Raw genomic sequence first — 230,172 nt, forward strand, 5'->3', positions numbered from 1 at the left:
GTGCTGCGCAGCCTTTCCGAAGGCGATGCGATTGCCTTGCGTGGCAGTTTCACGCCCAAGGTCTGGATCGACAGGCAAGACGAGTCCCATGCTGTGCTCGACGTGGTGGCCCAGCAAGTGCTGGCAGCCCCTACGATGTCCGATCTTTGACAGCCTGCGCACGCAGACAAGCCCGCCACCGTGAAGGAGCGGGCTTTTTTGTGGGTGCTTGGGTTGCCGCATGCAAGACGTTACGGCTTGCATTGTCAATCTGTAGTTTGCATCTGAGCAATCTGTCTAAGAAACAGCGCTCCGCCACATGAAACTGACGCTACAGTCTTAGCCACTCTCAATCTTCCGCACAAGGAATCTGCATGTTGAACAAGCGCTCGCTTTTGCGCACCACATTGGCCGTGGCTGCAGCGGCCACCTTGGGTTTTGCCGCCCAGGCCCAGGACAAGACCATCAAAATCGGCGTGACCGCCGGCCCCCACGCGCAGATCATGGAAGTGGTCAAAAAAGTTGCTGCCAAGAATGGTTTGAACCTCAAGGTCATCGAGTTCGGCGACTATGTCCAGCCCAATGCGGCGCTGGCTGCAGGCGACCTGGATGCCAACAGCTACCAGCACCGCCCCTATCTGGATGCTCAGCTCAAGGATCGTGGCTACAAGATCAGCTGGGTGGCCGATACGGTGAATTTCCCCATCGGCATCTACTCCAAGAAGATCAAGGCTTTGTCCGAACTCCCCACCGGCGCCAAGTTCGGCCTCCCCAATGACCCCACCAATGGCGGCCGCGCGCTGCTGCTGCTGCAGGCCCAGGGTCTGATCAAGCTCAAGGAGGGTGCTGGCCTGAAGGCGACGCCCCTGGATGTGGTGTCCAACCCCAAGAAGCTCAAGTTCGTCGAGCTGGATGCGGCCCAATTGCCACGTTCGCTGGACGATCTGGATGCCTCCACCGTCAACACCAACTTCGCGATCTCGGCTGGTCTGAACCCCAAGAAGGATGCGATTGCACTGGAGTCGGCCAAGAACCCCTATGTGAACATCATGGTGGTGCGCGATGCCGACAAGAATCAGCCCTGGGTCGCCCAGCTGATCAAGTCCTATCACTCCGATGAGGTGCGCCAGTTCATCGACAAGGAATTCAAGGGCTCGGTCTTCCCGGCGTTCTAGAAGCTCCCCCTGAGGGGACGACAGCATTGCTGCGCGGCGGCGCTTGCTGGCTGTCTCTTTGATGGGGCATGCCTGACTGAGGGCATGGAACTAAGCGCTGCACCTGCAGCGCTTTTTTGCTCTCTTGTTGATAGCTGCATGCGCTGGCTGCACATTGATTTTCGCTTCTTTCTATGGAAAACCATTTAATCACTGGCGCTGGCAGCTATTGTTTTTTGCTTATTCCATGACCTGAAACCATTCAGCCAGCGCTGCACGAGTGGTCTGGGTCTGGTTGACGGGAGCGGTCTCGTCGGGCCATCCCAGGGCCAGGCCGCAGACGATGTGCTTGTTTTCGGCCAGACCCAGCACGCGGCGCACGGTGGCCGGGTACGAGGCCAGGGCACCGATGGCGCAGCTGCCCAGGCCCATGGCGGCGGCAGCCAGCTGCAGGCCGTAGAGCATCATGCCCAGATCCATATAGCCGCCGGGACCGTAATGGGCGTCGATGGTGACGACCAGCGCCACGGGCGCATCGAAGAAGCGGTAGTTGCGCGCAAACTGTGCTTCGCGCCCCGCGCGGTCGTCGCGCGCCACGCCCAGTGCGCCGTAAAGCGCCTGGGCCGAAGCCACCTGGCGCTTGCGCAGCTGCATGGGCATGGGACGTGGAAAGTAGGCGTAGTCCTCGCATTCGGGCACCTGGCTTTCAACGTCCTGCAGCAGGGCCGCAGTCAGCTGCTCGCGCAGCTTGCCGCGTACCGCAATCAGCTGGCCTGGTTGCAGATTGCCGCCGCTGGGCGCCTGGCGCGCCGTCAGCAGCAACTGCTGCAGCAGCGCATCAGGCACGGCATCGGGCAGGAAAGCACGTGTGGAGCGGCGCTGCTGCATCAGCGCCATGCCTGCGGGCAAGTCGGCGCTTTCAAGTGTTGTGGCGGCTGAACCGTTGCTGGACATGAGGTAGTAGCTATCAAAAATGAATTCAGGGAGCGGCTTGCAGCCATTGCACCAGGGTTGCTGCGCCGATGCCGCCGGCTCCGGCAATGGCCGCCAGACCGAGCGCGGTGCCGGTTGTCGATGAGCGGGCCTGAAGCTGGAGCTGAGCCAGGCAGCGCACCAGCGCAATCGCGCCTGAGGCACCGATCGGGTGGCCGCGCGCCAGGCCGCCGCCCGCGCTGTTGATTTGCTCGGGCTCAAGGCCCATGGCGGCGCAAAAGGCCAGGCCTTGCACGGCAAAGGCGTCATGCAGTTCGATGACTGACAGCTCTCGCGCCAGCAATGGTGGTTTGCGCGGCTTCGCCAGTGCATGGCTGCCTCGGGCCAGCGCCATCTGCGCTGCGGCAATGGCGGCCAGCAACGGTGTTTCCGGCGCGGCACCCACGCTGGCGCTGGCCAGCCATTGTGCGCGGGGCTGCAGATTCCAGCGGGCGCAGGCCTCGGGCGTGGCCAGCAAAAGCAGGGCCGCGCCATCGGCCTTGGCCGAAATGGTCAGCGCACTGAGCGCATGGGCGGCGATATCGCCGGGACTGGCGGTCTGGCTGCAGCCCCGGGCCGCCACCGGCATGCGCGCGGCACGTGCGGGCTGCAGCGCGCGCGGATAGGCGTCGGCCGCAAGCCCGGCCACAGGCACGATTTCAGGGGCGAGCAGCGCCTGGGCGGCCAGGGCCCGTCTGTGACTCAGCAGCGCATACTGCTCCTGCTGGCTGCGGCTGAAGCCATGCGTGAGCGCATAGTCGGCCGCCGATTGCAACATATCGGGGTCGCGCTCGGGATCGGGGGCAAATGGCGGGCGCTCGTAGCCCTGGGCTTGCTCGCCGGGGTGCAGCGGGCGGGTCTGGCGAATGGGGGCGCGGCTCCAGGCCTCGATGCCGCCGGCAATCACCACCTCGGCCTGACCCGATTGCAGCAGACCCACTGCCATGGCCACCGCATCCAGGCCCGAGCAGCACTGGGTATCGATGGTGTGTGCGGCGCAACTGTCGGGCAGGCCGGAGGCCAGTGCCAGCATGCGCGCCGGGTTGCCGCCGGCGCCCAGGGCGTTGCCGATGACGACCGCGTCCACGGCATGGGCCGGCAAGCCGCTTTGCTGCAGCAGTGACAGCAGCAGCGGCCGGCCCAGTTCATGGGGACTGAGCCGGGCCAGGGCCGAGCCTATCGGAGCCACCGGGCTGCGGGCCCAGGCAATGATGGGGGACTTGCTTGGCATGGGCCTCAACTCTGCCACGGCCGCAATGCGGGGAACTGGGCAGGGGATATGCCAGCATCGGCAGGCGCTGTCATCCGGGTGCGCAGGGCCTGGGCCAGCTGGTTGTGGTCGGTCTTGCCGCTGGCTGTCTGCGGCCAGTGCTCGCAGATCCACCACTGGCGGGGCACCTTGAAGGCTTCGGTGCGCTCACGCAGCCACTGGTTCAGCTCCAGGGCCGAAGGCGTCTCGGTCTGCGGCCTCCATTGCAGCACCGCGTGTACCTGCAGGCCGCGCAGCGCATCGGCCTGGCCGTGCAGCGAGACCTGGGCAATCGCCGGGTGGCTGGCCAGCAGGTTCTCCACTTCCTCGGGAAACAGGTTCTTGCCCTGGGTGACGATCATGCGGCTCTGGCGGCCTGCCAGGCACAGCATGCCGCGTTCGTCGATATGGCCCATGTCGCGCACGGACAGCCAGTCGCCATCGCGCAGCACGGCCGTGGCGTCATGGGCGTCGCCCACATAGTCCATGAACAGCATGGGGCTGCGGATATAGATCAGGCCGTCGCTGGCGTGGCTGGTGCCATGCTCGGCCAGCGCATTTTCTGGGGCATCGCTGCCGGTGGGGCGAATGGATAGCTCCACATTGCTGAACGGTCTGCCCACGGCCTGCGGGCCGCTGGCTTCGTCGGCATCCATCCAGGCCACAAAACTGGCCTCGGAGGCGCCATAGAACTCGATGATGCGGGCCTTGGGGAACAGGGCGCGCAGCGCCGGCGTGTGGGCACGCATCCAGCGCGCGCCGCTGATGGTGATCAGCTCGACCTCGGGAATCGGTGCGAGCTGTCGATGTTCTGCCCATTGCAGCATCAGCAGCAACTGGCTGGGCACGGCGACAAGACAGGGGGTATCGCCGCGAGCCAGGGTTGCAAGACAGCGCGAGGCCGAGAACTTCTCCTGCATGACGGCGCCGCAGCCATACCAGATGCCTTGCATGGCCCCGAACAGAAACAGCGAGTGCGAGATGCGCCCCGGTGCCAGCGTGCGCTGGGCGACGACGGGGCCGAAATCCTGCAGGCCGACGCGAAAGCTCTCCGTCCACGAGAGGTGATGGCGCTTGAAGCCCTTGGGCAGGCCGGTGCTGCCCGAGGTAAAGCCGGTATAGAAGGCGGCTGTCGGTGCTGCCGATTCCAGTTCGCAGGGCTGCTTGGGCAGCCAGCTTTCAATGCGCTGGCGCACGGCCGGTTGCCAGTCGGGGTCAGCGACAGCCGCGCAGCGGCCGCTGTGGATCACGGCCAGAAAGTCCACCAGTCGCTCCAACGTGGAGCGGCTGGCGTCCAGCAGCAACATTTGCGGTGCGCGTTGCGCGACCAGACGTGCCGAGCGCTGCTCGACCTCCGCATTCAGCCTGCCAAAGGTCCAGGAATCGGCCTCACTCTGCAATGCCACCGCATCGGGCCGGTGCTGCGCCCAATGGGCCAGCGGGCCATGCACCAGCTGCCACAAGCCCTGCAGCGGCGCTGCTGTGGACAGCGCGTTCACCGGCGACCGCCAAAGCGCCAGTCAGGCATTCCGCGCGCCACAGTGTGGACGATGATGGCGCAGAGAACACATTTGATGAAGTCGCCGGGCACAAAGGCCAGCGTCACGGCAAAGGCCTGACTCAGGCTCATCTTGGCGACCAGCATCAGGCCCAGCACGCCAAAGGCATGCAGGCACAGCAGGCCGCCAATCAAGGAGGCGATGAACGCACTCAGCGCCGTGCGACGCGGCGTGCTCTGCGGCAGGGCGGCCATGATGGCGCCAGTAATGCCTGCGGCCAGCATATAGCCGACCAGATAGCCGGCAGACGGTGCCATGAAGACGCCGATGCCGCCGCGGCCGCCAGACAGCAGGGGCAGGCCCACGGCCACGGCCGCGAGAAACAGCGCCATGGCCTGCAGGCCGCGCCAGGGCCCGAGCATGACGCCTGCCAGCATCACGCCCAGCGATTGGATGGTGATGGGCACGCCGAGCGGCAGGTCGATCTTGGGAATCAGGCCCATCACGGCCATCAGCGCCGCGAACAGAGATACCTGAGCCATGGAGCGTGCGCCGCCGCGCGATACGGTGTGAGAGGGAGTGGTAGTCATCAACGATCTCCTAGAAACCCAGTCTTGCCCAGAGGGCGTCGGCTACACGGCGCGTGGCCTGCAGCATATGAATCGTCAGCGGTGCAATCAGGCGCAGGCCGCCGCTTTTGCCGGTGCGCAGGCGGTATGCCTCGTCCAGCTTTGTCCATTGCACAAAGAAATGTTCGGTAAAGCGCAGCATGAGTGCAAGCTGCATGGCCACGCGCTCGGTGGGGATGCCCAGGCGGGCCAGCGGGGCCAGCAGCCATTCCAGTACCTCGACCAGATCGCTGGGGCGTGTGGTGATGGTCAGCGCAATACCCAGGGTCGAGGCGCAGACCAGCCGCAGACTGCCGAGGGCTGCCAGCACAGGGTTGCCCATGAAGACATGAAAACCCGCCACCAGCAGCGCCGCGACGATGACCGAGCGCATCAGCCGGCGCGCCACCTGCGTGGCCTGGCCCAGCGATATCCAGAGCATCAGGCAGGCCGCGCCGCAGCCCGCCAGCACCCAGGGGTTGGCTATCAGGAACAGCAGCGTGCCAAAGACCGCCAGCAGCAAGAGCTTGAAGCCGGCCGACCAGCGATGCAGCCAGGTCGCAACTTCGCTATAGAGGCTACCCATGCAGGTCTCCGTGCGCGCTTTTCTTCAGCAACAGCTCCCGCACTGAGGTCTCGTAGGCGCTGCAGATGTCGCGGCCCGGGCCGTCGCCACGCAGTCGGCCTTGCTCCAGCCAGATCACACGCTCAAAGTCGCGCACATGGTCGAGCACATGGGTGGAGACCAGCACCTGTTGAGGTGCGGTGGCAATATCCTGGGCCAGGCGGGCCTGACCGGGCAGGTCCAGGCTGGCGAAGGGCTCGTCCAGCAGCAGCAGTTGCGGCGCGGCAATCAGCAGCGAGAGCCAGCATACCTGCTGGCGCTGGCCCTGGCTCAGACTGGTGACAGCACGCTCGGCCCAGTGGGCCAGGCCGCGCGCGGCCAGCAACTCGCGCGCCCAGGCTCTGGCCTGTTGCTTGTTCAGGCCCTGGGGACGCAGTCCCAGCGCCAGTTCTTCCTCCACGGTGGGGAAGATGATCTGGTCGTCCGGGTTCTGGAACATCAGGCCGATCAGGCCGGGCTTGTGCTGGCGCGCCTGCAGCAAGGGCATGCCGTCCACCAATACCTGTCCGGCTTGAGGCAGCTCAAGTCCGCAAAGCAGGCGGAACAGGCTGGATTTGCCCGCGCCGTTGTTGCCTATCACGCCGATGCGCTTTTGCGTCAGGCTTAGGTTCAGGCCGTCAAACACCTGGGTCTGGCCACGCTGCAACCGGATATCGACCAACTGCACGCCCTGTTGGTTAGGGCTTTGCAAACCGTCGCTCATGCACCCGCTCCTGCTGCGGCAAGGGCAGGGCTGCAAGACGCCGGGCTGGAATGTGGATGGCAAGAAACGAAAAGGGCTGACATACGGGGACGAATCTGAAACCTGCCCCGGCTTCAAACATGCGAGGCAGCGTTGGTGGCGGATTCTAGCGCTGTGAATTTGCTTTCAAAAGACTGCCATCTGAGCTCTTTTCAGGTGAATTTCCTATAAGAAATGATTTCTTTGCCGGGGATCGGCACCGGTTGCCGTTTGCCCTGCATTTCGTGGCAGTTGCATGCCTGATGGCAGCGTGTTGCATAGTGAAGGAGTTCTGTGTGCTGTTCTTTCCTGTTTCAGCGGCTAACTTCGTTCAATTTTCATGGGAGCAGGCTTGAAGATTCATGCGGTTGGCCGTGGATAGCCCTGTTTTGACGTGGCTTGCATGGCTGACGAGCCCCAGCTTGTTGCAGGCGTCTGCCGCCAGGCCGGAAAATCGGCGCGGAATTGGCGGCTTTCGGGCTTAGGCAGGCAGTTTGCAGGCAGCAAATATTTTTCTGAAAAAAATCGTCTTTGATCTGTCCGGACATGAAAAAAGCGGGCACAGGGCCCGCTTGCTGCTGTCCGGCAAAGCCGGATGACATGCCTAGAACTGGTAGCTGAGGCTGGTTCCGGCCATCCATTGGCGCCCCGGGGCCGGCTCGTAATAACGTCCGTTGCCTTCGTTGACGATGACCGAGCCCACATAGTTCTTGTCCGCCAGATTGTCGACGCGGGCAAAAGCACTGAGCTTCCAGGCGCCCAGACGCCGGGTGTAGCCAACGCTCAGGCTGGCCACGTTGTAGCTGGGGGCATAGACCTGGTTTTTGTCGTTGGCGGCAATACGGCCCACATGACGCCAGTCCAGGCCCACACGCCAGTCGGTGGCGGGAAGCCATTCCAGCCCCAGATAGCCCAGATTTCTGGCCGCGCCGGCAATGCGGTTGCCGGCGGGAATGCAGTCCTGGCCCTTGCTGTCGCAGTAACCGCTGCGCAGGCTGGCGTCGAGTAGCGTCAGCGCGCCGTTCAGTCGCAGCTGGGGCGTCAGCCAGGTGCTGCCGCTCAGCTCCATGCCGCGGCGGCGTGTCTTGCCGGCGTTCTGATAAGAGGTGCGGCCGTTGTCGTTGCTGGCCACCACGATTTCATTGTCGGTGCTCGTCTGGAACAGCGCTGCAGACCAGTCGCCGCGCAGGCCGGCCACATTGAAGCGCTGCTTGATGCCCAGCTCGGCACTGGTCGATACCGCAGGCTTGAGGCCGAAGTTCAGGCCGCCGACCAGATCGGGGCGGTACGAGATCTCGTTGAAGGTCGGTGTTTCCATGCCGCGGCCCAGCGAGGCATAGATATTGGTGTCCTGATTGAGTTCGTGCTGCAGCGAAACCACCGGCAGAAGCCTATGGAATCCGGCATTGCCGCTATCGTCCTTGTCGGCCAGGAAATGGTCGCGCGATTGGAACTGCACATTGCTCCAGCGCAGGCCGGCATCGAGCTTCCAGTGCGGTGCAAAGGCCCAGGAGGCTTGCAGATAGGGATCGATGCTGGTGAGGGTATTGCGCTCGTCGCGCACCAGCTCGCCGACCACGCCCAGCTGGCTGCCGACAAAGTTCTTGTAGCCCTGGCGATCTTCCCTGACGGTATTGGCGGCCAGACCGGCAATCAGGCTCAGGCTGCCGCTGCCCAGCTCGTATTTGCCGCTCCAGCGCGCATCGATGCCGCCATAGTCGCGCCTGAGGCCGATCACCCCGCCTTTGTACTTGTCCTCAAGTTTGCTGCTGGGGGGGACAGACTGGAACTGCATCATTTCGCGCTGACCGGCATAGGCCATGAGGCGCAGCGCCTGGCCGCCGTCCAGCTGGCGCTCATAGGTCAGGCCGGCCTGGGTCTGCTTCACGCTTTTGCGCGAGTTCATTTTGATCGCATTGGCGTTGACGTCCTTTGGATTGAGGGCCCACTCGCTGGGTTTGATGCCGCCCGGGTCCTTGGCATCGATGTCCACATGGTTGGCCACCAGGGTCAATTGGCTGTATTCGTCAGGCTTGACGTCGATGCGGGCGTTGAACAGGTTTTTGTCCGCTGCGTTCTGGGCACGGTAGCCGTCGGTCAGAAAGCGGCTGGCGCTGATCACATAGCCAATCCCGTTGGCTTCGCCCTTGGCCTTGAGGCCCAGTCGCTTCTGGCCGTCGCTGCCCAGCGCAAAGCTGCTTTCCACCGAGGGCGCGCCCTCGCCGCGTTCGGTATAGGCATTGATCACGCCGCCCGAGGCATTGCCGTAGAGCGCGGAGTAGGGGCCGCGCAGAACTTCCACGCGCTCCAGCGAGGCGATATCGATATTGTTGGTCTGGCCCTGGCCATCGGGCATGGTGGAGGGGATGCCGCCCACATAGATCTGTATGCCGCGCACGCCGAAAGTGGAGCGCGCGCCAAAGCCGCGAATCGACAGCTGCAGGTCTTGCGCGTAGTTCTGGCGGTTCTGCAGCTGCAGGCCCGGAGCTGCGCTCAGGGATTCCGAGAGATTGACCTGCAGATTGCGCTCGCGCATGCGCTCGCCGTCGAGCACGGTGACGGATGCCGGGGTCTGCTCAAGCGCGGACTCCTGCAAGGTGCTGCGCACGGTGACTTCGGACAACTGGGGCAGGTCCGGCTGGGCGGCGGCTTGCTGGGCTGTTGCGGACTGTGCCGTTAGCAGCAGTCCGGCGGCGGCCACAGGCCAGCCTGCCAGATGACAAAGGCGCGAAAAATGCATGTGAATATCTCTGGGACTTGGGGCGGGCATTCAGTGCCCTGGATGGCTTGCAAGCTTTGCTGACGCCGTCCATCGCCACGACATGCCGCGCTTTCAGGCATGTCGTACCAGCACCATTGTCGGCGCCGCGGCAGGTTGCGTCTCAGACAGCTTGCGGAGCTGGGTCGATTGTATTTGGGCAGCAGTGTTTTGATGTTTTTGCCCTGGATGTCCTTCTTGTCCTTGCTGGAGCCTTACCCCAGGTTACAAGTGACGCGACTTTCATGCGGCAGCTCAGCCTCCTTGCAGCGATGCCGTTGGGGTAAGATGGCGCCGCGCTCCGGGGTGCACGCCAGTGCTGAGATCTACACCCGCGAACTTGACCCGGTTCATACCGGCGGAAGAAGAGCTTGCAAGCTGACCTCAGGGCAGTGCGTTCTCGCATGGTCAGCAAGCCTTCGGAGCATGATGTCCCCGCTCTCGAAGGAATTTCATGGACAAGGCCGCTTCGCTGGTCGCCGATCTGCTTGCTTTCATCGCAATGGATGACTGTACCGACGACCAGTTCAATCAACTCGCCCTGCGCCTTTTCGCCTACCAGTACGAATGCAATGCGCCGTTTCGCAGCTTTTGCCAGCGACGCGGCGCCACGCTGCGCAATGTCAGGAGCTGGCGCGATGTTCCGGCCGTGCCCATCGATGCCTTCAAGGCCATGGAACTGCGCAGCGAGCCGCCGTCGCCCGCCGAGCGCGTATTCATGACCAGCGGCACCACGGGCCGCGCCGCACGTGGACGTCATTTCCATCCGCAGCTCGAGGTCTACGACCTGTCCATGAAGCGCTATTTCTCCAGGCGTTTCATGCAGGGTCTGGAGCGCATGTCCATGGGCATTCTGTTTCCCGATGAGCAGGCCATGCCCAATTCCTCGCTGGCTCACTATCTGGCCTTGGCCCGGTCCGAATTCGGTTCGGCCGGCAGCCGCTACTACCTGAACTCGGAAGGGCTGGACATGCCGGCCCTGTGTGCCGCGCTGGCAGAGTCCGAGCGCAGCGGCCAGCCCTTTGCCCTGCTGGGCGCGAGCTTCAGCCTGGTCCATGTGATGGATGCCCTGCGTGCGCAGGGCCGCAGCTTTCGCCTGCCCGCAGGCAGCCGCGTGCTGGATACGGGTGGCTACAAGGGGCAGTCGCGCGAGCTGCCGCTCGAGCAGTTCTATGCCGAGCTTTCCCAGCTGCTGGGCGTGCCCCGCAGTCTGTGCATCAATATGTATGGCATGACGGAGCTGAGCACCCAGTTCTATGACGATGGCAATGCGGTGCTGCCTTCGGTCAAGTCCGGTCCGCACTGGATCCGTTCGCGTCTGGTCGAGCCGATCACCGGCAGGGACGTGGCAGCTGGTGAGCGCGGCATTCTGGTGCATTGCGATCTGGCCAACTACAACGCGGTGACCACCATCCTGACCGAGGATGTGGGCCTGTGGGCCGGCCAGCAGGAAAAAGACGGCTTTTTGCTGCTGGGGCGGGCCGAGGGTGCCGCAGCCAAGGGCTGCTCGCTGGCGGTTGAAGAGTTTGTGAAAGCTGCCGGCGCATGAGCGAGCAGCGCAAGCTACAGCGCATCAGGGCTGGCTATCTGCCTGGCCTCGGCGATGATGAAGTGCAGTGGCAGACGCTGGACTTCAAGTCTGGGAACGGCCGGGGGCTGGAAGTCTGCGTTCCCGTGCTGACGGCGCCGCAGATGCAGGCACTGGCCAGTCGTGTGCGTACAGCTGCGGCCATCCATCTGCGTCCCATGCCGGTGGCCGAGATCATCGATGCCGTCGATCGTGCGATGGCCCGTCTGCTGGATCGCAACGATATCTACCGCCAGCAGGCTGAAGCCTGGCTGCCCGTGGTCAGCGGCTATGACGCCGATATGGTGCGGTTGGGGCTGACAGGATTTTTCAAGACCTTTCGTGCGGCGCAGCTCAAGCGCTTTGTGGCCGAGGATTTTGCCAATCCGGCAGTACTCGATGGTTTTCAACCGACAGCCAAGGGCGGGGCCGTACGTGCTTTCGGCCCGGATCTGCTGGTGCATAGCTGGGCTGGCAACGTGCCTGCGCTGTCACTGTGGAGTCTGATCTGTGGCTTGCTGGTCAAGGCCCCTGCGATTGGCAAGCTGGCCAGTGCCGAGCCCTTGTTTGCGGGATGGTTTGCGCGCTTGCTGGCCGAGGTCCACCCGCCGCTGGCCGATTGCCTGGCCGTGGTGTGGTGGCGCGGTGCAGGTGGCGAAGAGGCCGACGCTCTCTATGCCCAGGCCGATACGGTGCTGGCCTATGGCGGCAACCAGACGCTGGATGCGCTGCGCCGTCGCCTGCCCGTGACGACGCGCTTTTTGCCCCATGGCCACAAGCTGGGCTTTGGCCTGATCGGCGCGCAGGCGCTGGATACGCTCAAGGCTCCGGCCATGGCAAGGCTGGCAGCCTGGGACGTGATGCGCTACGACCAGCAGGGCTGCTACTCGCCCCATGTGTTCTATGTACAGAGTGGAGCGCCGATCTCGCCGCGTGCTTTTGCCGACTATCTGGCGGCCGAGCTTGCCAATCTGCAGCGACGATTCGCACGCCGCGAGCTGGATCTGGAAGAAGGGGCGGCGCTGGCCCGCTGGCAGCAGAACATGGAGTGGGGCGGTGAAGCTCACCAACTGCTGGGGCCTGTGGATGCGCCTTGGAGCGTGGCCTACAGCGAGAGTCTTCAGCCTCTGGCACCGACAGCGCTGTACCGCACGATTGCCGTGGTGGCTGTGGATCGGCTCGATGCCGTGCTGCCCGTGGTGGCCGCTCAGCGTGACTATCTGCAGACCGCCGGCATTGCGGCCGGTCCCGAAGAGCTGTACCGCCTGGCCGGGCTGCTGGGTGCGGCCGGCGTCACGCGTATCAGCGCCATCGGCTCCATGAGCATGCCCGAGGCGGGTTGGCACCATGACGGGCGCTTCAACCTGCTGGATCTGGTGCGCATGACGGAGATCGAGCAGTCGGCAGAACTGGCGGCCCAGCCGCTGGCCTCTTATGCGGACTGAGGGAGTGGAAACCGCCGTGGCATTCATGGAGTTCAAGCAGGCTCGATTCAGCTACCCGGGACGAGCGCCCGTGGTGGATGGCGTGGACTGGCAGGTCGGGGCCGGAGAGTTTCATTGCCTGCTGGGGCGCAGCGGCTGCGGCAAGACCACGCTGCTCAAGCTGGCGGCTGGCCTGATCAGGCCCCAGTCGGGGCATGTCTTGCTGCGCGGCAGCGAACTGGCAGCGCCGGGGCCGCAACTGGGCTTCATGTTCCAGGCTCCGACATTGCTGGATTGGCATACGGTGATCGACAATGTGCTGCTGCCCGTGTCGCTGCAGCGCAAACCCACGCAGCAGGATCAACAGGCGGCCATGCAATTGCTGGAGCAACTGGGTCTTGTCGCCCATGCCCGGCTTTACCCGGGGCAGCTCTCGGGCGGTCAGCAAAGTCGCGTGGCTCTGGCGCGAGCCCTGATTCTGGAGCCGCCGCTGCTGCTGCTCGACGAGCCTTTTGCGGCACTGGATGCCATCACGCGTGCCGAGCTGCAGGACGACTTGCTGCGCACCTGCCATAGGCATGGCACGACGGTGCTGTTTGTCACCCATGACATCAACGAGGCCGTCTATTTGGGCGACCGCATTGCACTCATGCATGGCGGCCGCATCGTGGACGATTGGTCGATAGAGCTGCCAGAGCCGCGGCAGCAAAGCATGCGCCATGGTGCGGCGTTCAACGACTATTGCGCGCGCATTCGGGCATCCATGGACCGGGGTGGCGCATGAGTGGCTTGCTGAACAGAACACACTGGCTATCTGCCTCGCTTTTGATAGCTGTTATCGCAATGTGGGAGCTGGCTGCGAGGCAATTTGGCTTGTCGGCGCTGGTGTTGCCTGCACCCTCGGCAGTGGCGCTGTCGCTGTGGTCGGGTCTGGCATCCGGCTATTTCTGGCCGCATCTCTGGGCGACCTTGCAGGCCTTGCTGCTGGGACTGCTCGTCGGCAGTGCCGTGGGCCTGCTGGCCGGCATGGCTCTGGCCGAGTCCGAGTTGCTGGAGCGCGTGCTCAAGCCCTATGTGGTGGTCAGCCAGGTCGTACCCAAGCTGGCCCTGGCGCCATTGTTTGTGCTGTGGTTCGGCTTCGGCATGTTGCCGACGGTGCTGATCACGGCGCTGATCTGCTTTTTCCCATTGATGGAAAACACATTGACGGGCCTGCGACAGGTGGATGCTCAGCGCCTGCAGCTGTTTCGCATGCTGGGCGCTACACGTCTGCAGACCTTGCTGCGCCTGAAGCTGCCGACCGGGCTGCCCGCGATCCTGGCCGGGCTGCGCGTGGCCGTCGTGCTGGCGCTGGTCGGTGCCGTGGTGGCCGAGTTCATGGGTGCCAGCCAGGGCCTGGGCGCCGTGGTCATCGCTGCCCAGGGAATGATGGACACCACGCTGATGTTTGCGGCGCTGGTGCTGATTGCCGCCATGGGCCTTCTGCTGTATCAGGCCTGCCTTGTTCTGGAGCGCTATTTGCTGCGCTCCCATCACTTCTCAACCTCGCAGTCGGGCGACCGGGCCTGACTGCATCTTCAAACCATTTGTCATGCACACCAGCAACCAGACTTCGTTCATCTCTCGTCGCAGCCTGCTCGGCGCCTGTGCAGGCCTGAGCGGCCTTGCCATGACCGGCACTAGCATGGCGGTTCCCCTGCAGGGCAAGATTCGTCTGGCCGGCTGGAGCAAGCCCATCAGCGAGATCACCAATATTCTGGTCGAGCCCGAAAAAGGCTTCTTCAAGGCGAACGGCGTGGAACTGGCCTATCTGCCCGGAGCGGGCGGCGGCGATGCAATCCGCAACATCCTCAGCGGCCAGGCCGACGTGGCGTTTACCGACCCAGGCTCCTTCTTCATGGCTCTGGACAAGGGCGAGAAGCTGGTGGCGATCTACGACATCTATCCGCAGAACGTGTTCAACGTGGTCTCGCTCAAGTCCTCGGGCATTCGCAAGCCCGCAGACCTCAAGGGCAAGAAGATCGGTGTCTACAGCCTTGCCAGCGGCACGCGCCAGAACCTGCTGGTGATGCTGCATCAGGCCGGTCTCAAGGAGTCGGATGTGAGCATTGTCGTGACCGGCCTGCTGAACTTTGCGCCCCTGATGCAAGGGCAGGTTGATGCGACTGCCGCCACGGATACCGGCCTGGCCGTGGGGCTGCGCAAGGGCATAGGGGAAGTCAACGTGATGCAGGTCAGCGACCACCTCAATATGTCCAGCGACATGTTTGTGGTGCGCGAGGAGGTGTTCCAGCAGAAGAAGGACTTGCTCAAGGCATTCGTCAAGGGCTACCGCGAAAGCGCTGCCTGGATGATGGCGAATCCCGAGGAGGCCTCGGTGCTGGCCAGCAAATATGCCATCGACGGCACGCGTCGCGACATCAATCTGGATGTGATCCGCCTGCGTAACGTCTCTTCCATGCCTGCAGTCCAGGGTCAGCCTCTGGGCAGCTTCGATCTGGCTGCGCTGCAAAAGGGTGCCGATGTCTACCGATCGCTGGGCATGGTGCAGCGTCAGATCAAGGTGGCGGATGTGGTTGTGCCGCTGTAAATCTCCCACTGAGGCGTGTTACCAGGGCGGCCCCGCGTCTTCCCCTCTCGCTGGGAGCCGGTGCCGCCAAGGGCCTTGCTTGCTGTCTCTTACTTGGGGCCTGCCAGTGTTTGAATGGAAATCGTGAATATGAGTCAGTCTTCTTCAATGGGCTTGCACGGCAAGGTGGTGCTGGTGACGGGCGCCAGCCGCGGCATCGGTGCGGCGATTGCACTGGCGTTTGCGCGTGAGGGTGCGACCGTGGCCGTCAACTACCTGTCCAATGACGAGGCTGCAGCCAGCACCGTGGATGCCTGCCTGGCCGCGGGCCAGGGCTCGGGGGGGGATGCCTGGGCGGTCAAGGCCGATGTGGGATCGCCCGATGCGGTGCAGGGCATGGTGGACGGCATAGTGCGCGAAGCGGGGGGCATCGACATCGTGGTCAACAACGCCTTCAGGCCCTATGCATTCGACCCGGAACGCCGCAGCCGTTTTGAGGATCTGCAATGGGCGGACTATCAGGCACAGTTCGACGGGGCTGTAGGCGCAAGCTTCAATGTCTGCCGTGCGGTGCTGCCGCTGATGCGCCAGCGCGCGCGCGGCAGCATTGTCAATATCGTCAGCAATCTGGTGGAGCAGCCTGTTGTCGCCTACCACGACTACACCACATCCAAGGGTGCTTTGCTGGCCTTCAGCCGCAATCTGGCCAGCGAGCTCGGGCCAGTGGGCATCCGCGTCAACTGTGTGGCGCCCGGTCTGGTCTATCCCACGCAGGGCACACAGGGCAGCAAGGAGTCTTTTCGTGAATCGCTGATGGCGGCCACGCCGCTGCGGCGGCTGGCACGGCCCGAAGATGTGGCAGGGCCGGTGCTGTTCCTTGCGTCGGAACTCAGCGGTTTCATGACCGGGCAACTGCTGCTTGTCGACGGCGGTCTGGTGATGCGCTGAGCTGCCGGGCAGTCAAGGCAAAGCCTGTCTGCCTTCTTGACCTTACTGTTTGGCAGATGCCTGGGCGTGATCCATCGCATCGATGATGGCCACGCCGGTCTGCTGTACGCCGGGGGCGTTGAAGCCCGGGCCAGGCGTGACGGCCGGGTGGCTGAGCAGCTTCTCGGTCATGCTGGGTGGCGCGGCAGGCGCGCTGACCTGTGCGGGGGCTGGCGGCTTGGTGGCTGGCTCGGGAACTGCCTGCTCGGTGGAGTTCAGATAGTCGTTGTAGCGCTTGTAGGCCTGACGGTCGGTACGGGTCTGCTCTTGCTGCTGCGAATGCTTGAGATATTGATAGGCGACCGTACCCAGAATCAGTGCTGCCACCAGAAACGCGGCAATAGCGGTGACGACGAGGTTTTCGTCGGAGCGCTGAGGCGCTTGATGGGTGGCGGTGGACATGGGGCGAGAAGCTGGCATCTGGGAAAACACGTCCGAGTCAACCGGGACTCGGACCTGATAGGTATCGAACTGTTTTCAGAGTATCAAAAACAGCGGGTTCAGGCCTGCAGATCGGCAGTTTTTTCCAGAACTTCAGTCGGAAATGTCCGAAGCCTTGGTCGTGAGCAAGTTTGTTGCGCAAAAAAAGCCGGTACGCCATGGGCGGTACCGGCTTTTGCAGCTCTGCCAGCTATCAGGCAGCAACGGCTTGTGCTTGTTCTATCTGGGCCTTGGCAGCTTCCATGGCAGCAGCCTTGGCGTCGGGGCCCATGGCAACGCCTTCAGCGCGCACGATGGTCACGTCGGTCACGCCCATGAAGCCGAAGATCACCTTCAGATAGCTTTCCTGGTGTTCCATGGCCTGGCCCGCGTCGCTGGTGGAGTATGCGCCGCCGCGAGCGGAAGCGACGATGACCTTCTTGTCGCCGGCCAGACCCACGGGGCCGGTAGCGGTGTACTTGAACGTACGGCCAGCCTGGGCGATGCGGTCCAGCCAGGCCTTCAGCTGCGAGGGAATGGTGAAGTTGTAGAAGGGAGCGCCCACGACGATCACGTCAGCTGCGAGGAACTGGCTGACCAGGGCTTCGGAGACAGCGTTTTCCTGACGTTCGACTTCGGTGGCAGCGGCCTGGCCGGTGCGAAAGCCCAGAGACTGCGCGCTCAGGTGACTGGGGGCGCTCACGGCCAGATCCAGGTAGTCCACCTTGGCTTCGGGGTTGGCCTGCTTGAGGCTGGCAACGATATCTGCTGTCAGTGCGCGGGTCACGGAATTGGAGCCAGTGATGGAAGAGTCGATGTGCAGGATTCGCATATTGGTACCTATACCTCTAAAAATGAGTAAGAGAGCACTTCTTGCCCAGCCCGGATGCTGCGTTGCGGCAAAACAGTGATTCGTTTTGAATTGCAATGGGATAGATTGTAGATTTGTTTAGATTCGGCAATAAGTCTGCAAAAATGCGATAGATCGTTCCAAATATCAATTCAATCGAGTCCAAGGATATATGCATGGTGGATCTCAACGACATGCTGTACTTCGTCGAAGTGGTCGAGCGCGGCGGCTTTGCCGCTGCGGGGCGAGCACTGGGCATTCCCAAGTCGCGCCTCTCGCGCCGTGTTGCCGAGTTGGAGGCCCATCTTGGGGTGCGCTTGCTGCAACGGACCACCCGCAAGCTGTCTCTGACGCAAGTGGGGGAGACCTTTCTGCGTCATGGCCAGGCCATGCGCGATGCAGCCTTGGCCGCATCGGATGCCGTGGCCGAAGTCCAGACCGAGCCGCGCGGCACCATTCGTGTGACCTGTCCGGTGACACTCGCGCAGACGGTGCTGGGTGAGCTGATGCCCGAATTCCTCAAGCGCTGCCCGCTGGTGCAGGTGGAGATGCAAGTCACCAACCGCCCTGTCAATCTTGTCGAGGAGGGGGTGGATGTCGCATTGCGCGTGCGTGCCACTCTGGAGGACAGCGGCTCCATGGTCGTCAAGCGACTCGACAGCTCACGCCAGATTCTGGTGGCCAGCCCCGATCTGCTGCAGCGCCAGGGCACGCCCAGGTCGCTGGAGGACTTGCAGTTGCTGGACAGCATGGCGATGACGGCGGTCGACGGCCATTCCAGTCTGCTGCTCGTCGGGCCCGAAGGCAAGGAGCACCGGCTGCAACTGGAGCCGCGCTATGTGGTCGACGATCTGCTGACGCTGAAGTTTGCGGCCCTGGCCGGCAGCGGCATGTGCTGGCTGCCTGACTATATGTGTCAGGACGAATTGACCCAGGGTACTCTGGTGCAGTTGCTGCCGCAATGGGCGCCTCCGCGCGGCATTGTGCATGCGGTGTTTCCCTCGCGGCGCGGGCTGGCGCCGGCAGTCCGGCATTTTCTGGACTTCCTTGGCGAGCGCATGCCGGGCAGCAGCATCTCTGCCGCGCAGAAGGCTGCATCGGCCTCGGCGCCGCATTAGCTTCTGCCCATAAGGTAACAACAAAACATTCGTTGGGATTTGTGCAGGCCCTGCCCACAATGACTGCCTTGTTATCAGATCAGGAGCGCGCCGGGCTTTTTCCTCTCGCCCGGCTGGCGCTCCGAGATTACAGGAGGCAGCATGACATCCCCATTTCGCATCGTGATCGTGCCTGGATGGCGCAACTCCGGTCCAAGCCATTGGCAAAGCCTGTGGGCAGAGCAGCTGGAAGGGGCTGTGCGTGTACAGCAGCAGGACTGGCTGGTGCCGCACCGCGATGCATGGGTTGGGGCGCTGGAGAAAGTCTTGCTCTCCGATGAGCGTCCTGCCGTCATCGTGGCTCACAGCCTGGGTTGCATCACGACCGCGCATCTGGGCGAGGCCGCTGCGGCGCGCGTGCATGGCGCCTTGCTGGTGGCTCCGGCCGATCCCGAGCGCCGTGCCCAGCTGGCCGACTTCGCTCCCGTGCCCTATGCGCCGCTGCCCTATCGCAGCGTGCTGGTGGCCAGCAGCAATGATCCGTTCTGCCCCATACGCCGTGCGGGCGCTTATGCCAGGGCCTGGGGTAGCGAGCTGGTGCGCTTGCAGAACGCCGGACACATCAATATCGAATCGGGCTTTGGCGCCTGGCCGCTGGGCCTGGCGCTGCTGCAGTCGTTGACCGAGCAGGGCGGCTGGAATGCCCAGACCTCGGCCCGGCCCTTGCAGTCAGCTGCACTTGCGGCTTGAAGTCCTTGGTCAGTTTTCCGATCATGCTTTTCTTTTGATAGCTGCAGGCGCTTTCTGATAAAGCACTTCCAGCTATTTTCGCGTTGGCCTTGCGTGCTGTTTCATTCTTTATATTGAATTTCGGAAAAACAAAGAAAAATATATTCTTTTGAGTTTTAAGGAGTCGTTCGCACAATGTGTACATCTATACACATTGCTCAAGAAAAGGCCGCGAACCATGCATTCCGTGAAGCTCAAGACATTGTTGGCATCCATCGCACTGGCAGCAGCAGGCGCTGCCTCGGCGCAAACTCAGCTGCTCAATGTCTCCTATGATGTGGCGCGCGAGTTCTACAAGGATTACAACGCTGCCTTTATCGCCCATTACAAGAAGACCAAGGGCGTGGACATCAAGGTGGACCAGTCTCATGGCGGCTCCAGTGCTCAGGCCCGCGCTGTCAATGACGGTCTGGCTGCCGATGTGGTGACCTTCAACACGACCACCGATGTGGATTTCCTGGCCCAGAACGGCGTGGTCGCCAAGGACTGGAACAAGAAGTTCCCGCACGATGCATCGCCCACGACATCGACCATGCTGTTCCTGGTGCGCAACGGCAACCCCAAGAACATCAAGGACTGGTCCGATCTGGTGCGTCCCGACGTGAAGGTCGTGGTGGTCAACCCCAAGACTGGCGGCAATGGTCGCTACGCCTATCTGGCAGCCTGGGGCTCGGTGCGTGAAAAGGGCGGCACCGATGCGCAAGCCGCCGAATTCGTGCAAAAGCTCTACAAGAACGTGCCCGTGCTGGGCAAGGGCGGCCGCGATGCGACCAGCATCTTCTTGCAGCGCAATATCGGCGATGTGCTGATCACTTTCGAATCCGAAGTTGTATCCGTGGACCGTGAATTCGGCCAGGGCAAGGTCGACGCCGTCTACCCATCAGTGAGCATCGTGGCCGAGAACCCTGTGGCCGTGGTCGAGCGCACTGTGGCCAAGAAGGGAACCACCCAGCTGGCCACCGACTATCTGCAGTGGCTGTACTCTGACGAAGCCCAGGAAATCGCTGCCAAGCATGCGATCCGCCCTCGCTCCGAAGCGGTGCTCAAGAAGCACGCCGACCAGTTCAAGCCCATCAAGCAGTTCACCGTGGCCAAGTACTTCGGCTCTCTGACCGAAGCGCAGAAGGTGCACTTCAACGATGGCGGCCAGTTCGACAAGCTGTATACCCCCGGTAAGTAACCGGCTCCCCCCTGGGCCGCTTTGCGGCTTTCTCCTCTCCCGCTGAGCGGGAGGGACAACACCCTCGCTGCGGGACGGCCCTTGCTCGATGTTTTCGAGCTGGGCCGTGCTTGATTGACCTTCAGTGAAATCCACCCCCCGTTTCGTCCTTGAATATGTCCTCTGCTGCTCTAGCCCCACGCAAGGCGCGTAGTGCCAAGCGAGTGTTGCCCGGTTTCGGGTTGACGCTGGGCTACACCATTTTCTATCTGAGCATCATCGTGCTCATCCCGCTGGTAGCCCTGCTGTTCAAAAGCTTCTCATTGACCTGGGAGCAGTTCTGGACTGCGGTCTCGGCACCGGCCGTGGTCGCTTCGTATGAGCTGTCCTTCACCATGTCCTTTATCGCAGCCTGTGTGAACGTGGTGTTCGGCATGCTGATTGCCTGGGTGCTGGTGCGTTACCAGTTCCCCGGCAAGAAGGTGGTGGATGCGCTGGTCGATCTGCCGTTTGCGCTGCCCACGGCCGTGGCCGGTATTTCGCTGTCGGCGCTGTATGCGGGTAACGGCTGGATCGGGCAGTACTTCGAGTCGCTGGGCATTCAGATGGCCTACAACCCCAAGGGCATCGCCATTGCATTGATCTTCATCGGTCTGCCTTTTGTGGTGCGTACCGTGCAGCCGGTGTTGGAAGACTTCGAGAAGGAGCTGGAAGAGGCGGCAACCAGCCTTGGGGCATCGCGCTGGCAGATTTTCTACAAAGTCATACTGCCGCATATCGGCCCGGCGCTGCTGACCGGTTTCGCCATGGCTTTTGCGCGCGCCGTGGGTGAGTATGGCTCGGTGATCTTCATTGCCGGCAACATTCCCATGGTTTCGGAAATCACTCCGCTGATCATCATGGCCAAGCTGGATCAACACGATGTGGCGGGTGCCACGGCCGTGGCCGTGGTGATGCTGCTGATCTCTTTTGTATTGCTGCTGCTGATCAACGCACTGCAGGCATGGCAGCGCAAGGCGCAGGGAGGCCGCTGAGATGTCTTCGATTCACGCAGCCATTCAGGCGCTGTTCCCCAATCTGCTGCCCATCTGGGCGCATCTTTTCACCATCGTCGCCATTGCTCTGGTGGTCCTGGTCGCCCTGTACAAGATCACGGCTCCGCCCAAGACAGCAAAGCTCGAGAAAATGACCACGACCGAGCCACGCTGGGTGCGCTGGGTTCTGACCACAGTGGCCCTGCTGTTCATGCTGATCTTCCTGATCCTGCCATTGCTGTCCGTTTTTGGCGAAGCATTGCGCAAGGGCTGGGATGTCTATGTCACCTCGCTGGGCGAGCCCGATGCGATCTCGTCCATCAAGCTTACGCTGATCACGGCGCTGATTGCCGTGCCCTTGAATCTGGTCTTCGGTGTGGCGGCCGCGTGGTGTATTGCCAAGTACGAGTTCAAGGGCAAGGCATTCCTGACGACCTTGATCGATTTGCCGTTCTCCATCTCGCCCGTGGTCGCAGGTCTGATGTATGTGCTGGTGTTCGGTGCCAATGGCTGGCTGGGCCCCTGGCTGGCCGAGCACAACATTCAGATCATCTTTGCCGTACCCGGCATTGTGCTGGCCACCGTGTTCGTGACCTTTCCCTTCATCGCTCGGGAGCTGATCCCGTTGATGCAGGCCCAGGGCAGCGACGAAGAGCAGGCTGCTATCGTGCTTGGAGCCTCGGGCTGGCAGACCTTCTGGAATGTCACCTTGCCCAATATCAAATGGGGTCTGGTCTATGGGGTGATTCTGTGCAACGCCCGTGCCATGGGCGAATTCGGTGCCGTGTCCGTGGTCTCCGGTCATATCCGGGGCCAGACCAACACCATGCCCTTGCACGTGGAAGTGCTGTATGCCGACTACCAGGCGGCTGCCGCATTTGCCGTGGCATCGCTGCTGGCGCTGCTGGCGCTGGTGACGCTGGTGATCAAGTCACTCGCCGAGTGGCGTGCCGAGCAGCAGGCCAAGGCCGCAGCCGAAGCACCACCCGAGCGCCCAGGCCAGATCAGCCTCGCAACGAACAAAACCGCCAAGGCAGCCTGAGCTGCCCGGGTCAGAACAAGAGATTCATCATGAGTATCGAAATTCGTAATGTCAGCAAGCAGTTCGGCGATTTTCAGGCCCTGCGCGATGTGAGTCTGGATATCAAATCGGGCGAACTGATCGCCTTGCTCGGCCCATCGGGCTGCGGCAAGACCACGCTGCTGCGCATCATCGCGGGTCTGGAGACTGCCGACGTGGGTAGCATCCACTTCAGTGGAGAAGACACCACCGATGTGCATGTGCGCGATCGCAACGTGGGCTTTGTGTTTCAGCACTATGCGCTGTTCCGCCACATGACCGTGTTCGAGAACGTGGCTTTCGGCCTTCGTGTCAAGCCGCGCAAGGAACGCCCCAGCGAGGCCGTCATCAAGGAAAAGGTCATGAAGCTGCTCAAGCTGGTGCAGCTGGACTGGATTGCAGAGCGCTATCCGTCGCAACTCTCGGGCGGCCAGCGTCAACGTATTGCACTGGCCCGTGCCCTGGCCGTCGAGCCCAAGGTGTTGCTGCTTGACGAGCCCTTTGGTGCGCTGGATGCCAAGGTGCGCAAGGAACTGCGTCGCTGGCTGCGTCAGTTGCATGACGAATTGCATGTGACTTCCATCTTCGTGACCCACGACCAGGAAGAGGCGCTGGAAGTGGCGGACCGCGTCGTGGTCATCAACCAGGGCAAGATCGAACAGGAAGGCACGCCCCAGCAGGTCTGGGACAACCCCGCCACACCGTTTGTCTATGGTTTCCTGGGCGATGTGAACCTGTTCAAGGGGCGCGCCAGCGATGGCCGAGTCTATCTGGACGAAGGCATGCAGCTCGACAGCAGCGATGCGCGCGGTGCCCAGGACAGCCAGGCTTTTGCCTATGTGCGACCCCATGATCTGGAAGTGGAGCGCTATTCACCGGGCCAGAACCTCGACGCCCAGGGGCGTCCGACAGGCATCGTGGCCCAGCTTTCGCGCGCCATTGTGGTCGGCCCCATCGCCAGGCTGGAACTTATTCCCTCCGAGACCACACCAAATGCCAGCCATGCCGGTGAAGAGGGGCTGATCGAAGCCCAGATTCCCGCACAGCAGTTCAAGGACATGGGTCTGCGCGAAGGTGAAACCCTGGTGGTGACGCCGCGCCGGGCCAAGGTGTTCCTGGATGAGGCGGCTGGGATTTGACACCCTCTGAGGCGCTATGCGCCTTCCCCCTCTCGGGGATCACACAGGGTCGCCGCGAGGCGGCCCTGGCTTGCAGTCTTCTGCGAAGGAGTCATGCAGGCATCAGAGGGCGTTATCCTTGATGTTGGCATGATTCAGAAATTTCGCAGAAAGATAATGATGCTTCAATGGTTTGAAACCGCGCCGCGGCGCATCCTGGCGCTGATCAGCGTCGCCTGTGTGGCCATGCTGGCGTTTGGCCTTTACTTGCAGCATGTGGTGGGCCTGGAGCCTTGCCCCATGTGCATCGTGCAGCGTTATGCACTGATTTTGGTAGCTATCTTCACAGGCTTGGCAAGCCTTAGAGGTCAAAAAGGCTGGTGGATGAGCTTTGGCATTCTGGCCCTGTTGACCAGCGGTTTCGGGGCGTTTGTAGCAGCACGCCAAAGCTGGCTGCAGTGGTATCCCCCCGAGTTCGCGACCTGCGGCCGTGACTTCTACGGCATGATCGAGCACTACTCCTTCAGCCGCTCCATCCCTATGATCTTCCAGGGCTCGGGCGACTGCGCTGCCATTGACTGGACTTTGCTGGGCGGCTCCATTGCCAACTGGTCGTTTGTCTGCCTAGTGGCGTTTGTCGTGATTTTGGCGGTACTGCTGTTCAAGGGCGCGAAGCGCTGAATCTCGTTGATGGCAATGCATTAAAAAACCCCGGCAAGCCTAAGCTGCCGGGGTTTTTTAATGGTTCTGAAACGCTTGCCATAGCTGTCAATCACGCGTTCGCAGCTCTGGTTGCGCCATCAGAGGCTTTCCACACTCTCGCCAACAAATGTCGGCCCCTTGCTGCCCGGCACCCAGCCTGGATAGGTTTCCATGACTTCGGCAAACAGGGCCGAGTCAATCCAGCGTTGCAGCCAATGCTGCAGATGAGGCCATGGCTGCTCGTTCCACTGCGCTTCGTCGATGCGCGCGTACTGCCTTACGAAGGGGCGCAGTGCCATATCGGCCAGGCTGGGGTTCAGTCCGAACAGATAGCCGGTCTCCTCGAGCTGATCGTTCAGTGCCGACAGCCAGGTCAGCGCATCGGCCTGGGCCTGGTTCACTGCCTCGGCGTCGTGGCGCTCGGGGTATTTGCAGCGGTCAAGAGCCTGCTTGAAGAAGCCGTCATTGCGCTCGATCAGGCCCAGCATGTCCTCCAGGCTGCCATGCGTGGGTTGCAGCCAGCCATCGGGGTCGTTGTCGCGCAGCGCATGCAGCATCACCTCCAGGCTCTGGTCGATGACTTTCCCATCCTGCAGCACCAGCACGGGCACCGTGCCCTTGGGCGATGCGTCGAGCAGTGCCTGCGGCTTGTTGCGCAGATTGATTTCACGCAGTTCACAAGCCAGGCCCGCATGGGCCAGCGCCAGACGGGCGCGAATGGCATAGGGGCAGCGGCGGAAGGAGTACAGGACGGGCAGGGTGGCGGCGGCAGTCAAGGCAGGTGTCTGATGAGATGAATGAAACCAAAGCGCCATGGCGCTTGCTGGGCGTGTACTGTACCTGTTGCCCTGAAGCCATGCAGGCCTGTGCGGCTTAGATGTTTTGGAGTGCTCACGGATTGATGGCTTGAAACGATGGGCATGAAACGGTTTGATCCATTAAGGAGAGCTGGTTTCAGTCGGTTTGCAGCTGGGTCATCAGCCATTGTCTGAAGGTCTGCAGGGCGGCGCTGGCCTGGCGTGACTTGAGATAGGTTAGCCAGTAGGCGCCGGTATCGACCTCGTGGGCAAAAGGGCGCACCAGTCGACCCTGCTGCAGCATGTGCTCGAACATGCGCGCGGGCAGCAAGGCCACGCCTGCGCCTTGGGCGGCGGCCTCGGCCAGCGTCAGCGAAGAGTCGAACATGGCTCCACGCGCCATTGGGGCAGCCTGGTCAAGGCCGGCAAACCAGCCTTCCCATTCCTGGGTCCGATAGGAGCGCAGCAGGGTTTGCCGGGCCAGGTCGGCAGGCTCGCGCAGTTGCTGTGCCAGCATGGGGATGCACATGGGAGAGAGCGGAGCGCGCAGCAGCATCTGCGCGTGCGTGCCATGCCAGGCACCGTCGCCAAACCGCACGGCGGCGTCCAGTCCTTCGCCGGCTAGATCCACACGATTGTTATTGGTCAGCAGCCTGAGGTCTATATAGGGATGCAACTGCTGGAACTGGCTCAGCCTGGGGATCAGCCAGCCGATGGCAAAAGTGCCGACTACGCCCACGGTCAGAATTTCGCGTGGTCGTGGCTCTGCCACCTGCTGCAGCGATTGTTCTATGCGCTCGAAGCTCTGCGCTACCACGGGCCACAAAGCCTGGCCTTCGTCGGTCAGGGCCAAGCCACGCGGCAGGCGACGAAACAAAGGTTTGCCCAGGCGTTCCTCGAGATTGCGGATGTGCTGGCTGACGGCGGCCTGCGTCACATGCAGCTCCTGTGCTGCGCGGGTCAGGCTCAGGTGACGGGCGGCTGCATCAAACATGCGCAAGGCGTTCAGTGGTAGCTGCATACCTCAATCAAGATAAAAGTTTTTCTAATGGATCGTGTCAATTATTACTGCTGGTTCGTACGAATCTACCGATTTATGCTTCAAACCATGGCAGTTAACCAAAAGAGGATCTTATGCAACGACGCAGCATGCTGACAACAGGACTGGCCTTGGGCCTAGGGGTCTGGGGACTGAGCGGCTGTGCTTTTATCTCCAAGCAGCAGGCCGCAGCGGCGAGAGCATTGAGCGACGAGCTGGCGGCGCTGGAAATTCAGTCTCGGGGCCGGCTCGGCCTGTATGTGCTGGATACCGTCAGCGGTGCCGAGGCAGGCTGGCGTGGCGACGAGCGCTTTCCCATGTGCAGCACCTTCAAGACCTTGCTGGCAGCACGTGTGCTGTATCTGGCCCAGAGAGACGAGATTCGACTGTGGCGCAAGCTCTATTACTCTCCTTCCGAGGTCGTGGCCTGGTCGCCGATATCCGAAAAGCGTGCTGGAGCCAATGGCGGCATGACGGTGCAGGAGCTGTGCGAAGCGATGGTGCTTGTCAGCGACAACACGGCGGCCAATGTGCTGCTGGAGGCCAGCGGCGGGCCGGTGGCGCTGACGCAATGGCTGCGCGAACTGGGTGACGGCATCACCAGGCTGGACCGCAACGAACCTTCGCTGAACACCGCGCTGCCCGGCGATGAACGCGACACCACGACGCCGCAGGCCATGTTGCAGAGCCTGCAGAAGTTGCTGCTGGGCGATGTGCTGGAGGGCTATGCCCGCGCCCTGTTGCAGCAATGGCTGGTGGACAGCCGTACCGGCGACAAGCGTGTGCGTGCCGGCATGCCCGCCGATTGGAAGGTGGGTGGCAAGACGGGCAGCGGCGAGAGGGGCACGGCCTGCGACACCCTTATCGTCTGGCCTACCGAGCAATCTGCGCCGCTGCTGGTGACAGCCTATCTGACCGGCAGCCAGCTCGATGGTGCGGGGCGTGAGGCCGTGCTGGCCAGGGCCGGTGAAACCGTCAGGCGCTGGTATTACGCGATCTGATCAGCGATGGAGCCGCAGGTTCACCGCCTGTCGCGACGCCGGCTCTGCATCGATGCGAAGAGGCTTTGAGATTGTCTATTAATGAGATTGATTCTTATTATCTGGTAAAGTCTGCGCTTCCCGCCCCGTAGCTGCATGCTTTGCGGCCGATTCCAGAGCCTGGGCGGCATGCCTCGCAAGAGGTCGAGGTGTATCCGTGGTTGCGCACTATTACGCAGAACTCGTCAGTTTCTTTGCTCGCTCGCTCAATAGCCGAGATGCTGCTGCAGATGTGGTGCAGGAAAGCTATGCCCGGGTATTTGCCATGCAGTCGCGAGAGCTTGCGGTGCGGGACTTGCGGGCACTGCTGTTTCGTACCGGCAAGAACATCGTGATCGACGATGCACGCCGCCGCACTGCCGAAGCCCGCATGCTGCAGACCTTGGCCGTGGTGGCTGCGAACGAAGCTCCCTCGCCCGAGCGGCAGGCGCAAGAGAGACAGCAACTGGCCCTGCTGTCTCGCCGTTTGCAGGCCATGCCGCGCAAGCGCCGCGAGGTGTTTGTGCTGGTGCGAATCTATGGCTTCAGCCATGCCGAGGCTGCAGCCCATATGAATATCAGCGAAGCCGCCATTGAAAAGCATGTGGTGCGCGCCGTATGTGATTGCATGGGGCTGACCTCATGAGTGTCGACGTTTCCTTCGGCATGCCGGATCGCAAGCGCCTGGAGCAGGCCTTGTTGCTGATTGCGCGCCAGCATGGCGCAAGTCCTGAAGCGGCGCAGGCTGCGACCGAGGCGCTGGCGCGCTGGCGAGCCAGGGGACCGGCGAACGAACAGGCGGCGCAGGCCGCCATGGCAGCCTGGGAAGCGACGCAATGCAGCGCTTTGCAGGGCGAGATGCCTTTGCCCGCCACTCATTCGGCGCGTGTGCAGCAGACCCGCCGTCGTGCGCTGTCCGTGCTGGGGGTGGCCGGTGTGGCCGGCCTTGCCGGCATGCTCGGCCGCTGGCATTGGCTGCAGCCTCTGGATCAGATGGCGCTGCATACGGGCCATGGCCAGCAACTGAGTCGCCATCTTCCCGACGGCAGCCAGCTTGATCTGGCGCCAGGCACCGATGCATCGGTGCTGCTGTACCGCCAGCGTCGCGAGGTTCATCTGCAGCAGGGCGAAATCCGGCTCAACGTAGTCCATGACGCAGAGCGTCCCCTTGAGGTGCACACGGCCCTGGGCCGCGTACGTGTGCTGGGCACGGTTTTCTCTGTGGCGCTACGGCCCGCCGGCCTGCAGGTCAGTGTTGCTCAGGGGCGTGTGGCAGTGTGGAAGCAGGGCGGCATGGCCGATCGCCCCCCGGACGCGCTCCTGACCGCAGGCCAGGGCCTGCGCGTGGATGCAGGCGGCCAGCCTGCCCCTTACTCCCTGAGCGCGGTGGATGTGGGCGCCTGGCGCGAAGGCTGGCTGGTGTTTGACCACACGCCTCTGCCCGAGGTTGTAGCGCGCTGGAATGACTACCTGACCCAGCCGATGGTGCTGGACGATGCAGCTTCTTTGCAAGCGCTGCGTTTGACCGGCAGTTTCAAGCTGCGCGAGCCTGCCATTTTCATCGCCAGTCTGCCGCGCTCCCTGCCGGTGCGAGTGCAGTCGCTGCCCGATGGCAGAGTCGCCATCCACCGGCGCTGACGGCAGGCCTGGCCGGCTGAAAATTTTTTGTCCGGTACAAGCCGTTTCATGCGTCTTCACTGTGAAAGCACTTTGACAAGCAATTCACAGGATTCATCTGATGAAAAGAAATCACTCTCATTTTTCTTCTGAACAAGAGGAGGGTACGGCTGCGGGTTCACATTGCGGCAGTCTGCGCAGCGTGGCTCTGGCCAGCGCCATGGCTTGTCTGGCATGGTCAGCTCTGGCGGTGTTGCCGACGGCTCATGCCCAGAGCGCAAGCAGCCAGACGGCCATGTCCACCTCGCGCAGCCTGAGCCTGCCTGCCCAGCCCCTGGGACAGGCATTGAATTCGCTGGCACGCACCTGGGGGGTGTCGGTTTCGGTCGACGCAGCCTTGGTGGAGGGCCGCACGGCGCCGGCGCTGCAAGGCGTTCAGACCTTGAACGAGGCGCTGGCCAAGGCGCTGGCGGGGAGCGGACTGGAGGCTGTGCCTGTCGGGTCGGCCATCACCGTGCGCCGTCACAGCAGCCAGACCGGCATGCTGGGCGAAGTGACGGTGACGGCCCAGGCTCAGCGCGAAGCCACGGAGGGCAGCGGCTCGTATGCCGCCTCGCACGTGTCCCTGGGCAAAGGGCAGGACATCCGCGAGACACCGCAGTCGATCTCGGTGGTGACGCGCCAGCGCATTGAAGATCAGGCCCTGAGCAATGTGGGGGAGGTGATGCAACAGACCACCGGCGTGACGGTGGACTATGGCGGTGCGGGAGGGTTGGGCGGTGCGGCCACCAAGTTTCTGTCGCGCGGTTTCGAGATCAGCAATGTGCAGATCGACGGAGCCAGCGTGGACGCTTTCAGCCAGCAGCTGTTCGACCCCAATCTGGCCATGTATGACAGTGTGCAGGTGGTGCGAGGCGCCAACGGCCTGTTCAGCGGCAACGGGGAGCCTGGCGGTGCCATCAATCTGGTGCGCAAGCGTCCCACGGCGCAAAAGCAGATTCTGGGCTCGGTGGGCGCCGGCAGCTGGAACCGCAAGCAGGCCGAGCTGGATGTTGCGGCTCCATTGAATGAAGCAGGGAGCCTGCGTGGTCGTGCAGTGCTCGCGCATTCGGACAAGAACTTCTTCTATCGCGGAGCGGATTCGCAAAACAGCCTGCTCTACGGCACTCTGGAGGCCGATGTGAGCAACTCCACGCGTGTGAGCCTGGGAGCCAGCTACGACAAGCTCAAGGCCACACCCTGGCGCGAAGGCCTGCCGCGTGCCGCCAATGGCGACGATCTGAAGCTGTCCCGCAAAACCGCGCTGATGGCAGGCTGGAGCCACTACGACAAGAGTGCCAAGGAGGTTTTTGCGCAGCTCGACCAGCAACTGGCGGGGGACTGGAAGCTCAAGGCTCAAGTCAATTATCAGAAGGTGGACAGCGATGCGCGGCTGGCCAGCCTCAGCGGAGCCGTTGATCCTGCAACAGGTCTGGGCTCCAGCTGGACCGGCTTTTCCAACGACTTTCGTTCGGAGAAAAAAAGCCTGGATGTGCATGCCAGCGGCCCGTTCTCGCTGTTCGGCCGCAAGCACCGCTTGCTGCTCGGCGCGGACTGGAGCAAGGTCCGTGACGATCAGGACACCTATTACTCCGAGATGGATACATCGCTGTCTCTGACCAATGTCCATGAGTTCGATCCCGGCAGAATTCCCCCTGCGGTACGCGAGCGAATGACGCGCAGCTATCCCGGCTATGGTGCCACGCAAAAAGGCTTTTATGGTCGTGCCAACCTGAGCCTGACGGATCAGCTCACCGCCATTGTCGGAGGACGCTATGCCAGCTACTCCTACGACACGCCATACATCAACTACAACTCCGATGGCAGTGTTCGGGCCAGCGGTCGTGAGTACTACAGCGAAAGCGGCATCTTCACCCCCTATGCGGGCCTGGTGTATGACCTGGGCAAGCAGTGGACGGCCTATGGCAGTGTGACCGAGATCCACAAGTCTCAGGCCAATATGCTGGCCGGGCCGGCACCGGGGGCTGCGCTGGACCCGATCAAGGGTCGAAGCTTCGAGCTGGGCATGAAGGGAGAGCTCGCCGACGGCAAGCTCAATACTGCGCTGGCCTTGTACCGTATCGAGCGCAAGGGGCAGGCGGTGCGTGATCCGCGTTATCCGGAAACGGATGTGGGGAATCTGGGCCTGAGCTGCTGCTATGCCCCGCAGGGCAAGATCATCAGCCAGGGGCTGGACATGGAAGTGAACGGTCAGCTGGCGCAGGGCTGGCAGTTGTTTGCCGGCTATACCTATAACCACAATCGCAACAAGACCGACCCGTCGCAACTGGTCTATAGCTCCATCACACCCAAGCACCTGTTCAAGCTGTGGAGCACGTATCAGTTGCAGGGCCAGCTCTCGCCATGGACGTTGGGCGGTGGCGTGACGCTGCAAAGCGCCACCTATGTCAGCGGCACGGCCAACAGCTACAACCCGGCATCGGGCCAATACGATGGAGATGCCGTTCCTTTCCGCTTCGCTCAGGCCGGCTACGCCGTCTGGGGCGCCAGCGTGCAATACCGCATCAATCGCAACTGGTCGGCCGCACTCAATGTGCACAATCTGTTCGACAAGACTTACTACAAGACGGTTGGGACCTCGGGCAGTGGCAACTGGTATGGCGAGCCGCGCAGTGTCCTGCTGACCTTGCGTGGCGCATTCTGAGTGGGCTGACATGAGCGGCAAGCCAGCATCTCAGCCCGGACTTCGCCAGACCATGTCATGGCTGCACACCTGGTGCGGCCTGGTGTGCGGCTGGCTGCTCTGCGCCATTTTTCTGACGGGCTCGATCAGCGTGTTCCGTGAGCCCATCACGCTATGGATGCAGGGAGGGCCACTGGAGGGCAGCGGCCAGCAGCCGCTTTCTCTGGACGAGCGTCTGCTGGCCTTGCGGCTGGCCGAGCAGCACCTGAGCAAGACGGCGCCGGATGCGAGTATCTGGCGCATCGGTCTGCCGCTGCGCACAGGCGAAGGTGTCAAGGTATTCGCACATGCCCAGGACGGCGATCTGCAGGCCAGCCTGCATGCGCAGACGGGCGAAGCCTTGCCCGAACCCGCCACGCGCGAGACCGAAGGCGGCCGGCATTTCATGTCCTTTCATTATTCCCTGCAGGGCGGCATCGCGGGCTTCTGGGTGGTGGGACTGGTATCGATGTGCATGATGGTGGCGCTGGTCTCGGGCGTGATCGTTCACCGGCGCATCTTTCAGGACTTCTTCACTTTCCGGCCGGGCAAGGGGCAACGCTCCTGGCTCGATGCACACAATGCATCGGCCGTGCTCACGCTGCCGTTTCTGTTCATGATCGTCTACACGGGACTCGCGCATTTCTACACCAGCTATATGCCTTGGCCGTTGCATTCGCTGTATGGGCAGGACCGTTCGGCCTACAGCCGCTATGAGTCCGAGTTGAGCGCCAGACCCAAGGCGAATACGCCTTCAAATGTGCTTGCCATTGCAGCTGTGGACCTTGTCAGCCTTGCGCAGCAGGCCCAGCCCCTGCTGACGGAGCCTGTTGTGGGCGTCGTGGTGCAGCGACCTGAGGGGGCGCCGGCCACGATACGCTTCACGGAAGGCAAACCGGAGACAGCGGCGACGCGCCGCCTGGTCAACGCCTCGCGTACCGTGACGTTCGATGCCGTCAGCGGTCAGGTGCTGGAGCCACCTACAAATCCCCTGTCCCGCAATCTGGCGAGCGATACCTATCCAGTCATCAGCGCGCTGCATCTGGTCACCTTTGGTGGCTGGACGATGAAGTGGCTGTACTTCGTTCTGGGTCTGATTGGCACCGCAATGATTGCCACCGGATCGATATTGTTTGCAGTCAAGCGTCGTGCAAAAAGCGGTCATGAATGGGGTGGGGCAACGCATTCCATGTACCGCAGCATCGACGCGCTCAATGTGGCAGCGCTGGCAGGGGCTGCACTGGCGTCGATTGCCTACCTGTATGGCAATCGCCTGCTGCCCCTGGTACTGGAGGAGCGTTCCAGCTGGGAAATCCGCGTGTTCTTTGCCGTCTGGGCCCTGAGCCTGCTGCATGCTCTGCTGCGCACAACGTATAAGGCATGGCGCGAACAGCTATGGATGCTGGCCTTGCTGTGTCTGGGTTTGCCGCTGCTCAATGCCATCACTACAGGCCATCACCTGCTGCTATATCTGGCGCAGGGCGACGACCGGCGAGGTGGGCTGGAGCTGACCTGCATGGCGCTGGGTCTGCTGGTGGCCTGGGGCGCATGGCGGCATGAAAAGTCGCAGCGTAGCAAGAGCGTGAAGCAGCAGCGTGCGGGTCGTGGCGCGGTTACGGGAGGTCTCACATGAAAGCGGCGGCAATGACCAAGGCACAGACCACGCGCTATCGCTGGGCCGTGCTGCTGCGCGTGCTGATGGTCACGCTGGGTGGCTATGCGCTCACGGCGCTGGCATGCGCCGTGCTGGCCCATGCGCTTGCGGCCGTGGGTGCCATGCAGCGTGCACCTGCGGTGCTGTTATCAACCTTGGTCAGCTTTTTGCTCTACACCGCAGTGGCACTTTGGGCCTTCCATGTGCGCAACCTGCTGCGCGTGATGGCATGGATGGCGGGCTCGGCTGCCTTGCTGACGGCTGCGCTGTAGGCGCTGAAAGGCCTGGCATGAGTCTGTGGCCGGTGATGGTCTGCGCCGTGGCGCTATGTCTGGCAGGCATGCTGGTGCTGAGCCAGGCGATGGACAGGCATTGCGATCAGCTTGTACCGCGCGGCGAGCCCGGGCCGGCGGTGCGGGTCGTGCTGCGTCTGGCGGGGGCGGCGCTGATGCTGCTGGCACTGTGGCACTGCGCAGGCTTCTGGGGTGGCGCGGTGGGAGCATTGGTCTGGCTGGGCTGCCTGAGTGTGGCCGCGCTGGCCCTCACATGGCTGCTCGCCTATATGCCTCGGTGCGCTGCAGCGCTTGTGGGGACGGGCGGCCTGGCTGCCTTGGCCTGGACGGTTCTGGTCGCATCAACGAGATGACCGCTGCTGCAAGATCGCAGTGGTTATTTCAGGGGGAGTCAGAGGCGTGATCTTGGGCATAGTCCGGAGTTCACAGGCCGAGACCGCGGACTCCGGATCGTTTTGTCGCAAAGGGCTGTCCGGTTATCGATGCATCCAATCGGCAGTCTAAAGATGGACCGGAGCTGTCTGCTCGGCCATGAGCTATCTACCGGATGCTGGCCGGGATTTTTGACGGTTTTTTGCACCTCGGGCGGCCGTTCTGGAAACCTCTTTGTGGATTGTTGTGGCTATTGCCGATGTGTGAAGCCGTGTAGCAGGCGCAAAATACATGCATTCGCCGATTTTCCCCGCTCCGAAACGATTGCCCGCCCATGCAGCAAGAGCCAGATTTCTTTCACAACCTCAATGAAGAGATGCGCGACGGAAAGCGCTGGCTGGAGCGGACGGTGGTGCTGGCATATGCCGCGGCAGCGGGCCTGAGTGTGGTGGCTTTCACGCTGCTGGCCGAAGCGGCGTTCGGCTTTTTCGAGAGCATCTACCACGGTGTCAATGGCTGGCTGGTGCTGATCTGGATGCCCGCCATCACGGCGGCAGCAGTCTGGGCAACGCGCAAATGGGCTCCCGGTGCCAGCGGCTCGGGCATCCCGCAGGTGATTGCCACGCTGGAGCCATCGGTCGATGCTGGTTTGCGCAAGCGCTTTGTGTCGCTGTGGCTGTCGTTTGCAAAGATCGTGCTGTCCAGCGCGGGCTTTCTTGCGGGGCTGTCGATAGGACGGGAAGGGCCGTCTGTGCAGGTGGCTGCAGGTGTCATGCATTCGGCGCGACGCTGGTTGGGCCCCAAGTCCGTCATCAATACCCATGCCTTGCTGGTGGCTGGTGGAGCGGCGGGTATTGCTGCAGCCTTCAACGCGCCGCTGGCGGGCGTGGTGTTTGCAATCGAGGAACTCTCGCGCAAGCTGGAGTCGCGCTCCAGCGGGCTCATCATCGCGGCCATTGTGCTGGCCGGTCTGATGGGGGTCTCGGTCTTCGGCAACCTGAGCTACTTTGGTCGCATTCGTGTGGCAGAGCTCGGCTGGCGTGATCTGCTGCCTTGTCTTGCCGTGGCCCTGACCTGCGGCGTGCTGGGCGGCTTGTTCGCCAAGCTCATGACCCACTCGCTGACTTCGTCCACCGAGCGTCTCAACAAGCTCAGGTCACGCTTTCCCATCCGCTTTGCGGCAGCGCTGGCCCTGCTGATTGCCGTCATTGGCGTGGTCACCGGCGGTGCCACCTTTGGCGCGGGCTCCGAAGCCGTCAAGCATATGCTGCAGGGCGAGGCCGATGTGCCCGAGTTCTATGTCACGCTCAAATTCATCGCCACCTGGCTATCGGCCTGGGTGGGCGTACCCGGCGGTATCTTTGCGCCTTCGCTGTCGATTGGCGCAGGCGTGGGGAATAACGTTGCATCGATTGTTGGAACTACGGATATAGCTCCTGCATTGATAGCAATGGGCATGGCGGCCTTCCTGGCGGCAGTCACCCAGGCGCCGCTGACGGCCTTCATCATCGTGATGGAGATGGTGGACGGCCACTCACTGGTGCTGAGCCTGATGGCATCGGCCATGATCGCCAGCATGATCTCGCGCATGATTGCGCGGCCGCTGTATGAATCGCTGGCCTTGCACATGCTCCAGGTGGCAAGGGCCTCTTTGCCCAAGGAGCCGGAGCCTGAAGCCACTGCGGCTCCAGCGGAGTCCACGCAGCCAGTGACACTTGATGAGTCATCCGAGCCCGATGCGCTGCAAAAGTCGCGTCAAGACTAGGCTGTCGGTTGAATCGATGAGCAGCGTCTAAGCGGAATTGAACAAGCTCTGGGCCAACGGTCTTATGCACGGGTGACGTCAGGCGTGAAGGTAATCTGGACGTGAGGTGTAGTCGCTGAGTCGGGTCTACATGCTCTTTGAGCGTGTCGCTGTGCATGGCGCGCTTCGGGCATTACGCTTGTTTGCGCACCATCACATGCATGGCTCGTTCGCCCTGTCTCACTTCGGCGACCTCATAGCCCAGCGCACGCATGTCCAAGCCCTGCCAGAGGTTTTCGCCGGACCCCATCAACAGAGGACGTACAGCTAGGTGAATCTCATCGACCAGGCGCGCCTGAAGGAACTGTCGCACGGTGGCTACGCCGCCGCCAATGCGAATATCGCGATCACCTGCTGCTGCCTTGGCTTGCGCCAGCGCCGATGCAATCCCGCCAGTGACGAAGTGAAAATCAGTGCCTCCCTGCATGCGCAGCGAGGGCCGCGCATGGTGGGTCAGGACAAATGCGGGCACGTGATAGGGCGGCTCATCGCCCCACCAGCCCTTCCAGCTTTCGTCGGGCCAATGGCCGCGTATCGGTCCGAACATATTGCGCCCCAGAATCCACGCACCGATGTTCTCGAAGGAGCATTCGGCCATCTGATTGTCGACACCTGTTTCGCCGATCTGAGACCCCCCATGCATGCGCTGAAAGACTTGAGTGGGGAAGAACCACTCAAGGATCTCAGGCCCACCGACGCCGAGGGGGTGCTGCAAATCCTGGTTGGGGCCAGCGGAGTAACCGTCCAGCGAGATGCCGAAGCAGAGGACTTTGACTTTCATGACGGAACACCTTTCAGATGAGAGAGCGATGATCGATGGCCTCGATATCAACGTCTGTACCTAGCGTTTCCACATGCCTCGGCCCCCCTTCGCATTGTTGAGCGCAGGGTGTTGGGCCCGAAGACGCGTCGGACCGCTGCTTTGGGCATCCGCCTGAATGGACGCTGCTGCGGGCCCTGTCATCCAGCTCGCTGCTCCGCTTGGTCGCAATTCAAGCGATCCATTCTTCAACCGCATGACCCCACAAAGCCGCAGGCGGTACAGAACTGACAGCCATCCTTTTTGATCATGGCATGTGCTCCGCAGTCGGGACATTTTTGACCGGTGACTGAGGCATTGCTCTCAGCTGGAGATGCCGGCGTGGCCGCCGTGCTGGGCGCGGGCTGAGGCAGGCCACGGTTGGCGATGATGCTCTGGATGGCATAGGCCAGCAGGGCCACCTCGCTGTCGTGCCAGAGCGGGATGCTGCTGCCGTCCTCGCGCGTTCTGCTGCCATAGCGCACGGGGCCGCGATCCCAGGCCACCTTGCGCAGATCGGCCAAGGCCTTGTCGAGAAAGCCGCCACGCGCGGCCAGGCTCAGGCTGCGCATGGTGGCCGTGATCCATTGCTGGCTCTCCCCGGTCTGGCCCACGGGCATGAAGAACTCGATGGGACGCTCCACACCGTCGACCACCATGAAGCTGACGACCAGGTAGAGACGCCTTATGCCGTCATGCGTGAAATATTCGATCTTGTCCACCACGGCGTTGAGCGGCCCCTCGGGGCGGCGCTCGATCACGGCTGTCATGCCGTTGGAGCCTGAAAAATTGATAGCGGCTTGCGCTTTATCAGTGGGCGTTTGAGAGGGTTTTGAGGCCGATTCTGTGGAGAGCACTGCACCCAGCGTATCGTTGGGGCGGTAGGTGGCACAGCCCTTGAGGCCGGCCTCCCAGCATTCCATATAGAGGTGTTTGAAGTCCTCGAACGGATAGTCGGCCGGGATGTTGACGGTCTTGGAAATCGAGGTGTCGATAAAGGGCTGGACGCAGCGCATCATGGCCACATGCTCGCTGGCGCTCAGCTCCAGGGCGCTGACAAAGCAGTCGGGCAGCGGTGCCTCATCGCCGTGCAAGGCCTTGTACAGGCGGTAGGCGTGATCCTGCACGGTGTAGAACTGCTCGCCGCCGTCGGCCGTGCGCTTTTTGCGCGTATAGGTCCAGGAAAAAGCGGGCTCGATGCCGTTGGACGCATTGTCGGCAAAGGCCAGCGACACGGTGCCCGTGGGGGCGATGGACAGCAGATGGCTGTTGCGCAGCCCATGTTTTCTGATGTCCGCACGCAGTTCCTTGGGAAGGCGTTTGGCAAAGCCGCTTTTCAGATACTGCTTGGCGTTGAGCAGCGGGAAGGCACCTTTTTCCCGTGCCAGCTCTACCGAGGCTGCGTACGCTGCATCACGCATATTGCGGGCTATGGTTTCGGCCTGCTGCAGACCTTCATCGCTGGCGTAATGCAGGCCCAGCAGAATCAGGGCGTCTCCCAGCCCTGTGAAGCCCACGCCGATGCGGCGCTTTTGCTGTGCCTCGCGCTGCTGCTCGGGCAGGGGCCAGACGGTGGCATCCAGCACATTGTCCAGCATGCGTACCTGAACCGCGACGGCGGCGCGAAAGGCTTCCAGGTCGAAGAAAGCCTGGGGGGTGAACGCCTCGCGCACAAAGCGCGTGAGGATGACCGGGCCCAGATCGCAGCAGCCGTAAGGCGGCAGGGGTTGCTCGCCACAGGGATTGGTGGCGGCAATCTGCTCGGCATACCAGAGGTTGTTATCGGCATTGATATTGTCGAGGAACAGAATGCCGGGCTCGGCGAAGTCATAGGCCGAGCGCATGATGGCATCCCACAGCGTGCGTGCAGGCTGGCTTTGATAGACCCAGAGACCATCGTCGCGGCGATGGGCGCCGGCCTGTATCTGTGCCTCGCTGGGGCTGGCGACATGCACCAGCTCCCATTCGGCGTCGTCCCTGACTGCCTGCATGAAGGCGTTGCTGACACCGACCGAGACATTGAAATTGTTCCAGCGGCCCTTTTGTCGCTTGGCGGTAATGAACTCCAGCACATCGGGGTGGTCAATGCGCAGCACGCCCATCTGGGCGCCGCGTCGCGCACCCGCCGACTCCACCGTGGTGCAGGATGCATCGAAGACATCGATGAAGGAGCAGGGCCCCGACGCATTCGAATTGGTGCCGCGCACCAGCGCACCACGTGGGCGCAGATTGGAAAAGTCATAACCCACGCCGCCGCCGCGGCGCATGGTCTCGGCCGCCTGCGACAGCGCCGTGTAGATGCCGGGGTTGCCCTGGGTGTCGAAGCCATTGGTGGCATCGGCGACGGGCTGCACAAAGCAGTTGATCAAGGTGGCCTTGGTGTCCAGCCCCGCAGCCGCCATGATGCGGCCGGCACCGATGGCGCCGAGTTGCAGATTGAGCAGAAATTTTTGCTCCCAATGGGCTTGAATCTCGGGCTTCTCAACGGCTGCCAGGGCTCGTGCCACGCGGGCAAACAGGTCTTGTTCGGATTGCTCGCCGTCGGCCAGATATTTTTCGGCCAGCACATCCTGGCTGATGGCCTGTGGAGGGAGTGTGTTCATGGCATGCCTCATGCTAATCGGATGTCGCCTTTGTAGTGCAGACTGTTTGGTAGTGCTGTGACGCAGCGCAACATCGGCGATGCACCAAGTGGCCAGAGGCCTCCATCGGCAGAACGGGCCCGCCCCAAAATTGTGACAGACCCGCCGAAAATAGATGGAAAAGACCGGGTCGGCGTATGAGGGAGGGCACCGCGCAGGCCAGGCCTCAACAAACGGTATCGGCCGACGACAGGGCGAAGCAACGATCTATCGAAGGCTACGCTCGGGTCTGAATCATGTCCCCCTCAAAGCGCGCAGCGGCATTCATGACCGCCATCACCGATGCGGTGACGATGTTCGCGTGCATGCCTACGCCAAACCGTGAGCCGGGCACGCCAGGCCATGCGGCTTCGATGATGGCAACGGCGCAGGCGTCGGCGCCGTTGCCCAGGCTGCGCTCTTCGTAGCTGTCGATGCGCAACGGCAACTCCAGTGCAGCGACTGCGGCTGCAATAGGGCCGTTGCCGATGCCGGTGCGCAGCCTGGGCTGCCCGTCGGCATCGTTCCAGTGCAGTTCGATACCCTGGCCTTGCGGGCTGTCGAACAGGCGATGGCTTTCATAACGCAGTGACCGAGACCCGGCTCGGACATGCAGGTAGGTGGCTTCAAACAGCTCCCAGATTTGTGCGCTGCTGAGCTCGGTTTCGCTGCTGTCGGCCCAGGCCTGGACGATGGCGCTGAACTCGATCTGCATGCGCCGCGGCATGGTGATGCCTCTGTCCTTCTGCAGCAGGAAGGCAATGCCCCCCTTGCCGGACTGACTGTTGACACGCACTATGCTGTCATAGGTACGTCCCAGGTCCTGCGGGTCTATGGGCAGATAGGGTACGCGCCACGGAGCATCGGCTTTCTGCGCCGCAAAGCCTTTGGCAATCGCATCCTGGTGCGAGCCGGAAAATGCCGTGAACACCAGATCGCCCACATAGGGGTGGCGTGGGTGGATGGGCAGGGCCGTCGAGGCTTCGGCGATGCGTGCCACGGCCGCGATGTCGGAGAAATCCAGGCCCGGGGCAATGCCCTGGGTGTAGAGGTTCAGGGCCAGCGTCACCAGATCCACATTGCCGCTGCGCTCTCCGTTGCCGAACAAGCAGCCTTCCACGCGCTGGGCGCCGGCCAGCAGGGCCTGCTCGGCACAGGCTACGCCAGTGCCTCTGTCGTTATGGGGGTGTACTGACAACGTGATGTGTTCGCGCCGTGCCAGGCGCTGCTCCATCCATTCGATCTGGTCGGCAAATACATTGGCAGTGGACACCTCCACCGTGGTCGGCAGGTTGATGATCATGGGGCGCTTGGGGCCGGCATCCCAGGCGGCAATGGCGGCATTGCACACCGCGAGGGAAACCTCCAACTCGGCCATGCAAAAGGTTTCCGGGGAGTACTGCAGCACCCATTCGGTTTCGGGGTGCTGCTCGGTCAGCTCGAGCAGATAGCGCACATGGTGCTCGACCATGGCAATGATCTGCGGCACTTCCATGTCAAAGACGATTTCGCGGAAGGCCGGGGCTACGGCGTTGTACAGGTGCACGATTACGCGGCGTGCGCCGGCCACGCTGCGCACGGTGGTGGCAATCAGGTCCTCGCGCAGCTGGGTGATGACCATGGGCGTGACATCGTTGGGAATCAGCTGGGCGTCGATGAGGTGACGCACGATGTCGAAGTCGGTCTGCGAAGCGGAAGGGAAGCCGACTTCGATTTCCTTGAAGCCGATGGCGACCAGTTCCTCGAACAGTCGCAGCTTGCGCTCGCGGTTCATGGGTTCGAACAGCGCCTGGTTGCCGTCGCGCAAATCGGTCGAAAGCCACACGGGCGCTTGCGTCAATGTACGGGCAGGCCATTGGCGGGTGGGCAGGTCCACAACGGGAAATGCGCGGTATTTGGTAGAGGGATCAGCCAGCATAGAGACCTTGGAGTTGAAGAAACGATCACCTGGTCTCCCTGCCCGGATGGGGCTGGCTAAGGCCGGGGTCTGGGAAGACCAGGATGGGAGCATGCGCGAACGCGTGCATGCGGACCCCGACCAGATGTCAGAGCCAGTAGGCGTAGCGAAAGCGGCTGGCGATGTTTCACGGCAAAAGTGCGGGTTGATGCAGACAGTAGGGCTACTTTATGTCGTCAACGGTATAGACTTCTATCGATAGATATCCATTTGTTGTAGATATTTGGACAGATTGAATGGGTTTTGCATCCCCCGAACATGGCGCGCATGCGCTGGATCTGCAGCATGCTCAGCTTTCGTCACTGCCTGTCACCGGCGTGGAGCAGCGCTATCCGCCTGGTCATGTGGTGCCGCAGCACAGCCATGCCCGTGGTCACGTCATTTATGCCTCTGAAGGCGTGTTGCTGGTCGAGTCCCCCTGCGGGCAATGGCTGGTTCCGCCGACCACTGCGGTGTGGCTGCGCCCGGGCATGCTGCACCGGATCACGGCGACCACGGCGGTGCGAGCCTTCGGTCTGTTCATTGATCAGGCGTGCTCGGCAGGCTTGCCTGCACAGGACTGCGTGCTCCATGTCTCGCCGTTGGTCAAGGAGCTGATGGCGGCGCTTGTCGACTTGCCCCATCAGGGGCCGCATCGCTCGCGCGATGCGCTGCTGGGCGATCTGCTGCTGGAGGAGTTGAAGGCGCTGGCGCCGCTGCCGTATTACCTGCCATGGCCGGAAGACATGCTGATGCGACGCATCTGCGAGAGCATGCTGAGTGCACCGGCGCAGCGCACCACGGTGGAAGCCCTGGCCCGGCAGCACGCGCTGACGCCAAAGACGCTGCACCGTCGTTTTCTGAAAAGCACCGGGATGAACTGGGGTCGGTGGTATCAGCAGATGCGGCTGATGGCTTCCATCCCCCAGTTGCTGCAGGGCATGGCCATCACGACCGTGGCGCTGGAAAGCGGCTATGAAAGCCATAGCGCCTATTCGGCGGCTTTCCGCAAGCAGTTCGGCCGCCCGCCGTCAGAATTCGCAGCTACGGCGGACAGAGCAAAGTTGCGTTAGCCGGTCTTGCAGCGCCCTGAGCTGTTGCTTGCGTAGCCGGTGCCTGCCACGTCACATCTCTTTGCTTCCCCAAAATAGCCTCCAACGCTTTCTCATCAGGTGCTGGAAGCTATGTTCGATAGTGGAGCGGATTAGAGCTTCTTCACCAGCACCTGGCTCTTGCGGCCCCAGTTGTACTTGGCCTTGCGGGCTTCCGGCAGCCATTCGGGCTCCACGGGCTGGAAGCCGCGCTTGATGAACCAGTGCATGGTTCGCGTGGTCAGCACAAACATGGTTTCGCAGCCCAGGGCGCGAGCGCGCTGTTCGATGCGTTTGAGCAGTTTTTCGCCATCGCCCGTACCCTGGCTCTTGGGAGAGACGGTGACGGCGGCCATTTCGGCGGTCTTGGCCTCGAGGTAGGGGTGCAGGGCCGCGCAACCGAAGATCACGCCGTCATGCTCGATGACGGTGTAGCTGGCGATATCGCGCTCGATCTCGGTGCGGTCGCGCTTGACCAGCGTGCCGTCGCGCTCGAAAGGCTCGATCAGCTGAATGATGCCGCCCACGTCGTCGATCGTGGCCTCGCGCAGTTCTTCGAGCTTTTCGTCAATGACCATGGTGCCTATGCCGTCGTGCACATAGATCTCCAGCAGAAGCGCTCCGTCGGTCGAGAAGGGCAGGATATGGCTGCGCTCCACGCCATGCTCGCAGGCGCGCACGCAGTGCTGCAGATAAAACCCCACATCGGTAGGCTGCTGTGCAGGCGGGAGCTGGGCCAGCAGGCGGCGCGCGGCGTCCAGCGGCAGCTCGGTATCGATGGGGTTGTTCTCGTCGGCCGGGCCGCTGGGGTCCATGCGCACGCCGGGCACTTCGGTCAGGAACAGCAGCTTGTCGGCCTTGAGCTCGATGGCCACGCGGGTGGCCACTTCTTCCATGCTGAGATTGAACGCCTCACCCGTGGGCGAGAAGCCGAAGGGCGAGACCAGCACCATGGCTTCGGAGTCCAGTGCGCTGCGAATGCCTTCCACGTCGACCTTGCGCACCAGGCCGGAGTGCATGAAGTCCACGCCATCGACGATGCCCACGGGACGTGCCGTGAGGAAGTTGCCCGAAATCACGCGCACGCGCGCACCGGCCATGGGCGTATTGGGGAGACCCTGGCTGAAGGCTGCTTCGATCTCGTAACGCAGCTGGCCGGCCGCTTCCTGGGCACAGTCCAGCGCAATGGAGTCGGTGACTCGCATGCCGTTGTAATAACGCGGCTCCTGGCCCTTGAGGCGCAATTGCTCGTTGACCTGGGGGCGGAAGCCGTGCACCAGTACGATCTTGACGCCCATGGCCTGGATCATTGCCAGATCCTGGACGATGGAGCTGAGCTTGCCCGCATCAATGGCTTCACCAGTCAGGCCCACCACAAAGGTCTGGTGTCGGAACTTGTGGATATAGGGGGCCACAGACCTGAACCAGGGAACAAAGGTGAAATTGAAGACGGTGGACATGGCAGTGCGCGAAAACCTCGAAAAGCGGGAAAAAAGGCCTGCGTCGGGTATTACGCAGGCCTGAGGCGCAAAGTGTAGCGGTTACTCGCGTGCCTTCGCTGGGTGCAGCAGGGTTTTGTGCGCGCTGATCGCACAGTTTGTGGTTTTTGTGGCGCGGTGTTTTCAAAAAATGACGACTTGTACCCGGGAGTGGCTCCCGGGGCCATGTAAGGCAGATGCGGACATGGCTTGCCGGTCATGATGGGCCTGGACCCAGATTCCAACGGACCTTGCCTGGCCGCGCATTGGAGCGCTAGTTCCAGTTGTCGATCTTGGTATCTTGGGGAGACGGGCTGCCTTTGCCGCTCTCGGCCAGAGCTTTGAGACTGAGCAGGAAGACAGCCCATTTCATGCTGCAATGGGCTGTGAACTCGACCGTTTCGCGCCAGTTCCGGTGGCCGAACAACAGAATGGTGTACCCGTCCTGGCGGCTCAACTCGAAAGTTGCCTCGGTACCTATCCATTCTTGGGGCCCGTCCGTGAAGCGCCAGCGCACGCTGTGCTCTGTGTCCTGCCTGACGAGGTCGAAGCATATTTTCCCGAGCTCCTGACCGGTCTGGTCGGTGAAGCGCGCGCTCATCGCGACTTCGGGCCCTGCGCTTGCGCTCATCTCCCGGGTCCACCAGCCGGCTATACCTGCAACGGAAGAGATTGCCTGGAAAACATCGCCGATAGGCGCTCTGATGCCAATTCTATGAATGATGTCCACCATGTCCTCGATCTCCTCGCGGATTCAGATGGCTCAACGATACAGGTAAATTGGCGCCTGCCATGCAGCAGCTCCACCGGGAAGGCCAGGCAGCGCAGGCTCAGGGGCGTGAGAACACTTCCACCCGTGCCGGCGGCAGATTGCCCCACACGGTTTCGCGGTCTATGCGCTTGAGGCCTGCGCTTTGCCAGGCGGATGCGCCAAACAGCGAGTAGGTGAACTGGATCACGCGGCCATCGCTGGTGAGCGAGCGGGCCCAGGTATCGGTGATCTTGTGCACGGACTGATGGGGCAGTGAGCGAAGCGGCAAACCGGAGACTACGGCCTTGACCGCTGCACGACCGAGAAGCGAGGGCCAGTCACCGGCATCGGCATGAAAAACGCTGATCTGAGGGAATCGCTCGGACAGGTAGCTGGCGAACGAGGAGGACTTTTCTATGATCACCAGTCTGCCGGGCGCGATGCCGCTGCGCAGTAGTGACTCGGTGATGACTCCTGTTCCTGCTCCAAGCTCTACCACCAGGCCCTCGTCTCCGCCGCACACCAAAGAGGCCATGGTGTTGCCCAATCGCTCCGAACTCGGGCACAGGGCGCCGATCTCGCGGGGAGACCGTATCACTTCGTTCAACAGCATGAAGTTGCACGACATATTTTTCATTCAGAACTCTCCCAGGTCTGACCCATTGTGCGGATGAGTTTGAAATCATCGCTGCAGGAAATATTGAACGCGCCTCGTCAGATAGATGGAAAAAACGGTAACAATGCCGCTGCCCAGCATGTCCACCAGATAGTGCCCGCCGTTGATGGGCGTGGAGATCAGCATCAGGATGTTCAATGCAAGCACCCAGCGAAAAAGCCGGAGCTGTCTGTAGGCATGGATGAGCAGCAAGGCAATCGTCGTGTGATAGGAGGGGAACGTGACAATGCCCTTCAGATCCCCGAATGCGAACTCGCTCAGGCTTCTCTCCCTGAGCGCCATGAAGTGAGGCAGGTGCACGGCGTTTTCCAGACCTACGGAGTGGTAGAAAAGAGTGCCTGCGGCCGGCAGCAGGCCCGATAGCAGGGCCGTCAGCATCAAGGCAGTGAACGACGACCACCACAGCTCCTCGTTTCTGTCGTCTCTTCCGCAGTGCGAGAGGTAGATGATCGAGAAAAAGATCTGTGGCAGCAGGCTGAAATAGGCCAGCGTGAGGATGGCTCTGAGAAGTGGGTGTTGCTGGACAAAGTCATAGAAAGCCAGCCAGTTGAATCCCAGAGCCTGATCCAGTCTGGTGAATTGGGCATCGAGCAGCGGCAGGTTCAGGGTCGCGGATATATAGGTCAGTATCGTGCCGATCAGCGCTGTCACTATCCACAGGGCTGCGTAGAAAGACATCTCGGACAAGGCCAGGCTACGCCCCGAATATCCATAGATCAAGCTGATGCTCAGCAGGATCAGAGTCGTCCAGAGCACCGGCTCGGTACCGGAAAAGGCAAGTGGACGGGCATGTATCCACAGGGCTTCTCCGAGGGCAACGGCGGCCAGGAAAAGCATGGGCGCGAGCTTTCGGGGACTGATCAGTTGCCAGCCATTGACGGTTCCCTGCATCAAGTTCATCGCAAGCTCCCTTGTGGATCCATTCGATCGTCCGTGAAGGCCGGCTGCCGCAGGCGCTCCAGGCCAGGGCCGGACACGGGCCAGGGCCGTCCTCGCTTGGCGGCATGCCCGGATCGTCCGGGGCATGCAGCAGTGGTGCGGCAGTCCAAGCCCGCCCTAGGCGCTTCCCGCGATCATGGGCAGCACCATGCGCAGCAGTCTGATGATTGCCGGCCCCAGAACCACCATCACGATGGCAGGGAAGATGCAGGTCACCAGCGGCAGCAGCATCTTGGTGGGGATCTTGGCGGCCAGCTCCTCGGCACGCATCTGCCGCTTGTGACGCAGATCGTCCGAGAATACGCGGATGGAGTCGCCGATGCTGGTGCCGAAGCGGTCCGCTTGCGTCAGCATGGCCGTGAAGGCGTGAATCTCGTCCACTCCGGTGCGGGCGGCCAGGTTGCGCAAGGATTTCTCGCGGGTGCTGCCGGCGCGCATTTCCAGGTTGGTCCAGTGAAGCTCCTGGGCCAGGGCTTCGCTTTTGATCCGGATCTCGGCAGTCACCTTGCCCAGCGCTGCATCCAGTCCCATGCCTGCCTCCACGCAGACCAGCATGAGGTCGGCGGCATCGGGGAAATTCTCGAAGATCTCGCGTTTGCGGCGCGCGGCCATCCAGCGCAGCACCAGATTGGGCAGATAGCAGGCCACCAGCCCGGTGACCAGCGGATAAAGCAGGAGTTGCAGGCTGTCTGTCGTGCCCTGGGCCAGCATCAGCGAATAGACCAGGAACATCATCACCAGAGGCAGCAGCGTCTTCGCGCCAAAATACAGCAAGGGCGCGTTTTCGTTGCGAATGCCTGCATTCAGAAAGCGCAGACGCAACGGGGTTGCATCACTGCCTGCGGTGGGGGAGGACAGGTGAGCGAACGGCCCCACCAGCTTGACGGCGGTTTCTGTCCAGCCGCTGGACAGAGGGGCCGGGCTCAGCTCTTGCAGGCGCTGTTCGGTGACCGTGGGCGTGGCCCAGAAGAACAGGGCTCCTGCAGCCAGCATGAGGGCAGCGAAAGTGAGCAGGGCGACGATTAACATGGCGGACTCCTTGCGGTTTGGACGCACTCATACCCGTATGCGGACAATGCGGCGCAGCATCAACACGCCGATCACCATGAGTCCGGCCAGCCATTGCAAAATGACGATGCCTATGGGGTCGGTCCACAAGGTGGACATGAATTCCGGGTTCACGAAATTGAGCAGGGCTGTCAGGGCAAAAGGCATCAGCCCCAGGATCCAGGCCGACAGTCGACCTTCGGAGGACAGAACCCGGATCTTGGCGTGAAGCTTGAGCCGTTCGCGGATCAGGCGACTCAGATTGCTCAGCATCTCGGTGAGGTTGCCGCCCGATTCGCGCTGTATCAATACGGCGACGATGAAGTAGCGCAGATCGGTGATCGGTATTCTTTCTCCGAGATTGTTCAAGGCCTGCTGCAGCGCTGTGCCGTAGTTGATCTCGTCGTGCACAAGGCGGAACTCGCCGGCTATGGGCTCGGACAGCTCTTCTCCGGCCATTTGCAGGCCTGCCGAAAATGCGTGGCCGGCGCGCAATGCCCGTGCAATCAGATCCAGCGCTTCGGGAATCTGGCGCTCCAGCAGGCCCAGGCGCTGACTGCGCTTGCGCTGCAGGTAAAGCCACGGCAGGCTGCCCAGGACGGCACCGGCGAGCAGTGCCAGCTCCATGGGCACATGGAACATGCTTGCGGCCAGCGCACCCAGGAAGAACATTATCCCGATGCCGAGCAGCAAACCTGAGACCGTCCATTCCAGGCCTGACTGAACAATCACGCGGTCCAGCTGGTGGGCGCGTGGCATGCTTTGTAGCATGCGCTGCATCCTGGGCATATCGCTGAGCACGCGTTCCTTGACCAGCTTGGTCGGATTGCTGTGATCGTCCGCGGCGGACAAGGCCCTGAGCCGGCGTTCAAGCCGCTTTGCCTCGGGACTCTTGTACTGCTTCCAGACCATGTGAGCGCCTTCGAGCAGCAAAAGCACGGCGGCAAACACCAGTGCAATGATCACCAGGATCGAGTGGGAAGAAGAAAAAGACAGCATGGCAGCACCTTTGGGCCGAGTTCATTGATAGTGACGCTCTGGAGCGAAGATGCTGTCGGGCAGCGCAATGCCGAAGCCTTTGAGCCGGTCGGCGAACTTGGGCCTGACGCCCGTGGCGTGGAAATACCCCTGGACTTCGCCGCTTGCACCAACGCCGGTCTGGGTGAAGGCAAAAATCTCCTGCATGGTGACCACATCGCCCTCCATGCCGGTGATCTCCTGGATGCTGGTGATCTTGCGCTTGCCGTCGGTAAGCCGCAGCACCTGCACGATCACCGTGATGGCCGAGGCAATCTGCTGGCGCGCGGCCTGGTGCGGCAGATTGAGGCCAGCCATGCCGACCATGTTCTCCAGACGTGCCAGCGAGTCGCGCGGAGTGTTGGCGTGGATGGTCGTCAGCGAGCCTTCGTGGCCGGTATTCATGGCCTGCAGCATGTCTACCGCTTCGGCGCCCCGGACTTCGCCGATGATGATGCGGTCAGGGCGCATGCGCAGCGCGTTGCGCACAAGGGATCGCTGCGTGATTTCTCCACGGCCCTCTATATTGGGTGGGCGCGTTTCCATGCGCACCACATGAGGCTGCTGCAGCTGCAGCTCGGCGGCATCCTCGATGGTGACCACACGTTCCACGGCGGGAATGTAGCCCGAAAGAATATTGAGCAGCGTTGTCTTGCCGGCGCCCGTACCCCCGGAGATGATCATGTTCACCTTGGCCTTGGCCAAGGCTTCCAGAGTCAGGGCCATCCCTGGTGTCAGACTCTTGAGGTCCTGGATCAGGTTCTCCATGCGCAGCGGGATGCGCGCAAAGCGCCGGATCGACATCATGGGGCCATCGAGCGCCACGGGAGGGATGACGGCGTTGACGCGCGATCCGTCAGGTAGGCGGGCATCGACCATGGGACTGGACTCGTCGATGCGCCGGCCGATGCGCGAGACGATCTTGTCGATGATGCGAAGCAGATGCTTGTCGTCCGTGAAGACCACGGGCGTGAGTTCCAGGCGACCAAGGCGCTCCACATAGATCTGATCGTGGCGGTTGACCAGGATGTCGGAGATCGCAGGGTCGGTCATGAGCAGCTCGAGAGGGCCGAAGCCCAGCATCTCGTGCTGGATGTCGCGGATCAGCAGCCTTCTCTCCAGATCGTTGACGACCGCAGAGTCCTCCTCCAGCAGGCGCTCGGTCATGCTGGCAATTTCCTGCTGCAGCGTCTGCGTGGGCAGCGACTCCAGCGCTGCCAGGTCGAAGCGCTCCAGCAGCTTGGCATGAATGCGCGCCCTGAGCGCCAGATAGGCGGCGGAGTGCCCGTAATGCGGGGCGGCGGGCGCAGAGGGCGGCGTTTGCGGCTCGGCGACCTCGGGCGTGTCCGCCGCTTCGGGCACAACCTGCAGCGCCGGCTTGGAGGCGCGCGTCGCTGATGTGGCCAAGAAATCTCTGAGTGACATGACGGTCTCCTTGTGCGCTAGGGGGATGGCTCATGCCCGGCGGAAGAGCCGGTTCAAAAAGCCGTTGCTGTCTTCCCGGACCTGAGGCGACAGTGCATCGGCCCAGGCGCCCAGTTCGCGGACCACGGCGCTGTTGCGGCAGGATTCGGCCAGCGGCACTCCCGCATTGATGGTCGCCTGCACTTCCGGTGCGGCGTCGGGAATGCTGCGCCATTGCTGCTCCAGGCCCAGTGCCTTGCGCACTTCGGGCAGGCCGATTTCGCTGCGCCGGTCGACCCGGTTAAGTACCGGGTACAGACGGCTTTCTGGATAGCCCAGATCGCGGAACATGTGCAGCAGCTTCTGCGCATTGCGCACGGCTGGCACATTGGGCAGCAACACGGGAACGATCAGCTGGGCCCTGTCGAGCACCCGCAGCGCCAGCGGATCAAGCACACGCCCCATGTCGATCAGGACAAAGTCATAGTGCATGCTGGCGAGCTGCAGGATTGCATCCACATGCGCAGGCTCCACCTCCATGGCATGCATGGCGCTTTCGGGGGCCGCCAGCACATGCAGGTGAGGAGTGACCTTGACGGTGCTGGCCGTGAGAAAGGACGCATCGAGGCGATGAATGTCGCGGGCCACATCTGCCAGGGTCGAGGCGGGTTTGGATTCATGCAGGTAGGCCAGGGTGTCGCCGAACTGCAGATTGAGGTCGATCAGCAACACCGAGTGCTTGCGCGCCAGCATCCAGCCGAGGTTGGTGGTCAGGAAGGTGGCTCCGCTGCCGCCCTTGCAGGGCAGCAAGGCCATGATCTGGCCCTGATGGCGGTCCGCTGTGTGATGTTGCAGCTTGGCCGCGATGCGGTGCACTGCGTCCAGCAGGGCCTGACGCGGAGCCGGTGAAGTCAGCACTTCGCGAACGCCGGCACGCATGGACTGCAGCAGGAACTCGGGTGTCTGCTGGGCACACATCAAGATGACGGCAATGTGCGGTTGATGCGTGGTCACATACTCCACCGGCGCGAGGTCGGCCGGCTCGCAGCACATGCCGTCCACAATCATCAGATCAGGCCGGTGCTGCTCGGCAATCGAAGGCATGCGTGTCTTGCCGCCTTCGAAGGTCTGGACCTGGTGCGATTGCTCCTGCAGCACGCGGGCCATCTCCTGAAGATGGGTGGTGTTGGGAGAGATGATGGCGATTTTCATGATGTGGCACCCCTGGTTAGCTTGAGCAGGCCGTGCTGCTGTTGATGTCCTGGCGCATGACTTCCCGGGGCAGCGTGCTGGCGAAACTGGGCATGGGAATGGCCGCTTGCAGCCCCTGGCCCACGATGGGCGATATCCATTGGAATTTCAGCCCCGTGATCGAGACGGTCACGCTTTGGCAGCTTGCCGTGGTGCAGCCGGAGGGGGCCCAGCTGACATTGATGGTGCTCACCTGGGGCAGCAGGGCCTGCATGCGGGCAAGCACCTTGGACTGCTGGGCGGTGTCGTCGCAGACTGCGGCATACCGTGCCCCGGCCCGCGCAGCCTCGTTGGCCGCCACCCAGGTGAACAGCATGCGGCTGAAATCCAGGATGCCGAACAGAAACATCAGGAAGACCAGCAGAGCCAGGGCAAACTCGATGATGGTTGCTCCGCGCTCGGAGCGGGAGTGACGTGGCGTTTTCATGTCTGTGTCCTCATCGTGGCGGCGATATTGCTCAGCGTCAGGCCGCCGTTGGCATCGCCTAGTTGCAAGCCGAAGACGCTGGCGGTCATGGAGCGAAAGCGGTAGCCGGTGACGGTTACGGTGACGGTGTTGATCAGCGGATAGGTTCCGCTGGTCTGCCAGGAGCAGCTCACGGAGCCGGTGTTCAGGCCGGGGGCCAGAGGTGTGGTTCCCGCCGTGGTCTGGCCGTATACCACCAGGTTCTGTGCCTGGCTGCAGCCGGTGTTGGGCAGCTGCACCGAGAGATAGCGCACCGCATCGCGCACCGATTTGGTGACTGTGTTGTATTCGTAGAGCGCGCGGCCGAATTCGACGACCAACATGCTCAGCAGGAGTAAAAAGGGCAGGATCAGAGCCAGTTCCACCAGCTCCACCCCCTGTTGCCTATGGTGCTTGGACATGTGTTCACCTCACGAGGACGGGAACCAGCGGGCCGGCCGAACCGCCTGCGAGTCCGCTGGTGGTGCAGGGGCTGCCAGTGGCGCTGGCATTGCCCAGGTACTCGAGCTTGACGTCATCGACCGGGATCGCCATGGGCTCGAGCATCAGCATGCAGGCGAAATCGACCACCTTGCGGCCGGTATCGACGATGGGCACCGTCACGATGCGGCGGTCCGCGCCATAGGCCCTGTGCTGGGCCGATGTGGCAACCGAAGAAAAGCCGCCACCCTGCTGCCCGCACTGGGCGGGGTTGTTACCACAGGGCGTGAACGCCAGGCGCTGGGCGAGAAAGTTGGGCGTGCTGCCCGAGCTGCCGTTGTAGGCGCTGCGGCCGGCACTCCAGGTGCTGGTGTTGTAGATATAGCCGGTGTAGTCGGGCCGGCCCACGCTGGGTCCGCTGGAGTTCTTGTAGATGCCGAACCGGTAGTTCCAGATTTCGACGATGGAAGCCTGAACGCCGGGTGTGCCCAGGGTGTCGCCCAGCTTGCTGCCGCAATGGCCGTTGAGCTCGTCGGCGGTCTCGGAGGCACTGTTGGAGCCGTCCAGATTGGCCCAGCCGAAGGTGCTGCCGCCGCTGGACTTGGCCAGTAGGGTGAGCCAGTCCCCGGCTGTGTAGCCGTAGTCGGGCTTGGTTGCCCCGGGCGTTTTTGCCTGAAGTGCTACGGGAATCGGGCAGGCGCTTTGCGCACTGGCCCGTGTGGCCACCGCATAAGCGCCCACACTGCCGGTGGCCGGAAAGCTGGTGCTGTCGCCGGAGAAGGCTCCCAGTGCCTTCAGCAGCCATATGCCGATATTGGATTGGGTGTGCGTGCACTGCGAATAGACGGCAGCCGTCGCGCTGGTGGTGCTCAGATAGCTGGCGTCGCGAAAGCTGACATCGGCGGCGGTGATCTGACCCTGGCCGCTCCAGTTGGCCGACTGCAGGTTCACTCCGTTGAGATTGCCGGCAGCAACACCTGCGCTTACGGCGCGGCTGATTGCATCGGGCTGCTTGTTGAGTTCGCGCGCTGCGGCCAGCGCGCAGCTGTCAAGTGCCGTCTGCAGCTCTGTCCTGACGATGAACAGGCGCCCGAAATCCAGCGCGATGCCCATGAATCCCAGCAGCAGCAAAAGAGCCAGTGCTGCCGTGACGATGATGGCGCCATGCTGCTGGCGCCGTGAACTGCGCCGGCTGCGGCTTCCGGCAGGCCGCACCAGGGTCGGGGCAAGAATGCGGGTGCTCATGATGGCCTCTCATAGGGCGGCAGAACCGGTGAATGATTGCGGGTCAGAGGCGGTCGGCGCCCCAGCAGGACTGCTGCGCCGACCCCTTTGACGTCGCTGCTAGGAGCAGGTGCCCGTCAGGCAGTTCAAGACTCGTGTGATGAAGTCCGCAAACTTGCCGCCAGCCAGACCCTGAATTGCCAGTACCAGTGCGATGGACACCACGGCAATGATCAGCGCGTACTCGACGACCTGAGCACCTTCATCGTCCCTGAGGAAGTGCTGCAAGTGATTGCCCCATTGGGTGACGGAGTGCATGGCTTTCTCCCGTAAAGGTGTATGTCCAGGACGACCGGCGGGACCGGGTCAAGCGCAGGTCGTGCTTGTCAGGCAACTCGAGACGCGGGAGATGAAGCCGCTAAAGCTTGTACCGGTGGTGAGGGCCCGGAGCGCGACGACCAGCGCGATGGAGACCACGGCAATGATCAGTGCGTATTCGACGACTTGCGCACCTTCATCGTCACGAGCAAAAGACAGCAGGGAATGGCCAAATTGTTGAGCGATATGGGACATGATGAACCTCACAATGTTGATGGATTGAATACCGTTTCGAAAGGTCGGCGACTGTGCCGAGGGCTGGCGTGCAAGGCCGATGTGCGATCAGGGCTCCTTTCGGAATCAATTGGCTGGATGGTGAAAATCTGGCGGCTGCTCAGGGCGTGCCGCCGCTGTTGCCACCGCTGTTGCCGGAGTTGTTGCTGGTCAGCGAGCCGCCAATATTGATGACGTTGATGGCCTGAGGCGGGCTCTTGTAGCTTTGCTCGTATCTCTCCATGCTGTGGCGCGTGGCGCGACCATCCATGCCGGTGGCGCCATCCACGCCGACTCCGGCCGCCTTGCCCGCTTGCGGGTCTATGGTCATCTGCAGGCGGGCGGTGCGCACGGCTTCGCCAAAGCGGGCGTCGTAGTTGGGGGTTGTGCTGCCGCAGCCCGCCAGCAGGGCGGCGAGGGCCACGGAAAATAGGATGCTGCGTTCGGTCATGGCTTGACTCCGGTTCAGGTGGGCGGATTCAGGGGGGCGGGACGGTCGACCGAGGGCTCGACCGGTGCCGGTGGTTGCAGCTCCTGGGGTGCTGCGGTTGGTGCTGGCATCGGTGTGGCTGCGTCGGCAGGCATGGCAGGTGCAGGTACAGGAGCTGTCTTATCTGCAGGCGCGGGCTTGGAGCTCTCCAGTGCACCGTTGAGGTAGCGCTCGGCGCGTGAGGGTGGTACATGGTTGTCGGTGGGCACTCTGGGGGCTTCGGCCAGAGCCTGTACCAGGCGCGGAGTGATGATGAACATCAGCTCGGTCTGATCGGTCTGGAACTCGGTGCTGCGGGCCAGCGCGCCGAGAACCGGTATTTCCCCCAGCCCCGGAAAGCGTTTGACGGCCTCGGTGATATTGTTTTTGATGAGGCCGGCAATGACCAGGCTTTGCCCGTCATTGAGCTGCACCGTGGTGTCCGCGCGCCTTACCGTGAGCGAGGGGATCACGGAGGTGACGCCATTGATGGAGGTGAAGGGCGAGCCGGTCTGCGACAGATCCGAGACCTCGGACACCAGCTTGAGGTTGACGCGCGAGTTGCCGAGCACGGTCGGTGTGAACTTGACCCCGATGCCGAATTCCTTTTCCTCCAGCGACATCACCGGTACACCGTTGGTATTGGTCTGCGCCACAGGAATGAAGATCTTGCCGCCAGAAAGAAAGCTGGCCTGCTGGCCACTGATGGCCATGATGTTGGGCTCGGCCAGGATGCGCACCAGGCCGTCATCCTTCTGCCCATCGATGCTGATCGAGCCTTTGCCGATGCGCAAGGCGCTCAACACGCCACTGCCGCCGCTCAGGAAGTTGGAGAGGATGCTGTAGCTGTTCTGGCCATTGCTGGCAATGCGCTGGCCACTGAGGCTGGAGCCCAGCTTGTCGAGCAAGGTCTTGCTGACCTCGGCAATCTTGACTTCCAGCATCACCTGGTGAGGCGAGGTGGTGCGCAGCAGATTGACGATCTTCTTGCTGTCGCTGTAGGCGCCGGCGAGCGTCACCACATCGTCCAGGCGCAGCGGATTGCTGATCTCTCCGCTGAGGACCAGGGCATTGTCGGCCCCCTGGACGCGAATGCTGCGCTCCTCCGGCATGAGCTCGCTGAGCTTGGCCTGCAGCGGGCCCGGGTCCATGGTGACGATCACGTCCTTGATGAAGCAGGCTCCCTGGGCGTTCTGCAGGATGACGTTCATGGAGCCGGACTTGCGGCCGCGAAAGAACAGATCCCTGGGGCTGAGCAGCTGCACTTCGATATCGCCCATGCCGTTCTGTACCTGCATCTGCGGCTGTCCGTTGGCGGCCATGGGGGCTGACTGGCCGGCTCCCGGTGTCTGGCCGCTGACCAGGATGCGCGCCATGGGCGAGTTCAGCGGAATGACCACGGATTTACCCAGCGTGACCGTGGTCGGGTCCTCTGTGTGAATGGCCGTGCAATTCCTGGCTGGCAGGGTGGTGCGGGGAGCTGCGGGAGCGGCCGCAGCCACAGGGCCGGGCTGGGCAGGCGTGCCCGCAGACTGGGCCAGCACAGGTGCTGAGCTGGCGAGCAGCATGCTAGCTGCCAGATATAGGTGATGGTGTTGCACGGCCGACCTCTCTGAGTGGTTACGGTAGAAGATCAGAAGCAGTTGAGAGTTCGAGCGCCGCCCTGGATCACTTCGACACAGGTGGCTGTCGAAGCCTGGGGAGCGGGCCTGGCTCGCTGCATCACGGGTTTGGCGGGTGCTGCGACCTTGACGGGGGCAGGCACAGGCTCAGGTGTTCCAAACAGCTGGTGCTTGGTGATGCCGACGGTGCTGGTCGGGTCCTTGTCGATCTGGTTGCGCAGCACCAGTGAAAGATTGCCTACGCTGCGTGCAAGATCGAGCTTCTCGGCATCTTCGGGGCTCAGCTCGAGAGTGACGGCGCTCACCACCTTGGGCTTGGTCTCGTCGCGGTCGGCTTCCTGGGCCACGGCCAGGACCAGCACGTTTTCAAGTACGGTCTTGCTGATCTGGCGCGAATCCTCCATCTTGCCGGCCTGCTCCTGCTGGGCATTGACCACCACATCCACGTAGTTGCCCGGCAGGGCGAAGCCCGCCACACCGACCACATCGTTGACGCGTACCGTCATGGCCCGCTTGCCCGGAGCGATGACGGCTGCCAGTCCGCCCTTGGTGCCGACCGGCGCCAGCTTGCCTTCGAGCACGGCCTCGCCGCGCAGCACGCCGACCTTGACCACTCGGTCCTGCAGCTGCTGCATGTCATGGAAGGCGCCATCGGGTATGGAGCCCCGCGGCCAGTCCACGGTGTTCAGCATGTTCGGCAAAATCTTGCCGCCCAGTGGAATGTCGGTGGCAGCAACGACCACCTTGTCGGCGTCCAGGCTGCCGCGCTGGGCGACCCAGTTGGCGGCATAGACTGCAGCCGCCAGACTGGCCAGTACGGCGAGGACAAACAGACCCAAAGCTTTGAGGTTTTTCATGGGAGGCTCCCGCTATGCCGTGATGTAAGTGACTAGACCCAGGTGAACTGTCGAGCGACCAGGAACGCCAGGGTTCCCAGGGCGATGCTGACGCCGTAAGGCAGCTTGCCTACCGAATGCGCCGAGCTGGAGCGGGCATCGGGAGCGATCCCTGCCGCGACATTGATGTAGAGCAGCTGGACGGCCTCGGCAGAGTTGCGCAGCAGCCTGCCGGCCATGCGGTGCCAGAGTGCGTAGCTGATGGCGGCTACACCGCCGGTGATGAAGACAAAGATCACGGCCTGCCAGGTGGCCTCGGGTCCGATAAAGCTGCCGACCATGGCCATCAGCTTGACGTCGCCGCCGCCCATGGCATGCAGCAGATACAGCGGCAGCATCATGACCAGACCCAGCGCCATGCCGCCCAGCGCCCAGAAAAAGCCGCCGCTATGGGGGTGGTGGGCCAGCAGACCATAGAGCAGGGCCAGGGTGATGCCACCAAAAGTCAGGCGATTGGGGATGCGCCGTGTGCGCAGATCGCTGATGCTGGCAGCCAGCAGGAGCAGCAGCAACATCAGCGAGCGCGGCTCGGTGAGCAGGCCGGCCATCAGCTCGGATGCTGCGCTGAGTTCGGAAGATGTCATGGTCAAACTCCAGTCCTGTGTTCAGCGAATCCTGTCCGGGCCTCAGAGTTGACGCTGGCTGTCTGCTGCGTTCAGCTCATCTGACTGGTTTCTGCAGGATCCGGGCGATATGTGACTAAATACAATTTCTCTATCAACTTCATTCTTTTGTTTAATTTTGTGGAAATACTATTCCTATAGAAATCACTTATCAATATTGGATTTCGTAAGGATTTTTCTAATCTGCATGAGATGCAAATGTGACGCCGTTGTAGGTTGCGTAAGCAGTGGTCTCATGCGCTTGCTGACGCAGATCGGTCTGCAGTGGGTGCCGGCTACAGAGGGTGCTCGCAAGGCCTTGCCCGGAGCTCGCTCAGAGGAGCCGGGGAGGCGCAAGAGACGCTGCATGGCTTGAAGAGAGGCCGGGTCCGATGGAGCCTGGCGGTGCCTGTGGCCAGGCCGGAAGGCGCTGAAATGCGTTACGGGCGTTACGGGCGTTACCCATGTTCCGGGGCCTGAAGTGCCCGCTGCTGTATTGCGTGGCAGGCCCGGGGCGTCGGCATCACGGCCCGGGGCAAGGCCGTCGTGGGACTGAGTAGCCGCTTTTAGGGATGAGGCCGGGGTAGTCCTCGGCAAGCTGCAGCCCGGCAGCTTGCCGGCATTTCCTCCTGGCCTGCCGGTGGCGGTCTTGAAGACGGTTTGCTGCGAGCGCTGATCCGGTCTTCAGGCAACACCCGCTCGGTTCATTCACAGGGGATGTTTTGCTATATAAAATATAGCTTGTAGCGCTTTTCCTGAATGGATTTCATCGTTGAAATAACTCTATTTCATTGATCTCAATGCGATACAAGCTTCTATTTTGATAGCTGTCTGAGGCGGAAAAATCGGCACAGCTTCAGGCGTTTGCCCTGCGCTGGCTGTGCAGGCCCAGCAGCACCAGCACGACGGCTACCAGGGGCAGCATGCCGATATTGATGCCGTTCCAGCCGGCGCTGTGCAGCAACTGCCCTGATCCGAACGAGGCCATGGCCACTGTGCCGAAGACCAGGAAATCGTTGAGTGCCTGCACCTTGGCGCGTTCCGAGGGACGGTAGCACTCGGTCAGCAGCGCCGTGGCACCGATGAAGCCGAAGTTCCAGCCCACGCCCAGCAAAATCAGCGAACCCCAGAAGTGGAAGATATCCAGGCCCATCAAGGCCAGCACGCCGGCCGCGCCTATCATCAGCAGGCCCAGAGCTGTCACGGGTCGCTTGCCATAGCGCGCAATCAGCTTGCCGGTAAAGAAGCTGGGTACGAACATGGCCAGCACATGCCATTGGATGCCCATGGCGGCTTCGCCCACGCTGTGGCCGCAGCCCACCATGGCCATGGGCGCAGCGGTCATCAGGAACGCCATCAGTCCGTAGCTGACCACACCCGCCGCGCAGGCCACGACGAACCGGGGCGTGCGGGCAATTTCGCCCAGCGGCCTGGCGTCGTCAGCCACGGCCTGTTTGCTCTGAGGAGGCGGCAGACGCAGGCCCATGAGCAGGGGCAGGGCCAGCAGGGCCAGCACCGCCTGGCTGTAGAAGCTGCCGGCAAACGGGGTGGCAGGCAGGGCGTCGCGCGTCCAGATCACCACCTGCGGGCCGATGATGGCGGCAATCAGGCCGCCGATCATCACGCGCGAAATGGCCTTGGCCTGTTGCGCGGGCTCGCTCACCATATCGGTGGCGGCGAAGCGGTAGCTCTGCACGCAGGCCGCATAAAAGCCGGCCAGCGCCGTGCCGATGCAGAAGGTGACGAAGTCGCTGTGAGCAATGCCCTGAGCGGCGACCACGCCGGAGATCACGCCCAGAATGGCTCCCAGCACATAGGCCGCGCGGCGGCCCATGCGGTTCATGATCCAGGCGGCCGGCAGGGTGGATAGCGCCAGCCCGAGCTGGTAGATGCTGACCGGCAAGGTGGACGCTGTGGGGTTGGACGACAGCTGCTGCCCGACCAGACCGCCCAGCGAGATGATGATGGGCGGAGAGGCACCTCCCAGGGATTGGGCTGCGACCAGCAGGCCCATATTGCGGCTTTGTTGTGTGTTGTTGTCTGATTGCATAAATCGCTTTGGCTGTCCATGCTTGTACGCAGATTTGTCACATCTTGCAGCATTCATATTGGCCGCACATTAAAAGGTTTGCTGCGGGCATGATGCAGTCACGAATCTGGTGATCGAAGTGAATGGGAGTGATATGACGCTGAAATGCCTGACTGGCCGGGCTGCGGGCCTGAACATCGCTATGGCGCTCATGGGCTGGGCGTCGATGGTGTATGCCGAGACGGCAGAAACCCCGCATGAAGCGGTGGTCTGGTCGGCCAGCTATCGCGGCGAGATTGCCGGCAAGGCAGTCAAGCTGGAGCTGTGGCGGCTCGATGGCGCCGTCGGGGGAAGCTATTGCTATGAACCCTGCAATCGGCCCGGTGCAACACTTGACCTGGAAGGCTCGGCAAGCGGACAGCTGACCGAGACCCCGATGGCTGGAGCAAGCGATCCCAAGCCGTCTGGCCGCTGGTCGCTGGCGGCTTTGCCGGGCATGGCGCCGCCGCGCCTGCAGGGGCAGTGGCAGTCCATGGATGGCAAAAAGCGCTGGCCGGTCCACCTGCTGCGCCAGCCCCCGGCTTTCCCCCATGCGTTGAATTACGAGCTGCGCCTGCTGATGAATCAGAGGCTGCGCTCCCTGGCCGACTGCGGAGAACATACGGATCTGCAGGTTTCCGCCATTCAGGTCTATGAGCAGGGAAGCCTGAAGCAAAGCCTGCCGACCGCCGCCGTGGGCAGTTGCTGGCTGGTGCAGCCGCGCTGGGTGGATGCGAATTTTGACGGCTGGCCGGATCTGACCCAGGCGCTGGACCTGCCTGCCGGGCCGAATATTGCGCACCGCACCTGGCTTTACGACCCGAGTACGCAGAAGCTGGTGCTGGGGCCGCAGTCCCTGCAGGACATCAGCTCACCCGCCTTCGATGGCAAGGCCAAACGCATCTATAGCGAATGGCGTGCCAGCTGCTGCAGCCATGGCGTGGACATCTATGCTTGGAAGCCCGCGGGGCTGGAGCTGGTCGAGCAGGCCGAAAGCCATATGCTGCCGGTGCGCAAGGGTGGCAAGCTCATGGCCTGCTATCAGATGCCGGACTATGCGCAAGGCCATGTGTACTGGCCTAGCGGCCTGTACCAGCGCGGCGGCGAACTGAGTCTGGGGCAGGAGCCTACTGCCGACTGGTGCGATGCCGATCCCGCTGCCACCATGGGCCAGAACCAGGTACAGGTACTGGCCGAGCCCAGAGCCGGACAGCCACCCCGGGTCCTCAAGACCTATGGCGCAAGCTACCGCAAGGTCGATACGCCTCAAGGTGCCCGTTACTGCCCCGATATCGCGGTCTTCGATGCCGATGCCCGCAAGGTGGTGCGTGTGCTGATGAGCGAGAACGCCGAGCAGGACTGCGAGACGGAAGAGCCCGCTAGGACTCAGCCATGAAAACGGATTATCGCTATGTAGAGAAATAGATTGTTGCTATTGTTTTGAGAGGTTTTGCTTGTTATACAATCCATCTAATTGAGATTCATTCTCGATAAGCCTTAGCCACGCACTTCGTTTTAGCCATAGGAGATTGATCGAAAACGAGGTCTACATGGCAACCCCAGTTCGTGGCGGCGCAGGCAAGGCGCCGTCGGCTTCAGCGCTCGCATCCACGCAGTTTGCTCCATTCGTGCATTGGCTGTCTTCTGCGGCGTGCCGCAGCCCCCGCTCAGCCGTGGGGCTGGCAGTGTTGGTGGTTTTGAGTGCGGGCGCCCAGGCGCAGTCCCAGACGGCCGACCCGAAGGAAAAGCGCCTGAGCGAAGTCACGGTTTCCGGCAAACAGGACGGCAGCGCTCTGCCTGCGCTGGCCCCTGGTGCTCAGGTCGCCAAGGGTGCAGGCCTGGGGCTGCTGGGCAATGTGGATGTGATGGATGCTGCTTTCAACATCACCGCCTACTCCGAAGAGCTGATCCGCGACCAGAATGCGGCCACGGTGGCTGCCGTGCTGGAAAACGACTCTTCGGTGCGCTTCTCCACCAGTACCGGCCATGTCAACGAAAACTATGTGATTCGGGGCTTCGACGTCAATGCCAGTGAAGTGGCGTTCAACGGCCTGTATGGCCTGGCACCCGACAGCCATGTGCCGACCGAGATGATCGAGCGCGTGGAACTGCTCAAGGGCCCCGGTGCGCTGCTCGGCGGCATGGCTCCCAGTGGAGCGGTGGGAGGCGTGGTGAATGTGGTCAGCAAGAAGCCGCTGGCCGATGATCTGACGCGGCTGACCACGACTTTCACCTCGGGTTCTCAGTTGCAGGAGCATGTGGATGTATCGAGGCGCTTCGGCCCCGAGCGCCGCCTGGGCATACGCTTTAACGGCGCGCTGTCCAGCGGCGAGACCGAGGTCGACGACCAGAAGCGCCGTCGCCGTCTAGGTGCCGTGGCGCTTGACTATCAGGGCGATCGCTTCACGCTGGGACTGGATGCCTATCACTACAAGGTGAACCTGGACAACGGCAGCCCGGTGATGGTGAGCTTTGGCAAGATGAAGAATCTGATCGGCGCGCCGGATGCCAGCAACCATCTGTTCCGCGGCGTCAACACCGAAGTGGAGAATAAATCGGTGGCACTGCGCGGCAGTTTCGAGCTGAGTGACAGCTGGCAGCTCTACGGCAGCCTGGGCAAGGCCTGGCATGACTATGCTGGTCAGCCCACAGGCACGCGGGTGGTGCTCAATGCCGTGGGCGACGGCTCTGCCGTGGGTCAGACCTATAACCTTCAGGGCTATACCAACAGCACGGCGCTGGATGCGGGTTTGCGTGGCCGCTTCAAAACCGGCGATGTGGGCCATCAGCTGGTGTTCTCGTTCAACGAGCTGCAGCAGCAAAGCGGGCGCGCGCTGCCCATCGTGGTCAGCAGCAGCTACACCACCAATATCTACGATCCGGTGCTGCCGATTCTGGCCGGACCGCGCAATGCCGTGCGCCAGGAAAACGACAATGTGATCCGCAGTTTCGCCGTGGCCGATACTCTGAGCCTGCTGCAGGACAGGCTGCAGCTGACGCTGGGCGCACGCCACCAGCGCGTGAATCAGAAGATGAAGGGCTACGACGAGAGCGCTGTGACTCCCATGCTGGGTCTGGTGGCCAAGCCCTGGGGTGAGGATTTGTCCTTCTACGCCAACTACATCGAGGGGCTGAGTCCCGGTCTCGAGGTCGGCTCCACCTATGCCAATGCAGGCGAGACATTCGCTCCCTACAAATCCAAGCAGATGGAGGCGGGCGTGAAGTGGCGCCGCGCAGGCTGGACGAATACGCTGTCTCTGTTCCAGATCGAGAAGCCTTCGACCACCATCGATACGGCGGCCAATACCCTCAAGCTCAATGGAGAGCAGCGCAATCGCGGCGTGGAGTGGAATACCTTCGGTGCCGTGAGCTCCAGTTTGCGCGTATTGGGCGGCATCACGTACCTGCAGCCCAAGCTGACCAGCACCCAGGGCGCCAACAACGATGGCCATGATGCTTTCGGCGCAGCGCGCTGGGCGGCCAATCTGGCGGCAGACTGGGATGTGCCGGGTGTGGCCGGTCTGGCGCTGAACGCACGCATGGTGCATACAGGCAAGCAGTGGGTCAACTCGGCCAACACCTTGCGTGCACCGAGCTGGACGCGCTTTGATGTCGGCGCCCGCTACACCACGCGCGTTGCCGACAGGAAAGTGGTCTTGCGCGGTACGGTGGATAACGTCTTTGGTCGCAACTACTGGGCTGGAGCCTTTGCCGACAACTTCCTGACCGTGGGCGCCCCGCGCACCGTGCGCATCAGCGCTGCGGTGGACTTCTGAGGCGGAGGACGCATCAATGCATGGAAATCATCAAGGGTTGCCGGTGACGGTGACGGGCCACAGGCCATCGGGCAAAGGGCTGCGCTCCCTGCTTGTTCCAGGTCTGCTGGCTGCGGTCAGCGTCGGCATCGGCGGCCAGGCCGGTGCGGCCCGGCCCTTGCCGGCCGATACCGTTCAGAGCGCGACCAAGGCGGCCTCGTTGCTTTTGGTGCGGGAGCCGCTCTCCGGCAGGCTGGTGCCGGGACAGAAGCTGAGCCTGCAGCTGGAGGCACCGGCCGGTGCCGTGGTGCGCGGCAATCTGCAGGCGTTGGGCGTGGCGCTGGATGTGGAAACGCCTGACGGACGCCATCTGCGGCGGCTGAGTCAGGGCGCAGGCGTCGATCACGCATTCACCTGGCAAAGCCGGGGCAAGGCGAAGGAGCGTCTGGTGCTGCGCGCAGAAAATACCCAGCCTTATGCATCGTCAGCAAGCGGCATGTCGGCGGCGCAGGGCGGGCACAGCGGTGCTCCGACTTATGCTGCGCCCAGTCCTGGCGCCTACGAGCTGACGATCACCCAGGTGCTGGCGCCGCTGGCGGTCGACCATGCGCCTGCGGCAGAGCTCGAACCAGAGCCGCTGCGCAGTCCCAGGCTCAAGGCCTTGGAGGCGCGGCTGGTGCAGGGCGGCGACAGCCGCAGCTTCTGGCAGGAAATGGAACGCGAGGGCACGCCGCTGATCGAGCCCTGGGATGCGGAGCACCAGCTGGTGAGCTTTGTCTGGCGCGGCGCACGGCAGTCGGTGCGACTGTTCGGCAGTCCCTCGGGCAATCATGAGCCGCTGCAGCGCCTCGGAAGCAGCGATGTCTGGTGGGCCAGTTTCGTCATGCCCAGGGATGCACGGCTCAGCTATGGTTTTGCGCCCGATGTGCCTGTGGTCTCGGCCGATACCATGATTCAGCGCCGATCCATTCTGTCCACCTTGCAGCGCGACCCTCTCAATCGCCAGAGCTGGGGGCGGTCTGCGGATCTGCAGGCGGTGCAGGATCGCTTCGACGGGCGCTCCGTGCTGACACTGGCCAAGGCGCCGCCACAACCCTGGAGCCAGACCCGCGCCAGCGTGCCAACCGGCCAGTTGCAGCGTCACTGGCTGGGCAGCCAGGCGCTGGGCAATGGGCGCGACATCTGGATCTACAAGCCGCAGGGCTGGCAGCAGGCCGATGCGGCTGGGCATTCCCTGCTGGTGCTGTTCGACGCCCAGGCCTATCTGCGCCAGGTTCCCACGCCCGCCATCATCGACAATCTGATGGCCGACGGCCTGCTGCCTGCAACAGCCGTCGTGCTGGTGGCCAATGGCGCAGGCGACGCGCGCAGCCGCGAGTTGCCGCCCAACCCGGTGTTTGCCGACTTCATGGGCAAGCAGCTCATGCCCTGGCTCAAGGCACAGGGCATAGCGGCAGGGGCCGAGCGCACGGTGATTGCAGGATCGAGCTATGGCGGCCTGGCTTCAAGCTATGTGGCGCTGCGTTATCCGCAGTGGTTTGGCAATGTGCTCAGTCTTTCGGGCTCCTACTGGTGGGCACCCAAGGGCGAGTCGCCCAACTGGCTGGCGCGTCAGTATCAGCAATCGCCGCAGCTGCCGATCCGCTTTTACCTGGATGCCGGGATCTACGAAGGGGCTCGTGGCGGGCAGGCAGGCATACGCGAAACCAGCCAGGAGCTGGGCGATGTGCTGCGTGCCAAGGGCAACAAGGTCGTGCAGCGTGTGCACAGCACCGGTCATGACTATGTGCACTGGCAGGGGTCGCTGGCCTGCGGGTTGCTGGCGCTGACGGGGCGCGAACCTTCGAGCGAGAGGCTTAAGGAGCAGGTCGCACAGTCCTGCGGGCTCTGAGTCCGGGAGGTACCAAAAAAGGGGCCTGAGGCCCCTTTTTACTGGGCCTGCAGCACTTGCTGGTGAAGCGCTGCAGGCTTTCACACAGCTTCTACCTGAGCTTGTTGCCGCATTCGCCGCAGAACAGGTCATTGGCTGCCACGGGGGCGCTGCAGGCGGGGCAGCTAGGCGCAGCCTGTGCCTGGCGGGCTTTTTCAGCAGCTTGTGCTTCGGCGCGGACCCGGGCCGCTTCACGCTCGGCTGCCTGCTGCTCGGCCTGTGCCTTCAGACGCTGGGCCTCGGCCTGCTGACGTGCATCTTCGGCAGCCTGGGCTGCGGCTCGTTCCTCAGCGGCCCTTTGCTGTGCCGCGCGCTCTGCGGCCTGCGCTTCAGCCCGCTGGCGTGCGGCCAGTTCCTGGGCTTCGGCAGCCTCGGCTTCAGCCTTCAGACGGGCTGCTTCGGCCTCGGCACGCTGGCGTGCTGCCTCGGCTTCGCTGCGCTGACGGGCAACAGCCTCTTCAGCGCTCTGACGTGCCTTGTCCGCCGCATCGGCGGCGGCACGCTCGCGCGCCTGCTGTTCGGCAAACGCCTGTTCGGTGGATGCCGCTGTGGCGGCAGTCAGACCTTCGGCCGCCGTTGCTGCGGCGCCTGCGCTGGCATTGCTGTCGGTGCCGGGCGGGGTGTCGGTGGCGGAGGGCTTGGCCGTGGCTTCCTGCAGGCGCTCGCTGGCAGCCTGCTTGGCGCGCTCGGCGGCAGCCATGGTGCGTTCTGCGGCAGCCATGGTCTGGGCCTTGGCTTCCTCGGCTTTTTTGCGAACATCGCCAATCAGGCTGTCCAGTGCACCCTCGGCCTCGGCTGGGTCCACGCTTTCACGAGCCTGCAGATAGATCAGATTCATGCCCATGATGGCCACCTGGGCCAGCAGTGCGCCCACCACGCAATAGAGAACGCCCAGGCCGGCGATGAGGCCGGTGCTGCCGCCACCCATCATGCCCATGGGATTGAAGCCGCCACCGTAGCCACGGCCGTAGCCGCCACCCATGAACATGCCGGCCATGGAGCCGCCATCTCCGGTAATGCTCATGGCCATCCCGGTCAGTGAAACGGTGGCTGGCACCAGTCCGGCAAACAGCATGAAGCAGACCAGGCCCAGAATGACATAGAGCACGACTTCCATCAGCACTACTTCGACCAGGCGCTTGCGCGCGATGCTCAGCACATTGGCCAGTGCAGCCTTGACGGACAGGCCGCTCCACAGCGCAGGACCCATCAAGGGACCGATGACCCAGATCATGGCGATCAGCAAGACTGCGGCGACCAGCACCAGAATCGGGTGGGCCACAAAGGCCAGAATGCCGCCGAGCACGGGAATCTTGCAGATGAAGTAAATGACGGCAGCCAGCAGGTAGTAGGCCAGCGTGGCAACAAATATCGCCAGGCCGACCAGCAGGAATTTTGGAAGGCACAGCAGGCCGGCCGATGCCGCCGCCGAGAAGGAGCGTACGGGCTCGTTTCTGGCCTTGTCCATGAGCATGATGCCCACGCCCGAAGAGCCGGCCAGCAGCGCGATGACGGACGCCAGCATGAAGATCAGGTACATGAAGAAGCCGGCCTTGACCAGCATCCAGGCCGCGCCTGCTATCAGTGCGCCGGTCAGCAGCAGTGTCAGAAAGCACAGCAGCAGCGGTCGCCACTGAGTCAGTCCTTCGGCGGCTCTGGCAAGAGTGCCAAAACGTATTTCTCCCAGGGGTTGCTCTCTCATTTTTCGTCCTGTCTTGTGGTTGAGGCTGGCTGCTCCGGCACGATGAGCCGCTGGCTCGCCGGGTGTCAAAGCTTGCCGCGGATCTCGCCGGCTTCGATGGTGTAGCGCTCCACGCCCGCGGGCAGACCAGTGTCAATCTTCTTGATGACAGTCACGGGTTTGCCACCCTTGGACTGGGTGGTTCCTGTGGCGGTATTCACACGCCCGGCCCTGACATCCTCGTCGGACTGATCGACCACGATGCTGGATGAGCTCCGGTTGTCGGCCAGTTCATTGGCCAGTTCCTTGAGCACATTCATGGCCTGGGTATATTCCTTGCGGCCCTTGGCGGCCAGGGGCATCTCCACGGTCAGTGCGGAGAAGCTGCGCATCTGGTGTGCCTGTCCCGACTGCCCGTCGGCAATGCTGACCGTCCTGGTCTGCACCGGACCGGCCACGGCACGTTGTTTGGCCGGCAGCTTCTGCATGGCCTGCACGGCCTGGGCCTGCATGCTCTGTGCCTGCTGGGTTTCCTGATCCAGAGCGGCCTGGAGACGCGCAAAGCGCTCGTTCTGCCCGCCAGAAACAGCGGTTGCGGGCGCGCCGCTGCCAGGGCCGCAACTGGGGTCTGCAGAATTGGTGACGCGCGAGAGCATGCAGCTCAGCGATGTGGATGCATCTTGCAAGGTGGCGCAGCCGCCAAGCAGGGTTGCGGCGCAGGCGAGCACAGTGAGTTTGAGTTTTTTCATGGCTTTCAATCCAGCAGGTCATCCAGTGATGGCGCGGTGTTCTTCTTGACTGGAGGTGTTCTTGCAGGGGCCGGCATGGGCGGTTTGCCCGATGCCGGAGCTGAGGGGAGCTCCGGGCTGGCCGCTGGCGCGGGGGTGACGCTGACAGTGTCTGGGGTCGTCACCACGGGGGCGACTGCGGTGGCGGGCGCGTTGTCTACGGCGCCGGCAATCGTGGCATTTTCGGCCGGCGTCGTTGGTGTTGCGGTACTGCCGCCCAGCGGGCCGACCAGGGCGTCGGCCTTGGCCTTGTCTTCGGGCGAAATCCCATCCTTGCCGGCTTGGGACGCACCGGATGCGCTATTGCCCGCGCCAGTCAGGCCCTTCATGTTGCTTGCCATCATCACACCGCCCGCAATGGCTGCAACCAGCAGTGCCAGCACCACCCATTTGATCCAGGCATTGCTGCCGCGCACCGGCTCCTGGGGAAAGGCCGGTGTGCGGTCGTTGCGCGGCGCAAATGCGGCAGGCTCCGGCTGTGGCGGCCTGGGTGCGGGTGTATCCATGGGCTCGATCAAGGGCGGGGCCAGGCTTGCGCCGGCAACCGTCTGCGAGGCGCCTGAAGTCATGGGCGGCGCAGTTGCCACCGCAGCAAGGTTAGCGTCGGGGCGCTCGAACACCATGCCGCATCGTGTACAGAAGCGGGCCTCGGGTTTGCAGACAGCCTGGCATTGGCTGCAGATTTTTTCAGCAGCAGTGATTGTCACTTCCGGTTCTTGTCTGGCGCCGCAGCTCGTGCAGAACTTGGCATTGGGAGAGAGCGGATTGCCGCATTGGGAACAATTCATGGTCTGCAATCGAGAAAAGAGTCCGCTGGAATGGCCGCTCGGAAGCATTGCTTGGAATATGGGCCGGTTTCTGCGCATTGGCATGGACCGGTACGGACCCATGAAAAATGATTTGTATCTTAGCGGCGCATTTGCCGCGACCTGTTGGATCGCTTTACGGGAATGTAAGCACGCGCGGCTTTGACAGCTTTTTGTCAGGCGCGGCAATCTATGAAGGGGTCTTGGTTAATGAGACTGCGCGCAGAGTATCAAGGGTTCTTTGGCGTAAGTGACTGATTTGAAAAGAAGGCAGTTAATCAGATGCCTTATGGAAGCCTGGACTGCCAAGAAAAGCTCAAATCTCGAAATCTGTTTGATTTTTGCAATTGCTTCAAATGGTTGCGAGTGTTTTGCACTGCAAAGATTTCAACGAGATACAGGCCTCGCTGAACCTCGGATGCAGCCAGGCCGGTAATCACTGCCGCGCAACCAGCGTCAGCAGCTCGATTCGCGGTGCCACGCCAAGGCGTATGGCAAAACCGGCCCACAGACCCGCGCCGCTGCTGACCAGTAGTTTCATATTGCCGATCTCATATTCGCCGCGCACAAAGCCGTTGTTGACGGGAGCCACCAACCAGCGATCCATACCCAGGATCAGTCCGCCGTGGGTATGGCCCGATATCTGCAGATTAACGCCCTTGGCCGCGTTGTCGTGCGCGAATTTGGGCTGGTGTGCGAGCAGGATATGAAACGCTGCCCCTGCCTTGCGGGCCTGTGCTGCAACCGCATCCACATCGGGTGGGATACCTTCGGCGACCTCGGGGTCGGCGTTGTTGGGCGAGGTGCGGCCGAACACCGGGTCGCCGATGCCGGACAGGGCCAGCTTGCTGCCCTTGATGTTCAGCAGCTGCATGCGGTTTTCAAGCAGACTCAGGCCCAGGCGGCGGAACTCGGCCATCCAGGCGTTGTAGCCGCTGTAGTACTCGTGGTTGCCCGGTGCCGCCCAGACGCCGTAGCGTGCGCTCAAGGCGGCCAGCGGCGCCACATGGGCACGGCTGGTGGCGACATCGCCGTCCACCATATCGCCGGGCAGCACGATCAGGTCGGGTGTGGTGGCCAGGGTGCGCTGCACGATGGTCTGCACATAGCTTGCATCGTTGACCGGGCTGGCGTGGATATCGGCCAGCACGGCAATGCGCAGGCCCTGCAGGGCGGCTGGCAGGTTTCTGACCGCGATCTGCTGCTCATGCACCCTGGGCGGCTGCAGGGCGTTGAAGACGCCGATGGCGCTCAGGCCGCCGGTCGCGATCACAGCGGCCGTGGTGAGAGCGGGAAGGTGCAGCAGCTGCGCCAGGCCGGTACGGCCCATGAGCCGGGCGAGGAGCCACAGCAGGTCGCGCAGCAGCACGAACAGCGCCAACATCAGCAGCATGGCCAGAATCCAGCCGCCGGGAACCTGCAGGCGCGCCACCACGGCGTAGGGCAGGGCATTGGTCTGCACGGCCTTGAGCAGCAAGGCGGGAGCGATGCCCAGCATGCTCGTGATCAAAACTGCCAGCAGGCGTGCCAGACGGGACGTGCCGTTGAGGCTGGAGACAGGCCACCAGAGCCAGAGAGCCAGAAGAGGGATGACGAAAGCAGCAGTCGAAACCATGGACAGCGGAGAAACCAAAATTGCCGCGAGCATAGCAAGCGTTGCCGCAGCCACCGCAGGGCCTTGCATATCGCGCGGCACGGCTGCTTTTGCCATCACTGCGCAAGACTGGTCAAGGACGGGGATAATCCCAGCCCTTATGTCTTTGAAGATCAACTTCCCCGAGTCGCTCCCCGTATCCAGCCGTCGCCAGGAAATCATGGAGGCCATGGATCGCCATCAGGTCATCATCGTCTGTGGCGAGACCGGCTCGGGCAAGACCACGCAGCTGCCCAAGATCGCACTGGCGCTGGGCCGGGGCAGGCTCAATGCCGCGCCCGATGCCAATGGGCAGGTGCGTGGCCATCTGATCGGCCATACCCAGCCGCGCCGCATTGCCGCCAGCTCGGTGGCCAAGCGCATTGCCGAGGAGCTGAACACGCCGCTGGGCGAAGTGGTGGGCTACAAGGTGCGCTTTCAGGACACGCTGCAGAAGAACGCCTCCGTCAAGCTGATGACCGACGGCATCTTGCTGGCCGAGACACAGACCGATCCGCTGCTCAAGGCCTACGACACGCTGATCATCGACGAGGCGCACGAGCGCAGCCTGAACATCGACTTTCTGCTCGGCTATCTCAAGCAGATCCTGCCTAAGCGCCCAGACTTGAAAGTGGTGGTGACCTCGGCAACCATCGATGCCGACCGCTTTGCCAAGCACTTCGAATCGAAGAGCGGTCCTGCGCCTGTGATCATGGTCTCGGGCCGTACCTATCCGGTGGAGATGCGCTATCGCCCGTTCGAAGGCGAGAAGGACAAGGACCTGAACGACGCCATTGCCGATGGCGTCGATGAGCTCTGGGCCGGCGGCAAGGGCGGCGATATCCTGATCTTCCTGCCCGGCGAGCGCGAGATTCGCGAAGCCGCCGACCATCTGCGCAAGCATTTGCAGCACTCGCCCATGCTGCGCAGCGCCGAGGTGCTGCCGCTGTTCTCGCGCCTGTCGCAGGCCGAGCAGGACCGTATCTTTGACGGCCATACGGGCAGGCGCATCGTGCTGGCCACCAATGTGGCCGAAACCTCGCTCACGGTGCCGGGCATTCGCTATGTGATCGACGCCGGTACGGCGCGCGTGAAGCGCTACTCCTTCCGCAGCAAGGTGGAGCAGTTGCTGGTCGAGCCGATCTCGCAGGCCGCAGCCAACCAGCGCGCGGGCCGTTGCGGCCGTGTGGCCAACGGCATCTGCATTCGCCTGTATGACGAAGAGAGCTTCGCCAGCCGCGACCGCTTCACCGACCCCGAAATCCTGCGTTCCTCGCTGGCCGGCGTGATCCTGCGCATGAAGTCGCTGGGTCTGGGCGATGTGGTGCATTTCCCCTTCCTCGAAGCGCCCTCGGGCCGCGCCATTGCCGACGGCTATCAGCTGCTGGCCGAGCTGGGCGCGGTGGACGATCACGGCCATCTGCTGCCCATGGGCAAGGAGCTGTCGCGCCTGCCGCTGGACCCGCGCGTGGGCCGCATGATTCTGGAAGCGCGCGAGCGCCGCGCCCTGGCCGAGGTGCTGATCATTGCCTCGGCCTTGAGCGTGCAGGACGTGCGCGACCGGCCCATGGAAGCGCAACAGCAGGCCGACCAGGCACATGCCAAGTTCGACGACGAGAAAAGCGAATTCAGCGGCTATCTGCGTCTGTGGAAATGGCTGTCGGATGCGCGCGGCGGCAAGGTCGTGGCCAAGAGCCGCAAGGAGATGGCGGCCCAGCATGCGCCTGCGGCCAAGCCCAATGCGCGCAACCAGGCCTTCCTGCCCGTCAGTCAGCGTGCCAGCGGTGCGCAGGTCGAGGGTACGGTGGAGGAGCGGCTGGCGCTGTTCAACCCCGCCGAGCAGGCCGACGAGGCCACGCACAAGATCAGCAACCGCCAGTGGGAGCAGCTGCTGCGCCAGAACTTCATCAATATCCGCCGAGTGCGCGAGTGGCGCGATATCCATTCGCAGTTGCTGACCGTGGTCAAGGAGCAGAAATGGCTGCTCAACAACGAGGCGGCGGGCTATGAGGCCGTGCACCTGTCCATGCTGTCGGGGCTGCTCGGCAATATCGGCTACAAGGCCGAGGAAAGCGAGAGCTATCTGGGGGCGCACGGCATCAAGTTCCACCCGCATCCCGGCGCTCACCTGAGCAAGAAGCCCGGCCGCTGGATCGTGGCGGCCGAGCAGGTCGAGACCTCGCGCCTGTACGGTCGCGGCATTGCGGCCATAGAGCCGCAGTGGCTGGAAGAGGTGGGCGGCCATCTGCTCAAGAAGCAGCTGCTGGATCCGCACTGGAGCAAGAAGCAGGCCGATGTGGTGGCGCTGGAGCGCGCCACGCTCTACGGCCTGGTGGTCTATAACGGCCGCCGCGTCAGCTATGGCCGCGTCGATCCGCACGAGGCGCGCAATCTCTTCATCCGTCAGGCGCTGGTGGAGGGCGAGTGGGAAACCCAATGGCATTTCCTGCCCGCCAACCTCAAGCTCATGCGCAAGGTCGAGGAGCTGGAGCACAAGAGCCGACGCCAGGACGTGCTGGTCGACGACGAGCTGATCTTTGCCTTCTACGACCAGCATCTGCCCAGGGATGTGTACAGCGGTGCGACCTTCGACAAATGGTTCCGCGCCGAGAGCAGGAACCAGCCCGAGCTGCTGCGCCTGTCCAGGGACGAGCTGATGCGGCACGAGGCCGCCGGCATCACCACGGACAAATTCCCCAAGACCGTGAAGCTGGGCGGTGCCGATTGCAGCGCCAGCTATCTGCACAGCCCTGGTGATGCGCGCGACGGCATCACGGTCACCGTGCCGCTGTTCGTGCTCAACCAGGTGTCGGAGGAGCGCGCCGAGTGGCTGGTGCCGGGCATGCTCAAGGACAAGATTCAGGCGCTGCTCAAGAGCCTGCCCCAGCGCCCGCGCAGCCGTTTCGTGCCGCTGCCCGAGAGCGCGGCACGGCTAGCCGAGCTGTTCACGCAGAACGAGCGCTGGGCCCAGGGTGGGCTGATCGACGCCTTGCTCAAGCAGGTGCAGGGCGAGACTTCGCTGGATGTGAAGCGCGCCGACTTCAAGCTGGATATGCTGAGCCCGCACCTGTTCATGAACTTCCGCATCACGGACGAGCATGGCCGTCAGCTGGGTCAGGGCCGCAATCTGGGGGCGCTCAAGGCCGAGTGGGGCGCCAAGGCACGCGGTGCGTTCCAGGCACTTGCTTCATTAAAGATAGCTTCTGGCGCAAGTGATAAAAGCTTTTCAGAGTCAAAGATATCTGAAAGTGATAAAAAGAAAGCGCAAGCAGCTCCTGAAAATGATAAGGCTGTGGCGGGCAAGCCGGCCCAGTCTCATGACGCGCGCTACAAGGACTGGAGTTTCGGCGAGCTGCCCGAGCTCATGGAAATCAAGAAGGGCGGCACCACGCTGATCGGCTTTCCAGCCTTGATCGACCATGGCGACGCCGTCGGCATCGAGGTCTTTGACGAACCCGAAGCCGCTGCCGCAAGGCACCGCGTGGGTCTGCGCCGCCTGTTCGCGTTGCAGATTCGCGATGCGCTCAAGTATCTGGAAAAGAACATTCCCGATCTGCAGAAGATGGCCGTGGCCTATATGCCGCTGGGCACGCAGGAAGAGCTGCGCGGCCAGATCATCGACGTGGCCATTGACCGTGCCTTCCTGCAGGAGCCGTTGCCGAGCAACGAGGCCGACTTCAAGCAGCGCGTGCAGGACGGCCGTGGCCGCCTGACGCTGATTGCCAACGAGGTGGCTCGCATGTCGGCCACCATCCTTGCCGAGTACGCGGCCGCCGCGCGCAAGATCAAGGACACCAAGAACGCGCCGGAGGCCACCAAGGACGCGGGTGAGCAGCTGCAAAAGCTCATGCCCAAGAACTTCATCGCCGTGGCTCCCTGGGCGCAGCTCGGCCATTACGCGCGCTACCTCAAGGCGATTACCTCGCGCCTGGACAAGTACCGGGCCGATCCGGCGCGCGATGCCGCCAAGCTCAAGGAGCTGCTGCCGCTGGAGCAGCGCTACTGGCGGCTGGTGGCCGAGCGCAAGGGGCAGATCGATGCCCGCATGCAGGAGTACCGCTGGATGCTGGAGGAACTGCGCGTGAGCTTTTTTGCCCAGGAGCTGCGCACGCCCTATCCGGTCAGTGCCAAGCGGCTGGACAAGGTCTGGGCGCAGCTGCAGCAGTGATGCCGGCCTGACGGCCTGGCAAGTGCGGCCCTGCCTGCCTAGGCGGGCCGGCTTTCGCCCTGCAGCAGCGGATTGCGCGAAAACAGCTCCACCACCCAGTCCACAAAGGCGCGTACCTTGGCGCTGAGGTGGGAGTTGGGCGGATAGACCACGTAGATCGGCAGCAGGGGGTGCTTCCAGTCCTCCAGCACGCGTTGCAGCTGTCCGTTTTCCAGGTACTTGTGAATCTGGAAGCGGCTGAGCTGTCCTATGCCCTGACCGGCAAGGATGGCGCTGATATAGGCATTGCCTTCGTTGATACCCAGGTGGGCGGGACTGGCGATCTCTATCACTTCGCCGCCCTTGTGGAACTCCAGCGGATAGCGCCGCGCCGAGACCGGGGAGAAATAGATCACGTTGCGATGGCCGGACTCCAGATCGCGCGGATGCCGGGGCACGCCGTGGCGCTGCAGATAGTCGGGGGCGGCAACGGTGATGAATTCCAGATTGCCGATGCGGCGTGCCACCAGGGACTGGTCGGCCAGCTCGCCGCCACGGATCACGCAGTCCACGTTGTCGCTGATCAGGTCCACGGTGCGGTCGCTCACGCCCAGATCGATCTGTATCTCGGGGTAGCGGGACTGGAACTCGCTCAGATGGGGAATGATGAGCAGACGCGCCACCGTCGTTCCCACATCCACGCGCAGGCGCCCGCGCGGCGTGGTGCGCGCCTGGCTGACGCTGGCCTCGAGGTCGTCGAAGTCGGCTAGCAGGCGCACCGCGCGGTCGTAGTAGGCTGCACCGTCGGCGGTCACGGTGACGCGACGCGTGGTACGGTTGAGCAGCTTCACGCGCAGGCGCTCTTCCAGCGCTTGAACGTTCTTGGTCACACTGGCTTTTGGCATATGCAGCGAATCGGCTGCACGCGTGAAAGTGCCGGCTTCCACGACCCGCGCGAAAATACGCATGGCCTGTATCTGATCCATGGGATCTCCTTGTCCTCGCGAAAACCCGGACTCGCCGAGGATGCGGGATTCTCACACACAGCTCACCCCGTCATTGTTCGAGAATTGGAAACAGTGTGGCCGCGTTTGCGGGCTTTATGTCGTCAATTGCTGTTGCTACATTTCTGTTCCATCACCCGGTCCTGTCCGGAAAATCCATGTCAAACACCAAAGCCACCGCATTGCAGCCGATTTCTCATACCGACACCACGATTTCCGTGGCCGACGGTGTGCAGGCCCATGTGCGCCTGTATGGCGGCAAGCGACGCGGCGAAGTGGTCCCGCTGGTGCTGCATTTCCATGGCGGCGCCTTTGTGGCGGGGGATCTGGATAACGGCTGCACCGTCGGCAGCTCGCTGGCGGCGGCCGGGGCCTGTGTGGTGTCGCTGGCCTATCCGCTGGCACCCGAGCATCCGTTTCCGCGTCCGCTGGAGCTGGGCTACGAGGTGCTGCTGTGGGCCTACAAGCAACGCACCAAGCTGGCCGGCAAGGGCGCTCCGCTCTATCTGGCCGGTGAAGAGGCGGGCGCCAATCTGGCGGCTGGCGTCTGCATGATGGCGCGTGATCAGCAGCAGCCGCCACTGGCCGGGCAGATTCTGATCTCTCCCATGCTGGACCCTTGCTCGGCAACGCCTTCGCAGCGTGCCGCCCAGGGCGAATCCGTCGAATGCAAATGGGCTTCGGGCTGGTGCCAGTACCTGGGCGAGCCGCATGATGCGGAGCACCCCTATGCGGTGCCGGCGCGGGCCCGCCGCCTCGCGGGACTGCCGCCGACGCTGATTCTGGTCGGCGAGGCCGACCCCATGCGCGATGAGGCACTGAACTATGGCGCGCGGCTGGAAGCTGCCGGCCTGAGCGTGTTTCGCCATGTGTTTGCAGAAGCGGGGCAATGGCCGCAGGCGCTGCTGGAGCAGCCGCCCGAGTCCTGCCCTTGCGCCGCGCAGTTGCAGGAGCAGCTGCGCCAGTTTTTCGAAACCATCCGATGTCGGTTCTGAGCTGATCTTGCCCTGCCCAGATCGCTGACCTGATCCGTCCCTGTGGGTCGGACGCAGCACGGCTGCGCTTTTTTTCTTCTCTTCCTCATTCGATTCCTGGCCTGAGCGCTGGAAGGGATGAGTCATGCCTGCCGCCGAAAGAGCCGCTACCGCTTTCAACCCTTGAACCAAAGACATTGCCATGAACGAGCACTCCAAACTCTCCAATCGCCGCCGGTGGGCCGCCGCCGGCGTCGCCGCTGCCGTGATCGCCACGACCGCCGCCATGCTGGGCCTGCAGGCATCGCACGCGGAAGCGCCGGCTGCGCAGGCCGCCGCGCCGGCGGTGCCGGTCTCGGCAGCCCAGGTTCTGCAGCAGGACGTGACGCTGTGGAATGAATTCTCCGGCCGCCTCGAAGCAGTGCAGCGCGTGGATGTGCAGCCGCGCGTCTCGGGCGCAGTGCAGGCCGTGCATTTCAAGGAAGGTGCGCTGGTCAAGGCCGGTGATCTGCTGTTCACCGTGGACCCGGCTCCCTATGTGGCAGAAGTCGATCGCGCCGAAGCCCAGGTCGTTGCCGCCAAGGCGCGCATGGCTTATACCCAGAGCGAGTCCGAGCGCGCCACGCGTCTGTGGGACGAGCGGGCGATCGCGCAGAAGGAATACGACGAGCGCGTGAATGCCCGGCGCGAGGCTGATGCGAATCTGCGCGCCGCCCAGGCGGCGCTGCAGACCGCCAAGCTGAATCTGGGCTACACCCAGGTCAAGGCTCCGGTGAGCGGGCGCGTGGGCCGCATCGAGGTCACGGTGGGCAATCTTGTGAGCTCGGGAGCCGGAGCGCCGGTGCTGACCACCCTGGTGTCGGTGGACCCGATGTATGCCAGCTTCGATGCCGACGAGCAGATCGTGGCCCAGGCGCTGCAGGGTCTGCAAAGCGCAAGCCAGGGACGCAGCACGCGTGCGCTGATTGAAACCATTCCCGTGCAGATGGGTGTGGGCACCAGCGGCGGCACACCCTATGCCGGTCATCTGCAGCTCATAGACAACCAGGTCGATGCCAAGAGTGGCACGGTGCGTGTGCGCGCCGTGTTCGGCAATGTGGACGGCACGCTCATGGCTGGCCAGTTCGCGCGGATCCGCATGGGTCAGCCACAGACCACCCAGGCCGTGCTCATCAACGAGCGCGCCGTGGGCACGGACCAGAGCAAGAAATTCGTGCTGGTGATTGGCGAAGGCAACAAGGCCGAGTACCGGGAGGTGCAACTGGGCGCGCCGGTGGACGGCCTGCGCGTGGTCACTTCCGGCCTCAAGGCCGGCGAGCGCATCGTTGTCAACGGACTGCAGCGTGTGCGCCCCGGCGTGGTGGTCGCGCCGCAGGACGTGCCCATGGACGCCAAGGCCGAGCTGGCCGACGGCCGCGGCGCCGCCAAGCAGCCCACGGTCTGAGAACCCTTAATCCTCCGACACCATGAACCTTTCCCGATTTTTCATCGACCGCCCGATTTTTGCGGGTGTGCTGTCGGTGCTCATCTTTCTCGCTGGCCTGATCGCCATGCGAACGCTGCCGATCTCGGAGTATCCCGAGGTCGCTCCACCCTCGGTGGTGGTGCGAGCCCAGTACCCGGGCGCCAATCCCAAGGTGATTGCCGAAACCGTGGCCACGCCGCTGGAGGAATCCATCAACGGCGTGGAAGGCATGCTCTACATGGGCAGCCAGGCCACGACCGACGGCGTGATGACGCTGACCGTGACCTTCGCCCTGGGCACCGATCCCGACAAGGCCCAGCAGCTGGTGCAGAACCGCGTCTCCCAGGCCGAGCCGCGCCTGCCCGAGGAAGTGCGCCGCCTGGGCATCACCACGGTCAAGAGCGCGCCCGACCTGACCATGGTCGTGCACATGGTCTCGCCCAACGGGCGCTATGACATCGACTATCTGCGCAACTATGCCGTGCTCAATGTGAAGGACCGTCTGGCGCGCATCCAGGGCGTGGGCCAGGTGCAGATCTTTGGTGGCGGCGACTATTCCATGCGTGCCTGGCTGGACCCGCAGAAGGTGGCGCAGCGCGGTCTCTCGGCCGCCGACGTGGTGGCCGCCATCCGCGGACAGAACGTGCAGGCCGCGGCCGGTGTGGTCGGCGCCTCGCCCGGCCTGCCCGGCGTGGACATGCAGCTGTCCATCAATGCCCAGGGCCGTCTGCAGACCGAGGAGGAGTTCGGCGACATCATCGTCAAGACCGGTGCCGACGGCGCCGTGACGCGCCTGCGCGACGTGGCGAGGCTGGAGCTGGGCGCGGCCGACTATTCCCTGCGCTCCCTGCTCAACAACGACCCCGCCGTGGGCATGGGCGTGTTCCAGGCCCCGGGCTCGAACGCCCTGGAGATCTCGGCCAATGTGCGCTCCACCATGGCCGAGCTGCAAAAGCACATGCCCGAGGGCGTCGAGTTCCGCATCGCCTACGACCCCACGCAGTTCGTGCGTGCCTCCATCAAGTCCGTGGTCCAGACCCTGCTGGAAGCCGTGGCCCTGGTGGTGGTGGTGGTGATTCTGTTCCTGCAGACCTGGCGCGCTTCCATCATTCCGCTGCTGGCCGTACCGGTCTCGGTGGTGGGGACGTTTGCCGTGCTGCACCTGCTGGGTTTCTCGATCAATGCGCTCTCGCTGTTCGGCCTCGTGCTGGCCATTGGTATCGTGGTGGACGACGCCATCGTGGTGGTGGAGAACGTGGAACGCAACATCGAGGCCGGTCTGTCGCCGCGCCAGGCTACCTACCGTGCCATGCAGGAGGTGAGCGGGCCCATCATCGCCATCGCCCTGGTGCTGGTGGCCGTGTTTGTGCCGCTGGCCTTCATCAGCGGCCTCACGGGCCAGTTCTATCGACAGTTCGCGGTGACCATCGCCATCTCGACGGTGATCTCGGCCATCAACTCGCTGACCCTGTCGCCTGCGCTTTCCGCGCTGCTGCTGCGCGGCCACGATGCTCCCAAGGACGCACTGACACGCGGCATGGAGCGGGTGCTGGGCGGCTTTTTCCGCCGCTTCAATGCCTTGTTCCGCCGCGGCTCCGATGCCTATAGCGGCGGCGTGCAGCGCGTCATCGGTCGCAAGGCGCTGATGCTGGTGATCTATGCCGTGCTGGTGGGCGCGACCTGGGGTCTGTTCAAGCTGGTGCCCGGCGGTTTCGTGCCGGCCCAGGACAAGCAGTATCTGGTCGGCTTTGCCCAGCTGCCCGATGGCGCCACGCTGGACCGCACGGAAGACGTGATCCGCCGCATGGGCGAGATCGTCAAGAACAATCCCAATGTGGAAGACGCCATCGCCTTCCCCGGGCTGTCCATCAACGGCTTCACCAACAGCTCCAACTCGGGCATCGTCTTTGTCACGCTCAAGCCCTTTGCCGAGCGCACGCATGCCGACCAGAGCGGCGCTGCCGTGGCGGGCCAGCTCAACCAGGCCTTTGGCAGCATCCAGGAAGCCTTCATCGCCATGTTCCCGCCACCGCCCGTGGCTGGCCTAGGCACGACCGGCGGCTTCAAGCTGCAGATCGAGGACCGTGCCTCGCTGGGTTACGACGCCATGGACGCGGCCGTCAAGGCTTTCATGGCCAAGGCCTACCAGACGCCGGAGCTGGCAGGCCTGTTCACCAGCTGGCAGGTCAATGTGCCCCAGCTCTATGCCGCCATTGACCGCACCAAGGCGCGCCAGCTCGGCGTGCCCGTGACGGATATCTTCGAGACACTGCAGATCTACCTGGGCAGCCTGTACGCCAACGACTTCAACCAGTTTGGTCGCACCTACAGCGTGCGCGTCCAGGCCGATGCCGCCTACCGGGCGCGCGCCGAGGACGTGGGCCTGCTCAAGGTGCGCTCCACCACGGGCGAGATGGTGCCGCTGTCGGCGCTGATGAAGCTCGAACCCAGCTTCGGGCCGGAACGCGCCATGCGCTACAACGGCTTTCTGGCCGCCGATGTGAATGGCGGGCCCGCGCCCGGCTTTTCCTCGGGTCAGGCCCAGGCAGCCGTCGAACGCATTGCCGCCGAAACCCTGCCGCCCGGCATAGGTTTCGAGTGGACCGAACTGACCTACCAGGAAATCCTGGCCGGCAATTCCGCCGTGCTGGTGTTCCCCATCGCCATCCTGCTGGTCTTCCTGGTGCTGGCGGCGCAGTACGAAAGCCTGACCCTGCCGATTGCCATCATCCTCATCGTGCCCATGGGCCTGCTGGCCGCCATGACCGGCGTGTGGCTGAGCGGCGGCGACAACAATGTGTTCACGCAGATCGGACTCATCGTGCTGGTGGGGTTGTCGGCCAAGAACGCCATCCTGATCGTGGAGTTCGCCCGCGAGCTGGAATTTGCCGGCCGCTCGCCCGTGCAGGCCGCCATCGAGGCCAGCCGCCTGCGTCTGCGCCCCATCCTCATGACCTCGCTGGCCTTTGTCATGGGAGTGCTGCCCTTGGTGCTGTCCACGGGCGCGGGAGCCGAGATGCGCAGCGCCATGGGCGTGGCGGTGTTCGCCGGCATGATCGGTGTGACGGCCTTTGGCCTGTTCCTCACGCCCGTGTTCTACGTGGTGCTGCGCCGCCTGGCCGGCAACCGTCCGCTGCAGCAGCATGGCAGCCATGTGGCGCCGATCAGCGAGCCGGGTCACGGCGCCTCGGTCCTGCCCATGCCTGCTGCGCCGCGCGGCCATGACGAATAAGCCCAATCAACCATGGATTCCGATATGAAAACGATGCAAGGCATTCGATCCCTGATGCCGTCCCTGAGCGCGCTGGCGGCAGCCCTGGTGCTGGCGGGTTGCGCCAGTGCGCCGCCCACGGTGGCCGAGCATGCCGGCATTGCCGTGCCCGCTAGCTTCAGCGCCCAGGCCGCAGCCGCAGGCTGGACGCAGGCTGCCCCGGCCGAGGCCCAGCCGCGCGGTGCCTGGTGGCTGGTATTTGCCGACACCGAACTAAGCGCTCTGGTGGAGCGTGCGGGTGAAGCCAACACCGATGTGCAGACCGCTGCGGCACGTCTGGCCGAAGCGCGGGCACTGCTGCGCTCGGCCGATGCGCAGCGCCAGCCGCAGATCGCGACCGGGGGCGGTGCCGCCCGTCAGGCCGGAGTGAACACCGCGAACGGCATGCAGCCCGCAACCCTGGTCACGGCCGGCTTGAACTTCTCCTACGAAGCGGATCTGTTCGGCAGGCTGTCGCGGGCCAGCGAAGCGGCACGCGAGGACGCCAATGCACGCGAGGCCTTGCTGCAGAGCACGCGCCTGATGGTGCAGGCCGATGTGGCCCAGACCTATCTGCAGCTGCGTTCGCTGCAGACCGAACGCCAACTGGTCGAGCAGAGCCTGGCGGCCTATCGCGAGACTCTGACGCTGATCGAGAAGCGCTACCGCGCCGGCGATGCTGCCGAGCTGGATGTGGCGCGCATGCAGACCGAGGTTTCGGCCACCGAGGCCGAGACGCTGGCGCTGGAGCGCCAGCAGGCGGCCCTCACGCATGCGCTGGCCGTGCTGGTCGGCGATGTGGCCAGCGGTTTTGCGCTGGCTTCGCAGCCGCAGGCGGCAACGCTGCCCGTGATTCCGGCAGGCGTGCCCGCCACGGTGCTGGCACGCCGCCCCGATGTGTCGGCGGCCCAGGCATCGGTGCTGGCGGCCCAGGCGCGCGTGGGCGTGGCACAGGCCGCGTGGTTTCCCGCCATCACGCTCACGGGCAATGGCGGCTATGCCTCGCCGGAGCTCGGCGATCTGTTCAAGTGGTCTGCGCGCTCCTGGGGCATAGGCGCCTTGCTGTCCCTGCCCATCTTCGACGGCGGCCAGCGCGCTGCGCAGGAAGAGGGCGCCCGTGCGCGCCTGGAGGCCGCCGTGGCAGCCCAGCGCGGCCAGGTGCTCGCGGCCTTCCGGGAGGTCGAGGATCAGCTCAGTGCCTTGCGCCTGCTCTCGGGCCAGGCCCGTGTGTTGGGGCAGGCCGTGCAGTCTTCCGAGCGGGCCACGCACCTCTCGGACGTGCGCTATCGCAACGGTCTGGTGAGCCAGCTGGAGCTGCTGGATGCGCGCCGCAACGAGCTGCGTAACCGGCGCCAGGCCTTGCAGGTGCGTACTGCGCAGTACACGGCCACGGTGGCCCTGATTCGTGCACTGGGCGGAGGCTGGGGCAGCGGCGAGCCGCAGGCGGCTCGCGGATGAGGCGATAGCTGCGCTGTCCGCCATGGCGGCCGGTTTGCCGGCTTGTGACGCCTGCTGCTCAGCCAGCCGGTATTTGCAGCGCCCGGACAGGCTCAGCGGTTTGATGGGCATCAAGGCAAGACTTGAGGCACTGGCGGTGCAGGCGCCAGTGGTGCTAGATTCATTGGCGGTCCATGTGGATCGTCAATGGATGCTTCATGAACATCACTTTTCACGGTGCGGCGCAGTCGGTCACGGGGTCCTGCTTTCTGGTCGAGGCGCATGGCTGTCGCTTTCTGATCGACTGCGGCATGGCCCAGGGCGGCCGCGAGGCTGACGAGCACAACCAGCAAGCCTTTGCCTTTGATGCCGCAGGCCTGGACTTCGTCGTTCTGACCCATGCGCACATCGATCACAGCGGCCTGCTGCCCAAGCTCGTGGCCCAGGGCTTCAAGGGCCCTATCTATGCCACGCTGTCCACCAAGGACTTGCTCGAGGTCTTGCTCAAGGACAGTGCCCATATCCAGATGATGGATGCCGAGCGTGCGGCGCGGCGTCGGCGTGAAGGTCGGGGGCGTGAGCGCGAGCTGACGGTTCCTCTGTATTCGCTGGCCCATGTGGCGAGCACGCTGGAGCAGGTCCAGGCCAGGGCCTATGGACAGAGCTTCGAACCCCATCCTGCGGTGACGTTACGTTTTCAGGATGCCGGGCATATTCTGGGCTCGGCCATTGTGGAGCTGTGGCTGGCAGATGGCCATGGCGGCACGCGCAAGCTGGTGGCCAGCGGCGATTTGGGCCAGCCGGGGCGGGTGATTCTGCGCGATCCCACGCCGATCATGGACGCCGATGTGCTGCTCATCGAGTCTACCTATGGCGATCGGCAGCACAAGAGCACGGGCGATACCCTGGAGGAGCTGGTCGATGTGGTCACGCGCACGGTTCCCCATGGCAATGTGGTCATCCCGGCATTTGCCGTGGGGCGCACGCAGGAGCTGCTCTATCACTTTCTGCAGCTGATCCAGCAGCGACGCCTGCCGCCGGTAGAGATATTTGTGGATTCGCCCATGGCGGTTGCGGCCACCGATATCACGCTGCGGCACTTCGGCGTGTTCGACGAGGAGGCCAGGCAGTTGCTGGGCAGCGTCAGGAGACTCAAGGAGTCGCCGCACATTCATTTCATCAGCGATGTGGAGGACTCCATCAAGCTCAACCGCATCAAGAGCGGCGCGGTCATCATCTCGGCCAGCGGCATGTGCGATGCGGGGCGGGTGCTGCATCATCTGAAGAACAATCTGTCGAGGCCCGAGTGCGCGGTGGTGATCTGCGGTTTTCAGGCTGAAGGTTCGCTGGGTCGCAGGCTGGTCGACGGTGCCACGCTGGTGCGCCTGTTTGGAGATGAGGTCGAGGTCCGTGCCGGCATCCATACCCTGGGTGGCTTTTCGGCCCATGCCGACCAGCAGGCCCTGTTGGACTGGGCGGCCGCGTTCACCCGCCCACCGCAGCAGACCTTTGTGGTGCATGGGGAGCCGCATGCCTCCCTGGCCTTGGCCACGCTGCTGCACGAGCGCCTGCATTTCTCGGTGCGGGTTCCGCAGCCGGGCCAGGTCTTCGAGTTCTAGAACCTGCCAGGAGTCTCCGAGATGCGGAATCCTCCTTGCGCGCGGCCTGTTGCATGATGTTCTGGAGGCGAAGCCTGATGCCGGTCGAGGCCGGTTTCGCGCAGCGGCTTTTCGGCACTACGCTGGATGAACTGCTGCCCGGCATGCGTCTGCATGTGCGGCGTCTGGGCGATACCAGGCGCGCGCTCTCCCTGGGCGGCGGGCGCATCTATCTGCCGCGCAGCTTTTTTGAGCACCGGGACCCGCATGAGCCGCTGCGGCTTGCCCACCCTGTGGTGGCAGGCGTCTTCGCCCATGAGTTGCTGCATCAATGGCAGCGCCTGCAAGGCAGGGCGGTGACCTGGGAGGCGTTGGGCCTGCATCTGCGTGCGGCATGCCTGCGGCACAATCCCTATCACTATCAGGCCTGTGCAGATCCGCATCAGATGCTGAAGTGCTTTCTGGACGCAAGCGTGGAGCAGCAGGGGCAGATCTGGCAGGACCATGTTCAGGCCCTGGTGCAGGGCCAGCCGCTGGCCTGCATGTGCCTGATTGCCGAGCATGTGCTCAAGGCTCAAACTGGCCAATCCAGGTCGGGCCGAGCCAGAAAAGGCTAGGCAGCCGGGTTGAGTGCGGTTATGAGATCGTGTTCGTCCACATCGCGCGCCGCGCCGAAGCCCGCGACATGCCTGCCGCCTTGCGGCGTGATGCAGACAAAACGAAAGTCGCCCAGCGCCGTCATGGGCTCGGCTTCGGGAAAGCGCGTCAGATAGCTGGCACGGGCGCCTTGCCACAGGCCGCTGTCGCGCGGGGGCGTGGATGCCACGCCCCGAATGCTGATGCGCTCCAGCGCATGCACAGCTTCGCCAGCGGACTCTGGCCTGCTCACCAGCAGGCTGACGGCAGGATGCTGCTCCATGGCCTGTGTATGACTGGCCAGCGCACTGACATGCAGTATCAGGCAGCTGAATTCGCCACTCCAGGCCCAGGGCACCAGCGACAGGCCCGGGGCGGGGAGATATCCGGGGGCTGATGAGCCGGCCTGCGGCTGAACGGCCAGTGCGGCGGTACGCTGACTGGCGAGTAGCTGGCGCAGCGACTGCTGCAGGCGCGATTCATGAGGCATTTGCGCATGGTAAGCCAGTGCGCGGGGTCGGACCAGCTTGAGCCGCGTCAGGCCGCGCCGACCGTCACCTGCGTGACCGACTGTTGGGGCCATCCCGGATGCCGGGGCGAGGTTGCAGGCCTAGTCTTGCGGACTGATTAGTCCACCCGGACTATGTATACGCTTTTCTGATTGCCTGACTCATGCCCGCTCACCACAAGTTTTGGCCCAATCGGCTGCCACATTCCATCACCGTTCCCGTGACCAGTGTCTGGGAAAACCTTGCTATCAATGCCCGGCGTTATCCGGACAAGGCCGCGCTGGTGTTTCTGGGGCGCACCACGACCTACAGGCAACTGTGCGAGGGTACGGAGCGCATGGCCGCCTATCTGCATGGCCTGGGCGTGCAGAAAGGCGACCGCGTCATCGTGCTGATGCAAAACAGCTCGCAACTGGTACTGGCGCATTACGCCATTTTTCGAGCCAATGCGGTAGTTGTACCGGTCAACCCCATGAATACGGCGGAGGAGCTCAAGCACTACATCACGGATTCGGGCGCCAAGGTGGCCATCACCACGGCTGATCTGGCGCCGGAGCTGGCCAAGGCCAGCAATGCCTTGCCGCAGTCCGAAGCATTGCAGCACTTGCTGGTCACCCGATTCACCGACGGTTTTGATGCCGATGTGCAAGGGCCGGATGCACCGCCCGAAGCCTGGCGCAACTGGCTGCTGGGCGAGCGCGAGCCTGCCAGCCTGAGCCATGGCCAGGTCCATGCCTGGACGCAGGCCCTGGCCTGTAGCGAGCTGCCGCCGCCGCACACCGCGGGTCGTGACGATCTGGCCTTGCTGCCCTATACCAGCGGTACCACGGGCCAGCCCAAGGGCTGCATGCACCTGCACCGCAGCATCAACCACAACGCCGTCTCCGGTGCGCTGTGGGGCACGGGCACCAGCGAGAACGTGGTGCTCGCCGTCGTGCCCATGTTTCACATCACGGGCATGGTGTCCGTGCTGCACAGCGCCATCTACGTGGGGGCGACGCTGATCATCATGCCGCGCTGGGAGCGTGAGCTGGCCGGGCGCCTGATCTCGCACTATCAGGTCACCAGCTGGACCAATATCCCGACCATGGTGATCGATCTGCTGGCCAGCCCCAACTTCGCGTCCTTCGATCTGTCCAGCCTCAAATACATCGGCGGCGGCGGCGCCGCCATGCCCCAGGCCGTGGCCCAGCGGCTGCTGGAACAGTACGGCCTGCGCTTTTGCGAGGGCTATGGTCTGACCGAAACCGCCGCACCTTCACACAGCAATCCGCCCGACCATCCCAAGCAGCAATGTCTGGGCATACCCTTCATGAGCACCGATGCGCGCGTGATCAGCCCCGACACGCTGGAAGAGGTCGCCCAGGGGGAGCAGGGCGAGATCGTGGTCAACGGCCCCGAGGTGTTTGAAGGCTACTGGCAACGTCCCGAGGCGACCGAGCAAAGCTTTATGGAGCTGGATGGCAAGCGCTTTTTCCGCACCGGGGACCTGGGGCGCGTGGATGAGGATGGCTACTTCTTCATCACCGACCGGCTCAAGCGCATGATCAATGCCAGCGGCTTCAAGGTATGGCCGGCCGAGGTGGAATCGCTGATGTTCCGCCATCCCGCGATTCAGGAGGCCTGCGTGATCTCCGCCAAGGATGCCTATCGCGGCGAGACCGTCAAGGCCGTGGTCGTGTTGCGTGCCGGCCATGAGACTACGACGGCAGAGCAGATCATCCAGTGGTGCCATGACAATATGGCGGTCTACAAGGCTCCGCGCCTGGTGCAGTTCGTGACGGCTTTGCCCAAGAGCGGCAGCGGCAAGGTGATGTGGCGAATGCTGCAGGAGCAGGAAGCCGCAGTCTGAAGTGCAAAGAGGGGGAATGGCGGAAAGCAGCTGGAGTCGAACCAACCCGGGAGCGGCTGACGCCCCCCACCGGGTTTGAAGCCCGGCCGCGCCACCGGGCACGATTGCCTTCCTTGGAGTCAAGAGTGGCAGCTGTCACTCTTGTAGAAGATAGGACAGTGATTGTAGCCACCAATCCGGCACTTGATGACAAGCTGCACGACAATGCCTCATGTCACGGTCTACTCTGATTTGATAGCTTGTAGCGTACGCTGGATAAGGAATCTGAATTGATTTCTACCTGTTTTCCTTTCAGGCTCAGCGTGGCGTGCTATTCCAATGCACATCAGGGCGCAGCAGATGGGCGTCGCGCACGCGGCGTGTGTAGCCGGTGCGGTCGAAGAATTCGAGAATCTGGATGGCGCGCTTGCGGCCCAGACCAGTGGCATCGCGGAATGCGCTGGCCTCCACTTCTCCCCTGGCGTGCCGGCTGGCGATGTCGGCAACCAGGGCGGCGAGTTCATCCATGCGCGCCGGTGCATAGAACAAATCCTTGACGACCTGGAACAGCTGGCCCTGGCGCGAAAGCTTTTTGAGCAGCTGGCGCACCAGTTCTTCGCCTGCGGCATGGTCGCGCGCCAGATCGCGCACCCAGGGCGGGTCATAGCGGCCTGCCGCGATGGCGGGCAGCAGTTTTTCGGCCAGCGTCTGCTCGGCACTGCTCAGTTGCACGCTGTGCTGCGGCAAATGCAGCCAGGCGCCGGTGCTGGCTAGCAGCTTGCTGCTGAGCAGGGCATCGAGCAGGCCTTGATAGAGTGCGTCGTAGCTGCCTTGCTGCAGGCCGGGCAAGGCCATGCGCCTTAGCCGGGCCGCGTTGACGCCGGGCTCGTCGGGCGATTTTTCGTGAAAGCGCGCCAGACTGTCGATGAGCTGGTTCTGCAACTGCTGCCAGCGCTGCAGGCCCAGCACCAGGGTATCGCCGCCTGCGATGGGCAACTGGATGGTGTCGGCAAGGCTGCCCTCGGAGAAGGCATGGCCGCTCAGACGCACCAGCTGCGAACGCGCAATGCCGTGCGGAGCCTGGGCGACCAGAGCCCTGAAGTCGCTGCGGGCTATGAGCTGCTCCATGGCGTCGAGGTAGGCCATGCGTTCTGCGCTGCGGCGCTTGCGGCTCGGGGCATAGGGGTCGAGCACCATGCCGCCGGCGATGGTGCGACTGGCCTGGGCGTTGCGCAGAATCAGGCGGTCGCCGGGCAGGGCGAAGACCGGTGCATCCAGCACCAGTTGCACGCGGGCCTCGGTACCGGGCTCTATGGCCTCGTCCTGCAGCAGGGCGACATGGCCTGTGGTGCGCTTGGTGCCAAGGTGCACATGGACAGGCGTCCACTGGGCCAGCGAGGGTGCTTCGCTGAGCAGATGCAGATGAATGTCGAGGCGATCCGTGGCCTGCAGCAGGCGCGGGTCCATGATCCAGTCGCCGCGTTCGATCTCGTCCTTGCCTATGCCTGCCAGGTTCAGTGCGCAGCGCTGGCCGGCGACGCCGCTGTCGCTGCTCTGGTTCTGTGCATGAATGCTGCGCACGCGCACGGTCTGACCGCTGGCAGAGTGTGCCAGCGTATCGCCCACCCGCACCTGGCCGTTGAAGACCGTGCCTGTGACCACCGTGCCCTGTCCCGGCAGCGTGAAGACGCGGTCCACGGCGAGCCGGAACAGGCCGTCCCGGGGGCGAGCCTGCATCATCTGGGCCTGCACCTGCAGATGTTCGCGCAGGACCTTTACGCCGGCGTTGCCGGGTTCTGCAGCATTGGTCTCGAAGATGGGGCTGCCCGCCAGCGCAGTGACGCCGAGAATGGCGTTGATTTCACGGTGTACGTCGGCAATGCGCTGCGGCAGAACGCGATCGACCTTGGTCAGCGCCACGCTGCCACGCCTGACACCCAGCAGCTGCAGAATTTCCAGGTGCTCTATGGTCTGGGGCATCACGCCGTCGTCGGCAGCCACGACCAGCAGGGCGTGATCAATGCCCACGGCACCGGCGGCCATGGTGTGGACGAATTTCTCGTGGCCCGGTACGTCGATGATGCCCAGCACATCGCCGTTGGGAAGCGGGCTGTAGGCATAGCCGAGTTCTATGGAGATGCCGCGGGCTTTCTCTTCCTTGAGGCGGTCGGTTTCCACCCCCGTGAGCGCACGCACCAGCGTGGTTTTGCCGTGGTCGATATGGCCTGCGGTTCCGATGATCATGGTGTGCTTGTAGTTTTGATAGCTGCTGGCGCTTGTGTCTCAAGCGATGCAAGGTGTTTCTGTATAAATTCCGTGGGCGGGGCCATGGGGCTGGCTCAGGCCAGCAGCGGCAGTTGCGCGGCAAACAGTGCCTGGGCCGGGTTTTCCAGGCAGCGCAGATCCAGCCACAGCGCATCGTCATGCAGCCGCCCGATCACCGGCCGTGGCAGGCCACGAAAGCGCGCTTCAAGCCGGGTCAGCTGCCGACCCGCCTGCTTGCCGCTGGCCGGATAAATCCTGAGGCCGAAGCTGGGCAGGTTTTCCACGGGAAGGGCGCCGCTGCCGATCTGGCTGTTCATGGCAGCGGTCTCCACCACATAGTCCTGGCCCAGTGCCTGCTGCAGCAGAGGCTGCAACTGCTCGGCCTGGGTCTGCATGTCGCTGGCCTTGCGCGTGAACAGGCGCAGCGTGGTCAGCTCCTGGGCGAGCTTTTCGGGGTTCAGGTACAGGCGCAGCGTGGGCTCCAGTGCCGCCAGCGTGATCTTGCCCACGCGAAGAGCGCGCTTGAGCGGATTTTTCTTGATTCTGGCGATCAGCTCCTTGCGGCCCACGATGATTCCGGCCTGCGGACCGCCAAGGAGCTTGTCACCGCTGAAAGTGACGATGTCGGCGCCGGACTCGACCGTCTCGCGCACCGTGACTTCATAGGGCAGGCCCCAGTCGCGCATGTCGATCAGCGTGCCGCTGCCCAGGTCGACAATCATCGGCAGATTGCTGTCGTGCGCAATGCGGGCGACATCGGCGTCGGTCACTGCCTTGGTAAAGCCGGTGATGGCGTAGTTGCTGCAATGCACCTTCATGAGCGCGGCCGTGTTCTCGCCTATGGCCTCTGCATAGTCTTTCTCATGCGTGCGGTTGGTGGTGCCGACCTCGACGAGCCGGGCGCCGGCGCGGGTCATGACATCGGGGATGCGGAAGGCTCCGCCGATTTCCACCAGCTCGCCGCGCGAGACCACGACTTCCCGGCCCGTGGCCATGGTGGACAGCACCAGCAGTACGGCAGCAGCGTTGTTGTTGACAACGGTGGCTGCTTCGGCACCGGTCAGCTCGCAGATCAGCGACTCGACCAGGTCGTCGCGATCGCCGCGGCCGCCGTCTTCAAGGTCATATTCCAGATTGGCCGGGGCGCTCATGGCCTGCAGCACGGCATCGATCGCGGCCTGCGGCAGCAATGCGCGGCCCAGGTTGGTGTGCAGCACCGTGCCGGTGAGATTGAAGACAGGCTGCAGGCGTGGCGCAAACCGGGCCTGAAGATGGCGCTGTGCAGCTTGCACAATGCTGCCGATGTCGGCCTGCACGCTCTGGCCGGGCTGATCGGCAAAACCCAGGAGCTGCTGGCGCAGTCCCGTCAGCACATCGCGGACTGCCTTGGTGCAGGCGTCCAGGCCGTAGGACTCGCGCAGTACCTGCATCTCGACCGCGAGCAAGACCTTGTCCACGGCGGGAAGCTGGGAGGGGTGCGAAATTTCAGGGGCGGTCGCTGCAGTATTGCTCATGGCCAAGGTGTGTCGGGTCGTCGAAAAAATGAAAAAGGCGGCAGGAGTTCCTGCCGCCTTCATTATGGTGGCGGTTGGAGCCGGCAGGTTTACGCCGCAGGGTCCACCAGTTCGTGGTCGGCCTCGCCTTGCTGCTCTTCGGCCACGGCCACAAACAACAGAGGATTGGCGCTGGCGCGCTGGAACTGGGTCTCGCTCATCAGCAGATCCAGCATCAGGCTGGCCAGATCGTCGACCAGGGGTTCGACCATGGGGTTCTTTTCCTGATTCACGATCTTGCGGTAGCTGCCGCATTCGTCGCAGGTCTCGGCCAGAACTTCTTCGCCCGCACCGTCAATGCCTTGGTAGTGGATGCCCTTGGTCGATTCGCAGTGTGTGCACTTGACACGAACCATATGCCATTCGCAGGCACAGGTGCCGCAATGAGCGTAGCGGTGACCGGCCATTTTGCCGCCAATGCGGATGACGCTGGCCACAGGCTCGCTGGCGCAGACGGGGCAGATGCTGGCGGGGTCTGTGTATGGAACGTCTCTGGGGCTGAGTTTGGACGAACGCTTGGCGAAAGCCACCTGCAATGCTGCCATGATGAAAGGGGCCAGGCCCACATGGCGTGCGGCTACTTCTTTTTGCAGCAGCTTTTTGGCAATGTCTTCTCGGGTTTCGGGCTCGAGCGCGCGTAGTTCCTTGAGCAGGGGCTGCAGGGGCTCGGGCAGACCCTCGCTGCTTTGCAGCGTGTCGAGCATATTGTCCAGCACTGTCTGCCAGACGGGATCGATGTTGTCCACAGCAGGCAGCAGGGGCATGGAATGCTCCTGGGCGCGTGCCATCAGGGTGGCATCGGCGGGTTCGACTTCCACGGCGCTCACGGCCTTGTGCTGTGCGTCCATGATCTGGGCCACAAACAGCAGATAGTCTGCAATGGGGTTGCCGTTGGCCAGCTGGCGCAGGCGTGCAGCGCGTTCGGCGAACAGACTGCTTACCTGGGGCAGCAAGATGCGGGGAAAGCTGGTGTGATCCAGTGCTTCGATTTCACCGGGTTGAAGAATGCGTTGCATTGACAGGGTTTCCAAATGAATCAGCCGCCGAGCGCCGATAAACGCTTGGCGGCTGGGTTGTTAGGGGAGAGGACTAAAAACCTTAGTCGTTGTCACCCGTCATCTTGCGGTACCAGCCGCGGTGGTGTTGCTTGGCCCAGGCTCGCGCTACTGTGCCATAAAGCATGGCGCGAATGGTGCCCCGGGTCCAGATGGCGGCATACACGTGCATGATGATCAGACCGATCATCCACACGGCAGCGATGGCGTGAACCACCGAAGCCGCTCGCACCACGTTGACCGGCAATGTCCACCAGGCGCGCCACATCAGAAAGCCGGTGATCACGATCAGCAGCATGCCGATTACCAGGCCCCAGAACAACAGCTTCTGACCACCGTTGTATTTGCCTTGTTCGGGCATGTCGTGGTCGTCGCCATCGATCATCTTGTTGACGTTCTTGAGCCATTCGATGTCGCGCGGCTCAACGATGTTGAGCTTGGCGAAACGGCAGGCCATGATGACGAAGAATGCGCCCATGACAACCCCGATGTAGGGGTGCAGGATGCGCGTCCAGGGGCCGCCACCGAACAGATTGGTCAACCAGAAGAAGGCCGGGTGAAAGAACGCCAGACCGGACAGGGCCAGCAAGATGAAGCAAATGCCTACCACCCAGTGGTTGGCGCGCTCCGATGCGTTGTAGCGCACGAGGTCGCGAGGATTGCGTTTCATTTGCCGTTCTCCTTGTTCAGCGCTTCGGCGTCCTTGCGCTCCATTTCATCCTCAAGCTCCTTGGACACGTCGTTGGGTCCCTTGGTGATGTAGTGGAACAGGCTGCCGATTGCGGCTGCACCCAGTGCGGCCATGGCCAGAGGCTTGGCGACACCCTTCCACAGCGACACCATGGGGCTGATGGACGGATCGTCCGGCAGGCCCTTGTACAGCGAAGGTTTGTCCGCGTGATGCAGAACGTACATCACGTGCGTGCCACCCACGCCCTGCGGGTCGTAGAGGCCTGCCTTTTCGTAGCCGCGTTCCTTGAGGTCCACGACACGGCGGGATGCTTGCTCCTGCATGGCTTCCTTGGTGCCAAACTGGATAGCTCCGGTGGGGCAGGTCTTGACGCAGGCGGGCTCCTGGCCAACAGCCACGCGATCCGAACACAAGGTGCACTTGTATGCCTTGTTGTCCTTCTTGGAGATGCGCGGAATGTTGAACGGGCAGCCCGTGACGCAGTAGCCGCAGCCCACGCACTGGTCTTGCTGGAAGTCCACGATGCCGTTGGCATATTGGACGATGGCACCGGGCGAGGGGCAGGCCTTCAGGCAGCCTGGGTCTTCGCAGTGCATGCAGCCGTCCTTGCGGATCAGCCATTCCAGGTTGCCTGTGGCTTCGTTTTCGTATTCGGCAAAGCGCATCACGGTCCAAGACTCCGACGTCAGATCCGTCGGGTTGTCGTAGACGCCTGCGGCAACCGTGCCGATTTCGTCGCGAAGGTCGTTCCACTCCATGCAGGCTGTCTGGCAAGCCTTACAGCCAATGCATTTGGAGACGTCGATCAGCTTGGCGACTTCACCCGCGTGCGCACCGCGTGCGCTGGGTGCGGGGGTTGTCGTGGCAGAACGGCGTTTGATATCGAGAGACATGGTTGAGGACATCAGCGTGGCTCCTTAGATCTTTTCCACCTTCACGAGGAAGGTCTTGGATTCAGGGGTCAAGCTGTTACCGTCACCCACGGAGGCTGTCAGGTTGTTCGCCAGATAGCCCTTGCGTCCCGTCGTGGAGAAGCCCCAGTGAATCGGCACACCCACGTGATGGATGGTCTTGCCATCGATCTTCATGGGCTTGATGCGCTTGGTCACCACAGCCACGGCCTTCACGAAACCGCGCTTGGACGAAACCTTGACCTTCTGGCCGGTCTCTATGCCCAGTTCCTTGCCCAGTGCCTCGCCGATTTCCACGAACTGCTCGGGCTGAACGATGTTGTTCAGCTGAACATGCTTGGTCCAGTAGTGGAAGTGCTCGGTCAGGCGGTAGGTCGTGCCTACATGCGGGTAGTCCTTGGGGTCGCCCTGCGTGTCCTTGGCAGTTGCCAGGATGCGCATCACGGGGCTGATGACGGCCTGCTTGTTGTTGGGGTACATGGGGTTGTAGCCCAGCGGGTTGTCAAACGCCTCATAGTGCGTGGGGAACGGACCTTCTGCCATGCCCTTGCGAGCAAACAGACGGGCCACCCCTTCGGGGTTCATGATGAAGGGATTGATCACCTCGGGATCCAGGCCTACGGCCACATCCGGCACGTCCGCTCCACCCCACTGCTTGCCATTCCATTTGATCAGCACGCGTTCGGGGTTGAAGGGCTTGCCCTGGCGGTCGCAAGACGCGCGGTTGTACAGCACACGGCGATTCGCAGGCCAGGCCCAGGCCCAGTTCAGCGTGTTGCCTATGCCTGTTGGATCGCTGTTGTCACGGCGAGCCATCTGGTTGCCGGAAGAAGTCCAGCTGCCAGCCCAGATCCAGCAGCCACCCAGGGTGGTGCCGTCATCGCGCATTTCGCCGAAGCCCGCCAGCTGCTCGCCGGCCTTGCGGATGAGCTTGCTGGGGTCCTTGGGGTCGAACAGATCCACCAGCGCACGGCCGTTGTATTCCTTGGCCACTTCCTCGGAGGAGGGGTGATCGGCTTCGGCGTAAGGCCAGTACAGGTTGGTGATGGGCTCGGAGAACTTGCCGCCTTCCTTCTGATAGAGAGCCTTCAGGCGCAGGTGCAGACCGGACATGATGGCGATGTCGGTCTTGGCCTCTCCCGGAGGTTCGGCAGCCTTCCAGTGCCACTGCAGCACGCGCGAGGAGCTGACCACGGCACCGTCTTCTTCAGCGAAGCAGGTGGTAGGCAGGCGGAACACCTCGGTTTGAATCGAAGCCGAGTCCACGTCGTTGAATTCGCCGTGGTTCTTCCAGAACTCCGAAGTTTCCGTCACCAGCGGATCCATGATGACCAGGAACTTCAGCTTCTTGAGGCCTTCGCGCACGCTGTTGCTGTTAGCCAGAGCCGCCAAGGGGTTGAAGCCTTGAGCGATATAGCCGTTGACCTTGCCCTGCGTCATCATCTCGAAGATCTGGAGCATGTCGTACTGCTTGTCCAACTTGGGCAGATAGTCGAACGCCCAGTTGTTTTCAGCAGTTGCGGCCGGGCCCCACCACGCCTTCATCAGGCTGACATGGAACTTGGGCGTGTTCGACCAGTAATTCATCTGGCCAGGGCGCAGCAGCTTGGGCGTGCGAGTGGCGATGTACTGGTTGTAGTCCTGTTCGGCTTCGTTTGGCAGCGTCAGGTACCCGGGAAGCGAAGCAGACAGGATGCCCAGGTCCGTCAGGCCCTGGATGTTGGAGTGGCCGCGCAGCGCGTTCATGCCGCCGCCAGCGATACCGATATTGCCCAGCAGCAGCTGGATCATGGCACCGGTACGCAGGATCTGCGCACCCGTGGTGTGCTGAGTCCAGCCCAGTGCGTACAGGATGGTGGCAACACGGCCGGCTTCGGCAGTCGAAGCAAGCTTCTCGCACACGTGCAGGAATTTTTCCCTGGGTGTGCCGCAGATGGATTCCACCTTCTCGGGGGTATAGCCGGCGTAGTGCTTCTTGAGCCACTGATAGACGCAGCGAGGGTGTTCCAGAGTGGGGTCCACCTTCACGAAGCCATCTTCACCCAGTTCGTAGTCCCACGACGCCTTGTCATAGGTACGCTTTTCAGGGTTGTAGCCCGAGAAAATACCTTCGTCGAACGCAAAGTCCTCGCGCACGATGAATGAGAAGTCCGTGTAGTTCTTCACATACTCGTGGTGGATCCTGTCGTTTGTCAGCAGGTAATTGATCACGCCACCGAGGAAGACGATGTCCGAGCCGGAACGGATCGGCGCATAGAAGTCAGCCACGGATGCCGAGCGGTTGAAGCGCGGATCGACCACCATGAAGTGAGCCTTGTTGTGCTCCTTCGCTTCGGTCACCCACTTGAAGCCGCAGGGGTGTGCTTCGGCGGCATTGCCGCCCATGATCAAAATAACGTCCGCGTTCTTGATGTCGACCCAATGGTTCGTCATCGCTCCACGGCCAAACGTCGGGGCAAGACCTGCCACCGTCGGGCCGTGTCAGACACGTGCTTGGTTATCGAGTGCAAGAAGGCCCCAGGAGCGGGCCACTTTGTGCGTGATGTAGCCAGCTTCGTTGCTGGAAGCCGAAGCGGCCAGCATGCCGGTGGTCAGCCAGCGGTTGACCTTCTGGCCTTTTTCGTTGGTTTCAACGAAATTGGCGTCGCGGTCTTCCTTGAGCAGCTTGGCGATGCGGTTCAGTGCCTCGTCCCAGGACATGCGCTTCCACTCGGACGAGCCGGGGGCGCGGTATTCGGGGTACTTGAGGCGGCTGGGGCTGTGGACAAAGTCCAGCAGCGATGCACCCTTGGGACACAGCGTGCCGCGATTGACCGGATGATCCGGGTCGCCTTCCACGTGCATCACGGACAGACGGGAGTTTTTCCCGCCGTCGCCCAGGGAGTACATGAGGATGCCGCATCCTACGGAGCAGTAGGTGCAGGTTTGACGGGTTACGGTGGTGGCTGACAGTTTGTACTGTCGCACCTCAGCAAGGGCGGCTGTGGGTGAGAAGCCCATCAGCGCCAAGCTTGAACCCGCCAGAGTCGAACCAGTCACTTTCATGAACTGGCGTCTGGAGAATTGGTCCATTGTGGGGTACCTTTTCGTATGAACGCTTATGTGAAAGCAAATTTTACGACCCCCCCCATTTTTGATAGCAGTTACAAACCCTTAATTCTTGAGTAACGTTGAGCGACTTTGAGTTTTATTTTTCGTTTTTGTTTTTCTTAATGACAGCGATAGTTTTCAACCTGCGCCTCCCAAGCTATCAACTTTCAGCTCGAAAAGCCATCGGTCAGCAGGCCGGGTTGAACAGGAAATCCCTAATCTTTGTCGCTTTTCCGTGTTTCGGCAGGAGGGGGGGCGACAATGGGGGCGAGGCCTTCTACAGGCTGCTGCGGATCGCCTGCTGTGCGTTTTTGCGCGATTTCCCGGTTCAGCAGCTTCTCCTCCTGCCCCTGCATGGTGGCAAACAACTCCCAGGCAGCCATGAACAGGGCGGCGATGGCCGGGCCGAGCACAAAGCCCGAAAGACCGAACAAGGCCATGCCCCCCAGGGTGGAGATCAGCACCACGTAGTCAGGCATCTTGGTGTCCTTGCCGACCAGCAGGGGACGCAGCACGTTATCCACCAGGCCGATGACCAGCACGCCATAGGCCGCCAGGATCAAGCCCTTGGTGATGGCGCCCGTGGCCAGGAAATAAATGGCCACCGGTCCCCAGACCAGGCCCGCCCCCACCGCGGGCAGCAAGGACAGAAAAGCCATCACCACGGCCCAGAGTACGGCGCCCTGAATGCCCAGAATCCAGAAAATCAGTCCTCCCAGCGCGCCCTGGGCGGCTGCAACGGCCAGATTGCCCTTGACTGTGGCACGGATGACGGTAATGAACTTGGTGGCCAGCTCGCGCTTGTGCTCGGGGGCGAGCGGCGTGGCAGCCCAGATGCGTGCGACCAGCTCCTTGCCGTCGCGCAGCAGAAAGAAGATGAGATAGAGCATGACGCCGAAGCCCACGACAAAGCCCAGGGTGTTCTGTCCCAGTCCCACGGCCTTGGTGGCCGCCAGCTTGCTGGCCTGCAGCGCGATGTTGGAGAGCTTGGCCTGGATTTCCTCCAGAGTGCCCAGGTGCAGCTTTTCCATCCACGGCGTCAGCCAGGAGGGCAGTGCATTGAAGACTTGCTCCACATAGCTGCCGGCGGAGAGGTTGCCGCTGCTGACCTGGTCATAGATGGCCGAGGTCTCCTTGATGAGCGACAGCCCTATCAGAGACAGCGGCAAAATGACCATTACCAGACTAATTAGCAAGGTTGCCAACGCGGCCAGCGTGGGCTTGTTGGGCATGCGCATCAGCAGCTTGCGGTGCAGGGGCGCGAAGACGATGGCAAATACCACGCCCCAGAAGATAGCAACGGCATATTCCTCGAGAACCAAGCCGAATCCGGCAGTTACTGCTATCAAAAGAAGAATGAATGCACGTTTGTGAAGCGGCAAAAGCGGCATGCGAATCCTTGTTTATGGAGTTCCCGCAATGTAAGCGACTCCCAGGGGTGTAAACATCTTGTCTTTTATAAGACCAAGACTTTGAACAGTGGCACAATGGCTGCCGCAACTCAAGGCCCTTCCCCAGCCACAGTCGCATCCGCCAATCGGTACAGCCGTGTCGCGGGAGGTTCTACAAACCAGCTAATGCTTTCCGAAGGAAAGCGGAGGTCAGCGAGATATGAGCGATCAGTCAACGATCTATCAAGCCTATCAAGGCAACACCTATCTGTTCGGCGGCAATGCGCCCTATGTCGAAGAGATGTATGAGAACTACCTGGCCAACCCCGGTAGCGTCCCCGATTCCTGGCGTGAATACTTCGATGCCCTGCAGCATGTGCCTGCAGTGGACGGCACCGACAACAAGGACGTTCCTCACCTGCCCGTGATCAATGCTTTTGCCGAGCGTGCAAAGCAGGGCGGCACCAAGGTGGTGGTGGCTTCGGGCGCTGACTCCGAGCTGGGTCGCAAGCGCACGGCCGTGCAGCAACTGATTGCAGCCTACCGCAACGTGGGTCAGCGCTGGGCCGACCTGGATCCCCTGAAGCGCACCGAGCGCCCCGAAATTCCCGAGCTGGAGCCTTCCTTCTACGGCTTCACCGACGCCGACCAGGAAGTGGTGTTCAACACCAGCAACACCTTCTTCGGCAAGGAAACCATGACTTTGCGCGAGCTGATGAATGCTCTGCGCGAAACCTACTGCGGCACCCTGGGCGCCGAGTACATGTATGCCACCAACCAGAATCAAAAGCGCTGGTGGCAACAACGCCTGGAATCGATTCGTTCCAAGCCTGTCTTCAATGCCGACGAGAAGAAGCGCATCCTGGAGCGCCTGACCGCTGCCGAAGGCCTGGAGCGTTATCTGCACACCAAGTATGTGGGCCAGAAGCGCTTCTCGCTGGAAGGTGGCGAGTCCTTCATCGCCGCCATGGACGAGCTGATCAACTCCGCCAGCGCCAAGGGCGTGCAGGAAGTCGTGATCGGCATGGCTCACCGTGGCCGTCTGAACGTGCTGGTCAACACCCTGGGCAAGGCTCCCAAGGATCTGTTTGCCGAGTTCGATCACACCGCTCCCGAAGATCTGCCTGCCGGTGACGTGAAGTACCACCAGGGCTTCAGCTCCGACGTGTCTGCCAAGGGCGGCCCCGTTCACTTGTCGCTGGCCTTCAACCCCTCGCACCTGGAAATCGTCAACCCCGTGGTGGAAGGTTCGGTGCGCTCGCGCATGGACCGTCGCGACGACCCCATGGGCAAGCAAGTGCTGCCCGTGCTGGTGCACGGTGACGCAGCCTTCGCCGGCCAGGGCGTGAACCAGGAAACCCTGGCGCTGTCCGAAACCCGTGGCTACACCACCGGCGGCACGGTCCACATCATCATCAACAACCAGATCGGTTTCACGACCTCTGACCCCCGCGACCTGCGCTCCACGCTGTATTGCACCGACATCGTCAAGATGATCGAGTCGCCCGTGCTGCACGTGAATGGTGACGATCCCGAAGCCGTGTGCCTGGCCATGCAGCTGGCCCTGGAGTTCCGCATGGAGTTCTCCAAGGACGTGGTGGTCGACATCATCTGCTTCCGCAAGCTGGGTCACAACGAGCAGGACACTCCTGCTCTGACGCAGCCTCTGATGTACAAGAAGATTGCGGCCCACCCCGGCACGCGCAAGCTGTACGCGGACAAGCTGGCGACCCAGGGCCTGGGCGACACACTGGGCGACGATATGGTCAAGGCCTATCGTGCCGCCATGGACGAAGGCCGTCACACCCAGGACGTGGTGCTGACCAACTTCAAGAGCAAGTATGCAGTGGACTGGAGCCCCTTCGTGGGCAAGACCTGGACCGACGCCGGCGACACTGCCATCCCCCTGACCGAGTGGAAGCGTCTGGCCGAGAAGGTCACCACCCTGCCTGCGAGCGTGAACCCTCATGCTCTGGTCAAGAAGGTGTACGACGACCGTGCCGCCATGGGTCGCGGCGATGTCAACGTGGACTGGGGCATGGGCGAGACCATGGCTTTCGCATCGCTGGTCGCGTCTGGCTATCCCGTGCGCCTGTCGGGTGAAGACTCCGGTCGCGGCACCTTCACGCACCGTCATGCCGTGGTCCATGACCAGAAGCGCGAGAAGTGGGACGAAGGTACTTATATTCCCCTGCAGAACGCTGCCGAGAACCAGGCACCGTTCGTCGTCATCGACTCCATCCTGTCCGAAGAGGCAGTGCTGGGCTTCGAATACGGCTATGCATCGAACGATCCCAACACCCTGGTGGTGTGGGAAGCCCAGTTCGGCGATTTCGCCAACGGTGCCCAGGTGGTGATCGACCAGTTCATCGCATCCGGTGAAGTGAAGTGGGGTCGTGTCAACGGCCTGACACTGATGTTGCCTCACGGCTATGAAGGCCAGGGCCCCGAGCACAGCTCGGCGCGTCTGGAGCGCTTCATGCAGCTGGCTGCAGACACCAATATGCAGATCGTGCAGCCCACAACGGCCAGCCAGATCTTCCATGTGCTGCGTCGCCAGATGGTTCGTGGCCTGCGCAAGCCGCTGGTCATCATGACACCCAAGTCGCTGCTGCGTAACAAGGACGCCACCTCGCCCCTGTCCGAATTCACCTCTGGTGGTTTCCAGACCGTGATTCCCGAGCAGGACGAAACCATCGTCAAGAACGCTGCCAAGGTCAAGCGCATCATCGCCTGCTCGGGCAAGGTGTACTACGATCTGGTCAAGAAGCGTGCCGAGAAGGAATCCAAGGACGTCGCCATCATCCGCGTCGAGCAACTGTATCCCTTCCCCCACAAGGCGTTCGCCGCCGAAGTGAAGAAGTACGCCAACGCTACTGACATCGTGTGGTGCCAGGATGAGCCTCAGAACCAGGGCGCCTGGTTCTTCATCCAGCACAACATCCACGAGAACATGCGTGAAGGCCAGAAGCTGGGCTACTCCGGTCGCGCTGCGTCCGCCTCGCCCGCCGTTGGCTACGCACATCTGCACCAAGAGCAACAAAAGGCACTGGTGGAAGGCGCATTCGCCAAGCTCAAGGGCTTTGTCCTGACCAAGTAATACAGGCGACACCCCCTGTCCGAGGACAGGGGGCACAAGAAACATCTTTGGAAAGAATTCAAAATGGCAATCGTTGAAGTTAAAGTCCCCCAGCTGTCCGAATCCATCACTGAAGCCACCATGCTGACCTGGAAGAAAAAGGTCGGCGAGGCAGTGGCCATCGATGAAATCCTCATCGAAATCGAAACCGACAAGGTCGTGCTGGAAGTGCCCGCTCCCTCGGCTGGCGTGATCACCGAAATCCTGCAAGGCGACGGCGCAACCGTGGCTGCCGAGCAGGTGATCGCCAAGATCGACTCCGAAGCCGTCGCCGGCGCTGCTGCTGCTCCTGCTGCCGCCCCCGCTGCTGCTGCGACTCCTGCTGCTTCCCCCGTGGCTGCCGCTCCTGCCGGCGCCGACAAGAGCGGCGTGGCCATGCCTGCTGCTGCCAAGATCCTGGCCGACAACAACCTGTCCGCAGCCAACGTGGCTGGCACAGGCAAGGACGGCCGTGTGACAAAGGGTGACGCTCTGGGTGCCATCAAGGCCGGCGCAGCCATCCCCACCGGCGCTCCCAAGGCGGCTCTGCCTCAGGTGGCAGCTCCCGTGACCAAGGAAAACCTGGGCGATCGTCCCGAGCAGCGCGTGCCCATGACACGTCTGCGTGCCCGTATTGCCGAGCGTCTGCTGCAATCCCAGGCGACCAACGCCATCCTGACCACGTTCAACGAAGTGAACATGGCTCCCGTGATGGAACTGCGCAAGAAGTTCCAGGACCAGTTCACCAAGGAACATGGCGTCAAGCTGGGCTTCATGTCCTTCTTCGTCAAGGCTGCAGTGCATGCCCTGAAGAAGTTCCCCGCAGTCAACGCCTCCATCGACGGCAACGACATCGTCTACCACGGCTACTTCGACATCGGTATCGCTGTGAGCTCGCCCCGCGGTCTGGTGGTGCCCATCCTGCGCAATGCAGACCAGATGAGCTTCGCCGACATCGAAAAGAAGATTGTCGAATTCGGTCAGAAGGCCAAGGAAGGCAAGCTGGGCATTGAAGAAATGACCGGCGGTACCTTCTCCATCTCCAATGGCGGTACCTTCGGCTCGATGATGTCCACCCCCATCATCAACCCCCCTCAGTCCGCCATCCTGGGCGTGCACGCCACCAAGGACCGCGCCGTGGTCGAGAACGGTCAGATCGTGATCCGTCCCATGAACTATCTGGCCATGTCCTATGACCACCGCATCATCGACGGCCGCGAAGCCGTGCTGAGCCTGGTGGCCATGAAGGACGCGCTGGAAGATCCTTCTCGCCTCCTGTTTGATCTGTAATTCAGCAGATCGAGCTTCTACAAAGCCCACCACCAAAAGCGGTGGGCTTTTTTCGAGTTAAACAGAGAAAAGATTCAAATCATGAGCAAGCAATTTGACGTCGTCGTGATCGGCGCAGGCCCCGGCGGCTACATCGCTGCCATCCGCGCAGCACAACTGGGTTTCAACGTCGCCTGTATCGACGAGTGGAAGAACGCTGCCGGCGGCGCTGCTCCCGGCGGTACCTGCACCAACGTGGGCTGCATTCCCTCCAAGGCGCTGCTGCAGTCCTCCGAGCATTTCGAGCATGCCAAGCTGCACTTTGCCGACCATGGCATCTCCACCGGCAAGGTCGAGATGGATGTGGCGCAGATGATCGCCCGCAAGGACGCCATCGTGAAGCAGAACAACGACGGCATCCTGTACCTGTTCAAGAAGAACAAGGTCACTTTCTTCCACGGCCGCGGCTCCTTCGTCAAGGCGGTTGAGGGCGGCTATGAAATCAAGGTTGCCGGCAAGGAAGAAGAAGTCATCACCGGCAAGCAGATCGTGGTGGCCACCGGCTCCAACGCCCGTGTTCTGCCTGGCGTGGCCTTCGACGAAGAGAACATCCTGTCCAACGACGGCGCTCTGCGTCTGGGCAAGACTCCCAAGAAGCTGGGTCTGATCGGCGCCGGCGTGATCGGTCTGGAAATGGGCTCGGTCTGGCGCCGTCTGGGCACGGAAGTGACCGTGCTCGAAGGCATGGACAAGTTCCTGCCCGTGGTTGACGAGCAGATCGCCAAGGAAGCCAAGAAGGCTTTCGACAAGCAAGGTCTGAAGATCGAGCTGGGCGTGAAGATCGGTGAAGTCAAGTCCGGCAAGAAGGGCGTGACCGTGGCCTACACCAATGCCAAGGGCGAAGCCCAGACGCTGGAAGTGGACAAGCTGATCGTGTCCATCGGCCGTACCGCCAACACCAATGGCCTGAACGCCGAAGCCGTGGGCCTGGCCCTGGACGAGCGCGGCGCCATCGTGGTGGACGATCTGTGCAAGACCAATCTGCCTGGCGTGTGGGCCGTGGGCGACGTGGTGCGCGGCCCCATGCTGGCGCACAAGGCCGAGGAAGAAGCCGTGGCCGTGGCCGAGCGCATTGCCGGACAGCACGGTCATGTGAATTTCGCCACCATCCCCTGGGTGATCTACACCAGCCCTGAAATCGCATGGGTGGGCCGTACCGAGCAGCAGCTCAAGGCCGACGGCGTCAAGTACAAGGCAGGCTCCTTCCCCTTCCTGGCCAACGGCCGCGCGCGCGCCCTGGGCGACACGACCGGCATGGTCAAGTTCCTGGCCGATGCCGAGACTGACGAAATCCTGGGCGTGCACATGGTCGGCCCCATGGTGTCCGAGCTGATTTCCGAAGCCGTGGTGGCCATGGAGTTCAAGGCATCGAGCGAAGACATCGCCCGTATCTGCCACGCTCACCCCTCGCTGTCCGAATCCACCAAGGAAGCGGCACTGGCTGTGGATAAGCGCACCCTGAACTTCTAAGTTTTTTTCAGTCTTGCGCGCAGGTTTTGACATGGCTGTGAAGTGCCCGTGCGCAGGCTGAGTTTCTTTTAGAATTCAGAACAAAATGGCTGCTAACGCTTAGTGCATAAGCGGTAGCAGCTATTGTTTTTTGAGCATCTGGAGACAAGACGGTGAATGTAAGACAAGCCTACGAGGCGGAGTTGGCCGCCAAGGGTTTCAAAAGCGATCCTGCTCAGTTACGTGCAGTCGATGCGTTGCAGCGCTGTGCCGACGAGTGGGCCGTGTACAAGGGCAAGCGCTCCAATGCTCTCAAGAAGCTGATCAATCACCCCGATCTGCCCAAGGGCGTCTATATGTACGGCGGGGTGGGGCGCGGCAAGAGCTTTCTGATGGAATGCTTCTTCAATGCCGTGCCCCTCAAGCGCAAGGTACGTCTGCACTTTCACGAATTCATGCGCGAAGTGCACCGCGAGATGCACCTGATGCAGGGCACGCAGAACCCGCTCGATGCCCTCGGCGCCAAGATCGCCAAGAAGTACAAGCTGATCTGTTTTGACGAGTTTCATGTCGCCGACATCACCGATGCCATGATTCTCTACAAGCTGCTCGAGTCGCTGTTTGCCAACGGCGTGGGCTTTGTGACGACCTCCAACTTCGAGCCCGATGGTCTCTATCCTGGTGGTTTGCACCGCGACCGGATCCTGCCTGCGATTGCCCTGCTCAAGGAGCGCATGGAAGTGGTGAATGTGGATAACGGCACCGACTATCGCCGCCGCACTCTCGAAGATGCCAAGCTCTATCATTGCCCGTTGGGCCCGGAAGCCGATGCTGCGATGCAGGAGACCTTCGATCGCCTGACCGAAGCCCATGACGAAGAGCCGGTGATGCAGATCGAAACCCGCAAGATTGCGGCCAAGCGCCGTGCTGGCGGTGTCGTGTGGTTTGACTTCCGCGAACTCTGCGGCGGCCCGCGCTCGCAAAATGACTATCTGGAAATTGCCACGCAGTTTCACACCATCTTGCTGTCCGATGTGCCCGAGTTGCATGTGAACATGGCTTCGGCCGCGCGGCGCTTCACGCTGCTGGTGGACGTGCTCTACGATCGTCATGTCAAGCTCATCCTGTCGGCTGCAGTGCCGCCCGAGAAGATCTATACCGAAGGTCCTCTGTCCCACGAGTTCCCGCGCACCGTCTCGCGCCTCAACGAGATGCGCTCCAAGGAATATCTGGCGCTTGAGCGCCGCGTGGTGGACACCAGCTTGACCTGATCGCCTGCAGGCAGCTGCCCGCGGCTTTAAGATGCCAGCCTGTACTTCGAGTTCTGAGTTGATGACGATGTCCACTATCCTTGCCCAGCTGATCCGCCGCCGCATTGCAGGCTTTGCACTGGCGCCCCTGGCCGCCGTCTGGCTGGCTTGTGTGCCGGCCATGGCCCAGGTAAAGGCAGATTCGGCGCAGCAGACCGACAAGCAGGCGCAGAAGGATGTTGCCGAAAAGGCGCGCCAGCAACTGCACCATCAGCGCGAAGCCGAGCGCGACGAGATTCTCGGCAAGCGCGCCGTTATCGAGCAGCAGCGGGTGGCTGATGAAAAGCTCTGCTACCAGAAGTTTGCCGTGGAGGGCTGTCTGGCCGATGCCCGTAGGGCGGCACGTGAAAAAGATGCGCCCCTGCGTGCGCGCGAGCTGGAAATCAACGACGCGGAGCGCAAGGAGAAGGCTGCGGCCAAGCTGCAGGCCATTGAAGAGAAAAAAGCCGAAAACGCTGCTGTTCCCATGAAGTCTCAGCAACGCGAGAAGAACGGCAAGAGCCAGCCCCAGCCCACTGGCTCGGGCGCCAAACCAGCAGTTGACGAGCAGGCGGCGCAGGCCCAGCGCCAGATCGAGGCTCAGCAGCGTGCCAGCAAGCAGGCCGACTATGTGCGCCGCCACGAGCAAAACCGTGCCCAGGCCGATCAGGGGCGAGCCGAACGTGAAGCCAAGGCCCGGGCAGATCATGAGGCCAAGCTAAAGGCTGCAGCCGAACACAAGGCCAGGGCTTTGCAGCAGGCCAAGGAGCGCGGGCAGACGGCGGCGCCACTGCCAGCACCTGCCCCCTGATACATTGCGGATCGACAGTGCTCTGCAGCAGGGCGCTATCGAAAGCATTGCTGCAAGCGCCTGTTCCCAAGGCGCTCAAGCGGTCTTGTCTGGGCTGAGTAGCTCTTCAAGCGTTTGCTGCGGCGGCCGAGGTATCCAGCTTGAGTATTGCCAGCGAGAGGTTGTCACCACCCCCGGCCGCGCGCCGCCTGGCTTTTTCAATCAGAAATTGCGAGGCTTCGCGTGGCGAGAGTCCGTCCAGTACAGTGCCCAGCTCCTGTGCGGTGAAGTAATGCCACAAGCCGTCCGAGCAGGCCATCAAGCTGTCGCCCGGCAGCAGTTTCTCAATCATGTGGTGGCTCATGGGCGGCGGCGGCTCGGCACCCAGGCAGCCCAGCAAGATATTGGACTGCGGGTGGTACTGGGCCTCGGTTTCGGTGAGCTCGCCGCGGTCGACCAGTGCCTGTACATAGGAGTGATCAAGCGAACGGTGCATGAGGGAAGAGCCGCGAAAATGGTAGAGCCGTGAATCGCCGGAGTGCATGAAGTGGCAGCGACTGTCGGGCAGGACCACAAAGACCGCGATGGTGCTGTGGGGCTCCTGTTCCGCTGCTATGGCGGTAAGGCGAATGACGGTGTGGGCATCCTGCACAATGGTGCTCAGCATGCGTGTGCAGTCTTCCTTGGCGGGCTCAAAGCGCTCGAAAAGCTGTCGGGCCGTCAGCATGACCTGATCGGAAGCCTTTCTCCCGCCGCTGCGCCCGCCCATGCCATCGGCTACCACGCCGAGAATGCAGCCCTTGGCATAGGGATGCGCCATGAGCAGAACCTGGTCCTGCTGGTATTCTCGGTCACCGCGATGAATGCCGGTGGCCGCCTGAATGCGGTAGCTGGTTGACATGAGTGTGTGCAAGTGCGCTCGCAGAGCGAGATTTAACGTTGCGTTACATTTTATCGGGCAGAGGCTGGGCCTCGGCGAATATTTGCGATCTTATGTGAGCTTGCGCTGACTTGGCTTGTTGGAAGGTGAAACGGTTTTGACTCATTTGCAGGAGGCGGTCGCGCAGGTGTTTGCACAGCAAGGTGCGCTCTCTCTGGCTGAACCCGCATTCACGCCACGCCCAGGCCAGACCCGTATGGCGCTGGCGGTGGCTCAGAGCATAGAGGAGGGCGGGGTGCTGGTGGTGGAGGCCGGCACGGGTGTTGGCAAGACCTACGCTTATCTGGTGCCTGCCTTGCTCAGCGGTCAGCGCGTGCTGGTGTCCACGGCCACCAAGGCGCTGCAGGACCAGTTGTTTGCCCGTGATCTTCCGCGCCTGGTTCATGGTCTGGGCCTGCCTCTGCGCATGGCCAGGCTCAAGGGGCGTTCTTCCTATCTATGTACGGAGCGGCTGGAGCGTGTGCGTCAGGGCCGTACGGCTCCCCAGGATCCGCAGGTGCTGCGCGCCGTGGCGGATGTGGAGCGCTGGGCCAGGGTCACGCGTACCGGCGATCTTGCGGAGCTGACGGCGCTGGATGAGCGCTCCCCTGTGATACCCTTGGTGAGCTCCACCAAGGACAATTGCATGGGGTCTGACTGCCCGCACTGGCAGGGCTGCCATGTCAATCAGGCGCGTCAGCAGGCGTTGGAGGCCGACGTGGTGGTGGTCAATCATCACCTGCTGTTTGCCGACCTCGATGTGCGCGACAGCGGCATGGCTCATCTTTTGCCCAATACCGGCGTGGTGGTGATCGATGAAGCCCATAGGCTCAACGACATCGGCGTGCAGTTTGCTGGAGAGGCTCTGTCCAGTCAGCAGTTGGTGGGGTATGCACGTGATGCCCTCAGGCTGACGCAGGAACATGCACGCGGCATGGCCGACTGGCTGGTGCTCTGTGCCACGCTGGAGCAGGCCATGCGCGAGCTGCGCCTGCAGGCCGGCAAGCCTTCGGTCGGAGGGCGGCTTGCGTGGCAAGCGGTGACCCCGCAGGGACTGGATGCGGTGAAATGGCGTGCGGCACTGGTGCGGCTGGGGCAGAGCCTGCGTGCCCTGCTGATTCCACTCTCAAGCCTGGAGGGTGCAGGGGCCGAGTTGCAGCGTCTGTATGAGCGCGGCGCAGAGTTGCTCGCGCGACTGGCACGCTTTGCTGCTCCAGCAGATGATGAATGCGTGCGCTGGCTGGAGGTCGGAGCTCAGTATCTGCGCATGCTGGAGTCTCCGCTGTCGATTGCCCGCATCATGCAGCAGCGACTGCTTCAGCGCTCGCTGGAGGTTGCAGGCGCGGATCAGGACAAGGAGCCCGATCCTTCAAGGAAGAAGGCCTGGATCTTCACCTCGGCCACATTGGGCAATGACGCCCAACTGAGCTGGTTTGTCGAGTCCTGCGGCCTGCGCGGAGCGCAGGTGCTGCAGGTGGAAAGCCCGTTTGACTACCATCGGCAAGCCGGTGTCTATGTGCCACAGCCCTTTGCTGCGGCCGGCAGCGCACAGCACAGCCAGCAGGTCGCCCAGTTGGTGCTGGATGCAGCGCAGCGCATAGGCGGCCGCACCCTGGTGCTGACTACCACCCTCAAGGCCCTGCATGCGATCAGCGCATCGCTGCGCACCAGCCTGGGCCTGTTTGCTGATCTCGATGTGCTGGTACAGGGCGAGGGGCCCAAGCTGGCCTTGATTCAGCGCTTTATGGCCGCCGGGGCAGTCGCCGGGCGAGGAGCTGTTCTCGTGGCTTCCGCCACTTTCTGGGAGGGGGTGGACCTGCCCGGCGACATGCTGCAGTTGGTGGTGATCGACAAGCTCCCGTTTCCGCCGCCTGACGACCCGCTGGTCGAAGCCCGTTCGCGACTGCTGGAGAGCGTGGGGCGAGGGGCGTTTCATGATTACATGCTGCCCGAGGCGGCACTGGCCCTCAAGCAAGGGGCCGGACGTCTGATCCGCAGTGAAGCCGATCGTGGCGTGCTGGTCATCTGCGACAGCCGCTTGATGACCATGGGATATGGAGCGGAGTTGATGTCGGCGTTGCCTCCCATGCGCGTGCTGGGCAGTCAGCCGGAGTTCGAGGCGGCGCTGGAGCAGTTGTCCGCGCAACACGCCAGGCGTGACGGCGATCAGGCGTCGGCGCAGGATTCAGAGGCGTGGAAATGAAAAAAGGATGCGTATGACGCATCCTTTTGTCCCCTGGGCGGAAAACGCTGCTTACCAGAGCTTCCACCAGGATTCTTTTTTCTTCTCCACGCTTTGCTCGGTGTTGGCGCCATAGCTGCTCTCCAGCACGCGCTGGGCGTCGTCACGCAGCTGAGTCATGCCCAGGGCGTCGTAGGATTTGACGAGGATCACCATGGCTTCGCGCACCGCTGGCACGTTCTGGTAGTCCTTGATGGCAGCCTGCGCACGGGCAATGGCCGCCACATAGGCGCCGCGACTGTAGTAGTACTTGGCGACATGGACTTCGTACTGGGCCAGCGAGTTCACGATGTACTGCATGCGCTGGCGGGCATCATCGGAGTACTTGGAATCTGGAAAGCGGGTCACCAGTTCGCGGAAGGACTCGAACGAATCCTTGGCGGCTTTCTGGTCGCGTTCGGACAGATCCTGGCGGGTCAGCCAGCCGAACATGCCCAGGTTGTCATTGAAGTTGACCAGGCCCTTGAGATAGAGGGCATAGTCCATGGCGGGGCTGGCAGGATGCAGCTTGGTGAAACGGTCCAGCGTGGCCAGAGCCTGCACTTTTTCGCCGGCCTTGTACTGGGCATAGGCTTTTTCCAGCTGGGCTTGCTGGGCCAGTGGCGTGCCGGCGGCACGGCCTTCGAGCTTTTCAAACAGCGGAACGGCCTTGTCATAGGCACCGGAGGAAGATTCATCGCGCGCTTCGGTATAGATGCGCTCGGGTGTCCACTTGGCCGTCGGGTCGTCCTTGGTGCTGGAGCATCCCGCCAGCGTGGCGGCGATTAACACGGCAGGGACTAGAGTCAGTGAAATACGCGGCATGGTGGACAGTTTTCTGACAATCATTAGCGGTAATAGGAGGCAGGCCCGTCGCATCTGGCGGCAAGGCGCAAAACCTACACCATACACCACCAGGCCCGGACCTTCCTGAAAAAGGATCGACGCATTGTAATGGGCAGCCGGATCGCGCTCGCGAGTTGCTGGCGTCTTTACGCTACGGCCACAGCGAATCTAGAGGCATTGAGTCCGCAGGGACGAAGCGCTCTTCCTACAATAGCGGCCATGTTTGTCCATCTGCGCCTGCACACCGAATTCTCCGTCGTCGACGGAACCACCCGCGTCAATGCCATGATCAAGGCCGCTGCCGAAGACGGGCAGGTGGCGATGGCCATTACCGACTTCAACAATCTGTTTGGCGGTATCAAGTTCTACCGCGAAGGCCGTGGCAAGGGTGTCAAGCCTCTGCTGGGGGCCGAGATCATGCTCGAAGGGCTGGGCGATGCGCCGCCTTCGCGGATCATCGTTCTTGTGCAGAGCAAGCAGGGCTACCACAATATTGCCGAGCTGCTGGCACGTGGCTGGACGCGCAATGTGGTGCGTGATCAGGCGCAGCACAAGTGGGAATGGCTGCAGGAGTTGGGCGAGGGACTGATCGTGCTGTCCGGTGCGCAAGCCGGCCCCGTGGGCATAGCCCTGACCCGTGGTGATGAAAAAGGGGCGGCCGAGATTGCCCAGCGCCTGGCCACCATGTTCCCGCATCGCTTCTATATCGAGTTGCAGCGCGCGGGCCGTGCCGATGACGAGTCGCATGTGCTGGCGGCCGTGAAGCTGGCCAGCCGCCTGAATCTGCCGGTGGTGGCGACCCACCCGATTCAGTATGCCAAGCCCGACGATTACGAGGCCCACGAGGCCCGCGTCTGCATCGCCGAAGGCGAGATCCTGGGCAATGCCAAGCGGGTGCGCAAGTTCACCCGCGACCAGTATTTCAAAACCGCTGCCGAAATGGAGCAGCTGTTTGCCGACATTCCGAGCGCGATCGAGAACACGGTGGAAATTGCCCGCCGCTGCAGCCTGACGCTGGAGCTGGGCAACCCGCAACTGCCCAACTTCCCCGTGCCCGATGGCATGAGCATGGACGAGTTCTTCCGTCACGAGTCCTATCTGGGGCTGGAAGAACGTCTGGCCCACCTCTATCCCGATGTGGCCAAACGCGACGCCCAGCGTTCGCGCTATGTGGAGCGGCTGGAGTTCGAGCTGGGAACCATCATGAAGATGGGCTTTCCGGGCTACTTCCTCATCGTGTCGGACTTTATCAAGTGGGCCAAGGCCAATGGCTGCCCGGTGGGGCCGGGCCGCGGCTCGGGGGCCGGTTCGCTGGTGGCCTATGTGCTCAAGGTGACCGACCTGGATCCGCTGGAATACAACCTGCTGTTCGAGCGTTTCCTGAACCCCGAGCGCGTGTCCATGCCCGACTTCGACGTGGACTTCTGCCAGCAGAACCGCGACCGCGTGATCGACTATGTGAAGGATCGCTATGGCCGCGATGCCGTGAGCCAGATCGCCACCTTCGGCACCATGGCCGCACGTGCGGCCATCCGCGACGTGGGCCGCGTGCTGGACATGAGCTACACCTTCTGCGACGGCATCTCCAAGCTGATCCCGAACAAGCCCGGCCTGCATGTCACGCTCAAGTACCCGCCCAACCCGCCCAAGGAAGGCGACAAATACACCTACGCCATCAAGGAGGAGCCTATCCTGGCCGAGCGCATCGAGCGCGAGGAAGACGTCAAGACCCTGATCGAGATGGCGCAGAGCCTGGAGGGCATGACCCGCAACATCGGCATGCATGCCGGCGGCGTGGTGATTGCGCCGGGCCGGCTGGCCGATTTCTGCCCGCTGTACCAGCAGCCCGGCAGCACCTCGGCCGTGGCCATGTACGACAAGGACGACGTGGAAGCCGTGGGCCTGGTGAAGTTCGACTTCTTGGGCCTGGCCACGCTGACGATCCTGGAGATTGCGCGCGAATTCATCATGAAGCGCCACAAGGGCCAGGAGAACTTCCAGTTCGAGAACATTCCGCTGGACGACTACCCGACCTACAAGCTGTTCTCCGACGGCAAGACCGAAGCCGTCTTCCAGTTTGAATCGCGCGGCATGCAGCAGATGCTCAAGGAGGCCAAGCCCTCGCGCCTGGAAGACCTGATTGCGCTGAACGCCCTCTACCGTCCAGGCCCCATGGACCTGATTCCCACCTTCATTGCCCGCAAGCATGGGCAGGAAGTCGTGGAGTACCCGCATCCGCTGGTCGAGTCGGTGCTGGCCGAAACCTACGGCATCATGGTCTACCAGGAGCAGGTGATGCAGACCGCCCAGGTGCTTGGCGGCTACTCGCTGGGCGGCGCCGACTTGCTGCGCCGGGCCATGGGCAAGAAGAAGGTCGAGGAGATGGTCAAGCACCGGGCCATCTTCCGCGAAGGCGCAGCCAAGAACGGACTAAGCGAGGAAAAGGCCGACGAGGTCTTCGACTTGATGGAGAAGTTCGCGGGCTACGGCTTCAACAAGTCGCACGCGGCAGCGTACTCCCTGCTGGCCTATCACACGGGCTGGCTCAAGGTGCATTACACGGCCGAGTTCTACTGCGGCAATATGACCGTGGAAATGGACAACACCGACAAGCTCAAGGTGTTGTACGAGGACGCGCTCAAGATGGGCATCACTTTCGAGATGCCCGATGTGAACCGCGGCGTGTACCGCTTTGAGCCGGTGACCGACAAGGTCATACGCTACGGCCTAGGCGCCATCAAGGGAACGGGGCAGGCAGCCATCGAAGCCATTGTGGCTGCGCGCAACGGCGAGGGCACAGGCCCCAACGGCCACGAGACGGGGCCGTTCAAGAGCCTGTTCGACTTCTGCCTGCGCGTGGACCGCAGCCGCATCAACAAGCGGACGGTGGAAGCGCTGATCAAGGGCGGCGCCTTCGACTCGATAGACATGAACCGCGCATCGTTGATGGCGACGCTGGACACGGCCTTCGGCTTTGCCGCCACATCGATTGCCAACGCCGACCAAGGTGGTCTGTTCGACATGATGGGCGATGACGCGCTGGGGTCGAGCACGGCGGAGCCACCCATGGCCGATGTGCTGCCCTGGGGCGTCAAGGAAAAGCTGACGCTGGAAAAAACGGCCATCGGCTTCTATCTGACTGGTCATCTGTTCGACGAAGTCGAGGCCGAAGTGCGCCGTTTCGTGCGCACCCCGATCGGCGAGATGCGCGACAGCCGCGAGCCGCAGACCATGGCCGGCATCATCGGCGGACTGCGCACCATCAACGGCCAGCGCGGCAAGCTGAGCATCTTCACGCTGGACGATAAGTCGGCAGTGATCGAAGCCTCGGTCGACGAAAAGACCATGGCTGCTTGTGCCGATGTGCTCAAGGAGGACGAGTTTGTCGTGGTTTCGGGCCGTCTTCAGCCCGACCGCTTCAGCGGCGGCCTGCGCATGAAGGTGCAACAGATGTGGAGTCTGGCCGATGCACGCTGCCGTTTTGCGCGCTATCTGCAGGTCAGCGTGGGAGAGAAAATGCCCGATGTGCCGGCGCTGCTGCGCCAGTTCCCGGCCAAGGTCGAGGAGACCGAGAGCGGCAATATCAACCATGGCGTGAAAGTACGTCTGGACCTGATCTGCCGGGATGAGCGTGGCTCGGCCAGTTGCGAGCTGGCGCTGGGCGAGAGCAGTCGCTTCTATCCCTCGGATGCCGCACTGGCCGCCTGGTATGGCTCGGCCGCTGCAGGCCAGGTCAAAGTGGTCTATGAATAAAAAGCATGGACTGCCTTTTCGAGCTGCTTGCACTCGAATGTCGGATAGGAGCCTGATTTTTTGATAGCGAAGAGCGCTTGCTGGGCAAGGGATTCCCATGGATTTCCCTTGGTTCTGCCAATTTTGCTTTCAGCCGCCTTGAAATCCCTAACAATGCTATGCATATGCCAGCGCAAAAACATTGCAACGGCTCGCTAGAATGGATTTCATGGCTACCCAACTCCCATCAATTCCCCCGGTCTCGCCAGCGATCAGAACGCCTGACGATGGAGATTCCTTGGTGCTTGAACGGCGCCGCCAGCGGCTGCAGCCGCCACGCATGTATCAGGTGGTGATGCTCAATGACGACTTCACGCCCATGGAGTTCGTGATTGCCGTGCTGCAGGAGCTGTTCGGAAAGGACCGCGAATCGGCCACGCAGATCATGCTCAAGATTCATTTGGACGGCCGTGGTGTCTGCGGCGTCTACAGCCAGGATGTGGCGGCGACAAAAGTCGAGCAGGTGCTGCAGGCGGCCCAGAAAGCGGGCCATCCGTTGCAAGCCACATTCGAGCCTGTTGAATAAGCGCAGTCCGCCCTCAGATTAGTTAGCAGAGAGTCAACCAAGCAAGCCGAAAGGAGTCGCACATGATCGCTCAAGAACTGGAAGTCAGCTTGCACATGGCGTTTGTCGAGGCCCGTCAGCAGCGCCACGAGTTCATCACCGTGGAGCATCTGCTGCTCGCCCTGCTGGACAACCCAAGTGCAGCTGAAGTGCTGCGCGCATGCGCGGCCAATATCGACGACCTGCGTTCATCGCTGTCCAACTTCATCAAGGACAACACACCGCAGGTGGACGGCACCGAAGAGGTGGATACGCAGCCCACGCTGGGATTCCAGCGTGTGATTCAGCGCGCCATCATGCATGTGCAGTCCACAGGCAATGGCAAGAAGGAGGTGACGGGCGCCAATGTGCTCGTGGCCATCTTCGGCGAAAAGGACTCCCATGCCGTGTACTACCTGCACCAGCAGGGCGTGACGCGCCTGGACGTGGTCAACTACATTGCTCATGGCATCAAGAAGGGCGAGCCGCCCGAGCCTGCCAAGGCCGAGTCTCCCTCCGAGAGCGAAGAGGGCGCGACCGGAGAGCGCAATGAAAAGGCCTCGCCGCTGGAGCAGTTCACGCTGAACCTGAACCAGGCCGCCAAGGAAGGCAAGATCGATCCGCTGATCGGGCGCGAGTACGAGGTCGAGCGCACCATCCAGATCCTCTGCCGCCGCCGCAAGAACAACCCGCTGCTGGTGGGCGAGGCCGGTGTGGGCAAGACGGCCATTGCCGAGGGCCTGGCCTGGCGTATCACCGAAGGCACGGTGCCCGAGGTGCTCAAGGAAGGCGTGGTCTACTCGCTGGACATGGGCGCGCTGCTGGCCGGCACCAAGTACCGCGGCGATTTCGAGCAGCGCCTCAAGGGCGTGCTCAAGTCGCTCAAGGACAAGCCGCATGCCATCCTGTTCATCGACGAGATCCACACGCTGATCGGCGCCGGTGCGGCCTCGGGCGGCACGCTGGACGCGTCCAATCTGCTCAAGCCTGCGCTGTCCAGCGGCCAGTTGCGCTGCATCGGTGCGACCACCTTCACCGAATACCGTGGCATCTTCGAAAAAGACGCGGCCCTGTCGCGCCGTTTCCAGAAGGTGGATGTGGTCGAGCCTACGGTGGCCGAGACGGTGGACATCCTCAAGGGCCTGAAGTCGCGCTTCGAGGAACACCACAGCATCACCTATGCGCAGGAAGCCCTGCAGGCGGCGGCCGAGCTGTCGGCCAAGTACATCAATGACCGCCACCTGCCCGACAAGGCCATCGACGTGATCGACGAGGCGGGCGCTGCCCAGCGCATCGCGCCCGAAGCCCAGCGCAAGCAGACCATCGGCAAGGCCGAGATCGAGGCCATCGTGGCCAAGATCGCCCGCATTCCGCCGGCCAATGTCAGCAACGACGACCGCAGCAAGCTGCAGACGCTGGAGCGTGACCTGAAGAGCGTGGTCTTCGGCCAGGACAAGGCACTGGAAGTGCTGTCGTCGGCGGTGAAGATGGCGCGCTCGGGTCTGGGCAAGCCAGACAAGCCGATCGGCTCCTTCCTGTTCTCCGGCCCCACGGGCGTCGGCAAGACGGAAGCTGCCAAACAACTGGCCTACATCCTGGGTGTGGACCTGATCCGCTTCGACATGTCCGAGTACATGGAGCGCCATGCCGTCAGCCGACTGATTGGTGCGCCTCCCGGCTATGTAGGTTTTGATCAGGGCGGTCTGCTGACCGAGGCCGTGACGAAGAAGCCGCATTCGGTGCTGCTGCTCGACGAAATCGAGAAGGCGCATCCGGATATCTTCAACGTGCTGCTGCAAGTCATGGATCACGGCACGCTGACCGACAACAACGGACGCAAGGCCGACTTCCGCAACGTGATCATCATCATGACCACGAATGCGGGTGCCGAGACCATGAACAAGGCCACCATCGGTTTCACGAACCCGCGTGAGGCCGGTGATGAAATGGGCGATATCAAGCGCCTGTTCACGCCCGAGTTCCGCAACCGTCTGGATGCCATCGTCAGCTTCAAGCCGCTGGACGAGCAGATCATTCTGCGCGTGGTCGACAAGTTCCTGCTGCAACTGGAGCAGCAGCTGGCCGAGAAGAAGGTGGAGGTCACCTTCAGCGACGACCTGCGCAAGCACCTGGCCAAGAAGGGCTTCGATCCGCTCATGGGTGCACGCCCCATGCAGCGTCTGATTCAGGACACCATCCGCCGCTCGCTGGCCGACGAACTGCTGTTCGGTCGTCTGACCAATGGCGGACGCCTGGAGGTGGACTGGGACGAAGCGGGCAACGAAGGCAAGGGTGATGTCAAGCTCACCATTACCGAGCTGCCCAAGGACGCCCCCAAGGCCGAGCCCGAGCAGGCAGTGGCCGACTAAGGCCTTCGCCAGCGCCGCCTGAAGGGCGCTGATGCCAGAGACCGGCAGTGGAAACACTGCCGGTTTTTTCTTGGGCGCCTGGCCGGGGTTTGCTCTTCTTTTCGTCCTGTGGCCCACGATAGAGCCCTGCATGAATGCCAGGGCAGAGCTGCCTGATCAATCGCGCAGGTACAGCAGCAGCATGAAGACCGGTGTGCCGATCAGAACGCCGATGATGCAGAACAAGGGGCCGTAAACCAGCAGGCTTATCTCGAGGGCGCGCATGCACCCCGAGATGCCCTCATTGAAGCAGCTGACACCGTCGGGCGGCAGGAAGATGCTGTGAAACGGCAGAAAAAGCGCCGCCACGGCGATGCTGGCAAGCAGTGCCAGAAAGGCGGAGAAAACAAGTCGGCCCAGGGTTTTCATGATGTGCATCTCCGCAGCAACTATAGATGGTGGAGCCATGAATGCCGGGTTGCGGCGAGAAAACGGTACGGGAGCCTGCCTATGGCTTGCCTGCAGTGCCGCGTGCGGCCTGGCTGATGAAGTTGAGCGCAGCGATGATGATGCCCTTGGTCAGAGGCAGCAAGGCAAAGAACAAAAAGAAGAGGTGGTTGGCCTGCCACAGCGGCATGGTGCGCAGATGTGCGAGCCAGCTTTGAACATGGCCGCCGGCCACGGCGGTCGCGATGGCGGCGGCAAGCAGGGCCAGCAGCGTGACGGCCAGGGCCTTGGCACGCCTGGATGCGAGCTCGAAGGCAAGCGTGACAGGGCGGATGAGGCAGCAGCCAAAGACCAGGGCGCAGAGAAAAGGCACCAGGTCCACGGCTTCGCCCCGTAGCAGCCAGGGCAGGGCGGTCGCATACGACAGAAGCAGCAGGCCTAGGCCGGTGGCTCCTATGAGGCGCGGTGGCCGCTGTTGCTGCTGCTTTATGGGCGCCTGCCGGTGCATTGGGGCGAGGCCGCGAAACCAATGAAAAAAGGAGCTGTTATCGCTTGCTGCATAACGATTTCAGATACTTTTGTATTTGAAAGGCAATGCTGAAAAGCGGAGCCAGCTATCAACATTGCTGTTCGGGCTTGATGCCGCTCACTTGACCTGGCGCTTTTCCAGCTTGCGCGCCAGCGTGCGCCGGTGCATGCCCAGGCGGCGTGCGGCCTCGGAGATGTTGAAGCCGGACTCGGCCAGGGTCTCGTGAATATGCTCCCATTCCAGCGTCTTGATGGAGGTGGTCTGGCTGCTGACCTCCACGTCGGTGCGGCCCTCGACCCGCCCGAAGGCGGCTTCGATGTCGTCGGTATTCGAGGGTTTGGCGAGGTAGTGGCAGGCGCCGAGCTTGACGGCTTCCACGGCCGTGGCAATGCTGGCGTAGCCTGTGAGCACCACGATCAGCGCATGGGGGTTGTGCAGATGCAGCATCTGCACGCAGTTCAGGCCCGATGCATTGCCGGCCAGCTTCAGATCCATGACCGCATATTGCGGCCGGTGCTGGGTCAGCAGCAGCTGCACTTCCTCGCCGCTGGTTGCATGCAGCACACGGTAGCCCCGGCGCTCGAAGGAGCGCTTGAGGGTGCGTGCAAATGCCGCGTCATCTTCAACCAGCAGCAGTAAACGGTCTTCTTCCATGCAAACCACTATGTCTTAAATCGCGAGGGCGGACTGGGGCAGGCTGACCTCCACCAGAGCGCCGCCGCCTTGCTGAGCCGGCAGATTGCCGGCATGAACGCGGCCGCCCAGGGCGCGGGCCACGTTGGTGACAAGGAACAGGCCCAGGCCGCGACCGGGGCGCTCCTGCTTGGTGGAGACATGGCACTGGCCCAGCTGCTGCAGCACGGCGGCATCGAAGCCCGGGCCGTGGTCGCGCACCTGGATGCGTATCTGGTCGTGATCGCTGCTCAGGGTCAGCTCCACCCAGTCGGGCGAGGCTTCGAGGGCATTGTCCAGCAAATTGCAAATCATTTGCTGCAATGCAGTATCCGAGAGCATGGCGAAGTCCTTCACGCCCTGCTGGTGCAGCGCAAAGTGCTGCAGGCTGTTATGCGCCTGCCAGTGGCTGACCACGCCCTGCACAAAGCTCGCAAACGTGGTGCTTTCCGTGCCTTCGGCCCGGGTCTCGCCGGCAGACAGCAGCACGCCCGAGACGATGGACTTGCAGCGCAGCAGCTGGCGCTGCATTTCCTGCAGGTCTTCGCGCAGATCCTCGTCCTGCATGAGGGCCGGCATATGCTGCCAGTCGCCCAGGATCACGGACATGGTGGCCATGGGCGTGCCCAGCTCGTGGGCCGCGCCGGTGGCCAGCAGGCCCAGGCGCACGATGTGTTCCTCCTCGCTGGCGCGCTGGCGCATATTGGAGATGCGCTTGTCGCGGCGGCGCGTGTTCTCGACGATGCGGGTCAGAAAGACGATGGTCAGGATGCTGGTCAGCGCAAAACTGATGAGCACGCCCACGACGTAGAGGCTGGGCAAGCCTTCCTGACTGGCGAACTGCACATGCAGGGGCTGATGAAACAGGGTCAGGCCCATGACGCCGACAAAGGAGGCCGCGACCACGCACCAGGTGTAGTGGGCGGGCAGCAGCACGGCACTCAGAATGCCCTGCAGCAGATACAGATAGATAAAGGGGTTGCTGGCACCGCCGCTCAGGTACAGCTGGATCGTCAGGGCCAGCACATCGGCCAGCAGCGCATAGAAGACGCTGCGCGAGGTCACGGGGCGGTGCAGGCCCTGGCTCCAGTAGATATAGGCCAGGTTGGTGGCGACCAGGGCCACCAGCACCAGCGCCATGGGCAGCAGGGGCAGTGCAATCTGAAAGCCGTAGTGCACCAGCGAGATGGTGACGACCTGGCCGACCACGGCAATCCAGCGCAGCTGAATCAGCAGCTGCATGTTCTGCCGCTCGGTCAGGCGCTGTACGCGAAACAGGGAATCGGAAATTTGGCTCACCGTGCAATTGTCACCGAGCAGGCCTGCCACGGACGCTTCTGGGGCTATGCCTTTCTGATGTAGGAGCAGTCTGCAGGGGGCGAAAAAAAGCGCTCCGGGGAGCGCTTTTCAATGGTCGGCATCAGCTTCTGGCTGCGGCCTTGTCATGCCGGCGTACCAGCCAGGCCGCTCCCAGCACCATGATGGCCAGCCCATACCAGGTCAGGGCATAGACCAGATGGCTGTTCGGGAAGCGGATGACCGTCATGCCGGGGCGCAGGACTTCGCTGTCGGCGCCGGCCTGCGCCTGGGTATGGGCCGGGTTGCTGGCAGGCACGCCCTGGTCTATGAAGTAGGGTGCGGCCCGGCTCAGACCCTGGGCCTGGGCAATGGCGGCGACATCGCGCGAGTACCACTGGTTGTTGGCAGGGTCGTTCTTGCGCAGAAAACCGCCACCGGGCTCGCTCATGCGCATCAGGCCGATGACGGTGACAGTCTCGGCGGACGGGTCGGCCTCGGCGATCTGCTTGAGCCACTGGCCGCGCAGCTTCTCGGGCGTGAAGCCGCGGTTGACCAGAACCTGCGTGCCATCGGCCAGCTGCAGCGGCGTCATGAGCCAGAAGCCCGCGCCGGCCTCGGTCAAGGCCTTGGCCAGCACGCTTTGCTTGTCCAGCCAGCGGCCTTGCGCCTTGACGGGCAGGTACTCGTGGCTGGCGGCATTGATCTGCGGCCACTGGCCGGGCTCGGGCAAAGCCACGGGGGCGCTGTGCACGCGCTGCTCCACGCGCTCTATGAGATCAAGCTTCCAGGCGCGGCGCTGCACCTGCCAGGTGCCCAGAGCCATGAACCCTAAAAACAAGGCGATGCCCACAAACGCGAGCATCGCCTTGGCGAAGGGAGAGCGCTGCCGCGCAGCGCTCTGGTTCTTCATGAGGCCGGTCAAGGTGTGACAGCTGCGGGAGCCGTGTGACCTGCGTGATCTGCGGCCTGGTGCATTTCATGACCGGGCATCATGTTGGTGTTCATGTGGAACATGACCCAAAGCGTGCCGGAGATCGCAATCGCCAGGAAGATCACCGTGAAGATGGTGGACAGCATCGTCCAGCCGCCCTGGATCTTGCCGTTCATGTGCAGGAAGTACACCATGTGCACGAGCACCTGAACCACCGCGAACAGGCCCAGCACGGCCACGGCCGTGGTGCGGTCGGTGATGACGTTGTTCATGACCAGGTAGAAGGGGATGGCAGTCAGGATGACAGCCAGGATGAAGCCCTTCACATAGTCGCCCATGGTGACGTGCAGGTCATCGTGATCGTGGTGATCGTCATGACCGGCGTGGATATCGTGTGCGCTCATTTACAGCACCCCCATCAGATACACAAAGGTGAACACACCGATCCAGACCACGTCCAAGAAGTGCCAGAACATGGACAGGCAGTTGATACGGCGCACGTTCTCGTTGATCAGGCCGTGCTTCTTGATCTGGATCATCAGAGTGATCAGCCAGACCAGACCGAAGGTCACGTGGATACCGTGGGTGCCCACCAGTGTGAAGAAGGACGACAGGAAGGCGCTGCTCTGAGGCGTTGCACCTTGATGGATCAGGTGGTGGAACTCATAGAGTTCCACGGCCAGGAAGGCTGCGCCCAGCAGGCCGGTGACGGCCAGCCACAGCAGCGTGCCGTTCACGTTCTTCTTCTGCTTTTGCAGCATGGCAAAGCCGAAGGTGATGGACGACATCAGCAGGAAGGCCGTGTTGACCGCGACCAGTGACAGGTCGAACAGATCCTTGCCCGAGGGGCCGCCTGCATAGCTGCGGCCCAGCACGCCATAGGTGGCGAACAGTGCGGCAAAGATCAGGCAGTCGCTCATCAGGTAGAGCCAGAAGCCCAGCGAGGTGCCGTTTTCCGGATGGGGCTCGTGCGCGAGGTGGTACTCGCGAGTAGCCAGGGCGGCCGAGCCGCCAGCGTTGATATGTGTATTAGACATGGGCTGCTGCAAGCTGCTTGGTACGTGCTTCTTCCGATGTGGCCACTTCGGCCGCAGGGATGTAGTAGTCACGCTTGTAGTTGAAGGTATGAATGATCGAGGCCAGGATGGTCGCGGCGAACGAAGCGATCACCAGAGGCCACATGTGCCAGATCAGAGCAAAGCCCAGAACGGTGGACAGGCCGGCAATCACCACGCCGGCGCCGGTATTGGCGGGCATGTGGATGGGCTCGAAGCCGCTCAGCGGACGCTGATAGCCGTGCTTCTTCATGTCGGTCCAGGCGTCGATGTCGTGCACCACGGGGGTGAAGGCGAAGTTGTACTGGGGAGGGGGCGAGGAGGTGGCCCATTCCAGGGTACGGCCTTCCCATGGGTCGCCGGTCACGTCACGCAGCTCGTCGCGCTTCCAGATGGACACGGCCAGCTGGATGAAGAAGCAGCCGATACCGGCAGCGATCAGGGCGGCACCGCAGGCAGCGATGATGAACCAGATCTGCAGCGAGGGATCGTCGAAGTGGTTGGCACGGCGAGTCACGCCCATCAGACCCAGGATGTACAGGGGAGTGAAGGCGACCCAGAAGCCGACCAGCCAGAACCAGAACGAAGCCTTGCCCCAGAACTCGTTGAGTCGGAAGCCGAAAGCCTTGGGGAACCAGTAGTTGATGCCGGCAAACACGGCAAACACCACGCCGCCGATGATCACGTTGTGGAAGTGGGCGATCAGGAACAGCGAGTTGTGCAGCACGAAGTCCGCGGGAGGAACGGCCAGCAGCACGCCGGTCATGCCGCCAATGGCGAAGGTGACCATGAAGCCCACCGTCCACAGCATGGGCACCGAGAAGCGGATGCGGCCGCGGTACATGGTGAACAGCCAGTTGAAGATCTTCGCGCCCGTGGGGATGGAGATGATCATCGTGGTGATACCGAAGAAGGTATTCACGCTGGCACCCGAGCCCATGGTGAAGAAGTGGTGCAGCCACACCAGGTAGGACAGGATGGTGATACACACGGTGGCGTAGACCATCGAGGTGTAGCCGAACAGACGCTTGCGGCTGAACGTTGCCACGATTTCGGAGAACACGCCGAAGCAGGGCAGGATCAGGATGTAGACCTCTGGGTGGCCCCAGATCCAGATCAGGTTCACGTACAGCATGGGGTTGCCGCCCAGCTCGTTCGTGAAGAAGTTGGTGCCGACGTAGCGGTCCAGCGACATCAGCACCAGGGCTGCGGTCAGCACGGGGAAGGAGGCCACGATCAGGGCGTTGGTGCACAGGGCCGTCCATGTGAAGACGGGCATCTTCATCAGGTTCATGCCGGGAGCGCGCATCTTGATGATGGTCACGATCAGGTTGATACCTGACAAGGTCGTGCCCACACCGGCGACCTGCAGGCCCCAGATGTAGTAATCAAGACCCGTGCTGCCGCTCTGGTGACCCAGATTGGACAGAGCCAGCCAGCCGGAGGTGGAGAACTCGCCCAGGAACAGGGAGATCATGACCAGCACGGCGCCGCCGGTGGTCATCCAGAAGCTGAAGTTGTTCAGGAACGGGAAGGAGACGTCACGTGCGCCGATCTGCAGAGGAACCAGATAGTTCATCAGGCCGGTCACGAAGGGCATCGCCACGAAGAAGATCATGATCACGCCGTGGGCCGTGAAGATCTGGTCGTAGTGGTGAGGAGGCAGGTAGCCCATGTTGTCGCCGAAGGCCATGGACTGCTGCAGGCGCATCATCACGGCATCGGCAAAGCCGCGCAGGAACATGACCAGACCGAGGATCATGTACATGATGCCGATCTTCTTGTGGTCGATGGAGGTGATCCAGTCGTTCCACAGCGGAGCCCAGAGGCGGAATTTGGTGATGCCGCCGACCACGACGAGGCCGCCAAGCACCACGGCAATAAAGGTCAAGAGCACGATGGGCTCGTGCGTCATGGGAATCTGGTCCCATGTGATACGGCCCAACAGCCAGTGGGAGGCCGGGGTTGTTGTTTCAGACATGTTGAGTCTCTTCTGTCGTATTGGAGCGGCTGAGCGGTGAGCGCATCCGCGCCGTGAACTACTTATTGCTGTGCGACAGCTCCGGAGGCGGCGACTTCGTCGAGCAGGGCGACAACGCGGTCAGCGTCTTTGGAAGTGCAGACATCCAGGGGCAGGGGAACGCTGGAGGTCTTGCTGTGGTGTGCAGGTGGCTTGCCGCCGGCGGCGTCGATGGCCATCATTTCGTTCATGCACATCTTGCCGTCTTCCACGCAGCGGTTGAGGACCTTGTGGTACAGGCCTTCGTCCACGCTGGCGAAGCGTTCAACGGGATTGCGCTCGCTGGGCTTGGCCAGATCGATATAGGCATCGCGCGTCAGGGCCTTGCCTTCGGTCTTGGCCTTGGCAATCCACTGATCAAACTGCTCGTTTTCCAGGCCGTGGAACTTGAAGGTCATGCCCGCAAAACCAGCGCCACTGTAGTGAGAGGACTTGCCGCCATAGATACCGGGCTTGTTGATCACGGCGTTCAGTTCGGTCTGCATGCCGGGCATGGTGTAGATCATGCCGGCCAGATCAGGAACGTAGAACGCGTTCATGGTGTGGGTGGAGGTCAGCTTGAAGTGAATGGGGCGATCCACCGGGGCAGCCACTTCATTGACGGTGGCAATGCCTTGCTCGGGGTAGAAGAACAGCCATTTCCAGTCCAGCGACACGACCTGGATCTCCAGAGGCTTGACGCTGGGGTCCAGAGCCTTGGTGGCGGAGATGCGGTCCAGGGGGCGATAGGGGTCGAGCTTGTGGGTGCTGATCCAGGTAATGGCGCCCAAAGCGATGATGATGAGCAGGGGGACCGTCCAGATCACCAGTTCCAGCGCGGTGGAGTGGTGCCATTCGGGGTCGTACTTGGCTTCGGTGTTGGACTGGCGGTATTTCCAGGCAAACAGCAGCGTCAAAAAGATGACGGGGACGATGATGAGCAACATCAGCAAAGTGGCCGTAATGACCAGGTCGCCTTGCTGCTTGGCAACGTCGCCAGCTGGGTTGAGGACGACGGCCTTGCTGCAACCGGCGAGGGTTGCGGTCAAAGCGGCCGCTGAGAGCCACGCGGGCCCACGGATTTCCTTGATTTTTAACATGCTTTGGGCGTGACAAAGTCGCGCTTAGGTGTAAACGCGGATTACTGGATCTCGGCAAATGTAATACCAAACCGGGGGTTGTCCATTGGACATTTTGTCCAAGGTCAAGGGTTGGTGGTTGAAAATGCGCTATTTGACAAGGGTTTAGCCATGTTTGAAAGTGCGCAAACTTTGCGCCAACAGGGCTTGAAATTGTCAAATCAGCCCTCAGAAACCGGGCCCGCACGGGGCTGGGCTGACAGTGCTCAGGGCAAAAACTCTATTGCAGCTGCACATGCTTGGGCGTAGAACGGAAAGCGTCCCCGGGACTGAAAAGTAAGACAAGGAGTTGTACCTTTATGACAAGCATGAACCCGTCCGTTGGTCTTACTCAGCAAGACTATGAGAACTCGGAAACCCTGGCCTATGCGGATACCGACGAGGATGTGACCCCCGGCGAGATTGCCGTGGGAGTGATCATCGGGCGCTCTTCCGAATACTTTGACTTCTTCGTGTTCGGCATCGCCTGCGTGCTGGTGTTTCCCTCGCTGCTGTTTCCCTACATGTCCAAGCTTGATGGCACGCTGGCTGCGTTTGCCATATTTTCGCTGGCCTTTGTGGCCCGCCCCGTGGGCACGGCGCTGTCCATGGCCGTGCAGCGCCGCTGGGGCCGTGCCACCAAGCTGACTCTGGCGCTGCTATTGCTGGGCGTCTGCACGGTGGGCATGACCTTTTTGCCCAGCTTTGAAGCCGCAGGCATGAAGGCCGTCTGGGCGCTTGTGATTCTGCGCATCGGTCAGGGTCTGGCACTGGGTGGTTCCTGGGACGGGCTGCCCTCGCTGCTGGCCATGTCCGCGCCGCAGAACAAGCGCGGCTGGTACTCGATGATCGGACAGCTCGGCGCGCCCCTGGGCTTCATCATCGCAGCAGCGCTGTTTGCCTATCTGTACTCCAGCCTGACGGCCGACGAGTTCATGAGCTATGGCTGGCGCTATCCCTTCTGCGTGGCTTTTGCCATCAACGTGGTGGCGCTGTTTGCCCGCCTGCGTCTGGTGGTGGGGCAGTCCTATACCCAGCTTCTGCAGGAGCGTGAGCTGGAGCCCATCAGCGTGACCAGCCTCATGGCCAACGAAGGCCGCAACGTGATGATCGGCGCCTTCGCCGCACTGGCCAGCTTTGCGCTGTTCCACCTGGTGACCGTGTTCCCGCTGTCCTGGATTTCCATGTACTCCGATCAGTCCATGACCGAAGTGCTGGTGGTGCAGATCATCGGCGCGCTGCTGGCAGGCGCGGCCATCATGCTGTCGGGCTGGCTGGCGGACCGAGTGGGGCGCCGCAACACCCTGGGCACCATGGCCTGCCTGATCGGCATCTTCAGCTTTCTCGCGCCCTGGCTGCTGGGCAGCGGCAGCACCGGCAACAATGTGTTCATCCTGGTGGGCTTTGTGCTGCTGGGTCTGTCCTACGGCCAGGCATCGGGCACGGTGACCTCCAACTTCTCGTCGCGCTACCGTTATACCGGTGCGGCCCTGTCCACGGACATGGCCTGGCTTATCGGTGCGGCATTTGCCCCGCTGGTAGCCCTGGGCGTCTCGGCCAAGTTCGGTCTGGTGGCCCTGGGCATCTATCTGCTGTCTGGCGCCTTGTGCACGCTGGCGGCCCTGGGCATCAACCGTGCCATCGAGGCGCGCGACCAGTAAGAGGCTGCAAGCTCCACGCAAAACGCCCGGTGCTTGCATCGGGCGTTTTTCTTGATGCCAGAGGACGTGAAAAAGCCGCCTTCAAGAGGCGGCTTCCTTATGGATGGGCGGCTCTATCAGTCCAGAGCCAGACCGGCCTTCTTGATCACCTCGCCAAAGCGCTTGCTCTCCGAAGCCATGAAGGCCTTGAATTCGGCAGGTGTGGGGTTGAAGGACTCGTAGCCGAAGGCGGCGAACTTGTCCTTGACGTCCTGGCCTGTCAGGGCCTGGCGCACATCGGTGCGGATCTTCTCGATCACGGCGGGAGGTGTGCCGGGACGCACGGCCAGGGCATTCCAGCCGATGGCAGTGAAGTCCTTGGGGCCGCCCGATTCGGACACCGTGGGCACGTTCTCGAAGCCGGCAATGCGGCTGGGAGCTGCCACGGCCAGGAAGCGCAGCTTGCCGCCACGCACCAGAGGGCCTGCCGTGCCCAGGGAGCCAAGGGCAAAAGTCAGCTCGCCATTGGCAACGCCCTGGTACAGCTGGCTGGTTTCCTTGTAGATCACATGCTCCATCTTGGTGCCGGTCTGGTTTTCCAGCAGGGCCGAGCCCAGGTGAACAGGGTTGCCCACGGACCAGGAGCCGTAGTTCAGCTTGCCGGGGTGCGCCTTGGCATCGGCAATCAGGTCGCCGATGGTCTTGTAGGGGCTGTTGACGGGCACGCACACAAAGAAGAAGTTGCGGAACAAGGGCATCAGGATTTCGAAGTCCTTGTTCAAGTCATAGGGCAGCTTCTTGAACAGGTGGGGGTAGGCAGCGATGTGGACGTTGTCCAGCTGAATCATGTCCGTGCCGTCGGTGGCACCGCGCTTGAATTCATTGATGGCGATGAAGCCGTTGCCGCCGGGACGATTTTCCACCACCACGGGCTGACCCCAGGCGCGGCCCAGCTTGTCGGCCACCAGGCGCGACAGGCCATCGGGGCCACCGCCTACGGGGAAGGGGTTGATGATGCGCGAGGACTTGGTGGGCCACTTGTCGCTCTGGGCGAAAGAGGGGGCGGCCACGGCAGCGGCAATGGCGCCGAGTGCGAATGCAGCTTGGCGACGGCTCATATTGAGCTTATGGGTCATTTTGTCTCCCTGGAAGGATGTCGATGATGAATTGCGTGTGGACCACGCATTGTTGATATCGTCGGCTGTTATTTTTAGATATTCAGGCCCAGTTAATTACATTGTGTCACTTGGGATATAAACACCTAGGTCTAGCTGAGGCTAGCAGCTATAGCAAAATAGCATAGCTTGTTTTGAAAGGTGTGAGCATGAATCTGCAGCAGATAGAGACCTTTGTTCGGGTGGCCGAAGTGGGGAGCTTCAGCAAGGCTGCAGTACTGCTGGACACCGCCCAGCCGGCGCTCAGCCGTCAGGTGCGGGCCCTGGAAACAGAGTTGCGCGAGACCCTGTTGATACGCACCGGGCGCGGCGTGACGCTGACCGATGCGGGGCGGCGCCTGCTCGAGCATGGTCACGCCATCATGCAGCGCGTGGCCATGGCCAAGGAGGATCTGGGCAGTCAGCGCGACGAGCCCGTGGGGCGTATCACCGTCGGCCTGCCGCCGAGCCTGGCTCGGCGCCTGACCTTGCCCCTGATCGACGGTTTCAGCCGCGAGATGCCCAAGGCCAGGCTGGCAGTGGTCGAGGGTTTCTCCATGAATATCTCGGAGTGGCTGACCTCGGGGCGCATGGATCTGGGCCTGGTATACACGCCGGAGCCGCATCCGCAGATCGAGGTCTCGCCTGTGCTTGAAGAGCGCCTGTGCCTGATCGGCCCGGCCAGCACGCTGGCAGGCCGCACCAGCATCCCGTTCGAGCATCTGGCCGAGTTCCCGCTGATCATGCCTCAGCACGGGCAGATTTTCCGCAAGCTGATGGAGGCGCAGGCCACGCTGTCCCAGGTCAAGCTCAATGTGGTCTGGGAGGTTTCCAGCGTTCCCGCCATTCTGGATCTGGTGCGCGGCGGCTATGGCTATGCGGCGCTGACCGACAGCGCCATGCACAGCCATGCCACCGATGCATCGCTGGTGGAAGTGCCCATCAAGTCGCCGCATATCGTCAGCACCTTGTGCCTGGTGCAGCCCGCCAAGAAGAAGTCCACGCCCCTGATGCGCCGCACGGCCGAGTTGCTGCGCCGCCTCAGCATGCAGGTCTGCTCGGTGGAAAGCGGTCATATCTGAACGACCGGTCTGCACAGGGGGCATTGCCGCTGCGGATTCATGCTCCTGTTAGGGGAGCTGGTTGCGCTTGTTGAGTAAGGATTTCAGATTTATTTGTATCTGAAGTCAATAAAAGAAAAGCGCAATAAGCTTCTGAATTGATAGCTTCAAAGTTGGGGGCGCAAGGTTCTCGCGGCCTCCTGCAGCAGTGGCAGTATTTCCTGCTGCATGGTTTGAGGGCTCATGCGCTTGGCCGATGTCACCACATTCAGTGCTGCCACCGTGCGCCCCTGCATATTGCGCAGCGGCACGGCCACGGCCTGAATGGCCAGTTCATGCTCTTCTAGCGCCATGCAGTAGTCGAGACGGCGCACCTCGTCGAGCAAGCCCTTTAGCGCTGCACCATCGGACACCGTGTGTGCGGTGAGCTTGGGCAGGTCATAGGTGGCAAGCCAGTCGTCGAGCTCCGAGCTTGAGAGCGAGGCCAGCAGCACCCGGCCAGTGGACGTGGCGTGCGCCGGCAGACGCGTGCCCAGGTGCAGTCCATGGGCCATCAGCCGCTCGCCTTTTTCATGAACGGCGCTGCGCGCGACGATGACGACTTCGCGGCCCTCGCGCACCACGCAGGAGTAGGACAGCCCGGTCTGTGCTGCCAGTCTGTGCAGCACGGGTTGCACGATGCGCGGCAGCCGGGCCGAGGCCAGATAGCTGCCCGACAGGCGCAGTACTTTGGGAGCCAGCCAGAAATAGCTGCCATCGGTTTCCAGATAGCCGAGATAGGCCAGCGTGAGCAGGTGGCGCCTGGCTGCGGCGCGCGTGATGCCTGCGCGCTTGGCCGCCATGGTGGCATTCAGACGCTGGCGCTCGGTGTCGAAGCTCTCGAGTACGGCCAGGCCCTTGGCCAGGCCGGCAATGAAGTCTGCCGGGGCGATGGAGGGGGAGGCAGGGTCATTCATGGAGGGGGCCGTCGTTCTTGTTTTGCGCGATCATCGTTCTCATTGTGCGATTATCGCGCAAACAACGCTGCTCGCCTTTGTTTTGATGCAGCACAAAACTTAGTCTTGCTCCGTAGCGCAACCGGCGTCGTCACGCTCGCCGATTGACAGGTTTTTGAGCCATAACAAGGAGTCACAATCATGCGTACACAAGTCGCCATCATTGGTGCCGGTCCCTCGGGTCTGCTGCTGGGGCAGTTGCTCTACAAGGCGGGCATCGACAACATCATCATCGAGCAGCGCAGCGCCGACTATGTGCTGGGCCGCATCCGCGCCGGCGTGCTGGAGCAGGTGGCTGTGGATCTGCTCAAGCAGGCGGGTGCCGACAAGCGCATGAATGAGGAAGGTCTGCCTCATGACGGCATCGAGCTGCTGTTCAAGGGCAAGCGCCATCGCATCAATCTGCATGACCTGACCGGCGGCAAGCGCGTGATGGTCTACGGCCAGACCGAAGTCACCCGCGATCTGATGGAAGTGCGCGCCCAGGAAGGCCTGACCACGGTCTACGAAGCCAGCAATGTGCAGCCCGTGGACTTCGAGAGCGACAAGCCCAAGGTGCGTTACGAAAAAGACGGCCAGCTGCACGAGATAGAGTGCGACTTCATCGCCGGTTGCGACGGCTTTCACGGCATCTGCCGTGCCAGCGCTCCTCAGGACAAGATCAAGACCTTCGAGAAGGTCTATCCCTTCGGCTGGCTGGGCCTGCTCTCCGATACGCCGCCCGTGTCGCATGAGCTGATCTACGCCAACACCGAGCGCGGCTTTGCCCTTTGCAGTCAGCGCAGCGCCACGCGCAGCCGCTACTATCTGCAGGTGCCGCTGACCGACAAGGTGGAGGACTGGAGCGACGAGGCGTTCTGGGAAGAGCTCAAGAAGCGCCTGGACCCCGAAGCCCGCGCCAATCTGGTGACTGGTCCTTCGCTGGAAAAAAGCATTGCGCCTCTGCGCAGCTTTGTGACCGAGCCCATGCGCTTCGGCCGCATGTTCCTGGCCGGAGACGCCGCCCACATCGTGCCTCCCACAGGCGCCAAGGGCCTGAACCTGGCGGCTTCCGACGTGGGCTATCTGTCGCAAGCCTTTGTCGAGTACTACAAGGAGCAGTCCGAGGCCGGTATCGACCGCTACTCCGAGCAGTGCCTGCGCCGCGTCTGGAAGGCCGAGCGCTTCTCCTGGTGGATGACCTCCATGCTGCACAACTTCCCTGGCGAGGGCGAGTTCAACACCAAGGTGCAGGAAGCGGAGCTGGACTATATCGTCAACTCCGATGCCGGCTCGACCTCGCTGGCGGAGAACTATGTGGGCCTGCCCCTGGTGTAAGCCGGAGAACTGATTGCTCTCGTCACTGCCGTGATGAATGCCTGGCATCTGATCTTGGCGCTAGGCTGTCTGCCTGCATCGCTATATGCGATGCAGGCATTTTTTTCATCCATGCAATTTGGTTGATGCTGCCTTGCGTAAATTTTGATGCCGAGCCACAAGCCGGCAGGGCCTGCGAGGAGTAAGCTTGCCGACCTTATGGCGCACATCATGTTTTCCCCTCCCTATATTGCCGCTGCCGAGGCAGCCCAGTCCTTGCGCACGCGTGGCTATGCCGTGCTGCAGCCCGAGGACTTTGCCCAGTGGATGGGCCTGAGCGTGAGCGATCTGCATGCCATGGATGCGGACTGGCAGGGTTTGCCGCCCGATGCTTTCCTCAAGGATGGCGGCCGCTATCGCCGCCGCCGCCATTCCTGTTTTGTCAGCGAAGGCGATCAGGTGCAGCAGGTGCCCCACCGCGCCCACTGGCAGCCCGTGGAGTACAACGCTCTGCATGGGGGCATGCAGCGCATGTTCGAGCCCATGCTCGACAGCACCACCACCAGCATGGCCTGGCTGGCGATGATCAACGCTCTGGGACAACTGGCCGATCAGGTGTTCTGCACCGACGAGCTGCATGAGCGCTGGTTTGTCGAGGCGCACCAGTTCCGCATCGACACCACGGACGGCATTGGCCGGCCCACGCCCGAAGGCGCGCACCGCGATGGCGTCGATCTGGTCGCCGTGCTGCTGGTGGGGCGCAAGGGCGTCAAGGGAGGCGAGACTCGCGTGTTCGAGGCGACCGGTCCCAACGGCCAGCGTTTCACGTTGACCGAGCCATGGTCCGTGATGCTGCTCGACGATGCACGGATGATTCATGAAACCACGCCGATTCAACCCGTCGAGCACGGCGGCGTGCGCGATACGCTGGTGCTGACCTATCGTCGTGGCAGCTTCCAGGGTGCCGAGCTCCAGGAGCAGCAGGGCCAGGCCGCTTGATTGAGACGGACGGCTTTGTTCGGAAAATTTGAGCAAAACTGTAACATTCTCAATACGTCAAAGTGACGGCCTCAAAACTGCATGATGCAGGCTCGTCGCGACGAAGCTTTCGCCTCTTCAAGTCTTCCCTGCATCCAGCAAGCCAGATCAGCTGGCCGACACCACGCCCTGCGGGGCGTGGTTTTCTATATGAATCGCTTTTACGCCCTTGGCATTTCAGTACTGACAGCTCTTGTCACAGTAGCGGCCTGCAAGCCTTCGCAAGACCGTCCTGCGCAGGCGGCCTACACCAAGGAGCCCACGATCTACTTTCGCAATGGTCTCGAGATTACCCTTGGCGATGCCTCGGTGCCGATTCACGGCGTGGAGGAATGTCCTTATGGCCTTGCCGCGCCGGCCGGGACTGTGGTCGAGTTCAATGATGCCAAGTGCATTCGACTGTCGGACGATACAGAGCAGATCGTCGTGATGCTGGACATGCCGGACGGCATCGTCCAGGAGGAATGGACCGTGCGCCGCGATGCGCCAAGCAAACCCCACGAGCCAGCCTTCAAGAATGTCTCCCTGTTGCGCCCGGACGGCTCTCGCATCACGATTACCGACAAGTCCGACAGACTGCTGGACAAATGCTACGAATACCAGGCGGCCCATGTCTGCATCTGAGCCAGACCTTGGTCGGTGTGAACTTCAGGGTTGATTCATGTCAACACGCTGAGGCATGATGAAGGCAGACTCTCGCTATCTCAAGAGCGGCATCTGCCCCGGGCCTCTGGCTTGAGGTCCTTGTCGCCTGCAACCTGAAAGGGGAAACATATGTCCATGTTCAATCACATTCTGGTTCCGGTCGACGGCTCCAAGCCATCCATGCTGGCGGCACGCAAGGCCGCCGAGCTCTCCAAGGTCTTCGGCTGCGCCGTGACGGCGGTGTATGTGGTCGATCCCTATCCTTTTACCGGCGTGGGCGCCGACTTTGCCTATGGCCAGTCACAGTATCTGAGCGCGGCCACCGCCGAGGCCAACACCGCCCTGGATGCGGTCAAGGCCATCATGGATGAGGCAGGCGTGCCCGTGAAGACCCTGGTGGGTGAGGGTCATGCAGTGCATGAAGGCATTGTGCGCACCATGGAAAGCGTGGGCGCAGACCTTGTCGTCATGGGCTCGCAGGGGCGTCGCGGCCTTGAGAAGCTGATGCTGGGCAGCGTCACGCAACGCGTGCTGGGCGCAGTCAAAATCCCGGTTCTTGTTGTGCGCGAGTAAGCGCAAGGCGGCTGCCCACGAAGCAACGGCTCCCCAAGGAGCCGTTTTGCTGGTGAATCAGAGTGCTCAGCGATTGAGCAGCCGGGCCAGCCAGCCCTTTTTCTTGCGCTGCAATTCCAGCTCCTGCAGCACTTCCGTTTTGAGCCGTTCTTTTTCTGCCGCGTGTCCGCTTTCTTTGGACATCATGCGTATATAGACCTTGGCCGAATCCACATAGCCATGGTCTTCGTTGCGGATGTGGTTGAACAGCCAGCGCGAGAGCATGCCGTGCAATTCGGCAGCCACATCCTCGCCCGCATCAAAGCGGGTCTGCATCTCGATCACGCGGCGCGTGAACAGCTCGTGCACTTTTTTGTGCGGCCCGGCGAACATGTAGCCAGCGCTTTCGATCAGGCTTTCCTCGAAGACGAAATGCGAGACGGTGTAGTCGATCATCTCGCCGATGACATCCCCCAGGCCCTCTCGGTCGGGCGAACTTCGCAGCTCGTAGAGCCGGTTGATGTAGTCGACGATGCGGCGGTGCTGCCGGTCGATCTCCGCAATCCCGGTGTCCAGCTCGGGGACCCAGACCAGCAATGCCATTGTGTTCTCCAGAAATTTGAGGATTTCCGAAGAAGTATTCACGAGCTTGTCATATGCCGCTTTGATGCAGATCAGTCCGATCCGCAGCCGGGCGTTGTAGGAGCGCGTGCTGGAATCCGCGCTCCGGCGCCCTTTGGCGTCACTCGATCTTGGCGCCCGAGGACTCGACGACCTGCTTGGACTGCCTGAAGTCGGCCTGGAACATCTTGTCGAAGCTGGCTGCGCTCATGGCTTGGGGCTCGGCGCCCTGGGTCAGAATGGCCTCGCGCACCTCGGGCATGGCCAGCAGCTTGTTGACTTCGACATTGACCTTGGTCACGATGGCTGTGGGTGTGCCCTTGGGCATGAACAGGCCGTACCAGGTGCTCACATCAAAGCCCTTGAGACCGGACTCGGCCAGTGTTGGGGTGTCTGGCAGCGAGGACGAGCGCTTTGCGGAGGTTACGGCGATGGCGCGCAGCTTGCCGGCCTTGATCTGGGCTATGGCCGAGGGTACGGAGGACACCAGCAGATCCACATTGCCGGCCAGTGCATCCATCATCGCGGGGTTGGAGCCTTTGTAGGGCACGTGGGTCAGATGAATGTCCGAAGCCTTTTCCAGCATCACGCCGGCCAGGTGGATGCTGGTGCCGTTGCCGGGCGAGCCGTAGGTGATCTTGGACGGGTTCTTCTTGGCTGCAGCCACCACGTCGGCCAGCGTCTTGTACGGCGAGTTGGCGGCCGTGGCAATCACGATGGGTGTGTAGGCCACATGAGCCACAGGGGTCAGATCCTTGCTGGGGTTCCAGGGCAGGTTCTTGTAGAGATAGGGGCCAAGGACCACATTGTCCTTCTGGCCCATGACCATGTCATAGCCCGTGGGGGCCGCCTTGACCGCTTCGGTGATGCCGATGGTGCCGCCTGCGCCAGCGCGGTTGTCGGGGACCACGGTCCACTTGCTGACTTCGGTGAGCTTGTTGGCAATCACGCGCGAGAGGATGTCGGTGCCGCCGCCAGGCGGGAAAGGCACGATCATGCGCACGGGCTTGTTGGGGTAGTCGGCAGCGGGGTCTTGTGCAGCGGCTGAAAAGCTCAGGCCCGTGCTTGCGATCACGGCTGTGCTGATGAGAATTTGGCGAATCATGAAAAAGAAGCTCCAGAGACGAACGGGGGAGCGCTGGCCCGCAAACAAGGGCGGCGCAGTCGCGGCTGGTACCTGAGCCTTGAGCTCGGAAGCCAGAGTCACGGAAGGTGGGCTTTTCGATGATCGGGGACGGTGGTTCCGCCATCAATGGGTATTTGTCTTTACCGGGGAGCGCGAGCCATGCCGTACGGACATGATCGCCATCCGCACGCGCTGCACGACAGGGTTGCTGCCGTTGCTAGCACGGGGGCAGCGTACCGATCGGGTGTCGCTGCCGATGTGGCCCACGGGTGCGGATTGTGGTTCTGCGCACAGCCTCAGAGGCTGCTGCAGACCAGTGGAAACATTCTGCCACGCATGAAAGACTTGCCAGGGCTTGGTTCGAGAATAGGCAGGGCCTGTTCCCAGATTTTTTGCCCGGTCCAGTCGTTCACGGCAGCAAGAGCTGCAGGCGCCTCTGGTTTGCATAAGGCGATTGCAGCCATGTTGTGGAGTCCAACTGCCCTAAATGTGATCTCAGGCCTGGCGTACGTCTGCAATCACCTGGTCGCCGAAGTCCGGTCGCTCCAGCCAGGCCAGCACGCGGGCTGCGGCGTCATCGGCCGAGCTCAGCTGCCCGTTGCTGTGCAGGCCTGCAAAACGGCCCACGTCGGGGAAGTCGCTTGAAGCTGCGCTGCGCAGTTGTACCTGCATATCGGTGTCGATGACGCCGGGTGCCAGAGACACAATGCGTGCGCCGTTGGGCTTGGCCGCCTCTTCCAGTGCCACACAGTTGCTGAACTGGTCCATGCCGGCCTTGGCCGTGCAGTAGCTGGCTTGCGAGGCCATGGCGCGGCGGCCCAGTCCCGAGGAGATATTGAGCACCTTGCGGGGGATCACCCAGCTTTCGGTCGTGCCGAGAAAGGCGCCGGTCAGGGCCATGGGCGCTTCAAGACCCACGCGCAGGGCATTGATCATGTCAGCGGCAGGCACCTGGGACAGCGGCGCAATCTGCGGCATGACGCCCGCATTGTTGATCAGGGTGATGCTGGTCCATTCACGGGGATCTAGCGTGCCCAGCCAGGTCGCCAGACGCTGCGCCGCCGCAGCGCTTTGTGCCAGGTCCTGCTCCCATTGCAATAGCTGTGCAGGCTTGCTGGCGCTGGAGGCGAGAGCGGTACTGGTCTTGCGGGCAATGCTCAGCAACTGACGGCCTTGTCGCAGCAGCTGCTGTCCCATGGACAGACCCATGCCGCGAGAGCCACCGGTCAGAATCGTTAAATGCTTTGTCATGCCGGGCATCTTACGGGTGATTGAAGACAGAAAAAGAGCAGACCCCGCAAGACTGGCGTCCGGCGGGGCCTGGCGATGACCTCAGATGAGGTCAGCGGGCTGTCAATGACCCAGATAGGCCTTGCGCACCTCGTCATTGCTCAGCAGATTGACACCGCTGTCCTCCAGCACCACCTTGCCGGTTTCCAGCACATAGCCTCGGTCGGCAATCTGCAGGGCGCGGTTGGCATTCTGCTCGACCAGGAACACCGTCACACCTGCTGCGCGGATGGTCTGAATGATCTCGAAGATCTGCGCAATGATGAGTGGCGCCAGGCCCAGTGTGGGCTCGTCCAGCAGCAGCAGGCGCGGCTTGCTCATCAGTGCGCGGCCTATGGCCAGCATCTGCTGCTCGCCGCCGGACATGGTACCCGCGCGTTGCGCCGCGCGTTCCTTCAAGCGAGGAAAGAGCTTGAACACATGTTCAACGCCGTCGGCGATCTCGGCCTTGTTCAGGAAAAAGCCGCCCATCTGCAGGTTCTCGGTCACCGTCAGGTCCTTGAAGACACGACGGCCTTCAGGTGAGACGGCAATGCCGCGGCGCATGATGTGATGAGTGGACATCTGGGTGATGTCCTCGCCCTCGAACAGAATGCGCCCGCTGCTGGCACGAGGGTTGCCGCACACCGTCATCAGAAGCGATGTCTTGCCCGCACCATTGCTGCCGATGAGTGTCACGATCTCGCCCTGATCGACATGCAGGCTGACATGATTGACCGCGCAGATCGCGCCGTAGTGGGTGGAGACCTGCTCCAGTTGCAACATATGCTGGCTCATCAGGCCTCTCCCAGATAGGCCTTGATGACCCGTTCATCATTGCGAATCGCCTCGGGCAGGCCCATGGCGATGGGCTTGCCGTATTCCATGACCAGAATGCGCTCGGACACTCCCATGACCAGGCCCATATCGTGCTCGATCAGCAGCACGGCCACGCCGTACTGTTTGCGCAGATCGTCGATCAGATGCTGCAGGTCTTTCTTCTCCTGCGGGTTCAGGCCGGCAGCGGGTTCGTCCAGCATCAGCACACGAGGCTTGGTGATCATGCAGCGCGCAATCTCCAGCCGGCGCTGGTGACCGTAGGCCAGATTGCCCGCCTCGCGGTTGGCAAACTGGCGCAGGCCCATGACGTCCAGCCATTGGAGCGCGTTGTCGATCTTTTCCTGTTCGGCACGGCGATAGCCTGGCGTGTTGAACAGGCCACCGAGCAGCGTCGCGCGCGACTGGCGGTGCTGTGCGACCAGCAGGTTTTCCAGCGCCGTCATGCTCTTGAACAGGCGCACGTTCTGGAATGTGCGCACCACGCCGTGGTTGGCGACCTGGTGGCTGCTGTGGCCTGCAATGCTCTGGCCGTCCAGAACGACCGAGCCGCCCGAAGGCTGGTAGAAACCGCTGATGCAGTTGAATACCGTGGTCTTGCCCGCGCCGTTGGGGCCGATGATGGCAAACACTTCCTGAGGGCGTACGTTAAAGCCCACGTTGTCCACGGCCAGCAGGCCGCCGAAGCGCATGCACAGGTCTTTGACTTCTAGCAAATACTCGCTCATGCGCTTGCCCTGCCTGTGGTTGTAGTTATTGAAATAATAGCGTTCAGGTGCTGCTTCATGACTTCACCTCCACTTGGTGTCGCTTCATGGGCAGCAGGCCCTGGGGGCGCCAGACCATCATCAAAATCATGACCAGGCCGAAGATCAGCATGCGGTATTCGGAGAACTCGCGTGCCAGTTCGGGCAGCACGGTCAGGATGATGGCAGCCACGATCACGCCCAGCTGAGAACCCATGCCGCCCAGCACCACGATGGCCAGAATCAGGGCCGACTCGATGAAGGTGAAGGACTCGGGATTGACGATGCCCTGGCGAGCGGCGAAGAAGGCGCCGCCGAAACCCGCGAACATTGCGCCCAGCGTGAAAGCCGAGAGCTTGATCTTCATGGGGTTGAGGCCCAGCGAACGGCAGGCGATTTCATCCTCGCGCAGTGCTTCCCAGGCGCGGCCTATGGGCATGCGGATCAGGCGGTTGCTGATGAACAGCGTCACCATGGCCAGCAGCAGGGCCATCAGATAGACGAAGATCACCATGTGCATGGAGTCGAACTCCAGACCGAAGAACTGATGAAAGGTCGTGCCATCCTCGGTCAGGGGCGAGCGGGTCATGGGCAGGCCCAGCACCGTAGGCTTGGGAATGCTGGAGATGCCGTCGGGACCGCCCGTGAAGCTGGTCAGATTGGTCAGCAGCAGGCGGATGATCTCACCGAAACCCAGCGTCACGATGGCCAGATAGTCACCGCGCAGGCGCAGCACGGGAAAGCCCAGCACAAAGCCGAACAGGGCCGAGGCAGCGCCGGCCAGCGGCAGCGCTTCCCAGAACGTCCAGCCAGCCCAGTGGAACAGCAGCGCATAGGTGTAGGCGCCCACGGCATAGAAGCCCACAAAGCCCAGGTCCAGCAGGCCGGCAAAGCCGACCACCACGTTCAGACCCAGGCCCAGCATGACGTAAATCATGGCCAGAGTCGCGATGTCGACGGCATTGCGGCCCGCGAAGAATGGCCAGGAGGCGGCCATCATCAGCACCACAAAGATGACGACGTTGCGTGTGCCGGACTTCATCTGCGGGACTGCCGGCAGATTGACCTTGGGCAGCTTGCCTGCGAGCAGGGGCTTGAGCATCTGCACGACGAAGATGGCAAGGCAAGCCCAGCCGGTCATGCTCCAGTCGGGAGTGATGATGGTGCGCACGCCGGCGCGTTCCAGGTGCAGGCTGAAGATGGGAGTGACGACGATGGCCGTCATCACGGTGGCGATCAGCGCATCGCGCAAAGCGGCAGAAAAGCTGTACTTCATCAGACTTTCTCCACTTCAGGTTTGCCCAGCAGGCCCGAGGGGCGGAACATCAGGATGGTCACCAGCAGGCCGAAAGCCACGATGTCCTTGTATTCCGACGAGATGTAGGCAGCAGCAAGGGTCTCGGCTACGCCCAGAATCACACCGCCCAGCATGGCGCCGGGGATGGAGCCTATGCCGCCCAGCACGGCGGCCGTAAAGGCCTTGATGCCGGCGAGGAAGCCGATGAAGGGATTGAGCTTGCCCACAGCCAGCGCAATCAGTACGCCGCCCACGGCGGCCAGCACGGCTCCCAGCACAAAGGTGAAGGAGATGACCTTGTTGGTATCTATGCCCAGCAGATTGGCCATGTGCATATCCTGAGCGCAGGCGCGCGAGGCACGGCCCATGCGCGAATGCTTGATGTACATGGTCAGCGCAATCATCAGCACCACGGTCACAGCGATGATGAGCACGCGGGTATAGGGGATGAAGACTTCGAAATTGCCCATGTGGAAATTGATGGCGCCCGGCAGCAGCGAGGGCACGGCCATATCGCGCGCGCCCTGGCCCAGAGCCACCCAGTTCTGCAGGAATATGGACATGCCGATGGCCGAGATCAGCGCTACCAGACGCGGGCTCTGGCGCACGGGCTTGTAGGCCACCTGTTCGACCACCAGGCCATAGACTCCGGTGACGAATACGGCCACCACCAGCATCAGGCCGATGATGGCCCATACGGGAAGGCCGCTTTGCGTGCCAATCGCCGAAAGCGTCACGAGGCCTATATAGGCCCCGATCATGTAGATGTCACCGTGTGCGAAATTGATCATGCCGATGATGCCGTAGACCATGGTGTAGCCAATGGCGATCAGGGCGTAAATGGCTCCGAGTGAGAGCCCGTTGAATAGCTGTTGTATCAGCTGGGGGAAAAAGTCTGACATGTAACGCCACCCTTGAAACAGGAAAAGGCCCGAGGGCCAGATAACAAACATCCGGAGACATGGCCCCTGCCATTGCCTCCGGAGAGAGTGGTGGAATTACTTGGCGAGCGATTTGCTGCCGTCCTTGTGCCACTGGAAGACCTGGAAATCGAAGGAGTTCAGGTCACCCTGCTTGTTCCAGGACACGGGGCCCAGCACGGTGTCCACGCCGGTGGTCTTGTGCATCCAGTCCGCCACCTTGGCGGGGTTGTCGCCAGCGGCCTTGATGGCGGCCAGCAGCGATTGAGTTGCGGCAAACGAGGTCAGCTGGAAGGCACCCGAAGCATTGCGCTTCTTGTCCTGGAAGGCCTTGACCACGGCAGCGTTCTTGGGGTTGGCGGCAAAGTCGGCGGGCAGGGTCACCAGCATGCCTTCGACGGCAGGGCCGGCAATGGCGTTGACTTCGGGGTTGCCCACGCCTTCAGGGCCCATCATCTTGACCTTCAGACCTTGCTCGGCAGCCTGACGCAGCAGCAGACCCATTTCGGGGTGGTAGCCGCCGTAATAGACAAAGTCCACGCCTGCGCCCTTGAGCTTGGTGATGACGGCGGAGTAGTCGCTGTCGCCTGCGTTGATGCCCTCAAACAGTGCCACGTCGATCTTGGCCTTCTTCAGGTCATCGCGCACGGAAGAGGCAATGCCCTGGCCGTAAGACTGCTTGTCGTGCAGCACGGCAACCTTTTTGGGCTTGAGCTTCTCGGCAATGAACTTGGCGGCTGCCGGGCCCTGCTGGTCGTCACGGCCAATGGTGCGGAAGATGAAGTGGTAGTTCTTGCCGTCGGTCAGAGCGGGCGAGGTGGCAGAAGGAGTGACGACCACCACGCCTTCGTTGTTGTAGATGGGCGCTGCGGCAATCGAGGCACCCGAGCAGACGGGGCCGACCACATAGCCGATCTTGCTGTTGACCACGCGGTTGGCAGCGACGGGGCCTTGCTTGGGTTCGCAGGCATCGTCCACGGGTACCAGCTCGATCTTCTTGCCATTGACACCGCCAGCGGCATTGGCCATTTCAACGGCGGTGGTGGCGCCTTCCTTGACCATGTCGCCGTACTGGGTCAGCGCACCGGTGGTCGGAATGACCAGGGCGATCTTGATTTGGGCATGCGCGGTAGACACCAAGGCGGCACCGGCCAGGCCCAGGGCGGCAACAACGGTTTGCATGCGGAACGGAATGCTCATGAGGACTTCCTTAATCTCGAGAGATGTTCGAAAAGCGCGATTGCTGCCATAGCAGTTCGCGCAAAGAAGCTCAGGTTAATCGAGTGGTCAACGAAGGCAACAGGGTATGCAGGGGCTGGTGCAGGCTTTCGGTTTTTGCTATGTCGTGCATAGCAGCTAGTACGCCAGGGCTATGGCGTGGCCTGCATTTGTGGTGTATATGCGCAGTCCATGCCTGAACTGTGCGACAAGTGTCTGCATCAGCGGTCTTTTTGTTCAGATTCCTGTCCTGCCTCAACGCAGTTCTGAAGGGTTTTCTGTTGCGGCGTGGCAACTTTGAGAGCTTGACGGATGCTGTCTATTTGAGGGGGATTAAAAAAGTGGATCGCTTCTTAGCTGCAGCAGTCCGCCGGTGACCGGGTGCACCAGCTCCAGTGCTGCCGCATGCAGCAACAGGCGTGGGCTGGCGCAGGCCACTGCTTCGCTGGCATATAGCGCATCGCCCAGCATGGGGTGGCCTATGGCCGCCATATGCAGGCGCAGTTGATGGGTGCGGCCCGTCAGCGGGCTCAGCAGAATCCGGGTGCGGGATATTCCTGGTTGAACGGTGTGCTCGATCACTCGCCACAGCGTCTGGCTGCTTTTACCGGTTTCGTGGCTGATGACACGCAGCGGCCGACGTTCCCAGTCGGCCGCAATCGGCAGGTCTATCAGTTGCCAGCCCCCGGCATCCGCTGCTTCGCTGTGCGCCTGCAACTCACCGGCCACTACGGCGATATAGCGCTTGTCGACCTTGCGTTCGGCAAAGGCCTGGCTGAGCTGGCGTTGGACGGCCGGATTGCGAGCCATGACGACCAGACCCGACGTGGCCTGATCGAGCCGGTGCACGACCAGCGCATCGCCGAAATGCTGATGGGCACGCAAGCTCAGGCAGTCTTGCTTGTCGGGGCCGCGACCGGGCACGCACAGCAGGCCCGAGGGCTTGTCAAGCACCAGCAGGTGCTCGTCTTCATACACACAGTTCAACGCACTCATTCAAACAGCTATCGATTGTTTCAGGGGTTGAGCAGTTCATGCACAGTGGCGCAGAACTCCTGCACATCGTTGGGCTTGTGGATCAAGGCCCTGGCTCCGGCTGCAATCGCCGCCTGCTCGATTTCGGCTGTCACATAGCCGGAGGCCAGTGCAACCGGCAGTTGAGGGTTGATCTGCAGAGTCTGCCTGAGAAGGTCCAGGCCGCTGAAGCCGGGCATGTTGTAGTCGGTGACTATGAGGTCAAAACGCTGTGGCTCCTCATGCAGGGCGGCCATGGCCTCATGAGGATCGGTAAAGCCCGAGACTTCATAGCCGCGACGGCGCAGCAGGCGCTGAAACAGAAAGACCAGAGCCTGATCGTCGTCCACATACATGACATGGCTGGCGCGCGTGGCCAGGACCGGTTCGGGCAGCGGGGCTTCGGGCTTGTCCATGCGCATGGGCGGCAGCGCACAGTGGCCGGAATTCGGGTCGCTGAGAGGAAAGTACAGCGTGAAGCAACTGCCCTGGCCCAGTTCGCTGTGCACATCGACAGCGCCGCCATGGGTGCGCATCACGCCATGTACGACCGAGAGGCCCAGGCCTGTGCCCTGGCCGACCGGTTTTGTGGTGAAAAAAGGCTCGAAGATGCGTCGCTGAGTCACGACGTCCATGCCGGGGCCGGAGTCCTGCACCATAAAGACCAGGTATTCGGCCACGGCCAGACCCAGGCGTTCGCATTGGTAGCTGTCGGGAGCAATGCGCATGGCCCGCATCTGGATGATGCCGCGATGACTGCCAATGGCCTGCATGGCGTTGTTGCAGAGATTGAACAGAGCCTGTTCCACCTGAGTGGGGTCTGCCAGCAGCGGCGGCAGATCGTTGGACTCCTGCACCTGCAGCTCTATGGAGGGAGGCAGAGTCACGCGCAGCAGGCGAGCCGTGTCGGACATGACTTCCTGCACCTGAACCGGACGGCGTTCGGGCAGGTCATTGCGGCTGAAGGTCAGAATCTGGCGCACCAGGTCGCGGGCCCGGCGACCGGCTTTTTCGATCTCGCGCAGGCTTTCCATGGCAGCCGGGTTGCCGCAGCTATCGGCCTTGGCCAGCTCCACATTACCCAGGATTGCACCCACGATGTTGTTGAAGTCGTGGGCAATCCCGCCGGCCATGGTGCCTACGGCCTGCATCTTGTGGGACTCGCGCAGCTGGGTTTCCAGCGCATTGCGCTGGGCTTCGGCGCGATTGCGGCTGGTCAGGTCGCGCGCAAAGATAGTGGTGGTGTCGCCGCTGCTGTGGTGCTCGAAGGAGACGCTGATTTCCATGGGAATCTCACGCCCCGACAGGGTCAGTCCCGTCATCTCGCCCAGCACGGCCTGTGTGGTCAGCGAGGAAAAAGCCAGTGCCCGGGCGGCATCGGGTAAAAAGCGCTCCAGCGGGCTGCCCAGGGCATCCTGAGGCGAGCACAGAAACAGGGCTGCCGCCGTGGGGTTGAAGACTGTGATGCGCTGATGCTGGTCGACGCAGATGATGGCGTCCAGCGCGGAGTTGATGACCGACTCCAGCCGTCTCTCGCTGGCATAAAGCTGCTGGTTGCGCTCTTGTAGCGCCTTGCGCTCGGCAAGCAGCGGGCCCTGATTGACAACGGCACACAAATACTGCCAGGTGGCCGGACCGTTTTGCTGGGGTACAACCACGCCGGCCACATGCAGGTCGCCGCAGAGCTCGAATTCTTCGGTGATCTGGAACAGAACCTCGTGTACCTCGGCGCGTCCCAGCGCTTTGGCCTGCTCGAAGGCCGTAGTCACGCGCTCTGCGTCGTTGGCATGCACAAAGGGCTTGAAGTTGATCAGCAACCGGTCTTTTTCGGTGGGCTGAAATGCGCGGTGAGCCATGGCATTGGCCTGGACCACCATATCGTATTCATCAACCACCAGCAGCGGCAGCGGAATGCTTGCAAACAGCGTTTCAAACCGCTCCGATGCGCTCTCGGCGACGGCCTGGCTGTAATTGAGCACCTCGTTTTGCAGCTCCAGCTCGTGCTGGTAGTTGCGCAATTCCGCCACCAGGGCCTGCAGCGGGTCTTCATCCTCCGGCACCAATGGCTGGATGTTGGCGCTCGGGCCCAGCGGGGCCGCTCCGGGGGCCAGCAGGGCATGCAGGGGCAGGCCGCCATCAATGACAGGCAGCAAGGGTGGGGGAGTGGGTTCAGAGGAGCTCATGAGACAGGCAGAAGACCTCTGCAGTGTAAGCCGGTCCCCGCACTTGACCTTGAAAAAGGCGGGCAGTCAACCGGTATTCAGGCAACTCGATGCTCGGTTTGGCGGCAGCAACGCAGAGTGCATTGATGTCGTGAATGCATTCACTGCCGGCGAACAGCGATGGGTTGGCAGGTGTTCGATATTGACTGAGCATGAAAAAGCCAGTGCGGCAGAGCGCACTGGCCTGGGGTGGAGAGCTTGGCTATCAGTCTTCGTAGGCGTCCATGGGCACGCAGCTGCAAAACAGATTGCGGTCACCATAGACGTTATCCACGCGGCCCACGGGGCTCCAATACTTGGCGCGGCGCAGGGCAGGCACGGGATAGGCGGCGGTTTCTCGGCTGTAGCCATGTTGCCAGTCGGCGGCAAGCAAGGACTCTGCCGTATGGGGTGCGTTCTTGAGCGGGTTGTCATCCCGGGGCAGTCTGCCGGCCTCCACTTCGGCAATCTCGGCGCGGATGGCGATCATGGCTTCGATGAAGCGGTCCAGCTCATGCAGGCTTTCACTCTCGGTCGGCTCCACCATCAGCGTGTTGGGCACGGGGAAGGACAGTGTGGGTGCATGGAAGCCGTAGTCGATCAGGCGCTTGGCCACGTCCTCGGCCATCACGCCGCAGCTTTCCTTGAAGTGGCGCAGGTCCACAATGCATTCATGGGCCACATGACCATACTCGCCCGCGTAGAGCGTGGGGAAGTGGTCCTTGAGGCGCGCGCTGATGTAGTTGGCGTTGAGGATGGCGGTCTCCGTCGCCAGTTTCAGGCCCGGTTCGCCCATCATGCGGATATACATCCAGCTGATTGGCAGAACGGCAGCATTGCCTAGAGGCGCTGCACTGACAGCGCCCACCTGGCGGACGTCGCCTGCGGTGGCATGCCCCGGCAGAAAGGGCACCAGATCTTCGACCACGCACACGGGACCGACGCCGGGGCCGCCGCCGCCGTGAGGAATGCAGAAGGTCTTGTGCAAGTTCAGATGGCTGACATCGCCGCCGAACTCGCCGGGCGCGGCAAGACCTACCAGGGCGTTCATATTGGCGCCGTCCACATAGACGCGGCCGCCATGGCTGTGCACCAGCTGGCACAGCTCCTTCACCTGGGTCTCGAACACGCCGTGCGTGCTGGGGTAGGTGATCATGATGCAGGCCAGATTGGCGCTGTGCTTCTCGCAGGCCAGCTTCAGGTCAGCCATGTCCACGTTGCCGTTGTCGTCGCACTTGGTGACCACGACCTGCAGGCCCACCATTTGCGCGCTGGCCGGGTTGGTGCCGTGGGCACTGCTGGGAATCAGGCAGATATTGCGGTGCGCCTCGCCGCGCGATTGATGGAAGGCCTTGATGGCCAGCAGACCCGCGTATTCACCCTGGCTGCCTGCATTGGGCTGCAGGCTGATGCCCGCGTAGCCCGTGGCCTGGCACAGCCAGTCGCGCAGTTGCTGGTCCAGCTCGGCATAGCCTTGCAGCTGGCTGGCGGGCGCAAACGGGTGGATGTCGGCGAACTCTGGCCAGGTGATGGGAATCATCTCGCTGGTGGCATTGAGCTTCATGGTGCAACTGCCCAGCGGGATCATGCTGCGGTCCAGGGCCAGGTCCTTGTCGCTGAGGCTGCGTATATAGCGCAGCATGGCGGTTTCGGAGTGATGGGTGTTGAAGACCGGGTGGGTCAGGTAGGCCGTGCTGCGCAGCAGGGATTCGGGGATCAGCGAGGTCGGGCCTTCGTCCATGGCCTCGATGGTGGGCAGCGCCTGACCCTCCTGGGCAAAGATGCTCCAGAGCAGCTCGACATCGGCCCGGGTCGTGGTTTCGTCCAGGCTGATGCAGAGATATTCATCCCAGGCCTTGCGCAGATTGACACCTCGGGATACGGCACGAGCCGCCAGGGCATCGGTCGCCTCCCGGGTATGCAGGCTCAGTGTGTCGAAGGCTGTGTCGTGGTGATGGGCGCTGAAGCCCAGCCGGGCCAGACCACGGCTCAGAATCGCCGTCAAGCGTGCCACCCGCTGGGCAATGCGCTTCAGCCCCTGGGGGCCGTGGTAGACGGCATACATGCTGGCGATCACGGCCGGCAGGACCTGGGCCGTACAGATATTGGACGTCGCCTTTTCGCGGCGGATATGCTGCTCACGTGTCTGCAGCGCGAGGCGGTAGGCGGGCTTGCCATGCACATCGACGCTGACACCCACCAGGCGGCCGGGCAGGCTGCGCTTGTATTCGTCGCGGCAGGCCATGAAGGCAGCGTGCGGGCCGCCTGCACCCATGGGCATGCCGAAGCGCTGGCTGTTGCCCACGACAATATCGGCATCCCACTCGCCGGGAGGTGTCAGCAGGGTCAGGGCCAGCAGGTCGGTGGCCACGATGGCGGCCGCCTGCTTGGCGTGAATGGCTTGCACGTCGGACTTCCAGTCCACGATCCAGCCGCTGGAGGCCGGGTACTGGATGACGGCGGCGAACAGGTCGCCAGCCAGAGCGGCCTCCCATTCCTGCTGGCTGTTGGCAATCACCACTTCGATGCCTATGGGTTGGGCGCGGGTCTCGATGACTTCAATCGTCTGCGGATGCAGATCGCCGGCCAGCACGATGCGATTGCTCCTGGATTTGACAGAGCGCCTGGCCAGCGTCATGGCCTCGGCGGCAGCCGTGGCTTCGTCCAGCATGGAAGCATTGGCGATAGGCATGCCGGTCAGGTCGGTCACCATGGTCTGGAAGTTGACCAGTGCCTCCATGCGGCCTTGTGAGATCTCGGCCTGATAGGGTGTGTAAGCCGTGTACCAGGCGGGGTTTTCGAGGATGTTGCGCAGGATGACGCCCGGCGTGTGCGTACCGTAGTAGCCCTGGCCGATAAAGCTCTTCAGCACCTGGTTCTTGCCGGCGATGGCCTTGAGTTCGGCCAGCGCCGCTGCTTCGGGAATCGGAGCCGGAAGATCCATGGGCCTGGCGCGAGCAATGGAGTCGGGCATCACATCGCGAATCAATGCGTCCAGCGTGGGCTTGCCGATGGCGGCCAGCATTTTTTGCTGCTCCTCGGCGTCCGGGCCTATATGCCGGGGGATGAATTCGTGGCTGTTTTCCAGCGCTTCCAGCGAAGCGACAGGGGCAGGAGGCGACATCAGCATGGGAGGGACCTATTCTCAAATACTGTGACTGACGGTTTGCATGCCAGGCATGCGTGAAAGCCGTATGCCTGAAGGCATACAGCCGGTGCTTCAAGCAGCGCTGGCTTGTTCCAGCGCGGTGTTCATCAGGGCCAGGCGTTCGCTTTCCTGGTCGGCATATTCCCAATCGGGATATTTGCTGCGTGCAACGGTGTTCAGCCATTGCTGGCAGGCCAGGGCAAGCAGGGCCTGCTTGTGCAGATCGGCATCGATGCTGCCCGTGATCTTGAGCTGACCAAAGGCTGTGGCCACGTGGGCGCGGCAGACCGAGAGGAGATAGCTCTGGTTCATGTCGTCGCTGGCCAGCCATTCGGCCTTGGCCGCATCGTCATGAGCCAGTATGTCCCTGGGCACGGGAAGATCCCAGTCGCATAGTTGCTGTTGCAGAAAGCGCAGGGTCTTGGCGGACTGGCCACCCGTCTGCTCCTGGTACCACTCTTCGAGTGAGGCCAGTGTGTCGCTGCCGTCATCGTTGCCGAAGGGGCTGAAGTCGTCACCGCAGTCGTAGAAGAAGTCCTGGGTCGCAATGCGCGCAAACGCAGGGTGGCTGGTCTCGCGGGCGAGACCGACTTCCGGATCGTCGAAATACAGAATGGTGCTCATGGCTGCATGCAAAAACGGCCTTCGCAATGCGAGGGCCGTTGATATGCTTAGTTGTCCTTGGCGAAATCGTTGTAGGCGGTCTCTTCCATCAGAGCTTCGAGCTCGCCCACATTGCTCATCTTGACCTTGAAGAACCAGCCAGCGGCCAGCGGGTCGCTGTTGGCCAGCGACGGGTCATCGCGCAGGGCTTCGTTGACTTCGACGATCTCGCCGGTCACGGGCATGTAGACATCGGCAGCGGCCTTGACGGACTCGACCACGCCAGCCACGTCGCCGGCCTGGAAGATGGAGCCCACGCCGGGAAGATCCACAAACACCACATCGCCCAGCGCATCCTGTGCGTGTACGGTGATGCCGACGATGGCGGCATTGGTGTCGGCGGCGTTGATCCACTCGTGTTCTTTGGAATACTTGATGCTCATGGAAAGCTCCAGATGGGGGGGGATTCAGGGGAATCGGGTGTTGTTTGAGAAAGGTCCAGTGCGCACTTTAGCGGTGTTCTGGCTGCTGTTTGGCAAACTGGCCCGTCTCATGCGCGGAGGCAGACTAGCCGCGGTGATAGCGGGTGGGAACGAATGGTGTGGCGACCACCTTCATGGGCACCGGCTTGCCGCGCACCACGGCGAAGATTTCCGTATCGATGGCGGCGTAGTCGGGCTCGACATAGGCCAGCGCCACGGGCTGGTTGAGCGTGGGACTGAGCAGGCCGCTGGTGATGTGGCCGATATGCTGTCCGTCCATGTTTTCCAGCACGGCGGGCTCGCGCACGGGAATGCGCTCCAGCGCGATCAAGCCCACGCGCTTGCGGCGCAGCGACTGAGGGTTCTGCAATTGCTCCAGCACGATGGCCGCACCGGGAAAGCCGCCCTCGCGCTCGCCGCCGCTGCGGCGCACCTTCTGCATGGCCCAGTTCAGCGAGGCTTCCACCGGGGTGGTGCTGGTGTCTATGTCGTTGCCGTACAGGCAAAGCCCGGCTTCAAGGCGCAGCGAGTTGCGCGCGCCCAGGCCGATAGGGGCCACCTCGGGCTGGGCCAGCACAGCTTCGGCAAAGGCTGTTGCCGCTTCGCCGGGAAGTGAGATTTCGAAACCGTCCTCGCCCGTATAGCCGCTGCGCGTGATGTAGAGCGCATGGCCCTGCCAGTCGAAGTGGTTGCCGGTCATGAAGACCAGTTGCGTCACTCCAGGAATCAGGCGCGAGAGGGCTGTGGCAGCTTGCGGGCCTTGCAGGGCCAGCAGGGCGCGATCGGGCAATGGGACGACCTCGCAGCAGCTACCGATGCGGTTCTGGATATGAGCGATATCCGCCTCTTTGCAGGCACCGTTGACGATGAGGAACAGATCATCGCCGCGGTTGACGAACATCAGGTCGTCGAGAATTCCGCCTTGTTCATCGAGCAGCAGGCCGTAGCGCTGCTTGTGCAGGCCCAGGTCCATGACATCGACGGGCATCAGTGATTCGAGCGCGGCGGCGGCATCGGGGCCGCGCAATAGCAACTGGCCCATGTGCGAGACATCGAACAGGCCGGCAGCCTTGCGCGTGTGCAGATGCTCGGCCATAAGGCCTTGAGGGTATTGCACGGGCATTGAGTAGCCGGCAAACGGCACCATGCGGGCACCCAGTTTCTGGTGCAGGGCAAACAGCGGTGTGGAACGCAGATCGGAAGAAGTGTCAGCAGCAGTCACAGGCAAGCGCTCCGGTGGTCAAAACCAAATGAGTGGCCATGCATGACGGGGCCATGCTTGGCGGGCTTGCCCTGCTGTCCGCTTTACCTGAGAGATTCACTGCCTTTGTTTTCGCGGGCAGCTTGCTCCTTCGGTGGATGCTGGCACACATACGAAATGACGGCCTGCATCTCTCTCCAGCAAGGGACGCTGCAGGTTTGCACACCTGCAGCGCTTGTCAGTCCTTTTGCCTGAGCGTTTTGACTCCGGGTGGGGGTCTGCGCCTTCGGCGGTGCGGTGCAGCTTCAGCTGCAGGCACTCTCTCCTGACGCTGGCGATTTTAGCGGTGGGCAAGGGGCTTGCACCACCGAATCGTGCGGATTTTGGGGTTTTCGAGCACAGTTCGTCCGGATTGGGTCTGTGTACTCACCGTGTCTCGGTATTCAAGGACGGAGATTCTGGGGATTCGATCTCCTGGCGCGGAAACACCAGTTGGTAGGGCTGCTCGAAGCAGGCAGTCACGGCCTGGCCCTGGCGCATGCCGGGCTTGAATTTCCAGCGCTCGAGCGAGCGCATGATGGACTTCACGATGCGGGGATCGGTATCGGCGGGCTGATAGGCCACACGGCCGAGTTCGCCCTGAGCAGTGACCTCCAGGCGGAAGATCACCATGGTTTCCAGTCCTTGAGGAAACCAGCTGGCACTGATGATCGGCGTGGTGTGGCGGCGTGGCTGTGGTTGCCGATCGAGCTGGGCGACGGGTGTGCAATCTGCCTTGATCCATGCAGGCCATTCCATGCTCTGTGACCGCCTGTGCTGCGTGTCCAATGGCGGAGCCGGCGCAGGCTCCGGCCGCTCGGAAACCGTGCTCGCGGTGCCGGCGCCCGGAGGCAGCTTGGTCCGACTGCCATCGGAGAGGTGGGAGCAGGCACTGAGCAGCAAGGCGGTCAGTGACGCGGCGCAGGCTGCGCCAAGGTGTGAAATGCGCGAAATGTCCATGAGGGCATTGTCGGCCATGTCGGCAGCATTTCAGGGTTGCGCAGGGCGCAGGTCCAGTTCCTTGATATCGGCCTCGGCGCAGGCGCGCCACCAGGCCGAGCCCGCATGCGGAGCGCCCAGGTCCAGGCGCTCGCCCATCATGGGCGTGGCGATCTCTATGCCGTGCTGCCTGCCCAGACTCATAATCTGCTCGAAGGGGTCCCACCAGGCATGCATGGCCAGGTTGAAAGTGCCGTTGTGTATGGGCAGCAGCCATTGGCCGCCGAGATCCCGGTGTGCCTGCACGGTCTGGGCCGGATGCATATGGACATAGGGCCAGTGGGCATCGTAGGCGCCGGTCTCCATCAATGTGACATCGAAGGGGCCGAAGTGCCTGCCGATTTCGGCAAAACCGTCGAAGTAGCCGCCATCGCCGCTGAAGAAGACGCGCAGCGGCCTGTCGGCCTGGTGATCTTCTATGGTCCAGGATGCCCATAGCGTGCGGTTGCCGTCGCGCAGGCTGCGTCCCGAGAAATGCTGGGCCGGCGTGGCCGTGAAACGCAGGCCGTCGAACTCGCTGCCTTGCCACCAGTCGTGCTGCACGATCTTGTCGGCCGGCACGCCCCAGGCTGCCAGTCTGTCTCCCACTCCCAAAGGGCACAGAAAAACGCCTACCTTGGGCGCGAGCACGCGGATGGTGGCGCGGTCCAGATGGTCGTAGTGGTCATGCGAGAGCAGCACGCCGCGCAAGGCAGGCAACTCGTCCAGGGCAATCGGCGGGGCATGGAAGCGCTTGGGGCCGGCAAACGGCAGTGGGGAGGCTCGCTCGGAAAACACGGGGTCCGTCAGCCACCAGCCGCCGCGCAGCTTCATCAGCAAGGTCGAATGGCCCAGGCGATAGAGGCTGCGCTCGGGCGCGAGGTTCAGCTCGGCCGTGCTCAGTGGCAAAACGGGCAGTGCCTTGCCTGGCTGGGAATCGGCCGGCTTGTTGAATAAGAACTTCCATAGCGTCCCGGCATCGGGCTTGGGACTGTTGGCAGGACGTGGATACGTGTTGCGAAAGCGCCCGCCGGAATACTGGGGCGAGTCCTCGTAGTCGGAGATGGAGGTGGAGAGACTTGGTTTGCGAAACAAGATCAGGCGCCTTATTGAGCATTGGCCGCAGTTTGGGACGGTTTGCGGCGCTGCAAGAGCAGGATTGCAAGAGGCCGTATCGCCGGGACGGCCATTCCAATGATCCGACGGGGTGAATGCGACACTCGCTGTCTGAGGAGCAAATGCACATGAATCCCATGGTTCACAATCTGGAGAGCATGCTGGCGGCCGGCAAGGACGGTGCGCTGCTGCGCTATACCCTGGGCAAGGCCTATGCCGACGACGAGCAGATGGCCGTGGCGCGCGAGCATCTGCGCAAGGCCACGGCACTGGATGCCGAATACTCCGTCGCCTGGAAGCAGCTGGGCAAGGTGGAGCTGGCGCTGGGCGATGCGCAGGCGGCGCGAGCCGCCTGGCAGCAAGGGTTGAGCTGTGCCCTGGCCAGGGGCGATACCCAGGTCGTCAAGGAGTTGCAGGTTTTCCTGCGTCGCTTGACACCGGCATCAAAATCTGCGTTTGCAAGGGCAATACTTTGACCGGGAAACTGGATTACATTATAACCTGTTCAGGTATTATGACCCTGATATAGGACGGTTTACGCAGCAGGATCCGATTGGGTTGGCGGGGGGGGGGATTTGTATGCGTATGCACCGAATCCCCTTACTTGGATTGATCCGTTGGGGCTGAAATGCTGGAGTACAGCGAAGAAAGATTTCTGGAAAAATGAAGCGAAAACAAATCCCCATAAATATTCGCAGAAGAATCTAGAATTGATGAGTCAGGGTAACGCATCCTAAGATGCGGGTGCAGGTTTATAATAAAACAAAGGGATTATTGAGACAAAAGATATCCGAATGGAGATTCACCACAAATATTTACCACAGCGTAGTGGTTCTCCTAAAGCGCATGAAGTTTGGAACCTTGAACCGACAACGCCGTGGGGCCATGCTTCGATGGATCCATATAGGCATACGGGTTATGACTTAATTAAGATTATAAAAGGGACCAACTCATGGTAACGACTATTGATTTAAGAGAGTTCGTGAAAACAGATAGTTATATTAACTTGCTCAACAAGGTTACTGTTGACCTTTCGTTGAACGTAAATCCTGAGATACCACCAAGCCAAGTATTTAATATTGAAGCTGGAATGGTCAATAAATCCGGGCTATCACTTGAAGATCTAGGTCTCCTATGCACAAGCGATAAAGACAAGCTTGTCAAGTTCGTGGGAATGACGTTAGCAGAAGTGAGTGATGATGAGGATGATCAGGATAAAGACGAGGATGAACGAGACGAAGTTATAGAGGTTTTACCCTTTTATAATAGCTTTTTAGTTGGTTATTTAATCCGATATTACTTGTTAAAATATAAACCAGATCAACTTGATAATTACTTGAAGGCGCTGAGAATACCCAATCAAAAAAAATTCTCGGCTGAGCTAAGAGATATTTACCGTCGGTTGTAGTAAGGCGAACATAAAAAACCGGAGGATCCTCGATCACTCCGGTTTTTTTATGCTTAATCCGCTGTTGCTCTATCGTGGCGCAAAGCCTGCCCAGGCCAATGTTTTTTGCAGTTGGTAGATAGCATCCCGGATCAAATAGGCTTCTTCGTCATTCACTGCATAAGCCCGCATACCGATCCAGTCCACCTGCTTGACGAACTGGGCCAGCGCCCAGGCTTGATCGGGGGTGAGTTCCGGCTCGTTAATGATGATTGTCTGCATGCCTTCTTCCCCCTCCGATAATTAGCCCGCTGTGCTGTACAGGATGTACGAATGCCGCGAGCACAGGGATGCGCAGGAGCGGCCTCCTGTACCATCAATCCATTGATAATCAGCGCACAGTTTCTGCTATGCCGCTTCCAACAGGTGCGCTATTGCTGGAAGCAAAACGGATGCGCTGGGCCAGCAACGGCGTTACAGCCGTGTTCAGTTTGGACAAGTCATCGAGTATACGGATGCCAAGGGCGGCACCAGCCAGTTTACCTATAACATGCGTGGGCAATTGGTCAAGAGTACTGAGTGTTCTGCACAACCTACCCATTATCGTGATGATAAACGGCATTTCTTGGTGGAAGTGACCGACGCACAGGATGAAAGCCTGCAGTATGACTACGATAAGGCAGGCCGCCCTATCGAAGCCCGGGGTGCCGAGGGGGGCGCACCCGGCTGGTGGCCTTGCGCAATGAAAATGGCGAATCAAACACTATCAGGGTATCCGTTATCAGTACAGGGCACCGCGCGACTACCCGGAGAACGAAGTTACCGTCCCCATTGTCACCTCAGAGACCCGGTTTATCTGGGAGGGGCTGCGATTGCTGGCGGAAGAGCGCGACGGGTGCCGCTGGTCTACGTCTATGAAGACCAGAAGAGCTATGCGCCACTGGCCCGGATAGATGGCAGGGAAACAGCCCAAGTCTATTATTATCACTGCCAGCCCAATGGCCTGCCAGAAGCTCAGGGCAACGAATACTGGCGGGGTACGTGCAACTCCTGGGGTAAAGCCAGCCTTGAAACGGGGGATGCCAACCTCCATCACCGGCATCAAAATCTGCGCTTGCAAGGGCAATACCTTGACCGGGAAACTGGATTACATTATAACCTGTTTAGGTATTATGACCCTGATATAGGACGGTTTACGCAGCAGGATCCGATTGGGTTGGAAGGCGGGAGCAATCTTTATAGATTTACAAAGAACCCAATGGTTTGGGCTGATCCGTTTGGATTAGATGAGTTGTATGCATTAACTGCTCTTAAAGATGGTTGGTATGATGTTATAGAGTGGGGGGGAATCACCTGTTGGTCAGGTGTTCTTAAAAAAAGGGGAGCTTTGGAAAATAGGTGAGACAAAAAACCCGACAAAACGATACTCTGCATCTTGGCTTAAGAGAATGGGACTTAAATATGAGACAATATTTAGTGGTAAAAATAAAAGCACTAATCGTTTTTGGGAACGATTGAAAATTAAGGGTTATGAATCTTGGAAAGGACACAAGCCCCCAGGAAAAAAATGTAGCCATTAAGTATGGAGTAATATGAAAATACAACAATCATCAGACACTTCTGGGTTGACATTGGTTTCTCTTATTTCTGAGGAACTAGAGTCTGTGTTTGAAAAAATAGAAAAAAAATATTCAAAATGTAATATTGAGATGTTCTTTGTTTTTCGATGCCTCCCTGATGAGTATAAAAGGGCCTCAAGCTTGAGATTCGTCAAAAAAGATAATACTCTTTACTGTGACATTACTGTCAGTGAGGATAAATATCAAACTCTTTCTAAAGATTGGCAACGATTTTATTTGAGCCATTATTTTTATGATTTCTTTTGTACTAAATTTAAGAAATATAAATTTGAAAATTTAGATGTGAAAGATTTTTTGGCTAATATGAATTTATGGTTAAAAGAAATAGGTTGGTTAAAGGAAGAAGTCGAAGTTTATGTTGATGAGTATGAGGTACCGAGATGAATTTGAGTTGCATATATACCCAAAATACTTCGAGTTGCTTGTAGGCGGCAAGCGATGGAGTCCCAGGTGCATAAATAGCTATATGGCTGGGATGATAGAGTGCAGCCAACACCCAAGTAACTCACCGGCATCAAAACCTGCGTTTTCAGGGGCAATACCTTGACCGGGAAACTGGATTACATTATAACCTGTTTAGGTATTATGACCCTGATATAGGACGGTTTACGCAGCAGGATCCTATAGGACTGGCGGGGAGTGAACCTGTATACATATGTGCCTAATTCTCTTACTTGGATTGATCCGTTGGGGCTGAAATGTACTCTATCAGGAAATAAAATCAAAAGAGTAGACGGCTCAGAACTTATTACCATTCCTGGTAATGCAAAAGTACGTAAATTGACCCCTCCAAAGGGCCATACCGGTGATTACGGATATGAGTATAAATGGAAAAATGCAGACGGTGGCACTACAACAGTCCGTATCCATAGGATAGATCCTTCAGCACCACCAGGCTACAATGCCAGTAAAGGATGGGTCGTCAGAATACTTGATGGTAAGAAGAGTATGGATGCGAGTGGGACTTATAACCCTCCTGGTGTATTTAATCCCAGCAGCCCACATTACAATTCAAAAACAAGTAATGACGTTCACATTCCGATAGAACAATCAACTAGGTTTCCCGGAGTTAACTGATGCCTGAAAATTATAATGATTTTTTAACAAAAAAATAAATGAAATACAGGATGGTATAGGTAAGAAAGAGACTGATGTGTTTGACTTAATTGGTTCTGTAAGGGACCTATTCTCGTCTCCTTATAATAATCATCCAATAGCCAGTGAAGGGATTATTGTAAAGCTATGGTGTTCATTGTTTGATGTTTTTATCGATGATACTGATTATGACAATCAATTTGATGCTCTGTCCACTATGAGCGATATTTTGATGTATGCAAAAAGGCAACACATTGAACTTAACTTGAACCACATTAAAAATGTGGAGGGAAAAGCATGACATTAATAGTACAACATCAGAGATATTAGAGTGTGCATGATGACATGCTACTTTGATAATATTCGGCTGCTAAACAAAGAGGCCAGCATTGCTGGCCTCTTTGAATATCTTACTCAGCGATTAGCGTGGCGCAAATCCCGCCACGGCCAGCGCCGTCTGCAACTGATAGATCGCATCCCAGATCAGATAGGTTTCTTCCTCATTCATGGCACAAGCCCGCATGCCATCCCAGGTTAGCCGTTTGGTGAACTGTGCCAGTGCCCAGGCTTGATCGGGGGGGAGTTCCGGCTCGTTAATGATTATTGTCTTCATGTCTTTTCCCCCTCCGATAATTAGCCCGCTGTGCTGTACAGGATGTACGAATACCGCGAGCGCAGGGATGCGCAGGAGCGGCCTCCTGCACCATCAATCCATTAATAATCAGTGCCAGTTGTTGCTATGCCGCTTCCAACAGGTGCGCTATTGCTGGAAGAACACAGGTTAGAAGGGACCGTCACCCGTTATCAGTATGATCCCTGTGATCGTCCGGTCTCACGTTTCAGCACCCTGTGCCGGTGGCAGCGAGATTTGAATGTTTAGATTCCATACTCCCCCAGCAAAGCAGGCTTGCACCTGCCACACAGCCTGCCTACGAAGCGGTCGTCAGGCACGGCGCCATTCCCATCATTCCTCCGCGCAAGAATGCTCGAATCCGCAAGGGGGCTGTGTTTGGGTATCGCAATGCTGCGATTGACTCGTGCAGGCGGCTGGGTTGAAGCATCTGGAAGCGCTGGATTGGCTACCACCGGTGAAGCTTGGTGGAGACCAAGATGAACTGCATTAAACGATTGGGTGAACGAGTGATGTCTCGCACCTTTGAGCGCCAAGTCAACGAGCTGCAATCAGGGCAGCCATATTGAACCGATTCACTGAGCTGGGCAGTCCTCAGACGGCAGCCGTGGCCTAGCTACGGCCGGGTTTGGGGAGGCTCGCCTCAAACTTGATTTATGCAACAGCGCCCATTTTCACCGGAAACAAGCAGGCTGCCGGTAATTGAAAACTATCAAAAAAATAGCTGAAAGCGCTTGTTGTTCAAGCGTTTCCAGCCAATTTTTTCTAAAGTCCTTCAGTGTGCGCCGGCGGCCGCGTCGGCGCCTCCTGCGGCAGAGGCCGGGCGCTTGGTGAACCAGATCAGCACGATCAGGCTCAGGAACAGAAAGGACGATGCCAGAAAGATGTCGTCGGCGGCCCGCGTGAAGGCCTGCTGATCGATCAGCCGGTTGATCTGAGCATAGGCCTGCTCGGCACTCATGCCTGCTGCCTGCAGGTTTCTGACCGTGCTGGCAAACGTTCCCTGGCCCTGCACCAGCAGCTCGGTCAGATGCGCATGGTGCATGGAAGCCCGGCTTTCCCAGAGCGTGGTGGCAATCGAGGTGCCCATGGCGCCGGCCGTGATCCGCACGAAGTTGGACAGACCTGCGGCGGCAGGAATGCGGTCCGGCGTCAGTCCGCTCAGCGTGATGGTGGTCAGCGGAATGAAGAAGAAGGCCATGGCGCCGCCCTGGATCAGCGTGGGAATCAGGATATGGGCGAAGTCGGTCTCCACGGTGAACTTCGAGCGCATCCACAGCACCATGGCAAACACGATGAAGGCAATCGTGGCCATCTTGCGCGGGTCCCAGACACCGACCTTGCGGCCCACCATGGGCGTGAGCAGGATGGCCAGCAGGCCAACGGGCGCCAGGGCCAGGCCGGCCGAGGTGGAGGTGTAGCCCATCCATTGCTGCAGCCACAGCGGCAGCAGCACCACATTGCCGAAGAACAGACCATAGGCGATCGACAGCGCGATCGAGCCGGCCGCGAAGTTGCGCCTCTTGAACAGGCGCAGATCGACGACGGGATGGGCGTCGGTCAGCTCCCAGACCACGAACACGGCAAAAGCCACGACAGCGATCACCGCAAAGGCGATGATTTCATTGGAGGCAAACCAGTCCAGTTCCTTGCCCTTGTCCAGCATCAGCTGCAGCGCCGCCACCCAGAGCACGAGCAGGGACAGGCCCACGGTGTCGATAGGCAGCTTGCGGGTGGGCGTTTCGCGGTTGCGGTAGATGCTCCAGGTCATGAGGGCCGAGAGCAGGCCCACGGGCACGTTGATGTAGAAGATCCAGGGCCAGGAAATATTGTCCGTGATCCAGCCGCCCAGCAGCGGCCCCACCACGGGCGCGACCAGCGTGGTCACACCCCAGAGCGATAGCGCCACACCGGCCTTGGCGGGCGGATAGCTGGACAGCAGCAGAGTCTGCGACAGCGGAATCATGGGGCCGGCCACGGCGCCTTGCAGCACGCGGAACAGCACCAGCATCTCCAGCGACGAGGCAAAGCCGCAGAGCCAGGAGGTCAGCACGAACAGCAGCACGCTCATGGTGAACAGGCGCACGGCGCCGAAGCGCTGGGTGAGCCAGCCCGTCAGCGGCACGGAGATGGCATTGGCCACACCAAAGCTGGTGATGACCCAGGTGCCCTGGCTGGGGCTGACGCCCACATCGCCGGAGATGGCCGGAATGGCCACGTTGGCGATGGAGGAGTCCAGCACGTTCATGAAGGTGGCCAGCGATAGTGCCAGCGTGCCCAGGGCGAGCTGCGCGCCCTTGAGCGGGGCGATGGCTGGTGGCATGGGGCGGGCCGCCGGAGCCGGTGGCGAGGCGCCCGCACCGGGGTTGGCAGAGGTCGTGGAAGTCATGGCTGATTCCGCGTCTTATTGCGCAGGCTGGGCAGTGGGCTGGGCGGCAGCGGCCGGTGCCGGGGCGGGCAGATCGGCCAGCTGGGTCAGCGCAGGCAGCTTGTCGCCGGCGATGATGTGCTGGATGCGCTGCTCGGCCTGGGCCAGGCTGCCGTCATAGACGGTGGTCTGGGCCACGGGCTCGGTGCGCGGCGTGCTGGCCAGGGCCTGGCCGTCCTTGTCGCGGATATCGACCTTCACGTCCATGGACAGGCCCACACGCAGCGGGTGCTGCTTGAGCGCTTCGGGCTCGAGGCTGATGCGCACGGGAACGCGCTGCACCACCTTGATCCAGTTGCCGGTGGCGTTCTGCGCGGGCAGCAGCGCAAACGCCGCACCCGTGCCCGCGCCCAGGCCCACGACCTTGCCTTCGTACGTGGTCTTGTCGCCGTAGACATCGGCGGTCAGCTCCACCTTCTGGCCCATGCGCAGATCGGCCAGCTGGCTTTCCTTGAAGTTGGCATCCACCCAGAGCTTGTGCAGATCGACCACGGTCAGCAGCGGCGAGCCGGCGGCCACGCGCTGGCCCAGTTGCACGCCGCGCTTGGCCACAAAACCGTCCACAGGGGCGATCAGCCGCGTGCGCTGCAGGGCCAGATAGGCCTCGCGCACCTTGGCTGCGGCCGCCATGACGGCAGGGAAGTCCTCGGCCGTCGTGCCCTTGGTCTGGGCTTCGGCGGCCGTTAGCTGGGCCTTGGCAGCGCGCACGGCGGCTTCGGCGGCCGCCACGGCGTTGCTGGCGGCCGTGGCCAGCGCCTTGGCATGGTCAAACTCTTCCTTGCCCACGGCGCCGGTGGCCGTGAGCGGGCGGCGGCGTGCCACATCGTCGTTGGCCTTGGCTGCATCGGCCTTGAGGCGCAGCAGATCGGCCTCGCGCTGGGCGACCTGGGCGGCCAGCGGGGCGTTGTTGGCATACAGGGTGCGGGTCTGGCGCGCGGTCTGGGCCAGCTGCGACTCGGCCTGGGCCAGTTGCACCAGATAGTCGGCAGGGTCCAGCTGCACCAGCAACTGGCCGGCCCGGACATAGTCGGTATCGTCGGCGCCGATGCTGATCACGGTGCCGCCGACCTGGGGCGTGATCTGCACCACATTGCCGGCCACATAGGCGTTGTCCGTGGTCTGGTAGTTGCGGGCCACCATCCAGTGCCAGCCGCCCCAGGCGATGGCGGCCACGGCGACCGCGGCCGCCACGATGGTCAGGCCCTTGCGGCGGCCCGCAGGGTTGGCGCTGGGCGTAGCTGCCGCAGGAGCTTGGGGAGCGTTCTGAGTAGGCTTGGTGTCGGTCATGATGTTGGCGCTTTGTTATCTGTGAAGCGGTTTTGCGCTATTGAAAAAGAGGAGCTTCTGACGCTTGTCAATCAATGAATTGAGAGTGTTTCTGCCTTGAATTCAATGGCAGTAAAGCGGTAGCAGCTATTGATTTTTTGAGCCCGATGTCTATTGCACGGCAACAGCCGGGGTGTCGTCGCTCCAGCCGCCGCCCAGGGCTGCGGCCAGGGCCACGCGGGTGTCCAGCTCGCGCGCCTGCAGGTCCACGGCCAGGCGACGCTGGTTGATGAGCTGGGTTTCGGTGTTGAGCACGGTGATCTGGCTGCCCAGGCCGGCCTGATAGCGCTGCACGGCAAAGTCATAGGCCCGCTCGGCCTTGGACAGCGACTCGGTTTGCAGCTGCTGCTGGCGCTGCAGTGATTGCACGGAGGCAATGGCGTCGCCCGCCTGTTTGACGGCATCGAGCACGGCGCCGTTGTACTGGGCGATGGCGGTGTCGAGATCGGCCTGTTTGCCGCGCAGCTGGGCGCGCAGGCGCTTGCCGTCGAAGATCGGCAGGCGCAGCGCAGGCGTGATGCCCATCTGGCGCGAGCTGCCCTGCAGCAGATTGTCCAGGCCCAGCGCGTTCAGACCCACAAAGGCCGTCAGATTCACATCGGGGTAGAAGTCGGCCCTGGCGGATTCAATGCCTTGCGTGGCCGCTTCCACGCGCCAGCGCGCGGCAACCACATCGGGGCGGCGGCCCAGCAGATCCGCGCCCAGAGCCTGGGGCACGGGCTGGATGCGCAGCACCGACAGTCGGGGCGAGAGCGTATTTTGCGCATCGGGCGCCTGGGCGCAGAGCACGGCAATCGTGCGGCGCGCCAGCGTGATCTGCTCGCCGAGCATCTCGATCTGGGTCTGGGCATCGGGCATGCCGGCCTGGGCCTGGGTCAGCTCCACCTGGCTGTCCAGGCCCGCCCTGGTGCGCTGCTCGCTCAGGTTCAGCAATGACTGGCGCTGGCCCAGCGTGCGCTCTGCCACATCCTTCTGGGCAATCAGCCGGGCCAGCGCGATATAGCTGCGCGCCACCTGTGCGGCCAGCTGGTTGGCGGCGGCGGCGCTGTCGGCCTTGGCCGCGCGTGCCTGGCCCAGTGCGGCCTGCAAGTCAGCGGCATGCTTGCCGAAGAAATCGGGCGACCAGGACAGGCCGGCCTGCAGATTGCCGCTGTTGTAGATATTGCCCGCAATGGGGGCGGGAATCATGCCGTTGGCCGTGTAGCGCTGGCGTGTGGCGTCGGCGCTCAGCGTTCCGTGCACATCGCCGGCCGTGCTGCTGGCCGTGGCCAGGGCTGCGGCTTTTTCAAAGCGGGCGTTGCTGGCGGCCAGGCTGGGGCTGCCGGCCAGGGCCTGATCGATGAGCTGGTTGAGCTGGGCATCGCCCAGACCTGTCCACCATTGGGAGGAGGCGAGGGCCGTGGCGTCCGCAGCGCTGAGGCTGGCGGAGTCGCTCAGGCCGACATCGGCCGAGCCCAGCCGTGCCAGCGGCTGGTGCGCCGGCCCTTGCGAGGCACAGCCTGCCAGCGCGAGCACGGCGGCCAGTGCTGCGATTGCCAGCAGCGAACGGCCGGGGGTGTACCCGGTGGCGGGTTTGCGTGAAGGTCTAGAAGTCATGGAAAAGTGCCAGTGGTTTTTATTGAAATAGGGCGGTGAAAGAAGCAGGCAGCAGGCCAGACTAGTCCCTGGGGACGCGGCCTGCCTCGTTCGTTTGGATGGGGGGCTTGTCCGGCTCCTGGGTCAGGGCCTCGCGCAGCGCATCGCCGTTGACCAGCATGCGCTGCAGCATGGACAGCATCAGCGTGCATTCGCTGTGGCTGAAGCCGCGCAAATGGCCGTTGAGCACCTTGGTCAGCACCTTGGGCACCTGGGTGGCGACGCTGCGCCCCTCCTCGGTGAGCACCAGATGCACCACGCGCCGGTCGGTGGTGGAGCGCTCGCGACGCAGCAGCCCCTTGGCCTCGATGCGGTCCAGCGCGCGCGTCACCGAAGCCGGGTCCATGCCCAGGTCCTTGGCCAGCGTGCTGCTATTGGTGTCGGAGCAGATCAGCAGCTTGTACAGCGGCAGCCACTGCACATAGGTCAGTCCTTGCTCGGCCAGCTGGGCGTCGGCCAGCTGCAGGATGGAGCTGAGTACGCGCCGCATGAGAAAGCCTATGCTTTTGTCCGGCGCGTAGACCCCTGCCTGGTAGAAGAAGCTGGACTCGTCCTGCGGGTCGATGATGGGGTCGGTCTGGTTTTGCAATGGCGCCACCAATATTTGTTTGGTCAATGATTGAGTTGGCAATTATTGTGCAGCTGCAAAAAAATGTCAGCAAGGTTTTGAATGGAGCCTGGCCTGCCTGTGCAGTACCTGTTTTTGTTGCTATGAAAATAAAAGCAGTTTGCGCATTGTTGGTATACGCCAGAGCTTTTCCGGGCTCATAAAAAAGCCCGGCCATGAAGACCGGGCTCGCAAAGACTGCTTCAGGATCAGAGCGGCACGCGCAGCACGACCACGATCACCAGGCCCAGGGCCAGATTGAGCGAAACCCATTTGCGGATGCTCTCCAGCGCCTTGCCGCCCGCGGGCCAGTCCTTGAGTTGCACGGCCGCATCCAGGCGCTTGAACAGTGCGAAGCGGATATGACCGAACACGGCCATCATCACCAGGCCCAGAATGCTCATCACGATCCAGTTGACCGGCATGTTGAACCGGCCGCCGGCCTGGGCGGCCATGGCGTGAATGCTGCCAATCATGCCGATGCCGGTGGCCAGCACGACGACCACCAGCACCATGACCCAGGCAAAAAAGCGCTGCAGCACGCCATGCATCAGCGTCACGCGCTCGGGCGACTGCAGACCCTGGACGGCAGGACGCAGAAAGAAGTGCGCGAAGAACATGCCGCCCACCCAGATGATGATGGCCAGAAGGTGCAGAAGTTTGAACAGAATGAAAAGCATGGTTTGTGGTGCCTGATTGCGGAGATGTCGCTAGCCTAACGGAGATCGTCCTACGGGCGGAACACACAGGCCGCCATAGCAGGACTTTCGCCGAGCCCTGGCCTGATTAGACTTGGCTGCAACCAGCAACAGCCAACAATAGCGAAGGAGTCCTTATGTCAGAACAAGCCACCGTCGTCGCCTTCAAGCAGTCTTCCGGGCGGGTCGCCTGCGTACCGGCAGCGGCCGTTATGTGCTGGCCGAGCAGACCGATTCCAGCGCGCTGCGCGAAGGACTGAGTCTGAACGGCAATATGAGCGAGTTCGGCCCCGAGGTCTGGAGCGATGACAGCGGACAGAACCAGTACCGTGTCTTTGTGCTGGGCTGGGATCTGTCGCAGGAAGCGGTCGAGCTGGAGATGTGATGTGTTGCTCCTGAAAAAAGAGCTGCCAGCGCTTGATTGACAGGCGCTGGCAGCTCTTTCTTTTGGGATTTTCTGGAGCCGGGGCTTTCACCCCGGCGCGCCCCATTACTTCCTCAGGTCGAAGCGGTCCAGTTCCATGACCTTGACCCAGGCAGCGACGAAGTCCTGGTAGAACTTCTGCTCGTTGCCCTTCTCGGCATAGACCTCGGCCACGGCGCGCAGAATGGCGTTCGAGCCGAAGACCAGATCCACGCGGGTGCCGGTCCACTTCCTGGCGCCGCTCTTGCGGTCCACGCCTTCGTAGTTGCCATCCTCCAGGGGCTGCCACTGTGTGCCCATGTCCAGCAGGTTGACGAAGAAGTCGTTCGTCAGCTTGCCCGGAGTCTGGGTCAGCACGCCGTGGTTGCCGGCGGTGTTGATGTTGATGGCACGCAGGCCGCCGATCAGCACGGTCATCTCGGGTGCCGTGAGCGTCAGCAACTGGGCCTTGTCGATCAGCAAGGCTTCGGCGGGTGCCGGGAAGCGTCCTTGCAGGTGGTTGCGGAAGCCGTCGGCCTTGGGCTCCAGCGGCGCGAAGGATTCGGCATCGGTCTGCTCGTCGCTGGCGTCGCCGCGACCGGGAGTGAAGGGCACGTTGATCTTCACTCCGGCGTCTGCGGCCGCTTTTTCAACGCCTGCGCTGCCGGCCAGCACGATCAGGTCAGCCAGCGAGATGCGCTTGTCGCCCTCGGCCGCCTTGTTGAACTCGCGCTGGATTTCCTCGAGCTTGCCCAGTACCTTGGCCAGTTGCGCGGGGTTGTTGGCTGCCCAGTCCTTTTGCGGAGCCAGGCGGATGCGGGCACCGTTGGCGCCGCCGCGCTTGTCCGAACCACGGAAGGTGGAGGCCGATGCCCAGGCCGTGGCCACCAGCTCCTGCACCGACAGGCCCGATGCCAGCAGCCTGGCCTTGAGGGCGGCCACATCGGCGTCGTTGACCAGTTCATGCTTGACCGCCGGGATGGGGTCTTGCCAGATCAGCTCTTCCCGGGGTACTTCGGGGCCCAGATAGCGTGCACGCGGGCCCATGTCGCGGTGGGTCAGCTTGAACCAGGCGCGGGCAAAGGCTTCGGCGAAAGCCTGCGGGTTTTCGAGGAAGCGGCGCGAGATCTTCTCGTAGGCCGGGTCCATGCGCAGCGACAGGTCGGTGGTCAGCATGGTGGGCTTTTTGTTGGGGCCGCCATGCGCGTCGGGGATGACATCGCCAGCGTCCTTGGCAACCCACTGAATGGCACCGGCAGGGCTTTTTTCCTGCACCCATTCGTACTTGAACAGGTTCTCGAAGAAGAAATTGCTCCACTGTGCAGGAGTCTGGGTCCAGGTCACTTCCAGGCCCGAGGTGATGGCGTCTCCGGCCTTGCCTGACTTGTAGCTGCTGGCCCAGCCCAGGCCCTGGGCTTCCAGGCCGGCGGCTTCGGGTTCGGCGCCCACATGGCTGGCGGGGCCCGCACCATGGGTCTTGCCGAAGGTGTGGCCACCGGCGATCAGCGCCACGGTTTCCTCGTCATCCATGGCCATGCGGGCAAAGGTGTCGCGGATGTCATGCGCGGCCGAAAGGGGGTCACCATTGCCGTCCGGGCCTTCGGGGTTGACATAGATCAGACCCATCTGCACGGCGGCCAGCGGGTTCTCGAGGTCGCGCTCGCCACTGTAGCGGCTGTGTGGGTTCTGGGTGGGGGCCAGCCATTCCTTCTCTGCGCCCCAGTACACGTCCTGATCGGGTTCCCAGGTGTCGACGCGGCCGCCGCCGAAGCCGAAGGTGCGGAATCCCATGGTTTCCAGTGCGACGTTGCCGCACAGCATCATCAGGTCGCCCCAGGAAATCTGGCTGCCGTACTTTTGCTTGATCGGCCACAGCAGGCGGCGCGACTTGTCGATGTTGACGTTGTCAGGCCAGCTGTTGAGCGGGGCAAAGCGCTGCTGGGCGCGGCCCGCGCCGCCTCGACCGTCCTGAATGCGATAGGTGCCGGCTGCGTGCCAGGCCATGCGGATGAACTGAGGGCCGTAGTGGCCGAAGTCTGCAGGCCACCAGTCCTGCGAGTCGGTCATCAGGGCACGCAGGTCGCGTTTGACGGCTTCATAGTCCAGCTTCTGGAAAGCCTGGGCGTAGTTGAAGTCTTCACCCAAGGGGTTGCTTTTGGCGGAGTGCTGGCTCAGCAAATCCACGCGCAGCTGATTGGGCCACCAGTCCTTGTTGCTGGTGGCGTTGCCTGCGGCGGCGGTTTCGCTGTTCTGTCCTTGGTGGAAGGGGCACTTGGATTCAGTAGTCATGGGGCTCTCCATTTCAACGATCCGACAGGTCGGTAGGTCCAGGAAACAGACATCAATCAATGATTGATATCAATCAATTCAACTTAATAGCTATTAGCGATTGGTTGAGATGAATTATCGGTGCGCGGCTGGCCTGAAGGGCGTGTTGTGCTATTGAAATTACTAAGCAGCGCCATAGAAAGAAATATGGGTCGAGTCTTGAGCCGACGCAAAGTCGGGTTCAGGTACTTCGCAAAGTGACTGAGACTGTGACTTTTTGAGCGTATGCGAGCCTGCCTGTTTGCACAAGCATGAGCCATCAAATCAGGTCGTTGACCTACCTGGCCTCGACTGTGGCAGCGGCTCAGCCGGCTACCAGCTTGTGCACCAGATCGGCTGCGGTGGAGGCACCATATTTGCGCATCAGCCGGGCGCGGTAGATTTCCACGGTGCGATGGCTGATGGCCAGTGCCTTGCCGATTTCCTTGCTGGTCATGCCTTCGAGAAGACGTGCAGCCACTTCGCGTTCGCGGCCCGTGAGCTCGGCCTTGACGGGGCGATGGGCCGAGAGGTCCTCGAAGCTCCAGATGCCCGAGGCATGGGGGTCGTTGCGGTCCAGCGTGCGGCCGCTGACATGGCACCAGAACACCTCGCCATTGGCGCGCTTCATGATGCGGTTGTCGGAATAGATGCCCGTGGTGTTCAGGATGGGAGCGATGCGCGCGCCCAGGCGCTCGTATTCGTCAACGCTGGGGTATAGCACCTGGAAGGTCTGTCCTATGAGTACCTCGCGCGAGGCATGGAACATTTCACACAATTGCCGATTACAGTCAATCATGATGCGGTTGCGCGAGATGACGAGACCTACAGGGGCGGCATCGAACGCCAGCCGGTAATCCACAACCATGGTACTGCTCTTTACGAAAAACTACTTACTCAAGTACGTAGTATCGTAGCGCATCCAATTTCAAGGAGACATGTGTGAAAAAGCTCTACCCATCCGCAGAAGCGGCGCTGCAGGGCGTGGTGGCCGACGGGCAATTGCTGGCTGTTGGCGGCTTCGGCCTGTGCGGCATTCCCGAGGCCCTGATCGATGCGGTTTGCGCCAGCGGCGTCAAGAACCTCACGGTGGCATCCAACAACGCCGGCGTGGACGGCTTTGGTCTGGGCAAGCTGCTGGACACCCGCCAGGTCAAGAAGATGATCTCCAGCTATGTGGGCGAGAACAAGGAGTTCGAGCGCCAGTACCTGGCCGGTGAGCTGGAGCTGGAGTTCACGCCTCAGGGCACGCTGGCCGAGAAGATGCGCGCCGGTGGCGCCGGCATTCCCGCCTTCTTCACCAAGACCGGTGTGGGCACGCTGGTGGCAGAGGGCAAGGAATTGCGCGAATTCGACGGCGAGACCTATGTGATGGAGCGCGCCATCGTGGCCGATGTGTCCCTGGTCAAGGCCTGGCGTGCGGACAAGAGCGGCAATCTGCAGTTCCGCCTGACGGCGCGCAACTTCAACCCTGCGGCAGCCACCTGCGGCAAGGTCTGCGTGGTGGAGGTCGAGGAACTGGTGGAAGTCGGCGAGATCGCCCCCGACGACATCCATCTGCCCGGCATCTATGTACACCGCATCGTGCACAACGCCAACCCCGAAAAGCGCATCGAAAAGCGCACCATCACCGAGAAGAAATAAGGAGCTGTCATGCCTTGGACCCAAGACCAGATGGCCGCGCGCGCGGCCCAAGAACTCGAAGACGGCTTCTACGTCAACCTCGGTATCGGCATTCCCACACTGGTGGCCAACCACACGGGTGACAAGGAAGTGTGGCTGCAGTCCGAGAACGGCATGCTGGGCATCGGCCCCTTCCCGACCGAAGACCAGGTCGACGCCGACCTGATCAACGCCGGCAAGCAGACTGTGACCACGCTTCCCGGCTCGGCCATCTTCGGCTCTGACCAGTCGTTTGCCATGATTCGCGGCGGCAAGATCAATCTGTCCATTCTGGGCGCCATGCAGGTGTCCGAAAAAGGCGATCTGGCCAACTGGATGATTCCCGGCAAGATGGTCAAGGGCATGGGCGGGGCCATGGACCTGGTGGCGGGCGTCAAGCGCGTCATCGTGCTCATGGAACATGTGGCCAAGAAAAAGGACGGCACGACCGACCTGAAGATCCTGCCCAGCTGCACCCTGCCGCTGACGGGTCTGGGCGTGGTGGATCGCATCATCACCGATCTGGGCGTGATGGACGTGACTCCCGAAGGTCTGAAGCTGGTGGAGCTGGCCGATGGCGTGAGCTTTGACGAGATCCAGTCCAAGACGGGTGTGACGCTGCTGAAATAAGCGGTGCCGCTCTCACGGGCAAGAACCGCTGCGGCGGTTCTTTTTTGCGCCTTTTTCTGCCGCATTGGCAGAATTAATAGCTGTCGGGGTCGATAGGGCAAGCGATGCAAGCTGTTTTTGCTTTAATTGCGGCCCACAAATTATTGCAATCTGCAACAATTGGGTTTGATTGAGCAGACAGAAACAGAGCGCTTTGATGAGTGAGAACGCTGGTGCGCAAGGGCACGAGACCGATGTACATTTTTTGCGCACAGTCACCGATATGGCCGAGCATACGGAGGTGATGACGGGCGATGCAATCTATACCGACAAGGGCATGAAACTGGTAGACAAAGGCACACGTGTTGACAGTCGTCTCTATGACCGTCTGGTCATGCACAAGCTGCGTGACCCGATCGATGCCAACCTGATCACGGGCGATCTGGTCGACGTGGCGTCCCTGGTCGCGCTGGCGCGCCAGTTGTGCGAGCAGGTCGATCTGTTGCAGCGCATGGTGGCGTCCCTCGGCGATATCGAGCGTCTGCTGGCGCCGCTCAAGGGCCTGCTGCTGCCTCGGGCCATTGCCTTCAAGCTCACCGTCATGCGCGAGCAGCGCTCCGACCTCTACCAGCACAGCCTGCAGATGACGCTGGTGGCGATCTTTCTGGCGCTCAAGAACGGCTGGACCGAGCGCGAATGCGTGCCGCTGGCCACGGCCGCGCTGCTGCACGATGTGGGCATGCTCTACATGGACCCCGTCTGGACCGACCCGGACTATCGCTTGAGCGGCGAGGAGCGCAAGCATCTGGTCGCGCATTCCGTCACGGCCATGCTGGTGGTGCGCAGCACCGAACTGTATTCGCGTGCAGTGGAGATTGCCGTGCTCGAGCACCATGAGCGCATGGATGGTTCCGGCTATCCGCGTGGCATCAAGGGCCATGCCATTTCGTCCATGGGTCAGGTGCTGTTGCTGGCCGAGGTGGTCTCGGCCTTCTTCGAGAAATTCACGGAGATGCCGGGCCAGCGTCTGTCGCTGATGCTGCGCATGAACCATAAAAGCTATCCGGCCGATCTGGTGCACCAGATTCTGCCGCTGCTCTACGACGAAATCAGTCCCGGCAAGCCCTTGGCGCCGCTGCAGGCCGAGTTCTCGCACAGCATTGCGGCCCTGGAGGCTGCGCTGCGCAAATGGAGCGAACTCAGGCTCGATTTTCCCGAGCAATGGCAGCAAATGCCCGATGCACAGCCGGCGGTGGCCGTGGAGAGCAATCTTGCGCAGCTGCAAAAGCAACTGGCCGAAGCAGGCTCTCATCCCAGTCAGCAACTGGATGTCCTGAGATTCTTCAAGGATGACGCTCTGGGCATGAGCGAGCTGGCCCTGGTCAACCGTGAGGCCTTGTGGCAGTTGCAGGCCATCATGAACGACTGCCTGCGCCGCTGGCCCACGCTGGGGCAGGGAGGCTCCATGCTGGAGGTCGCCGTGGCCGAATGGTGCGAGGCCTGCGCCCAGTTGATGCCAGATGCCGGTCGCAATTCGGTCCTGAATGTTGACAGGGCGTCGCTGAATTGAAGGCATTGGCCACGAGTTCCGCCCGGGACGGCTGGCCTCAAGTTTGATAGCTGCAGGCGCTTGATTGACGGGCGCTAAGCCGGTATTTCTTCAAAATTCTGTGCATCACGCCGCAGTGCGGCGTGCGTTGCCGCGTCTGCGTGCGTCATCCTGAAAAAGTATTTTTGATAGCGAACGACGTCCGGTCTACAAGAGCCGGCCGTATCTGCTGCCGATATTAAGGTCTTGTTTTGCGCTAAAACTTGAATAACTGTATATTTGTACAGTATTTAAGAATTTTCGCATGCACACCCAGTCCCTGACATCCTTTGCCCATCCTGGCTCACCGCCCGGAATGATGGAGTCTGTCCGGCAGCAAACAGGGGCAGAGCAGGGCGTGCGGCCAGGTCTGCCCGCTGCGGGCAGCCCGCATTTGTCCGCCATACGGATTCCCGGTGTCTGGCGCGGAACGGACTGGCAGTCCGGCGCCGGCCCTCAGGTCTGGCCCAGCGGTCATGCTGCGCTGGATGCCGAGTTGCCGGGCGGCGGCTGGCCCGGCAATGCCTTGATTCAGCTGCAGCAACCCGCGCACTGTCATGCGGAGTGGGCCTTGCTGTTGCCCGCGCTGGCCGCCCGTGTCCGGCAGCATGCGGCTTCACGCGGGGATGCGCGGATGGGGCAGCTGGTGCTGGTGGCTCCACCCTATCTGCCTTTTGCTCCGGCCTTGCAGGCCGCCGGTATTGACGCAAAGCGGCTGTGCGCGGTCAAGCCGGGGCGCGGTGCCCAGGAGCTGGCCTGGGCCTGCGAGCAGGCTCTGCATTGCCGGGATGTGCTGGCGGTGCTGGCCTGGTTGCCCGAGCTTCCCGCGTCCACGCTGCGCCGCTTGCAGTTGGCCGCCGCTTCGCAGGGCCGGCCTCTGTGGCTATGGCAGGAGCTGTCGGCCGAGCCGCTGAGCTCCCCCGCCGCATTGCGGTTGAGACTGGAGAGAGTTACGGCAGACACCGTTGCCCAGCAGGCACCGGGTTTGCGGATACAGCTTCTGAAGCGCCGTGGGCCTTTGCTGGAGCGCCCCATACAGCTCGCGCTTTCGCAGTGGGCCTGGCAGCCCGTGCTGCAGGCACAGGCCCAAAGACATGCGCGCCAAAGCGAGGAGGCCGCCATGCTCATGCAAGGGCGCATGACATCCGCCGCTCCTGCAACGGCCTCGCCTTGGATGACGGAGGCATGAGATGGGCAGTGCAGAGCACTGGATGGCCTGGCCTCTGGCCTGCCTGAGCGAGTCAAGCACGGTGGCTGAGAGTGCCTGCTGGTGGGCGCTGGAGTTTTCGCCGCGTGTGGCATTGCTCGAAGACGCCTTGCTCATGGAGACCAGCATGGTGCAGCGTCTTTGGGGCGGGAGAGAGGTCTTGCTGGCACGGCTGGACAGTGCTTTTGCGCAAGCCTGTCAGGCCGCTGTGCCCGGCCTGCCGGAGTCCGGGGGCGGCGATGCGGCATTGCAGCCGCTGCGCGGACAGGGCGACACGGCCTGGCAGGCTTTGGCTCGGCTGCGGCTGCAGCAGTGCCGGCCTTGCGGCTGCGTCCCTGTCTCCTTGCCCATGCCTGAGCCATCGCAGCATGCCGATGCCCTGCCGCTATGGACACTGAGCGCCCTGGAGCAGAACAGCGCCGTGCTGCTGCGCCTGGGCTGTCGGTGCTGGGGCGATGTGCGCGCACTGCCGCGCGCGGGGCTGTCGCGCCGTATTGGAGCCAAGGCTCTGCGTGCGCTCGACGAGGCCTATGGTCTGCTGCCCCAGCCGCTTGACTGGCTGCAGCTGCCTCAGCAGTTCGAGCTGCGCCACGACCTGGGTTATCCGGCTCACCATGCCGATGCCGTGCTTCATGCCGCGCAGCCGCTGTTGCGCGCGCTGCAGTCCTGGCTGCAGGCCCGTCACCATGCGGTGCTGGCGCTGCAATTGCGCTGGCACCATGACCTGCGCCGTATTGACGGCCAGGAGCTGCCAGCCTGGGAAGCCCTTGTCATCCGCACAGCCCAGCCCACGCAGGGCATGGCGCATTTGCAGCGCCTGCTGCGCGAGCACCTGGGCCAGCAGCGCTGGCTAGCACCCGTGGACATGCTGGAGTTGCAGGCGCTGGAGACGGTGCCCTGGGCAGCCGAGCCGCTGAGCTGCCTGCCTGCCGCCCAGGGTCAGAGCCCGTCGGACAGCCTTGCCTGGCATGAATGGGTGGAACGCCTGAGCGCCCGCTGGGGCGAGGAGGCCGTGCAGATGGTGCAGCCGCTGGCCGACCACCGCCCCGAGCGCATGCAGCGCTGGCAAGCTGCTGCACCTTTGCTGCAGAGCAAGAATCCGGCTGCTGCAAGAGACACTACCCAGGCTGGAGCAGGAGCGCAGCTCAGGCAGCAAGCCATGCATCGCGGCCGTCAGCCCGATTGTTCCGACCCCTGGCAAGCCCTGTGGCCGCCCTGGCTGCTGCACCAGCCCCAGGCCTTGCCCGTGCAGGGCAATCGTCCTCAATGGCATGGGCCGCTGCAGCTCAGGGCAGGGCCCTACAGGCTGGAGTCCGGCTGGTGGGATGCGGTTGGCGATGCCCAGGCCGGCGCGCCGGCCGGTCTCGTCGAGCGTGACTATTTCGTGGCCTATAACGCCGTGGTCGGACATGTCTGGATTTACCGCGAGCGCGCCCGTAGCGAACACCTGATGAGCATGACAGCCAGCCCTGCCAGCTGGTTTGCGCAAGGCATGTATGGCTGAGCAGATCATGGCCGAGCCACCGGCTCCCGCTCTGCGGCTGGCGGGGCCGCCGCCTGCCGCCATACCGGCCAGTCCCGTGGCTCAGGGTATGGGCAGGGGGCCGCTGGCCTATGCCGAGCTGCACTGTCTCTCGCATTTCAGTTTCCTGCGCGGTGCTTCATCGCCTGCCGAGCTGGTGCACCGGGCCAAAAGCCTGGGCTATGCGGCGCTGGCGCTGACCGACGAATGCTCGGTAGCCGGTGCCGTGCGCGCCTTTGAAGCGGCGCGGGACTGCGGCCTGCACCTGATTCAGGGTAGCGAATTCGCCTGGGGACTGCTCAGGATCGTGGTGCTGGTGCGTGATCTGCAGGGATGGGGCAATCTCTGTGAATTCATCACTGTTGCACGCAGCCGGACTGCCAAAGGGGAGTATCTGGTCGATGAATCCAGCCCCTGGCAGTTGCTGAATCAAGGCTGCGAGTGCCTGCTGCTGCCGCAGCGCGGGATGCTGGATGCATCGGATTTGATGGCTGTAATCGCTTGCTTGGAAAACGCTTCAGGCTATCTTGATGCCGGAAACCTCTGGCTGGGTGCGGAGCTGCACCTGGCGCCCGACGACAGCCTGTGGCTGCAGACCCTGCAGCAGGCGGGCGCGGCGCTGGGGCTGCGCTTGCTGGCCTGCGGGGATGTCCATATGCATGCGCGCTCGCGCAAGCCGCTGCAGGATGTGGTCACGGCGATCCGCATGGGGTGTACCGTGGCCGAATGTGGCTTTGCACTGCAGCCCAATGCCGAGCGGCATCTGCGCTCGCGTCTGCGGCTGGCTTCGCTCTATCCCAGGGCCATGCTGGAGGCGACGCTGGAGCTGGCCGGGCGTTGCAGCTTCAGTCTGGACGAGATCTGCTACCACTATCCGCAGGAGAGCGTGCTGCCCGGCATGACGGCCACGCAGACCCTGGCCTGGCTGACCTGGGAGGGCGCGGCGGGACGCTATCCCCAGGGCATTCCCAAGGACGTGCACGATCAACTGCACAAAGAGCTGGCGCTGATCGAGGATCAGAAGTACGAGATGTACTTTCTCACCGTGCATGACATCGTGCGCTATGCGCGCAGCGTCGGCATTCTCTGCCAGGGGCGCGGCTCGGCGGCCAATTCTGCGGTCTGCTACTGCCTGGGCATCACTGCGGTAAACCCGCATGGAGGCAATCTGCTGTTCGAGCGCTTCATCAGCAAGGAGCGCAGCGAGCCACCCGATATCGATGTGGACTTCGAGCATGCGCGGCGCGAAGAGGTCATCCAGTACATCTACGGCAAGTACGGGCGCGATCGCGCCGCGCTCACGGCCGTGGTCAGCTGCTGGCGCAGCCGCAGCGCGCTGCGCGATGTGGGCAAGGCGCTGGGCCTGCCTGCCGATCTGATCGATGCCCTGGCCAAGGGGCAGTACTGGTTCAGCGAGCATGCCCAGGCGCAAGCACAGACGCATGCCGAGGCAGCGGATTCGGCACAGGAGGATCAGTCGCCCGAAGCACTGCCCGAAGACTGGGTGCAGCGCAAGCTCCAGGAGGCCGAGGTGCTGGCGCGCGAAATGCATTGCGCTGTGGGCACGCATCGGCTGCGCCTCTGGACAGAGCTGGCCTGGCAGCTCAAGGACAGCCCGCGCCACCTCAGCCAGCATGTGGGCGGTTTTGTGCTGACCGAGGGCAAGCTCACGCGGCTGGTGCCCGTGGAGCCTGCCACGATGGCCAGGCGCTCCGTCATTCAGTGGGACAAGGACGATCTCGATGTCGTGGGCCTGCTCAAGGTCGATGTGCTGGCCCTGGGCATGCTCACCATGTTGCGCAATGCCCTGAACGAGCGCGCCCGCTGGCGTGGCGAGCCATGGGAGCTGCACCAGATTCCGCAGGAGGATGCCGCGACCTACGAGATGATCTGCCAGGCCGATACCGTGGGTACTTTCCAGATCGAAAGCCGCGCCCAGATGAGCATGCTGCCGCGCCTGCAGCCGCGCACTTTTTATGATTTGGTGGTAGAGGTCGCCATCGTGCGCCCCGGCCCGATTCAGGGCGGCATGGTCCATCCTTATCTGCTTGCGCGCGAGCGTGCACGTCGGAAGCTGCCGCTCAAGCTGGAAAAGCCGGAGCTCGAAAATGCGCTCAAGCGCACTTTGGGTGTGCCTATTTTCCAGGAGCAGGTGATGCAGATCGCCATGGATGCTGCCAAGTTCTCGGCCGGCAAGGCTGATGAGCTGCGCCGCTCCATGGCGGCCTGGAAGCGCAAGGGCGGCGTACACAAGTTCGAGCGCCCGTTGATCGACGGTATGGTGGCGCGTGGCTACAAGCTGGAATTCGCTCAGGCCATCTTTGCGCAGATGCTGGGCTTTGGCGAATATGGCTTCCCCGAAAGTCATGCCTACAGCTTTGCGCTGCTGGCCTATGCGAGCGCCTGGCTCAAGCGCCATGAGCCGGCCATCTTTCTGCAGGCGCTGCTCAATGCCCAGCCCATGGGCTTTTATTCGCCGTCCCAGCTGGTGCAGGATGCGCGCCGACACGGAGTGCGCGTGCTGCCGGTCGATGTCTGTCATAGCCACTGGCATTGCACGCTGGAAGCTCCTTTGCAAGCCATGCGCGGCGTGGCTCAGCCCCAGCCTGCCGTGCGCCTGGGGCTGAACCGGGTGGCCAGATTGGGCAAGGCTGCGGCACTACGCATTGAGGAGCAGGCGGGGAAATCCCCATTGGTGGATGTGGCCGATCTGGCCATCAGAGCCCGGCTGGACAAGGCGGATATGGAAGCCCTGGCCGCGGCCGATGCGCTGCGCAGCCTGGCCGGCCACCGCCGCCAGCAGATGTGGGATGCTGCTGCGCAGGCCAGTCTGCCGCCCATTTTTGCGCAGGCTGCCATTCATGAGCCGAGGCTTGAGCTGCCCCAGGCCGCCGAAGGCGAGGAAATCATGTTCGACTATGCCGCCACCGGCCTGAGCCTGCGACGCCACCCGCTGGCCTTGCTGCGTCCCCGGCTGGCGCGCCACGGGCTGAAAACTGCAGCCGAGCTGCGTCAGATGCTGCCAGGCCAGAAGGTGCGCGCCTGCGGCATCGTCACCGTGCGCCAGCGACCGCCTACCGCCAACGGCACACTGTTCATCACACTCGAAGACGAAACCGGCGTCATCAACCTGGTGGTCTGGAGCCAGACCTTTGCCCGCTGGCGCTCTGCATTGCTGGCCTCGCGTCTGCTGGCCGTGGAGGGCATCTGGCAGCGCAGCACGGCCCCGCAACTGGATGCGTCGGAATCAGCAGGGGATATGCCTGTGGTCCGGACAGGGGATGAACCTGCGGTTCGTCATCTGGTCGTGATGAAGGCCAGGAATGTGACCCGCTGGCTGGGGCGGTTTGCCGAGGTCGGACTGAACAGCCGGGATTTTCATTGAGCCCGCCGAGGCCGCTGCGGCTTCAGGACGCTGCCGGCAGCTTGGCATTTTGCAGCGCATGTTCAATGAGCTTTTCCACGGCCCGGCTGCCCGGCGCGGTCGAATGCACCAGTGCAATGCCCACATGAAATCCGGGCGGGTTGTCCAGCAGGGACAGGCATTTCACGCCGCGTGGCTGAACGAGGTGCGATACGCCTGCGACCAGTCCCACGCCCAGGCCGGAAGCCACCAGGCTCATGATGGTCTGCACCTGCATGGCCTCCTGGGCGATGCGAGGGGTGAAGCCCGATTGCTGGCAGCGTAGCTTGGCCAGCGCGGCGAGGCTGGGTACCGTGTCCTGCGGATACATCACAAAAGGTTCGTGTGCTGCCTCGGATAGAGCGATGGCATCGCGCTGCGCCAGGGGGCTGCTGTCCGAGACGGCCAGCACGAACTCGTCCTGATCCAGCGGCGTGAGTTCAATGCCTTCGTCAAGCTCCAGCACAGGGTAGCGAAGCAGGCCGGCATCAAAGCGCCGGGTCGTCAGCCCTTCCAGGATTTCGGCACTGGTCGCCTCATAGAACTCCAGGCCCACCTTGGGGTAGCGGTCGCGAAACGAGGGGATCAGGCGCGGCAGCAGTTCGTAGGTGGCCGAGCCGACAAAGCCCAGCCGTATCAGACCGCCTACGCCTTCCCTGGTATCGCGCACAGCCTGGCGACATTGCTCGGCATGAAACAGGGTGGCGCGTGCGCTCTCCAGCATGGCCTTGCCGGCAGGCGTCAGCACGACGCCGGTGCTGGTGCGATCGAACAGGGCGCTGCCCAGCTCCTCTTCCAGCTTGCGAATCGAGATGGACAGCGGCGGCTGAGCCATATGCAACTGCTCTGCGGCTCGGTGGAAGTTGCCGGTTTCGGCCAGAGCGATGAACTGGTTCAGTTGCTTCAGGTTCATTGATATTCAATGGATATCAGAAATGAAATTTTTAATATTAGACATTAATTTTGCGTCTGCCTAAAGTGAGCTCACAAGAAAAGCACGGCAGCAATTCCGTATCAGGAGACAAACTTGAAGCAAGCACGCAGATACCTGCTGGCGGCCTTGCTGGGCTACGGCCTGCTCGGCGCCGGCATGCCCTCCATGGCTCAGGCCCAGGCCTTCCCTTCCAAGCCGATCAAGCTCATCGTGCCCTTTGGTCCGGGTAGCGGCACCGACACCTCGGCACGCTATTTCGGGCGCAAGCTTCAGGAACTCACCGGCCAGCCCGTGGTCGTCGAAAACAAGGCAGGAGCCAACGGCTTCATCGCCGTCAAGCAGGTGCTGTCTGCGCCCGCGGATGGCTATACCGTGTTCATCGGCAGCAATTCGACGCTGGCGGTCAATGCGGCGCTGTTCAGGCATCTGCCCTACGATCCGTTAACGGACTTTGCGCCGCTGACCATGATGATGCGCTCGCCGGCCATGCTGGCCGTCATGCCCCAAGCGGCCTACTCCGACCTGAAGGGCCTGATCAGCCATGCCAGGGCCAACCCGGGGAAGGTGAATTTCGGGGCCGGCTCGGCAGGCTATCAGCTTATGGGCGAGCTGCTCAACGACGCTGCCAGGATCGAAACCGTGCATGTCCCGTTCAAGGGCGCAGGGGAAACCACCACGGCTGTCGCTTCAGGGACGGTGGACTACACCTTCGCGGAGGTCACGGCAGTGCAGGAGCTGGCCCGGGGAGGGCGTGTCAAGATCCTGGCGGTGGCCTCCGACAAGCGGGTGAGCACCTCCCCTGAGATACCCACGGCCACGGAGGCCGGTCTGCCCGGATTCGAGGCCTACACCTGGGTAGGAGCCATGGTGAGTGCCAAGACACCAGCCGCCGAGACTGCCAGGCTCGCCGAGCTTTTCACCGCCATCTCGAAGATGGATGAAACCCGTGCCTTCTACGAGCGTCTGGGGGCCATTCCCATGACCGGCGGCCCGGCACAGATGCATGAATTCCAGAAGAACGAAATCGCGCTGTGGAAGCGCATCGTCGTCAAGGCCAAGGTTCCCCTGCAATGAAAGCCAATGACAGCCAGCCGGCACAGGCGCTGCAGCACATCAAGGTGCTCGATCTTTCGCGGGTATTGGCGGGCCCGTGGGCGGCACAGACCCTGGGCGACCTGGGCGCCGAGGTGATCAAGGTGGAAAGACCCGGCAGCGGTGACGACACCCGTGCCTGGGGCCCGCCCTATGTGGCCGACCCCGAAGGCCTGCCGACGGGGGAGTCTGCCTACTATATGTGCACCAACCGCAACAAGCAGTCGATTGCGGTGGACTTCACCCGCTGCGAAGGTCAGGAGATCGTGCGCCAGCTGGCCGCTCAATGCGATGTGCTGATCGAAAACTTCAAGACTGGCGGTCTGGCGCAGTACGGGCTTGACTATGCGAGCCTCAGTGCCCTGAATCCCCGCCTTGTCTACTGCTCGGTCACGGGCTTCGGCCAGGACGGTCCCTATGCACATCGTGCGGGCTACGACTTTCTGATCCAGGGCATGGGGGGGCTGATGAGCATTTCGGGCCATGCCGATGGCCAGCCCGGAGGCGGCCCCATGAAGGTCGGTGTGGCGCTGACCGACATTCTCACCGGACTTTACGCCAGCACGGCGATTCTGGCGGCCCTGCAGGCCCGCGAGCATACGGGGCGCGGCCAGCACATAGATCTGGCTTTGCTCGATGTCGGCGTGGCCTGTCTGGCCAACCAGAGCATGAACTATCTGTACGGGGACCAGGTGCCGCAGCGCATGGGCAACGCGCATCCGAACACGGTGCCCTATCAGGAATTCCCGACCGAAGACGGCCACATGATCCTGGCCGTGGGCAATGACGGTCAGTTTGCCCGTTTCTGCCAGGCGGCAGGCAGGAGCGAATGGGCCGAGGACGAGCGCTTCCGGAGCAATGCGGCGCGGCTGGCCCATAGAGCCGAGCTTGTGGAAATGATCCGCCGTGTGACGCTCACGCGCAGCACCAGGGCCTGGGTGCAGCTGCTGGAGCAGCACGCCGTGCCATGCGGTCCCATCAACACGGTGCGTGAGGTGTTCGAGGATCCGCAGGTCAGGGCTCGCGGCATGCAGATCGCCATGACACACCCCAAGGCGGGCCAGGTGCCGCTGGTCGCCAGTCCCATCCGTTTGTCGGACACACCGGTGACGTACCGCCATGCACCGCCTCAGCTGGGCCAGCACACAAAAGAGCTGCTGGAGCGCCATCTGGGCCTGTCTGTCCAGCAGATGCAGGCCTATCACGACAGTGGAGTATTGGGATGAACAGCCAGGAGTCGTTAAAGCACACGCTCATCGCGGGCCAGGACGAAGCCCAGGGGGCCTTGTCAGGGGTGCGGGTGCTGGACCTTTCCAGCGTGATTTTCGGCCCCATGGCCAGCCAGGTGCTGGCCGACTACGGCGCCGAGGTGATCAAGATCGAGCCGCCGGAGGGCGACTCCACGCGCCACACCGGCCCGGCGCTGGAGCCTGGCATGGCGGCAATGTTCATGGGCTCCAACCGCAGCAAGAAAAGTGTGGTGCTGGACCTGAAACAAGAGCAGGCGCAGGCCGCGCTGCATGCGCTGCTGCAGGGGGCCGATGTGCTCATGCACAGCATGCGCCCGCAAAAGCTGGCCAGGCTAGGACTCGATCCGGACAGCCTGCGCAAGCAATACCCGCGCCTTATCTATGTGGGCCTGCACGGTTTTGGCGAAGGCGGCCCCTATGCCGGGCAGCCTGCATATGACGACGTAATCCAGGGCATGAGCGGCCTGGCCGATCTCATGCAGCGCCAGACGGGCGAGGCCCGCTATCTGCCCACGATTGCGGCCGACAAGACCTGTGCTCTGGTAGCCGCGCATGCGGTGTTGGCGGCGCTCTACCAGCGCGAGCGCAGGGGCGAGGGCAGTTATGTGGAAGTGCCCATGTACGAAACCATGGCGGGCTTCAACCTGGTGGAGCATTTCTACGGCATGCATTTCACCCCCGCGCAGAGTGGCGCGGGCTATCCGCGCGTGATGGCGCCCTGGCGCAAGCCTTACAGGACACTGGACGGCCATGTCTGCCTGATGCCTTACACCGATGCGCACTGGCGCCGTTTCTTTGCGGCCGTCGGTCAGCCCCAGCTGGCACAGGACCAGCGTTTTGCCACCCAGGCGATGCGCACCCGCCACATCGCCGAGCTGCTGGAGACGATGAGCGGCTACGTGGCGCAAAAGGACACCGCCTATTGGCTGGCCAGCTGCGAACAGCTGGAGATTCCTGCTGCGCCGGTGGCGCGCATGGACGATCTGCCCCATGACCCGCACCTGCAGGCCACGGGCTTCTTTGTGGAAAAGCAAGACGCCGCAATGGGCGTGGTGAAGTTTCCGCGTTCATCCGTGCGCATCAACGGTACCCAGCCCCCCATAGGCATGCCCCCGCGCCTGGGCGAGCACACACAGGAATTGCTGCGCGCGGCAGGCTGGGACGAGGCGCGCATTGCGGCCTTGCAGTCGAATGACTCCTGAATAGATAGCATGAAGCGGAGACAGAATGAGCGTGAGCAATTTGATTTCTTCTACTGAAAACCGGGCCGCGACGCTGGCAGACACGCCGCGCATGGGCCAGGGTTTTGTCTGGCAGGACCTGCGCGTAGGCCAGCAACTGCGCACCTTTTGCCGTACGGTGACCGAGACCGATCTGGTCAACTTCATCAACACCACGGGCATGCTCGAAGCGATCTTCATCGAAGACGGCTACGACGGCGGCGCCATTCAGGGCCGCCCGGTGCCGGGCGCACTCACCTATACCTTGATCGAAGGCTTCATCCTCCAAAGCATGATCCAGGGCACAGGCCTGGCCATGCTCGAGCTGCACCAGAAGATTCTGGCTCCTGTACTGGTGGGCGACACCATTGAGGCGCTGGTCGAGGTGATCGACATCAAGCCAACGAGCAAAGGCGGTCGCGCGGTAGTGAGCTCGCGGATCGAGGTCTACAACCAGCGTCGCCAGCAGGTGATGGTCTATACCGCCGTACGTCTGCTGGCCGGCCGTGGAGCTTAGGTCCGCGCTGCTGCGGATGCCGTTGCACCGGTGTGCACTTCTCTGCGCGCCGAGATGAGAAAACTACAGGAGACACAAGATGAGTTATCGATTTTCACGTCGGTCGTCGCTGCTCGCCGTTGCTGCGTCGGCCGCTGCCGCGCTGGCCGTTTGCGGTGCGGCGCAGGCGCAGGACAGCTGGCCCAGCAAGCCGATCACGCTGATCGTCCCTTTCCCGCCAGGCGGTCCGACGGACATGGTGGCACGGGTGCTGGCGCAGCAGGTCGGCCAGCAGCTGGGGCAGTCGGTCATCGTGGACAACCGGCCTGGTGCCAACGGCAATATCGGCAATGCGCTGGTGGCCAAGGCGCCTGCCGACGGCTACACCGTGCTCTACAACACCTCCTCGATTGCGCTTAGCTCGTCGCTCTACAAGAAGATGAGCTATGACGTGACCAGGGACCTGCGTCCCGTGGCCTTGACGGCGGTGGTGCCGCTGGGACTTGTCGTCAATCCCAAGGTACCTGCCAACACCGTGCAGGAGCTCGTGAAGTACGCGCAGGACCACAAAGGCAAGCTCTCCTACGGCTCGGCGGGCAACGGCAATGTCACGCATCTGGCGGCTTTTCAGGTGGTACAGCACTACAACATGGATGCAAGTCATGTGCCTTATAAAGGCAGCGCCCCTGCCGATGTGGACCTGGTGGCAGGCCAGATCGATTTCATGACCGACACCATCAATTCGGTGGCGCCTTTCATCAAGGACGGCAGGCTCCGGCTGCTGGCCGTCAGCACGGCCGGACGGATTCCCAATTTCCCCAATGCGCCTACGCTGGCCGAAAGCGGCATGACCGGGTTCGAGGCTGGAGCCTGGCAAGGCGTGATGGTGCCTGCCAAAACGCCCGATGCGATTGTGGAGCGCCTGAATGCCGAGCTGATGAAGGCACTCAGGAACCCCGGGGTGCTGGAGAAGCTGCGCGTGCAGGGCACCGAGCCGCTGGGATCCACGCCCAAGGCCTACGGCGAATACATCCAGAGCGAAATCAAGCGCTGGGCAGGTGTTGTCAAAAGCACAGGCGTGTCCCTGGACTGAGAGAAAGCAAGACTATGACCATTCTCGATGGACTGAGCCTGACAGGCATCCCGCCGGAGGGGGAGGCACTGCGCGCCGAGGTGCGTGCATTTCTGCAGGATGCGGTCAAAGACATTCCTGCGCATGTCCGTGCCAAATCCTGGAGCGGATATGACCCGGCCCTCAGCCGCAAACTCGGTGAAAAGGGCTGGATCGGCATGACCTTGCCCAAGGCTTATGGCGGAGGCGAGCGCAGCGCGTTCGCCCGCTATGTGCTGGTGGAAGAGTGTCTGAACTTCGGCGCGCCGGTAGGTTCGCACTGGATTGCCGACCGTCAGAGTGCGCCGCTGATCCTCAAATACGGCACGGAAGCGCAAAAGCAGTTCTACATTCCCAGAGTTTGCCGGGGCGAGGTGTTTTTCTGTATCGGCATGAGCGAGCCCAATGCAGGTTCGGATCTGGCAGGTGTGAGGACTAGAGCGGTTCCCAACGAGCGGGGTTTCTTGCTCAATGGCCAGAAGATCTGGACCACCAACGCGCATCACTGCCAGTACATGATTGCTCTTGTGCGGACTTCCGGCAGTGCCGAGGACCGTCACAAGGGCTTGTCGCAAGTCATCGTGGACCTGACATTGCCGGGTGTGATGGTGCGTCCCATCCAGGATCTATCGGGTGACAGCCATTTCTGCGAGGTTTTTTTCGAGAATGTGCAGCTGTCTGCCGATGCGCTGATCGGTGCCGAAGGTCAGGGCTGGGAACAGGTTACCGCAGAACTTGCTTTCGAGCGCAGCGGCCCGGAGCGCCTGTTCTCCAGCATCGTGCTGTTCGATCAATGGCTGCAGTATGCACGCACGCCGCAGGGACGCACCGAGTCGGGCATACGGCTTGCGGGAAAGGTGCTGACGCAACTGGCACCGCTGCGCGCGATGTCGGTATCCGTGCAGCAGAAGCTGACCCAGGGAGCAAGTCCTGTTGTCGAAGCTGCGCTGGTCAAGGAGCTGGGCACGACACTGGAGCAGATGATCCCGGCGGCGATTGCCGAGGAGCTGTTTGCCCGGCCGGTCGAGGATGTGCCGGTGGAGTTGTTGCTGACGCTCAAGTACGTCACCGAAGCTTCTCCCTCGTTTTCCTTGCGCGGTGGCACGCGTGACATTCTGCGCGGCATGATCGCCCGCGGCCTGGGTTTGCGCTGATCGGAGACAAGTTCATGAGCAATAACGATTTGTTTGCAGATGCTGCGCGCAGGGTGCTGGCAGACTGGTGCACCCCTCAGGTGATTCGCGAGATCGAGAGCACTGGCAGCCGCTCAGCGGCCGTTGCCCGGCTATGGCAGCAGTTGGAGGAAACCGGCTTGGCCGATGCCTTGCTTGCCGAAGAAGAGGGCGGTGCCGGTCTGGGCCTGGGCGAGATATTTGGCGTGCTGGAGCAATGTGGAGCCCACGCCCTGCCTCTGCCTCTGGGAGAGACCATGCTGGCACGGGCTATGCTGGCGCAGGCGGATATGGCCTGCCCGGCTGGCAGCATTGCGCTGGCGCAGGGAGCGGTGCAGGTCGATGGCGGTGTGCATTGCGCGCTGGTGCGAGGCGGGCAAGTCGCGGACTCGGTGCTGGTTCAAGTGCAAGCAGAAGCCGGGGTCTGGCATCTGCTGAGCGTGTCTCAGGCTGGGCTTGCGCCGCACGCTCTGGTGCTTGACGCGTCGTTGACCTGGGCGCCGGAGCAGTTGCGGGCCGCAGGCGTCATCCGGCCCGGGTCGCAATTCGATGCCCGGAGCCTGCAGGCCGCCGTGGTGGCTGTGCAGATGGCGGGGGCCATGCGCGACGTGTTCCAGCGTAGCTTGCAATATGCGAACGAGCGTCAGCAGTTTGGGCGTGCTATCGGGAAGTTCCAGGCGATCCAGCATCAGCTGGCAGTCATGAGCGAGCATGTTTTTGCCGCCCGCATGGCGGCTCAGCTCGGTTGCAGCGGTGACGGCATCGTGCCTGACAGATTGCGTGTAGCCGTTGCCAAGGCTCGCTGCAGCGAGGCGGCTTTGGTTGTCACGGAGCTTGCGCATGCAATTCATGGCGCGATCGGCTTCACCGAGGAATATGACCTGCAGCTGTTTACCCGCAGATTGCACGCATGGCGGCTGACGGCCGGCAGCGAAGCCTATTGGCAGGCATTGGCAGGGCAGGCCCTGATGTCGCACGAGGGCATGACACTGGATCTGATTCGACGGATCACCGATGTCGAGGCCCTGGTTTGAAGCAGCTCAACAACTACGGAGATCTGGAGCATGGCATTTCTGAACATTGAACGCAATGGCGGTATCTTGACCGTCACCATGAATCAGCCTGAGACACGCAATGCGCTGACCGGCAATACGGCGGTGGCGGAATTCGTGCAGCTCTGCGCAGATGTGCGCCTGGACGCCAGCGTGAAGGTGCTGATCCTGACCGGCGCCGGCTCTATCTTCAGCTCCGGCGGCAATGTCAAGGACATGAGGCGCTATTTCGATGACGCACTCACTCCCGACATGATTCGCGAGGAATACCGTCAGGGAATTCAGCAAATTCCGAATGCCCTCTACCAGCTGGATGTTCCCGTGATCTGTGCCGTCAACGGCCCGGCCATCGGCGCGGGTCTGGATTTGAGCTGCATGTGCGATATCCGGATTGCGTCGGAGAATGCCACTTTTGCGGAGAGCTTTGTTCGTGTGGGCATTGTTCCCGGTGATGGCGGGGCCTGGTTGCTGCCGCGCGTGGTGGGGATGTCCAAGGCCAGCGAAATGGCTTTCACGGGAGAGGCGATCAGCGCTGCCCAGGCCTTGGCCTGCGGTCTCGTGAGTCAGGTGGTGCCTGCGGATGAGCTGCTGCCGGCCGCCAGGGTATTGGCGCTCAAGATTGCTGCCAATCCAGGCGGGGTGATGCGCATGACCAAGCGTCTGCTGCGCGAGGGCCAGAACGCCACGCTGGCCTCGCTGCTGGAAATATCGGCCGGCTATCAGGCGATTGCCCATAAAACGGCAGATCATCGTGAAGCTGTGACGGCCTTTATCGAGAAACGGGCACCCCGTTTCTCGTGAGTCAGCAGGCTCTCCTGAGCGGCTCGAGCAGCAGACATATCCAAGGGTGCATTTCGCGCCTTTGGGTCATTTGGCGAGGCCGTGATCCAAGGCTGGCGGCGTTCAGGTGTCAAGTCGCTCCATGTAGTGGTGCAAACCCTTGATAATGCGCACTACATTGTGTTGCGATTTGCGCTAAGCGAGTGACGCGGCAAGCGGCAAGCGGCAAGCGGCAAGCGGCAAGCGGCAAGCGGCAAGCGGCAAGCGGCTTTGCGGATTGGCCCATTTCATGTATCGGAGTGGCCGCTTTGCCGGCTATTTACTTTGATATGGAATGGATGAAGCGATGAGATTGACCAAGCTGAACATTGGTGCCCGACTGGGCCTGGGGTTCGCAGTGGTGTTGGCATTTGCCGTGGCGATCACGGTTATCGGCATCTGGCAGTTGCACTCGGTGGGCAAGGCCACGCAGCAGATGATGCAGGAGCCGTTGACCAAGGAGCGCTTGATCAGCGACTGGAACAGCAATGTCAGCGTGGCCGTGGCACGCACCACGGCCATCGCCAAGAGCAGCGACGCAAGTCTGGTGCAGTTTCTGGCGGCGGATGCGGCTGCTACCACCAAGAGCACGGCCAATGTGCTCAAGCAGATAGAGCCCCTGATCTCCGAGCCTGCGGAGCGCGAGATCCTGGACAGGATCATGCAGGTGCGCAAGACCTATCTTGCCAGCCGCGACAAGGTCAGTCAGCTCAAGGCCGACGGCATGGCCGAAGAGGCTGAGTCCACGCTGATCAACAGCTATGTGCCGGCCGCCCAGGGCTATCTGAAGCTGCTCGCAGAGCTGCTGAACCTGCAGCGCGCCAGCCTCGACGCCAAGGCGGCAGAGGTGGAGCAGATCGAAAGCAGCAGCAAGACATATTTCCTGGTCCTGGCCTTGTTGGCCCTGGCCATCGGCACCGTCAGCGCCTGGCGTCTGACGCAAGGCATCACCGCTCCGCTCAAGCATGCGGTCGGCGTGGCCCGTCGCGTGGCCGATGGTGACCTGACGGCCCAGATCCAGGTGAACAGCCGCGATGAAACCGGGCAGCTCATGCAGGCCTTGCACGATATGAACACCAGCCTGGATAGGCTGGTGGGGCAGGTGCGTCAGGGAACGGACAGCATTGCCACGGCATCCGGCCAGATTGCGGCGGGCAACCATGACCTGTCTGCGCGCACGGAAGAGCAGGCCAGTTCCTTGCAGCAGACGGCTGCATCCATGGAGCAGCTGACTTCTACCGTCAAGCAAAATGCCGATAACGCCGGTCAGGCCAATCGGCTGGCGCTGTCGGCCTCTGATGTGGCCGTCAAGGGCGGCATGGTGGTGTCACAGGTGGTGGAAACCATGGGGGCCATCAGCCAGTCTTCGCGCAAGATTTCCGACATCATCGGCGTGATCGACAGCATTGCCTTTCAGACCAATATCCTGGCGCTGAACGCCGCCGTGGAAGCGGCCCGTGCCGGCGAGCAAGGCCGTGGCTTTGCCGTCGTGGCATCGGAAGTGCGCTCCCTGGCCGGTCGCAGCGCTGAAGCGGCCAAGGAAATCAAGCAGCTGATTCAGGCTTCGGTCACCAAGGTGGAGGAGGGCAGCGCGCAGGTCAGTCAGGCTGGCCAGACCATGGATGAAATCGTCAGCAGCGTGCAGCGCGTGACGGACATCATGGGCGAGATCACTGCCGCCAGCCATGAGCAGACCAGCGGCATCGAGCAAATCAACCGCGCGGTGGCCGAGATGGATCTGGTGACCCAGCAGAATGCCGCCCTCGTGGAAGAGTCCACCGCTGCAGCCCAATCCATGCAGCAGCAGACCAGTGATCTGTCACGGATGGTCAGCGTCTTCCGGCTCAAGAGCGTCTGATTCCGTGACGCTGCCGCAGTCCAGGCTGAAAGGCCTGCTGCGGGCGCTTCTGCTTTGATGATCTCCGAGGCATGAAATATGGTGCGGAGCACTTCCGCCATATTTCGTCCGATTGGCTGCTTGTCTTCTTTGCAGTGGGCTAGGACTCGATGCCGAGATCGGGTTGTCAGCTGCTTGCCCGTCTTAGCGATTGCGTACCTGGGTCAGCAATTGCTTGCAGTTCACATCGTCTTCTGCCGCAGGCACGGTCAGCGGCACCAGTGCCAGTGCTGCTGGTGCAAAAACTGCTGCAGCTACTGCAGCCCCGGCACGGGCTGCCAAGGGGCCAGGCTCCAGGCCCGCATCGGGCTTGGCGAAGCTGCCACGCACATACAGCGGCGTGCGCAGCGAGAAGAACTTCCACTTCAGCGATTCGGGGACGATGCGCAGAACGAGCTGCTCCTGTGCCAGATTGATCTCGCCCGCAGCTTCAACAACGGCTTCAGCCGTGGCCAGCTTGGCCATGCGCGGGCGGGCAATGCCTTGTTGCACATTGAGGTCGGCCACGGCACAGCGCAGTTGCACTTCCTTGTCGCTGCCAAACAGCTTGGCGATGACGATGGAGCCGACGTTCAGGCCTGCCAGGTCCAGCAGTTGCGCGCTGAAAGTGCCATCGCGCACATACAGGCGCAGCGAGCCGTTGCCTGTGCCCAGCCACTGTGCCAGTGACTCGCCTTGCCCGGTGAGGGCGACTGCGCCATCGAGCTGGCCCAGGCTTTTCTTCATCTTTTCGATCTTGGGAAACAGCGCGGAGAGCTTGAGCGACTGCACCTGTCCATTGAGGTTGGCAGCTACCGGCTTGGCATGGCTGTCCACGTGGGCGTCGATATTCAGCGTACCTTCGGCGAGGCCGAACTTCAGCGGCGACAGAGTGAGCTTGCCGTTGTCCAGCAGCGCATGCACGCTGAGGTTTTGCAGGGGCAGAGCTTCGGGCCGCAGGATATGGCTGCTTTCATAGCGCAGATCGAGATCCATCTTGTCCCAGTTCTCGGTCTGGAACCGGACCTGAGGCAGTACCTTGCCATTGACGGGCTGGGGCTTGTCGGGGCTGCCGGACGGGACTGCGCCGATGACCGGACCCAGATCCACCAGTCGCAGTTGTTTGGAGCTCAACTGCGCTGTCAGCTTGGGCCTAGGCAGGGCCGAGCGGTACTGGAGATCGCCGCTCAGATCGCTCTGTCCCAGCCTGCCCTGAAATTTTTCGTACTGCCAGACGGCCTTGCCTGGCTGAAGGCTGCCGATCAGGTGGCCGCTGGTCTCGAACGGGGGCGTGGCGGGCAGCAGCAGGCCGGTGAGCTCAAACAGGTCGGCCATGCTCTTGCCGAGAACCTTCACTTGAAAGTCCAGTCCGTCCAAGGTCTTGGGGTTGTCGAGAAACCCCTCAGCGAAGGCTTGCAGGCTACCGACCTTGGCCGAGATGCGCAGTGGAAAGCGCAGCCTGTCCTGGCGCAGATCAAGTACCTGCCCGGCCAGACCCTGGCCCTGAATCTGCGCGCGGGTCTTGCCCTGATGCAGATAGCCAGTGAAGCCGTAGCGCATGCCATAAGGCTGGTCAGCGCTGACCGGCCTGCGCAGCGTGTCGATACGGGCGCGCACGGCCATGTTCCTGATGGCGTCGGACCAACCCAGCACACCATCGCTGATGCGCAACTGGCCTATGTCAAAGCTCCACTTGGGGCCGCTGCTGGTGGGTTTGTCAAACGTCCAGTTGTTCTCGCCCTTGTCATTGCGGGCCAGCACCATATTCGGAGCCTGCAGCAGCAAGGAGTCGAGCTGCACATGGCGGGCCAATAGCGGCCAAAGGCGCAGGCTGGCCGTGGCATTCGCAGCGGTGATCATGGTGCGGGCATTGCGCTCGGGCGGTTGCCGGCCAGCATCGGCTATGGCGTCGTCGTCATCTGCGGCCGTTTTTTTCTCGTTCGCTGTCTGGCCTTGTCCGGGCAGGCGACCGGTGTTGAGTTCCTTGGGCGTCGCAGGCAATACCGGCTGCTTGTCATCGGCTTTTTCAGGCGCCTGTTGAACCAGCCAGCCCTGGGGCTGCGAAAGTGTCAGATCGCTGGCGCGCACCACCACGCCGGGCACCCATTGGCGCCAGCCCGTATCGAGAGGCTGTGGCCAGGTCCACTGCAGCTGCAGATCGCCATTGATGGCGAATTCGCGGCCCGTGGAAGTGCTGACTTTTTCATTGATCCATGGCCTGAGCCCGTTCCAGTCCATGAAGGCAATCAGCAGTGCCGCCGCCAGAATCAAAGCCAGCAGCAGCGCCATCGCAAGGGCTGCCCAGCGCAGCCAGTGACGTGTCAGGCGCGAATGTGCAGGAGCGGATTCAGGGGCTGAAGTGCTGGTGGTATCGACCATGGCTGTTGCATCCTTTTTGTCGCATGCTATTACGCATAGGTGAAATGCCTCGTCATCCAATTGCCTGATGCATGTCCGCATGTGATCAGCTCGGACGTCGCCGCCATCGCGTAGCCCGTGCGCTGACAAGCGCAGCTGTGCAGCAGCGCTCCGGCATCGTGCAGCGCACGCCAGCTCAGGCGTTCGGCTGCCACGTCTTCCGCCACATTGTCCGGCAGCATGAAGGCAAGTGCCTGGCCGCTTGCCACCAGGCGCCGGGCCATGGGGATGCTGCTGGTTTGCACCAGCGGTAGGGCCTGGCTCAGCGCACCATCGCCCAGGCGCTCCAGCATGCTGCGCAACTCCATGTCGGCAGACATCATGATCAGTGGATAGACCAGGCAGTCACGCAGACGCAGCAGTTGCATGCGCAGAGGGTGATACGGAGCCATCACCACTCCCAGGGGCTGGGCCCAGGAGCGCATTTGTTGAAACCCGTGGCACCAGTAGCCTCTTCGCTGTTTGCGCTTGTCGCCCGCCCGGGTCTTGCTGCAGGCAGTGCGGACGATCTCATTGAACTTGCGCGTGCCTGGCCACGCTGCCCCAAACGCCAAGTCTTTCGGAGACACCGGCCCATCTGGAGGTCGAGGCCTGGCAAGGCCTGCTGGCTCCCGCTCATACGGATGTCCGTATCGTCAGGCGTCTGGCCGATGAAATCGCGGTCTTGCAAGCGGATCTCGAGATGGCCAGAAAACTGATGGAAGCCGGCTTCAAGCCCATGCGAATGGGGCATCCCCAGTTCCTGGTCTATCTGGAGCAGGAGAAAAGAGTTTTGGAGAACACCATTCGCAAAGCGAATATCCGAACGGATTAGCCGGCGCGAAGTCGCATCACTGTCTGGCCAGGGCACAGGCGATCGCTGATCGGGCTGCAGTTGCGCGGAGCATCCATGACGCCCCGAGTTCCAGGAATCAGGTCAGCCACTAAAATTCCGCGCCATGCATAACTCCTACGATCCCAAGGTTCTACCCATACGCGATGGCGTCAGCCCCAGCTGTGTGGTGTTGCCATCCCAGGGCGGGGGCCTGCTGATCGACTTCTTGTGCGAACGCCTGCCCGCTGTCGGGCGCGCAGACTGGCTGCGCCGTATGGCGGCCGGTCAAGTGGTCAGCGAAACCGGAGAGATGGCTGGTCCGGACGCCACATTCATGCCGGGCCTGCGCTACTACTACTACCGCGAGCTGCAGGCCGAGCCGCCCATTCCCTTCGAGGCCGAGGTCATCCATCGCGACGCGCATCTGCTGGTGGCCGACAAGCCGCATTTCCTGCCCGTGGTGCCGGCCGGAAGGTACCTGCAGCAGACGCTGCTGGTGCGGCTCAAGCGCGAGTTCGATCTGCCCGAGCTGTCGCCGATTCATCGCATCGACCGCGACACCGCGGGGCTGGTGGTGTTTTCAGTGCAGCGCGCCACGCGCGGCATTTACCAGGCGCTGTTCCGCGACCGCGCCATCCACAAGACCTACGAGGCCGTCGCGCCCTGGCGCGAGGATGTGGTTTTCCCGCGCACGCATGAAAGCCGCATGGAGGAAAGCGGCCATTTCTTTCGCATGCACGAGGTGGCTGGCGCGCCCAACACCCGCACCCGCATGCAGGTGCTGGAGCAGTACGGCCCCTGGGCACGCTACCGGCTGGAGCCCGAAAGCGGCAAGCGCCACCAGCTGCGCGTGCACATGGCCGCCCTGGGCCTGCCGCTGTGGGGCGACGGCTTCTATCCCGAAGTGCATGACATGCCCGAGGGCGACTACTCGCGCCCGCTGCAGCTGCTGGCGCGCAGCCTGGCCTTCACCGATCCTCTGGACGGCCAGTCGCGGCGCTTTGACAGCCGCCGCCAGCTGCTGCCGCTGACCGACCTGTAGAGGCTTTTCCACTGCCGGAAACCGTTGGTTTTTTGCCCATGGCCCCGCCATGGGATAGGCCAGTTGCGGACATTTAACGGACAACTTTGTCCGATAATTGTTCGCATGACTTCCAAAAGACCCAGTGCCGATATCCGCCGCGCCCAGTTGCTGGACGCGGCCGATGCCGTGTTTTCCGAGCATGGCGTGACCGCGCCGCTGGACCTGGTGGTCGAGCGCGCCGAGGTCGGCCGCGCCACGCTGTACCGGCAGTTTCCTGACCGGCGCGCGCTGATGCTGGCGCTGCTGGAGCGTTCGCTGGACAACATGCGTCTCGCGGCCGAGGCCACGGCCGAGGACGACGATGCCTTCTACAAGCTGCTGTCGCGCCTGGCCGAGCGCATTGCGGTCTCGGCCCCCATCACCGATTACTGGCGCACGGTGGAGCGCGGTGACGAGGTCATCGCCCAGGCCCGCGTTGCCATGTGGCAGATCTTTCGGCCGGCCATGGACCGGGCCGTGGCCTGTGGCCATTGCCGCCAGCCGCTGACGCAGGCCGAGCTGTCCCTGGTCTTCGGCATGCTGGGCGCCTCGCTGCGCGGCGAGACGCCGCAGCAGCGGCGCACCCTGGCGCACAAGGCGCTGCAGATCGTCTGGCAAGGCCTGAAGGCCTGACATGGCCACCACACCCACTCCACCGGGGCCCGTGCTGCCTCCGTCGCCCCCCGTCGTCTACCTCAAGCCCCCGCCGGACTGGGAAGAGCATGAGAAGCCCAGCCTGCCGGGCTCGCCGTCCATGCCGCTGCACCAGCCGGCTGTGCGCGCCGCCTATGGCCTGATTGCCGTGCTGGTTGCGCTGACGGGCGGCCTGGGCAATGCACTGTTCACGGCCAACCTGCCCACCATCCAGGGGCAGATGGGGCTGACGTCTTCCGAGGCCGGCTGGCTGACAGGCGCCTACGTCATGCTCAACATGACGGCCAACCTGCTGGTCTACAAGTTCCGCCAGCAGTTCGGCATGCGGCTGTTCGCCGAGATCGGCCTGGGCCTGTATGCGCTGCTGACACTGCTGCACCTGGTGCTGGGCAGCTACACCAGCCTGCTCATGCTGCGCGCGGCCAGCGGCCTGGCGGGCGCCACCTGCAGCACGCTGGGCACGCTCTACATGCTGCAGGCCGCGCCGCGCAAGCATGTGCTCAAGATGCTGGTGATCGGCGTGGGGCTGGGGCAGATCGCCACGCCGCTGGCCTGGATCCTCTCGCCGGGCCTGCTGTTCAACAGCGAGTGGCACAACCTCTACCTGTTCGAGGCCGGCCTGGCCCTGATCTCGTTCGCGGGCGTGGTGGTGCTCAAGCTGCCGCCGGGCGTGCACATCCGCAGCTTCGAGCGGCTGGACTTCCTGACCTTCTTCCTCATGGTGCCCGGCGTGGGCCTGCTGATCGCCGTGCTGGTGCAGGGCTACAACCACTGGTGGCTGGACACGCCCTGGCTGGCCTGGATGCTGATCGGCTCCATAGGCCTGCTGAGCGTGGCGCTGTACATCGAGCACCACCGCCGCAACCCCATGCTGCAGACGCGCTGGTTCGTGCTGGCGCCCACGGTGCGCTTCGTGATCGGTGCGCTGCTGCTGCGCTTTCTGACCACCGAGCAAACCTATGGAGTGATCGGCATGCAGCGCATGCTGGGCATGACGGTGGACCAGATGCAGCCGCTGTTCATCGTCATCCTGCTGGGCACCATCGCGGGCATTGCCGTGTCGGCGCTGACCTTCGGGCTGGAGAACATGGGCAAGCAGATCGTGGGCTCCATCGTGCTGTTCGCGCTGGCGGCCTGGCTGGACCACAGCCGCACCAGCCTGGCCCGGCCCGAGGACTTCTTCGGCAGCCAGTTCCTCATGGCAGTGGGCGCGGGCCTGTTCATGGGGCCGCTGATGCTGATCGGCGTGGTGCAGGGCCTGAAGTTCGGCGCGCATTACATGCTGACGGCCATCGTCACCATCTCCATGACGCAGGCCATGGGCGCGCTCATGGGCTCGGCCCTGCTGAGCACCTACCAGATGCACCGCGAGCAGGTGTATTCTGCCGCCATCGTGGCCGATGTCGATCCCACCGATCCCATCGTGGCCGACCGCCTGCGCCTGCAGCAGCAAAGCCTGGCCCGCGTCATTGCCGACCCGGCCCTGCGTGCGGCCCAGGGCACGGCCCAGCTGGCGCAGGCCGCACGACGCGAGGCCAATGTGCGCGCCTACAACGATGTGTTCGCCCTCACGGCCGGCGTGGCCGTGCTCTACCTGCTGTGGATGCTGGCCCTGGCCGGCCGCGCACGCCAGCGCGCCTTCGTGGAGCGCATGCGCGCCGCCGCAGCCGATGCCTCGGCCATGCGCGGCACCGATGCCGCCGCGCCGCAGGACGCACCGGGCCAGCCACCCACCCAACCCGTCGCCCGCGCCTGAAACCGTTCGCCCAGAGAAAAGACAACAACATGAGTGACTCCGAAAATTCCAATGGCGGCACGGCCGCCTCTGCCTCGCCTGCGCCGGCTCCTGCTGCGGCGCCTTCGCCTTCGCCTTCGCCCAAGCTCATCAAGCCCTCGCTGCGCAGCGTGCTCGTCATGCTGGCGGTGGCCCTGGCAGGCATGCTGCTCGTGCTGCGGGCCTGGAATCTGTGGCCCTTCAACAGCTCGGTGGTGACCACGGACAATGCCTATGTGCGCGGTGCCGTCACCGTGCTGGCACCGCAGGTCAATGGCTACGTGACCGAGGTGCTGGTCAAGGACTACGAGCAGGTCAAGGCCGGCCAGCCGCTGGTGCGCATCGATAGCCGCAGCTATGAAGCGGCCGTTGCCCAGGCGCAGGCGCAACTGGCCAATGCCCAGGCGCAGCTGAGCAATTCCGAACAGACACAGGCCCAGAACCGTGCCACGCTGAGTGCCAGCCGCGCCGGTCTGGCAGCCGTGGAGGCGGAGGCCCAGCGTTCGCAGGCGGAGCTCAAGCGTGTGCAGGAGCTGGCCGAGCGAGGCTCCGTGTCTCTGAACGAACGCGACAAGGTGCGTGCGACCTCGCGCCTGGCGGCAACCAATGTGGCCAAGGCCCAGGCCGACATCGCGATCAACCAGGAAAAGATCAAGGCCACGACCGTGGGCCGTGACTCTCTCAAGGCCCAGGTGCAGATGGCCGAAGCGCTGCTGCGTCAGGCCCAGATCAATCTGGACAACACCGTGGTCCATGCGCCCAGCGACGGGCAGGTCAGCGAGGTATCGGTGCGCAAGGGCCAGTATGTGGCGGCCGGTACGCAGCTCATGTACGTGGTGCCGCCCACTTACTGGGTGGTGGCCAACTACAAGGAAACCCAGACCGCCCGGGTGCAGATCGGCCAGCTCGTGAGCTTCAGCGTGGACGCGCTGGGCGGCTTGCGCCTCAAGGGCCATGTGCTGGAGATTGCTCCGGCCACGGGTTCGGAGTTCAGCGTGCTCAAGGCCGACAATGCCACGGGCAATTTCACCAAGGTCGTCCAGCGTCTACCCATCAAGATAGCCATCGACGAAGGCCAGGCCGATGCGGCGCGCCTGCGCCCCGGCATGTCGGTCATCGTGCGCCTCGATACAGCACAAAAAGTAGAGCATTCAGTGCAGAAGCTACAAGCGATTGAGGCTGATTTGGCTCAAAAATCTCAAGCGCCCGCAGCTTCTGCATCCGAACAGGCCAAGCCATGAAGAACGCCCTTCATACCGTGCGTGCCTTGCCCCTGGCGCTTGCATTCCTGGTGGCTGGTTGCGGCGTGCCCAGTCTGACCCGGGCTCCAGACAGCGCTCAGCCTGCGGTGCGGGCCAGCTGGAGCGCGGAACGGGCCGCAGGTGGTGCCAGCGCAGTCCAGAGCGGTTGGTGGCTGGCCTTTGGCGATGTGCAGCTGAGTCGCTGGGTGGAACTGGCGCTTGCGCGCAACAACGATGTGCTCACAGCCCTGGCCAGGGTGGAGGAGGCACGCGCGAACCTCGATGTGACGGGCTCGGCAACTGCACCGCAGCTGTCGCTCAGTGCACCGGGCTCGGCCAATCGCAGCCTGAGCGCGCGAACCGGCCAGATGGTGCATGTGCGTTCGGCCCAGCCCGTGCTGCAAGCGAGCTGGGAGCTGGATCTCTGGGACCGCCTGGGCAGTCTGAGCCGGGCTGCCGATCAGCGCCTGCAGGCCAGCCAGGCGGATCGCGACGCGGTACGCCTGACGGTGGCCGCGACCGTGGCTCAGGCCTATATCGCTCTGCGCTCGCTGCAGGCTCAACTGGCCGTGGCCGAGGACACGGTGAAGTCGCGCGAGGACGCGGTGCGTCTGCTCACCGACCAGGTGCGTGTGGGCTATATATCGCAGCTGCAGCAGAGCCAGGCGCTGGCAGAGCTGGAAAGCGTGCGGCAATCGGCGCAACAGCTGTCTCTGGCGCTGCAGCGCCAGCGCATAGCGCTGATGCAACTGGTGGGTGGCAGCGGTGATGACCAGGCACAGGTCTTGGCCCATTCCACTTTGAACGACCATGCCGGGCTCGAGTCCATGAGCCTGCCCGCCATGCCTGCACCTGGCTTGCCATCTGGCTTGCTGGAGCGCCGCCCCGATATTGCACGGGCCCAGTTGCTGCTGGCGGCCAGCGACAGCAATCTTGCGGCACAGCGCGCGGCCTTTTTGCCTCAGGTGAGCCTGAGTGCGAACTTCGGCAGCCTGTTCGTCAACGCGCTGGATTACAACCCGGCCCGGGTTTGGTCGCTGGGCGGCAGCATTCTGGCCCCGCTGTTCAACGGCGGTCGCCTGCAGGGTCAGTTCGATGCGGCATCTGCCCAGCGCGATCAGGCCGCCTATGCCTATCGCGGTGTGGTCATCAAGGCCTTTGGCGATGTGGAAACAGCCCTGGTCAGTTCCCAGCAACTGCAAGCCCAGTGGGAGCATGCCAAGGAACGCGAAAAAGTGCTGGGTCGTACCCTGGGTTTTGCCAAGGATCGCTATGAGGCCGGCTACGCCAGCTATCTGGAGGAGCTGGATGCCCAGCGCAATCTGTTTGCCGTGCAGCAGGAAGTGCTGCGCCTGCGTCAGAGCCAGCTGGAAAACGCCGTGGCGCTGTACCAGGCGCTGGGTGGCGGCTGGCAGTTGGCCGATACGGCCGCCCGGGAACCTTGAGTTCGAGCCGAGAGCTCCTGAAAAGTGAGCTTTTCGCTTGTCTGCTATGGGTTCCAAGGCATCTTGAAGTAATACCAAAGGCCGGCGGCAGCCAGGGCCAGCACCAGCAGCCACAGATACCGGCCTTGCCCTCTGGGGACTTCGCCCGGTGATGGTGCTCCGGGCGGAAGGTGGTTTGGGGCGCTGGCCCGCACCGATTGTCGTTGCAGGATCTGCCAGTCCAGCGCAATGCCATCCATGGCCGCATCGATATGATCCTTGGCCTGGGCCAGACCCAGGCCCGTGGCGTCACGCAGCAGCTTGATGGCCTCGGTCTTGTTGCCGCGTGCCATGGCGTCTTCCACCTCGGCCCTGGTTTCTGAGGGCACTGCGTTTGCGCCGGACATCAGCGCCTCTATGGCCTCTGCATGATCGCCGCTCACAGTGACGCGTGTGGCGGTCTTGCCATTGACGGTCGTGGTGGTGGTCTTGATGGAAGAGAAGGAGCTGCCGGGCGCGGTGTCGTCCCGATTCAGTTGCTCCAGCAGCAAGGTGGCATCTTTCATGCCCAGTTTTTCCAGCTGCTCGCGCAACTGCTGCATGGCCTGCGTCTGCTCTGCTGCGCCATGCTGGACAAAGTCCGGCTCGTCACTGGCTTCCAGCAGGTCTTTGGCTTCCTTCAGACCCAGCCTGCCTTGCTCACGCAGCTGTTTGATGGCTTCGATCTTGTGACCGTTTTGCCAGTGCATGAGGATCTCTGGTGGAATCCGTGTGGGCATGAGCTGCTCTTTATGGTTGTGGCTGTTGAACCAGGCGTCAGCCGCAGTCCACTTGCAGACGGCCGAAGTCCCAGGTGCGCAGCCTGGCATCCTCGATAAAGGCCATGAGGCGTGCGCCGTCCTGCCAGCACCAGTGGAATTCCTCATGCGACTGCAGTGTCAGTAGCGAGCGCCAGTGCGAGCTGCCGGGGTGTTCCTCGGCCTCGGGCGTGGGATCGTAGCCCAGGCTGTCCCAGGAGGGGCGGCCCAGCAGATAGTCGCGAGGCAGATCGCCGCTTTCCTCAAGCTCATGGAGCCACTCCTGAAACTCATCGAACTCCACGGGCCAGTCCTTGCGCAGCTCCTCGTGACGAGGAAGGTCGACGCCGTTCTCAAACTGCAGCGCACGGCTGTCCGTGACCCACTGATGGGGAGCCTGGATTTCATGCATGTCGCTGATATCCGGCCAGTAGAACGCCTTTAGGTAGTCCTGGTCGCGCCAGAAGATGGCGTCGTCCTCGTCAAAGCCGTGGAACAGCGACAGCAGGCCGCTGGCTGGCAGCTCTGCTGGGCGGCCGGCTCCGCCCGGGAGCTCGGCAAAGTTGATCTGTCCGACAAACAGGTAGTGGCCGTCCGGATGCTCGGGCCAGACAAAGCCCGCAGGCGCCATGGGCTGGCCGCCAAAGCGGCTTTGCAGGGGCGTACCCATGGCGTGGCCCAGGCGAATGGCCACGGCGGGCTGGGCCAGATTCAGGAAGTATTGCTTGTGCGCCTTCAGCACTGGCGAGGCATCCAGGTGTCTTTCAAGCGTTGTGAAGTCCATGAAGCTTGGAGCTGTGAGTTTGCAGGCCATTCTGACCCAGACAGCGGCCGGGCCTTGCCAGAGACCGTCCGCTAGATGCAACAAAATGTCTGCTCATTCCATTCCTGGACTCCGATGCCTGCAAATTCATAGCTGCATGCGAAGGTATGCATTGGACTTGAGGCGAAATCGGCTCAAAGCTTCCGAGGAATTGCTGCACGAAACCAAAACCGGCCTGTCCAGCTGATCGGTCCATGCCTGGTAGGTACGCAGTGCCATGGCATGCAACTGGTCTATGTGCTGCGGCAGTCGGTCCAGGATCTGGGCCTCGCTCTGAACGGCCGGGCCCCGGGCCTGCAGCAGCTCATCGTGGCCCTCGCCGCACCATTGACGCACGCTGTCTGCGGTCACCTCCAGATGGCCTTGGAACGCCCATTGCCGGCCGTGGACAAAGCCTTTGTTCAGGCAGTGCTGTCCGTACATGGTGCGCCTGGCGGCTGTCGGAATGTCGAAAGTGTCGTAGTGCCAGTTGAAGATGGTGGCTTGCGCGGGCAGGTTCATCAGTTGCTGGGCGCTGGGGGTGATGCGGACTTCGCTCCAGCCGATATTCGCGCAGGGGTTGCGCCAGACGCCTGCGCCCATGGCGCGGGCCAGCATTTGCGCGCCAAAGCAGTGGCCCAGCACGGGGATGTCGTACTGCAGGGCACTTTGCAGCAGGCAGCGCTCTTCATCGATCCAGAGCAACTGCTCGTTGGCGCAATGGTTGCTGCCCAGCACGATGATGCCGCGATAGTCGCGCGCATTGGCCGGAGCCGCGCCTTCGACACAGGGATCTATGAGCACATGGGCAATGTCTTGCTGGAGCAGATGCTCGAGCAGGACGCCGGGGCCTTGCGATGCTTCATGCTGGAGGATGGCGACAGGCTTCATGGGAGGCGGGCTTGAAGGGCAAGCCGGTTGTTGCGAAGCCTTGAATCTAGAAAATCAGGCGTCAAGCCCTGGTATGGATTGTGGCTGCAGCTATCAAGATTGCATAAAGGAAGACAGCTCGCTCAGACGTCATCCAGGCTTTCCAATTTCCCTCAGCGTGCCATACTGAGCTGCCGCCGCCCGGCTGCGGTGGCCTTTATCACTGCAAAAACATGGCTATGTCACAAAGCAAACACGGGCTTCAGGGGGCTGGGAATACGGGGCAGGGCAGCAGCCAGTCGGCATTGACATTGGCGGCTTTGGGTGTTGTGTTCGGCGATATCGGCACCAGCCCGCTCTATGCGTTCAAGGAGGCTTTTACCGGCACACATGGGCTGACGGTGGGCCCCGAGAATGTGCTGGCCGCGCTCTCGGCCCTGCTGTGGGCCGTGATCGTCATCGTCGCCATCAAATATGTGTGGGTGGTGCTCAGCCACGATAACGATGGAGAGGGTGGTGTGCTGGCGCTGACGGCGCTGGCCCACCGCGTGATGGGCGATCAGTCGCGCCGCTCGCGCTTTGTGGTCGGGGCCGGCGTGTTTGCGGCTGCACTGTTCTATGGGGACGCCATCATTACGCCGGCGATTTCCGTGCTCTCTGCCGTGGAGGGCATGAGCATTGCCACGCCGGAGTTCGAGCATTTCATCGTACCTATCACGATAGGCATTCTGATCGGACTGTTTTCCATTCAGATGAAGGGCACCAGTGTGGTGGGGAGGCTGTTCGGCCCGGTCACCATCGTCTGGTTCCTCTGCATCGCCTGGGCAGGCGTGGCCAGCATTGTGCAGACGCCCATGGTGCTGCAGGCCGTCAACCCGCTTCATGCGCTTCGCTTCGCCGTGCAACACACGGACAAGGCCTTCTTCCTGCTATCGGCCGTGTTTCTTGCCATGACAGGTGCCGAGGCCCTTTATGCCGATATGGGCCACTTCGGCAGCCGGGCCGTGCGTCTGGGCTGGTATGGGCTGGTGTTTCCGGCCCTGATGCTCAATTACTTTGGCCAGGGCGCGCTGCTGTTGCGCGATGCGACTGCGGCCAGCAACCCCTTCTTTTTACTGGCTTCTCCCTCCTGGTTGCTGATTTTTGTGGTGCTGGCCACGGCTGCCACGGTGATTGCCTCGCAGGCGACCATCTCGGGGGCTTATTCCATGACGCTGCAGGCCAGCCGTCTGGGGTATTTGCCGCGTGTGCGTGTATTGCACACCTCCGATCAGGAGCAGGGGCAGATCTATATCCCCAGCGTGAACTGGTTGATGCTGCTGGCCGTGATCGCGCTGGTGCTGGCCTTCAAGTCCTCGGGGGCATTGGCGGCGGCCTATGGCATTGCCGTGTCGGGCACCATGCTGATCACCACCATGCTGGTGGGCTTTGTGGTCTATTTGGGGCGCAGCCGCGCAAGAGTTGTCACATTGGCAGCGCTGGCCTGTTTTGCGGTGCTGGAGATAGGCTTTTTTGCCTCCAACCTGACCAAGCTGGAGCAGGGCGGCTGGCTGCCGTTGACGCTGGGCGCCATCATCTTCGTCGCGCTGACGACATGGCGCGACGGCACCCAGCTGGTGGCCGAACATCGCCGTCGCCTTGATATTCCCATGAGCGATCTGATGAGCTCGCCCATGAGCGGCGTGCCGGTGGTATCCGGCACGGCGGTCTATCTGACTTCCGATCCCAAGCTGGTGCCGAATGCGCTGTTTCACAACCTCAAGCATTTCAAGGTCATGCACGAGCAGACGGTGTTTCTCCATGTGATCAACGAGAACACACCCTATGTGCATGATGGCGAGCGCCTGCAACTGAAGCCAATGTGCAATGGGGTCTGGGCACTGGACATGCACTTCGGCTTTCGCGAGCAGCCTGATATTCCGGCGGCGCTCCAGCGGATTGCGCCGGACGTCGATGGCGAAATACCGAACCTCGACCCCATGACGACCAGTTTTTTTGTGGCCAGGGTGCAGGTTGTGGATGGGCCCGGCGGTCTTTCCGCCTGGCGCTGCGCTCTGTTTGGCTGGATGTCCCGGCAGTCGGCCAGCGCGGCGACTTACTACAAGTTGCCAGCCAACCAGGTGGTGGAGCTGGGCACGCAGGTTGTGCTTTGACGGCCAGGTATGGCTAGCCAGACAGGCGCTGGCTGCCATATCTTTAGGGTCTTATTCGTCCAAGGCGTCCAGGGCACGCGCCGAGTAGACCATGGCGGCGCCCGCATTCAAGGCCACCGCCACACCCAGGGCTTCGGCAATTTCTTCCCGACTGGCACCGGCTGCCTTGGCAGCCTTGGTATGCACGGCGATGCAGCCGTCGCAGCGCGTGGTCACCCCCACGGCAATGGCAATCAGCTCGCGTGTCTTGGCATCGAGATGATCGGTCTTCTTGCCCGCGCCGGACAGGGTCTTGTAGCCCTCCATGGTGCCTGGACTCAACTCGGAAAACTCTCCCAGCCTGCCTGCCAATTCCTTGCGGTATTCGTTCCAGTCCAGCATTGCCTGCTCCTTGTTGAATGAAGCTTTGATTGTGTGCCACTGTCATCGGGCATTCAAGCTGCAAGCGTTTCGTCCGCTGAGCAGCGATCAATGGGTGGGTGAATCTGCAGGGATTTTCGAGCTGTATGAAAATACAGGTCTCATCGTAGGCATCCACCCATCTTCTCGCCGAGCATTTTGTAACGCGTCATCGTGACCGAATCCCAAGCCGCCATTCTTCCGCCGCACCGCTTCTACTATCTGCACAACTTCCAGCAGGCGCTGGACTGGTTGGCGCAGCGCTATGGCGATCTGCTTAGCGAGCAGGAAGCCGATTTCATCGCCGGCTTTGCGCGCTTGCCGCAGAACTCCAGGGCGCTGCTGGTACGCATGCTGATGCGGCGCGGGCCCTGGTTTCGCGCTGGCAAGCTGGCTTATGAGGAGATTCCGGTGACGGTCGATGCCGCTGCGCCCTTGCTGGAGCGTGGCTGGCTCAGTGCCACCGAGCCCATGGAGGTGGTCGAACTATTTGGCCTGCACACCAAACCCGAGCTGCTGCAGATCTTGACCGGCTTTGAGCTGTGCTCTTCCATGCCCAAGGCCGAGATGCTGCAACTGCTGGCCGAGAGACAACCCGAGTCCCGGCCTTATGCCGTCTGGCATCCCAAGGCCGTGGAACCTGTCTGGCGCGTCATGGTGGGCGAGCTGGGAGCGCGTCTGCGGCTGATGTTCTTCGGCAATCTCTACCAGGACTGGTCGGAGTTCGTGCTGGCCGACCTCGGTATTTTCCGCTACGAGCCGGTGGCGATGGATGCTGGCTCGCGTGCGTTTCAGCGCCGCGAAGATCTGGACTTCTATCTGGAAATATCGGCCCGGCGTCAGGCTCTCGATGAAGGCGTGGAGCCCGCACAATTGCTGCCTGCTCTTATTGAGAATAAGAGCGAGAACCCGTGGCTGGACATGCGCAGGGCCAAGGTTTTGCTGAAGCTTGGCCAGGTTTGCGAGAGGCTGCAGGATTGGTCGCTGGCAGCTCAGGCCTATGGGGCCAGCCGCTATGCGGGTGCACGCCACCGTCATATTCGCGTGCTGGAGCGCATGCAGTGCTTTGATCAGGCGCTGGCTCTTGCCAGCCAGGCGCAAGCCGCGCCTGAAAGCGAGGAGGAGCGTCAGCGCGTGGCGCGCATGCTGCCGCGTCTGAGCCGCAGCCTGGGACTGGTGGCTGCGGGGCGCCAGCCTGCTCTGGCCCCGGCCGTGGCGGCCCTGCGCAGCGATGTGCAGCTGGACCGACCCGCCCAGTCCATGGCGGTGGAGTACGCGCTGCAAGCCTATTGGCATAGCGCCGATGCGCCCGTGTTCTATGTGGAGAACGCGTTGGTCAACTCTTTATTCGGTCTGCTGTGCTGGCCCGCCATCTTTGCGCCGCTGCCGGGGGCGTTTTTTCATCCTTTCCAGAGTGGGCCGGCCGATCTGGGCGCACCGGATTTTGTGCCGCGTCGCCAGCCCCTGTTTGGCGCCTGTCTGGCCGAGCTGGAGGACGGTCGCTATCGGGCCACGATTCGCCAGCGTTTTGCCGACAAGCAAGGCGTTCAGTCGCCGTTCGTGTTCTGGGGCACGTTGACGCAAGAGCTGCTGGAGCTGGCGCTCGATTGCATGCCTGCCGCCCATCTGCGGATTCTGTTCACACGGCTGCTGCTGGACGTGAAAGCCAACCGCACCGGCTTTCCCGATCTGGTGCGCTTCTGGCCCCGGCGGTCCGATGCCGATTCACGCTACGAGATGGTGGAAGTCAAAGCGCCGGGAGACAAGCTGCAGGACAACCAGATTCGCTGGCTGGCCTATTGCACGGAGCAGGGCATTCCCGTGCGCGTCTGCCATGTACAGTGGCGTGACGAAGGTAGCGCGCCATGAAGCCTGCGCTTAGCGTGGCAGTACGCACGCTGTGCGAGTTCACGGCGCGCAGCGGCGATCTGGATCTGCGCTTCACGCCCGCCCTCAGTGCGCTAGAGGGCATTGAAGGCCATGCCGTGGTGCAAAAACGGCGTGAGAAAGCGGGTGGCTACGAGGCGGAGTTGGCGCTCAGCGGCCGGTTCGAAGAGCTTCAGGTTCGCGGCCGGGCCGATGGCTTTGATGCCGCCAAGCAGCAACTCGAAGAGATCAAGACCTACCGGGGCCGGCTCGACGGCGTGCGCCCTCATCACCGGGCCTTGCATTGGGCCCAGGCCAGGGTCTATGGTCATTTGCTGTGTCAGGAGCGCGGCCTTGAGCGGATCAAGCTGGCGCTGGTTTATTTCCAGATCGGCAGCGCAGAGGAGACCGTGCTGCTGGAAGAGTGTTCTGCCACCGAACTGCAAGCCTTTTTCAAGTTGCAATGTGCCCGTTATCTCGACTGGGCACGCAGCGAGGCCGCCCACCGGAGGGCGCGCGATGCGGCCATGGCGCAGCTGCGGTTTCCCATGCCGGCCTTCAGAGCCGGGCAGCGGGAGCTGGCCGTGGCCGTCTATCGCACGGCTCATGCCAGCGCAGGCGGTCGCTGTTTGATGGCTCAGGCCCCGACCGGCATCGGCAAGACCCTGGCCACGATTTTTCCCATGCTCAAGAGCATGGCTGCAGTCACGGCCAAGAGTGCCTCGGAGGCTGATGCAGCCGGTCTGGACAAGCTGTTCTTTCTCACTGCCAAGGGCACCGGCCATGGACTGGCGCTGCATGCGCTAGGCCAGCTGCAGCAAGCCTTGCCGGCATCGGCATCGGCATCGGTCGCTCCATTGCGCGTCCTGGACATGAAGGCGCGCGAAAAGACCTGTGAGCATCCCGACAAGGCCTGCCATGGAGAGTCCTGTCCGTTGGCGCACGGATTCTTTGATCGACTGCCTGCGGCCAGGCAACAGGCGCTGCAACTGCCGCTCTGGGATGCGCCGGCGTTGCGGACTCTGGCCTTGGAACATGGCATCTGTCCCTATTACCTGTCGCAGGAGTTGGCGCGCTGGGCCGATGTGGTGGTGGCCGACTACCACTATTACTACGACAGTGCCGCCATGCTTTATGCGCTGGCCTTGCAGCAGGACTGGCGCGTGGGCGTGCTGGTGGATGAGGCGCACAATCTGCTGGAGCGCGCGCGCAGCATGTACACGGCACCGCTGACCCAGTTTGATCTGGCGCAGGCCCGCCAAGGCGCGACGGGTGCTGTCAAAAAGGCACTCGATGCACTGCAGCGCCAGTGGCAGGCGTTGAACAAGGCCCAGGATCAGGCCAGTTACCAAAGCTACGAGAGCATTCCTGGCGCGCTGCTGGGCGCCATGCAGCGAGCCGCAGGTGCAATAGCGGATCAGCTGGCTGAGCAGGAGATAGCCGGTCATGCGGCCACAGGAGGGCAAACTGCGCTTGCCGACCATGCCTTGCTGGATTTTTACTGGGAACTGCTGCACTTTCAGGCGCTGGCCGATCAGTTCGGGCCTCATGCTCTGTTTGATATTCAACTGGCCACGCCGCTGCAGCGTGCGAGCAGAGTGCGTATGCCGGCATCCACGCTGTGCATTCGCAATGTGGTGCCCGCGCCGCATTTGTCGGCGCGCCATGAGGCTGCACAGGCCACGGTGCTGTTTTCGGGCACCCTGAGTCCACCACAGTTCTATCGCGATCTGCTGGGTCTGCCTGCGGATACGGCCTGGCTGGATGTTCCGGCGCCGTTTGCGGCCCGGCAGTTGCAGGTGCATATCGCAGGCCATATCTCTACACGCTGGCGAGATCGCGAGGCATCGCTGACCCCCATGGCCGAGCTGATTGCGCAGCAATATGCACGACAGCCTGGCAACTATCTGTGTTTTGTCAGCAGTTTTGACTATCTGCAGCAGGTTGCCGTCACTTTGGAACGTCTGCACCCGCAGTTGCCGCTATGGCTGCAGCAGCGCGGCATGGACGATGCCGGGCGTGCGAAATTCCTCGCCCGCTTTGTCGATGGCGGTCAGGGCCTGGGTCTGGCCGTTCTGGGCGGGGCATTCTCCGAAGGCGTGGATCTGCCCGGCAGCCGTCTGATCGGTGCTTTTGTTGCCACGCTGGGTCTGCCCCAGCTCAATCCCGTCAACGAAGCCATGCAGCGTGCCATGGATCAGGCCATGGGTGTGGGGCAGGGCTATGCCTACACCTATCTCTACCCGGGCCTGCGCAAGGTGGTGCAGGCGGCTGGCAGGGTCATACGCAGCGAGCACGATCGTGGCGTTCTGGTGCTGATGGACGACCGCTTCGCGCGTGCCGAGGTGCGAGCACTGCTGCCTGCCTGGTGGCAGGTCGAAGGGGACGACCGAGGTTCTTGAACGCATGGTTGTCAGAAACGCTCGCTCACATCTCCGTTTGTAATCCGGCCCGAACAGCTTTCGCCTGCCTTGATACTTGGGGCAAAGGAGAAAAAGGCCATGAATTCCCGCGAAACCTACGACTCTCAAACCCACGCTAACGGGCAAGAGGGCAGCCAGGGATGGGATGCAATCGATGGGGCGCTGCAGGCGGTTTATGGCGATCAGCAGCCCGCGCATTTCGGGACGCTGATCAAATTTCGTCTTGGAGGAGAAGATCCGCTGGACGGCGTCAGTGTCTATCGCAGCGAGCAGGGCGCACCGCACTGGCACTATGTCAGCTATGGCTTCAGTGACCTGTATGGCGATCTGGATGACAGCTACGACATCGCTCCAGGCAAGCCCAGTGGCTATGGTTTCGAGTTGAGCTTCAGGCTGATGCGTGCTGCCAGCGAGCAGGAGCCACCTAGTTGGCCTGTTAACTTTTTGCAAAATATTGCTCGATATGTATTCCGCACCGGCAATGTGCTGGCCCCAGGCCACTGGATGACGGCCAACGGCCCTATCAAGGCCGATGCCGACACGCTGCTGACCGAAATGGGCTTTGCACTGGATCCGGAGCTGCCGGCTATACATACGCCCTATGGGGACCTGATGTTTCTACAGTTGGTGGGGCTGACCAGTGACGAGTTGCGCGAGGTACGCCGCTGGAATGTGCAGGGAGCGCTGCATTCCCTGCAGAGTTATATGCCGCTGTGGATCACCGATCTGGCGCGGCCCAGCCTGCATGATCTGCCCGATGTCCAGGCAGCCATTGACGCGGGAGCGGCACGAGAAGGCTCCAAGACGGGCGTGCTCTACAACGATGTGCTTGGCTTCAGTCATCGCAAGCGCCTGCTGCGCAGTCCGCAGACAGTGATTCGCCTGGGCAGCCTGGGAGTGCGCGACCTCAAGGCCATGCTGCCGGCTCGCCTGCCCCATGGCCGTCCGCTGATTCTGGCAGGCGATGGTTCCACGCTGGAGCTGGTACCTGCCGGTGACAGCGAAGGCGGGATGCTGGACTGGCATAGCGACCATGAGCTCAAGCTCAGCCTGACCCAGGCCCAGATGCAGGCCTGGAAGCAGGCCGTCAAGGGGCGCGACGGCGAGTACACCGTGCCAGGACTCGATGGTCTGGTCTGGCAGGTCAAGAGCAGTGTGGTGACGGATAGCCAGGGGCGCGTGACCGGCAGGTACGAAGAGCGCTAAGTGCCATGCCATGCATCAAGTAGCTGCATGCGCTTTGGAGATGGACGCATCGGCTGTTTCAGCTCGGAAAACAGATAGCTCTTAACGCATGCGCTCGTCGGAGAGTCTGTCCGGCAACTGATCCAGCCCTCTGGCAAACCAGCCTATGCGTTCTGTCTCGCGCACATCCAGTTGCGGCACATAGGGTTTGATGTCGAGCACAGGCGTGCCATCCAGCATGTCGTTACCGCGGAAATGCAGCCAGCATCCGTCCATGCCAAGGAGCTCGACAATGGACAGACCGATGCGGTTGGGCCTTGCCGGCGCCCTTGTAGCAAACACGCCATGGCTGCTGGTGTCCATGAAGGGTACGACTTCCAGCCTTTCTGCGGCTTCATGCAGGTGTGTGAGCAGGATCAGGTATTGAAACTCCTGCACATCGCGCAAGCCCGCGGCAAAAGGCGCAAAAACCTCTATCTTTCCCTCATGCTGCTGGGCAGCAACGGTCTGTATGGGCATGCCCACGGCATGCTTGAACGGGCTGTGTACGCGGCCTATCGGCTGCAGAACAATGGATTCGTTCATCAGGGCAGCACCGCCAGCACGACCTGAGAAGCCTTGAACAAGGCGGTGGCCGTCTTGCCTACGGCAAGGCCCAGGTTTTCGGTGCTCTCCTGCGTGACCATGGCCACCACCTGCAGACCCTGGGCTTCTATGGTCACTTCGACATTCACCGCGCCGGGCCTGATTCGGGTGACCTTGCCGTTGAGCTGGTTGCGCGCCGAAAAGCGCACGCCTTCGCAATTTGTCACAACCATCACGGACGGCGCCTTGACCATGGCGATCACCGCACTGCCGGCCTTCAGGCCCAGGCTGACAGCGCTGCCATGCGTGATGGTCGCCACCAGCTCAGCATTGTGTTCAGTACGGATCTGGACTTCATCGGTGACGATGCCGTGGCTGATATGGGAGACACTGCCCTTGAACTGGTTGCGTGCGCTGCTTTGCATGAGGGTTTCCTGAAAATACCGGCTGGAAGGAAGCCGGATTAATTCTTATAGCACCCAGGCCTGTGCAGTTAAACGCTGCGCAGGCCACGACTGCTTGGTCCTTGCCCATAATACCGTCTCTAATTTGGGTGCCTGAGGCCAAGAAATGAGTGATCTGAACATCGTGCGATGTACGCACGAACGCCACGCCGCTGCTATTTTGGACATTTTCAACGATGCCATCGTCAACTCCACGGCGCTCTACGACTACCAGCCGCGCACGACACACAACATGGTCAGCTGGTTCGAGGCCAAGCGTGCAGGCGGCTTCCCCGTCATCGGCATTGAAGATGCGCAAGGCCGGTTGCTGGGCTTTTGCAGCTGGGGAGGTTTTCGCGCCTACCCCGCCTATAAGTACACGGTCGAGCATTCGGTCTATGTCCATCCACAGCACCGGGGCCGAGGTTTGGGGCAGCAACTGATGGAGCTGCTGATTGCCGAGGCCAGGCATCGTGGAGATGTGCATGTGCTCGTCGGTGCCATCGACGCCGCCAACGCGGGCAGCATTGCACTGCACAAGCGGTTAGGCTTCGAGTCCGTGGGCCTGATGCCTCAGGTGGGCTTCAAGTTCGGCCGCTGGCTGGATCTGGCCTTCTACCAGCTCACACTGCAGACGCCGCTGAATCCGGTGGATGGTTGAGTTGCTCCGAAAATCAGCTTGCAGCGATTGACTACAAAGCACTGCATTGAGTCTTTCCCGAATGGCTCGGGGGCCTGGATACATTTTGTGCCGCGAGAAAATGGCTGCGCTCCTGTTTGTCTGGACAGCGTCGCAAGCTGAAGGCTGGTGTTCCGTCGCTTTGATGGGGGCACCGCCATGTGGAACCGTTTGCTGAGTCGCTTTCGCAAAGAGCTGCTGCTTGCCTAGGGCGTGCTGCGCGACCCGCGCTCGCCCAGGGCCGCCAAGCTCGGGCTCTCTACCCCATCAGTCCCCTAGACTACATGCCCGATACCATTCCTATTCTGGGCTGGCTGGACGATTGCCTGATCGGTTTTTTGCTGCTGCAACTGGCTGTCGAACTGCTGGGCTCACTGTGTGAACGCTAAAGCTGCTTGCGCAGCTGTCCCTAAACCTTGGCTGCCAGCGTCGACACGTCGTGCATTGGTCGTTTTTTGGGTTCATTGCTTGGGCGTCAGACGGGTGACCTGGGTCTCCAGTCTTTCAATCTCGCGGCGTGCCTCGTCGCCTTCTGGTATGTTGCGGCCCGAGTCGCGCCACTGTACGGCAGCCTTGAAGCCTTCAGCCTGTGCATAGCGGCGAAACCACATGCCTTCGGGGTTGTGGCGTGTGATGCCGTCAAACACTGTTGCCAGCATTTGGCCTTGTTCCAGACCCATGGTCAGCATGGTCTGGTTGACTACCAGCTTGTGCATGGCCAAGTGTCCGCGCGGAACGGCGGCAATGCGGTTGGCTATCCGCATGGTGCAGGCCTCCAACTCGGATGCATCTACGGCTTCGGTGGCCAGCCCCCATTCAGCAGCTTGCGCACCGCTGATCACATCGCCTGTGAACATCATCTGCTTGGCGCGCATCGGTCCCAGACGCTGGGTCCACATTGCTGTGGTGGGGCATCCCCATACTCGTGTGGGCATATAGCCGATGCGGGCGTCATTAGCCATGATGAGCAGATCGCAGCACAGTGCAATATCGCTGCCACCAGCCACAGCGGCACCGTGTACCTTGGCAATCGTGGGTTTGCTGCAACGCCATAAGCTCATGAAGTCTTCGGTATTGCGCTTCATGAAAGCATAGTCTTCCATGGGGTCCCAAGGCGCTTTTTCCTGCTGACAGGGGTGCTCAATTTCCTGCTCGGCGGTTTCTGCCAAGTCATAGCCGCCGCAGAAGCCCTTGCCCGCACCCTCAACAACGATGACGTGGACGTCGGGATTGTCCTGAGCCCACTCCACGGCCTTGCGAATCTCGCGCGGCGTCTGGTTGTTGATCGCATTTAGGCGCTCTGGGCGATTGAGTAGGAGCCGTGCAATGCGTGGATTTTGGGCGTCTGTAGTGATCGACAAAGTGCTGTAGCTGGGCATGGGTAGTCTCCTGATTGAAATGTGAAATTTCAATCAACTATGGGTAATTAATTGATAAAAAACTGTTTTTGACAGTCAGAATTGACTCTATGTGCATTTGTTTTTACAGTCAACCTAGACTGTCAATTTGGAGGTGAGTATGTCTAGCAACCTCAAGGCGGCTGAGAGCAGCACCTTGCGTGAGCAACAGAAGCAGGCGACACGTGCGCGCATTTTGAACAGCGCCGTGACCTGCCTGATGGATCTGGGCGTTGCGCGTACCACTACGCTGGAAGTGCAGCGCCGAGCGGCAGTCAGCCGCGGTGCATTGCTGCACCACTTTCCTACGCATGCAGAGCTGCTTTGCGCAGTCGTTGATGCCATCGTGGTGCGCAACGAAGAGGCAGTCCTCAAGCATCTGCGCCGCAAAGCAAGGCGTAGTGACCCTGTCGAGCATGCGATTCACACACTGGTCGATAGCATGAGAGAGCCTTCATTTATGGCCGAGCTGGAGCTGTGGGTGGTGGCACGTACCGATACTGAGCTGCGTGAAGCCCTGGTCGCTGCAGAGCGCAAAGCCTTGCGCGACAGGATGCGTGTACTTGATGAAATCTTCGCGCCACTGAGTGCCTTTCCGGCCTACGAGCTGGTAGTCAGCACCAGCGCTGAATTTGTGCGCGGTCTGGCGGTCTCTGGCATTTTGCGCAGCAACCCTCAGTCGGTGAAGGCTCTGACTCAGCAATGGATATGGGCAGTGAGGCAGCTGCTGCCACTGAAGCCGCCGGGTCAATGATTTTTCTCATCACACATGGAGATGACTTAAATGTCCCAGCTATCGAGCCCGCTGAACCGGTCCTACTGGCCTGCAGACACTTCGCGTGAGGTGCTTGACATCACCGAAGGGCAGGCCCTGCGTGAAGCGACCTTGAAGGCGCCTGAGCGATGGGCGCTAGTGGAAAAAATTCCTGCCGGTTGGACGTCGCTGACCGGCGTTGCCGAGACCGATAGACGCTGGACTTATGCGCAGTTGCTGGACGATGCTACGGCCTGCGCACATTGGCTGTTGCTGCGATATAAGCCTGGGCAGCGCATCTGCCTGTGGGCACCGAATGTACCGGAATGGGTAATTTTGCAATACGGTGCATCGCTGGCCGGTATGGTGTTGGTCACCGCCAACCCGGCGCTGCGCGCACAGGAGCTGCAATATGTGCTGCGCCAGTCTCGCTCATGTGCACTGTTTCATATCGACCGGTTTCGCGGCAGCGATATGGCGGGTATGGCCAAGGCGACAGCTGAAGGGGAGGTGGGTATGGTCGATGTTATAAGCCTCAGCGGCTGGCTAGATGAGGTGAGACAGTGTCCGCGAGAAGGCTGCCTGCCCGAGGTGGACCCGCGCAGTCCTGCGCAAATCCAGTACACCTCGGGAACCACGGGCGAGCCCAAGGGCGCATTGTTGCATCGTATGGGTTTGGTCACCAATGCATGTTTCGTTGCCGCACGTGCGCAGCAGCATGAGGATGTGTATGTCAGCCCCATGCCACTGTTTCATACGGCAGGCTCGGTGATGAGTGTGCTTGGCTGTGTCACTACCTTGTCCACTCTGGTGCTGATCGTGGCTTTCGATCCAGATCTAGTCCTGCAGGCCATCGAGGACGAACGCGGCACACGCTTTGGCGGCGTACCCACTATGCTGCTCGCTTTGTTGGAGCAGTGCAAAACCAAAGACTATGACCTATCCAGCCTCCAGTTGGCCATGTCCGGCGGGGCTCCTATACCGGTGGCGCTGACCGAGCGCGTGCGTGCCGAGCTGGGTTGTGATCTAGTCACCGTCTATGGTCAGACCGAACTCAGTCCCATCGTCTGCCAGACTGCACTCGATGACAGTGCTGCAGACAAGGCCCAGACTGCAGGTCAGCCGCTATGGCAGGTCGAGGTTCGTATCGCAGGGCCACACGGCGAAGTCTTGCCTGTTGGTGAAGAAGGTGAGATTCAGGCGCGCGGCTATCAGGTCATGCTGGAATATTTCGAGCAGCCAGAAGTCACGGCTCAGACCTTGCTTGGCGATGGCTGGTTGCGCACGGGCGACCTGGGCATCATGGACGAACGCGGCTATTGCCGCGTCACCGGCAGGCTCAAGGACATGATTATTCGTGGCGGTGAGAATATCTACCCTGTGCAGGTAGAAGGCGTGTTGATGAAGCACCCGGCCGTGGCCGATGTTGCGGTGTTTGGCATGGCCGACGAGCACTGGGGTGAGCAGGTGGCAGCTGCGATCCGCTTCAAACCTGGAGTAGATGTTTGCCCGGCCGAGGAACTGAGACAGTTCTGCCGCCAACATATCGCGCCCCACAAAACGCCAGAGCATTGGTTCATCTGCGAGGCTTTTCCGTTGACAGGTTCTGGCAAGGTGCAGAAATTTCGTCTCAAGGAGCTTGTGCGCCATCAGCAATTGAGCACATTGCCTAGACATTGACTGTTTGAAAACGCTGGCTGCCAGCGCTTGTCTGCCAATGGCTGGCGCTGCAGGAAGCGGCCAAGGTGTGGATGCCACAGCTCCCGCACCTGTGGTGGTCTTGTAGTGCTTTGATGCTCTCGTCTGTCAAGCCCAGGGGCAAGACTTGGCTCACTGTGCATACGCCGAGAATTACCAGCCATCAAGATAATGCATGAGCCATAGATACGGGCCTACAGCTTGTAGTCAACAACTGGCGCCAAGGCAGCTTCTAATACATATTGATTGCGCCCAGGCGGCAATGGTCAGCCCGGGTTTGCTCTTGGCATCAAAGCTCGGATACCGGGACTCCACCAGCCACAGCAGGTTGGCGTTGAGACCGGCTTCATTGACGCCGTCCGTGGTCGAGATGTCATAGCCCGAAGTGATGACGCTGCCGTATTTGGACTTCCAGCGCAGCGTCTTCTGGCCGGCCTGACCGTTGCGTTCCATGCCGCGCTGCGGCCCTCAGAGATTGCTGACAATGTCGCTTTCTCAGTCCATGGAGTGGGCCGTCATGACCTGACCGTCGACACTGTGGAAGACCAAGCGGGTGCAGGCCCTGGCGCTGGTGCTAGCGGCCATCAGCAGGACGGCCAGTTGGGGGGCGGATGCGCGGCATTCTGGATTTCATCAGATCTACTCCTTGGTCCGCAAGCATGATCGGAGACTGGCGTGAATGCTGCCGTGATTGAGCATGACAAGGCCTTGCCTGGCGGCTGGCATACTGGACTCTCATGATCGCAAAGCCCTTGTTTTCCTCTCTGTTGCTGGCGCTGGCCGCTCTGACGGGCTGTGATTCGGACGCGCCCCCAGCGCCTCTGAGCAAGCAGGCGCAGGCCACGCGTGATGCTGCGCCTGAGCAAGTCTTCAAGGGCGTGCTGGCAGGCCAGTCGGTATTCCTGTTGGTCCACGATTGCGAAGTCTTTCTTGTGGAGCCTTTGGAAAAGGGCGAAGTCCGCTGGGAAAAGGTGCTGGCGCCCGACCCATACCCGTTCTTCACATCCTGCCAGCGTCAATCCATCCGCTATGAGGCCGGCGTGCTTCGGGTCACACTGGGTCGAATGGCCTTGGGTGCAGGCGGTTGCTGTGCCACGGGTGGTGACTATCGCTCCACTGACGGAAGAAGCTGGAAAAAGAGCACCTGAACCTCTGAAGCCGAAAACAGGGGCAAGCGCGCGAATGGTCGGAACATGGTGTGCACTGTTGCCTCGTGCATTGCCGAACTGCGGGCAGGATGCACGGCGCTGCTCGACCGAGATTCAACCGAGAGCTGGCCCTGCCAGTCGGCAATGACCGTGACAGCGCCGGCTGCAGTGATCAGAGCGTTGTCAATGTCCATGTTTCAGCGGCAAAGCTCAGCTGGTGCGTCAACTTCAGCGCCTGGAGCAGCATGCTGTCGTGCGATACGATGATCAGCGTGCCCGCGTATTGGCACAACATGCTCTCCAGCGCCTGCAGGGATGGCAGATCCAGGTGGTTGTCGGGTTCGTCCAGCAGCAGCAATTGCGCTGGCTCGTCACGGTAAAGTGCACAGGCCATGGCAGCCTTTAGGCGCTCGCCACCGCTGAGTTGTCCGCTAGGCTGATCGATATGGCGCGAGTCCAGCCCGATCTGTGCCAGGCGCATGCGCTGCAGCGACTCGGGCGTGCTCGGACTCTCGGTCAGCAACTGGCTAAGTACCGACGATGAAGGTTGCAGCAAGCTCTGGTGTTGGTCGAGCATGGCATGTGTCGCATTCAGCTTGCATTCACCCGTCAGCGGCTGCAACTGCCCGGCCAGCAGCTGCAACAGCATGGACTTGCCGCTGCCATTGGGGCCGCTGACAGCCATGCGCTGACCGGCGCGCAGCACCAGATTCAGAGGAGGGTACGGCCCAACATGAGGCAGTTGCACATCACGCAACTCGGCAACGATGCGGTCTCCCTGGCTCCTTGGCTCTTGAGGCGCATGCCAGTAGATGCCGCTGGCCTGCCAGTCCACCTGGCGCTGCAGTGCCAGGGCGGCCTCGCGCACGCTTTGGTTCAGGGCTTCGCGCGCGGCGGCCTGCTGGGTCGCCAGCTTGCCGCCCGAACTCTGGGCGCGTTCCTTGCTTGCGTCCAGCAGAATCTTGGCCTGATTGCCGTTCTTTCCCAGCCTTTCACCGCGTGCCTGCCTGCGGCTCTGGCGTTCCTGCTGTGTGCGCAAGGCTTGCTCGGCGCGGCTGCGCTCCAGCTTGAGGCGGGCCAGTTCGTCCTGTGCATTCTGGGATTTCTGGCGTTGGACTTCTCTGTAGAAAGAGTAGTTACTGCCATAGATGGTGATTGCGCTGGGGGTCAGTTCCGCAACAGAGTCCACGACCTTCAGCAAGACTCTGTCATGGCTGATCAGCAGCAGACCGCTGCGCCATTGCTGCAGTTGCTGCACCAGGGCAGAGCGGCTGGCTGCGTCCAGATGATTGCTGGGCTCATCCAGAATCAGAAAGTCGGCCTGTGCCAGTTGTGCGCCCAGCAGCGCCACGCGCATGGCCTGGCCGCCGCTGAGCTGGCTGGCAGGTGTTTGCGGTGCCAGCTGAGGCAGGCCGATCCGTTCGAGCTGCATCTGAAACTGCTGACGTATGTCCCAGCGCTCTGCCAGCAGTTCGTAGTCCCTGGCTTCGCAGCTGCCCTGTTCAATACGTTCCAGTGCCAGCAGCGTGTCGCTCAGGCCTGCCAGTGCAGCGATGCTCAGGTCCGGACGGGATGTCAGAGGGGCCTGTGGCAGATAGTGAATGCGGCCCGCGTAAGTTACGCCGCCGCTGCCGGGAGGCAACTCGCCAGCAAGAATGCGGGCCAGCACGGTTTTGCCCACTCCATTGCGGCCCACCAGCGCCGTGCGCTGTGAGCCGAAGTTGCAGCAAAGGTTGGAGAAGAGTGGCCGCCCATTGGGCAGTGTGTAAGAGACGCCATGCAGCGTCAGGCGAGTTTCTGTCATAAGACCATGCGATGGGTTGATGCCTAACATCCCCAGGCTGCACATGTGGACGGCAGCGATTGGGAGGAGGGGAGGTGGCCGTCAATCAGACGGCGGCATCAATGGCGCATGGGTGAAGAGTCTCGTTGGAAAGTGAAAGTACTCAATTTTAGGTAGTCCAGCGCTGGGGTCAAGCGAACTGTGGCGCGCATGCCGCTGCCTGATTGCCGAACTTTGCCAGCACCGTCAGCACGCTGGCGGTCGCAGGGTTCAGTGTTGGCAATTGGCGATGGGCGATAGCCATGGGGCGCATCAAGGTGGGTGACAGATGCCGTATCTGCACGCTGCTCTGTTGCTGCTGCTCTTCCATGGCTTCCAGCGGCAGCAGGGCTGCGGCCTGACCGGCAACTGCCAGGCTTTTTAGCGCCTCGGTATAGGTCAGGGCAACGAATGGGCGAGGACTCAGGCCTGCCTGGCCGAACCAGCCGGCAATCAGGCCGTGCATCTGCGTGGCGGAAGCAAAGCAGGCCCAGGGGCGGCTTGCCAGCCATTCGGGGCTTACCTGGTCGGGGACCTCCCAGGCTGCCGGCAACAGGGCCACCATGGGGTCGTTACGCCAGGGCGTGAGCATGATCTCGGCCGTCTCCGCCTGCGGGCTGGCGACCAGGGCGATATCGAGCGCTCCGGCCCTGAGGCGCTGCATGGAGTCGGCCGAGCCAACAGCCTCCAGCTTGATATCGATGCCCGGACTGTGGCGACTCAGGGCGTCGAGCATCAGCGGAAACAGCCGGATATTGACCCCGGCCGATACGCCTACCTTGACCAGGCCGGCGCGGCCGCTGGCGTGACGCTGCACCTGATCGATCAGGTCGTCGCCGGCCTCGAGCAGCTTGCGTCCTTTCTGCACCAGCACCTGGCCGGCCGATGTCAGTTCCGCCTGACGCCTGCCGCGTAGCAACAGCGTTGCATTCATGCGTGCCTCCAATTCCTTGATGTGCAGGCTGACCGTGGGTGGAGCCAGATGCAGCGCCTGGGCCGCTGCGGCGAAGGTGCCAAGATCGGCAATGGCAATCAGCGTCTGCAACTGGTCGAGATTGAGGTTTCGCATGGACTTTGAATCAGATTTTCTGAACTGAATGGTCAGATCATTCAACTTTACAGATGTTTGACCGCCAAAGACCATTGGCCGACCATGAAAAATCATCGAATTGAAGACCGCAGCAAGGGATATGACGCATTGAATGACGGGGCTTCAGCTGCGACCACCCACAGGCTTGAGGCGGCAGGGCCTGGGCATGCTCGCGCATGGCGCTGGCTCGCACAAGTCCGGAGCTGGCTGGAAGGCGCCGAGGCGCGAGTAGGGGCGGGATTCAGAGTGCCACCCAATGGAGGGTGAGGAGGAAGCAGATATTCTCGGAGATCGATTGCTTCTGGCTGCTGCGCGCATGCTTCTCAGGCGATCTCTGTTTCTGCATAACGCTTGCTTTTCAGCACCAGGCCAGCGCTATATTTGTGGACCGCTGTTTTGCAGAGTCCTAGATAGCTTATGTTGCTGAAGCAAATTGAATCCGTCGTGCTGTTTGTGCAAGATATTGATGCCGCTGCTATCTGGTATGCCGAGTTGTTTCAAACCGAGGTGCAATATGAGAATCATCACTACGCTTTTATCAGGACACCGGGATGCCTGATTGGTTTCCATCCGCAGGACAGCAAGTGTCCGGGGGGAGTTGGCGGGGCGACCGTCTATTGGGAGGTGGCTGATCTGCGGGAGGCGATACGGGAACTTGAACAAAGAGGGGCAGTTTTGTACCGAGGTCCTATCGTCACAAGCCTTGGTGCAACTGCGGCAATGCTGCTTGATCCCTTTGGCTGCACCTTAGGACTGCATCAGGCGCACCCTCATTCCGTGCAAGCGGTCCAGACACTGTCAGGCGCCAGCCAGCTGCCGGAGCCGATGCCTAGCGAATGAGCCATCACGTCAATGTTGAGTCATACAGCGATTGGAGGCCTTTCACGAGGCTTCCGGATACCAGAATCAAATGTCAGAATTCCGACGTTGTTGACTTTTGCATCAAGGAGGATCGATGCGTGCACTGGCAGAACTTTTGGAGCGCGACGAGCCGGCCTTGTCGCTGATACAAGCCTGGGCGCAGGACGCGAGCATTCCTGTCGAATGTCTTCCTCCCTCGGCTCAGAGAGACTCCGTGTTGCTAGCATTGCAGGTCACGACACGCTCGCCGCTGGGGGCCATGGCTCATGGAACCGGTGGAATTCTCGTTGACGGGGGCTGGCTCAGAATGCTGGGCTCGGGGCATCCCAGGCTCAGACGAGATCTCGCGGCATGGAATCACGCGCGTGGCAGCGGATTTTTGCTGATTGCCGACGATGCCGTGGGTGGATTCTTTGCCATCAATGGCGGGGGCCTGGGCGAGGATATGGGGGCTGTCCATTACCTGGCTCCAGACACCTGGGCCTGGGAATCTTTGGGGATGAGGCATACGGCTTTTGTGCAATGGGCTTTCACGGGTGGGCTGCGCGACTTCTACCGTGATTTGCGCTGGGAAGGCTGGGAAGCGGAGGTGGCCGGCATGGGCAATGATGCTTGCATGAGCTTCTATCCTTTTCTCTTCACGGAGCAGGGCTCCGTACATTCGAGTGCGCGCAAACCGGTGCCGGCAGCAGAACACTACGCATTCATGAGCAAGAGTGGATAGAAAGAGCCTGCCTGAGCCAAGCCAATGGATGAGATATCAGGTGGCTGTGACGCTTTCACCGCCTGCGTGCGATTGGCGCAAGCAGATATCAGCGCTTTTTCCGTGTCGCAACCTCATGGCCTGCTGCCGCCATTTCAACCAGCCGGGCAATCGTGTTGATATTTCTGGCCGTACCTTGGGCAGCTGCTGGAATCCTGAGCTTGGAATTGCCCATTCCAGCACCATAAGCCACATAGATCTCACGCCGTCCCAATTGCAGTTGTTCGTCCTTGAGACCTTTGATCTGGGTCAGCGCGTCTGCAGGTGGTGCTTTATCGAGAAAGATGGCAACGGTGCGGTTGCCCGGGGATTCGGGAAAGGGGTTGTTGGCCAGCACCTCCTTCATCTCCCGGGCTGTGCGCACTATGACGTCCACGGGCTTACCGGCGTAACTGGCCAGGCGTCGCTCCAATGCCGACTTGAGCTGTTGCTCGGTGCAATCTGCATCCAGTACTACATTGCCGCTGGCAATATAGGTCTGTACCTGCGCAAACCCTTCGGCCTCGCACATGGACTTCAACTCCGCCATGGGGAGTTTGCCGGTTCCGCCGACATTGATGGCCCTCAGCAGAGCGACATAGATGGGCATGACGGATAAATGGGCTGAATCTGGAAGGGGCAGGCGGAGAAATCCCGCACGATGTGACGGAGCACCAAGGCGCAGATGAGGATGCTAGCGTATCGCAAAAGCCCGCGAGATTGGGGTTGCCTGGATAGAGCGGATTCAGGAGGACTTGCAGTCCGCAATGGGTCAGGCTGAGGGGGCTACAGGGGCATGGTTTGAAGTGCAGCCAGCACTCGTCTGTGCTTGTATGGCTTTACCCTGCTTTTTTAGATGAGACAGAAATTCCACAGCAGCACCAACCGTGCTTGGCTTGGGCCAAAGCCCTAGTCATTGCACGGATTGCTCCTGCATTTCACAGAATTCGCTCAGGCTCAGGCTGCCTTTGTGCCGCTCGCCAGGATTGGCCTGAGCGCTCGTCAGTTCGGATAGAGGCTTGCCGTTTGCCTGGGCTCTATTGCCTGCCAGAGGCTGGTGCCGGAAGCGGCCTGGGCGCTAGACGGTGCAGGACTGCCTTGTGCAGAAGCATCCGGCCCGTAGTTGTTCCGGCGCTCTTCTACGGTCATGGATTGAGGGCATTTCGAACCCGTGATCTCCAGTGCCGCGCGAGCGTCAGGATCCATGCAGTCCATAGCCAGCGAGGCTGCCTTCATGCCCTTGTTCCAGAGCTCACGGCTCATTTTCAGGCGTTTGCAATGCTCGTCCGTCCAGGTTGTGCCGAAGCGCACGCCAAAGCCAGGGCCGTTGGCACTGCCGCTGCTGCTGCCCATGCAGGTGTCGTTGCTGGTCGTGAGATTGGATCCGTTCACGCTGGGAACGTTCTTCACGGTGTATGTGCCGCTGTACTCGACGATGTTCCTGGATGTCCCGGCTACCGTGCTGTTCAGATTCTGGGTGGTGGTTCCGCTGGTCGTTATGTTTTGATCCGAGCTTGAAGTCGACCTGCTTTCGATGCAGGATACCGATCGGCTGTCCGCCGCAGCAACCGGATTCACGATGGTGATGGATTGATTCTGTTGTGCTCCCACTGACGAGGAGCTGGAGAGGCTTTGTGCACTGCTATCGAGCTGCACAAAGGGACACAAAGGCTTAGCAAGGCTATCGAGGCTTTCATGCTGTTTCTCCTTTGTCCCCGAGTCTTGACTTGGGAGGCCTCAACTCGGGGGCAATACAACTGAGTTCGCGGACCTTATCTAGTTGGCGGCCGAGTTCGCCCATCCATAAGCATTGCCCGAAGTTCCGCCACCATTGGAGCCTCCGAAGGCTGTACCCAGGCTGAAGCCGGCAGTTGTCGCGTTGCCGACAGAGGAGGCGCCAGAGTTGTTGCTGGTCGAGGTTCCTCCCGGGCCCGAGATCGCCTGCGAGTTCGCACCAAAGTAGGCGTTGGTATGGGCCGTGCTGTTCACCACCGCAATGCCGTTGCCGATGGACGCGGTTCCAGCCACATTGTTGGTGCTCGAGTTTGCGTAGCCTCCGGCGCCACCGCTGACCAACTTGCCGGGAGCGTGGCCGAGGTAATTGCTACCGACATCCGAATGTGCGTTGGCATTGGTGGTTCCGTAGCCGCCGGCAACGCCGCCGCCGCTGGTCGCAGCAAGACTGGTGACGGCTCCTGTGGTTGAGACGCTTCCGCCGACACTCGATTGGCCCGAGGCCGCAGGTCCCCAGGAACCGGTGGTGCCGGTGCTGGTTCCAAAGCCGCTTGCTTGAGCGCCGGCCGTCGCACTGTTGAAGCTCACAGCGCTGCCCGTGCCGGAGCTTGCAACCGAGGAATAGGTTCCCGAGGATGCATTGGTCCCCGTGTTGGTTGCAGCAGATGCCACACCAGCCAAGGCAGCAACCGCCATGACAATCAAAGACTTTTTCATGATCATTCCTTTGAACAGCGAGTTCTCAGACCTCCGGGATGAATTCAGGCGAAAGACCATTTGTCATTGCGCAATGATCAATGCCAACCGGAGTTGCGTTTTGGCTTCGCAGACGCTTGTTCCAAAACGTTCTTTCGGTTAATGGCAGTTTCAATAAGCCAGATGAAAACAGAAATACCTTGTTTGGACACGAAATAGGATTCTGCTGATCTGTTGTTGTTATTTTTGCAATTTATTGAAATATAGAATTGTATTGCTATCAATAATGAAGTGAAATCAAATAATTTCGATATTGTTTTTAAGTGTAATTTTCAAAACAATATAATTATTTATATTCAGATGGCTGTATGCGAGAATTTCCTGAGAAGAAGGAAGCCTTGTTTTCTTTGAATTTAAATACCAATATTGAGTGGTTTTTAATTGTAAAGAACGTACTGCACTTTTGATTGAATGGTGCTTCATGAATTCATAACCGTTTTTGAGTTTTCATGGAAGCTGAAAGACGGTCATCCGGGAATGGAGCTTGTGGTTTGCCATTTCCAATGTCGGGGCGAACCTGATCCCTAATCTGGCCTCGATTTTTGTTGCAAGCCAATGGGCGGCAATGCGGTTGCTCTCGGCAGGTTCAAGATATCGCAGCGGGTTGTTGGCAGTCGTTTCAAGGCCATCCCTCATATACGCGAGCGACGGGACTTTCTGCCCCGATCGCCCGCCAGAGTTTCAGGCCCTTATCAAGCTTTTCTCACTCTCACTGGTAATCCTTGCCTGACCACTGCCCCCGATACCCAGTCGATCCATACATTGTCCTTTTCAGGTCGGGTTGGATCGGCAAAGCCCAGAGCATTGAGGTTCACGCCATTGCCGTGCTGTGGGTTGGCATGGGTGGGCTGGCCGTCTACCTTGTGGGCCACGGTGCCTAGTTGCTTGTGACCGTAGCCATGCTCAATGGCGATCGCACCGGGCGCGATACCAGCGCGTACCAAGGCCACGCCTTGGAGCTTGCCGCCGGGGGTGCTGAGTTCGATGTGGTCGCCATTGGCGATGCCCAGCTTTGCCGCGTCGGCCTTGTTGATGCTCACAGGATTGTGCGGGTGCACCTGGCGCAGCCGTGAGGCGGCGATGGACATGCTGCTCATCAGGTTGGACTTGTAGCTGGTCATGGTCAGCGGCCAGTCTTGCTCGGAAAACACTTGGCGCATGTCCGAGCCATCGGCCAGACGCGTGGGGTACCAGGTGGGGCAGCCGCTGTAGCGCTCGCCGGTCATGGAGTGGCGCATCCGGGACAGACCTTCGTGCCAGAACGTCGCCGGGAACTTGGCGTGCAGCTTGAGCTGGTCGCCCTTCCAGGCGTCTTCGACCTTGTCGAAGCGACCGCCACGGCTCATGACCATGGCGACGCGGCGCACTTCCTCGGGGGCGACACGCTTTTGCAGCGACGGCATCCACTTCTCGAGGCCGGTGATCGCGATGTCGTCATCGCTGGCTTCGGGCACGGGTATGCCCGCCTGGTAGGCGATATTGCAGATGCCGCGCAGATAGAAGTCTTCGGCATTTTCCAGATCGAGCGGCTCGCCGTCTTTGGTGGACATGGCGTTCTTGCCAAAACCAGGCAGACCCAGCTGCTTGGCAACGGCAAAGACAAAGCTCTCGAAGCTGATGGGCTGACCGTCGGCCGTTTTGGCGGTAGCGGCATCGACGGTGGGCCAGCGTACCGTGCTGCTCTTGGCGACCACGTCGGCCCATGGCGCGCCAATGCCCCAGCTCTCATAGGTGACAGTATCTGGCACGATGTAGTCGGCCAGGGCCGAGGTCTCATTGATGAAGGGATCCACCGAGACAAACAGCGGCAGCTTTTTCACGTCCTTGACCGAGTCGGCCAGTGCATTCTCGAAACCGCACATGGCGTAGATGGGGTTGCTGATGTGGTTGATCCAGGCCTTGACCGGGTAGGGGTAGCCCAGCATTCCGGCGGCCAGCATCTCGCTGGAAAGGCCGCCGGGCGCGGGGTACCAGGGGGCCTTGGCGGGGTAGGGGTTCTGGCCCGCTTCTTTTTTGCGTTGGAACTCGCTGGTTTTCTCGTAGGGGAACTTGGTGCGTGACAGGGCCACGCCCTTGGGTTTGACGGCACCTTCAAACTGCGCAAAGTTGTAGCGTGGGCCGGGGCCGAAGGGGCCAAAGGGCCCTGCGTCCATTACCCAGCCGCCGCGTACGTTCAAGTTGCCGATCAGGTTGTTGAGCATGGCGATGGCGTAGGCGGTGTAAAAGCCGGAGCCATTCATGGTGCCGCCGTGGGAGTTGGCCACTGCCTGTTTGCCATGGCTGGTGAACTCGCGCGCCAGGTCTTCGATTTCCTTCACGGGCACGGCGCAAAGAGCGGCGTATTCCTCCAGCGTCTTTTTGTGCGCTTCAGTGCGCAGTTTGACGAAGGCGGTGCAGACAGCAATTGGAGTCGGTTCTTCGGTCGCATCCGCAGCCTTGCGGGGAGTGAACTCATGCTCAACGATCAGCTCGGCGCTCTGGGCCACGGTGTGTGCGGCCAGCGATCCATCGGCCAGTTGCACCACGTACACGTCTTCAGCAGGTGTTTTTTCGTCCACTGGCTCCGGCATGGGCAGGCCAATGTCCGCGCCGCGCAAGAACTGACCAAAGCGAGGGTGCTTGGGTTCGTTGATGAGCAAGTGCGTGGCGTTACTCCACGAGGCCTCGCCCACCGCCGCCATGGCGGCGGGGCCGGGCTGGGTCAGAAACTGCTTGTCATAGCGCTCGTTGTCGATGATCCAGCGGATCAGACCCATGGCCAGCGCCAGGTCGCTGCCGGGTTTGACGGGCAGCCAGCGGTTGTTGTCACCTGCCGCATGGCTGGACGAAGTGGGCAGCATGGGTGAGACCACCACGTATCGATAGGTGTTCTCGTTACGCGAACGGGCCTCGGCCAGCTCGCGCCCCACGCGCTGGAACGGGTTGCCGGACTGCGCCGGCGAGGTACCGATGAACAGGCCGAAGCGCGAATTCTTCCAGTCCGGCTTGCCGTGGGGCATGCCGGCCATATCGCCCAGCGCCGCACCCGTGCCCACCCTGTAGGTCTGACCACAGTAGGAGCCGTGGTTGGACACGTTGATGGTGCCGAACGATTGTTTGGCAAAGCGGTTGACCAGCGGGGTGCGGCCTTCGTTGGCGGCCTCCGTCACCAGCAATTGGTTGGACTTGGGACCGTATTCGGGATTGGCTTCATCGATCAGTGTGTTGACGTCGCGGATGGCGCGCAGGCCGTCCACATGGCCTTCGCCGAAGAGATCGCCGCCTTCGCAGATTTCCTGAACCAACTCTTCGAGCGTGATGCTCTTCCACTGGCCGGAGCCGCGTGGACCGACGCGCTTGAGCGGCTTGAGAACGCGGTGCGGTGCTTTTTGGTGCTCGAGCATGGCCGATCCACGGGCGCAACTGGTGGCACGTCCTTCCAGACCGTTGTCACCGCCCAGCATGGCATAGACCTCGCGAACCGGTGTTTCCATGGGCGCGGGGTGGGTGGTGGCCAGCGGGTGATAGGGGTTGCCTGCGATACGGATGATCCGGTTGTCGGCAGTATCGACGCGCACACGCACACCGCACTGTGTCCAGCAGCCCAGACACGAGGAGGGACTGACCACCTGGCCGGGCTGGGTCGTCAGCTTGCCGCTGACGGGGTCTATGCGGAATTCGGGCGTCAGCGAGTTGCCCCGCGTGGCGCTTTGGGTGGTTTTGCCCGAGCTGCCGGTGATCAGTCCCTTGGCTCCCTTGGCCACGGTTTCGCCATAGCCTGCGGCAAAAGCCGCCAGGCCGCCCGCTACGGCACCGCCGCGCAGCAGCATGCGACGGCGACCGGCATCGGTGCGGCCGGCATCGGTGCGGCCGGCATCGGCGTCTTGGGATTGTTCGGGGGGGAGTTTCTTGTCAGTCATGGTCTTGCCCTTTGTGTGAGGGAAGGGCAAGCGCTGCAGAATTTCTATGGTTTTGATAGCTGCTGGCGCTTGCTGGTATTGCGTTGTATACGTACTTGGCTTGGTCTTCAGGCGGCGCTGGCGGGCTTGCGGGCCGGGAACAGTTCCAGCGCCCAGGTGGTCAGCGCAACCAGTGCCACGCACAGGCCTGCCATGCCCAGCATGCCCATCAGGCCTTCACCGCCCAGGGGCATGCTGTACAAATACAGTCCTGCTCCAAACTTGGGCACGCCCTGCACGCCCATGAACAGTGCCCAGCGGAAGGCCCAGGCAGATGCCGCCAGGCCGGTGCCCAGCACCAAGGTGTAGCCCTTGGCAGCCAGACGATGTTCGCCTCGCAGCAGGGCCATCACCACGGCTGCGCCAAACACGGCCGAACCCAGCATGGAGATGCGCCAGACAGGGAACTCATTGAACAGGCGCACAGCCATGTCAAATGAAGGGCTCTGGCCCGCGATGCCGGCAATTCCCCAGGTCAGGGCGCTGGCAATCAGGCCGGTGGCCAGCCACAGGCCCAGATTGCGCAGCCCTTGCAGGGCTGCCGCATCAGGCTGCAAGGCCCGGGGCAGAAAGCGGTAGAGCACAAAGCCCATGCCCACGGTGGCCAGCCAGCCGCTGAGTGCCAGATTGATCGGTACCCACAGCGTGTTCCACAGTGGGCGCGAGCGGATGACCATGATTTCGGCGCCCGTGTAGACCACGATGCTGAGTGTGGACAGCACCAGTACAGGCACCAGAAGGCGCATCAACCGGTGCTTGCCCAGCCACCATAGCGCGCACATCAACACGCACAGCCCGACAAACGTGGGCATGAGCACGGCACCCAGGCTCATCCACGACCAGGGTGTGAGGTGGGCATAGAAATGCCAGAAGCGCGCTGGCTGGTGCAGGTCGGCCAGCAGGGCGACAGGTGCAGCAATTGCGCTCACGGCCAGCACCAGTACGGCAGTGGGCAGCAGGCGCTGGAGCAAGCCTCGGGCCTGGCCGAACGTACAGGCCGAAGTCAGCAGTGCGGCCCCCGTGGCCATGCCGACCAGAAAGAAATACTGCACGGCCCAGGGCAGCCATGCCGCTTCGTAGGCCGGGGTCAGGAGTTCAATGATTTGCATGAAGTCACTCCTTTCACAGATGTTCGGCAACAAGGCGAACCGTGGCCTGACCATCGACACCGTTCACAAACTCATCGGGCAGGCCGATGTAGAAGACGTGCGGCTTGGTCTTCATGCCGGGCTTGAGGACCTTGATATCGTCCTTGTGAGCATTGATGCGCTGGTTGATTTCGCTGTGTGCGTCGTTCAGGTCGCCAATCACGCGTGCACCGCCCACGCAGCTTTCCACGCAGGCGGGCAGCAGACCGGCTTCCAGGCGGTGTTCGCAGAAGGTGCATTTGTCGGCGGTCTGAGTTTCGTGATTGATGAAGCGCGCGTCGTAAGGGCAGGCCTGTACGCAATAGCCGCAGCCCACGCAGCGCTCGTTGTCGACAAGAACAATCCCGTCGGTGCGTTGAAATGTGGCTTGCACCGGGCAGACGGGCACGCAAGGCGGTTCGTCGCAGTGGTTGCACAGTCGCGGCAGACTGACCATGGCGGCAACCGTGTCGCCGGCCTGGTCGATTTCGTATTGCAGCACCGTGGTGCGGAACTGGCCGATGGGGGGCTGGTTTTCGACCGAGCAGCTCACTGTGCAGGCCTGGCAGCCAATGCATTTGCGCATATCGACCAGCATGCCGAAGCGCTTGCCTTTCATGCCGGGTCGGCGCAGGGGCTGGAAGCTGGGGTCGCCGGGCAGCGCTGCGCGGGCGCTGCCCGCAACACCAAGGCTGGCGGCCATGGCAATCAAATCCTGCAAAAAACCGCGCTTGGTGGGCGCTGTCACTGCCTGCTGAGGTGCCTGGGTAATGGATGGAGTGCTGCAGGTGCAGGCCGAACTGCTGGTTGAGCAGTCGGAGAGTTCTCGTATCTGAAGTGGCATGGCCCTTCCTTTCATCGTCGCACTGGCACCAGAAAACCCTGATGCTTTAAACATAAAAGAGTATTAAATTAATATCTCTTATGTCTAATTGACTATATGAAAGTTGCCGTCTGCGCCACTTGATTTGAGTCAAGTCTTCGCCTGCTTCAGAGTTTTTTGAATGGATATCCCGCAAGCAGATGACTTGTTGCCGAGCATGCATCCAATTTATTAATGAACTGTTAAGCAATCAGTGTGTTGCCGTATGTAATCCGCTTTGCTTAGTGGCAGATGCAGGAGATCAAGCTATGCATACATGGCATGCCTGAGCGCAGACTGAGGCCGATCTGGCGCGCGACCGCAAAGATTGCTGCAGCAAACAGATTGGTTTGGAGTCTTGAACGGCTTTATATTCCTTGATATGAGGCAGTTTCGCTGCTTTCCGACAGTGCAGCAGTCCCGCGAGTTTCTTGGAGGCGGTGGGTTTTCTGTAAGATGTTCACATGCTGCAGGTTTTATGAGCGGCCGGCCCTGATGCTTGCTGTCTCGCAGCTATCTTGGTGCACTGCCAAGTGCATGCGATATTCCAATTTCGTCACATTGAAAGGATCGATATGTCACGCTCTGTTTCCGACGCCGTTTCCACCGCCCAAGACGATCTGGAAAAACTGGTCAGCGATCTGCGTGGTCTGCTGTCTGCCCGTGAACTGGACAAGCTTCCTGAAATCGGCGTGCTTCGTCAGCGCATCGACGACGGCATGGCCAACGTGCGCGAGTCTGCCGTGCGTGCGGCTCAGGACGCCGCTCGCCAGGCACGTGAAGCTGCCGATGTGGCGGATCGTTACGCTCACGACGAACCCTGGCGCGTCGCCGGTGCCGCGCTGGCAGTGGGTGCACTGCTGGGCTTCATGCTGGGTCGTCGCTAAGCATTGCCGAGCTGCAAAAGGACAAGTGCCTGTGAATTTGATTTCACTACTAGGTCTTGATTCCCTGCTGGAGCGCTGGCGTGCCAATCTGAACGAGGCCGCAATCGCGGCCGAAGATCGGGTTGATCTTGCGCAGCTTGAGTGGCAGCAGCACAAGCGCAGCATGCAAGCGCTGGCGGTGCTGGCCATTGTGCTGGGCGCACTCACTGTGGTCGTGCTCATCGTCCTGTCCATGGCTGTGCTCGTGCAGTTCTGGGATAGCGAGCATCGTCAGCTGGTGGCGTGGCTGCTGGTCGGTGGCTGGGTTCTGGTCTGGGGCCTGGGGTTGTGGCGGCTGCTGGCAGCTGTCAATCAACTCTCCAGTCCTTTCAGGCTCACGCGGCGTGAGCTCAAATCGGATTGGCAAGCGCTGAAGGAGAGGATTTAGCATGAACAGCATCTCTCCCGATCCGCGATCCGCAGAGCTGGAACCCGTCAAGCCCGCAGACATGGATGCTTTGCTCTGGGATGAAGCGACCACCGAGCAAAAGCTGGTGCTGTCGCGCATTGCCAAGCAACGTGCGCGCGTCAAGGCCCGAGCCGCGGCCAAGGCACAGGCGCTTGCCGTGCGCAGCACGCAAACTCCGCATGTGGACGCAGAGGCTCCCTTGCCTGAGCGACTGCTGTCTTTTGTTCGCCTGCATCCGCTGGCAACGGCGGCAGCGGGTGGCTTGCTCATGGTTCTGGGACCACGCAAGCTGATTCGCTGGGGCAGTGCAGCACTGCCCTGGATCCTCAAACTACAGCAACGTGCACGCGGCTGAAGGGTCATAAAAAAACAGCCCGTCAGGCTCAGGCATGACGGGCTGTTTCTTTGGGGTCAGGCTCAGTGCAACTTCAGTGCATGTGGGCGATGGCCTGGGCTGCCTCGGTGACCAGGTCGGGGCCGCGATAGATCAGGCCGCTGTAGATCTGCACCACATCGGCGCCCGCACGGATCTTGCTCACGGCGTCGGCACCGCTCAGGATGCCGCCCACGCCAATGATGGGAAAACGGCTGCCAAGGGCTGAGCGCAGCTGGCGAATGATCTGGTTGCTGGCTTCGAGCACGGGCGCGCCGGACAGGCCTCCGGCTTCTTCGGCATGCAGCAGACCCTTGACGGCATCGCGGCTGATGGTGGTGTTGGTGGCAATCACGCCATCCATGCCGTGGCGCTCCAGCGTCGCCGCAATCACGCCGACCTGCTCTTCATCGAGGTCGGGAGCGATCTTCACGAATACCGGCGTGCGCTTGCCATGCTGGCTGGAGAGCTGTTCGCGGCGATTGGCGACCGCACCCAGCAGCGCATCCAGCGCCTCGTCGCTTTGCAGCGCACGCAGATTCTTGGTGTTGGGCGAGCTGATGTTGACCGTCACATAGTCGGCATGAGGATACACGCCATCCAGCGCCTTGATGTAGTCGCTGGTGGCCTCCTCGATGGGGGTTGTGGCGTTCTTGCCGATATTCAGGCCCAGCAGCATGGCGCCGCCATTGCTTCCTGCTTTTGCGCGCACTTGCGAGCGACGCACATTGGCCAGGAACGCATCCAGGCCTTCGTTGTTGAAGCCCAGGCGGTTGATCAGCGCATTTTTTTCTGGGATGCGGAACATGCGCGGCTTGGGGTTGCCGGGCTGGGGGCGGGGCGTGACGGTGCCTACTTCCACAAAGCCGAAACCCATGGCGGCCAGCGCATCGATGCAGCGTGCATTCTTGTCCAGGCCTGCGGCCATGCCCACACGGTTCGGGAACCTGAGGCCGGCGAGCTCGATGGGGTCGCTGATCAGAGGGCGTGCCCAAGCTTTCTGGAGCAAGGTATTTTGACCCTTGGCCATGAAGTTCATGGTGAGGTCGTGGGCCGCTTCGGGGTCCATGCCGAAAAGAATAGGACGCGTCAGTGAGTAAGGAATAAGAGACATGGGGATAATCGCAGGATTACCTGGATTTTCCCTCATGACGACATCTGCTGCACCTCTTTCTCAAGATGAACTGAAAACTTTGGTCGGACAAGCTGCCCTGAAATATGTGGTCGCCGGTGAAATTGTGGGCGTGGGCACAGGCTCCACGGTCAACAAGTTCATTGATGCACTGGCCACCATCAAGGATCAGATTCCTGGCGCCGTCTCCAGCTCCGTGGCCAGTACCGAGCGCCTGAAGGCCCTGGGCATCAAGGTGTTCGATGCCAATGAAGTCACCAGTCTGGCCGTCTATATCGACGGTGCCGACGAGATCGACGGCAAGGGCTATATGGTCAAGGGCGGCGGTGCGGCGCTGACGCGCGAGAAGATCGTGGCGGCGCTGGCTCAGCGTTTTGTCTGTATTGCCGATGAATCCAAGCGCGTGCCGGTGCTGGGCAATTTTCCGCTGCCCGTGGAAGTCATTCCCATGGCTGCAGCACAGATCGCCCGTCGCTTTGAAGCCATGGGCGCTGACGTGACGGCGCAAATTCGCATGAAGGATGGTGAGCCGCTGGTGACCGACAACGGCCAGCATATTCTGGATGTCCGCGGCCTGAAGATCGCCGAGCCGCTGGCCTTCGAATCCGAAGTCAACCAGTGGCCAGGCGTGGTGACCGTCGGCGTGTTTGCCCATCAGAAGGCTGCGGTTTGCCTGCTGGGAACCGCGCAAGGCGTGCAGACGCTGGAATACTAAGCAGCAAGCAGCTGCCCGAAAGCCACCTGCTTGTGCAGGTGGCTTTTTTATGAAATTGATAGCTGCTAGCGCTTGATGGGTAAGCGTTAGAGCCTGATTATATTGAAATTCATGAATTCTAGAAGCGCAGGCCTGCGGGGTTGTCGGGGGTGGGTGCGCCAGGGGCGGGGGCTGCGGGCGTCGCGATGCGTGCAGGGGGGCGCTCTGCAGGCTTGACCGCATCGGTCGCGGCTGGCGCCGGTACGGTCAAGGGCTTGGCAGCGGGGGCTTTGTAGTTCTTCGGCAGCTGGGGCTGCTTGGGGTAGCCTGCGGCGCTCAGGTATTGGTCCCAGCTGTCGGCGCCAAAGCCCTTGAGGTGCTGGTTGCCGATGGTGGCAAAGGGCAGGTTGTCCTGTCCGCTGAGCTTGCGCAGCGCTGCAACATCGCTGCTGGTATCTATGGTGCGCTCGTTGAACGGGATTCCGCGGTTCTGTAGATGAGACCGTGCCTCGTCGCACGGGCCGCAGTCCTTGCCCGTATAGATCGTGACGGGGTAGCGGTTGGCCGTCTGGCGCAAGTCGTAAGGCAGTTGCGCGTTGGCCGAAGACGCCGGGCCATCGGCATTGCTCGC

The 230,172-nt window shown here is 62.0% G+C and carries 197 protein-coding genes, 1 tRNA gene, 5 pseudogenes and 3 riboswitches (2 of these 206 only partly in view); of the genes and pseudogenes, 97 read left to right on the forward strand and 106 right to left on the reverse strand.

Features of this window, described 5'->3' with window-relative positions:
• Both NOX35_RS11535 and NOX35_RS11540 read left to right on the forward strand, forming a co-directional pair.
• A protein-coding gene (locus tag NOX35_RS11535; RefSeq protein WP_012838140.1) for a single-stranded DNA-binding protein crosses the window boundary here: on the forward strand, positions 1-150 show its 3' portion. The gene continues 159 nt to the left of window position 1, outside the view; only the last 150 of its 309 coding nucleotides appear in the window; its start codon lies off the left edge, out of view; the stop codon is at positions 148-150.
• 203 nt (positions 151-353) lie between these two features.
• Positions 354-1,154, forward strand: a complete 801-nt coding sequence (locus NOX35_RS11540; protein WP_182286771.1) for a MetQ/NlpA family ABC transporter substrate-binding protein — start codon at positions 354-356, stop codon at positions 1,152-1,154.
• A gap of 219 nt (positions 1,155-1,373) precedes the next feature.
• Here NOX35_RS11540 and NOX35_RS11545 read toward each other — a convergent pair whose 3' ends face one another.
• From NOX35_RS11545 to NOX35_RS11575, 7 genes are all read right to left on the reverse strand, one after another.
• Positions 1,374-2,087, reverse strand: a complete 714-nt coding sequence (locus tag NOX35_RS11545; RefSeq protein WP_371878533.1) for a nitroreductase — start codon at positions 2,085-2,087, stop codon at positions 1,374-1,376.
• 25 nt (positions 2,088-2,112) lie between these two features.
• A complete protein-coding gene (locus NOX35_RS11550; RefSeq protein ID WP_256496678.1) occupies positions 2,113-3,336 on the reverse strand; it encodes an acetyl-CoA C-acyltransferase in 1,224 nt (407 codons plus the stop codon).
• A gap of 5 nt (positions 3,337-3,341) precedes the next feature.
• Positions 3,342-4,853, reverse strand: a complete 1,512-nt coding sequence (locus NOX35_RS11555; RefSeq protein ID WP_256496679.1) for an AMP-binding protein — start codon at positions 4,851-4,853, stop codon at positions 3,342-3,344.
• The gene (locus NOX35_RS11560) at positions 4,850-5,443 is read right to left on the reverse strand and encodes a biotin transporter BioY (protein ID WP_256496680.1); all 594 of its coding nucleotides are present in this window, start codon (positions 5,441-5,443) and stop codon (positions 4,850-4,852) included. The genes NOX35_RS11555 and NOX35_RS11560 overlap by 4 nt, the downstream gene beginning before the upstream one ends.
• Positions 5,444-5,453: 10 nt before the next feature.
• Positions 5,454-6,047 carry an energy-coupling factor transporter transmembrane protein EcfT gene (locus tag NOX35_RS11565; RefSeq protein ID WP_182286775.1) on the reverse strand — a complete coding sequence of 198 codons (594 nt, stop codon included), beginning with the start codon at positions 6,045-6,047 and terminating at the stop codon, positions 5,454-5,456.
• Entirely contained in the window at positions 6,040-6,789 is a 750-nt protein-coding gene (locus NOX35_RS11570) for an energy-coupling factor ABC transporter ATP-binding protein (RefSeq protein ID WP_256496681.1), read from the reverse strand. Before NOX35_RS11570 ends, NOX35_RS11565 begins: the two co-directional genes overlap by 8 nt.
• Before the next feature lie 622 nt (positions 6,790-7,411).
• Positions 7,412-9,547, reverse strand: coding sequence for a TonB-dependent receptor (locus NOX35_RS11575; protein WP_256496682.1), 2,136 nt, complete (start codon positions 9,545-9,547; stop codon positions 7,412-7,414).
• 310 nt (positions 9,548-9,857) lie between these two features.
• Positions 9,858-9,949, forward strand: a riboswitch (TPP riboswitch).
• A 70-nt stretch (positions 9,950-10,019) separates the two neighbouring features.
• On the opposite strand from NOX35_RS11575, the gene NOX35_RS11580 reads away from it, so the two are divergent.
• From NOX35_RS11580 to NOX35_RS11605, 6 genes are all read left to right on the forward strand, one after another.
• On the forward strand, positions 10,020-11,114 hold the full coding sequence (locus NOX35_RS11580) for a long-chain fatty acid--CoA ligase (protein WP_182286778.1): 1,095 nt from the start codon (positions 10,020-10,022) through the stop codon (positions 11,112-11,114).
• The gene (locus NOX35_RS11585; RefSeq protein ID WP_256496683.1) at positions 11,111-12,577 is read left to right on the forward strand and encodes an acyl-CoA reductase; all 1,467 of its coding nucleotides are present in this window, start codon (positions 11,111-11,113) and stop codon (positions 12,575-12,577) included. The genes NOX35_RS11580 and NOX35_RS11585 overlap by 4 nt, the downstream gene beginning before the upstream one ends.
• A gap of 25 nt (positions 12,578-12,602) precedes the next feature.
• Complete coding sequence (locus NOX35_RS11590) at positions 12,603-13,340, forward strand: ABC transporter ATP-binding protein (RefSeq protein ID WP_232538255.1); 738 nt, start codon at positions 12,603-12,605, stop codon at positions 13,338-13,340.
• A complete protein-coding gene (locus NOX35_RS11595) occupies positions 13,337-14,125 on the forward strand; it encodes an ABC transporter permease (protein ID WP_182286781.1) in 789 nt (262 codons plus the stop codon). Before NOX35_RS11590 ends, NOX35_RS11595 begins: the two co-directional genes overlap by 4 nt.
• Positions 14,126-14,147: 22 nt before the next feature.
• Positions 14,148-15,146: an ABC transporter substrate-binding protein gene (locus NOX35_RS11600; RefSeq protein WP_256496684.1), complete on the forward strand. Its 999-nt coding sequence runs from the start codon at positions 14,148-14,150 to the stop codon at positions 15,144-15,146.
• Positions 15,147-15,275: 129 nt separating this feature from the next.
• A complete protein-coding gene (locus tag NOX35_RS11605; protein ID WP_182286783.1) occupies positions 15,276-16,073 on the forward strand; it encodes an SDR family oxidoreductase in 798 nt (265 codons plus the stop codon).
• Positions 16,074-16,115: 42 nt separating this feature from the next.
• Here the strand turns inward: NOX35_RS11605 and NOX35_RS11610 are convergent, their stop codons facing one another.
• Both NOX35_RS11610 and NOX35_RS11615 read right to left on the reverse strand, forming a co-directional pair.
• The gene (locus tag NOX35_RS11610; RefSeq protein ID WP_182286784.1) at positions 16,116-16,514 is read right to left on the reverse strand and encodes a hypothetical protein; all 399 of its coding nucleotides are present in this window, start codon (positions 16,512-16,514) and stop codon (positions 16,116-16,118) included.
• A gap of 232 nt (positions 16,515-16,746) precedes the next feature.
• A complete protein-coding gene (locus NOX35_RS11615; protein WP_256496685.1) occupies positions 16,747-17,364 on the reverse strand; it encodes an FMN-dependent NADH-azoreductase in 618 nt (205 codons plus the stop codon).
• A 194-nt stretch (positions 17,365-17,558) separates the two neighbouring features.
• Here NOX35_RS11615 and NOX35_RS11620 point away from each other — a divergent pair, with 194 nt between their 5' ends.
• The 7 genes from NOX35_RS11620 to NOX35_RS11650 all read left to right on the forward strand — a co-directional run bounded on the left by NOX35_RS11620 (position 17,559) and on the right by NOX35_RS11650 (position 24,320).
• Positions 17,559-18,500 (forward strand): LysR family transcriptional regulator, encoded by a 942-nt coding sequence (locus tag NOX35_RS11620; protein WP_182286786.1) that lies wholly within the window; start codon positions 17,559-17,561, stop codon positions 18,498-18,500.
• Positions 18,501-18,641: 141 nt separating this feature from the next.
• Positions 18,642-19,229, forward strand: a complete 588-nt coding sequence (locus tag NOX35_RS11625) for an alpha/beta hydrolase (protein ID WP_256496686.1) — start codon at positions 18,642-18,644, stop codon at positions 19,227-19,229.
• Between the two features lie 217 nt (positions 19,230-19,446).
• Positions 19,447-20,448 carry a sulfate ABC transporter substrate-binding protein gene (locus NOX35_RS11630; protein ID WP_003079689.1) on the forward strand — a complete coding sequence of 334 codons (1,002 nt, stop codon included), beginning with the start codon at positions 19,447-19,449 and terminating at the stop codon, positions 20,446-20,448.
• Between the two features lie 155 nt (positions 20,449-20,603).
• Complete coding sequence (gene cysT, locus NOX35_RS11635; RefSeq protein ID WP_034352054.1) at positions 20,604-21,461, forward strand: sulfate ABC transporter permease subunit CysT; 858 nt, start codon at positions 20,604-20,606, stop codon at positions 21,459-21,461.
• Between the two features lies 1 nt (position 21,462).
• Positions 21,463-22,503 carry a sulfate ABC transporter permease subunit CysW gene (cysW, locus tag NOX35_RS11640; RefSeq protein ID WP_182286788.1) on the forward strand — a complete coding sequence of 347 codons (1,041 nt, stop codon included), beginning with the start codon at positions 21,463-21,465 and terminating at the stop codon, positions 22,501-22,503.
• A gap of 29 nt (positions 22,504-22,532) precedes the next feature.
• Positions 22,533-23,660 carry a sulfate/molybdate ABC transporter ATP-binding protein gene (locus NOX35_RS11645; protein ID WP_063661045.1) on the forward strand — a complete coding sequence of 376 codons (1,128 nt, stop codon included), beginning with the start codon at positions 22,533-22,535 and terminating at the stop codon, positions 23,658-23,660.
• 159 nt (positions 23,661-23,819) lie between these two features.
• The gene (locus tag NOX35_RS11650) at positions 23,820-24,320 is read left to right on the forward strand and encodes a disulfide bond formation protein B (RefSeq protein WP_371878543.1); all 501 of its coding nucleotides are present in this window, start codon (positions 23,820-23,822) and stop codon (positions 24,318-24,320) included.
• 119 nt (positions 24,321-24,439) lie between these two features.
• On the opposite strand, the gene NOX35_RS11655 is transcribed toward NOX35_RS11650, so the two are convergent.
• Both NOX35_RS11655 and NOX35_RS11660 read right to left on the reverse strand, forming a co-directional pair.
• A complete protein-coding gene (locus NOX35_RS11655; protein WP_256496687.1) occupies positions 24,440-25,156 on the reverse strand; it encodes a glutathione S-transferase in 717 nt (238 codons plus the stop codon).
• Between the two features lie 139 nt (positions 25,157-25,295).
• The gene (locus NOX35_RS11660; RefSeq protein WP_182286791.1) at positions 25,296-26,159 is read right to left on the reverse strand and encodes a LysR family transcriptional regulator; all 864 of its coding nucleotides are present in this window, start codon (positions 26,157-26,159) and stop codon (positions 25,296-25,298) included.
• Positions 26,160-26,272: 113 nt separating this feature from the next.
• Here NOX35_RS11660 and bla point away from each other — a divergent pair, with 113 nt between their 5' ends.
• The 8 genes from bla (at position 26,273) to NOX35_RS11700 (ending at position 35,619) form a co-directional block, all read left to right on the forward strand.
• A complete protein-coding gene (bla, locus tag NOX35_RS11665; RefSeq protein WP_256496688.1) occupies positions 26,273-27,178 on the forward strand; it encodes a class A beta-lactamase in 906 nt (301 codons plus the stop codon).
• 196 nt (positions 27,179-27,374) lie between these two features.
• Positions 27,375-27,842: a sigma-70 family RNA polymerase sigma factor gene (locus tag NOX35_RS11670; protein WP_256496689.1), complete on the forward strand. Its 468-nt coding sequence runs from the start codon at positions 27,375-27,377 to the stop codon at positions 27,840-27,842.
• The gene (locus NOX35_RS11675; RefSeq protein ID WP_256496690.1) at positions 27,839-28,834 is read left to right on the forward strand and encodes a FecR family protein; all 996 of its coding nucleotides are present in this window, start codon (positions 27,839-27,841) and stop codon (positions 28,832-28,834) included. Before NOX35_RS11670 ends, NOX35_RS11675 begins: the two co-directional genes overlap by 4 nt.
• 100 nt (positions 28,835-28,934) lie before the next feature.
• Complete coding sequence (locus NOX35_RS11680; RefSeq protein WP_256496691.1) at positions 28,935-31,517, forward strand: TonB-dependent siderophore receptor; 2,583 nt, start codon at positions 28,935-28,937, stop codon at positions 31,515-31,517.
• Between the two features lie 10 nt (positions 31,518-31,527).
• Positions 31,528-33,168 carry a PepSY domain-containing protein gene (locus NOX35_RS11685; protein ID WP_256496692.1) on the forward strand — a complete coding sequence of 547 codons (1,641 nt, stop codon included), beginning with the start codon at positions 31,528-31,530 and terminating at the stop codon, positions 33,166-33,168.
• A complete protein-coding gene (locus tag NOX35_RS11690) occupies positions 33,165-33,461 on the forward strand; it encodes a hypothetical protein (protein ID WP_256496693.1) in 297 nt (98 codons plus the stop codon). Before NOX35_RS11685 ends, NOX35_RS11690 begins: the two co-directional genes overlap by 4 nt.
• 17 nt (positions 33,462-33,478) lie before the next feature.
• Positions 33,479-33,835: a DUF3325 domain-containing protein gene (locus tag NOX35_RS11695; protein ID WP_182286797.1), complete on the forward strand. Its 357-nt coding sequence runs from the start codon at positions 33,479-33,481 to the stop codon at positions 33,833-33,835.
• A 353-nt stretch (positions 33,836-34,188) separates the two neighbouring features.
• Entirely contained in the window at positions 34,189-35,619 is a 1,431-nt protein-coding gene (locus NOX35_RS11700; protein WP_182286798.1) for a chloride channel protein, read from the forward strand.
• Positions 35,620-35,791: 172 nt separating this feature from the next.
• Here NOX35_RS11700 and NOX35_RS11705 read toward each other — a convergent pair whose 3' ends face one another.
• From NOX35_RS11705 to NOX35_RS11715, 3 genes are all read right to left on the reverse strand, one after another.
• Positions 35,792-36,439, reverse strand: a complete 648-nt coding sequence (locus NOX35_RS11705) for a dihydrofolate reductase family protein (protein WP_256496694.1) — start codon at positions 36,437-36,439, stop codon at positions 35,792-35,794.
• A 227-nt stretch (positions 36,440-36,666) separates the two neighbouring features.
• Positions 36,667-39,060, reverse strand: coding sequence for an adenosylcobalamin-dependent ribonucleoside-diphosphate reductase (locus NOX35_RS11710; RefSeq protein WP_256496695.1), 2,394 nt, complete (start codon positions 39,058-39,060; stop codon positions 36,667-36,669).
• A gap of 256 nt (positions 39,061-39,316) precedes the next feature.
• Complete coding sequence (locus NOX35_RS11715) at positions 39,317-40,996, reverse strand: 2-isopropylmalate synthase (protein ID WP_182286801.1); 1,680 nt, start codon at positions 40,994-40,996, stop codon at positions 39,317-39,319.
• A gap of 275 nt (positions 40,997-41,271) precedes the next feature.
• Between NOX35_RS11715 and NOX35_RS11720 the strand changes: the two genes are divergently transcribed.
• Positions 41,272-42,087, forward strand: a complete 816-nt coding sequence (locus NOX35_RS11720; RefSeq protein WP_256496696.1) for a helix-turn-helix domain-containing protein — start codon at positions 41,272-41,274, stop codon at positions 42,085-42,087.
• Positions 42,088-42,218: 131 nt separating this feature from the next.
• Here the strand turns inward: NOX35_RS11720 and argA are convergent, their stop codons facing one another.
• From argA to NOX35_RS11810, 18 genes are all read right to left on the reverse strand, one after another.
• Positions 42,219-43,565, reverse strand: a complete 1,347-nt coding sequence (gene argA / locus NOX35_RS11725; RefSeq protein WP_003079639.1) for an amino-acid N-acetyltransferase — start codon at positions 43,563-43,565, stop codon at positions 42,219-42,221.
• 292 nt (positions 43,566-43,857) lie between these two features.
• Positions 43,858-44,316 carry an SRPBCC domain-containing protein gene (locus tag NOX35_RS11730; protein ID WP_182286803.1) on the reverse strand — a complete coding sequence of 153 codons (459 nt, stop codon included), beginning with the start codon at positions 44,314-44,316 and terminating at the stop codon, positions 43,858-43,860.
• Positions 44,317-44,413: 97 nt separating this feature from the next.
• Positions 44,414-44,971, reverse strand: coding sequence for a class I SAM-dependent methyltransferase (locus NOX35_RS11735; protein WP_182286804.1), 558 nt, complete (start codon positions 44,969-44,971; stop codon positions 44,414-44,416).
• Positions 44,972-45,016: 45 nt separating this feature from the next.
• Positions 45,017-45,910 carry a phosphatase PAP2 family protein gene (locus tag NOX35_RS11740; protein WP_256496697.1) on the reverse strand — a complete coding sequence of 298 codons (894 nt, stop codon included), beginning with the start codon at positions 45,908-45,910 and terminating at the stop codon, positions 45,017-45,019.
• Positions 45,911-46,066: 156 nt separating this feature from the next.
• Positions 46,067-46,978 carry a type II secretion system F family protein gene (locus NOX35_RS11745; RefSeq protein ID WP_182286806.1) on the reverse strand — a complete coding sequence of 304 codons (912 nt, stop codon included), beginning with the start codon at positions 46,976-46,978 and terminating at the stop codon, positions 46,067-46,069.
• Between the two features lie 27 nt (positions 46,979-47,005).
• Positions 47,006-47,995, reverse strand: a complete 990-nt coding sequence (locus NOX35_RS11750) for a type II secretion system F family protein (RefSeq protein WP_182286807.1) — start codon at positions 47,993-47,995, stop codon at positions 47,006-47,008.
• 21 nt (positions 47,996-48,016) lie between these two features.
• Positions 48,017-49,438: a CpaF family protein gene (locus NOX35_RS11755; RefSeq protein ID WP_182286808.1), complete on the reverse strand. Its 1,422-nt coding sequence runs from the start codon at positions 49,436-49,438 to the stop codon at positions 48,017-48,019.
• Between the two features lie 30 nt (positions 49,439-49,468).
• Positions 49,469-50,629, reverse strand: coding sequence for an AAA family ATPase (locus tag NOX35_RS11760; RefSeq protein ID WP_256496698.1), 1,161 nt, complete (start codon positions 50,627-50,629; stop codon positions 49,469-49,471).
• Between the two features lie 16 nt (positions 50,630-50,645).
• Positions 50,646-51,095 carry a TadE/TadG family type IV pilus assembly protein gene (locus NOX35_RS11765; RefSeq protein ID WP_256496699.1) on the reverse strand — a complete coding sequence of 150 codons (450 nt, stop codon included), beginning with the start codon at positions 51,093-51,095 and terminating at the stop codon, positions 50,646-50,648.
• The gene (locus tag NOX35_RS11770; RefSeq protein WP_182286811.1) at positions 51,092-51,535 is read right to left on the reverse strand and encodes a TadE/TadG family type IV pilus assembly protein; all 444 of its coding nucleotides are present in this window, start codon (positions 51,533-51,535) and stop codon (positions 51,092-51,094) included. The genes NOX35_RS11765 and NOX35_RS11770 overlap by 4 nt, the downstream gene beginning before the upstream one ends.
• A gap of 4 nt (positions 51,536-51,539) precedes the next feature.
• Entirely contained in the window at positions 51,540-52,799 is a 1,260-nt protein-coding gene (locus NOX35_RS11775; RefSeq protein WP_256496700.1) for a pilus assembly protein TadG-related protein, read from the reverse strand.
• Between the two features lie 99 nt (positions 52,800-52,898).
• A complete protein-coding gene (locus NOX35_RS11780; RefSeq protein ID WP_256496701.1) occupies positions 52,899-53,096 on the reverse strand; it encodes a Flp family type IVb pilin in 198 nt (65 codons plus the stop codon).
• Positions 53,097-53,144: 48 nt separating this feature from the next.
• Positions 53,145-53,351 (reverse strand): Flp family type IVb pilin, encoded by a 207-nt coding sequence (locus NOX35_RS11785; protein ID WP_182286814.1) that lies wholly within the window; start codon positions 53,349-53,351, stop codon positions 53,145-53,147.
• Between the two features lie 139 nt (positions 53,352-53,490).
• The gene (locus tag NOX35_RS11790; RefSeq protein WP_182286815.1) at positions 53,491-53,820 is read right to left on the reverse strand and encodes a hypothetical protein; all 330 of its coding nucleotides are present in this window, start codon (positions 53,818-53,820) and stop codon (positions 53,491-53,493) included.
• Positions 53,821-53,834: 14 nt separating this feature from the next.
• Positions 53,835-55,406, reverse strand: a complete 1,572-nt coding sequence (locus NOX35_RS11795; protein WP_256496702.1) for a type II and III secretion system protein family protein — start codon at positions 55,404-55,406, stop codon at positions 53,835-53,837.
• 65 nt (positions 55,407-55,471) lie between these two features.
• On the reverse strand, positions 55,472-56,317 hold the full coding sequence (gene cpaB, locus NOX35_RS11800; RefSeq protein ID WP_256496703.1) for a Flp pilus assembly protein CpaB: 846 nt from the start codon (positions 56,315-56,317) through the stop codon (positions 55,472-55,474).
• Between the two features lie 32 nt (positions 56,318-56,349).
• Positions 56,350-56,940 (reverse strand): prepilin peptidase, encoded by a 591-nt coding sequence (locus NOX35_RS11805; RefSeq protein ID WP_182286857.1) that lies wholly within the window; start codon positions 56,938-56,940, stop codon positions 56,350-56,352.
• An 874-nt stretch (positions 56,941-57,814) separates the two neighbouring features.
• Entirely contained in the window at positions 57,815-59,008 is a 1,194-nt protein-coding gene (locus tag NOX35_RS11810; RefSeq protein WP_256496704.1) for an MFS transporter, read from the reverse strand.
• A gap of 133 nt (positions 59,009-59,141) precedes the next feature.
• Here NOX35_RS11810 and NOX35_RS11815 point away from each other — a divergent pair, with 133 nt between their 5' ends.
• From NOX35_RS11815 to NOX35_RS11825, 3 genes are all read left to right on the forward strand, one after another.
• Positions 59,142-60,422 (forward strand): hypothetical protein, encoded by a 1,281-nt coding sequence (locus tag NOX35_RS11815; RefSeq protein WP_256496705.1) that lies wholly within the window; start codon positions 59,142-59,144, stop codon positions 60,420-60,422.
• Between the two features lie 154 nt (positions 60,423-60,576).
• On the forward strand, positions 60,577-62,802 hold the full coding sequence (locus tag NOX35_RS11820; RefSeq protein ID WP_256496706.1) for a TonB-dependent siderophore receptor: 2,226 nt from the start codon (positions 60,577-60,579) through the stop codon (positions 62,800-62,802).
• Positions 62,803-62,818: 16 nt separating this feature from the next.
• Complete coding sequence (locus NOX35_RS11825) at positions 62,819-64,672, forward strand: enterochelin esterase domain-containing protein (protein WP_256496707.1); 1,854 nt, start codon at positions 62,819-62,821, stop codon at positions 64,670-64,672.
• 91 nt (positions 64,673-64,763) lie between these two features.
• On the opposite strand, the gene NOX35_RS11830 is transcribed toward NOX35_RS11825, so the two are convergent.
• From NOX35_RS11830 to NOX35_RS11850, 5 genes and pseudogenes are all read right to left on the reverse strand, one after another.
• Positions 64,764-66,413, reverse strand: a complete 1,650-nt coding sequence (locus NOX35_RS11830) for a zinc ribbon domain-containing protein (protein ID WP_256496708.1) — start codon at positions 66,411-66,413, stop codon at positions 64,764-64,766.
• 65 nt (positions 66,414-66,478) lie between these two features.
• Positions 66,479-67,141 carry a hypothetical protein gene (locus NOX35_RS11835; RefSeq protein ID WP_256496709.1) on the reverse strand — a complete coding sequence of 221 codons (663 nt, stop codon included), beginning with the start codon at positions 67,139-67,141 and terminating at the stop codon, positions 66,479-66,481.
• A 5-nt stretch (positions 67,142-67,146) separates the two neighbouring features.
• Entirely contained in the window at positions 67,147-67,686 is a 540-nt protein-coding gene (locus NOX35_RS11840; RefSeq protein ID WP_232538256.1) for a zinc ribbon domain-containing protein, read from the reverse strand.
• Between the two features lie 177 nt (positions 67,687-67,863).
• Positions 67,864-68,070 (reverse strand): annotated as a pseudogene (locus NOX35_RS28780) (zinc ribbon domain-containing protein); the annotation flags it as partial.
• Positions 68,071-68,422: 352 nt separating this feature from the next.
• Positions 68,423-69,601: a metallophosphoesterase gene (locus tag NOX35_RS11850; protein WP_182287185.1), complete on the reverse strand. Its 1,179-nt coding sequence runs from the start codon at positions 69,599-69,601 to the stop codon at positions 68,423-68,425.
• 139 nt (positions 69,602-69,740) lie between these two features.
• Between NOX35_RS11850 and hrpA the strand changes: the two genes are divergently transcribed.
• Entirely contained in the window at positions 69,741-73,787 is a 4,047-nt protein-coding gene (gene hrpA / locus NOX35_RS11855; protein WP_256496710.1) for an ATP-dependent RNA helicase HrpA, read from the forward strand.
• A 38-nt stretch (positions 73,788-73,825) separates the two neighbouring features.
• Here hrpA and NOX35_RS11860 read toward each other — a convergent pair whose 3' ends face one another.
• Positions 73,826-74,752 (reverse strand): LysR family transcriptional regulator, encoded by a 927-nt coding sequence (locus NOX35_RS11860; RefSeq protein WP_182286866.1) that lies wholly within the window; start codon positions 74,750-74,752, stop codon positions 73,826-73,828.
• 176 nt (positions 74,753-74,928) lie between these two features.
• On the opposite strand from NOX35_RS11860, the gene NOX35_RS11865 reads away from it, so the two are divergent.
• The 6 genes from NOX35_RS11865 to NOX35_RS11890 all read left to right on the forward strand — a co-directional run bounded on the left by NOX35_RS11865 (position 74,929) and on the right by NOX35_RS11890 (position 84,111).
• Positions 74,929-75,765, forward strand: coding sequence for an alpha/beta hydrolase (locus NOX35_RS11865; RefSeq protein ID WP_256496711.1), 837 nt, complete (start codon positions 74,929-74,931; stop codon positions 75,763-75,765).
• A 181-nt stretch (positions 75,766-75,946) separates the two neighbouring features.
• Positions 75,947-77,188, forward strand: coding sequence for an efflux RND transporter periplasmic adaptor subunit (locus NOX35_RS11870; RefSeq protein WP_256496712.1), 1,242 nt, complete (start codon positions 75,947-75,949; stop codon positions 77,186-77,188).
• 22 nt (positions 77,189-77,210) lie between these two features.
• A complete protein-coding gene (locus tag NOX35_RS11875) occupies positions 77,211-80,441 on the forward strand; it encodes an efflux RND transporter permease subunit (RefSeq protein WP_182286869.1) in 3,231 nt (1,076 codons plus the stop codon).
• Positions 80,442-80,453: 12 nt separating this feature from the next.
• Positions 80,454-81,917, forward strand: coding sequence for an efflux transporter outer membrane subunit (locus NOX35_RS11880; protein ID WP_256496713.1), 1,464 nt, complete (start codon positions 80,454-80,456; stop codon positions 81,915-81,917).
• A gap of 197 nt (positions 81,918-82,114) precedes the next feature.
• Positions 82,115-83,515, forward strand: a complete 1,401-nt coding sequence (locus NOX35_RS11885) for an MBL fold metallo-hydrolase RNA specificity domain-containing protein (RefSeq protein WP_182286871.1) — start codon at positions 82,115-82,117, stop codon at positions 83,513-83,515.
• A 53-nt stretch (positions 83,516-83,568) separates the two neighbouring features.
• Positions 83,569-84,111 carry a hypothetical protein gene (locus NOX35_RS11890; protein WP_256496714.1) on the forward strand — a complete coding sequence of 181 codons (543 nt, stop codon included), beginning with the start codon at positions 83,569-83,571 and terminating at the stop codon, positions 84,109-84,111.
• On the opposite strand, the gene NOX35_RS11895 is transcribed toward NOX35_RS11890, so the two are convergent.
• Positions 84,108-84,620 (reverse strand): pyridoxamine 5'-phosphate oxidase, encoded by a 513-nt coding sequence (locus NOX35_RS11895; protein ID WP_256496917.1) that lies wholly within the window; start codon positions 84,618-84,620, stop codon positions 84,108-84,110. The genes NOX35_RS11890 and NOX35_RS11895 overlap by 4 nt on opposite strands.
• 182 nt (positions 84,621-84,802) lie before the next feature.
• On the opposite strand from NOX35_RS11895, the gene NOX35_RS11900 reads away from it, so the two are divergent.
• Positions 84,803-86,491 (forward strand): long-chain fatty acid--CoA ligase, encoded by a 1,689-nt coding sequence (locus NOX35_RS11900; RefSeq protein ID WP_256496715.1) that lies wholly within the window; start codon positions 84,803-84,805, stop codon positions 86,489-86,491.
• A gap of 17 nt (positions 86,492-86,508) precedes the next feature.
• On the opposite strand, the gene NOX35_RS11905 is transcribed toward NOX35_RS11900, so the two are convergent.
• The 8 genes from NOX35_RS11905 to NOX35_RS11940 all read right to left on the reverse strand — a co-directional run bounded on the left by NOX35_RS11905 (position 86,509) and on the right by NOX35_RS11940 (position 97,426).
• Positions 86,509-86,604, reverse strand: a tRNA-Sec gene (locus NOX35_RS11905).
• Positions 86,605-86,788: 184 nt separating this feature from the next.
• Positions 86,789-88,714: a selenocysteine-specific translation elongation factor gene (selB, locus tag NOX35_RS11910; RefSeq protein WP_256496716.1), complete on the reverse strand. Its 1,926-nt coding sequence runs from the start codon at positions 88,712-88,714 to the stop codon at positions 86,789-86,791.
• Positions 88,715-88,809: 95 nt separating this feature from the next.
• Complete coding sequence (gene selA, locus NOX35_RS11915) at positions 88,810-90,249, reverse strand: L-seryl-tRNA(Sec) selenium transferase (protein ID WP_256496717.1); 1,440 nt, start codon at positions 90,247-90,249, stop codon at positions 88,810-88,812.
• A gap of 89 nt (positions 90,250-90,338) precedes the next feature.
• Complete coding sequence (gene fdhE, locus NOX35_RS11920) at positions 90,339-91,304, reverse strand: formate dehydrogenase accessory protein FdhE (RefSeq protein WP_256496718.1); 966 nt, start codon at positions 91,302-91,304, stop codon at positions 90,339-90,341.
• 82 nt (positions 91,305-91,386) lie between these two features.
• Positions 91,387-92,013, reverse strand: a complete 627-nt coding sequence (locus NOX35_RS11925) for a formate dehydrogenase subunit gamma (protein ID WP_256496719.1) — start codon at positions 92,011-92,013, stop codon at positions 91,387-91,389.
• Entirely contained in the window at positions 92,010-92,939 is a 930-nt protein-coding gene (fdxH, locus tag NOX35_RS11930; RefSeq protein ID WP_182286877.1) for a formate dehydrogenase subunit beta, read from the reverse strand. The genes NOX35_RS11925 and fdxH overlap by 4 nt, the downstream gene beginning before the upstream one ends.
• Positions 92,940-92,951: 12 nt before the next feature.
• Entirely contained in the window at positions 92,952-96,017 is a 3,066-nt protein-coding gene (gene fdnG / locus NOX35_RS11935; protein WP_182286878.1) for a formate dehydrogenase-N subunit alpha, read from the reverse strand.
• 233 nt (positions 96,018-96,250) lie between these two features.
• Complete coding sequence (locus NOX35_RS11940) at positions 96,251-97,426, reverse strand: AI-2E family transporter (RefSeq protein WP_182286879.1); 1,176 nt, start codon at positions 97,424-97,426, stop codon at positions 96,251-96,253.
• 220 nt (positions 97,427-97,646) lie between these two features.
• Between NOX35_RS11940 and NOX35_RS11945 the strand changes: the two genes are divergently transcribed.
• The 5 genes from NOX35_RS11945 to NOX35_RS11965 all read left to right on the forward strand — a co-directional run bounded on the left by NOX35_RS11945 (position 97,647) and on the right by NOX35_RS11965 (position 105,422).
• A complete protein-coding gene (locus NOX35_RS11945; RefSeq protein WP_182286880.1) occupies positions 97,647-100,526 on the forward strand; it encodes a 2-oxoglutarate dehydrogenase E1 component in 2,880 nt (959 codons plus the stop codon).
• Between the two features lie 63 nt (positions 100,527-100,589).
• Positions 100,590-101,834, forward strand: a complete 1,245-nt coding sequence (odhB, locus tag NOX35_RS11950; protein ID WP_182286881.1) for a 2-oxoglutarate dehydrogenase complex dihydrolipoyllysine-residue succinyltransferase — start codon at positions 100,590-100,592, stop codon at positions 101,832-101,834.
• 81 nt (positions 101,835-101,915) lie between these two features.
• Positions 101,916-103,343, forward strand: a complete 1,428-nt coding sequence (lpdA, locus tag NOX35_RS11955) for a dihydrolipoyl dehydrogenase (protein ID WP_182286882.1) — start codon at positions 101,916-101,918, stop codon at positions 103,341-103,343.
• Between the two features lie 152 nt (positions 103,344-103,495).
• Positions 103,496-104,593, forward strand: coding sequence for a cell division protein ZapE (gene zapE, locus NOX35_RS11960; RefSeq protein WP_256496720.1), 1,098 nt, complete (start codon positions 103,496-103,498; stop codon positions 104,591-104,593).
• 67 nt (positions 104,594-104,660) lie between these two features.
• Positions 104,661-105,422, forward strand: a complete 762-nt coding sequence (locus NOX35_RS11965; RefSeq protein WP_182286883.1) for a hypothetical protein — start codon at positions 104,661-104,663, stop codon at positions 105,420-105,422.
• Positions 105,423-105,528: 106 nt separating this feature from the next.
• On the opposite strand, the gene NOX35_RS11970 is transcribed toward NOX35_RS11965, so the two are convergent.
• The gene (locus tag NOX35_RS11970) at positions 105,529-106,302 is read right to left on the reverse strand and encodes a PP2C family serine/threonine-protein phosphatase (RefSeq protein WP_256496721.1); all 774 of its coding nucleotides are present in this window, start codon (positions 106,300-106,302) and stop codon (positions 105,529-105,531) included.
• Between the two features lie 136 nt (positions 106,303-106,438).
• Here NOX35_RS11970 and NOX35_RS11975 point away from each other — a divergent pair, with 136 nt between their 5' ends.
• On the forward strand, positions 106,439-108,523 hold the full coding sequence (locus NOX35_RS11975) for an ATP-dependent DNA helicase (protein WP_256496722.1): 2,085 nt from the start codon (positions 106,439-106,441) through the stop codon (positions 108,521-108,523).
• Positions 108,524-108,574: 51 nt separating this feature from the next.
• Here the strand turns inward: NOX35_RS11975 and NOX35_RS11980 are convergent, their stop codons facing one another.
• On the reverse strand, positions 108,575-109,366 hold the full coding sequence (locus NOX35_RS11980) for an outer membrane protein assembly factor BamD (RefSeq protein ID WP_003069900.1): 792 nt from the start codon (positions 109,364-109,366) through the stop codon (positions 108,575-108,577).
• A 240-nt stretch (positions 109,367-109,606) separates the two neighbouring features.
• On the opposite strand from NOX35_RS11980, the gene dnaE (NOX35_RS11985) reads away from it, so the two are divergent.
• The 3 genes from dnaE (NOX35_RS11985) to clpA all read left to right on the forward strand — a co-directional run bounded on the left by dnaE (NOX35_RS11985) (position 109,607) and on the right by clpA (position 116,092).
• Positions 109,607-113,140 (forward strand): DNA polymerase III subunit alpha, encoded by a 3,534-nt coding sequence (dnaE, locus tag NOX35_RS11985; RefSeq protein WP_182286886.1) that lies wholly within the window; start codon positions 109,607-109,609, stop codon positions 113,138-113,140.
• Between the two features lie 199 nt (positions 113,141-113,339).
• Positions 113,340-113,705: an ATP-dependent Clp protease adapter ClpS gene (clpS, locus tag NOX35_RS11990; RefSeq protein ID WP_034349666.1), complete on the forward strand. Its 366-nt coding sequence runs from the start codon at positions 113,340-113,342 to the stop codon at positions 113,703-113,705.
• Between the two features lie 62 nt (positions 113,706-113,767).
• Positions 113,768-116,092 carry an ATP-dependent Clp protease ATP-binding subunit ClpA gene (clpA, locus tag NOX35_RS11995; protein ID WP_182286887.1) on the forward strand — a complete coding sequence of 775 codons (2,325 nt, stop codon included), beginning with the start codon at positions 113,768-113,770 and terminating at the stop codon, positions 116,090-116,092.
• A 156-nt stretch (positions 116,093-116,248) separates the two neighbouring features.
• Here clpA and NOX35_RS12000 read toward each other — a convergent pair whose 3' ends face one another.
• The 9 genes from NOX35_RS12000 to cyoA all read right to left on the reverse strand — a co-directional run bounded on the left by NOX35_RS12000 (position 116,249) and on the right by cyoA (position 124,103).
• Positions 116,249-116,500 (reverse strand): hypothetical protein, encoded by a 252-nt coding sequence (locus NOX35_RS12000; RefSeq protein ID WP_182286888.1) that lies wholly within the window; start codon positions 116,498-116,500, stop codon positions 116,249-116,251.
• Positions 116,501-116,579: 79 nt separating this feature from the next.
• Positions 116,580-117,026 carry a polymerase gene (locus NOX35_RS12005; RefSeq protein ID WP_256496723.1) on the reverse strand — a complete coding sequence of 149 codons (447 nt, stop codon included), beginning with the start codon at positions 117,024-117,026 and terminating at the stop codon, positions 116,580-116,582.
• A gap of 138 nt (positions 117,027-117,164) precedes the next feature.
• Positions 117,165-117,701 (reverse strand): response regulator transcription factor, encoded by a 537-nt coding sequence (locus NOX35_RS12010; RefSeq protein WP_182286889.1) that lies wholly within the window; start codon positions 117,699-117,701, stop codon positions 117,165-117,167.
• Between the two features lie 15 nt (positions 117,702-117,716).
• Positions 117,717-119,018 carry an ATP-binding protein gene (locus tag NOX35_RS12015; protein WP_182286890.1) on the reverse strand — a complete coding sequence of 434 codons (1,302 nt, stop codon included), beginning with the start codon at positions 119,016-119,018 and terminating at the stop codon, positions 117,717-117,719.
• 121 nt (positions 119,019-119,139) lie between these two features.
• Positions 119,140-119,928 carry an SURF1 family protein gene (locus tag NOX35_RS12020; RefSeq protein WP_256496724.1) on the reverse strand — a complete coding sequence of 263 codons (789 nt, stop codon included), beginning with the start codon at positions 119,926-119,928 and terminating at the stop codon, positions 119,140-119,142.
• An 8-nt stretch (positions 119,929-119,936) separates the two neighbouring features.
• The gene (gene cyoD / locus NOX35_RS12025; RefSeq protein WP_256496725.1) at positions 119,937-120,353 is read right to left on the reverse strand and encodes a cytochrome o ubiquinol oxidase subunit IV; all 417 of its coding nucleotides are present in this window, start codon (positions 120,351-120,353) and stop codon (positions 119,937-119,939) included.
• Positions 120,354-120,986: a cytochrome o ubiquinol oxidase subunit III gene (cyoC, locus tag NOX35_RS12030; RefSeq protein WP_182286893.1), complete on the reverse strand. Its 633-nt coding sequence runs from the start codon at positions 120,984-120,986 to the stop codon at positions 120,354-120,356.
• Complete coding sequence (cyoB, locus tag NOX35_RS12035; RefSeq protein WP_034375847.1) at positions 120,979-122,985, reverse strand: cytochrome o ubiquinol oxidase subunit I; 2,007 nt, start codon at positions 122,983-122,985, stop codon at positions 120,979-120,981. Before cyoB ends, cyoC begins: the two co-directional genes overlap by 8 nt.
• 62 nt (positions 122,986-123,047) lie before the next feature.
• Positions 123,048-124,103, reverse strand: a complete 1,056-nt coding sequence (cyoA, locus tag NOX35_RS12040) for a ubiquinol oxidase subunit II (RefSeq protein ID WP_256496726.1) — start codon at positions 124,101-124,103, stop codon at positions 123,048-123,050.
• A gap of 338 nt (positions 124,104-124,441) precedes the next feature.
• Here cyoA and NOX35_RS12045 point away from each other — a divergent pair, with 338 nt between their 5' ends.
• Entirely contained in the window at positions 124,442-125,782 is a 1,341-nt protein-coding gene (locus NOX35_RS12045; protein WP_182286896.1) for an MFS transporter, read from the forward strand.
• A 116-nt stretch (positions 125,783-125,898) separates the two neighbouring features.
• Here the strand turns inward: NOX35_RS12045 and NOX35_RS12050 are convergent, their stop codons facing one another.
• Entirely contained in the window at positions 125,899-126,897 is a 999-nt protein-coding gene (locus tag NOX35_RS12050) for a tripartite tricarboxylate transporter substrate binding protein (protein WP_182286897.1), read from the reverse strand.
• Between the two features lie 188 nt (positions 126,898-127,085).
• Between NOX35_RS12050 and NOX35_RS12055 the strand changes: the two genes are divergently transcribed.
• On the forward strand, positions 127,086-127,997 hold the full coding sequence (locus NOX35_RS12055; RefSeq protein ID WP_003055493.1) for a LysR family transcriptional regulator: 912 nt from the start codon (positions 127,086-127,088) through the stop codon (positions 127,995-127,997).
• A 146-nt stretch (positions 127,998-128,143) separates the two neighbouring features.
• On the opposite strand, the gene NOX35_RS12060 is transcribed toward NOX35_RS12055, so the two are convergent.
• Positions 128,144-128,932 (reverse strand): IclR family transcriptional regulator C-terminal domain-containing protein, encoded by a 789-nt coding sequence (locus tag NOX35_RS12060; protein ID WP_256496727.1) that lies wholly within the window; start codon positions 128,930-128,932, stop codon positions 128,144-128,146.
• Between the two features lie 180 nt (positions 128,933-129,112).
• Here NOX35_RS12060 and pobA point away from each other — a divergent pair, with 180 nt between their 5' ends.
• From pobA to NOX35_RS12080, 4 genes are all read left to right on the forward strand, one after another.
• Positions 129,113-130,288 carry a 4-hydroxybenzoate 3-monooxygenase gene (pobA, locus tag NOX35_RS12065; protein ID WP_256496728.1) on the forward strand — a complete coding sequence of 392 codons (1,176 nt, stop codon included), beginning with the start codon at positions 129,113-129,115 and terminating at the stop codon, positions 130,286-130,288.
• Between the two features lie 198 nt (positions 130,289-130,486).
• Positions 130,487-131,266 carry a 2OG-Fe dioxygenase family protein gene (locus NOX35_RS12070; RefSeq protein WP_182286900.1) on the forward strand — a complete coding sequence of 260 codons (780 nt, stop codon included), beginning with the start codon at positions 130,487-130,489 and terminating at the stop codon, positions 131,264-131,266.
• Positions 131,267-131,455: 189 nt separating this feature from the next.
• A complete protein-coding gene (locus tag NOX35_RS12075; RefSeq protein ID WP_256496729.1) occupies positions 131,456-131,929 on the forward strand; it encodes a hypothetical protein in 474 nt (157 codons plus the stop codon).
• A gap of 156 nt (positions 131,930-132,085) precedes the next feature.
• A complete protein-coding gene (locus NOX35_RS12080; protein WP_182286902.1) occupies positions 132,086-132,523 on the forward strand; it encodes a universal stress protein in 438 nt (145 codons plus the stop codon).
• Between the two features lie 66 nt (positions 132,524-132,589).
• On the opposite strand, the gene NOX35_RS12085 is transcribed toward NOX35_RS12080, so the two are convergent.
• From NOX35_RS12085 to NOX35_RS12160, 16 genes are all read right to left on the reverse strand, one after another.
• Positions 132,590-133,147 carry a bacteriohemerythrin gene (locus NOX35_RS12085; RefSeq protein ID WP_232538218.1) on the reverse strand — a complete coding sequence of 186 codons (558 nt, stop codon included), beginning with the start codon at positions 133,145-133,147 and terminating at the stop codon, positions 132,590-132,592.
• Positions 133,148-133,244: 97 nt separating this feature from the next.
• Positions 133,245-134,228 (reverse strand): tripartite tricarboxylate transporter substrate binding protein, encoded by a 984-nt coding sequence (locus NOX35_RS12090; RefSeq protein WP_256496730.1) that lies wholly within the window; start codon positions 134,226-134,228, stop codon positions 133,245-133,247.
• Positions 134,229-134,744: 516 nt separating this feature from the next.
• Positions 134,745-135,509, reverse strand: a complete 765-nt coding sequence (locus NOX35_RS12095) for an SDR family NAD(P)-dependent oxidoreductase (protein WP_256496731.1) — start codon at positions 135,507-135,509, stop codon at positions 134,745-134,747.
• Between the two features lie 93 nt (positions 135,510-135,602).
• Positions 135,603-136,316: an ABC transporter ATP-binding protein gene (locus tag NOX35_RS12100; RefSeq protein WP_182286905.1), complete on the reverse strand. Its 714-nt coding sequence runs from the start codon at positions 136,314-136,316 to the stop codon at positions 135,603-135,605.
• Positions 136,316-137,083: a high-affinity branched-chain amino acid ABC transporter ATP-binding protein LivG gene (gene livG / locus NOX35_RS12105; RefSeq protein WP_003079486.1), complete on the reverse strand. Its 768-nt coding sequence runs from the start codon at positions 137,081-137,083 to the stop codon at positions 136,316-136,318. The genes NOX35_RS12100 and livG overlap by 1 nt, the downstream gene beginning before the upstream one ends.
• Positions 137,084-137,138: 55 nt before the next feature.
• Positions 137,139-138,377, reverse strand: coding sequence for a high-affinity branched-chain amino acid ABC transporter permease LivM (locus tag NOX35_RS12110; protein WP_182286906.1), 1,239 nt, complete (start codon positions 138,375-138,377; stop codon positions 137,139-137,141).
• Positions 138,377-139,300 (reverse strand): high-affinity branched-chain amino acid ABC transporter permease LivH, encoded by a 924-nt coding sequence (gene livH, locus NOX35_RS12115; protein ID WP_182286907.1) that lies wholly within the window; start codon positions 139,298-139,300, stop codon positions 138,377-138,379. Before livH ends, NOX35_RS12110 begins: the two co-directional genes overlap by 1 nt.
• 96 nt (positions 139,301-139,396) lie before the next feature.
• Complete coding sequence (locus tag NOX35_RS12120) at positions 139,397-140,518, reverse strand: branched-chain amino acid ABC transporter substrate-binding protein (RefSeq protein WP_256496732.1); 1,122 nt, start codon at positions 140,516-140,518, stop codon at positions 139,397-139,399.
• Between the two features lie 351 nt (positions 140,519-140,869).
• Positions 140,870-141,532, reverse strand: a complete 663-nt coding sequence (locus NOX35_RS12125; RefSeq protein ID WP_256496733.1) for a pseudouridine synthase — start codon at positions 141,530-141,532, stop codon at positions 140,870-140,872.
• A gap of 20 nt (positions 141,533-141,552) precedes the next feature.
• On the reverse strand, positions 141,553-143,733 hold the full coding sequence (locus NOX35_RS12130; RefSeq protein ID WP_256496734.1) for a PAS domain-containing sensor histidine kinase: 2,181 nt from the start codon (positions 143,731-143,733) through the stop codon (positions 141,553-141,555).
• Positions 143,734-143,977: 244 nt separating this feature from the next.
• Entirely contained in the window at positions 143,978-146,881 is a 2,904-nt protein-coding gene (gene gcvP / locus NOX35_RS12135) for an aminomethyl-transferring glycine dehydrogenase (protein WP_256496735.1), read from the reverse strand.
• A gap of 90 nt (positions 146,882-146,971) precedes the next feature.
• Entirely contained in the window at positions 146,972-147,523 is a 552-nt protein-coding gene (locus NOX35_RS12140) for a MolR family transcriptional regulator (RefSeq protein ID WP_256496736.1), read from the reverse strand.
• A gap of 47 nt (positions 147,524-147,570) precedes the next feature.
• The gene (gene gcvH, locus NOX35_RS12145) at positions 147,571-147,945 is read right to left on the reverse strand and encodes a glycine cleavage system protein GcvH (protein WP_182286912.1); all 375 of its coding nucleotides are present in this window, start codon (positions 147,943-147,945) and stop codon (positions 147,571-147,573) included.
• Positions 147,946-148,069: 124 nt separating this feature from the next.
• Entirely contained in the window at positions 148,070-149,206 is a 1,137-nt protein-coding gene (gene gcvT / locus NOX35_RS12150; RefSeq protein WP_256496737.1) for a glycine cleavage system aminomethyltransferase GcvT, read from the reverse strand.
• A gap of 64 nt (positions 149,207-149,270) precedes the next feature.
• Positions 149,271-149,396, reverse strand: a riboswitch (glycine riboswitch).
• An 18-nt stretch (positions 149,397-149,414) separates the two neighbouring features.
• A riboswitch (glycine riboswitch) is annotated at positions 149,415-149,523 on the reverse strand.
• An 88-nt stretch (positions 149,524-149,611) separates the two neighbouring features.
• Positions 149,612-150,202, reverse strand: coding sequence for a hypothetical protein (locus NOX35_RS12155; protein ID WP_182286914.1), 591 nt, complete (start codon positions 150,200-150,202; stop codon positions 149,612-149,614).
• Positions 150,203-150,214: 12 nt separating this feature from the next.
• Positions 150,215-151,297 (reverse strand): MBL fold metallo-hydrolase, encoded by a 1,083-nt coding sequence (locus NOX35_RS12160; RefSeq protein ID WP_256496738.1) that lies wholly within the window; start codon positions 151,295-151,297, stop codon positions 150,215-150,217.
• Between the two features lie 149 nt (positions 151,298-151,446).
• Here NOX35_RS12160 and NOX35_RS12165 point away from each other — a divergent pair, with 149 nt between their 5' ends.
• From NOX35_RS12165 to NOX35_RS12175, 3 genes and pseudogenes are all read left to right on the forward strand, one after another.
• The gene (locus NOX35_RS12165) at positions 151,447-151,794 is read left to right on the forward strand and encodes a hypothetical protein (protein WP_182286916.1); all 348 of its coding nucleotides are present in this window, start codon (positions 151,447-151,449) and stop codon (positions 151,792-151,794) included.
• A pseudogene (locus tag NOX35_RS12170) lies at positions 151,763-151,944 on the forward strand (RHS repeat-associated core domain-containing protein); the annotation flags it as partial. The gene NOX35_RS12165 and the pseudogene NOX35_RS12170, both read left to right, overlap by 32 nt.
• Positions 151,945-152,300: 356 nt before the next feature.
• Complete coding sequence (locus tag NOX35_RS12175; RefSeq protein ID WP_256496740.1) at positions 152,301-152,726, forward strand: hypothetical protein; 426 nt, start codon at positions 152,301-152,303, stop codon at positions 152,724-152,726.
• A 69-nt stretch (positions 152,727-152,795) separates the two neighbouring features.
• Here the strand turns inward: NOX35_RS12175 and NOX35_RS12180 are convergent, their stop codons facing one another.
• Positions 152,796-152,987, reverse strand: a complete 192-nt coding sequence (locus NOX35_RS12180; RefSeq protein WP_256496741.1) for a hypothetical protein — start codon at positions 152,985-152,987, stop codon at positions 152,796-152,798.
• Positions 152,988-153,162: 175 nt separating this feature from the next.
• On the opposite strand from NOX35_RS12180, the gene NOX35_RS12185 reads away from it, so the two are divergent.
• From NOX35_RS12185 to NOX35_RS12205, 6 genes and pseudogenes are all read left to right on the forward strand, one after another.
• Complete coding sequence (locus NOX35_RS12185) at positions 153,163-154,107, forward strand: RHS repeat-associated core domain-containing protein (RefSeq protein WP_371878544.1); 945 nt, start codon at positions 153,163-153,165, stop codon at positions 154,105-154,107.
• A complete protein-coding gene (locus NOX35_RS28785) occupies positions 154,070-154,285 on the forward strand; it encodes a hypothetical protein (RefSeq protein WP_182286925.1) in 216 nt (71 codons plus the stop codon). The genes NOX35_RS12185 and NOX35_RS28785 overlap by 38 nt, the downstream gene beginning before the upstream one ends.
• A 12-nt stretch (positions 154,286-154,297) precedes the next feature.
• Positions 154,298-154,729, forward strand: coding sequence for a hypothetical protein (locus NOX35_RS12190; protein ID WP_182286926.1), 432 nt, complete (start codon positions 154,298-154,300; stop codon positions 154,727-154,729).
• A 131-nt stretch (positions 154,730-154,860) separates the two neighbouring features.
• Positions 154,861-155,041 (forward strand): annotated as a pseudogene (locus NOX35_RS12195) (RHS repeat-associated core domain-containing protein); the annotation flags it as partial.
• On the forward strand, positions 155,033-155,422 hold the full coding sequence (locus NOX35_RS12200; RefSeq protein ID WP_256496918.1) for a polymorphic toxin type 30 domain-containing protein: 390 nt from the start codon (positions 155,033-155,035) through the stop codon (positions 155,420-155,422). The pseudogene NOX35_RS12195 and the gene NOX35_RS12200, both read left to right, overlap by 9 nt.
• Before the next feature lie 76 nt (positions 155,423-155,498).
• Positions 155,499-155,741 (forward strand): hypothetical protein, encoded by a 243-nt coding sequence (locus tag NOX35_RS12205; protein ID WP_256496743.1) that lies wholly within the window; start codon positions 155,499-155,501, stop codon positions 155,739-155,741.
• Between the two features lie 120 nt (positions 155,742-155,861).
• On the opposite strand, the gene NOX35_RS12210 is transcribed toward NOX35_RS12205, so the two are convergent.
• Positions 155,862-156,053, reverse strand: a complete 192-nt coding sequence (locus NOX35_RS12210) for a hypothetical protein (protein WP_256496744.1) — start codon at positions 156,051-156,053, stop codon at positions 155,862-155,864.
• Between the two features lie 305 nt (positions 156,054-156,358).
• On the opposite strand from NOX35_RS12210, the pseudogene NOX35_RS12215 reads away from it, so the two are divergent.
• Positions 156,359-156,687: pseudogene (locus NOX35_RS12215) on the forward strand (transposase); the annotation flags it as partial.
• A 159-nt stretch (positions 156,688-156,846) separates the two neighbouring features.
• On the opposite strand, the gene NOX35_RS12220 reads toward NOX35_RS12215, so the two are convergent.
• From NOX35_RS12220 to NOX35_RS12240, 5 genes are all read right to left on the reverse strand, one after another.
• Positions 156,847-158,460, reverse strand: coding sequence for a DHA2 family efflux MFS transporter permease subunit (locus NOX35_RS12220; protein ID WP_305881702.1), 1,614 nt, complete (start codon positions 158,458-158,460; stop codon positions 156,847-156,849).
• A 15-nt stretch (positions 158,461-158,475) separates the two neighbouring features.
• Entirely contained in the window at positions 158,476-159,786 is a 1,311-nt protein-coding gene (locus NOX35_RS12225; RefSeq protein WP_182286929.1) for an HlyD family efflux transporter periplasmic adaptor subunit, read from the reverse strand.
• Positions 159,787-159,936: 150 nt separating this feature from the next.
• The gene (locus NOX35_RS12230) at positions 159,937-161,421 is read right to left on the reverse strand and encodes an efflux transporter outer membrane subunit (protein ID WP_256496745.1); all 1,485 of its coding nucleotides are present in this window, start codon (positions 161,419-161,421) and stop codon (positions 159,937-159,939) included.
• Between the two features lie 61 nt (positions 161,422-161,482).
• On the reverse strand, positions 161,483-162,058 hold the full coding sequence (locus tag NOX35_RS12235; RefSeq protein WP_182286931.1) for a MarR family winged helix-turn-helix transcriptional regulator: 576 nt from the start codon (positions 162,056-162,058) through the stop codon (positions 161,483-161,485).
• Positions 162,059-162,276: 218 nt separating this feature from the next.
• Entirely contained in the window at positions 162,277-162,747 is a 471-nt protein-coding gene (locus tag NOX35_RS12240) for a CopD family protein (RefSeq protein WP_256496746.1), read from the reverse strand.
• A 232-nt stretch (positions 162,748-162,979) separates the two neighbouring features.
• Here NOX35_RS12240 and NOX35_RS12245 point away from each other — a divergent pair, with 232 nt between their 5' ends.
• On the forward strand, positions 162,980-163,150 hold the full coding sequence (locus tag NOX35_RS12245) for a hypothetical protein (protein ID WP_256496747.1): 171 nt from the start codon (positions 162,980-162,982) through the stop codon (positions 163,148-163,150).
• Positions 163,151-163,255: 105 nt separating this feature from the next.
• Here NOX35_RS12245 and katG read toward each other — a convergent pair whose 3' ends face one another.
• Positions 163,256-165,457 (reverse strand): catalase/peroxidase HPI, encoded by a 2,202-nt coding sequence (gene katG / locus NOX35_RS12250; RefSeq protein WP_256496748.1) that lies wholly within the window; start codon positions 165,455-165,457, stop codon positions 163,256-163,258.
• Between the two features lie 343 nt (positions 165,458-165,800).
• On the reverse strand, positions 165,801-166,343 hold the full coding sequence (locus NOX35_RS12255; protein ID WP_003055436.1) for a PAS and helix-turn-helix domain-containing protein: 543 nt from the start codon (positions 166,341-166,343) through the stop codon (positions 165,801-165,803).
• A 74-nt stretch (positions 166,344-166,417) separates the two neighbouring features.
• Between NOX35_RS12255 and NOX35_RS12260 the strand changes: the two genes are divergently transcribed.
• The 6 genes from NOX35_RS12260 to dnaE (NOX35_RS12285) all read left to right on the forward strand — a co-directional run bounded on the left by NOX35_RS12260 (position 166,418) and on the right by dnaE (NOX35_RS12285) (position 175,448).
• Positions 166,418-167,119 (forward strand): CoA transferase subunit A, encoded by a 702-nt coding sequence (locus NOX35_RS12260; protein WP_182286935.1) that lies wholly within the window; start codon positions 166,418-166,420, stop codon positions 167,117-167,119.
• Positions 167,120-167,128: 9 nt separating this feature from the next.
• Positions 167,129-167,767, forward strand: a complete 639-nt coding sequence (locus NOX35_RS12265; RefSeq protein ID WP_012838252.1) for a 3-oxoacid CoA-transferase subunit B — start codon at positions 167,129-167,131, stop codon at positions 167,765-167,767.
• 196 nt (positions 167,768-167,963) lie between these two features.
• Positions 167,964-169,316, forward strand: a complete 1,353-nt coding sequence (locus NOX35_RS12270) for an HD-GYP domain-containing protein (protein ID WP_182286936.1) — start codon at positions 167,964-167,966, stop codon at positions 169,314-169,316.
• A 283-nt stretch (positions 169,317-169,599) separates the two neighbouring features.
• Entirely contained in the window at positions 169,600-170,523 is a 924-nt protein-coding gene (gene imuA, locus NOX35_RS12275; protein WP_256496749.1) for a translesion DNA synthesis-associated protein ImuA, read from the forward strand.
• Position 170,524: 1 nt separating this feature from the next.
• Positions 170,525-172,045 carry a hypothetical protein gene (locus NOX35_RS12280; RefSeq protein ID WP_256496750.1) on the forward strand — a complete coding sequence of 507 codons (1,521 nt, stop codon included), beginning with the start codon at positions 170,525-170,527 and terminating at the stop codon, positions 172,043-172,045.
• Complete coding sequence (gene dnaE / locus NOX35_RS12285) at positions 172,038-175,448, forward strand: DNA polymerase III subunit alpha (RefSeq protein ID WP_256496751.1); 3,411 nt, start codon at positions 172,038-172,040, stop codon at positions 175,446-175,448. Before NOX35_RS12280 ends, dnaE (NOX35_RS12285) begins: the two co-directional genes overlap by 8 nt.
• Positions 175,449-175,470: 22 nt before the next feature.
• Here the strand turns inward: dnaE (NOX35_RS12285) and NOX35_RS12290 are convergent, their stop codons facing one another.
• The gene (locus NOX35_RS12290; RefSeq protein WP_256496752.1) at positions 175,471-176,379 is read right to left on the reverse strand and encodes a LysR substrate-binding domain-containing protein; all 909 of its coding nucleotides are present in this window, start codon (positions 176,377-176,379) and stop codon (positions 175,471-175,473) included.
• A gap of 114 nt (positions 176,380-176,493) precedes the next feature.
• Between NOX35_RS12290 and NOX35_RS12295 the strand changes: the two genes are divergently transcribed.
• The 9 genes from NOX35_RS12295 (at position 176,494) to NOX35_RS12335 (ending at position 186,470) form a co-directional block, all read left to right on the forward strand.
• On the forward strand, positions 176,494-177,474 hold the full coding sequence (locus NOX35_RS12295; protein WP_182286941.1) for a tripartite tricarboxylate transporter substrate binding protein: 981 nt from the start codon (positions 176,494-176,496) through the stop codon (positions 177,472-177,474).
• Entirely contained in the window at positions 177,471-178,718 is a 1,248-nt protein-coding gene (locus NOX35_RS12300; RefSeq protein ID WP_256496753.1) for a CaiB/BaiF CoA-transferase family protein, read from the forward strand. Before NOX35_RS12295 ends, NOX35_RS12300 begins: the two co-directional genes overlap by 4 nt.
• On the forward strand, positions 178,715-179,944 hold the full coding sequence (locus NOX35_RS12305) for a CaiB/BaiF CoA-transferase family protein (RefSeq protein ID WP_256496754.1): 1,230 nt from the start codon (positions 178,715-178,717) through the stop codon (positions 179,942-179,944). The genes NOX35_RS12300 and NOX35_RS12305 overlap by 4 nt, the downstream gene beginning before the upstream one ends.
• Before the next feature lie 25 nt (positions 179,945-179,969).
• Positions 179,970-180,479 carry a MaoC family dehydratase gene (locus NOX35_RS12310; RefSeq protein WP_256496755.1) on the forward strand — a complete coding sequence of 170 codons (510 nt, stop codon included), beginning with the start codon at positions 179,970-179,972 and terminating at the stop codon, positions 180,477-180,479.
• A 79-nt stretch (positions 180,480-180,558) separates the two neighbouring features.
• The gene (locus tag NOX35_RS12315; protein WP_256496756.1) at positions 180,559-181,551 is read left to right on the forward strand and encodes a tripartite tricarboxylate transporter substrate binding protein; all 993 of its coding nucleotides are present in this window, start codon (positions 180,559-180,561) and stop codon (positions 181,549-181,551) included.
• Positions 181,552-181,565: 14 nt separating this feature from the next.
• On the forward strand, positions 181,566-182,723 hold the full coding sequence (locus NOX35_RS12320; RefSeq protein ID WP_182286946.1) for an acyl-CoA dehydrogenase family protein: 1,158 nt from the start codon (positions 181,566-181,568) through the stop codon (positions 182,721-182,723).
• Between the two features lie 14 nt (positions 182,724-182,737).
• Positions 182,738-183,775, forward strand: coding sequence for an acyl-CoA dehydrogenase family protein (locus NOX35_RS12325; RefSeq protein WP_256496757.1), 1,038 nt, complete (start codon positions 182,738-182,740; stop codon positions 183,773-183,775).
• A gap of 30 nt (positions 183,776-183,805) precedes the next feature.
• Positions 183,806-184,594 carry a crotonase/enoyl-CoA hydratase family protein gene (locus NOX35_RS12330; RefSeq protein WP_182286948.1) on the forward strand — a complete coding sequence of 263 codons (789 nt, stop codon included), beginning with the start codon at positions 183,806-183,808 and terminating at the stop codon, positions 184,592-184,594.
• A 325-nt stretch (positions 184,595-184,919) separates the two neighbouring features.
• Complete coding sequence (locus tag NOX35_RS12335; protein WP_256496758.1) at positions 184,920-186,470, forward strand: methyl-accepting chemotaxis protein; 1,551 nt, start codon at positions 184,920-184,922, stop codon at positions 186,468-186,470.
• 183 nt (positions 186,471-186,653) lie between these two features.
• Here NOX35_RS12335 and NOX35_RS12340 read toward each other — a convergent pair whose 3' ends face one another.
• Both NOX35_RS12340 and NOX35_RS12345 read right to left on the reverse strand, forming a co-directional pair.
• Positions 186,654-188,867 (reverse strand): AsmA family protein, encoded by a 2,214-nt coding sequence (locus NOX35_RS12340; protein ID WP_256496759.1) that lies wholly within the window; start codon positions 188,865-188,867, stop codon positions 186,654-186,656.
• Positions 188,868-188,896: 29 nt separating this feature from the next.
• Positions 188,897-189,331 (reverse strand): LysR substrate-binding domain-containing protein, encoded by a 435-nt coding sequence (locus tag NOX35_RS12345; protein ID WP_232538224.1) that lies wholly within the window; start codon positions 189,329-189,331, stop codon positions 188,897-188,899.
• Between the two features lie 257 nt (positions 189,332-189,588).
• On the opposite strand from NOX35_RS12345, the gene NOX35_RS28790 reads away from it, so the two are divergent.
• The 6 genes from NOX35_RS28790 to NOX35_RS12375 all read left to right on the forward strand — a co-directional run bounded on the left by NOX35_RS28790 (position 189,589) and on the right by NOX35_RS12375 (position 195,897).
• The gene (locus NOX35_RS28790) at positions 189,589-189,720 is read left to right on the forward strand and encodes a hypothetical protein (RefSeq protein WP_371878534.1); all 132 of its coding nucleotides are present in this window, start codon (positions 189,589-189,591) and stop codon (positions 189,718-189,720) included.
• 124 nt (positions 189,721-189,844) lie between these two features.
• The gene (locus tag NOX35_RS12355; RefSeq protein WP_256496760.1) at positions 189,845-190,762 is read left to right on the forward strand and encodes a pseudouridine synthase; all 918 of its coding nucleotides are present in this window, start codon (positions 189,845-189,847) and stop codon (positions 190,760-190,762) included.
• A gap of 105 nt (positions 190,763-190,867) precedes the next feature.
• Positions 190,868-191,416 carry a TetR/AcrR family transcriptional regulator gene (locus tag NOX35_RS12360; RefSeq protein WP_256496762.1) on the forward strand — a complete coding sequence of 183 codons (549 nt, stop codon included), beginning with the start codon at positions 190,868-190,870 and terminating at the stop codon, positions 191,414-191,416.
• Between the two features lies 1 nt (position 191,417).
• Positions 191,418-193,193 carry an MFS transporter gene (locus NOX35_RS12365; RefSeq protein WP_182286953.1) on the forward strand — a complete coding sequence of 592 codons (1,776 nt, stop codon included), beginning with the start codon at positions 191,418-191,420 and terminating at the stop codon, positions 193,191-193,193.
• Between the two features lie 29 nt (positions 193,194-193,222).
• On the forward strand, positions 193,223-194,452 hold the full coding sequence (locus tag NOX35_RS12370) for an HlyD family secretion protein (protein ID WP_256496763.1): 1,230 nt from the start codon (positions 193,223-193,225) through the stop codon (positions 194,450-194,452).
• On the forward strand, positions 194,449-195,897 hold the full coding sequence (locus NOX35_RS12375) for an efflux transporter outer membrane subunit (protein ID WP_256496764.1): 1,449 nt from the start codon (positions 194,449-194,451) through the stop codon (positions 195,895-195,897). Before NOX35_RS12370 ends, NOX35_RS12375 begins: the two co-directional genes overlap by 4 nt.
• 44 nt (positions 195,898-195,941) lie before the next feature.
• On the opposite strand, the gene NOX35_RS12380 is transcribed toward NOX35_RS12375, so the two are convergent.
• From NOX35_RS12380 to NOX35_RS12390, 3 genes are all read right to left on the reverse strand, one after another.
• A complete protein-coding gene (locus NOX35_RS12380) occupies positions 195,942-196,655 on the reverse strand; it encodes a ribosomal protein L7/L12 (RefSeq protein ID WP_256496765.1) in 714 nt (237 codons plus the stop codon).
• A gap of 37 nt (positions 196,656-196,692) precedes the next feature.
• Entirely contained in the window at positions 196,693-197,457 is a 765-nt protein-coding gene (locus NOX35_RS12385; RefSeq protein WP_256496766.1) for a YwqG family protein, read from the reverse strand.
• A gap of 126 nt (positions 197,458-197,583) precedes the next feature.
• Positions 197,584-198,366, reverse strand: a complete 783-nt coding sequence (locus NOX35_RS12390) for a type 1 glutamine amidotransferase (protein ID WP_256496767.1) — start codon at positions 198,364-198,366, stop codon at positions 197,584-197,586.
• 218 nt (positions 198,367-198,584) lie between these two features.
• Between NOX35_RS12390 and NOX35_RS12395 the strand changes: the two genes are divergently transcribed.
• Positions 198,585-200,498 (forward strand): potassium transporter Kup, encoded by a 1,914-nt coding sequence (locus NOX35_RS12395; RefSeq protein ID WP_256496768.1) that lies wholly within the window; start codon positions 198,585-198,587, stop codon positions 200,496-200,498.
• A gap of 51 nt (positions 200,499-200,549) precedes the next feature.
• Here the strand turns inward: NOX35_RS12395 and NOX35_RS12400 are convergent, their stop codons facing one another.
• Positions 200,550-200,879 carry a carboxymuconolactone decarboxylase family protein gene (locus tag NOX35_RS12400; RefSeq protein WP_256496769.1) on the reverse strand — a complete coding sequence of 110 codons (330 nt, stop codon included), beginning with the start codon at positions 200,877-200,879 and terminating at the stop codon, positions 200,550-200,552.
• A gap of 213 nt (positions 200,880-201,092) precedes the next feature.
• On the opposite strand from NOX35_RS12400, the gene NOX35_RS12405 reads away from it, so the two are divergent.
• The 3 genes from NOX35_RS12405 (at position 201,093) to NOX35_RS12415 (ending at position 206,392) form a co-directional block, all read left to right on the forward strand.
• Positions 201,093-202,766, forward strand: coding sequence for a VRR-NUC domain-containing protein (locus NOX35_RS12405; protein WP_256496920.1), 1,674 nt, complete (start codon positions 201,093-201,095; stop codon positions 202,764-202,766).
• On the forward strand, positions 202,763-205,165 hold the full coding sequence (locus tag NOX35_RS12410; protein WP_256496770.1) for an ATP-dependent DNA helicase: 2,403 nt from the start codon (positions 202,763-202,765) through the stop codon (positions 205,163-205,165). The genes NOX35_RS12405 and NOX35_RS12410 overlap by 4 nt, the downstream gene beginning before the upstream one ends.
• A gap of 99 nt (positions 205,166-205,264) precedes the next feature.
• Positions 205,265-206,392, forward strand: coding sequence for a suppressor of fused domain protein (locus NOX35_RS12415; protein ID WP_182286962.1), 1,128 nt, complete (start codon positions 205,265-205,267; stop codon positions 206,390-206,392).
• A gap of 81 nt (positions 206,393-206,473) precedes the next feature.
• Here the strand turns inward: NOX35_RS12415 and tsaA are convergent, their stop codons facing one another.
• Both tsaA and NOX35_RS12425 read right to left on the reverse strand, forming a co-directional pair.
• Positions 206,474-206,956, reverse strand: a complete 483-nt coding sequence (gene tsaA / locus NOX35_RS12420; RefSeq protein ID WP_182286963.1) for a tRNA (N6-threonylcarbamoyladenosine(37)-N6)-methyltransferase TrmO — start codon at positions 206,954-206,956, stop codon at positions 206,474-206,476.
• The gene (locus tag NOX35_RS12425; protein ID WP_182286964.1) at positions 206,956-207,381 is read right to left on the reverse strand and encodes a molybdopterin-binding protein; all 426 of its coding nucleotides are present in this window, start codon (positions 207,379-207,381) and stop codon (positions 206,956-206,958) included. The genes tsaA and NOX35_RS12425 overlap by 1 nt, the downstream gene beginning before the upstream one ends.
• Positions 207,382-207,526: 145 nt before the next feature.
• Here NOX35_RS12425 and NOX35_RS12430 point away from each other — a divergent pair, with 145 nt between their 5' ends.
• Both NOX35_RS12430 and NOX35_RS12435 read left to right on the forward strand, forming a co-directional pair.
• The gene (locus NOX35_RS12430) at positions 207,527-208,060 is read left to right on the forward strand and encodes a GNAT family N-acetyltransferase (protein ID WP_256496771.1); all 534 of its coding nucleotides are present in this window, start codon (positions 207,527-207,529) and stop codon (positions 208,058-208,060) included.
• A 302-nt stretch (positions 208,061-208,362) separates the two neighbouring features.
• Positions 208,363-208,467: a hypothetical protein gene (locus NOX35_RS12435; RefSeq protein ID WP_256496772.1), complete on the forward strand. Its 105-nt coding sequence runs from the start codon at positions 208,363-208,365 to the stop codon at positions 208,465-208,467.
• A gap of 72 nt (positions 208,468-208,539) precedes the next feature.
• On the opposite strand, the gene NOX35_RS12440 is transcribed toward NOX35_RS12435, so the two are convergent.
• On the reverse strand, positions 208,540-209,457 hold the full coding sequence (locus NOX35_RS12440) for a crotonase/enoyl-CoA hydratase family protein (protein ID WP_256496773.1): 918 nt from the start codon (positions 209,455-209,457) through the stop codon (positions 208,540-208,542).
• 139 nt (positions 209,458-209,596) lie between these two features.
• On the opposite strand from NOX35_RS12440, the gene NOX35_RS12445 reads away from it, so the two are divergent.
• Both NOX35_RS12445 and NOX35_RS12450 read left to right on the forward strand, forming a co-directional pair.
• Entirely contained in the window at positions 209,597-210,229 is a 633-nt protein-coding gene (locus NOX35_RS12445) for a TetR/AcrR family transcriptional regulator (RefSeq protein ID WP_182286967.1), read from the forward strand.
• A 30-nt stretch (positions 210,230-210,259) separates the two neighbouring features.
• Positions 210,260-211,909 (forward strand): AMP-binding protein, encoded by a 1,650-nt coding sequence (locus NOX35_RS12450; RefSeq protein WP_256496774.1) that lies wholly within the window; start codon positions 210,260-210,262, stop codon positions 211,907-211,909.
• 258 nt (positions 211,910-212,167) lie between these two features.
• Here NOX35_RS12450 and NOX35_RS12455 read toward each other — a convergent pair.
• A pseudogene (locus NOX35_RS12455) lies at positions 212,168-212,561 on the reverse strand (linear amide C-N hydrolase); the annotation flags it as partial.
• A 103-nt stretch (positions 212,562-212,664) separates the two neighbouring features.
• On the opposite strand from NOX35_RS12455, the gene NOX35_RS12460 reads away from it, so the two are divergent.
• Entirely contained in the window at positions 212,665-213,075 is a 411-nt protein-coding gene (locus NOX35_RS12460) for a hypothetical protein (RefSeq protein WP_256496775.1), read from the forward strand.
• Between the two features lie 172 nt (positions 213,076-213,247).
• On the opposite strand, the gene NOX35_RS12465 is transcribed toward NOX35_RS12460, so the two are convergent.
• The gene (locus NOX35_RS12465; protein WP_256496776.1) at positions 213,248-214,879 is read right to left on the reverse strand and encodes an ATP-binding cassette domain-containing protein; all 1,632 of its coding nucleotides are present in this window, start codon (positions 214,877-214,879) and stop codon (positions 213,248-213,250) included.
• Between the two features lie 169 nt (positions 214,880-215,048).
• A complete protein-coding gene (locus tag NOX35_RS12470) occupies positions 215,049-215,966 on the reverse strand; it encodes a LysR family transcriptional regulator (RefSeq protein ID WP_182286971.1) in 918 nt (305 codons plus the stop codon).
• A gap of 438 nt (positions 215,967-216,404) precedes the next feature.
• On the opposite strand from NOX35_RS12470, the gene NOX35_RS12475 reads away from it, so the two are divergent.
• Complete coding sequence (locus tag NOX35_RS12475; RefSeq protein WP_182286972.1) at positions 216,405-216,827, forward strand: VOC family protein; 423 nt, start codon at positions 216,405-216,407, stop codon at positions 216,825-216,827.
• Positions 216,828-216,942: 115 nt separating this feature from the next.
• Entirely contained in the window at positions 216,943-217,572 is a 630-nt protein-coding gene (locus NOX35_RS12480) for a DUF2625 domain-containing protein (RefSeq protein WP_182286973.1), read from the forward strand.
• Positions 217,573-217,660: 88 nt separating this feature from the next.
• Here the strand turns inward: NOX35_RS12480 and NOX35_RS12485 are convergent, their stop codons facing one another.
• The 6 genes from NOX35_RS12485 to dsrO form a co-directional block, all read right to left on the reverse strand.
• Positions 217,661-218,200, reverse strand: a complete 540-nt coding sequence (locus NOX35_RS12485) for a DUF1697 domain-containing protein (RefSeq protein ID WP_256496777.1) — start codon at positions 218,198-218,200, stop codon at positions 217,661-217,663.
• A 392-nt stretch (positions 218,201-218,592) separates the two neighbouring features.
• Positions 218,593-219,000, reverse strand: coding sequence for a hypothetical protein (locus NOX35_RS12490; protein ID WP_182286975.1), 408 nt, complete (start codon positions 218,998-219,000; stop codon positions 218,593-218,595).
• Positions 219,001-219,366: 366 nt separating this feature from the next.
• Positions 219,367-220,041, reverse strand: a complete 675-nt coding sequence (locus tag NOX35_RS12495) for a hypothetical protein (RefSeq protein WP_182286976.1) — start codon at positions 220,039-220,041, stop codon at positions 219,367-219,369.
• A 731-nt stretch (positions 220,042-220,772) separates the two neighbouring features.
• Entirely contained in the window at positions 220,773-223,979 is a 3,207-nt protein-coding gene (locus tag NOX35_RS12500; protein WP_256496778.1) for a tetrathionate reductase subunit A, read from the reverse strand.
• A gap of 107 nt (positions 223,980-224,086) precedes the next feature.
• Entirely contained in the window at positions 224,087-225,127 is a 1,041-nt protein-coding gene (gene nrfD, locus NOX35_RS12505; protein WP_182286978.1) for an NrfD/PsrC family molybdoenzyme membrane anchor subunit, read from the reverse strand.
• A 13-nt stretch (positions 225,128-225,140) separates the two neighbouring features.
• Positions 225,141-225,989, reverse strand: a complete 849-nt coding sequence (dsrO, locus tag NOX35_RS12510) for a sulfate reduction electron transfer complex DsrMKJOP subunit DsrO (protein WP_342760613.1) — start codon at positions 225,987-225,989, stop codon at positions 225,141-225,143.
• A gap of 593 nt (positions 225,990-226,582) precedes the next feature.
• Between dsrO and NOX35_RS12515 the strand changes: the two genes are divergently transcribed.
• The 3 genes from NOX35_RS12515 to NOX35_RS12525 are packed head-to-tail and all read left to right on the forward strand — an operon-like array spanning position 226,583 to position 227,697.
• Complete coding sequence (locus NOX35_RS12515; RefSeq protein WP_003079290.1) at positions 226,583-226,894, forward strand: DUF883 domain-containing protein; 312 nt, start codon at positions 226,583-226,585, stop codon at positions 226,892-226,894.
• A gap of 25 nt (positions 226,895-226,919) precedes the next feature.
• On the forward strand, positions 226,920-227,321 hold the full coding sequence (locus NOX35_RS12520; protein ID WP_182286979.1) for a phage holin family protein: 402 nt from the start codon (positions 226,920-226,922) through the stop codon (positions 227,319-227,321).
• A gap of 1 nt (position 227,322) precedes the next feature.
• Positions 227,323-227,697, forward strand: a complete 375-nt coding sequence (locus NOX35_RS12525; RefSeq protein WP_256496779.1) for a hypothetical protein — start codon at positions 227,323-227,325, stop codon at positions 227,695-227,697.
• A 73-nt stretch (positions 227,698-227,770) separates the two neighbouring features.
• On the opposite strand, the gene NOX35_RS12530 is transcribed toward NOX35_RS12525, so the two are convergent.
• Positions 227,771-228,829, reverse strand: a complete 1,059-nt coding sequence (locus NOX35_RS12530) for a quinone-dependent dihydroorotate dehydrogenase (RefSeq protein WP_256496780.1) — start codon at positions 228,827-228,829, stop codon at positions 227,771-227,773.
• 34 nt (positions 228,830-228,863) lie between these two features.
• Between NOX35_RS12530 and rpiA the strand changes: the two genes are divergently transcribed.
• Entirely contained in the window at positions 228,864-229,562 is a 699-nt protein-coding gene (gene rpiA / locus NOX35_RS12535) for a ribose-5-phosphate isomerase RpiA (RefSeq protein ID WP_256496781.1), read from the forward strand.
• A 118-nt stretch (positions 229,563-229,680) separates the two neighbouring features.
• On the opposite strand, the gene NOX35_RS12540 is transcribed toward rpiA, so the two are convergent.
• Positions 229,681-230,172 carry the 3' portion of a glutaredoxin family protein gene (locus NOX35_RS12540; RefSeq protein ID WP_232538226.1) on the reverse strand. It continues 207 nt past the right edge of the window, so only the last 492 of its 699 coding nucleotides appear in the window; the start codon falls outside the window, past its right edge — the gene reads right to left on this strand; the stop codon is at positions 229,681-229,683.

The sequence above is a fragment of the Comamonas sp. C11 genome (assembly GCF_024496285.1).
GTDB lineage: Bacteria > Pseudomonadota > Gammaproteobacteria > Burkholderiales > Burkholderiaceae_C > Comamonas > Comamonas testosteroni_F.

Coding starts and splice junctions, on each gene's coding strand:
- NOX35_RS11540 (WP_182286771.1), top strand. CDS start 354: ATGTTGAACAAGCGCTCGCTTTTGCGCACCACATTGGCCGTGGCTGCA.
- NOX35_RS11545 (WP_371878533.1), bottom strand. CDS start 2,087: ATGTCCAGCAACGGTTCAGCCGCCACAACACTTGAAAGCGCCGACTTG.
- NOX35_RS11550 (WP_256496678.1), bottom strand. CDS start 3,336: ATGCCAAGCAAGTCCCCCATCATTGCCTGGGCCCGCAGCCCGGTGGCT.
- NOX35_RS11560 (WP_256496680.1), bottom strand. CDS start 5,443: ATGACTACCACTCCCTCTCACACCGTATCGCGCGGCGGCGCACGCTCC.
- NOX35_RS11565 (WP_182286775.1), bottom strand. CDS start 6,047: ATGGGTAGCCTCTATAGCGAAGTTGCGACCTGGCTGCATCGCTGGTCG.
- NOX35_RS11570 (WP_256496681.1), bottom strand. CDS start 6,789: ATGAGCGACGGTTTGCAAAGCCCTAACCAACAGGGCGTGCAGTTGGTC.
- NOX35_RS11575 (WP_256496682.1), bottom strand. CDS start 9,547: ATGCATTTTTCGCGCCTTTGTCATCTGGCAGGCTGGCCTGTGGCCGCC.
- NOX35_RS11580 (WP_182286778.1), top strand. CDS start 10,020: ATGGACAAGGCCGCTTCGCTGGTCGCCGATCTGCTTGCTTTCATCGCA.
- NOX35_RS11585 (WP_256496683.1), top strand. CDS start 11,111: ATGAGCGAGCAGCGCAAGCTACAGCGCATCAGGGCTGGCTATCTGCCT.
- NOX35_RS11590 (WP_232538255.1), top strand. CDS start 12,603: ATGGAGTTCAAGCAGGCTCGATTCAGCTACCCGGGACGAGCGCCCGTG.
- NOX35_RS11595 (WP_182286781.1), top strand. CDS start 13,337: ATGAGTGGCTTGCTGAACAGAACACACTGGCTATCTGCCTCGCTTTTG.
- NOX35_RS11600 (WP_256496684.1), top strand. CDS start 14,148: ATGCACACCAGCAACCAGACTTCGTTCATCTCTCGTCGCAGCCTGCTC.
- NOX35_RS11605 (WP_182286783.1), top strand. CDS start 15,276: ATGAGTCAGTCTTCTTCAATGGGCTTGCACGGCAAGGTGGTGCTGGTG.
- NOX35_RS11610 (WP_182286784.1), bottom strand. CDS start 16,514: ATGTCCACCGCCACCCATCAAGCGCCTCAGCGCTCCGACGAAAACCTC.
- NOX35_RS11615 (WP_256496685.1), bottom strand. CDS start 17,364: ATGCGAATCCTGCACATCGACTCTTCCATCACTGGCTCCAATTCCGTG.
- NOX35_RS11620 (WP_182286786.1), top strand. CDS start 17,559: ATGGTGGATCTCAACGACATGCTGTACTTCGTCGAAGTGGTCGAGCGC.
- NOX35_RS11625 (WP_256496686.1), top strand. CDS start 18,642: ATGACATCCCCATTTCGCATCGTGATCGTGCCTGGATGGCGCAACTCC.
- NOX35_RS11630 (WP_003079689.1), top strand. CDS start 19,447: ATGCATTCCGTGAAGCTCAAGACATTGTTGGCATCCATCGCACTGGCA.
- cysT (WP_034352054.1), top strand. CDS start 20,604: ATGTCCTCTGCTGCTCTAGCCCCACGCAAGGCGCGTAGTGCCAAGCGA.
- cysW (WP_182286788.1), top strand. CDS start 21,463: ATGTCTTCGATTCACGCAGCCATTCAGGCGCTGTTCCCCAATCTGCTG.
- NOX35_RS11645 (WP_063661045.1), top strand. CDS start 22,533: ATGAGTATCGAAATTCGTAATGTCAGCAAGCAGTTCGGCGATTTTCAG.
- NOX35_RS11650 (WP_371878543.1), top strand. CDS start 23,820: ATGCTTCAATGGTTTGAAACCGCGCCGCGGCGCATCCTGGCGCTGATC.
- NOX35_RS11655 (WP_256496687.1), bottom strand. CDS start 25,156: ATGGCGCTTTGGTTTCATTCATCTCATCAGACACCTGCCTTGACTGCC.
- NOX35_RS11660 (WP_182286791.1), bottom strand. CDS start 26,159: ATGCAGCTACCACTGAACGCCTTGCGCATGTTTGATGCAGCCGCCCGT.
- bla (WP_256496688.1), top strand. CDS start 26,273: ATGCAACGACGCAGCATGCTGACAACAGGACTGGCCTTGGGCCTAGGG.
- NOX35_RS11675 (WP_256496690.1), top strand. CDS start 27,839: ATGAGTGTCGACGTTTCCTTCGGCATGCCGGATCGCAAGCGCCTGGAG.
- NOX35_RS11680 (WP_256496691.1), top strand. CDS start 28,935: ATGAAAAGAAATCACTCTCATTTTTCTTCTGAACAAGAGGAGGGTACG.
- NOX35_RS11685 (WP_256496692.1), top strand. CDS start 31,528: ATGAGCGGCAAGCCAGCATCTCAGCCCGGACTTCGCCAGACCATGTCA.
- NOX35_RS11690 (WP_256496693.1), top strand. CDS start 33,165: ATGAAAGCGGCGGCAATGACCAAGGCACAGACCACGCGCTATCGCTGG.
- NOX35_RS11695 (WP_182286797.1), top strand. CDS start 33,479: ATGAGTCTGTGGCCGGTGATGGTCTGCGCCGTGGCGCTATGTCTGGCA.
- NOX35_RS11700 (WP_182286798.1), top strand. CDS start 34,189: ATGCAGCAAGAGCCAGATTTCTTTCACAACCTCAATGAAGAGATGCGC.
- NOX35_RS11705 (WP_256496694.1), bottom strand. CDS start 36,439: ATGAAAGTCAAAGTCCTCTGCTTCGGCATCTCGCTGGACGGTTACTCC.
- NOX35_RS11710 (WP_256496695.1), bottom strand. CDS start 39,060: ATGAACACACTCCCTCCACAGGCCATCAGCCAGGATGTGCTGGCCGAA.
- NOX35_RS11715 (WP_182286801.1), bottom strand. CDS start 40,996: ATGCTGGCTGATCCCTCTACCAAATACCGCGCATTTCCCGTTGTGGAC.
- NOX35_RS11720 (WP_256496696.1), top strand. CDS start 41,272: ATGGGTTTTGCATCCCCCGAACATGGCGCGCATGCGCTGGATCTGCAG.
- argA (WP_003079639.1), bottom strand. CDS start 43,565: ATGTCCACCGTCTTCAATTTCACCTTTGTTCCCTGGTTCAGGTCTGTG.
- NOX35_RS11730 (WP_182286803.1), bottom strand. CDS start 44,316: ATGGTGGACATCATTCATAGAATTGGCATCAGAGCGCCTATCGGCGAT.
- NOX35_RS11735 (WP_182286804.1), bottom strand. CDS start 44,971: ATGAAAAATATGTCGTGCAACTTCATGCTGTTGAACGAAGTGATACGG.
- NOX35_RS11740 (WP_256496697.1), bottom strand. CDS start 45,910: ATGAACTTGATGCAGGGAACCGTCAATGGCTGGCAACTGATCAGTCCC.
- NOX35_RS11745 (WP_182286806.1), bottom strand. CDS start 46,978: ATGTTAATCGTCGCCCTGCTCACTTTCGCTGCCCTCATGCTGGCTGCA.
- NOX35_RS11750 (WP_182286807.1), bottom strand. CDS start 47,995: ATGCTGTCTTTTTCTTCTTCCCACTCGATCCTGGTGATCATTGCACTG.
- NOX35_RS11755 (WP_182286808.1), bottom strand. CDS start 49,438: ATGTCACTCAGAGATTTCTTGGCCACATCAGCGACGCGCGCCTCCAAG.
- NOX35_RS11760 (WP_256496698.1), bottom strand. CDS start 50,629: ATGAAAATCGCCATCATCTCTCCCAACACCACCCATCTTCAGGAGATG.
- NOX35_RS11765 (WP_256496699.1), bottom strand. CDS start 51,095: ATGAAAACGCCACGTCACTCCCGCTCCGAGCGCGGAGCAACCATCATC.
- NOX35_RS11770 (WP_182286811.1), bottom strand. CDS start 51,535: ATGTCCAAGCACCATAGGCAACAGGGGGTGGAGCTGGTGGAACTGGCT.
- NOX35_RS11775 (WP_256496700.1), bottom strand. CDS start 52,799: ATGAGCACCCGCATTCTTGCCCCGACCCTGGTGCGGCCTGCCGGAAGC.
- NOX35_RS11780 (WP_256496701.1), bottom strand. CDS start 53,096: ATGCACTCCGTCACCCAATGGGGCAATCACTTGCAGCACTTCCTCAGG.
- NOX35_RS11785 (WP_182286814.1), bottom strand. CDS start 53,351: ATGTCCCATATCGCTCAACAATTTGGCCATTCCCTGCTGTCTTTTGCT.
- NOX35_RS11790 (WP_182286815.1), bottom strand. CDS start 53,820: ATGACCGAACGCAGCATCCTATTTTCCGTGGCCCTCGCCGCCCTGCTG.
- NOX35_RS11795 (WP_256496702.1), bottom strand. CDS start 55,406: ATGCTGCTCGCCAGCTCAGCACCTGTGCTGGCCCAGTCTGCGGGCACG.
- cpaB (WP_256496703.1), bottom strand. CDS start 56,317: ATGAAAAACCTCAAAGCTTTGGGTCTGTTTGTCCTCGCCGTACTGGCC.
- NOX35_RS11805 (WP_182286857.1), bottom strand. CDS start 56,940: ATGACATCTTCCGAACTCAGCGCAGCATCCGAGCTGATGGCCGGCCTG.
- NOX35_RS11810 (WP_256496704.1), bottom strand. CDS start 59,008: ATGCAATCAGACAACAACACACAACAAAGCCGCAATATGGGCCTGCTG.
- NOX35_RS11815 (WP_256496705.1), top strand. CDS start 59,142: ATGACGCTGAAATGCCTGACTGGCCGGGCTGCGGGCCTGAACATCGCT.
- NOX35_RS11820 (WP_256496706.1), top strand. CDS start 60,577: ATGGCAACCCCAGTTCGTGGCGGCGCAGGCAAGGCGCCGTCGGCTTCA.
- NOX35_RS11825 (WP_256496707.1), top strand. CDS start 62,819: ATGCATGGAAATCATCAAGGGTTGCCGGTGACGGTGACGGGCCACAGG.
- NOX35_RS11830 (WP_256496708.1), bottom strand. CDS start 66,413: ATGAGAGAGCAACCCCTGGGAGAAATACGTTTTGGCACTCTTGCCAGA.
- NOX35_RS11835 (WP_256496709.1), bottom strand. CDS start 67,141: ATGAAAAAACTCAAACTCACTGTGCTCGCCTGCGCCGCAACCCTGCTT.
- NOX35_RS11840 (WP_232538256.1), bottom strand. CDS start 67,686: ATGGATACACCCGCACCCAGGCCGCCACAGCCGGAGCCTGCCGCATTT.
- NOX35_RS11850 (WP_182287185.1), bottom strand. CDS start 69,601: ATGGTTTCGACTGCTGCTTTCGTCATCCCTCTTCTGGCTCTCTGGCTC.
- hrpA (WP_256496710.1), top strand. CDS start 69,741: ATGTCTTTGAAGATCAACTTCCCCGAGTCGCTCCCCGTATCCAGCCGT.
- NOX35_RS11860 (WP_182286866.1), bottom strand. CDS start 74,752: ATGGATCAGATACAGGCCATGCGTATTTTCGCGCGGGTCGTGGAAGCC.
- NOX35_RS11865 (WP_256496711.1), top strand. CDS start 74,929: ATGTCAAACACCAAAGCCACCGCATTGCAGCCGATTTCTCATACCGAC.
- NOX35_RS11870 (WP_256496712.1), top strand. CDS start 75,947: ATGAACGAGCACTCCAAACTCTCCAATCGCCGCCGGTGGGCCGCCGCC.
- NOX35_RS11875 (WP_182286869.1), top strand. CDS start 77,211: ATGAACCTTTCCCGATTTTTCATCGACCGCCCGATTTTTGCGGGTGTG.
- NOX35_RS11880 (WP_256496713.1), top strand. CDS start 80,454: ATGGATTCCGATATGAAAACGATGCAAGGCATTCGATCCCTGATGCCG.
- NOX35_RS11885 (WP_182286871.1), top strand. CDS start 82,115: ATGAACATCACTTTTCACGGTGCGGCGCAGTCGGTCACGGGGTCCTGC.
- NOX35_RS11890 (WP_256496714.1), top strand. CDS start 83,569: ATGATGTTCTGGAGGCGAAGCCTGATGCCGGTCGAGGCCGGTTTCGCG.
- NOX35_RS11895 (WP_256496917.1), bottom strand. CDS start 84,620: ATGCCTCATGAATCGCGCCTGCAGCAGTCGCTGCGCCAGCTACTCGCC.
- NOX35_RS11900 (WP_256496715.1), top strand. CDS start 84,803: ATGCCCGCTCACCACAAGTTTTGGCCCAATCGGCTGCCACATTCCATC.
- selB (WP_256496716.1), bottom strand. CDS start 88,714: ATGATCATCGGAACCGCAGGCCATATCGACCACGGCAAAACCACGCTG.
- selA (WP_256496717.1), bottom strand. CDS start 90,249: ATGAGCAATACTGCAGCGACCGCCCCTGAAATTTCGCACCCCTCCCAG.
- fdhE (WP_256496718.1), bottom strand. CDS start 91,304: ATGCAACGCATTCTTCAACCCGGTGAAATCGAAGCACTGGATCACACC.
- NOX35_RS11925 (WP_256496719.1), bottom strand. CDS start 92,013: ATGAAACGCAATCCTCGCGACCTCGTGCGCTACAACGCATCGGAGCGC.
- fdxH (WP_182286877.1), bottom strand. CDS start 92,939: ATGTCCTCAACCATGTCTCTCGATATCAAACGCCGTTCTGCCACGACA.
- NOX35_RS11940 (WP_182286879.1), bottom strand. CDS start 97,426: ATGCCGCTTTTGCCGCTTCACAAACGTGCATTCATTCTTCTTTTGATA.
- NOX35_RS11945 (WP_182286880.1), top strand. CDS start 97,647: ATGAGCGATCAGTCAACGATCTATCAAGCCTATCAAGGCAACACCTAT.
- odhB (WP_182286881.1), top strand. CDS start 100,590: ATGGCAATCGTTGAAGTTAAAGTCCCCCAGCTGTCCGAATCCATCACT.
- lpdA (WP_182286882.1), top strand. CDS start 101,916: ATGAGCAAGCAATTTGACGTCGTCGTGATCGGCGCAGGCCCCGGCGGC.
- NOX35_RS11965 (WP_182286883.1), top strand. CDS start 104,661: ATGTCCACTATCCTTGCCCAGCTGATCCGCCGCCGCATTGCAGGCTTT.
- NOX35_RS11970 (WP_256496721.1), bottom strand. CDS start 106,302: ATGTCAACCAGCTACCGCATTCAGGCGGCCACCGGCATTCATCGCGGT.
- NOX35_RS11980 (WP_003069900.1), bottom strand. CDS start 109,366: ATGCCGCGTATTTCACTGACTCTAGTCCCTGCCGTGTTAATCGCCGCC.
- dnaE (WP_182286886.1), top strand. CDS start 109,607: ATGTTTGTCCATCTGCGCCTGCACACCGAATTCTCCGTCGTCGACGGA.
- clpS (WP_034349666.1), top strand. CDS start 113,340: ATGGATTTCATGGCTACCCAACTCCCATCAATTCCCCCGGTCTCGCCA.
- clpA (WP_182286887.1), top strand. CDS start 113,768: ATGATCGCTCAAGAACTGGAAGTCAGCTTGCACATGGCGTTTGTCGAG.
- NOX35_RS12000 (WP_182286888.1), bottom strand. CDS start 116,500: ATGAAAACCCTGGGCCGACTTGTTTTCTCCGCCTTTCTGGCACTGCTT.
- NOX35_RS12005 (WP_256496723.1), bottom strand. CDS start 117,026: ATGCACCGGCAGGCGCCCATAAAGCAGCAGCAACAGCGGCCACCGCGC.
- NOX35_RS12010 (WP_182286889.1), bottom strand. CDS start 117,701: ATGGAAGAAGACCGTTTACTGCTGCTGGTTGAAGATGACGCGGCATTT.
- NOX35_RS12020 (WP_256496724.1), bottom strand. CDS start 119,928: ATGAAGAACCAGAGCGCTGCGCGGCAGCGCTCTCCCTTCGCCAAGGCG.
- cyoD (WP_256496725.1), bottom strand. CDS start 120,353: ATGAGCGCACACGATATCCACGCCGGTCATGACGATCACCACGATCAC.
- cyoC (WP_182286893.1), bottom strand. CDS start 120,986: ATGTCTAATACACATATCAACGCTGGCGGCTCGGCCGCCCTGGCTACT.
- cyoB (WP_034375847.1), bottom strand. CDS start 122,985: ATGTCTGAAACAACAACCCCGGCCTCCCACTGGCTGTTGGGCCGTATC.
- cyoA (WP_256496726.1), bottom strand. CDS start 124,103: ATGTTAAAAATCAAGGAAATCCGTGGGCCCGCGTGGCTCTCAGCGGCC.
- NOX35_RS12045 (WP_182286896.1), top strand. CDS start 124,442: ATGACAAGCATGAACCCGTCCGTTGGTCTTACTCAGCAAGACTATGAG.
- NOX35_RS12050 (WP_182286897.1), bottom strand. CDS start 126,897: ATGACCCATAAGCTCAATATGAGCCGTCGCCAAGCTGCATTCGCACTC.
- NOX35_RS12055 (WP_003055493.1), top strand. CDS start 127,086: ATGAATCTGCAGCAGATAGAGACCTTTGTTCGGGTGGCCGAAGTGGGG.
- NOX35_RS12060 (WP_256496727.1), bottom strand. CDS start 128,932: ATGAATGACCCTGCCTCCCCCTCCATCGCCCCGGCAGACTTCATTGCC.
- pobA (WP_256496728.1), top strand. CDS start 129,113: ATGCGTACACAAGTCGCCATCATTGGTGCCGGTCCCTCGGGTCTGCTG.
- NOX35_RS12070 (WP_182286900.1), top strand. CDS start 130,487: ATGGCGCACATCATGTTTTCCCCTCCCTATATTGCCGCTGCCGAGGCA.
- NOX35_RS12075 (WP_256496729.1), top strand. CDS start 131,456: ATGAATCGCTTTTACGCCCTTGGCATTTCAGTACTGACAGCTCTTGTC.
- NOX35_RS12080 (WP_182286902.1), top strand. CDS start 132,086: ATGTTCAATCACATTCTGGTTCCGGTCGACGGCTCCAAGCCATCCATG.
- NOX35_RS12090 (WP_256496730.1), bottom strand. CDS start 134,228: ATGATTCGCCAAATTCTCATCAGCACAGCCGTGATCGCAAGCACGGGC.
- NOX35_RS12095 (WP_256496731.1), bottom strand. CDS start 135,509: ATGCCCGGCATGACAAAGCATTTAACGATTCTGACCGGTGGCTCTCGC.
- NOX35_RS12100 (WP_182286905.1), bottom strand. CDS start 136,316: ATGAGCCAGCATATGTTGCAACTGGAGCAGGTCTCCACCCACTACGGC.
- livG (WP_003079486.1), bottom strand. CDS start 137,083: ATGAGCGAGTATTTGCTAGAAGTCAAAGACCTGTGCATGCGCTTCGGC.
- NOX35_RS12110 (WP_182286906.1), bottom strand. CDS start 138,377: ATGAAGTACAGCTTTTCTGCCGCTTTGCGCGATGCGCTGATCGCCACC.
- livH (WP_182286907.1), bottom strand. CDS start 139,300: ATGTCAGACTTTTTCCCCCAGCTGATACAACAGCTATTCAACGGGCTC.
- NOX35_RS12120 (WP_256496732.1), bottom strand. CDS start 140,518: ATGAGCATTCCGTTCCGCATGCAAACCGTTGTTGCCGCCCTGGGCCTG.
- NOX35_RS12125 (WP_256496733.1), bottom strand. CDS start 141,532: ATGAGTGCGTTGAACTGTGTGTATGAAGACGAGCACCTGCTGGTGCTT.
- NOX35_RS12130 (WP_256496734.1), bottom strand. CDS start 143,733: ATGAGCTCCTCTGAACCCACTCCCCCACCCTTGCTGCCTGTCATTGAT.
- gcvP (WP_256496735.1), bottom strand. CDS start 146,881: ATGCTGATGTCGCCTCCTGCCCCTGTCGCTTCGCTGGAAGCGCTGGAA.
- NOX35_RS12140 (WP_256496736.1), bottom strand. CDS start 147,523: ATGAGCACCATTCTGTATTTCGACGATCCGGAAGTCGGTCTCGCCCGC.
- gcvH (WP_182286912.1), bottom strand. CDS start 147,945: ATGAGCATCAAGTATTCCAAAGAACACGAGTGGATCAACGCCGCCGAC.
- NOX35_RS12155 (WP_182286914.1), bottom strand. CDS start 150,202: ATGGCCGACAATGCCCTCATGGACATTTCGCGCATTTCACACCTTGGC.
- NOX35_RS12165 (WP_182286916.1), top strand. CDS start 151,447: ATGAATCCCATGGTTCACAATCTGGAGAGCATGCTGGCGGCCGGCAAG.
- NOX35_RS12180 (WP_256496741.1), bottom strand. CDS start 152,987: ATGCAGACAATCATCATTAACGAGCCGGAACTCACCCCCGATCAAGCC.
- NOX35_RS12190 (WP_182286926.1), top strand. CDS start 154,298: ATGAAAATACAACAATCATCAGACACTTCTGGGTTGACATTGGTTTCT.
- NOX35_RS12210 (WP_256496744.1), bottom strand. CDS start 156,053: ATGAAGACAATAATCATTAACGAGCCGGAACTCCCCCCCGATCAAGCC.
- NOX35_RS12220 (WP_305881702.1), bottom strand. CDS start 158,460: ATGACTTCCACGACCTCTGCCAACCCCGGTGCGGGCGCCTCGCCACCG.
- NOX35_RS12225 (WP_182286929.1), bottom strand. CDS start 159,786: ATGACCGACACCAAGCCTACTCAGAACGCTCCCCAAGCTCCTGCGGCA.
- NOX35_RS12230 (WP_256496745.1), bottom strand. CDS start 161,421: ATGACTTCTAGACCTTCACGCAAACCCGCCACCGGGTACACCCCCGGC.
- NOX35_RS12240 (WP_256496746.1), bottom strand. CDS start 162,747: ATGCTTTTCATTCTGTTCAAACTTCTGCACCTTCTGGCCATCATCATC.
- katG (WP_256496748.1), bottom strand. CDS start 165,457: ATGACTACTGAATCCAAGTGCCCCTTCCACCAAGGACAGAACAGCGAA.
- NOX35_RS12255 (WP_003055436.1), bottom strand. CDS start 166,343: ATGGTTGTGGATTACCGGCTGGCGTTCGATGCCGCCCCTGTAGGTCTC.
- NOX35_RS12265 (WP_012838252.1), top strand. CDS start 167,129: ATGCCTTGGACCCAAGACCAGATGGCCGCGCGCGCGGCCCAAGAACTC.
- NOX35_RS12270 (WP_182286936.1), top strand. CDS start 167,964: ATGAGTGAGAACGCTGGTGCGCAAGGGCACGAGACCGATGTACATTTT.
- imuA (WP_256496749.1), top strand. CDS start 169,600: ATGCACACCCAGTCCCTGACATCCTTTGCCCATCCTGGCTCACCGCCC.
- NOX35_RS12280 (WP_256496750.1), top strand. CDS start 170,525: ATGGGCAGTGCAGAGCACTGGATGGCCTGGCCTCTGGCCTGCCTGAGC.
- dnaE (WP_256496751.1), top strand. CDS start 172,038: ATGGCTGAGCAGATCATGGCCGAGCCACCGGCTCCCGCTCTGCGGCTG.
- NOX35_RS12290 (WP_256496752.1), bottom strand. CDS start 176,379: ATGAACCTGAAGCAACTGAACCAGTTCATCGCTCTGGCCGAAACCGGC.
- NOX35_RS12300 (WP_256496753.1), top strand. CDS start 177,471: ATGAAAGCCAATGACAGCCAGCCGGCACAGGCGCTGCAGCACATCAAG.
- NOX35_RS12305 (WP_256496754.1), top strand. CDS start 178,715: ATGAACAGCCAGGAGTCGTTAAAGCACACGCTCATCGCGGGCCAGGAC.
- NOX35_RS12310 (WP_256496755.1), top strand. CDS start 179,970: ATGAGCGTGAGCAATTTGATTTCTTCTACTGAAAACCGGGCCGCGACG.
- NOX35_RS12315 (WP_256496756.1), top strand. CDS start 180,559: ATGAGTTATCGATTTTCACGTCGGTCGTCGCTGCTCGCCGTTGCTGCG.
- NOX35_RS12320 (WP_182286946.1), top strand. CDS start 181,566: ATGACCATTCTCGATGGACTGAGCCTGACAGGCATCCCGCCGGAGGGG.
- NOX35_RS12325 (WP_256496757.1), top strand. CDS start 182,738: ATGAGCAATAACGATTTGTTTGCAGATGCTGCGCGCAGGGTGCTGGCA.
- NOX35_RS12330 (WP_182286948.1), top strand. CDS start 183,806: ATGGCATTTCTGAACATTGAACGCAATGGCGGTATCTTGACCGTCACC.
- NOX35_RS12335 (WP_256496758.1), top strand. CDS start 184,920: ATGAGATTGACCAAGCTGAACATTGGTGCCCGACTGGGCCTGGGGTTC.
- NOX35_RS12340 (WP_256496759.1), bottom strand. CDS start 188,867: ATGGTCGATACCACCAGCACTTCAGCCCCTGAATCCGCTCCTGCACAT.
- NOX35_RS12345 (WP_232538224.1), bottom strand. CDS start 189,331: ATGCGCTCCTGGGCCCAGCCCCTGGGAGTGGTGATGGCTCCGTATCAC.
- NOX35_RS28790 (WP_371878534.1), top strand. CDS start 189,589: ATGGCCAGAAAACTGATGGAAGCCGGCTTCAAGCCCATGCGAATGGGG.
- NOX35_RS12355 (WP_256496760.1), top strand. CDS start 189,845: ATGCATAACTCCTACGATCCCAAGGTTCTACCCATACGCGATGGCGTC.
- NOX35_RS12360 (WP_256496762.1), top strand. CDS start 190,868: ATGACTTCCAAAAGACCCAGTGCCGATATCCGCCGCGCCCAGTTGCTG.
- NOX35_RS12365 (WP_182286953.1), top strand. CDS start 191,418: ATGGCCACCACACCCACTCCACCGGGGCCCGTGCTGCCTCCGTCGCCC.
- NOX35_RS12370 (WP_256496763.1), top strand. CDS start 193,223: ATGAGTGACTCCGAAAATTCCAATGGCGGCACGGCCGCCTCTGCCTCG.
- NOX35_RS12375 (WP_256496764.1), top strand. CDS start 194,449: ATGAAGAACGCCCTTCATACCGTGCGTGCCTTGCCCCTGGCGCTTGCA.
- NOX35_RS12380 (WP_256496765.1), bottom strand. CDS start 196,655: ATGCCCACACGGATTCCACCAGAGATCCTCATGCACTGGCAAAACGGT.
- NOX35_RS12385 (WP_256496766.1), bottom strand. CDS start 197,457: ATGGACTTCACAACGCTTGAAAGACACCTGGATGCCTCGCCAGTGCTG.
- NOX35_RS12390 (WP_256496767.1), bottom strand. CDS start 198,366: ATGAAGCCTGTCGCCATCCTCCAGCATGAAGCATCGCAAGGCCCCGGC.
- NOX35_RS12395 (WP_256496768.1), top strand. CDS start 198,585: ATGTCACAAAGCAAACACGGGCTTCAGGGGGCTGGGAATACGGGGCAG.
- NOX35_RS12400 (WP_256496769.1), bottom strand. CDS start 200,879: ATGCTGGACTGGAACGAATACCGCAAGGAATTGGCAGGCAGGCTGGGA.
- NOX35_RS12410 (WP_256496770.1), top strand. CDS start 202,763: ATGAAGCCTGCGCTTAGCGTGGCAGTACGCACGCTGTGCGAGTTCACG.
- NOX35_RS12415 (WP_182286962.1), top strand. CDS start 205,265: ATGAATTCCCGCGAAACCTACGACTCTCAAACCCACGCTAACGGGCAA.
- tsaA (WP_182286963.1), bottom strand. CDS start 206,956: ATGAACGAATCCATTGTTCTGCAGCCGATAGGCCGCGTACACAGCCCG.
- NOX35_RS12425 (WP_182286964.1), bottom strand. CDS start 207,381: ATGCAAAGCAGCGCACGCAACCAGTTCAAGGGCAGTGTCTCCCATATC.
- NOX35_RS12430 (WP_256496771.1), top strand. CDS start 207,527: ATGAGTGATCTGAACATCGTGCGATGTACGCACGAACGCCACGCCGCT.
- NOX35_RS12435 (WP_256496772.1), top strand. CDS start 208,363: ATGCCCGATACCATTCCTATTCTGGGCTGGCTGGACGATTGCCTGATC.
- NOX35_RS12440 (WP_256496773.1), bottom strand. CDS start 209,457: ATGCCCAGCTACAGCACTTTGTCGATCACTACAGACGCCCAAAATCCA.
- NOX35_RS12445 (WP_182286967.1), top strand. CDS start 209,597: ATGTCTAGCAACCTCAAGGCGGCTGAGAGCAGCACCTTGCGTGAGCAA.
- NOX35_RS12450 (WP_256496774.1), top strand. CDS start 210,260: ATGTCCCAGCTATCGAGCCCGCTGAACCGGTCCTACTGGCCTGCAGAC.
- NOX35_RS12460 (WP_256496775.1), top strand. CDS start 212,665: ATGATCGCAAAGCCCTTGTTTTCCTCTCTGTTGCTGGCGCTGGCCGCT.
- NOX35_RS12465 (WP_256496776.1), bottom strand. CDS start 214,879: ATGACAGAAACTCGCCTGACGCTGCATGGCGTCTCTTACACACTGCCC.
- NOX35_RS12470 (WP_182286971.1), bottom strand. CDS start 215,966: ATGCGAAACCTCAATCTCGACCAGTTGCAGACGCTGATTGCCATTGCC.
- NOX35_RS12475 (WP_182286972.1), top strand. CDS start 216,405: ATGTTGCTGAAGCAAATTGAATCCGTCGTGCTGTTTGTGCAAGATATT.
- NOX35_RS12480 (WP_182286973.1), top strand. CDS start 216,943: ATGCGTGCACTGGCAGAACTTTTGGAGCGCGACGAGCCGGCCTTGTCG.
- NOX35_RS12485 (WP_256496777.1), bottom strand. CDS start 218,200: ATGCCCATCTATGTCGCTCTGCTGAGGGCCATCAATGTCGGCGGAACC.
- NOX35_RS12495 (WP_182286976.1), bottom strand. CDS start 220,041: ATGAAAAAGTCTTTGATTGTCATGGCGGTTGCTGCCTTGGCTGGTGTG.
- NOX35_RS12500 (WP_256496778.1), bottom strand. CDS start 223,979: ATGACTGACAAGAAACTCCCCCCCGAACAATCCCAAGACGCCGATGCC.
- nrfD (WP_182286978.1), bottom strand. CDS start 225,127: ATGCAAATCATTGAACTCCTGACCCCGGCCTACGAAGCGGCATGGCTG.
- dsrO (WP_342760613.1), bottom strand. CDS start 225,989: ATGCCACTTCAGATACGAGAACTCTCCGACTGCTCAACCAGCAGTTCG.
- NOX35_RS12515 (WP_003079290.1), top strand. CDS start 226,583: ATGTCACGCTCTGTTTCCGACGCCGTTTCCACCGCCCAAGACGATCTG.
- NOX35_RS12525 (WP_256496779.1), top strand. CDS start 227,323: ATGAACAGCATCTCTCCCGATCCGCGATCCGCAGAGCTGGAACCCGTC.
- NOX35_RS12530 (WP_256496780.1), bottom strand. CDS start 228,829: ATGTCTCTTATTCCTTACTCACTGACGCGTCCTATTCTTTTCGGCATG.
- rpiA (WP_256496781.1), top strand. CDS start 228,864: ATGACGACATCTGCTGCACCTCTTTCTCAAGATGAACTGAAAACTTTG.